A 230,686-nucleotide genomic window follows, 5' to 3' on the forward strand; every position below is an offset into this window, starting at 1 on the left:
AAATCGGCTCGCTCTCCGAGCGTCGTATCGCGCTGATGATGGACAGCCATATGTCGCAGCTGCCGCCGTTCCTCGTGAAAAATGGCGGCGTCAACTCCGGGTTTATGATCGCCCAGGTCACAGCGGCGGCTTTGGCCAGTGAAAACAAAGCGCTGTCACACCCGCATAGCGTTGACAGCCTGCCGACGTCCGCCAACCAGGAAGACCACGTCTCGATGGCGCCGGCTGCCGGTCGTCGCCTGTGGGCGATGGCGGAAAACACCCGCGGGGTGCTGGCCGTTGAGTGGCTGGCGGCGGCGCAGGGCCTGGATATGCGCGAAGGGCTGACCACCAGTCCGCTGCTGGAAGAGGCGCGTCATCTGCTGCGCGAACGCGTGCCGCATTATACGCAGGATCGCTTCTTCGCCCCTGATATTGAAAATGCCATTGCACTTTTGGCTGCACGTCACCTGACGCGTCTGCTGCCTGCCGTACTGCATTAATCACCGTTGTTCTCTGTACCCGCGTCGGGGGAAGTCATTCCCCCGGCCGACCTACATCGCATATTTGTCGTCATATAAAAAAATCAGGACACCTGTATATGCAACAACAACACAAACCGCATCTGCTGCGCGGGCTGAATGCCCGACACATTCGTTTTATTGCGCTCGGTTCCGCTATCGGCACCGGGCTATTCTATGGTTCGGCCTCCGCCATTAAGGCGGCGGGTCCGGCGGTGCTGCTGGCCTACCTGATTGGCGGCGCGGCGGTCTTTATGGTCATGCGCGCGCTGGGTGAAATGGCGGTGCGCAATCCGGTTTCCGGCTCCTTTGGCAGCTATGCTCGCCAGTATCTCGGGCCGCTGGCCGGATTTATTACCGGCTGGACCTACACCTTTGAAATGGTGATCGTGGCGCTGGCCGACGTCACCGCGTTCGGTATCTATATGGGACTGTGGTATCCCGATGTGCCGCGCTGGATCTGGATCCTCAGCATCATCTTCTTTATTGGCGCGATGAACCTGTGCAACGTGCGGGTGTTCGGTGAGATGGAGTTCTGGCTGTCGCTGATTAAAGTGGTGGCGATTATCGCCATGATGGCGGCGGGCGCGGGGATCATCTTCTTTGGCTTTGGCCATAGTTTCCCGGCTACCGGGCTGGAAAATTTGTGGAGCCACGGCGGCTTTGCGCCACATGGCTGGCAGGGGATCATCGCCTCGCTTGGCATCGTGATGTTCGCTTTCGGCGGCGTGGAAATTATCGGCGTCACCGCGGCGGAAGCGCAGAACCCGAAGAAGGTCATCCCGCAGGCCATCAACACCATTCCGCTGCGTATTATTCTGTTTTACGTCTGCACCCTGGCGGTGCTGATGGCGATCTTCCCGTGGAATAGTTTTGGCGAGCAGGGCAGTCCGTTTGTGCTGATCTTCGATGGCCTCGGGATCCCGGCGGCGGCGACCGTGCTGAATATCATCGTGATTAGCGCCAGTATCTCGGCGATTAACAGCGATATTTTTGGCGCCGGGCGCATGATGTACGGCATGTCGAAAGAGGGGCTTGCGCCGAAGTGCTTCCAGCGGATTGCCAGCAACGGCGTACCCTGGATGACGGTGGTGGTGATGGGCGTGGCGCTGCTGGTGGCGGTGGTGCTTAACTATCTGATGCCGGAACAGGTCTTTGTCCTGATTGCCTCGCTGGCGGCGTTCGCCACCGTCTGGGTGTGGCTGATGATCCTGCTCTCTCATTTCTCGATGCGCCGCGGTTTATCGGCCGAAGAGCGCAGTAAGATCGAATTCCCGATCCCCTTCTGGCCGGTTGGTCCGCTGTTGACGCTGCTGTTTATGGGGCTGGTGATCGCCGTGCTGGGAATGGTGGAAGAGACGCGCGTGGCGCTGTTAGCCGGGCTGGTCTGGCTGGGGCTGCTGACGGTGGTGTGGTACGCGCGCGTGCGTAAAACCGCGCTGCAGGTGGCCACGGAACAGTAAGGTCAATCTCCCCGGTGGCGCTGCGCTTACCGGGGCTACAAATGGCACTGACTGTAGCGAGTAGCCCGGATAAGGCGTAAGCCGCTATCCGGGGGGATAATTAACTGAACAGGGCGGTGATGGAAGCGCTGGCGAGCGAATGGAAATGGACGTTAAAGCCGACCATCGCGCCGCTGGCCTCGGCATCGACATCAATCTTATCGATATCCAGGGCGTGGACGGTAAAAATGTAGCGGTGGGTTTCGCCCTTCGGCGGTGCCGCGCCGCCGTAGCCTGCCTTACCAAAATCGGTGCGGGTCTGAACGGCCTCTTCCGGTAGCTCCGCCTGACCGGAGCCGGCACCCTGTGGTAGCACCCGAGTATCGGCAGGCAGGTTGACTACCACCCAGTGCCACCAGCCGGAGCCGGTCGGTGCATCCGGGTCGTAGCAGGTGACGACAAAGCTTTTGGTGCCCGCGGGCACATCATCCCACATCAGGTGCGGCGAAATATTGTCGCCATCATATCCCATGCCGTTGAAGACGTGACGATTAGGCAGCTTGCCGCCGTCCTGGAGATCGTGACTGATCAATTTCATGCTTCATCCTCATTGATAATGTGCAGATTAACAAAGAAGTGTAGCCTTCCCGGCGGCGCAAATCCGCTGTTTATTCGCTAAAAAATGTTTCGTCCTGCACGGCCAGGTTGACCGCACGGGTCAGGCGGGTCAGCTGTTTGGGCGTGATGATGTACGGGGGCATCAGATAAATCAGACGGCCAAACGGGCGGATCCACACCCCTTGTTCGACGAAAAAGCGCTGCAGGGCGGCCATATTTACCGGACGCCGGGTTTCAACCACGCCAATCGCGCCCAGCACGCGCACATCGGCGACCAGCGCAGATCCCCGCGCCGAAGCTAGCTCGGCCTGTAGTTGGGCTTCAATCGCCGCCACCTGCTGTTGCCACTCGCCGCTCTCCAGCAGGCGCAGGCTTTCGCTTGCCACCGCGCAGGCCAGCGGATTGCCCATAAAGGTGGGGCCGTGCATAAAGCAGCCGGCTTCGCCATTGCTGATGGTTTCCGCGATCTCGCGGGTGGTCAGTGCGGCGGAAAGAGTCATGGTGCCGCCGGTCAGCGCTTTACCCAGACACAGAATATCGGCGGCGATACCAGCGTGTTCGCAGGCGAACAGTTTGCCGGTGCGGCCAAAGCCGGTAGCAATCTCATCGGCGATCAGCAAAATCCCTTCCCGGTCGCACATTTTACGCACCCGCCTCAGCCACTCCGGATGGTACATCCGCATTCCGCCGGCGCCCTGGACGATCGGTTCGAGGATCACCGCGGCGATGTCGTGGCGATGCGCGGCCATCAGGCGGGCAAACGGCACCATATCCAGCTCATCCCACTCGCCGTCGAAGCGGCTTTGCGGCGCGGGAGCAAACAGGTTATCCGGCAGGTAGCCCTGCCACAGGCTGTGCATTGAATTCTGCGGATCGCAGACCGACATCGCGCCGAACGTGTCGCCATGATAGCCGTTGCGGAAGGTCAGGAAACGACGACGCGGCTGGCCTTTGGCCTGCCAGTACTGCAGCGCCATTTTCATCGCCACCTCTACCGCCACCGAACCGGAATCGGCGAGGAAAACGCACTCCAGCGATTCCGGGGTCATCGCCACCAGCTGGCGGCACAGCGCCACCGCCGACGGATGGGTGATCCCGCCAAACATCACGTGCGACATCTGATCGATCTGCGCTTTCATCGCCGCATTGAGGCGCGGGTGATTGTAGCCGTGGATCGCCGCCCACCAGGAGGACATGCCGTCAACCAGTTGTTCACCGCCGGCGAGGGACAGCTCGCACCCGTGGGCGGAAACCACCGGGTAGACCGGCAGGGGAGAAGTCATAGAGGTGTAGGGGTGCCAGATGTGGCGCCGATCGAAGGCGAGATCGTCCAGTGTCATAAGCGACTTGTAAACCATTTTGAAAACATTTAGGTTTACGAGTATAAACCGAACCGCAAATTAACAAAACCTTTTGGAGAGGCTAATGGCTCACCACGCACGCTGGACAATGTCGCAAGTTACTGAGTTATTTAATAAACCACTCATCGATCTGTTATTCGAAGCGCAGCAAATCCACCGCCAGCATTTTGACCCGCGTCAGGTGCAGGTCAGTACGTTGCTGTCGATTAAAACCGGCGCTTGTCCGGAAGACTGTAAATATTGCCCGCAAAGCGCACGCTACAAAACCGGTCTTGAATCCGAGCGCCTGATGGAGGTCGAGCAGGTGCTGGAGTCGGCACGTCAGGCGAAAAACGCCGGCTCCACCCGCTTCTGCATGGGCGCGGCGTGGAAGAACCCCAATGACCGCGATATGCCCTATCTGGAGCAGATGGTGAAAGGCGTCAAGGCGCTGGGGCTGGAGTCCTGTATGACGCTCGGTACCCTGACCGCCAGCCAGGCGCAGCGCCTGGCCGGCGCGGGGCTTGATTACTACAACCATAACCTCGACACCTCGCCGGAATTTTACGGCAACATCATCACCACCCGTACCTATCAGGAGCGTCTGGATACGCTGGATAAAGTGCGCGATGCCGGGATCAAAGTCTGCTCCGGCGGCATCGTCGGGCTGGGAGAGACCGTAAAAGATCGCGCCGGGCTGCTGCTGCAGCTGGCTAATCTGCCGACGCCGCCGGAGAGTGTGCCGATCAACATGCTGGTGAAAGTTAAAGGCACGCCGCTGGCGGATAACGACGATGTCGACGCTTTCGATTTCATCCGCACCATCGCCATCGCACGCATCATGATGCCCACCTCTTACGTGCGTCTCTCCGCCGGCCGCGAACAGATGAACGAGCAGACCCAGGCGATGTGCTTTATGGCCGGGGCGAACTCGATTTTTTACGGCTGCAAGCTGCTCACCACGCCGAACCCGGAAGAGGACAAAGACCTGCAGCTGTTCCGCAAGCTGGGGATCAACCCGCAGCAGACGGCGGTACTGGAAGGCGATAATGAGCAGCAGCAGCGCCTGGAGCAGGCCCTACTCACCCCCGACACTGAGGAATATTACAACGCGGCGGCGCTATGACCTGGCAGCAACGAATCGAGCGGGCGCTGGACGAGCGGCAGCAGACGGATGCGTTTCGCCGCCGCCTGCCGGTAAGCCACGGCGCCGGACGCTGGCTGGAGCGCGAAGGGGAGCGCTGGCTCAACTTCTCCAGCAATGATTACCTGGGCCTGAGCCAGCATGCCGGCATTATCGCCGCCTGGCAGCAGGGGGCGGAACGTTATGGCGTCGGCTCCGGCGGATCGGGCCACGTGAGCGGCTATAGTGAGGCCCACCGCGCGCTGGAAGAGGAACTTGCCGACTGGCTCGGTTACCCGCGCGCGCTACTGTTTATCTCCGGCTTTGCCGCCAATCAGGCACTGGTTGCCGCGCTGGCGGAAAAAGAGGATCGGATTGTCGCCGACCGCCTGAGCCACGCCTCCCTGCTGGAAGCGGCGAGCCTCAGCCCGGCCCAGCTGCGGCGCTTTGCCCACAACGATCCGCAGCAGCTCGCGCAGCTGCTGGCGAAACCGCTGGACGGTCTGCAGTTAGTGGTGACTGAAGGCATTTTCAGTATGGACGGCGACAGCGCGCCGCTGGCGGCCATTCACGCCGCAGCGCAGACCGCCGGGGCGGTATTGCTGGCGGATGACGCCCACGGCATCGGCGTGGTCGGTGAGGAAGGGCGTGGAAGCTGCGCCGCGCAGGGGGTGCGCCCGGAGCTGCTGGTGGTCACCTTCGGTAAGGCGTTTGGGGTGAGCGGCGCGGCGGTACTGTGTAGCGAATCGATGGCGGATTATCTGCTGCAGTTTGCCCGTCATCTGATCTACAGCACCGCCATGCCGCCCGCCCAGGCTGTGGCGCTGAGCGCGGCGCTGCGGGTCATTCGTAGCGATGAGGGCCAGCAGCGGCGGGAAACCCTGGCCGCCCGCATCCGTCAGTTCCGTGCAGGGATGGGCGATGTGTCGCTGGGGCTGACCGATTCCGTCAGCGCGATCCAGCCGCTGATCGTCGGCGATAACGCGCGAGCGCTGAGCCTGGCCTGCCGTCTGCGCGAGGCCGGCTGCTGGGCGACGGCGATCCGACCACCGACGGTGCCGGTCGGCAGCGCTCGCCTGCGTCTGACCCTGACCGCCGCTCATCAGGCTGAGGACATTAACCGTTTACTGGAGGCGCTGCATGGTCACGGTGAATAAGCAGGCGGTGGCCGCGGCGTTTGGCCGGGCGGCCAGCGGCTATACGCAACATGATGAACTGCAGCGGCGCAGCGCCGATCTGCTGCTGCGCCAGCTGGCGCGCCGCGATTTTGCTCAGGTGCTGGATGCTGGCTGCGGCCCCGGCAGCATGAGCCGCTACTGGCGTGAGGCGGGCAGCGTGGTGACCGCGCTGGATCTCTCCGCCGGCATGCTGGCCCAGGCGCAGCGCCACGACGCCGCGCAGCATTATCTGCAGGGCGATATCGAAGCGCTGCCGCTGCCGGATGGCTGCGTCGATCTGGCATGGAGCAACCTGGCGGTGCAGTGGTGCGACGATCTGCGCGCGGCGATCGGCGAGCTGTGCCGGGTGGTGCGACCCGGCGGGCGGGTGGCGTTTACCACGCTGCTGGCCGGATCGCTGCCGGAGCTTAATCAGGCGTGGCAGGCTATTGACGACCGTCCGCATGCCAACCGTTTTCTCAGCGAACCGGCGGTAAGGGCGGCGCTGAGCGGCCTGCGCGCCGAAGGCATCGTTCATCAGATTAGCCTGCCGTTCGCCGATGCGCTGAGCGCTATGCGCTCCCTGAAGGGCATCGGCGCTACCCATTTGCACCAGGGGAGGGCATCCGCCCCGCTTGGCCGCGGCAAACTGCGCGAACTGCAGCTGGCCTGGCCGCAACAGCAGGGTATCTGCCCGCTGACGTATTATCTTTTTACAGGAGTCATTGAACGTGACTAAACGTTTTTTCGTCACCGGAACCGATACTGAAGTCGGGAAAACGGTCGCCAGCAGCGCACTGCTGCAGGCGGCGAACCAGTTGGGTTTTAACACCGCCGGCTATAAACCGGTGGCTTCCGGTAGCGACCTGACCGCACAAGGGTTACGCAATGAAGATGCGCTGGCCCTGCAGCGTAATAGCCGGGTGGCGCTGAGCTATGAACAGGTCAACCCTTATACTTTTGCCGAACCGACCTCGCCGCATATTATTAGCGCCGATGAAGGGCGACCGATTGCCGCGACGACGCTTTCCAGCGGCTTACGCGAACTGGAGCGCCTGGCAGACTGGGTACTGGTGGAAGGGGCCGGCGGCTGGTTTACGCCGCTCTCGGACACCCTGACCTTCGCCGACTGGGCGCAGCAGGAGCAGCTGCCGGTGATTCTGGTGGTGGGGGTCAAGCTCGGCTGTATCAACCATGCGATGCTTACCGCCCAGGCGGTGCGCCAGGCGGGGCTGCCGCTGGCGGGCTGGATCGCCAATGACGTGCAGCCGCCGGGCAAGCGCCATGGCGAATATCTGGCGACGCTGAAAAACCGGTTGGCCGCGCCGTTTCTTGGTGAAATACCGTGGCTTGTCGATATCGCGCAGCGCGACGATCTCGGCCAGTATCTGGATCTCAGCGCGCTGGATCTGGCGTCATCCACTGCGCCAGCAGCGGTTCATCCAGCGCCATAATATCGCCCTCGGCGACATTACGCCCCCGGTGAAGGACACAGAACCGATCCGCCACCCGGCGGATAAAGGGCAGGTGCTGCTCGGCGAGCAGCACCGTCAGACCGATATCGCGATTTAACCGCAGCAGCAATTCCGCCAGCTTTTGCAGGCAGCGCGGCCCTGCGCCGCGTGAGGGTTCGTCAAGGATCAGCAGTCGTGGCTGGACGATCAGCGCCCTGGCCAGCGCCAGCTGGTACTGATCGTCGGCGCTTAGCGAAGCGCCTTTGCGCTGCCGTAGCGCATAGAGTTCGGGAAAATGGTCATAAATTTCGCCGCCGCTGGCGTTAGCCCCGGGTTTCCCGGCCGCCAGGGCAATATGCAGGTTCTCTTCCACGCTGAGCTGGGAAAAGATGCGTTTATCCTGCGGCACGTAGCCGATGCCGATGGCGCTGCGCGACTGAGCGGACAGGGGGGTGAGATCGCACGGCGGGGCGCCAATGTCATGCCAGGTCATCCGACCGCTGGCCACCGGCAGATGGCCGGCAATGCAGTTGACCAGGGTGGTTTTTCCCATTCCCTCGCGTCCCAGTACGCCAATGCACTCTCCGGGGCGTAGTTCAAGATCGACATTCCACAGCGAGTGCTGATTACCGTAAAAATGATTTACTGCCTGTAAATTCAACATGGACGTTTTCTCCTTATCCTGGCGTCAGGGCGACAGAAAGATGCTGCAAAACTCTTGCCAGGAAAAAGAACGCTCGGAAAAAACCGCGAAACGCCGACACCATCGGGCACAGTCAGCGCGGGCGCTGCACTTTTCCGGTGCCCGACGCTAAAGGGTGGTGCAAAAAGCAGCAAAAATCGAGCGGCTTTAAACGGATAGTTATCAAAAATAGTTCGATAAAAATTTTTCGCCGCACGGTTTACGGCGAAAGTCGATTTGCGCCGGGCGGCGGCGGTCTTGGGCTGCAGACAGTTATCCACTATTCCTGTGGATAACCTTGTGTATTAGAGTTAGAAAACCTGCGGTAAGCTAGAGCGTACGCGGCCTGCGGCTGAATTGGCGCGAAAGGCGTCTTTTCTTTAAATTCATTAAATATCAGTTTGTTAGATAAAATCAATGGGTGTAAGAAAAGCGTCATCTACTGCCATAAAACTTTCACCCGTCCGCTTGACAAATGTTAAAAGGTAAAAATTTCTGGGGATAACCCTGCCGGCCGGAGGATTATTCCACCCGGCGCGCGTTTTATGCGCACCATGGCGGCGAAATAAGCCGTTTGCTGACGCTATCATAGTGATGCACTGTTTAAATATCCAGTATAATTTGTTGGCAAAAAATGGCCCGGAGGGTAGAATTAAACACCGGCCGCTAAATCCATCTTCAGGTTTTGATCAATGAGTAAATCGTTTGTTCTGCATTCCGCCTTTCGCCCCTCCGGAGACCAACCGGAAGCCATCCGCCGCCTGGAAGAGGGGCTGGAGGATGGGCTCGCGCATCAAACGCTGCTGGGGGTCACCGGCTCCGGTAAAACCTTCACCATCGCCAACGTAATTGCCGACCTGCAGCGGCCGACGATGGTGCTGGCGCCAAACAAAACCCTGGCGGCCCAGCTCTACGGCGAGATGAAAGAGTTTTTCCCGGAGAATGCCGTCGAGTATTTCGTCTCCTACTACGATTACTATCAGCCGGAAGCCTACGTCCCCAGCTCAGATACCTTCATTGAGAAGGACGCCTCGGTAAACGAACATATCGAGCAGATGCGCTTGTCGGCGACCAAAGCGCTGCTCGAGCGGCGCGACGTGGTGGTGGTGGCGTCAGTCTCGGCTATCTACGGCCTCGGCGACCCGGACCTGTACCTGAAGATGATGCTGCACCTGACGGTCGGGATGCTGATTGACCAGCGCGCTATCCTGCGCCGTCTGGCCGAACTGCAGTATACCCGCAACGATCAGGCCTTCCAGCGCGGCACCTTTCGCGTGCGCGGCGAGGTGATCGACGTCTTCCCGGCGGAATCCGACGATATCGCGCTGCGCATTGAGCTGTTTGATGAAGAGGTCGAGCGCCTGTCGCTGTTCGACCCGCTCACCGGCCACGTGGAATCGACGGTGCCGCGCTACACCATTTATCCCAAGACCCACTACGTGACGCCGCGGGAACGCATCGTCCAGGCGATGGAAGAGATCAAGCTGGAGCTGGCGGAGCGGCGCAAGGTTCTGCTGGCCAACAACAAGCTTCTGGAAGAGCAGCGCTTAACCCAGCGTACCCAGTTCGACCTCGAAATGATGAACGAGCTGGGCTACTGCTCGGGCATTGAAAACTACTCGCGCTTCCTTTCCGGTCGCGGGCCCGGCGAGCCGCCGCCCACTCTGTTTGACTATCTGCCGGCAGACGGTCTGCTGGTGATAGACGAATCCCACGTTACGGTGCCGCAGATCGGCGGTATGTACCGGGGCGACCGGGCGCGCAAAGAGACGCTGGTGGAGTACGGTTTCCGCCTGCCGTCGGCGCTGGATAACCGGCCGATGAAGTTTGAAGAATTTGAAGCGCTGGCCCCGCAAACCATCTACGTCTCGGCAACCCCCGGCGCCTACGAGCTGGATAAATCCGGCGGCGAAGTGGTGGATCAGGTGGTGCGGCCGACCGGTCTGCTTGACCCGATCATCGAAGTGCGGCCGGTAGCCACTCAGGTCGATGACCTGCTGTCGGAGATCCGCCTGCGCACGGCCATCAACGAGCGCGTGCTGGTGACCACCCTCACCAAGCGGATGGCGGAGGATTTAACCGAGTATCTTGAGGAGCACGGCGAGCGGGTGCGCTATCTGCACTCGGATATCGACACCGTCGAACGCATGGAGATTATCCGCGACCTGCGCCTTGGCGAGTTTGACGTGCTGGTAGGGATCAACCTGCTGCGTGAGGGGCTGGATATGCCGGAGGTGTCGCTGGTGGCGATCCTGGATGCCGACAAAGAGGGCTTCCTGCGCTCCGAACGCTCGCTTATCCAGACCATCGGCCGCGCGGCGCGAAACATCAACGGCAAGGCCATCCTTTACGGCGATAAGATCACCCCTTCCATGGCCAAAGCCATTGGCGAGACCGAGCGTCGACGGGAGAAACAGCAGCGTTATAACGAAGAGCATGGCATCGTACCGCAGGGCCTCAACAAGAAAGTGGTGGATATCCTGCAGTTGGGCCAGGGCCTGGCGAAAACTAAAGCCAAAGGGCGCGGTAAAGCGAAGACCGTTGAGCCTGCCGGGCTTAGCGCCGTGGAGATGACGCCAAAAGCGCTGCAGCAGAAGATCCACGAGCTGGAAGGGCAGATGATGCAGCACGCCCAGAACCTCGAGTTCGAAGAGGCGGCGCAAATTCGCGACCAGTTGCATCAGCTGCGCGAGCTGTTTATCGCCGCCTCCTGAGTCCCGGCGCATACTGCCGGAGTGGGCGTGTGGGGCGTAGTGAAGGCGGGACGCTTCTCTCATTGTCCCGCTACCAGATAGCAAACCTTTGAGAAGAAAAAAGGCCGCATTGCGGCCTTCTTAATGTTTGCTTAATCTCGCCAGGCGACACTAACCTCCCCATGATGAGGATAGCGCCCATGCAAAAAATCAACTTCCGTGAATATCTGGCGGTCGCCACCGCCCTGGTTATTATTGTTGCCTTTTTCCATCAGTGGGTACTGACGTTCTGACCCGCGCGCCGCGGGAATAACACCCACGCGCGGACGCCGGGCCCCGGCTGGCGGTTATGCAAAAAGAACTGGGCGTCATGCAGCTGAGCAATGCGCGTGACGATGCTCAGTCCGAGGCCTATGCCGCCGTAGCGACTGTCCATGCGCACAAACGCTTTACTGAGTTCGCCGCTTTTCGCCTCATCAATCCCTGGGCCTTCATCTTCCACCGCCATCACCGGCATCAGGCCCGCTTTCACCGACACGCGGATAGTTGACCCTTCCGGGCTGTAGCGGTGAGCATTCTCCACCAGATTGCGCAGGATCACACGGATTAACGTCGCGTCGCCAGAGACGATGGCCTCGCTTTCGACATCCGTCAGCAGCAGCCGCTGCTGACGCTGCGCCAGCATGGTCTCCAGCTCATCCTGCAGCGGTTTGACCACGTCATCCAGCAGCAGCACCTGCTGATAGCTGCCGGCGGAAAAAGACTGTCCGACGCGCGCCAGCTGCAGCAGCTGCGAAATGCTGGTGGTCATCTGGTCGAGGCGCTGGATCAGCGGGTCGACGCCCACGCCGTGCACTTTCGCCAGTAGTTCGAGGTGCAACCGCAGGCCGGCCAGCGGGGTACGTAGCTCATGCGCCACGTCGGCGGTAAACAGCCGCTCACGGTCGAGGGTCAGATTGAGGCGGGAAACCAGCTGATTCAGGGCGGTGGTCACCGCCGTGACTTCGGGCACCGATTCGCTGAGCACGATGGGGGTGAGGTTGTCCGGCGTGCGGCTCTCCAGCTCGCTTTGCAGTCGGGAGAGCGGGCGGGTGATCTTGCGCACCGCCAGCATGCTGATATACAGCGCCAGGCCAACGATCAACAGGCTCGGCACCAGCAGGCTGGCGACCGCTTCCCGTACCTCATGCTCCACATGTTTCTGGTTATTGTGGCCTTCAATGGCGCTGGCCACCAGCAACTGGATCTGCTCTTTGCTCTCATGCCATAGCCAGAAGACGCTGATCAGCTGGCAGACCACCAGGATGGCGCCAATGGTCAGCAGCAGCCGGTGGCGCATGGTCCAGGTTTCGGTTGCAAACAGAGCCATGGTCTATTCCGTGTCGATGTGGTTAGCCAGCATATAGCCAAAACCCCTGACGGTGCGGATCCGCGATTTGCCAATCTTTTCGCGCAGGTTATGAATATGCACCTCAAGGGTATTGGTCGCCGGCTCGTTGTCCCAGCTGTAGATGTCGTTGTAGAGGATCTCACGATGCACCGGGCTACCGGCTTTCATCATCAGCCGCGACAGCAGGGCATACTCTTTTGGCGTCAATTCCAGCGCCGTCTCACCCAGCCACACCAGGCGGCGGGTGACGTTGAGGCGCAGATCGCCGACGCTGATTTCGTTATCGCCCTGGTTATTATGCCGGCGGAGCAGGGCGCGAATGCGCGCATTCAGCTCTTCCAGGGCAAAGGGTTTCACCAGATAGTCATCCGCGCCGGTATCGAGACCGCTAATGCGATCCTCAAGCGTATCGCGGGCGGTGAGGATCAGCACCGGCTGGGTCATCTTCTCCCGCCGCATACGGGTGAGAAAATGCAGACCGTCTTCATCCGGCAGGCCGAGGTCGAGTACGATCAGGCTGTAGTGATTGCTGGCCAACGATAGCGCCGCTTCGTGCGCTGTGGAGACGCCGTCGCATACGTATCCTTCACTTTGCATCGCCAGAATCAACCCCTGCAACAGCAGCGCATCGTCTTCAATGACTAAGATTTTCATCAACCAGCCTCTCTACATGGCGTTAAAATATCATCTGCTGCCTGGTACTCGTGGGTGCTGACGCCGAGCAGGCCGAGCAGGGTGGAGAACAGATTATCTTGTGAATAATCCTTCGTCTTAGCCTGTTGTTGCAAACACTGGCTGGAGACACCGTAACGTTGCTGGTAATCCGGCGACAGCCACAGCAGCATGGGCACGTGTTTTTGCGTATCCGGCGCAATTGAGTACGGCAGACCATGCAAATAGACGCCATCTTCACCCAGCGATTCGCCGTGATCGGACAAATAAACCAGGCTAGTGGTAAATTTATCCTGTTTGGATTGCAGTAATTTTATCGCTTTATCAACAACATAGTCGACATACAGAATGGTGTTGTCGTAGGTATTGGTCAACTGTTGTTGCGTACAACTTTGGATTTCATTGGTATCGCAGGTCGGGGTGAATTTTTTGAATTCAGCCGGATAGCGGTTGTAATAGGTTGGGCCGTGGCTGCCGATAGTATGCAGTACGATAATGCCATCCTGTTTCAGGTTGTCGATGTAACTGTCCAGATTATGGAACAGGACCTCATCGTAGCACTCGCCGTCGATGCACTGACCGCTGAGGTGTAGATCGGTGACGTTTTGGTGCGGTACGCGGTCACAGGCGCCCTTACAGCCACCGTCATTGTCGTTCCACAGCACCTGAACACCGGCGCGCTGCAGAATATCCAGGACGCCTTCCTGATGGTGCGCCAGTTCTTCATCGTAATGCGCGCGCGGCATATTGGAGAACATACAGGGGACGGAAACCGCAGTTGCCGTGCCGCAGGAGGTGGTTTTCGGGAAGTACACCACGTCGTCCCGTTGCAGGCGTGGGTTAGTCTCCCGATCGTAGCCGCCCAGCGAGAAGTTCCCGGCGCGCGAGGTTTCGCCCAGCACCACAATCGTCAGGTTTTTGCGGGGGCCGCTATGCATCACCGGTTTCTGCCTGGCATCTTCGCCAATCTTCACCAGCGGCAGATTGTCCATGCGGTTGTGCGCATACCACGAGTTCAGCGCCACAATGCTGTTGGAGGGACTCAGGGATTTCACCAGCTCTTTGTTGTTACGGAACACCGAGGCGTAATCTTTGTAGAACAGCGCGGCCACCAGAATAATCAGCAGCGCCGAAACGGCGATATTGAGCAGGCGCATCGCCGCGCCGCGCCACCGCGTGGCGGGCTTACGGATTTTCACCCACCAGGCGACGAATACCGCTAAAACCCCCGAGAGGCCGAGTACGGCGATCATTTCGCCGGAGAGCAGAGCAAAGCTCTCCGCCGGAGTGGTGTCGAGGATATTGGTGATCATGCTGCGGTCGATCACTACCCCGAAGTTCCAGATAAAGTACTGCGCCGACGCGCTGAGCAGAATAAACAGGCTGATGACCACCCGATCGAGCTTCAGGAACGAGGCGAGGGTGGTGATGATATTCATCACGCTAATGGCCACGATCGGCATACTGAGGAATACCAGCCAGTTATGCAGGCTGTTTACCGGCAGTAACGGGAAAACCTGGCGATAAAAAGCCAGGTTGAGAAAGATACCGATATAGCAAGCAAAGAGAATCAAATAAGTCGTGCGGCTGAAGAGCGGCCGACGCAGAGGCAATAACGACATAATACCTACCCACAGAAAGAGATAAGCATATAGTGCCAGCCCTATTTTAAGACAACCTTAAGATTTTAAGGTGCACCGAAGGTTGGCCCTCCGGCGCGCAGCGTCAGCCAGGAAGCTGAATCGCCTTTTCCAGCGCGCCGCGGAGCAGCGCCCGATCATGGCGATAGGGCACGTCACTGGCCTCCAGCGGCGTCTGGATCACCAGCCGGTCGTTGATGCCGCGGATATCGGCTTTTGGCCCGGCGATCACCGCATCCACCACCCGCTTACCCACGTAGTGCTCCATAATCGCAATGCGCTCCGCCAGCGACAGCCTCGCCGCCGGGCTGTGCTCTTTACCCAGATTATCGATAAACACCATCGGCGCCGGGGTGCGGCGCAGCGCCTGGGCCATCTCGTCGAGCAGCAGGATCGGCAGCAGGCTGGTGTAAAAGCTGCCCGGGCCGATGAGGATCAGATCGGCTTCGGCGATCGCTTCCACCGCCTCGCGAGTGGCGGGTACCGGTGGGGTAAGCATCAGCTCCTGCGGTAGGTTGTCGAGCTGATCGATATTCACTTCGCCGTAAACTTCATGGCCTTCATGATCGAGCGCCATCAAATCCACCGGTTGTTCCGACATCGGGATAAGAAACGCGTCTACTTTGAGCAGGTTTCTGATTAAATTTATAGCTTCTAAAGGCCGCACGCTCAGGTGGTCCAGCGCCTTTAACATCAGATTTCCGAGGTTATGCCCGGAAAGTTCGCCATTACCGCTAAAACGATACTCGAACATCGCCGACGCCACGCTGGGCTCGGCAATTAACTGATTGATGCAGTTGCGCATATCGCCCCAGGCAATGCCGCCTTCCGAGCGGCGGATCCGCCCGGTGGAGCCCCCGTTGTCGGTGGTGGTGACAATGCCGGTCAGCCGCGAGCCGAGCGAGGAGAGGGAGGACATCACCCGGCCCAGACCATGCCCGCCGCCGAGCGCGACCACCCGATCGAGGTCAGCGAATGTACGATTGCGCATAGAAATTCCTTATTTCACATAAACGGCCACACACTACCCGATCTACCCCTAAAAGACGATGGGAGGAGCCCGACAAACTGACCGACATCAAGGCAAAAAAATGATTTATGGCTATTCTGTAGCGAAAATGCACGAAGGTAGCGATATATACAATGTTATATAACGAAATCGCAAATGGCGAAACCGTCCGTAACGCGCTACTATCGGCATAACCTGTTAACACTCTAGCCTCTTCGCCTGTGTCAAAAGATATGGCGGTTTGGCCGCGACCCCTCCGGGTGTCGCCAGGGCGTGGGAAGAAATGACCGCGCCTCCCGTATTTGGAAAGGTGTATATGGCCTCACAGCTTACCGATGCATTCGCGCGTAAGTTTTTTTACCTGCGTCTGTCGATTACCGATGTGTGCAACTTCCGTTGCACCTACTGCCTGCCGGACGGCTACAAACCCGGCGCCGTCAATAACAACGGCTTTCTCAGCGTAGACGAAGTGCGCCGCGTCACGCGCGCTTTCTCCGCGCTGGGCACCGAAAAAGTTCGCCTCACCGGTGGGGAACCCTCTCTGCGTCGCGACTTCACCGAAATCATTGCCGCGGTGCGTGAAAACCCGGCGATCCGTCAGATTGCGGTTACCACCAACGGTTACCGCCTGGCGCGCGATGTCGAACGCTGGCGCGATGCCGGGCTGACGGCGATTAACGTCAGCGTTGATAGCCTCGACGCCCGTCAATTTCAGGCCATCACCGGCCAGGACAAGTTCCACCAGGTGATGGACGGCATTGATGCTGCTTTCGCCGCGGGCTTTGACAAGGTGAAGGTCAATACCGTGCTGATGCGTGATGTTAATCATCACCAGCTCGATACCTTTCTCGCGTGGATCCAACCCCGTCGTATTCAGCTGCGTTTTATTGAGCTGATGGAAACCGGAGAGGGCAGCGATCTGTTCCGCCGTCACCATCTTTCCGGCATGGTGCTGCGCGAGGAGCTGCTGCGCCGCGGCTGGATCCACCAGATCCGCCAGCGCAGCGATGGCCCGGCGCAGGTCTTTTGTCACCCGGATTACGCCGGTGAAATCGGCCTCATCATGCCGTATGAAAAAGATTTCTGCGCCACCTGCAACCGCCTGCGCGTCTCATCCGTTGGCAAACTGCACCTGTGTCTGTTTGGCGAAGGCGGCGTCGACCTGCGCGACCTGATGGCTGAGGACGAGCAACAGGCCGAGCTGGAAGCGCGGATAGCCGAAGCCTTGACCCATAAAAAGCAGACCCATTTCCTGCATCAGGGCAACACCGGTATTACGCAGAACCTGTCCTATATTGGCGGTTAATCGTTTTCGAAAGGAGCATTCAGATGAGCCAGGCTAGCGCTGAGTTTATTCCGACCCGTATTGCTATTCTTACTGTTTCCAGCCGCCGTGGCGAAGAGGATGATACCTCCGGCCACTGGCTGCGCGAGGCGGCGCAGGAGGCGGGACACCATGTCGTCGATAAGGCGATTGTGAAAGAAAACCGCTACGCCATCCGCGCCCAGGTGTCGGCGTGGATCGCCAGCGATGACGTGCAGGTGGTGCTGATCACCGGCGGGACCGGGTTCACCGAGGGTGACCAGGCGCCGGAAGCGCTGCTGCCGCTGTTTGACCGTGAGGTCGAAGGCTTTGGCGAAGTGTTCCGCATGCTGTCGTTCGAAGAGATCGGCACCTCGACGCTGCAGTCCCGGGCCGTGGCCGGCGTCGCCAACCGCACGCTGATTTTTGCCATGCCGGGCTCGACCAAAGCCTGCCGCACGGCGTGGGACAACATCATTGCCCCGCAGCTGGATGCTCGCACCCGTCCGTGTAACTTCATTCCTCACCTGAAGAAATAATCTATGTCACAACTGACCCATATTAACGCCGCGGGCGAAGCCCATATGGTGGATGTCTCTGGCAAAGCGGAAACGGTGCGCGAAGCGCGCGCCGAGGCTTATGTCGAAATGCAGGCGGCGACGCTGGCGATGATTATCGACGGCAGCCACCACAAAGGCGATGTGTTCGCCACCGCGCGTATCGCCGGGATCCAGGCGGCAAAACGTACCTGGGAGCTGATCCCGCTGTGTCATCCGCTGATGCTGAGCAAAGTGGAAGTCAATCTGCAGGCGCAGCCGGAGCATAACCGGGTGCGCATTGAGTCGCTTTGCCGTCTGACCGGTAAAACCGGCGTTGAGATGGAAGCATTGACCGCCGCCTCCGTTGCCGCGCTGACCATCTACGACATGTGCAAGGCGGTGCAAAAAGATATGGTCATTGGCCCGGTGCGCCTGCTGGCGAAAAGCGGCGGCAAGTCCGGCGATTTTAAGGTGGACGAACGCCATGATTAAGGTTCTGTTTTTCGCCCAGGTGCGCGAACTGGTCGGCACCGATGCCCTGACACTCGACGCCCGCGACCTGGCAACCGTCGAGGCCGTGCGCCAGCAGCTTGCCGCGCGCGGCGACCGCTGGGCGCTGGCCCTGGAAGAGGGCAAGCTGCTGGCGGCAGTCAACCAGACGCTGACCGCGTTTGACCATCCGGTCGCCAGCGGCGACGAAGTGGCGTTCTTCCCGCCGGTCACCGGGGGCTAAGATGACGCAAACTCGTATCGTGGTTAGCCCGGCGCGCTTTTGCGTCGGCGATGAGTATCCGTGGCTGGCCGAGCGCGATGAAGACGGTGCGGTGGTCACCTTCACCGGTAAAGTGCGCAATCACAATCTTGGCGACAGCGTAAAAGCGCTGACCCTCGAGCACTATCCGGGGATGACCGAGAAATCACTGGCGGAAATTGTCAACCTGGCGCGCGAGCGCTGGCCGCTGGGCCGGGTGACGGTTATCCACCGCATCGGCGAAATGTGGCCGGGGGAAGAGATTGTGTTTGTCGGCGTCACCAGCGCCCACCGCGGCAGCGCCTTCGCCGCCGGCGAGTTTATTATGGACTACCTGAAAACCCGCGCGCCGTTCTGGAAGCGTGAGGCGACGCCGGAAGGCGAACGCTGGGTCGACGCCCGCGACAGCGATCGTCAGGCGGCAGAGCGCTGGTAGTGTGATACGCTTACAGGGTGAAACTTTGTTAATCAGGAGAGAGTCATGGACAGATATCCGCGTTCCGATTCAATCGTGCAGGGCCGTACCGGCCTGCAGACTTACATGGCGCAGGTATACGGCTGGATGACGGTCGGCCTGCTGCTGACGGCGTTTATCGCGTGGTTTGCGGCGAATACCCCGGCGGTGATGATGTTCGTCTTTTCGAGCAAAATCACTTTCTTCGGGCTGATTATTGCCCAGCTGGCGCTGGTGTTTGTGCTGTCGGGGATGGTGCAGCGGCTGAGCGCCGGGATGGCCACCACGCTGTTTATGCTCTACTCGGCGCTGACCGGGCTGACGCTGTCGAGCATTTTTATCGCCTATACCTACTCATCGATCGCCAGCACCTTTGTGGTCACCGGCGGGATGTTCGGGGCGATGAGCTTGTATGGTTACACCACGAAGCGCGATCTGAGCGGCTTCGGCAGCATGCTGTTTATGGGGCTGATTGGCATCGTGCTGGCATCGCTGGTCAACTTGTGGCTGAAGAGCGAGGCGCTGATGTGGGCGGTGACCTACATTGGGGTGGTGCTGTTTGTCGGTTTGACGGCGTATGACACCCAGAAGCTGAAAAACATCGGCGAGCAGATTGACACCCGCGACAGCGCTACGCTGCGTAAATACTCGATCCTCGGGGCCTTAACGCTGTACCTGGACTTTATCAACCTGTTCCTGATGCTGCTGCGTATTATGGGCAACCGCCGCTAACCTCTTAATATCAGAGGGTTGCATCTCCTAACGCCCGGCAAGCGCAGCGCCGCCGGGCGATATATCAGGCACGGTACCCGTGATTTTGCCGGGTGGCGGCTGCGCCTTACCCGGCCTACAGGATCCTCTCACAGGCTCACACCCCGTAGGCCCATGCAAGCGCAGCGCCGCCGGGCGATGGCATCAGGCACGGTACCCGTGATTTTGCCGGGTGGCGGCTGCGCCTTACCCGGCCTACAGGATCCTCTCACAGGCTCACACCCCGTAGGCCCGTGCAAGCGCAGCGCCGCCGGGCGATGGCATCAGGTACGGTACCCGTGGTGCTGCCGGGTGGCGGCTGGCGCCTGACCCGGCCTACAGGAGCCTCTCACAGGCTCACACCCCGTAGGCCCGTGCAAGCCGCAGCGCCGCCGGGCGAGATTTCAGGCACGGTACCCGTGATGTTGCCGGGTGGCGGCTGGCGCCTTATCCGGCCTACGGTGCGTGCGACCTGTCGTTAATTTATTCACCTTTCTTGCTGAAACTGCCGGTGCTGACGGCCTCAAAATCGCTGAGACGTTCCCGGAAGGTCGGGGCAGCCCGCATGGATGCGGGCTGAGGGCCGTGTTTTGCAGGGACGCTGCCTCGGCCCGACCCGAAGCCTGCAGGGATAAGTCGAAGGCACCACGAAGTGGCGATTTTGCTGGCCGGAGCCCGGGGGGACAGGGGGCGGCGGCGACTGGCCGCCCCCTGTGCGCTCCCTGCGCCATGAATGACATAACGCAGAAGACTAACCGGGAGCGCAAACTACGCTGAAGCCACAGATAATATAAACAACCACACCGCAGTGCTTCCCCTCACCCTGTCCCTCTCCCGGAGGGAGAGGGAACCGTCCGGCTGGCGTTTAGACCTGCCAAGCGCAGCGCCGCCGGGCGAGATATCAGGCACGGTTCCCGTGATGTTGCCGGGTGGCGGCTGGCGCCTTACCCGGCCTACAAGATCCTCTCACAGGCTCACACCCCGCAGGCCCGGCAAGCGCAGCGCGACCTGGCCGTGTCATTCGCGGGCCAGCTTACGCTGGTTCTTTTGCCGCAGCTTTTTCGCCCGACTCTCCAGCAGCAGATAAGCCACCGTCGCCAGCAGCAGCGGCAGGAAATAATAGAGCGCGCGCCAGGCGAGCAGGGCGGCGATAATCGCGCCCTTCGAAATCTCCTCTCCGGAGAGCATGGCGATAAACACCGCCTCCAGCACGCCGATCCCGGCGGGAATATGAACGATCACCCCGGCGATACTGCTCACCAGCAGCACCCCTAATACCAGGAAATAGTTAATTTCGCTGCCCAACAGCAGCCAGATTATCGCCCCCATCGCCATCCAGTTCGCCGCCGAAATCCCCATCTGCAGCAACGCGAAGCGCCAGGAGGGCAGCACCAGCCGCTGGCCTTTAATCGTCAGGTGACGGCGTTTGGCAAACGCGCAACCGAACAGATAGCAAAGCGTAAGGATCAGCATCACCCCGCCGATAATGCGCAGAGTGGTCTGGCTGATGTACCAGTGCGGCGGCAGCTTCACCAGATCCGCCGTAAATATCACCCCACCGAGCAGGATATAGCCCAGCCAGTTGGTGGTAATGCTTAAGGAAAAAATACGGGTGATGGTGCCGCCGTTGAGCCCCAGCCGCGAGTACAGCCGGTAGCGCATGCCGATCCCGCCGACCCAGGTGCTGAGCGTCAGGTTAAAGGCATAGCAGATAAACGACACCAGCATCACCTGGCGTTTCGCCAGCTTATGCCCACAATAGGCCCGGCCAAGCAGATCGTAGCAGCCGTAGATCAGATAGCTGACGATGACCAGCGCAATGGCGCTAAACAAGGCCAGCCGATCGTAGCCGCGGATCACCTTCCACACGTCCTGCCAGTCGACTTTTTGCGCGTAAATCACCAGCAGGACGATCACCGCGATAAAAAAGAGCACGGTAAGTACTCTTTTCGCCATCCGCCAGCGGGGATGCGATTTGCTCATAGCGGATTATCCCTGGTTTGTGAGTCGACACGATCCTGGGTTTCAATCTCCGGCTGCACCGGCGGGCTGACCCTGGCCAGCCGCGGCGTATGGGCTGGTAGCCAGCCGACCCACGCCGGGAAGTGGCGCAGAAAGTGGAAGGCCATCACGCTGACGCCCAGCCGCCACCAGTTGCGTTTCGGCAGCATCGTTTTATCGATCCGCTGGCAATCCCTGGCGATAAGCCCGTTAAGGTTATCGCGCAGCGTCTGGTTAAACACCCGGTCGTGGATAATCAGATTGGCTTCCAGATTCAGCGACAGGCTCAATGGATCCAGGTTGCTCGACCCGACGGTGGCCCAGTGGTCATCCGCCAGGGCGACCTTGCCATGCAGCGGACGGCGGCGATATTCGTAGATCTGCACCCCGCCCTTAACGAGATAGTGATAGAGCAGGTGGGCGCCAAACTTCACAATCGGAATATCCGGCTCGCCCTGGACGATCAGCTTGACCCGCACGCCGCGTCGCGCAGCGTTGCGCATCGCATGCAGCAGGCGGTAGCCGGGAAAGAAATAGGCGTTGGCAATGATCACCTCCCGGCGGGCGCTGGTGAGCATCTTCAGGTAGTGGCGTTCGATATCGTCGCGGTGATCCTGGTTGTCGCGCCAGATGAACAGCGCCTGCGCCTCGCCGGGAGTCTGGTTGATCTCTGGCTGGTGGCGACGGCGGCGCCACCAGCGGCGGGCGGTTTCGCTGTTGGGCAGGTTCTCCAGCTCGAACTGGAGAATATCAAGCACCACCGGCCCCTCGACCTGCACCGCATAATCCTGTTTCGCCTCCGGGCCGTAGTCGCTCATATGCTCGGCGGAGTAGTTGATGCCGCCGACAAAGGCGGTGGTGTCGTCAATCACCACGATTTTACGGTGCATCCGACGGAACAGGTTGGTGCGCATCCCCATTAGCTTAGGGCGCGGATCGTAGTAGCGAAAAATCACCCCGGCGGCGGTCAGTTCGCCGACAAACTCATCGCTGAGATCCGGCGAGCCGTAGCCGTCAAGCAGCACCTCCACCTGAATACCGCGGCGGGCGGCTTTCAGCAGCACCGCGTGCAGCCGCCAGCCCACCTCATCTTCAAACCAGATAAAGGATTCGAGGATCACCCGCCGGCTGGCGCGACCAATAGCCGCAAACAGCGCCGGATAGTACTGGTCGCCGTTCTCCAGTAGCGTAATGCGGTTGCCTTCCTGCCAACGACATTTCACAAGTGTATCTCCACGCTAAGGGGCGCATGATCGGACAGATGCCGCCATTGTTTGAGGGCCAGCGCCTTCGGGTGGCTGGCGTGGGCGTTTTTGACATAAATACGATCGAGGCGCAGCAGCGGAAAACTGACCGGAAACGTACGCGCCGGCCGTCCGCGGGCGCGGGTAAAGATCTCTTCCAGCCCGGCTTGCGCTTTTAACGGCTGATTCGCCTGCTGACGCCAGTCGTTAAAATCCCCGGCCACCACCACCGGCTCACCGGCGGGGAGGGTATTGACCCATTCTGCCAGCATGGTCAACTGCGCCTGCCGTTGGTCGGCGCGTAAACCCAGGTGAACGCAGATCACATGGATCGTCACGCCGCTCTCTGGCGGCACGATGCGGCAGTAAAGCAGACCGCGTTTCTCGCCGTTGCCGACTGAAATATCCCGATTTTCATAGTATTCAATGGGAAAGCGCGACAGTACGGCATTGCCGTGGTGGCCTTCCGGATAGACTGCGTTGCGCCCGTAGGCGTAATCGCTCCACATGGTGTCGGCGAGAAATTCATAATGGGTGGTATCTGGCCAGTTCTCGATGCGCAGCGGGTGAACCTCGTGAGCGCCCATCACTTCCTGCAGGCAAACAATATCCGCGCTGACGCTGCGCACGGCGTCGCGCAACTCGGGCAAAATAAAACGCCGATTAAACGCCGTAAAGCCTTTATGGGTGTTAATTGTCAGCACGTTCAACGAAAATCCCGACGTTGGCTCAGCCATAATTCTCCAGTAAATGTCACTTTCCTGAATAAAATAGTGTAGTAGACGTCACAAAAAGATGCGGTGTTACGGAATTTTCCGTAAAGTGCGGTACTCTGAGTAGCAGAGAAAAATCCTTCAGGAGAGAAGCCATGAAGTGGCAACAACGTGTACGCGTCGCAACAGGTCTTAGTTGCTGGCAGATTATGTTGCATCTACTGGTCGTGGCAGTGCTGGTGATGGGATGGATGAGCGGCGCGCTGGTGCGCGTCGGATTGGGGCTGTGCGTCCTCTATAGCGTCACGCTGCTGGCGATGCTGTTTTTGCAGCGTCACCACGAGGCGCGCTGGCGCGATGTGGGAGACTTCCTTGAGGAGCTCACCACCACCTGGTACTTTGGCGCGGCCATGATAGCGCTGTGGCTGCTGTCGCGCGTGCTGCACAACAACCTGCTGCTGGCCCTCGCCGGGCTGGTGATACTGGCAGGCCCGGCGGTGGTCTCGCTGCTGGCGAAAGATAAAAAACTACGCAATCTTTCTTCGGAACATCGCATACGCCGCTGAGCCGGTGGTGGCCGCTATGACCAGTAGCGGCCACAAACTTCCCCACACAATCTTCAGACTCGCATCCTTCAGATAAATTTGCTTGGTGATATCGGTAAAATGGCGGATCGGGTTTATCCAGGTCAGATCCTGCAGCCACTGCGGCATATTTTCCACCGGTGAAACGTAGCCCGAAAGCAGGATCGCCGGCATCATAAAGACGAACACGCCGATAAACGCCTGCTGCTGGGTGGCGCACAGCGATGAAATCAATAAACCGAAGCCCACCAGCGATAAGCCATAAATCACCATCGTGAAATAGAACAGCAGCAGCGAGCCGGCAAACGGGATCTGATAGGCCCAGATACCAATCGCCAGCACGATAGTCGCCTGCAGGGTGGCGACGATCAGCGCCGGCACTGCTTTGCCAACGAAGATTTGCCAGGTGGCGAGGGGCGAGACCAGCAGCTGATCGAGGGTACCCTGTTCGCGCTCACGGGCCACCGACAACGACGTCACGATCATCACTCCGATGGTGGTGATCATGGCGATAAGCGACGGCACCACGAACCACTTATAGTCGAGATTCGGGTTGTACCAGTTGCGCACCACCAGTTCGCTGTTGTTCGGCTTCGCTTTCCCCTCCAGCAGCTCCTGCTGATAGTTTTTTACGATCTGCTGCAGGTAGTTGGCGGCGATTTGCGCGCTGTTGGAGTTGCGCCCGTCGAGCAGGAGCTGCAGCGGGGCGGTTTGATAGTTGTCGAGATTACGCGAGAAATCCGCCGGGAAGCGTACCACCAGCAGGGCTTTTTGTTCATCGATGGTCGGCTGGATCGCCTGCGGGCTTTTCAGCAACAGGACGTGGGTAAAGGCTTTGGCGCGGGCGAAGCGCTGAGTGAGTTCCACCGCGTGGCGGCCGCTGTCTTCGTTGTAGATGGCGATGGTGGCGTTGGTCACCTCCAGCGTCGCGGCAAAGGGAAACAACAATACCTGAATCAGCACCGGCATGATTAAAATTGCCCGCGTTTGCGGCTCGCGCAGCAGCGACTGCAGCTCTTTGCGGATCAATGTCCATAAACGGTGAAACATAATTGCTCCTTTGGCCCATTCAACCACGCCGGGCGGCACTGCGTTTGCCCGGCCTGGGGGATCGGCGAACCGTATAATCGATGTTGGTTAAACCGTAGGCCCGGTCAGCGCAGCGCCACCGGGCAAAACCTAATCCAGACGCCGCTTGGTTTTTAACCACGTCAGGCCGATAAACATCACCGCCGACGCAATCAAAAACAGCACATTCACCAGCAGCACCACCGGAATATTGCCCGCCAGAAACAGGCTTTGCAGGGTGTTGACGAAATAGCGCGCCGGGATCACGTAGGTCACCGCGCGGATCACCGCCGGCATACTGTCTATCTGGAAAATAAACCCGGACAGCATAATCGACGGTAAAAACGCGGCATTCAGCGCCACCTGCGCGGCGTTAAACTGGTTGCGGGTAATGGTTGAGATCAGCAGCCCCATCCCCAGGGTGCTGAGCAAAAACAGACTGGTGATGACAAACAGGATCGGCAGCGAGCCGCGATAGGGCACGCCGAGAATAAATACCGACACCAGCATACAGAGCAACATCGCCAGCATGCCGAGGAAATAGTAGGGAATGAGCTTGCATAGCAGCAGTTCGGCGCGGGTGATCTCCGTCGACAGCAGCGCCTCCATGGTGCCGCGCTCCCATTCGCGCGCCACCACCAGCGAGGTCAGGATCGCGCCGACCACGGTCATGATGATGGTAATTGCGCCGGGGATAATAAAGTGCTGGCTAATAGCCGCCGGGTTAAACCAGTAGCGCATCTGCACGTCGATCAGCGGTTCAAAGGTTTCGCCGCGGTCTTCCGCCCGCTGCTGCTGCCAGATCTGCCAGATACCTTCCACGTAGCCCTGAGCGAAGTTGGCGGTATTGGGCTCGCTGCCGTCGGTGATGAGCTGCAGCGGTGCGTCGGCGCCGGCGCGGGCCATCTGGCGGTCGAAGTCCACCGGAATGACCACCATGGCGCGGATGCGCCCGGCCTGCATCATTTGAATCAGTTGCTGGCGATTATCGCTGACCGTGGCGTCGATATAGGGCGAGCCGGTCATGGTATGGACGAAATCCAGCGCCTCTTCGCTCTGTTGCTCCAGCAATACGCCGACCCGCAGTTTGCTGGAGTCGAGGTTAATGCCATAGCCGAAGATAAACAGCAGGAGTAGCGGGATCACCACCGCGATCAGCCAGCTGCTGGGATCGCGGACGATCTGCCGGGTCTCTTTCACGCACAGGGCGCGGACCCGCCGCCAGGAGAGAATGCTATTGCTCATGGCTATTCTCCTTATCCCAGCGGTTAATCAGGGTAATGAACGCCTGCTCCATGGTCGGGTCCGTCTGGCTGTCATCCGCTGCCTGGGCCTTCAGCGCGTCCGGGGTGCCGCTGGCGATAAGTTTACCGTGGTAAACCAGCCCGATACGGTCGCAGTATTCCGCCTCATCCATAAAGTGGGTGGTCACCATCACCGTCACCCCTTTATCGACCATGCTGTTGATATGCAGCCAGAACTCGCGGCGGGTGATGGGGTCGACGCCGGAGGTCGGTTCATCGAGAAACAGAATATCGGGCTCATGCATCAGCGAGCAGGCCAGCGCCAGCCGCTGCTTGTAGCCGAGCGGCAGCTCGTCGGCGGCGTGACGGGCGATACTTTTCAGGCCAAAGGCATCGCTCATTCGGGCGATTTTTTCATTTTGCGCCCGGCCGCGCAGGCCATAGACGCCGGAGAAAAAGCGCAGGTTCTGCTCGACGCTGAGGTTGCCATACAGCGAAAATTTTTGCGCCATATAGCCCAGATGCTGGCGCGCCTTGCCAGAGCTGACCTTAAGATCCATCCCCAGCACCAGCGCTTTGCCGGAGGTGGGCACCAGCAGGCCGCACATCATTTTGAAGGTGGTGGATTTCCCGGCGCCGTTGGGGCCGAGCAGGCCGAAAATTTCACCGCGCTTAACCTGGAAATCGACGTGGTCGGTAGCGGCGAAATCACCAAACTTTTTCGTTAACGACTGGGCTTCAATGACCGTTTCGTCTTTGCTGCCGTCAACACGATGGATAATCGCTCCCAACGGCGATTCGGCGGTTCCCGCTCCGCCGAGCAGATCGATAAACGCATCTTCAAAGCGCGGCGCGGTGTCGGCCACCTGCAGCGGCGGCATGTCGCCATGCTGCTGGACTTCCTCAATGCGGGCGTCCTTTTTCAGGATCAGGCGCACCGATTTGCCCTGGATCACGCCATCGCTGACCTGCGGCAGCTTCAGCGCCCGCTGCAGCAGACGGCGGTTGTTTTCCTGTGGGCTGGAGACGAGGAAACTGCGCCCGGCCATGGTTTGCGTCAGCGCCGTCGGCTCACCCTGGTAGAGCAGTTTGCCTTCGTTCATCAGCAGCACGTCGCGGCATTGTTCCGCTTCATCGAGATAGGAGGTGCTCCACAGGATCAGCATGCCGTCGCCGGCCAGCTCGTGCACCATCTGCCACAGCTCGCGGCGCGAGATAGGGTCGACGCCGACGCCGGGCTCATCCAGCAGCAGTACTTTCGGGTCGCCCACCAGGGTACAGGCGAGCCCCAGCTTTTGCTTCATGCCGCCGGAAAGCTTGCCTGCCAGCCGTTCGGTGAACGGGCCAAGGGAGGTGAACTCCAGCAGACGGTCGAAAATTTTCTTCCGCGCCTCGCCGGTGACGCTGCGCAGGTCGGCGTACAGGGTCAGGTTTTCCATCACCGTCAGATCTTCATACAGGCCGAACTTCTGCGGCATATAGCCGAGCACCGCGTGCAGGGCGCTGTCGTCTTTTAGCGGGTCGAAGCCGATCACGCTGGCGCGGCCCTCATCAGGCTTGAGCAAACCGGCCAGCATTCGCATCAGGGTGGTTTTCCCCGCGCCGTCGGGCCCCACCAGCCCGGTGACGTAGCCGGCGTGGATCGTGCAGGTGAGCGGCGCCACCGCTGGCCTGTCCATTCCGGGAAAACGGCGGCTCAGACCGTTTAAGGCAATGATGGCCTCACTCATGTCCGTTCCCGTGGTTAAAGGAGACGGTCACCGGCATCCCCTGGCGCAGGGCGCCGTCGGCATCGTTCACCACAATACGCAGACGATAAACGAGGTCGGTACGCAGATCCGGCGTTTCAACGGTCTTCGGCGTGAATTCAGCGCTTGGCGAGACAAAGCCGATTTTGCCGTGATAGGGCTTATCCGGCCGGCTGTCGGTATACAGCAGCACTTCACGTCCCGGCTGCGCCTGACCAAGGTTTTTTTCGTCAACATAGGCGCGGACCCATACCGGATGGGTTAACGACAGCGTCAGTACGGTGCCGCCGGCGTTGAGCATGGTGCCGGGCTCGACGGCGCGGGTCATCAGCGTACCGTCGGAAGGGGCGGTGAGCACGGTATCGTGCAGGTCCAGTTTGGCCTGGGCCAGCGCCGCCTGCGCCTGTTCCAGACTGGCTTTGGCCTGGGCAATCTCCTGCGGGCGGTTACCGGCGCGATACTGACGCAGCTTATCCTGCGCTGATTTGAGCGTTGCCTGCGCCTGGTCGCGCGAGGAGCGGGCGTTCTCCAGATCGTTGGCGGAAATCGCGCTGCTGGCGCGCAGCCCGAGCTGGCGCTGATAAAAGTTTTGCGCATAGTCGTAAGCGGCCTGCGCCTGTTTCACCGCCGCCGCGGCCTGGGCAATCTCTTCCGCGCGGTAGCCGGCCATCATCAGGTCATACTGCGCCTGGGCGGTAGAGACGTTGGCCTGGGCCTGCAGCAGGGCATTTTCATACGGCGCGCGATCAAGCTCGCCGAGAGTTTGCCCGGCGCGGATGCTGTCGCCTTCGTCGACGGTCAGCGAAGCCAGTCTGCCGCCGACGCGGAAGCTCATGTTGACGGTGCGGATATCGACATTGCCATACAGGGTCAGCGGCTGCTGCCGGCTGCTCTGGTACCACCACCAGCCGCCGCCCAGCGCGGCGAGAAGAATCACGATCAACAGAATGACGACGACGGGTTTTTTCATCAGCCCAAACTCCTTTGCGATAACCCATGCAGAATGAAATCGATATGACAGGTAATGACCTCGAAAATCTGTTCGGTCTTTTGCGCGTCAAACTGCGTCCAGCCGGTGCGTAGCAGGATGGTTTCACGCCCAAGACGGAAAGCCAGCACCTCGCCCAGCAGGGCGTGGGTGTGGAGGATCATTTGCGTATCACCGGCATCGCGGCCTGTCCAGGCGGCAATCAGCCGGGTGAGATAGTGGTGCAGGGGGGCGATCACCTGCTGGTGGATCAGATGGTAGGCGGCGGTCGGCGCCAGCTGCTCACGGGAAATGAATTTGCTTAAGTTGACCGTATCATCCTGGGTCAGCAGCAGGATCATGTTATGGCAGGCGTTGAGAATGAGGGCGCGTATTGCCTGGCGATCCGGCGACTTCCCGGCGAGCAGGGCCTCCGCCGCTTCGGCCTGTGGGCGAAAATTGTCGCCGATAAAATCGGCGATCCATTGGGCACAGGCGAGATATAAGTCGTCTTTCGAGCCAAAATAATAGGTGATAGCGGCGATATTCTGCCCGGCCTGGGCGGCGATATCGCGGGTGGTGGCATGCTGACCATACTCGCCAAACTGGGCGATAGCGGCCGCGATAAGCTGATTTTTTGCCTGTTCGCCTTTACTGGTCATCGCGCTCGGTAAAAGTTAATCAATCGATTGATTAACTTTAGGCCTCGATCGGCGGTTTGTCCACCAGCCGGGATCAAATATGGAACCCTTCCTCCTTCAGCTCCCCGGCGACCCAGGCGAAGAAACGCTGGACCTTCTCCTTCTGTTCATTGGCATGGGGAAGAACGAAGTGGTGCGCGCCGACCGGCATACTCCGCTCGTCGTCAAATACCGGCGTCAGCTGCCCCTGACGCACGTGCCCGCCGGCCAGCAGATTGCTTTCGAGGATCACGCCCATCCCCATTCTGGCCGCCTCGATGCTCATGTACGACCGGTCGAAATTAAAAATGAAGTTTTTATGCCAGCCGCGGACCTTGTGCCACGACAGCCAACTGCTCCAGTTAATTAAGGTGCTGTCGGAGTGGATCAGATCGCAGGCCAGCAGATCTTCCACCGCATGCACAGGATGGCTGGCTAAATAAGACGCTGCGCTGTAGGGCAAGACGCACTCATTTTTAATGGTTCTGACCAACAGCGTTGGCCACTGTGATAGCCCGTGACGAATATCGATATCAATATTATCCCGGGAGAACTGGATGCTTTCATAGGAACAGGTCAGGCTGATTTTTAACTCCGGCCACGCCTGGCGAAATTTATCCAGGCGAGGCATCAACCACAGCAGGCCGAAGCTCGGCGCCGAGTGAATACGTAAATAATCCTGATGGATATCATTGATCACCTGGCTGGTGGCCTGGCCAATCATATTCAGCGCCCCGGAGACCTCTTTGAGATATTTTTCTCCCACCGCCGTTAACATGACGCCTTTACTGCTGCGGGAGAACAGTTTTTTCCCCAGAAAGTGCTCCAGGCTGGCTATCTGATGGCTGACCGCCGAGGCGGTAATATTGAGATTCTCTGCGGCCAGGTTGAGGCTGCCGGTAGCGGCGACTTCAATAAAGGCCTGGATATTGCGTAAAGAGGGCATCGGCAAATTTTTATTGGGCAGCGGTTGACTCATGGCAGCATCCTGGGCTGGGCGTTTCTAAAATAAAATAGCGAACAGCGTGGCGCAGTCGTGATAGCCAGCATAGGGAAAAGGAAAAAAATGATTTTAATTTGTGATGGGCTTAACAATTTATCTCGTTAAAAGCGCGCGTGTCAGTAAAAACTAAAAATTTGCGGGAAGTCACTAACTCAATTTTTCTCAATCATAATTGAGGTTTTTTGAATACCGTTTCATTTTGGGGTTGTTATATTCCTCTCACAGGCCTGATCACAAACGGCGATGCGTTGAGATCGCCATTATAAAACACCTAACCACCTGTTTAGCTAAGCGAAAAGATATTTATCTTTTGCTGCTGTATGGAAAGTGAAAACGCGGTGATCCGAAGCGGCAACGGGCAGCGAAGTGGATGAGGTATAAGATGAGGAAACCCTATGTCACGTATAGATACACTAGTCTGTACTGACGCCAGGAAAACGAAATATCGTTTCGTGGTTTTGACGATGATTTTCCTGGTGTATGCCATCAATTACGCCGACAGAACCAATATTGGCGCGGTTCTGCCGTTTATCATTGATGAGTTTCATATCAATAATTTTGAAGCCGGGGCCATCGCCAGTATGTTTTTCCTCGGCTATGCGGTAAGCCAGATCCCGGCCGGTTTTTTCATCGCCAAACGCGGTACCCGGGGGCTGGTTTCGCTGTCCATTTTCGGCTTCTCCGCCTTTACCTGGCTGATGGGCACGGTGAGCTCCGTGTTTGGCCTGAAGCTGGTGCGTCTGGGACTGGGGCTAAGCGAAGGGCCTTGCCCGGTGGGGCTGGCTTCCACCATAAATAACTGGTTTCCACCAAAAGAGAAAGCCACGGCAACCGGCGTTTACATCGCGGCGACCATGTTTGCGCCGATTATTGTCCCGCCGCTGGCGGTGTGGATTGCGGTGACCTGGGGCTGGCGGTGGGTCTTTTTCTCCTTCGCGATACCCGGGATTGTGGCAGCGATAGCCTGGTATCTATTGGTGAAGTCAAAGCCATCAGAAAGCGGATTTGTTTCACAAAGTGAACTGGCAGAGATTAATGCCGGGCGTGAAAGTCATAATAATAGCGTACGCGAAAATATATTAATTGCCGATCGATTCACCTGGCTGGATAAAATCATTCGGGTAAAGAAGATGGCGCCAATTGATACGGCGAAAGGCTTATTCACCTCAAAAAATATTCTCGGTGACTGCCTGGCGTATTTTATGATGGTTAGCGTGCTGTACGGATTATTAACCTGGATCCCCCTGTATTTAGTCAAAGAGCGTGGCTTTGATGTAATGAGTATGGGTTTCGTGGCCAGTATGCCGTGCATCGGCGGCTTTATTGGCGCGATTGGCGGCGGGTGGATTTCAGATAAAGTCCTGGGCCGCCGACGTAAACCCACCATGATGTTTACTGCCGTGTCAACGGTGGTCATGATGTTAATTATGCTGAATATCCCGGCAAGCACCCTGGCGGTCTGTATTGGATTATTTTTTGTCGGTTTTTGTTTGAATATCGGCTGGCCGGCTTTTACCGCCTACGGTATGGCCGTTTCGGACAGCAAAACCTATCCAATCGCCTCTTCCATAATTAATAGCGGCGGCAACCTCGGTGGATTTGTCGCGCCGATGGCAGCCGGTTTCTTACTTGATAAAACCGGGAGTTTTAATTCTGTATTTACCTATTTTGGTATCTGCGCCGCCATTGGTTTGGTGGTGATTCTTTTCCTCGATGAACCACAATAACGGAAATATATCCTGTTAATTAATATGACGTAATGTCATGGAGTGAAACTATGTTATTAAAAGATAAAGTCGCCATTATTACTGGCGCGGCCTCCGCTCGCGGTTTGGGTTTCGCCACCGCGAAATTATTCGCCGACAACGGCGCGAAAGTGGTCATTATCGACCTCAATGGTGAAGCCAGCAAAACCGCGGCGGCGGCATTAGGCGAAGGCCATCTCGGCCTGGCGGCGAACGTCGCTGATGAAGTGCAGGTACAGGCGGCCATCGAACAAATTCTGGCGAAATATGGCCGGGTTGATGTGCTGGTGAATAACGCCGGGATTACCCAGCCGCTGAAGCTGATGGAGATCAAGCGCGCCAACTATGACGCGGTACTTGATGTCAGCCTGCGCGGTACGCTTCTGATGTCGCAGGCGGTTATTCCCACCATGCGGGCGCAAAAATCCGGCAGCATCGTCTGCATCTCGTCCGTTTCCGCCCAGCGCGGCGGCGGTATCTTCGGCGGCCCGCACTACAGCGCGGCAAAAGCCGGGGTGCTGGGTCTGGCGCGGGCGATGGCGCGCGAGCTTGGCCCGGATAACGTCCGCGTTAACTGCATCACCCCGGGGCTGATTCAGACCGACATTACCGCCGGCAAGCTGACCGACGACATGACGGCCAACATTCTTGCCGGGATCCCAATGAACCGCCTCGGCGACGCGGTAGACATCGCGCGCGCCGCGCTGTTCCTCGGCAGCGACCTCTCTTCCTACTCCACCGGTATCACCCTGGACGTTAACGGCGGCATGTTAATTCACTAAGCGAGGCAAACAGATGAAGATGACCGAATCACAAAAAGTCGCCGCGGCGGCGTGGCGTATTCGCCGTTACGCCCTGCAAATGGGGGAAGTGCAGGGGCAGGGCTATATCGGCCAGGCGCTGGGCTATGCCGATGTGCTGGCCACCGCCTTCAGCCACGCCATGACCTATCGTCCGGAAGATCCCGAGTGGGAGGGGCGCGATCGCTTCCTGCTCTCTCATGGCCATTACGCTATCGCTTATTATGCCGCGCTGCTGGAGGCGGGCATTATCCCGGAAGCCGAGCTGGAAACTTACGGCTCCGACGACAGCCGCCTGCCGATGTCCGGCATGGCGACCTACACCCCGGGGATGGAGATGTCCGGCGGTTCGCTGGGACAGGGGCTGTCCATTGCCGTCGGCATGGCGCTAGGGCTGCGGCAGAAACAGAGCACGGCCTGGGTCTATAACTCCATGTCCGATGGGGAGCTGGACGAAGGGTCGACCTGGGAAGCGGCGATGTCGGCGGCTCACTATGGCCTGAGCAACCTGATTAACCTTGTCGACGTCAACAAACAGCAGGCGGACGGTGATTCGCGCAAAATCCTCGGCTTTGAGCCGCTGCAGGATAAATGGGCCGCCTTCGGCTGGTACGTACAGCGCGTGGACGGTAACGATCTGCCGGCGGTGATGGCCGCTTTTGACAACGCGAAAAGTTATTCCGGCAACCAGCCGCGGGTCATTTTATGCGACACGCTGATGGGCAAAGGGGTGCCGTTCCTCGAAACCCGCGATAAAAACCATTTTATTCGCGTCGATGCCGACGAATGGCAAAAAGCGATTGCGGTGCTGGACGCTAACAAACCAGAAGGAGTGCTGTAATGAGCCAGAGTCAACCCCGTTTAAAAACGTCGGCGATGATCGCCTCGATTGCCGATGAAGGCCAGGCGACCATCTCTGCGCCCTTCGGCGTCGCGCTGTCAAAACTGGCGGCGCAGCGTCCGGAAATCGTCGGAATGACCGCGGACCTGTCAAAATATACCGATCTGCATATTTTCGCCCAGGCCTTCCCGGATCGTTTCTTCCAGATGGGCATGGCCGAGCAGCTGCTGATGGCGGCGGCGGGGGGAATGGCGAAGGAGGGATTTATTCCTTTCGCCACCACCTATGCCGCCTTTGCAACCCGTCGCGCCTATGATTTTATTCATCAGGTCATCGCTGAAGAGCATCTGAACGTGAAGATCTGCGCGGCGCTGCCGGGCCTGACGACCGGTTATGGCCCCAGCCATCAGGCCACTGAAGATCTGGCGATTATGCGCGGTATCCCCGGCATGGTCATCGTCGATCCTTGCGATGCGCTGGAGATAGAGCAGGCGGTGCCGGCCATTGCCGATCACCAGGGGCCGGTGTATATGCGCCTGCTGCGCGGTAAGGTGCCGCTGGTGCTGGATAAATATGACTATCAGTTCGAACTGGGTAAAGCAAAGCTGCTGGAGGACGGCAACGATGTGCTGATCATCTCCTCCGGGCTGATGACCATGCGCGCGCTGGAGGCGGTTGATAAGCTGCGGGCCGATAACATCAGCGTGGCGGTCCTGCACGTGCCGACCATCAAACCGCTGGATGAAAAAGCGATTATTGAACAGGCGTCGAAGCCAGGTCGTCTGGTGGTGACTGCGGAAAACCACACCGCGGTCGGCGGCCTGGGGGAGGCGGTGGCCGCGCTGTTGATGCGTAAGGGTGTGCGCTGTGAGCTGGATACTGTGGGGCTGCCCGACGCGTTCCTGTTAGCCGGCGCGCTGCCGACCCTTCACGATCGTTATGGCATCTCCACCGCGAAGATCGTTGAAAAACTTAAGTATCGTCTGCGTTAATCGCTTTGCCATGACGCACCAGGCCGCTGAGCGCGCTCAGCGGCCTTCTCATGCCCGCCAGCCAGGCGCGGTATTCTTTTGCAGATTTTATGCGGCCTGTCACAAAATCTGCTAGACTGCGCCCCTTCATGGCATTGTGGTTTTTGCCATCTCTTATCGCAATAATCTCCCTGAAAACTACGCCCTTCACCGGGCCGGGGCGGTTCGGAGTTGTTATGTCTTTTGATTCCCTTGGCCTGAATCCCGATATCCTGCGCGCTGTCGCTGAGCAGGGCTACGTTGAGCCGACCCCTATCCAACAGCAGGCGATCCCGGCAGTAATGCAGGGGCGCGACCTGATGGCCAGCGCCCAGACCGGTACCGGTAAGACGGCGGGCTTTACCCTGCCGCTGCTGCAGCGCCTGATTGACAAAGAGCCGCACGCAAAGGGTCGCCGTCCGGTACGCGCGCTGATCCTGACCCCGACCCGTGAGCTGGCGGCGCAGGTGGGCGAGAACGTCCGCGATTACAGCAAGTACCTGAATATTCGCTCGCTGGTGGTATTCGGCGGCGTGAGCATCAACCCGCAGATGATGAAGCTGCGCGGTGGCGTCGACATCCTCGTTGCCACCCCGGGCCGTCTGCTGGACCTCGAACATCAGAACGCGGTCAGCCTTGATAGCGTGGAAATCCTTGTGCTGGACGAAGCGGACCGCATGCTGGATATGGGCTTTATCCATGACATCCGTCGCGTACTGGCTAAACTGCCGGCGCGTCGACAGAACCTGCTGTTCTCGGCGACCTTCTCCGACGAGATCAAGGGCCTGGCCGAGAAACTGCTGCACAACCCGCTGGAAGTGGAAGTGGCGCGTCGCAACACCGCGTCCGAGCAGATCACCCAGCACGTCCATTTCGTTGATAAGAACCGCAAGCGCGAACTGTTGTCGCAGCTGATCGGCGAAGGCAACTGGCAGCAGGTGCTGGTGTTTACCCGCACCAAGCATGGCGCCAACCACCTCGCGGAGCAGCTTAATAAAGACGGCATCCGCAGCGCGGCGATCCATGGCAACAAGAGCCAGGGAGCGCGTACCCGCGCGCTGGCCGACTTTAAATCCGGCGGCATTCGCGTGCTGGTTGCGACCGATATCGCCGCCCGTGGTCTGGATATCGAAGAGCTGCCGCACGTGGTGAACTACGAGCTGCCGAACGTACCGGAAGATTACGTCCACCGTATCGGCCGTACCGGTCGCGCGGCGGCCACCGGTGAAGCCTTGTCGCTGGTGTGTGTGGATGAGCATAAGCTGCTGCGCGATATCGAGCGCCTGCTGAAAAAAGAGATCCCGCGCATCGCGATTGCCGGCTATGAGCCGGATCCGTCCATTAAAGCCGAACCTATCCAGAACGGTCGCCAGCAGCGCGGCGGCGGTCGTGGGCAAGGTCAGGGACGCGGTGGCCAGGGTCAGGGACGCAGCGGACAGCCGCGCAGCCAGAACAGCGCCCCGCGCCGTCAGGACGGCGAGGCGCCGAAAGCGCGTACGCAGGACGGCAAACCGCCGCGCCGCCGTCGTCCGCGTAAACCGGCTGGCGAATAACACGCTGATGCCCCGGCCGCGATAACGCGGCCCGGCTCAGGCCCGTCTGTCCGCTACGCGGCGGCGGGCCTTTTTCTTTCCATTACACTATTTGTCGAGCACGCTTCCACACTCAGCAGAAAGCAATACCTCCAGGCGGGCAAAAATGGCACAATAGTGGCTGTTTATACAGTATTCAGGTTTTCTCATGGCTTTGACCGCTGCGCTGAAAGCGCAAATCGCCGCCTGGTATAAGGCGCTTCAGGAACAGATCCCGGACTTTATTCCCCGCCCCCCGCAGCGGCAGATGATCGCCGATGTGGCGAAAACCCTCGCCGGGGAAGAGGGCAGGCATCTGGCTATCGAAGCGCCGACCGGCGTCGGTAAAACGCTGTCATACCTGATCCCGGGCATCGCCATCGCCCGGGAGGAACAAAAAACGCTGGTGGTCAGCACCGCCAACGTCGCCCTGCAGGATCAAATCTACAGTAAAGACCTGCCGCTGCTGCGTAAAATTATTCCCGACCTGCGCTTTACCGCCGCCTTCGGTCGTGGGCGCTACGTCTGTCCGCGTAACCTGACGGCGCTGGCCAGCACCGAGCCGTCGCAGCAGGATCTGCTGGCCTTCCTCGATGACGATCTCACCCCGAACAACCAGGCCGAGCAGAAGCTGTGTGCGACCCTGAAGCAGGACCTCGACAGCTACCGCTGGGACGGCCTGCGCGATCATACCGATAAAGCCATCGATGACGCGCTGTGGAGCCGGCTGAGCACCGATAAGGCCAGCTGCCTGAACCGCAACTGCCACTACTATCGCGAGTGCCCGTTCTTCGTGGCACGGCGGGAAATTCAGGAGGCGGAAGTGGTGGTGGCCAACCATGCGCTGGTGATGGCGGCGATGGAGAGCGAGGCAGTGCTGCCGGAGCCGAAAAACCTGCTGTTGGTCCTCGATGAAGGCCATCATCTGCCGGACGTCGCCCGCGACGCGCTGGAGATGAGCGCTGAGATCACCGCCCCCTGGTTTCGCCTGCAGCTGGATCTGTTCTGCAAGCTGGTCGCCACCTGCATGGAGCAGTTTCGTCCGAAAACCACACCGCCGCTGGCCAATCCGGAGCGGCTCACCGGCCATTGCGAAGAGCTGTTCGAGCTGATTGCGTCGTTGAATAATATTCTCAATCTCTACATGCCCGCCGGTCAGGAAGCGGAGCATCGCTTCCCGATGGGCGAACTGCCGCAGGAGGTGATGGAGATCTGCCAGCGGCTGGCGAAGCTCACCGAGATGCTGCGCGGGCTGGCGGAGCTGTTTCTTAACGATCTCAGCGAAAAGACCGGCAGCCATGACGTGGTGCGCCTGCATCGGGTGCTGCTGCAGATGAACCGCGCGCTCGGCATGTTTGAAAGCCAAAGCAAGCTATGGCGCCTGGCGTCGCTGGCGCAATCCTCAGGCGCGCCGGTAACCAAATGGGCGACGCGAGTGGTGCGCGACGGCCAGATCCATGTCTGGTTCCACTGTGTCGGCATCCGCGTCAGCGATCAGCTGGAACGGCTGCTGTGGCGCAGCGTACCGCATATCGTCGTGACGTCAGCGACGCTGCGCTCGCTAAACAGCTTCTCGCGCCTGCAGGAGATGAGTGGTCTGAAGGAGAAAGCGGGTGACCGCTTCGTGGCGCTGGATTCGCCGTTCAACCACGTGGAGCAGGGGAAAATTATTATTCCTCAAATGCGCTATGAACCGCTGATGGATAACGAAGAGCAGCACATTGCCGAGATGGCGGCCTATTTTCGCCAGCAGGTAGAGAGCAAGAAACATCTCGGGATGCTGGTGCTGTTTGCCAGCGGGCGGGCGATGAACCGCTTCCTGGAGCATGTGACCGATCTGCGCCTGATGCTGCTGGTGCAGGGCGACCAGCCGCGCTATCGGCTGGTGGAGCTGCATCGCAAACGGGTGGAAAGCGGCGAGCGCAGCGTGCTGGTGGGTCTGCAGTCCTTTGCCGAAGGGCTGGATTTAAAGGGTGATCTGCTAAGCCAGGTACATATCCATAAAATCGCCTTTCCGCCCATCGACAGCCCGGTGGTGATCACCGAAGGCGAATGGCTGAAAAGCCTTAATCGTTACCCTTTCGAGGTACAGAGTTTGCCCAGCGCCTCCTTTAATCTTATTCAGCAGGTGGGGCGTCTGATCCGCAGCCATCACTGCTGGGGAGAGGTGGTGATTTACGATAAGCGTCTGTTGACCAAAAACTATGGCGCGCGTCTACTGAACGCGTTACCTGTTTTTCCCATAGAGCAGCCGGGCGTCCCGGAGGTTATAGTAAAACGGAAAGCAAAACAGACAGCAAAACAGTCAGGCCGCAAACGTCGCTGACGCCGGCGCGTGATGCACCAGGGGGAGCCATGGAGTACAGCAAAATTATAAAAGAGGTGGGTCGCGGTAAGAATCATGCCCGCGACCTCGATGAAGAGACCGCCCGTGCGCTCTATGCGCGGATGCTGGACGGCGAGGTGCCGGAGCTGGAGCTGGGGGGAATATTAATCGCCCTGCGCATCAAAGGCGAAGGCGAAGCGGAGATGAAAGGGTTTTACGCGGCGATGCAGCAGCATACGCTGCGCCTGACCCCGCCGGCCGGCAAGCCGATGCCGATTGTCATCCCCAGCTACAACGGCGCGCGCAAGCAGGCGAACCTGACGCCGCTGCTGGCGATGCTTCTGCACAAGCTGGGGTTTCCGGTGGTGGTTCACGGCGTCAGTCACGATCCCACCCGGGTGCTGACCGAGACCATTTTTACCCTGCTGGATATTCCGGCCACCCGGCACGCCGGACAGGCTCAGGCGCAGCTGGAGGGCCATGAACCGGTGTATATCCCGGTGGGGGCTTTCTGTCCGCCGCTGGAGAAACAGCTGGCGATGCGCTGGCGGATGGGCGTGCGCAACAGCGCCCATACCCTGGCCAAGCTGGCTACACCGTTTGGCGAAGCGGAGGCATTGCGTCTCTCCAGCGTGTCGCATCCGGAATATGTTCCGCGGGTGGCGAACTTCTTTCGTGAGACCGGTGGCCGCGCGCTGTTGATGCACGGTACCGAGGGCGAAGTGTATGCCAACCCGCAGCGCTGCCCGCAGATCAGCCTGATCGATGAGCAGGGCGTGCGGGTGCTGTACGAACGCCAGACTGAGACGGCAGCGGAGGCGGTGGTCCTGCCGGCCTCGAAAGATCCTGAGGTCACCGCGCGCTGGATCGAGCGCTGCGTCGCCGGCGTTGAACCGGTGCCCCACTCGTTGAAAATTCAGCTTGCCTGTTGTCTGCTGGCCAGCGGGGAAGTCACCACCCTGGAGCAGGGCCTCAGCCGCGTCAACGACTGCTGGTGATCGGATCTGCAGGATAAAAAAAAGCCCGTCCGGTGGCTCGGACGGGCAAGGCAAGGGTATTAAAGGTCTTTTCAGGGTTAATTCAGTGGCTTACAGAGGGAACAGCGATTATTTATAGATAACCGCAGTACCGCTCAGTTTGTTGTTGGTGTTAGCGGAAGTAATGCTGTAGCCGGTCGCGCCAGCGGCTTCGGCTTTAGCAGCCAGTTTTGCTTCCAGACCATCTAAAGTGGTTGCGCCTTGCGCAGACACCACACCGATTTTATTCATGCTTTCTGCCTGAGCGGGGGTGACCGGTTCGGCGGCAAAGGCGCCGAAGGAAAGGGCGGTCAGAGCGATGGCAGCGGCAGCATATTTGATGTTTTTCATAGTTAATCTCTCGCAGGTTGTTCTGTTCAGGGGACGATGTTCCGTCGATGTGATAAGTATCACGCTTTTTTGCGGGAGATAAAATCGAAGGAAATTCACAGTCTTCATCGAATTTTTTGAATGATTAATAATTTACTGATTATTAATAAATTATTTCTCATTCTTTTCGTCACGAAGCGTAGCGAGGAAGACCGACGCGTTTAAGGGCACATATTGCGACTTTTTCCGCCAAAAAATGTGCGCGAAAAGATAATGCGAAAGGCTGTCATGAACGGTAAAGGAAAGTCAGCGTAGCTGGCTATCCTTGGATCCGCGGCGATTATATCCTGAAAATGTATTGTTATGTAAATCTTTCTCCTGCTGGCACTTCACGCAATATCTGACCCCTGGGATGGCCTGTCGACGGGCCTCCGGAATCGGCTCCCCACATTCATCACAAAATTTGTTGCTTTCGCCGCGCGGAAGCTCGCGGCGCGCGCGAGCCACCGCATCGTCAATGGTGCTGTCGATCTGATCCTGAACGGCCCCATCGCCTGCCCAACCTGATGCCATCGTCTGCCTCCTGTGAAAGGTTATTGATAAATTATAGCTGAACCGTGCAGTCGGTTACCGCTGCTGGCGGCATTGACCCGCCAGGCTATCGCCCCCTGGCGGTGGGCCTTATCCGCGAGGGCGGCCACCAGATCATCAAGGGTGCTGGCACCGGAGGCGGAGACGGTGCCGACAGGGCGGAGCGGCCCGGCATAGGGCAGTACGGGTGTCGGTGGCAGGGGAGAGGCCGCGGTGGCATGAGCGGTGAGCGCAGCGGCGAATAGCAGCGAGGTGATTTTCATCAGCATATCCTCATAAACAGCATGGGACATAGCTTAAGTGTAGGTCTTTCCCGACCGTGCGATAGGGAATTTTTAATGCAAAACAAGGCGTTTAGTAGGCTACCGGCGCAGGGCAGCGGTACTCTGGCCGGTAGATTATTTAGCGGGCGTCAGGGCGGATCATGTCAAAACGCAGACTATCATCAATACTGTAATAGGCGCTCGGACCTCCGGCGCGCAGGATCGGCTGGGCGCGGGCGGTTTGATAGATGCCGTTGTCCAGCAGTGATTCATCAATATGCACGGCGACCACTTCGCCGAGCACCAGCCACGTATCAACAGGGTTACCGTCGGCGGTGGTGAGTTGAATACATTGCGACAGACGGCACTCAAAGTTCACCGGACTCTCCGCGACTCGGGGGGCGCTGACCAGGCGGCTGGCGGCGGCGGTGAGACCGGCGCGCACGAACTCGTCCTCATCGTGCGGGATCGAGGCAGACGTTTCATTCATCGCCACGGCCAGCGGTCGCGTCGCCAGGTTCCAGACGAACTCCTTTGTTTCGACGATATTTCGCACGCTGTCTTTCCAGCCGCTGCTGGCGAAACCAATGATCGGCGGGCGATAGTTAAAGCAGTTAAAAAAGCTGTATGGCGCCAGATTTCGCTGGCCCTCGGCGTCCTGCGAGGCGATCCAGCCTATCGGGCGAGGCCCGATTATCGCGTTCAGCGGGTCGTGCGGCAGGCCGTGGCCCTGCGAAGGTTGATAAAAGTACATGCTGCACCTGTCACGGATAAAGGAGATATCCAGACTCCCTTATTTACCGCGCCGCCGTCAACGGGTATCTTACGCGGCTGTTCAAAGGAGATTGTCATGAAAGCCCAGAAACCGGGGTTACACCCGCGTAACCGCCACCATCAACGCTACGACCTGCCTGCGCTCTGCCAGGCGCATCCTGACCTGCAGGGATACATTACGCTCAATCCGCTGGGTGAGCAGACCATTGATTTTGCCAATCCGCAGGCAGTAAAGGCGTTGAATAAAGCGCTGCTGGCGCATTTCTACGCGGTCAAACACTGGGACATTCCTGACGGTTTTCTCTGTCCGCCGGTGCCCGGGCGTGCCGATTATATTCATCATCTGGCGGATCTGCTGGCGCAGGATAGTGGCGAGGTGCCGAAGCAAGCCACGATCCTTGATATTGGTACCGGCGCCAACCTCATCTATCCCCTGATCGGCGTTCACGAGTACGGCTGGCGCTTTACCGGCAGCGAAATCAGCCCGGAAGCCTTCGCCAGCGCGCAGGCGATTGTCAATGGCAACCCCGGATTGACCCGGCAGATCCGTCTGCGTCGGCAAAAAGAGAGCCAGGCCATCTTCCACGGCGTCATCCACAAAAACGAGACCTATGACGCCACGCTGTGTAATCCGCCGTTCCATGACTCCGCAGAGAGCGCCCGGGCGGGCGGTGAGCGCAAGCGCCGCAATCTCGGACTCGGCGCCGACAGCGCGCTTAACTTTGGCGGTCAGCAGCAGGAGCTGTGGTGCGAAGGAGGCGAAGTGGCCTTTATCTCGCAGATGATACGCGAAAGTCAGGCCTTCGCCCGCCAGGTGAAATGGTTTACCTCGCTGGTGTCGCGCGGCGACAATCTGCCGCCGCTCTACCGCCTGCTGACCGAGGTTGGGGCCGTGAAAGTGGTGAAAAAAGAGATGGCCCAGGGTCAAAAGCAGAGCCGCTTTATCGCCTGGAGCTTTATGGACGACGCCAAACGCCGCCGTCCGTTCTAACTACTCAGCGGCCGGGCTGTCTGAGCCCGGCATCGGCAGCTGTTGCCAGGTCTGTACCGGGGCGCGAACCCCGGCGCGATCGAAGTGCTTTTTCACCTGAGTGTCGAGGGCAAAGCGCACCGTCCACTGCTTCAGCGGCAGGGTGGTGAAGCTGACGCGTAGCGTAAAGGCGGTATTGCTCAGCCCCACCAGCCCGGCGAACGACGGTTCGCCAATGATCAGGCCGCGGATCTCCTCCTGGGCCAGCAGATCGTCCACCGCCGCCTTCAGCGCCTGGCTGGCTTTATCCAGATCCTCATGACGGTCGACATCATAGTTGGCGACTACCGAGCCAATGCCGCGCACGAAGTTGGCAAAAGTGGTGATCGAGGACCAGGGAATAATGTGATAGGCGCCGGTATCCTGCCGTACCCCCACGGAGCGAATCGACATTCGTTCCACGGTGCCGGTCAAAGGGCCGATGGTGACCAGGTCGCCGGTATTCATCCCGTTCTCAAACTGGATAAATATGCCGGTGATAATATCTTTAACCAGCGTTTGCGCGCCAAACGAAATCGCCAGCCCTAACGCCCCGGCGCCCGCCAGCAGCGGCGCAATGTTAACCCCAATCTCCGAAAGCAGGATCATCACCGTGATGGTGCTGATCACCACCGCCAGCGCGTTGCGAAACAGGGTCAGCAGCGTCCGGGCCCGCGCGCTGGGCAGCGGGCGACCATGGATATCCGAGGCCAGCCGGTTTTCGATCAGGCTGGCCAGCACCGTCCAGCCGATGGCAGAGAAGAAGAGGATGAGGGCGATGCGGATCAGCACATCCACCGTTTTTTGCCCGGCATCGTTATGCAGCCATTCGCGGAAGTCAAACAGGCCCCAGGCGCTCAGCAGCAGCATGACGGCGACGCAGACGGTGAGAATGCGCGCGGCCTTCAGCGAGGCGGAGATCCAGCCATTCAGCCGCTTTTGCAGCTCAGGATAATTGCGCTGGGTGGCGGGTGACAGGGTGATGGTTTTGGCTATCCAGCGCGACAGGATGCCGGACACCAGCGCCGCGCCGCCGATAATGGCCAGGCTGCGCAGGGTGGCGCCCATCATGAATTTCAGGCTATTGCCCGGGTCGAACAGGGAGAAGAAAAAGAGCACCACAAAGTAGGCGCAGGCCAGCCAGTGCCAGACCAGCGCGAAGGCGCGGATAAACAGGCTAAAGAAGGAGAGCGAACGGTCGGCCAGATGGATTAGCCCCTGCGTAATCAAGGTCTTGTTATGAAAAATCAGGTACAGCGCCCACAGCGTAATGCACAGCATGATGACGACGTTAGCCAGCGCGCCAACCTGAACATTCACCTGATTGGAGATAATCGGCACCGCGACGATCAGGCCATAGCCAATCAGGCTGCTGAGCGCGCTCAGGCGCAGGCTCCAGTATGACGCGGCTTCGTCGCTGAGGTTAAAAGGCCGGAGCGCCGGGATGCGCGGGCAGAAAATGAGTCGCAGAATGGCTTTAAAAAACTCGATCAACGCGAAGGCGTTGAGGAAAAGACTCTGCTGGAAGGCGATGGTGGGGTTATTACCATTCAGGCGATCGCTTAACAACTGGCCGACAAACAGGGTCAGCGCCAGCAGCAGCAGGTCGATAACAAACGCCCCGGCGATGGTCAGGGGCAGCTGGAGCCAGTTTCCGCGATCGCGGTTTTTATGCCGCCCCCATTCACCCATTTTGCGATACAGCGGCAGCGCCGCAAGACGCACCAGCCACCAGAAGGCAAAGACCAGGCCGGCCAGCAGTAAAAAATGCCAGGCCGCGCTGGTGAAGGTTTGCGAATTAAAAGGTTTATGCGGTGAGCCGGTGATATTGCGCCACAGTTGAGAGAAGCGAGACGAGAGCTGCTCGCCGTATTCCCGGCTGATCTGCGTGACGTTCTCCAGCACCGTGGTCTCTTCTTTCACCGCCGGCGGCGTCAGCGTCGGGGTGCTGTCTGGCGGCGGCGTGGCGGCTGCTTTACGCAGCTGGTCAATGAGCTCCTGACGGGCGCTGTCGTTAGCCAGCACGTCAGCCAGCGCGGCGTAGGCCGCTCTTTTCTGTTCCGCATCGGGTTCGCTGGCGCTGGTTTTATCGGCGTTAGCTGTCGGCACGCCGGGCAGGGCGGCGGCGGAAAGCGGGGCAGTAAACAGTGCAGCGAGCAAAAGCAGGATCCACGGCATAGGCACCTCCGTTGCAACGTAAACGGGTAAGTATAGAAGCCGATGGCGGAAGGGGAGGGAAGAGGAATCTGGAAAAGCGGCTCTCTCCGCGGAGGAAGAGAGCCGTTGCGGGTCAGGCGACGTGCTGCAGGAATTCGCGCAGGCGCGGGCTTGGCGGATTCTTCACCAGCTCCTGCGGGTTGCCGTCTTCAGCAATGCGTCCTTTGTCGATAAAGATCAATCGCGAAGCCACTTTTTCGGCAAAGCCGATTTCGTGGGTTACGATCACCATCGTCATCCCCTCTTCAGCCAGATCCTGCATCACCTTGAGCACTTCATGGCGCAGTTCCGGGTCGAGCGCGGAGGTCGGTTCATCAAACAGCATCATCTTTGGCTTCACCGCCAGCGCGCGGGCAATGGCCACACGCTGCTGCTGGCCGCCGGAGAGTTCAGACGGATAGTGATGCGCGCGCTCGGCCAGGCCGACTTTCGCCAGCAGATCTTTCGCCTGCTTCTCTGCCGCCTGCTTGCTGGCGCCACGTACCCGCAGCGGGCCAAACATCACGTTTTCCAGCGCCGTCAGGTGCGGGAACAGGTAAAACTGCTGGAACACCATCCCGGCTTCCTGACGAATCAGACGTTCGTCCACCTTCGGATCGTTGACCTTTAAGCCATCGACAATCAGATCGCCGCTGGTGATCTCTTCCAGTTTATTGATGCAGCGCAGCATCGTCGATTTACCGGAGCCGGACGGGCCGATAATGACCACCACTTCACCCTGATTAATTTTCAGGGAGATATCGTGCAGCACCTGGGTCGGGCCAAAGTGCTTGGAGACGTTTTTAAATTCAATCACAGGATTTTCATCCTTCTTTCAAGACGACGCAGAATAAAGCTCAGGACCAGGGTGATAATCAGGTAGATAACAGCAACGGCGCTCCAGATTTCCAGGGCGCGGAAGTTGCCCGCGATGATCTCCTGTCCCTGACGGGTCAGTTCGGCGACGCCGATGACGATGAACAGCGAGGTATCCTTGATGCTGATAATCCACTGGTTGCCCAGCGGCGGCAGCATGCGGCGTAGCGCCAGCGGCAGGATCACGTGGCGAATGGTTTCGCGACGCGACAGGCCCAGCGCCAGGCCCGCTTCGCGGAAGCCTTTATGAATGGAGAGCACCGCGCCGCGGGTAATTTCCGCGATATAGGCGCCCGAGTTAATCATGATGGTCACTACCGCTGCGGAGAAGGGGTCGATGCGCAGGTCGCTAAAGGCCATCGGCAGCGCAAAGTAGATGAACATGACCTGCACCACAATCGGGGTGCCGCGAATGATTTCAATAAACACCAGTGCGATGTGGTTGGCGATCCAGCCGCCGAAGCAGCGGGCGAAACCGGCCACCAGACCGATTATCAGGCCGCCGGCCAGGCCGAGGACGGAAATCCACAGCGTCATTTTGGCGCCTTCCAGCAAAATCGGAATGGCAGGCCAGATGGCACTCCAGTCAAACTGCATAATACGTTCCTGTTACCGTGTCGAGAGCAGAGGAAATCCTCCGCCAAAATACGGTCTCCCGCCGAGTCTGTGCCGGAAGACCGTTGTGATGTCGCCGGAGCTGCGTCTGGCGAAGTGTGTTCTTATTATTTTGGTTCAGTGCCGAACCATTTTTTATAAATTTCGTTGTAGGTACCATTCTCGCGCAGCGTTTTCAGCGCACCGTTCACTTTCTCACGCAGCTCGTCGCTGCCTTTCGGGAAAGCGATACCGTAGTTTTGCGCTTCCAGTGATTCGCCTACCGCTTTGAACTTGCCGTTGCCTGCGGTTTTGATGAAGTACAGAATATTTGGCGTATCGTGCAGCACGGCATCAGCGCGGCCGGTACCCAGTTCCATATAGGCGTTATCGATGTTCGGGAACTGACGCAGATCTTTGGTTTTGATATTGGCTTTCGCGTAATCAACGGAGCCGGTACCGCTCTTCACCGCGACCACTTTACCGTTCAGATCTTTCACATCTTTGATGTCGTTATTATTGGCGTTGACCATCACCAGCAGGCCGCTTTTGTAGTAGCCGTCGGAGAAGTCGATCGCTTTTTTACGTTCGTCGGTGATGGTGATCCCGGCCAGCGCCAGATCGATATTTTTAGTTTGCAGCGCCGGGATAATGCCGCTGAAGTCCATTGGCTTCAGGGTGTAGTCGAGCTTCAGCTCTTTGGCGATAGCCGCCCACAGGTCAACGTCAAACCCGACATATTTATCGCCTTGCTTAAATTCGAACGGGACGAACGCCGTATCGGTGGCGACAACCAGGGTCTTATTGGCGGCATGGGAAGAAACCGCAAAAGCCAGGGTCAGTGCAGCCAGTGAAACTTTAAATACAGACTTCATAGCATTTCCTTTTATATCCACGGGACGATCCCCTGCGAGAACGACTAGCCTAATGAAAAAATCGTGCCACTTTTACAAGCTGTTGTTTTTCAACAAACGAAGCGCGAGCGGTTGCACAATTTCGATCATGACAGGCACTCACTGCACCAGGATGGGGCGTCACTTTGGTGCGTTATAGAGTTGCTGAATAACGAGCACATTTTTAGCGCAAACCCTGATGGGAAAACAATCTCAACGTAACGATTGTGTGAGGTGATTATTACAATTGTTTTACTTTTGTGCGCATTTTCATCAATTTGGCGCCCTAAAACAGTGCATGGCCAGCAGGGGGACGAAAAGCATAGAAGGGGAAACGGATAGAACGGAAAACAGAAAGGTGGGCGGGAAAAGTAAAGGCGCCGCCGACCGCGCTGCGGCCGGCGGCAAAGCCTTACTCGATATTCGCTTCAATGAACCACAGGAATTTATCCAGATCGCGGGAGGCCGCGGTGAAAATATCCGCAGTATCCTCGTCTTTGGCTTCATCGATCGCCTTGCGCACATCGTTAGCGACGACGGCATAGCGGTCAGCCAGCGCTTTCAGGTGATCCTGAACGTGATGGATATCGAGCGGGTAGCTCTGCAGCGGCGTTTTGCTGTTAATGACCTGAGTGGTGCCCAGTGCGACGCCGCCCAGCTGCACGGCGCGCTCCGCCATGGTGTCCAGGTGCTCGGTTAGCGCGGTACGGAAGCCATCCAGCATTTCGTGCACGGCGATAAAGTTCGCACCGCGCATATTCCAGTGTGCCTGCTTGGTGATAAGTGACAGGTCAATGAACTGGATCACCTGGCGATTCAACAGCTCAATGGTCGCTTTCTTTTCGCTGTCAGCGACATCGTTGCGGGTATAGACCAGATTAGATGCTTTTGATTTAACCAGTTTTGCGGTACTCATCGTTTCATATCCTCTTGATATTGATGCTCGTCACACTTCAAATCTGAATGATGTGGAGCGTTGTCCCAGGTAACTTCGGGACTAAGTATAGCAAGGGTTTCAAAGAGTGAGGCATCGGCAGGCCATATCACTTCGATAGCGCAAAGTGGTTGGTTATTTTGAAAATCGCTAAATATCATAGGGTTATATTTAGCTGAACGGCCCGGATTTCTCACGGGCCGGCGGCGTAACAGAATGTTAATTGATATCGACTTGCTCGATTTTACTTTGTCGCTGCATGGTCAGCGTGGCGCCCATCGAGGCGATAATGATCGCGCCCAGCGCCAGGGTCTGGGAGAGCTTCAACGTTTCGCCGAGGAAGACCATACCGGAAAGGGCGGCTAATGCTGGTTCAAGGCTCATCAGCGTGCCGAAGGTGCGCGTCGGCAGGCGCGTCAAGGCCATCATTTCGAGAGAGTAGGGCAGCGCGGTTGAGAGAATAGCAATCCCCAGCCCCATCGGCAGCAGCGACCATTGCCACAGCGTATCCGTAGCCTGCGCCATGCCTAACGGAACAAACACCAGCGAGGCGATGAGCGACCCCATCGCCACCGTGGCTGGCCCATGCTCTTCACCGGCGCGCTGCCCGGTCAGAATATAGACCGCCCAGCAGGCGCCGGCGCCCAGGGCAAAGAGCGCGCCGGTTAAATCGACCTGCGCCACGTTCTGCCCCAGCGGCAGGAGATACCACAGTCCGAGGATCGCCAGCGCCACCCAGACAAAATCCAGCGGTCGGCGCGAACCAAACAGCGCCACCGCCAGCGGGCCGGTAAACTCCAGGGCTACCGCCACGCCGAGCGGAATACGCTGCAGGGATAAATAAAAGAGATAGTTCATCGCGCCGAGCGCCAGGCCGTACAGTAGCAGCGGCACGCGCTGCGCCGGGGAGAAACGTAACCGCCATGGCTTGAACACGACCACCAAAATCAGCGTCCCGAGCGCCAGGCGCAGGGCGGTGACCCCCGGGGCGCCGACCAACGGGAACAGCGATTTGGCGAGCGATGCGCCGCTCTGAATCGAGGTCATGGCGATTAAAATCACCAGAATCGGCAACCATGCCGCCGCTTTTCGGGATGGACCGGGCATCCTTTCTCCTGTCAGGTTTTGTCAAAAGTCGTAAAAGTGCCAGTGTACTGGAATAACCTGCTGACGGTTGAGCTAATGTTGAAAAAAACAGAGGCAAAAACAGTAGAATGGCGCACGTTGCTGAGAAATTCGCCAGGTGATTAAGATTAATCTGGATGCTTGCGAATTTCTTAATGAGCGTTAAGATGTACGTTAACGCCAAAAATTGTTGTTTTCCATATTGTTATAGAAATATGGAAACTTTTGGTTACATGAAAAAGTATGTTAGACAATGTAAACTCCAAAGAGTTTCCCAAAAGTTTTTGATATATTTAAGGCTTAGGACTTATTAGAAACACATTTGAGGTGGTTATGAATAAAATTGCACGTCTTTCAGCACTGGCCGTTGTTCTGGCTGCATCCGTAGGTACCACTGCATTTGCTGCAACTTCTACCGTAACCGGCGGTTACGCGCAGAGCGACATGCAGGGTAAAGCGAACAAAGCTGGCGGTTTCAACCTGAAATACCGTTACGAGCAAGATAACAACCCGCTGGGCGTTATCGGTTCCTTCACCTACACCGAAAAGGATAACACCAGCAACGGTACTTACAACAAAGGTCAGTACTACGGCATCACCGCAGGTCCGGCTTACCGTCTGAACGACTGGGCAAGCATCTACGGTGTAGTGGGTGTTGGTTACGGTAAATTCCAGAACAACAACTTCCCGAACCAGAAATCCGATATGAGCGACTACGGTTTCTCCTACGGTGCTGGTCTGCAGTTCAACCCGATCGAAAACGTTGCTCTGGACTTCTCCTACGAGCAGTCTCGTATTCGTAACGTTGACGTCGGTACCTGGATTGCTGGCGTGGGTTACCGCTTCTAATCACTCCGGTGATATAAAAAATCCGCCTTTCGGGGCGGATTTTTTTTGCCTGTTGCCGGCCAGCCTGAGCGACTGGCCGGGCCTGCACGATTAATTGACGGTGAACTCATCGGTACCGAGGTGAGCGTAGTCCACCTTCTGCAGCTGGAAGTTGGTGATGTACACCGGACCGGCCTTTTGCTCAGAGATAAAACGATAGCGCGGGACGATTTCCGCCGCCTTGATCCCGGTCCACTGGGAGAAGAAACTGAGGAAATCATTCGCTGAGCGCTGCGCTTTAATCACTTTATGCGCTTTGTCATCGCTGGACAGCACCATAAACGGCACCTGGAAGTTCTGCTGGAACTTATCGTCATGCGCCAGATACTGCACCTCTTTTCCCCGCTCCTTGAACGCCAGACCATGATCGGAAAAGTAGGTCAGTGAAAAGGTATCGCCGGAGTTTTGCAACTGACTGTATAGCTTAGCCAGCAGCGAATCGGTCTGCGTCATGCTGTAGAGATAACAGGAGGTCTCTTTCGACTGGACGAAAACCGTGTACTTGCCTTTGGTCCGATCGCAGGCCTGCGGGTGAGAACCCATCAGATGCAGGACAATCAGCTGCGGCTGGGTGCGCTGCGTAGAGAGTACCTGCTCGGTCAGCTTTAATAACTGCTCGTCCTGAGTATTTTTATTGGCCTCGAAATCGCCGTTTTTCAGGAACTGGACTTCATCCGCACGTTTGGCGATGCTGGCGATAGCGGTGTCGTACTCGCCAATCTGCCCCTGGTTGGAGAACCACCAGGTCTGGAAACCCGCGCGGTTGGCGAGGGTGACAAAGTTATCCTGAAACTGCGGTTTGCCGTCGACCACCCGGTTAAGCGTCAGGCCGAGCGATTTCTGCGTCGAGCCGCTGGCGGCGACATAGTTGTTAAACAGATAACCGTTTACTGAGCTGGCAAACGGCGTGTTATCCCAGTGGCCGCCGAAGGCGCCGAGGGCGTCGCGACGGGCGCTCTCGCCAATCACCACCACATAGAGATGGTACTTTGGCTTCACCGCCAGCACGTGCCAGCTGTCTTTCATGCCGGCCAGCTGCGCCATTCGCGCCTGCTCGTCCAGCACCTCGTTATTATTCACCACCACGTCTTTCACAAAACGAAAGGCCGGATAACCGGTGTCAATCACCTTGAACACGCCGCCCCAGGCGAGGTTTTGCACCGGCTGCAGAAAGAAGATCCCGACGCTGAACAGCAGGCCCAGGGTCTCCATTTTTCCCCAGCGGGAGGGCTCAACGATCCTGCGGCGGACCGCAATGATCCCCAGTGCGAAAATGAAGACCGCCAGCAGATAGTTGTACCACGGGAAGATGGTCAGAATTTCCGTAGATTCTTCCACGTTGGTCGCGTGCAGCGCCAGCAAGGTGTTGAAATTGGGGGCGCCGTAAGCCTGGCCAAAGGGGTAATACAGGGCCGCCAGCAGCGAATAGGCGCCGACTACCCCTTTCTGGACGCGCGGAAAAGCGCGCCACAGAAGATGTAACACGCAGGTAAATGCCACGGTATAGAGCAGGCTAAATTCATAGCCCAGCGCCAGGTTAATCAACAGCGATTGTAAAAAGTAGAATCCTGTCCATGGGTTCAGTGCCAGTCGGCGGGCGACCAGCGTATCTTTCAGGGTGGTGACATTCATAGTAAACAATCAAAAAGAGGCCATGCGCATCCCCTGGCGACAAGGGGTAAAACCTGCTGGACAGTGCGTGAAGAGGGTCTCTGCGAGCCGCGAATGTGGCAGGGCTGTGCAAAGATAGGGCTTGTAAATGGTAAGGTCAACCAGACATAACAGATTGTTTTGCGAGGGCGCTTACAAAACTTGAAAAAAGGTCAGGGAAACGGGGGAAACCGGTCATTTTGCCGGCAGAAGATGACAGAAAAATGAAGCGGCGTACCGCGACGCCGCCTTAGGAATGGGGTTTGCCCTGCTGTGGTTTACCGTTGATCATCTCGCACAGCATACCGATCAGCATTAATCGTACTTTAAAGGGGGAATGGCTAAACACGTTTAAGCACCTCTTGAATTCGTTCATCTGCTCTCCTCCTGCCTGTTCACGCCGTCAATCCATGATGGCTGTTTGCATTACATACAGATATAGCACAGGCTATATTTTATAGCTATGGCTAAAACGTTAATTTTTTGTGCTCTTGGCGCAATCCATTACAATGTGGATCTTTTTATATGATGCTTGACGCGTCACACGAATGAGGAAGCACAATGAACCGTCGCGCAGGTAAGCCAATAACAAAAAAAGTGACGCAGTTAGTAAATGTTGAAGAGCACGTTGAGGGGTTCCGTCAGGTGCGGGAAGCGCATCGCCGCGAACTGATCGATGACTATGTGGAGCTGATCTCCGATCTGATCAACGAAGTGGGGGAGGCGCGCCAGGTGGATATGGCGGCGCGTCTTGGCGTTTCGCAGCCCACGGTCGCCAAAATGCTCAAACGCCTGGCCAGCGTGGGTCTGATCGAACAGATCCCCTGGCGCGGGATCTTCTTAACCCCGGAAGGGGAAAAGCTGGCCCAGGAAAGTCGCGAACGCCACCAGATTGTGGAAAACTTTCTGCTGGCCATTGGCGTCAGTCCGGAAATCGCCCGCCGCGATGCGGAGGGAATGGAGCATCACGTGAGTGAAGAGACGCTGGCGATGTTCCTGAAATTTACCCAGAAACAGGGATCCCAGGAAGCATGACTCTTCCCTTTGTTCAGTCGCTGCTGCGCGACCGTTTTTTACACCTGCTGCTGATTATCGCCTGCGTGCTCAGCGCCATCGTGCCGTTTGTCCCGGCAAGCTGGCCGGCGGCCATTGACTGGCATACCATCATCACGCTCAGCGGCCTGATGCTGTTGACCAAGGGCATTGAACTGAGCGGCTACTTTGACGTGCTGGGGCGGAAAATGGCCCGCCGCTTCGTGACTGAGCGCCAGCTGGCCATCTTTATGGTGCTGGCGGCAGCGCTTTTGTCCACCTTCCTGACCAACGATGTGGCCCTGTTTATTGTGGTGCCGCTGACGCTGACGCTGAAAAAGTGGTGTGCGATCCCGGTTAACCGTCTGATTATCTTCGAAGCGCTGGCGGTTAACGCCGGGTCGCTGCTGACGCCGATCGGCAACCCGCAGAACATTTTGCTGTGGGGACGGTCCGGCCTCTCTTTCGTCGGGTTTATCGGCGAGATGTTACCCCTGGCGGCGGCAATGATGTTGACCCTGCTGGTGCTGTGCTGGTTCTGTTTCCCGGCAAACCGGCTTAGCTACCAGAGTAGCGATAAGGCGCCATCGTGGCAGCCTAAGCTGGTCTGGAGCTGTCTGGGATTGTATCTGGTGTTCCTGACCGCGCTGGAGATGAATCAGGCGCTGTGGGGGCTGGCGCTGGTGCTGCTGGGCTTCCTGATTCTGGCCCGGGCGGTGATCGTCCATGTGGACTGGTCGCTGCTGCTGGTGTTTATGGTGATGTTTATCGACGTCCACCTGCTGACCCAGCTTCCGGCGCTGCATCATGTGCTGAGCGGCGTCGGGACGCTTTCCGGCGGCGGACTGTGGCTGACCGCCATCGGCCTGTCTCAGGTGATCAGTAATGTGCCCTCGACCATTCTGCTGCTCAACTATGTCCCGCCGTCGATACTGCTTGCCTGGGCGGTTAACGTGGGCGGCTTTGGTCTGCTGCCAGGATCGCTGGCCAATATCATCGCCCTGCGCATGGCCAGCGATCGGCGGATCTGGTGGCGCTTCCATCTTTACTCCATTCCTATGCTGCTATGGGCGGCCATCAGCGGCTATTGGCTCTTTAAACTCTGCGCCTGATTTCTGCAGAATTGGGCAAGAAACTGACAGAAACACCCCATTCGCACGCCTCGACACAGCGGTATAACTATACCGCTGACGTTAACCATCCTGTTGAGGAGAGTGCTATGCGATATCAAAAACTGGGCAATACCGGTCTGTTTGTCTCTGAGCTGTGCCTGGGCACCATGACCTTCGGCGGCGAAGAAGGGATGTGGGGCAAAATCGGCCAGCTGCGCCAGGCTGAAGCCGAACAGCTGGTCGGCAGCGCGCTGGACGCCGGGATCAACTTTATCGATACCGCCAACGTCTACTCGGAAGGGCGCTCTGAAGAGATTACCGGTCAGGCGCTGAAAAACCTGAAAATCCCGCGTGAAAACGTGGTGGTGGCGACCAAAGTGTTTGGCGAAACCGGCACCGCCGGCGTGAACTCGCGCGGCAGCTCACGGTACCACATCATGGGCAGCGTGAAGGAGAGCCTGCGCCGCCTGCAGCTCGATCATATCGATCTCTATCAATTGCACGGCTTCGATCCGGCGACGCCGATCGAAGAGACGCTATCGGCCCTGGATACCCTGGTACAGCAGGGGCATGTGCGCTACATCGGTGTTTCAAACTGGGCGGCCTGGCAAATCGCCAAAGCGCTGGGCATCGCGGAACGCCTTGGACTCTCGCGCTTTGCTTCTCTGCAGGCCTACTACACGATTGCCGGGCGTGACCTGGAACGTGAGCTGGTGCCGATGCTGCAAAGCGAAGGACTCGGCCTGATGGTCTGGAGTCCGCTGGCGGGCGGCCTGCTGAGCGGGAAATACCGCCGCGACGGCGAGGCGGAAGCGGGTGGTCGTCGCCTGGCGTTCGACTTTCCGCCCGTGGATAAAGCGCGCGCATTTGATTGCATCGACGTCATGCGGGTGATAGCTGAAGCAAAAGGGGTATCGGTGGCGCAGATTGCCCTGGCGTGGCTGCTGCATCAGCCGGCGGTGACCAGCGTCATAATTGGCGCCAAACGGGCCGAGCAGTTGCAGGATAACATCGCTGCGACCGCTATCCGCCTGAGCGATGATGAGTTGCGCCAGCTTGACGCGGTCAGCGCCCTGCCGCGCGAATATCCGGGCTGGATGCTGGAGCGCCAGGGGGAATATCGTCGTCATCAGCTTGACGCGCAGTAACGCCGTTTTTTTCCGTGCTTATAAAGATCGCCGCTTGCGGCGATCTTTTTTGTTTGCCTGGCTCACAGAAAACGATCCGACTTTTGCTTCGGTGGCGGATCTTTTGTATATGACTAGTCATTACAGTTAAATGACTAGTCATATACCGAGGCGCAGCATGAAGAACACACTACCGGCAGATTTTTTATGGGGTAATTCCGTCTCCAGCATGCAGACGGAGGGGGCGTGGAACGAGGGGGGCAAGGGGATGTCGGTGTACGATATTCGTCAACCGGCGGAATTCGCCTCGGACTGGAAGGTCGCGACCGACTCCTATCATCGCTTTCGCGAAGATTTCGATCTGATGCAGGATCTGGGCATGAACTGCTACCGCTTCCAGATCGCCTGGAGCCGGGTGTGCCCGGAAGGGGACGGCGAATTCAATGAAGAGGGGATCGCGTTCTACCATCAGTTTATCGATGAACTCATTGCCCGCGGTATTGAACCGATGATCTGCCTGTATCACTTTGATATGCCGCTGTCGCTGGCGGAGCGTTACAACGGTTTTACCGACCGCCGGGTCATGGACGCCTTTATCCGCTATGGCCAGAAGATGATCGACTGTTACGGCGATAAGGTGAAGTACTGGCTGACCTTCAATGAACAGAACCTCTACCATTCGCCGGAAGCCTTCCTGATCACCGGCTATTTGCGTGGCGATAAAACGCTGCGCGAACTCTACCAGATCCAGCACCACGTGATGATGGCGCATGTCCATCTGACCCACTATCTGCATCAGACGAAGCCGCAGTGCCTGATGGGCGGAATGCTGGCCCATGCGCTGGTCTATCCGGCTACCTGCAAACCACGCGATATTCTCTGCGCCCAGCAACTGGACGAGTTTTTAAACCAGAACCTGCTGCGCGCCTACGCCGGCGAGGGTTATAGCCCGGAAGTGATGCATTTTGTCGCTCGCCAAGGCTTTGACGATATTTATCGCCCTGAAGATATCGCGCTGATGGCGACGGTGAAGGTCGATTATCTGGCGTTCAGCTATTACGCCAGCCGTGCGCTCAATAGCGACGCGATCCCGCCGGGAACGGCGGTCAACAATTACATGCTATTCGGTAATCAGGATAACCCGTACCTGAAAGCGACGGAATGGAACTGGCAGATCGATCCGCTGGGATTTCGCATGATCATCACCCGCTATTACAATGACTGGCGGCTACCGGTGTTCCCGATTGAAAATGGCATCGGGGTGATCGAATCCTGGGATGGCGAACATCCCATTGCCGATGATTACCGCATCGCCTACCATCGCGACCATATTAACGCCATGAAAGCGGCGATATTTGAGGACGGCGCGCAGGTGATTGGCTATCTCGGCTGGGGATTAATCGATATCCTCAGCTCTCAGGGCGATATGCGTAAGCGCTACGGCGTGGTGTACGTCAATCGTGAGAACCATGACCTCAAGGATCTGCGGCGGGTGCCGAAGAAGAGCTATGCGTGGCTAAAGCAGGTGATCCACAGCAACGGCGAAGCGATGTAACAGTGTCCTGGCGGTCAGGTCAAGTATGCTGTCCGCCAGCCACACACAGAATGTAAAAGGACCGGGAATGACGGCGAAGTATCTGCAAATCGCGCGGGAAATAAAAAAACGCATCATCAGCCAGCAGTATCCTGCCAGCGCGCCGCTACCCGACCAGTTTGCACTGGCGGCGGAGTTCAACACCAGCCGGATGACGATCCAGCAGGCGATGCGTCAGTTAATCGTCGAAGGGCTTATCTATACCCGCAAAGGACTGGGTACCTTTGTGCGGAAAAATTTTCTCCAGCTGTCGCAGTGGGAGTTGCCCGGCAGCGACTATTTTGGCGCCACCAAAACCTGGGAGCATCTTGGCGAGGTACAAAGCGAAGTGGTGCGCTTTGAGGTGCGTTTTCCCAGCGACAAAGAGCAGAGTTCGCTGCTGATTGACGCCGATGCGCCGGTGTATGACTTCGTTCGCCTGCGGTTGCTCAACGGGGAACCGGTGTCGCTGGATCTGACGGTCATGCCGGTGGGGCTAGTGCCGGGGCTCAATAAAAGCCATCTGGAAAGCTCGGTGTTTCGCTATATCCAGGAGACGCTGGGGCTGAAGCTGATGGGATCTTACCGCGTGGTGCGTGCGATGAAGCCGGATGAACTGGATAAATTACATCTTCACTGCGACCTCACCGACCCGGTGCTGGAGGTTGAACAGGTGATCTACCTCGAAGACGGTACGCCGCTGGAGTATGCCCACTGTCACTATCGCTACGATCACGGCGGGATTATTCTGGTGAATAACGGCTAGACCGGGGACCCCTGTTTGCGCAGCGCTTAGCAGGCCCAGGGTGTTGTCAGGTTTGGTAACCCAGGCAAGGCGTCAGCCGCAGCCCGGGGAAATGCAGATAAAAAAACGGCGGGCATCAGGCCCGCCGTTTTTCTTGTCATGCAGAACTTAGTTCAGACGCACCGGCATACCGGAGCGGTTCTGGATAGCCTGCTCAACCACATTCTGATCGACATCAGACTGGCTGGTGATCGCCTGTACCGGCTGAGTCAGGGTGATCGGCACGATTTCGCCGCCCTGGAACTGCGCTTCGGTGGTCGACAGCGGGTTGTGAACCTCAATGTAACGGCTGCCGTCCGGCTCGGTGGTCGCTTTTACCGGCTCATCGATAAACTGCACGCGGGTGCCGACCGGCACATTCTCAAACAGGAATTTGATGTCATCGTTGCGCAGACGCACGCAGCCGTGGCTCACGCGCAGGCCAATACCAAAGTTAGCGTTGGTGCCGTGGATGGCGTACAGACGGCCAATATATAACGCGTACAGACCCATCGGGTTATCCGGACCGGCCGGTACGACGGCTGGCAGCGGGTTGCCGGCAGCGGCGTATTCAGCGTGCATCTTGGCGGTCGGCGTCCAGGTCGGGCCGGCCTTCTTGCGTTCGACTTTGGTGGTCCAGTTAATCGGCGTATCTTTACCTAACTGGCCGATACCGATCGGCAGAACGATCACGGTGTTGGTGCCTTTCGGATAGTAATACAGACGCATCTCGGCGCTGTTGATGACGATGCCTTCGTGGACGGTGTCCGGCAGGATCAGCTGCTGCGGGATGTTCAGGACGCTACCGCCTTTTGGCAGATAGGTGTCCACCCCCGGGTTGGCTTCCAGCATGTTGGACAGCCCCATCTGATATTTCGCCGCAAAGTATTCCAGCGGCTGCTTGTTATCATCCGGAATGGTGATGACCTGATTCTGACCAACCAAACGGCTGCCGTCGGTCGGCAAAGGATAGGTGACAGCAGACGCTGTATTGCAAAAGCCTACGAGGGCGAAGGCTGCCGCTAAGAGTGTAGATAATTTCATAGTCTTTAATGTCGTGTGCGAAATCAACGCCACACAGGCCTTTGTTAATGATTGAGACAGTAGATGGGAGCGCATTATATGTGCATTCCGCTAAACAGGTAAATCAGATGTGTACGAAATCACATTTTTTTCCCTGTAGCCTCGGCTGACGGGGCTGGCGGATGATGCAATCGCCGCCTCTCACGCGGGTGACAGGGAGGTTATCCTTCCAGTAACCGGTCCTGTAGCGAAGCGCGTGCCGGGGCGGTGAGCTGGTACTCTTCTGCCAGCCAGGCGTCGACCGTGCCATAGCGCTGGTGGATGGCTGACAGCGCGGCGGCGAGATAGGACTCTTTCACCGTCAGGATATCCGCCAGACTCTGGCGTCCCTGGGGCGTCAGGTCGTTGCCCAGCATCTCCAGCATCCAGGCTTCCACTTGTGTCAGCATGCCGTGGGTGAGCAGATACTCCTCCATGACCGTCTCGCTGTCGCATCCGACGGCAAACAGGGTTAACGCGCAGCCGACGCCGGTGCGATCTTTGCCGACGGCGCAGTGTTGCAGTAAAGCGCCTTCAAAAGGCGTGGTCAGCCAGGCGGCGAGCTGGCGATAGGCCGGGTTATTAAAGGGCAACTGGCGATACAGTTGCAGCATAAACTGCTCCCCGTTCAGCGCGTTAAGGGTGGCAGCATTCAGCTCGGTGACTTTCGCATTCACATCGCCGAGCGGCGGATTAGCGGGCGCGTTTAAATAGTGAGTGAGCGGGCTAAGCTTGTCAGGGGTGCGCTGCACTTCGCCGGGGTCGCGATAGTCGAGCACCCGACTGAGCGGCAGCGTCGCCAGATGGTTGAGATCGTCCGCCGTCAACCGATTTAGCGCGCCGGAGCGTAGCAGCTTGCCGCTGCGTACCGTGCGTCCGTCGGCGGCGCGCTGGCCGCCGAGGTCGCGAAAATTGATACCGCCCTGCAGGGATAAAAAAGCCGGGTGTCGCGGTAGGCTGGTGGTCATGGGGTTCCTCATAATGACGTACAGAATAACCGTTTGAGCCCTGGTCTGCGGCTCATCTGACAAAGACCTTAGCACAAGCGCCGCGGCGGAATTTACCGCAGGCCGTGAAAAGTGTGTCATTTGCTGGCATAATGTCTGTTGTGTCACACCCCTCATTCTCTTTTTTCAGGATATCCCCGTGCTAGTATCCAGCAACGTTACCATGCAGTTTGGCAGTAAGCCGCTGTTCGAAAATATCTCCGTTAAATTTGGCGGCGGCAACCGTTATGGTCTGATCGGCGCCAACGGCAGCGGTAAATCGACCTTTATGAAGATCCTCGGCGGCGATCTCGAGCCGACGCTGGGCAACGTTTCTCTCGACCCGAACGAGCGTATCGGTAAGCTGCGCCAGGATCAGTTCGCCTTCGAAGCATTCACCGTGCTGGATACGGTTATCATGGGCCACGGCGAGCTGTGGGAAGTGAAGCAAGAGCGCGATCGCATCTACGCGCTGCCCGAAATGAGCGAGGAAGACGGCTATAAAGTGGCCGACCTGGAAGTCAAATACGGCGAGATGGACGGTTACTCCGCCGAAGCGCGCGCCGGCGAACTGCTGCTCGGCGTCGGCATTCCGGTTGAACAGCATTACGGCCCGATGAGCGAAGTCGCGCCGGGCTGGAAACTGCGCGTCCTGCTGGCGCAGGCGCTGTTCTCCAATCCGGATATCCTGCTGCTCGACGAACCGACGAACAACCTGGACATCGACACCATCCGCTGGCTGGAGCAGACGCTGAACGATCGCGACAGCACCATGATCATCATCTCGCACGACCGTCACTTCCTGAACATGGTCTGCACCCACATGGCGGACCTCGACTACGGCGAGCTGCGCGTCTATCCGGGCAACTACGACGAATACATGACCGCGGCCACCCAGGCGCGTGAGCGTCTGCTGGCGGACAACGCCAAGAAAAAAGCGCAGATTGCGGACCTGCAGTCCTTCGTTAGCCGCTTTAGCGCCAACGCTTCTAAATCACGTCAGGCCACCTCGCGCGCGCGCCAGATTGACAAAATCAAGCTGGAAGAGGTTAAAGCCTCCAGCCGTCAGAACCCGTTTATCCGCTTCGAACAGGACAAGAAACTGTTCCGTAACGCGCTGGAAGTGGAAGCCCTTACCAAAGGCTTTGATGAAGGTCCGCTGTTCAAAAAGGTCAACCTGTTGCTGGAAGTGGGCGAGAAGATTGCCATTCTGGGCGCCAATGGCGTGGGTAAATCCACCATGCTGAAAACTCTGGTAGGCGAACTGCAGCCGGACAACGGCACCGTGAAATGGTCTGAAAACGCGCAAATTGGTTACTACGCGCAGGATCATGAGTACGAGTTCGAAAACGACCTGACGGTCTTCGAGTGGATGAGCCAGTGGAAGCAGGAAAGCGACGACGAGCAGGCGGTACGCAGTATCCTCGGCCGTCTGTTGTTTAGCCAGGACGATATCAAAAAGCCGGCGAAAGTCCTTTCTGGTGGTGAGAAAGGGCGCATGCTGTTCGGTAAGCTGATGATGCAGAAGCCAAACATCCTGATCATGGACGAACCGACCAACCACCTGGATATGGAATCGATCGAATCGCTGAACATGGCGCTGGAGATGTATCAGGGCACCCTGATCTTCGTTTCTCACGACCGCGAGTTCGTCAGCTCGCTGGCGACCCGCGTCCTGGAGATCACCCCAGAACGCGTGATCGATTTCAGCGGTAACTACGAAGACTACCTGCGCAGCAAAGGTATCGAGTAATCCCTGTCCGTTACCCGGGTAGCGGCTACGCCTTACCCGGGCTACGCCTGGCATGTGATCTGTAGGCCCGCGCAAGCGTAGCGCCGCCGGGCAATAACTGCGGGTAAAGAGCCACTTTCGCGCCGGATGGCGGCTGCGCCTTATCCGGCCTACGGTCCGTGCCATTGTGAGCTTAAGAGCGCTATCTTGTACCCATGGTTACTGAAACTGTCCGTTACCCGGGCTACCAAACCGCACAGTGCTGTAGCCCCGGTAAGCGGTAGCGCCACCGGGGATTTTGAGGCCACCCGTTTGTAGCCCGGATTAGCGTAGCGCAATCCGGGAACATCATAAAATCCAGGCCGGGCAAGGCGTAAGCCGCCGCCCGGCATATCGCTTAGCGCCTCCACTCGGTCCCTTCAACGCCATTCACCAGCAGCTTGCGCTTTTCTCCCGCCGGTAATGACAGCTTCAGCGCTTTCCACGCCGGACGGTAGCTGCCGCGAGCGTTGATATTCAGGTTTATGCTGTTGGCGCTGCAGATCATTTCCCACTCCAGCCATAGCGCATCCCCCTCTTTATAGCCCCAGCTTTCGCCGTCGTCTTCAAACAGCAGACCGCGGGTTGAGCCGGTACCTTTCAGCGGGAACAACTGCAGTTCGCGACGATCGTCTTTTTGCGCATCGACGTGGCTGATACGTTCACTAAGCGGCAGACCGGCGCCGGCGCGGACCAGCAGCGGTAGTTTTTCCAGCGGCGCGTCCAGCGTCACCCACTGGCCGCCGGCGAACCACTGGTGGCTGTAAAAATCGTACCAGCCGTCCTGATTATCGGGCAGCCACAGCTGGCGTTGACGGGCGCCGGGCTCGACCACGCTGGCCACCAGCAGATCGCGACCCAGCAGGAAGTCATCGCACTCGGCGAAGGTCTGGGTATCGTGCTGGTGATCGAGGAAGGTCGGGCGCAGCATCGGTTCGTCATCGGCATGCGCCTGCCATAACAGGGTGTACAAATAGGGCAGCAGACGGTAGCGCAGCTCGATGGCTGAGCGGATCGCCGGGGTGATTTCCGGGTACATCCAGGCTTCATTGACCGTCTGGTCGTCATTCCACGAATGAATGGTAAAGCGCGGATGCATCACGCCGTTTTGTACCCAGCGCACGAACAGCTCCGGCTCGGGTTTATCGCCGGAGAAACCGCCGACGTCGTGGCCGACGTTAAACAGCCCGGAAAGGCTCATGCCCAGCCCCATGCGGATGTTATAGCGCAGCGTATCCCAGTTGGTGCGGTTGTCGCCGCTCCAGGTCTGGACGTAGCGCTGCATCCCGGCGCAGCCGGAGCGGGAGATCAGATACGGGCGCTTTTGCGGCGCAAAGCGCTGCTGGGCTTCCATGGAGGCGCGCATCATCAGCAACGGCATCACCGGGCGAATATGTTTAATGGCGATTTCGCGGCCAAAGCCGTAGCAGCGCGCCTCGCCGTCCCACACCTCATACTCGTTATTATCGTTCCAGGTCGAATCGATACCCATCTCCAGTAGCTGGGTGGTCACGCCTTCCTGCCACCAGGCCACGGTGTGCGGGTTGGTGAAGTCGAGATGCGACCCTTCATCATCCCAGAAGCTGGAGCGCTCCGGCGCGTCGGTTTGCGAATCGCGAATAAAAAGACCGCGTTCCGCCACTTCGCCATAGCGCGGATGATCCTGCAGCAGGCACGGTTTGATATTGGCGGCCAGCTTCAGCCCGGCATCATGGAACGACTGGCTCATCACTTTTGGCTGCGGCACCTTGTCGTAGTTCCAGTTAAAGACGTAGCGCTTGCCGTTGATCGAGGTATAGCCGGAAGAGAGCTGGAACGAGTCGCAAGGGATCGCGTGCTGCTCGCACAGGCGGATGAAGTTCATCAGCTGATTTTGCGCATCCGGCGCGTCGGTGTAGTGCATGGTGGAGCCGCTGTAGCCGAGGCTCCATTTTGGCCCGAACAGGGTTTTACCGGTCAGGCGGACGAAGGCTTTGGTCACATCCAGCACCTGTTTACCGGTAAACAGGTAATAATCGATATCGCCGGCCTCCGCCTGCCAGCGGCGATAGGCGGTGTGGTAGTTGTCGATTTCATTGCCCAGATCCAGCCAGCAGCTGCTCAGGTTGTCATAGAACAGGCCGTAGCTGATATCGCTGCGCTGGGTGATGGTAAACGGAATATGTTTATACAGCGGGTCGGTGCTGACGGCGTTGTAGCCCATGGCATCGAGGTTACGCATTTCATAGCGTTTGCCGTTACGCTGCAGGTCGCCGGCTTTTTCACCCAGCCCGTAGAAACGCTCATCTTTGCGGCGGCTCAGATAATGGGCGACGCCGTCGCCGTGAGCGTTTGCCAGATAGGCGCTGGTGGGGCGGTCACTGGCGAGCGTCTGCCACTCGCCGGCGTCGTCGCGATAGCTCCACTCCAGCCATAGCGGCTGGTGGACGGTGACGCGCAGCTGGCGGGTGGCGATGGTCAGCGCGTCATCTTCTTTGGTCATCTGCCAGGCCGGGAGGCTAAAACCGCTGAGGTCATCCCGCGCGCGGCCTTCCCACGGCACATCCTGCTGCGGGGCGATACTCCAGGTGCGATCCAGCGCCAGTTGGCCCTGGCGCTTCAGCAGGACGCGGAATAAATTCTCTTCCAGCACGTACAGACACAAAGTGTGCTGACCATCAACGGTCAATTCAACGTGATGCTCCAGCTGTTGGTGCAAACTCCAGTGTTTCAACGTCTTCATATTTTACATCCACTCTCAGGCGCGCTTGGCGCGACGTTCAGCAATAAATGCCACCAGGAAAACGGCGCCAATCAGGTCAAAGAAACCCATGGCGATAAACAGCGGGTTGAAGCCAATTTTGTCGGCGGTCACCCCGATTAATAATGAGAACAGGAAGCTGGCGATCCACGCCGCGGAGCCGCGCATACCGTTGACCGTCGCCATTTGTCCCTTGTCGAAAGACTCCACCACCAGCGCGCTGAGCATGCAGGAGATGATCTGATGGCCGAAACCACCAATGGAGATCAGGATGATGGTGATATAGGGATCGCGAGTAATGGCGACCAGGGCCAGCGAGATCATCAGAAACGCGCCGGTTACCGAGCTGGCGATAACCGAGTTGACTCGCGTGCAGCCGAACCAGCGAACGTACAGGCGGGTGAGATAGCCGCTGACCACGCTGCCAAGATCGGCGGCGAGGAACGGCAGCCAGGCGAACATCGCGATCTGCTTCAGATCCATGCCGTGCTCTTTCGCCAGGTACAGCGGCACCCAGAAGCTCAGTACCGCCCAGGCAGGCTCGGCCATAAAGGCGGGGATGGCGATACCGTAGAAACGTTTATTCTTCGAGACGGTTTTGAGCGCGGTAAAGAAGGGCTGTTTCACCGGCGGGGCTTCGTTATCCTGCTTGATGTACTCCAGCTCGCTTTTGCTGAGGTTCGGGTGCTTTTCCGGGTTCTGATAGAAAGCCCACCACAGCACCACCCACAGCAGCGCCAGCGCGCCGGTAAACATAAACGCCCCCTGCCAGCCGAAGGAGGCGTGGGCGAAGTAGATAATCGGCGGGGCCAGCATTGCGCCGATAGAGAAGCCGACGCCAGCCCAGCCGGCGGCGATTGGCCGTTCAGATTTCGGGAACCACTCGCCGATGGTTTTGGCGTTCGCCGGCGTGGCGGCCGCCTCGGCGCCGCCCATAAAGAAGCGCAACATAGCCAGGTGCAGCCAGCTGCCAGCCCCGGCGTGGGCGATACAGGCCAGCGCCCACAGGGTAGCGCAGATCATAAACCCGAGCTTCAGGCCGATGACGTCGATAAGCCAGCCACAGAGCGGCTGGAAAATCGTGTAAGCCAGCTGAAACGCGCCGACGATCCAGGAATATTGTTCGGTGGTAATACCGAGCGTCGCTTTCAGTTCCGGGGCGATAATCCCCAGCGAGTTACGTGTGATGTAGTTGACGGTGACGCCGAGTAAAAACAGGACCAGCACCCACCAGCGCAGGTTTTTTACCACCCGGCGCGTTTTACTGACCGCGATATCATTGTTGAGGCCTTGACTCATAGCACACTCCACAAGACGTTGTAGGGGGAAAGTGACGGCCTCTTTCCCTGAGTGGTCACATAGTTTTTTTAACTATTTGAATAGTCTATTTTTTATCTCAACATCATTGGTATAACTAGTATGGGAGATGTTGGACCAATTCAGGCTAAGGGAGAAAAAACGTCGGGCAAAGTGCTATTTATGCAACTTTTTTCATGAAATGACCGAGATCTCAAATTTCGCTCTGTCATTTGCTTACAGGAAGCGCTTTGGCGATTATGAAAATTCTTTCATTTTCCAATCGGAGCTGGATCACAAAATGGATAAAAAGCTGCGCGTCGCCGAAATCGCCGCCCGCACCGGGCTGTCGGCCAGCACCGTTTCGCGCGTCCTGGCCGGAAAGGCGAATACCAGCGATAAGGCGCGCCGGGCGGTGCTGGAGTGCGCCCGCGAGCTGGGGGTCATGCAGGGACTGGCCGCCGGGCGTCTGCTGCTCAATAATCTGCTGGTGTTTGCTCCGCAGCGCGCCTTCGATGAGCGATCGGATATCTTCTACTACCGGGTGATCCAGAGCATCAATAACGCGCTGGCGGCGCATGAAGTGCGCCTGCGCTACTGCGCACTGGACGAGAACGACAGCGACGCCAATCTGTTTCTTGCCCGCATGAACGAAGCGGAGACCCAGGCCGCGGTGCTGCTGGGGATCGACGATCCGCATATTCATGGCCTGGCGGCGGATGTGGGCAAACCCTGCGTATTGATCAACTGTCGGGATGAAGGGATGCGGCTGCCGTCCATTGCCCCCGACCATCGTCTGATTGGCCAGTGCGCCGCCCGCTATCTGTTTGATATGGGCCATCGGGCGGTGATGAACGTGATGTGCCTGCGCCGCTATACCATGGAGCTGCGGCTGGGCGGGATCCAGGAAGCATGGCGCGCGCGCAATCTGCGCTTTACCGCCAGCCGGGATCTCATCAGCGTCGCCAACTTTAGCGCCAGAGAGACGGAAGAGCAGGTAGGGGCCTGGCTTGACGCTTTACAGGGGCGCCCGATGCCCACCGCCTTCCTGGTGGGCGGTGATTTTATGGCCGCCGGCACCGTCAGCGCCCTGCAAAAACGAGGCCTGCGGGTGCCGCAGGATGTTTCGGTAATGAGTATCGACGGGTTTAATCTGGCGGCGATTCAGGAGGTGCCGCTGACCGCGGTGCATGTGCCGCGAGATGAGCTGGGCAGCGAGGCGGTGCATCTCCTGCAGCAGCGCCTGCTGCGCCCGGAGGCGCCGCACGGCTCGCTACTGTTGCACGGCACGCTGGTGGTACGTGATTCGGTACGGCGGATCCGGCCGGGCAAAGGCCATACCGCCGTGGAGCCGCAGGGGCTGTATGACGATTAAACCGGGATACCCAGCGCCCGTTTCCCGTGAATATTCAGATCTTCCAGGGTGAAGCGCCCCTGCCAGCTGGCCTCATAGTCCTCGCGCGGGAAATCCCCCGGCGAGGCCCCTTTTTCCAGAGCAATTTTCACTTTCTGCGCGTAGGCGAGGTTCTTTTCGCACATCGGCGCGGCCGGGATGTACATCACGTTGCCCCAGCCCTGTTGATTTTCCACCGGCGCCACTGAGTGAATAACATCGCAGTGCCACCAGACGGAATCGCCAGCGTTCAGCGCCGGAATCGAGCTTAACGCTTTAATTAAGAGTGGGTGCCATTGCTCAGAGATCGGCAGCACTCTGCCCGGCGCGACGCCGCACAGCTCATCTTCCGGCACATCGTCGAGCAGGGGGCGCAGCAGCACATAAGCCATCGCCTCCGGGATCGGCACCACGTGTAGCAGCCCCTGACCCGGGATCATGTCCGACAGCGCGGTCCAGCCCTGGAAGGTGCGGAACACCGAGCATTTGGTGGTGTTGTCGACGGTGTACTCTTCCACTTCGGTACGGTGCGCGGCGTCCCACGGATCGTAGGCGTCGATATTGCCATTAAAGACGTTGGCGAAAACCTGCTGATAGGCGGGAAGCAGCCAGCGCTCCAGCGCGCCAGAATCGGTATGCGCCCCCAGCCCCTTTGACGTGGTTCCCGGCGGGCGGCGGCGGATACGGTCAGGGTAAATCACGCTGACATCCGGATCGAACCAGCGCTTGCCATTCTGTTCAAAGCGCCACAGGCGATTGAGGAAGGATTGCACCGCCGCCATTTCATCACTCTGTCGCGCCTGCATTTGCGAGGGGGACCAGTAGATCGGATAGATTTCCGGACGCGAAGCCTCCAGCGAACCGAAGAAGCTGTCGCCAGGTCCTTTGTAAACATCATCGAAATGGTTCAGATCGAGGTATTCCAGCATCGCGTTGTCCCAGGCCAGCGCCTGTTCGCGCGGGTAGTGTCCTTTGATCACTGCGCAGCCCCGGCGCTTAATCGCCGCGCGCTGCTCATCGCTCACTTTTCCTTCGGCGATATCGCTGAACGGGATCGTCGGCCAGACCTCCTGGCCTGTGGCTTTCAGGGCATTAATCTCGTCCAGGCGCTCGCTGATACGCGCCGAGAGTTTATCGAACACTGCCTGGACATCGCCAATTTGTGCCCGTAAGGCCTGTTTCATCTGGCGAATTGCCGCTTTGTGGTCGGCAGGTAATGTTTCGTGGGTCGGGAGAGCAGCCATAATAACCTCGCTGTATCTTTCATTCGAAAGTTTTAAATCTTACAAACGTTAATTTAAGTTAAAATGGAGTTAATGCAAGTTTAAAATCTTGCTACGGCGCACAAAATGGAAAAACCGGGGCGCGATGCCCCGGCGAAGGGTCACGCGTTGAAGGGGGCGGTGTTATCGAGGACGGCCTGAATGACGTTCAGCGCGCCGTCATGGTTATTATCGTCGGTAGCGTAGCCGGCGATAGCCTTGATGGTGTCGGCGGCGTTACCCATGGCGAAAGCGTATTTCACCAGCTTCAGCATTTCGGCGTCGTTGCCGCTGTCGCCGATGGCCACGCACTGCTGCGGCGAAAGGTTCCAGCGTTTGAGCAGGCGGCTGATGCCGTTGGCTTTATGCAGGCCGGGGATAATCAAATCGACAAAGCCAAAGCCGCTGGTGACCGGCTTCATGATCCCGTCGAGCGACACGTGCAGTTTATCGATCAGCTGTGGGATCTCGCTGTCCGGCAGGTTGAGGGAGAATTTGAACAGCGTGTCGTCGATGCGATGGTAATCGCTTACCCGCTGCAGACGGTGGTAGTGCTTTGACATCAGGTCGACGAAGGCGTCCGGAGCTTTATCGCTCACATACGCGCTCTGCAGGCCGCAGGCGACGAAGTTCAGCTGCGGATCGTTAAGTAATTCGCCGATCACCACCTGCGATTCGTGGCGGGTCAGTTCGCCGTGGAACAGCTGCTTACCATGCTCAAAGACCAGCGCGCCGTTTTCGGCGACGAACGAAATCTGCTCGCGGATCTCCGGGAAGAAGGATATCAACTGATAGTACTGGTTGCCGCTGGCGACAACAAATTCAATGCCGCGCTGCTGCAGCTGGGCGAATTGCGCCAGAAACCGTGAGCGATCGTAGGTTTTGGCGTCATTGAGAAAAGTTCCGTCCATATCGGTGACGATAACTTTAACGGTCATAAGGGGATGCTCCTGGCTTAACTTCGACCAGTAACATTCTAATTACAATGTGATGGGGAGCACAAATTTATTTCGAATGAAAGTTCACTCAGCGCAGAAAATGCCGGGTGGCAACGTTGCCTTACCCGGCCTGCAGAACAGGGTAGGCCCGCTAAGCATAGCGCCAGCGGGCACGAAGGGTTACAGCGTATGTTCGGTTCGGGCGATGATATCGTCCTGGGTATCCGGCGACAGGGCGGTGAAGAACGCCGAGTATCCGGCGACGCGGACCACTAAATCGCGGTACTGGTCAGGGTGTTTCTTCGCCTCCAGCAGCGTGTCGCGTGACACGATGTTGTACTGGATATGCCAGCCTTTGTGCACTTCAAAGAAGGTGCGCAGCAGCACCATCAGCTTCTGCTTGTCGGACTCATTCTCCAGCGTGGACGGATTCAGCTTCTGGTTAAGCAGCACGCCGCCGAGGATCGCGCCGGTGGGGAGTTTGCCCACCGAACTGATGACCGCTGTCGGCCCCAGATGGTCGGTACCGGAGGCCGGGCTGGCCCCTTCCGCCAGCGGGGTGTGCGCTTTACGGCCATCCGGTGTCGCCATCGTCTGGGCGCCGAACGGAACGTTGGCGGAGATAGACGACGTGCCGGCGTAATAGTTGCCGCCGATTGGGCCGCGGCCATAGCGCGGGTTGTGATACTGCTTCAGCTCGTCGATATAGGTCTGGTAGGCCCGCGCCAGCAACTCGTCGACGCTGTCATCATCGTTACCGTACTTCGGCGCGCCGTTGATCAACCGCTGGCGCAGTTGCTCGTGGGTCAGACCGTCGAAATCTTCCGCCAGCGCCTTCGCCAGTTCCTGCTGGCCGATGGCGCCCTGATCGAAGACCAGTTTTTTCACCGCCGCCAGGCTGTTGCCGAGGTTGGCGATACCCACCTGCAGGCCGGAAACCCAGTCATATTTCGCGCCGCCTTGCTTGATGCTTTTCGCCCGTTCGATACAGTCATCCACCAGCGCCGAACAGAGAATATCGTGGACGTTTTCCTCCAGCATGGTATCGACCACGTACTCAATCTCAATGGATTTACGGGTGTAGTAGCGGATCTGGTTATCCCAGTCTGCCAGCACCTGGTCGAAATTAGCGAAGTTGCCTTTCGACAGGGCATGCTCCTGGGGCAGGAATACCTGACCGCTGGTGGCATCGCGGCCACCTTCCAGCGTCGCCAGCATCACCCGCGCGAAGTTGATAAAGCTCATGCCGGTGCAGCGGTAGCCCCATTTGCCGCCAACCGCGGTTTCGATGCAGCCGATGGCGGCGTAATCGTAGGCGTCCTGCGGCTCGATGCCGAGTTTGATAAATTCCGGGATGACGATTTCGTCGTTATTAAACGCCGGCATGCCGAAGCCGCAGCGGATCACCTGGACGCAGGCGTCGAGGAAGTCGTTGCTCATCCCGGCATGGTAACGCACGCTGAGGTTCGGCTGGGTAGAGCGCAGACGACCACAGGATTCCAGGATGGCATACGACAGCGGGTTGACGGCGTCCTGCGGCTGGCCGTCGACCAGGTTCTGGCCGCCAATGGTGACGTTCTGGTACAGCGGGCTGCCGGCAGAGGCCTTGGAGTGCGAGCCGGAGCGAATTTTGTTGACCTCCAGCAGCTTCAGCCAGCAGCTGTGCAGCAGCTCAATGGCCTGTTCGCGATCCAGCGACTGCTGCAGTTCAACGTCGCGACGGTAGTACGGATAGAGGTACTGGTCCATACGGCCAAAGGAGACCGAGTGGCCATTGGATTCAATCTGCAGGATAAGCTGAATGAAGTAGCACAACTGCAGCGCCTGCCAGAAGGTTTTCGGCGGCTCATGGGCGATGATGTCGCAGTTTTCGGCTATCGTCAGCAGTTCGTGGCGGCGTGATTCACGGGATTCTGCTGTCGCCATCTCGCGCGCCAGCGCGGCGAAGCGTTTGCTGTGGTCGCTGACCGCTTCCAGAACGATATCAATCGCTTTCAGGAACTGCTCGCCGTGCAGGTCTTCCAGTACCGTCAGGTTAATGCGCGACCGGCGTTCGGCGACCTTGGCGCGCATACCGTCGAGGCCTTTCTCCAGCAGCAGCGGATAGTTGACCGCCAGGTGAGCGTCACCGGAGGTCATATTGCCTTCCGCCTTAATAATGCCGGTGGCGAGCAGCGCTTTTTGTTCATCGGTAAACATACCGTAGCAGCGGTCCTGTACGGTCTGACCGCGCCACCATGGGCACACTTCATGCAGCACGCGTTTGTTCTCTTCGCTGACCGAGAAGCCGGCGCCGGGGCGGTCGGCAAGATCGTCGATCTCTTTCTCAATCCAGCTGACGGTGTATTCCGGGAAAATCGGCGCAGCGCGCACTTCGCTGGCCTGGTTGCCGACGATCAGTTCGTCGTGCTTGATCCAGATGGTGCGCTCGGCAAGGTGATGCGCCAGCGCCAGGGCGCGACGCACCGGGATTGGCTTATCAAGATGCTGCTGATACATCTCGGTGTAGTGGCGGGCGCGTTCGGTACAGACCGGCGGTTTGACAATATGCACCAGTGCCATTTTATGGGCCTGGATGCGGGCGCTGAGGGTATTGAGTTTGAGAGTCGTCATAAGGTTATCCTCGTAAGATCGCCGTTAGCCCCTTGCTCCGCGCATAATCCTGCGCGAAGGCGAGCAGCTCAGGAGCATCCAGCGGTTTGTCCGGTGCGGTGTAGGGCTGACTGAGTAACTGGTATTTGTTCATTCCCAGCGTGTGGTACGGCAGGAAATGGATCTCGCTGACCTGCAGGCGGTCGGCGGCAAAATCGGTGATCGCGGCAATGTCGGCTTCACTGGCGTTGAATCCCTGGATCAGCGGCACGCGAATAATCATTTTTTTCCCTGCCTGCGCCAGTCGCTGCAGGTTATCCAGCACCCGGCGGGCGCTGCCGTCGGTCCACTGCTGGAAAACGGCCTCGTCGACGTGTTTCAGGTCGGCGAGAAACAGGTCGACAAAGGGTAAAGCCGGTTCAATGTATTTCCACGGCACGTGCAGGCAGGTTTCCACGGCGGTGTGAATACCTGCCTGATGGCTGGCTTCGAAAAGCGCCTGCGCCAGCGTCGGGTTCATAAAGGGTTCGCCGCCGGAAAGGGTGATGCCGCCGCCGCTGCGATCGTAGAACGGTTTATCACGCAGCACCGTCGCCATGATCGCTTCGACGTTTTTCTCCTCGCCGCAGACCGTTAGCGCGGTGGTGGGGCAGCAGTCACGCAGCGCAGTAATATGCTTGTCGTTAACGTTTTGCCGATCAATGATCAAACCATCGAGGGTACGGGTGATAACCTCCGGCGCCGCCTGCTGGCACAGATCGCAGCCGGCCAGGCACAGCCGCGAGTCATACAGCAGATCTTCGCTGCGGGCGCGGCTTTCCGGGTTCTGGCACCAGCGGCAGCCCAGCGAGCAGCCTTTCAGGAAGACGACGGTACGGATCCCTGGGCCGTCATGGGTGGAGTAGCGCTGGATGTTGAAGATCATGGCTTATTCTCTTGTTTGCGTATGAATATAAAAACACTTTCGAATGAAAGTTATATTGACGCAAATCAACAAGCGGGATGGGGCTAAGCTCCTGGGGATAAAAAAACGAGAGAGGTCACAAAACCACCGACGACCCTCGTCGCCGGTGTGGGGGTTAGTGCGAGCCGCATACCTCGCACTGCGGATGACGCATCAGCTTCATTTCACGAAACTGGCAGGTCATGGCGTCGTACATCACGATTTTTCCGCTGGCAGGGGTGCCGTAGCCGGTCAGCAGTTTAATGGCCTCCATCGCCTGCAGCGAACCGATGGTGCCCACCAGCGGGGCCATTACCCCGGCTTCGACGCAGGTGAGGGCATTTTCGCCGAACAGACGGCTCAGGCAGCGGTAGCAGGGTTCGCCATCCTGATACGTGAAGACGCTGATTTGCCCCTCCATGCGGATCGCCGCCCCGGAGACCAGCGGGGTGGTGTGCTGGAAACAGCCGGCGTTGAGCTGGTTACGAATGGCGACGTTGTCGGTGCAGTCCAGCACCAGATCGTGATCGGCAATCTGCCCCGCCAGCGCGGTCTCATCCAGCAAGGCATTGAGCGGGACCAGCCGGACGTGCGGGTTAATGCGCGCCAGCGCCTCGCGGGCAGAATCCACCTTCGGTTGGCCGATGGTCGCGTCGCTGTGCAGCGTCTGGCGCTGGAGGTTGGACAGCGAGACGGTGTCGAAATCGAGCAGGGTGAGCTGACCCACGCCGGCCGCCGCCAGATATTGAGCGGCGGCGCAGCCGAGCCCGCCGAGGCCGACCACCAGTACGCGAGCGGCTTTTAGCCGCTCCTGACCGTCGAAATCAAAACCGCGCAAGATGATCTGCCGGTTATAGCGCAGCATCTCCTCGTCGCTCAGCTCAACGGCCATTACAGCCCCCCAAACAGATGATTAAAGGGCTCGACTTCGACCCATTCGCCCGCTTCGACGTGGCCGCGTTCGCGCTCCAGTACGATAAAGCAGTTACCGAGGCTGAATGAGCTGAAAATGTGCGAGCCCTGATGGCCGGTGGTGGTCACCACCAGCTCGCCGTCGGGGTTGCGCTGCAGAATACCGCGCTGGAAGTCGAGACGGCCCGGCGACTTCTTCAGTCGCGTGGCGGCGCGTACCCGCAGGCGGGTTGCCTGAAGCGGGCCGTGCTTGCCCGAGAGTTTCGCCAGCAGCGGCTGCACCAACTGACAGAAGGTGACGGTGGCGGAAACCGGGTTACCCGGCAGGCCGCAGAACCAGCTGCTGCTGAGTTTGCCGAAGGCGAAGGGTTTCCCCGGCTTGATCGCCAGTTTCCAGAAGCCGATCTCCCCCAGCTCTTCAAGAATGGTTTTGGTGTAGTCGGCTTCGCCCACCGAGACGCCACCGGAGCTGATGACCACGTCGGCCTGCTGGTCGGCGGCGATAAACGCGTCACGCAGCTTCGCCGGGTCGTCAGGAATAATGCCGAGGTTAATGACCTCGTAGCCCAGCTGCTGCAGCATCAGGTGCACCGCCAGGCGGTTGGTATCGTAAATCTGGCCGTCGCCGAGCGGTTGACCCGGCAGCTGCAGCTCATCGCCGGTTGAGAAGACCGCGACGCGGACCTTGCGCACCACCTCGACCTCGGCAATGCCCAGCGAGGCCAGCACCGGCAGCTCGGCCACCGTCAAGGGCGTCCCCGCCGGGAAGACCACCGCGCCGTGGGCGATATCTTCTCCGCGACGGCGAATGTGCTGCCCGGCTTTCACCGGCGCGGTAAAGCGCACGCCGGCGTCGGTCTGTTCGGTCTCTTCCTGCATGACCACCGCGTCGCAGCCCGCAGGCACCGGCGCGCCGGTCATGATGCGAATACAGGTGCCGGTGGGCCAGGCGTCGTTGAAAGGCTGGCCGGCAAAGGCCTTACCGGCGACCGGCAGCGCCGCGCCGTCGCGAAGGTCGTTCAGCCGGACGGCATAGCCATCCATCGCGGCGTTATCAAAGCCGGGCACATCCAGCGGGGAGACGATGTCATGGGCAGTCACACGCGAGAAGGCCTGCAACAGCGGTACAGTTTCCGTCGCGTTCAGCGGCGTAATACGATCGAGCATCTGGGCGAGGGCTGTGTCGAGCGGCATCAGTCCGGCGGTAAAATCCATGGGTCACTCCTGCGGGCAAAACAGCGAAAACGCCTATTATGGCAGAAAAGCGGCGCGGGCTGTATGCCACCTGGGTACGAGGCTTTACATCGCCCGCCGCTCTTTCTATATTCAAAAATTGTATAAGACATTCAGCAATATAATGATATCAATACCCTTATTCCTGACGTGACCGGCGCCGCGCCGCGGTACGACGGGGCAGGGGCGATCCACTTCATCGTTAAGGACTGGCGAAATGGGCAAGGCGGTTATAGCAATTCACGGCGGCGCAGGGGCGATTTCTCGCGCGCAGATGACGCCGGAGCGGGAGCGAGAGTATGTGGCGGCGCTGTCGACTATCGTCGAAAGCGGGCAGAAGATGTTGGCTGCGGGCGCCAGTGCGCTGGATACCGTAACCGAGGCCGTTCGGCTGCTGGAAGAGTGCCCGCTGTTTAACGCCGGGATGGGCGCGGTATTTACCCACGATCAAACCCATGAGCTGGACGCCTGCGTAATGGATGGCTACAGCCTGCAGGCGGGCGCGGTGGCCGGGGTCAAACATTTGCGTAATCCGGTGCTGGCGGCGCGTCTGGTACTGGAGGAGAGCCCGCACGTGCTGCTGATTGGCGAGGGCGCGGAAAATTTCGCCTTCTCCCGGGGGATGGAACGCGTGGAAAACGATCTCTTCTCCACGCCCGAGCGCCTGCTGCAGCTGCAGGAGGCGAAAGCGGGCGGGGAGATTATCCTCGACCACCACGCCGCCCCGCTCGATGAACGCCAGAAAATGGGCACCGTCGGCGCGGTGGCGCTCGACCTGGCTGGCAATCTGGCGGCGGCAACCTCCACCGGCGGCATGACCAACAAACTGCCCGGACGCGTCGGCGACAGCCCGCTGCCGGGCGCGGGATGCTATGCCAACAATGCCAGCGTGGCGGTCTCCTGCACCGGCACCGGCGAAGTTTTTATGCGCACCCTGGCGGCCTACGATATCGCCGCCCTGATGGAGTATGGTCAGTTGAGTCTCTACACCGCCTGCGAGCGGGTGGTGATGGAGAAACTGCCGGCTCTCGGCGGTAGCGGCGGGCTGATTGCCGTCGATCGCGAAGGTAACGTCGTTTTACCGTTTAACAGTGAAGGCATGTACCGCGCCTGGTGCTATGCCGGCGATACGCCGACCATTGGCATTTATCGCGAATAGAAGAAGGGAGAGGGAGAGTGTCGCAAACTCACGAAACCGATACCTGCGAAGTGCTGGTAGTGCGCAACCTGAACGTGGCCTTTCGCCAACAGGATGCGCCAGAGGTGCAGGCCGTGCGTCAGCTATCCTTCAGCCTGCGTCGCGGCGAGACGCTGGCGATAGTGGGTGAGTCCGGTTCGGGAAAATCGGTGACCGCGCTGGCGCTGATGCGTTTGCTTGACGCCGCCAGCAGCGAAGTGAGCAGCGAGGGGCTGTGGCTGCGGCGGCGTAACCGGCAGGTGATCGCGCTCAATGAGCAAACGGACGCCGAGATGCGCCGGGTGCGCGGCGCGGATCTGGCCATGATTTTTCAGGAGCCGATGACCTCGCTGAATCCGGTTTTTACCATCGGCGAACAAATCGCCGAATCCCTGCGCCTGCACCAGGGGCTGGGGCGCGAAGAGGCGCTGCGCGCGGCGAAAAAGATGCTCGACCAGGTGCGTATTCCCCAGGCGGAAGAGATGCTCTCACGCTATCCGCACCAGCTCTCCGGCGGCATGCGCCAGCGGGTGATGATCGCCATGGCGCTCTCCTGTCGGCCGGCGGTGTTGATAGCCGATGAGCCGACCACGGCGCTGGATGTCACCATCCAGGCGCAAATTTTGCAACTCATTGCCGTCCTGCAAAAGGAGATGGCGATGGGGGTGATCTTTATTACCCACGATATGGGCGTCGTGGCCGATATCGCCGATCGGGTGCTGGTGATGTATCGCGGTGAGGCGGTAGAGACCGGCAGCGTTGAGGAGATCTTTCGTTCGCCGCAGCACCCTTATACTCAGTCGCTGCTGGCGGCGGTTCCGCGGCTGGGGGAGATGCGGGGTCAGGATCTGCCGCGCCGTTTTTCGCTTCCCGGTCAGCCGCAGGCGGAGACCGAAACGCCAGACACGGTGGCGACGGGGGAGCCTATCCTGCAGGTGCGCGACCTGGTGGCCCGTTTTCCGGTGCGCGGCGGGCTGCTCAATCGCGTGACGCGCGAAGTGCATGCGGTGGAGAAGGTCAGTTTTGATCTCTGGCCGGGAGAGACCCTGTCGCTGGTGGGAGAGTCCGGCTGCGGCAAGTCGACCACCGGCCGGGCGCTGCTGAGACTGGTCGAAACCCAGGGTGGCACCATTACCTTCGACGGCCAACGGATTGATACGCTCTCCGGCAGCAAGCTGCAATCCCTGCGCCGTAATATTCAGTTTATTTTTCAGGATCCTTACGCTTCGCTTGACCCGCGTCAGACGGTCGGCGATTCGATTATGGAGCCGCTGCGGGTGCATGGCCTGCTGCATGGTGAAGCCGCGCGTGAGCGGGTTTCCTGGCTACTGAAGCGCGTGGGGCTTCAGCCGGAGCATGCCTGGCGTTACCCCCATGCCTTTTCCGGCGGCCAGCGGCAGCGGATCTGCATTGCCCGCGCGCTGGCGCTGAATCCGAAGGTGGTGATAGCCGATGAGTCGGTGTCGGCCCTGGATGTCTCCATTCGGGCGCAGATTATCAATCTGATGCTCGACCTGCAGCGCGAGATGGGTATCGCGTTTCTGTTTATTTCCCATGATATGGCGGTGGTGGAGCGCATCAGCCACCGCGTGGCGGTGATGTATCGCGGTCGCATTGTCGAAATAGGCCCGCGCCGTGCGGTGTTTGAAAACCCGCAGCACCCCTATACCCGCAAGCTAATGGCCGCCGTACCGGTGGCCGACCCGGCCTACCGTCATCCGCAGCGAGTCCTGCTGTCTGATGACGTCCCGGGCAATATCTATAAGCGGGGCGAGGAGATGGCCAGCGTGCCATTGCAGCAGGTTGGGCCGGACCACTTTGTCGCCCGCGAATCCGCCGATGTGCTGGGCAGAGCATAACAACACATAACGCACCTTTTCAGGAGAATACGATGACACAACCTGTTTCACGCAAATGGTGGCTGGCGCTGAGTATCGCGGCGGCCCTGGCGAGCGCCCCTGCCTTTGCCGCCAAAGATGTGGTCGTGGCGGTCGGGTCTAACTTTACGACGCTCGATCCCTATGATGCCAACGATACCCTGTCGCAGGCGGTGGCGAAGTCCTTTTATCAAGGCCTGTTCGGCCTTGATAAAGAGATGAAGCTACAAAATGTTCTTGCCGAGAGCTATACCGTGTCACCGGACGGCCTGGTGTACACCATCAAGCTGCACAGCGGGGTGAAATTCCAGGATGGCACCGACTTTAACGCCGAGGCGGTCAAGGCTAACCTCGACCGCGCGAGTAACCCGGATAACCATCTCAAGCGCTATAACCTGTATAAAAATATCGCCAGCACCGAGGCGGTCGATCCGACCACGGTCAAAATTACCCTGAAGCAGCCCTTCTCGGCATTTATTAACATTCTCGCCCATCCGGCGACGGCGATGATTTCGCCGGCGGCGCTGAAAAAATATGGCAAGGATATTGGCTTCCATCCGGTGGGTACCGGGCCGTATAAGCTCGACACCTGGAACCAGACAGATTTCGTGAAGGTCAGCAAGTTCGATGGTTACTGGCAGCCAGGCCTGCCGAAGCTGGACTCCATCACCTGGCGTCCGGTGGTGGATAACAACACCCGGGCGGCGATGCTGCAGACCGGCGAAGCGCAGTTTGCTTTCCCGATCCCTTACGAACAGGCGCCGCTGCTGGCAAAAAACAGCAAACTGGAGCTGGTGGCCAGCCCGTCGATCATGCAGCGCTACATCAGCATGAACGTGACGCAGAAGCCGTTCGATAATCCGAAGGTGCGTGAAGCCATCAACTATGCGATTAACCGTCAGGCGCTGGTCAAGGTGGCGTTTGCCGGATACGCCACCCCGGCGACCGGGGTGGTGCCGCCGTCGATTGCCTACGCCCAGACTTACACCGCCTGGCCATACGATCCGGCGAAAGCTCGCCAGTTGCTGAAAGAGGCTGGCTACCCTAACGGTTTCAGCACCACGCTATGGTCATCACATAATCACAGCACCGCGCAGAAAGTACTGCAGTTCACCCAGCAGCAGCTGGCGCAGGTGGGGATTAAGGCGCAGGTGACGGCGATGGACGCTGGTCAGCGGGCGGCGGAAGTGGAAGGTAAAGGGCAGAAAGAGAGCGGGGTACGGATGTTCTATACCGGCTGGTCCGCCTCCACCGGTGAAGCCGACTGGGCACTGTCGCCGCTGTTCGCCTCGCAAAACTGGCCGCCGACGCTGTTTAATACCGCGTTTTACAGCAACCCGCAGGTGGATAACGCGCTGAGCGAGGCGCTGAAAACCACCGACCCACAAGAGAAAACCAAACTCTATAAAGAGGCGCAGGATATTATCTGGAAAGAGTCGCCGTGGGTACCGCTGGTGGTCGAGAAACTGGTCTCCGCCCACAGCAAGAACCTCACCGGTTTCTATATCCAGCCGGATACTGGCTTTAGTTTTGAACAGGCAGATTTAACACCGTGAAGGATGGGATGATGCTCTCCGGCGCCAGCGCGTGGGGGGCGGTTTTTCCGCGGGGCGGGTTGCGGAGGTATGATGCTCAACTATGTGATTAAGCGCCTGCTGGGGCTGATCCCCACCCTGCTTATCGTCGCAGTACTGGTGTTTCTGTTCGTCCATATGCTGCCCGGTGACCCGGCGCGGCTGATTGCCGGACCGGAGGCCGATGCCCAGGTGGTGGCGATGGTGCGCCAGCAGCTGGGGCTTGACCAGCCGCTGCATGTCCAGTTCTGGCACTACATCACCAACGTGCTGCGCGGCGATTTTGGCATTTCCATGGCCTCGCGGCGTCCCGTTTCCAGTGAAATAGCCAGCCGCTTTATGCCCACGCTGTGGCTGACGCTGGCCAGCATGAGCTGGGCGGTACTGTTCGGGATGGCGGCGGGGATCGCGGCCGCGGTGTGGCGCAATCGCTGGCCCGACCGTCTGGGAATGGCGCTGGCGGTGAGCGGCATTTCGTTTCCGGCTTTTGCTCTCGGCATGCTGCTGATGCAGGTGTTTTCGGTTGAGCTGGGCTGGCTGCCGACGGTGGGGGCCGACAGCTGGCGGCACTATATTTTGCCGTCGTTGACCCTTGGCGCGGCGGTAGCGGCGGTCATGGCGCGCTTTACCCGCGCGTCGTTCGTTGATGTGTTGCATGAAGACTATATGCGTACCGCGCGGGCGAAAGGGGTGAGCGAAACGTGGGTGGTGCTCAAGCATGGCCTGCGCAATGCGATGATCCCGGTGGTGACCATGATGGGGCTACAGTTCGGCTTTCTGCTCGGTGGGTCGATCGTCGTGGAAAAGGTGTTTAACTGGCCGGGACTTGGGCGCCTGTTGGTCGATTCGGTAGAGATGCGCGATTACCCGGTAATTCAGGCGGAAGTCCTGCTCTTTTCGCTGGAGTTTATTCTTATCAATTTAGTGGTGGATGTGCTGTACGCGGCCATTAACCCGGCTATCAGGTATAAGTAAGGTGCGATTGCTCAACTGGAGAAGGCAGGCGGCGCTGAACGCCATGCCGGGTATCAGACCCGGCGAGATCCATACCCCATGGCATGAGTTCTGGCGGCGCTTTCGTCGCCAGCCGGTGGCGATGGGCGCTGGTATTTTCGTGCTGTTGCTGATTGCGGTAGCCATCGTTGCGCCATGGATAGCGCCGTACGATGCGGAAAATTATTTCGATTATGACCGGCTTAACGAGGGGCCCTCGCTGGTGCACTGGTTCGGTGTCGACTCGCTGGGGCGCGATATTTTCAGCCGGGTGCTGGTCGGGGCGCAGATCTCGCTGGCTGCCGGGGTACTGGCGGTGCTGATTGGCGCGGCTATCGGCACGGTGCTTGGGCTGCTGGCCGGCTACTATGAGGGCTGGTGGGACCGGCTCATTATGCGACTTTGCGACGTGCTGTTCGCCTTTCCGGGGATCCTGCTGGCGATCGCGGTGGTCGCTGTCATGGGCAGCGGGATGGCCAACGTGATCATCGCCGTGGCGATCTTCTCGATCCCGGCGTTTGCTCGTCTGGTGCGCGGCAATACGCTGGTGTTAAAGCAGCAGACCTTTATTGAATCGGCGCGCAGCATCGGCGCCAGCGACGCCACCATTCTGTTCAACCACATCCTGCCGGGGACGGTGTCATCGATCGTGGTTTACTTCACGATGCGTATTGGGGTGTCGATTATTTCGGCGGCCAGTCTGTCGTTTCTCGGCCTCGGCGCGCAGCCGCCCACCCCGGAGTGGGGCGCGATGCTCAACGAGGCGCGGGCGGATATGGTGATGTCCCCGCACGTAGCGCTGTTTCCGGCGGTGGCGATTTTTGTGACCGTGCTGGCGTTTAATCTGCTGGGCGATGGCCTGCGCGATGCGCTGGATCCGAAGTTAAAGGGGTAGGGTGAGGGAAAGCACCGCCGTGCGGTGCTGCGGCTTCAGCGCACATTGCGCTCCCGGTTAATCTTCTGCGTTATGCCTGGCATGGCGCAGGGAGCGCACAGGGGGCGGCCAGTCGCCGCCGCCCCCTGTACCCCCGGGCTCCGGCCAGCAACATCGCCACTGCGTGGTGCCTTCGACTTATCCCTGCAGGCTTCGGGTCGGGCCGAGGCAGCGTCCCTGCAAAACACGGCCCTCAGCCCGCATCCATGCGGGCTGCCCCGGCCTTCCGGGAACGTCTCAGCGATGTTGAGGCCGCCAGCACCGGCAGTTTCAGCAAGACTGGTGAATAAATTAGCGACAGGTCGCACGAACTGTAGGCCGGGTAAGGCGTTAGCCGCCACCCGGCAATATAAAGGCTTGATGACTGATAAATTACCCGGCGGCGCTGCGCTTGCGCGGACCTGGGGGGTGAGCCTACGGGAGGACCCCGTAGGCTGGGGAATGCGATAAGCCGCTATCCGGGAAGCTGGACTAGACCCGGGTACCCCACAGGTCGTATTCGTCGGCATGCTCGACTTTCACCCGCACCACGTCGCCCGGCTTAACGCGGGTTTCGCCGTTCAGGTAGACCGCGCCGTCGATTTCCGGGGCGTCGGCCATGCTGCGGCCAATGGCGCCTTCTTCGTCAACTTCATCCACCAGCACCAGGATTTCGCGGCCCACTTTCTCCTGCAGACGCTCGGCAGAGATCTGCTGCTGCAGCTGCATAAAGCGGTTCCAGCGCTCCTCTTTCACCTCTTCCGGCACCTGATCCGCCAGTTCGTTGGCGGTGGCGCCTTCAACCGGGCTGTACTTGAAGCAGCCGACGCGGTCGAGACGCGCCTCTTTCAGGAAGTCGAGCAGCATCTGGAAATCTTCTTCCGTTTCGCCCGGGAAGCCCACGATAAAGGTAGAGCGCAGGGTCAGATCCGGGCAAATTTCACGCCACTGCTTAATGCGCGCCAGCTGGCGGTCTGCAGAGCCAGGACGCTTCATCAGCTTCAGAATACGCGGGCTGGCGTGCTGCAGCGGAATATCGAGGTACGGCAGAATTTTGCCTTCCGCCATCAGCGGGATCACATCGTCGACGTGCGGATACGGGTAAACATAATGCAGGCGCACCCAGATGCCGAGCTTCGCCAGCTCTTCGCACAGGCTGACCATGCTGGTCTTCACCGGCATGCCGTTGTGGAAACCGGTACGGTGCTTGACATCGACGCCGTAGGCGGAGGTGTCCTGAGAAATCACCAGCAGCTCTTTTACGCCGGCGTCAGCGAGGCGTTTGGCTTCCGCCAGCACTTCGCCAATCGGACGGCTCACCAGATCGCCACGCATGGACGGGATGATGCAGAAGGTGCAGCGATGGTTGCAGCCTTCAGAAATTTTTAAGTAGGCGTAGTGACGCGGCGTCAGCTTAACGCCCTGTTCCGGCACCAGGCTGAGGAACGGGTTGTGCTTCGGCTTCGGCGAGTAGTGGTGGACGTGCTCCAGCACCTGCTCATAGCTGTGCGGACCGGTGATCTCCAGCACCTTCGGGTGAACTTCGCGGATCTGATCCTCTTTCGCGCCGAGGCAGCCGGTGACGATCACCTTGCCGTTCTCTTTTAACGCTTCGCCAATCGCTTCCAGCGATTCCTGCACAGCGCTATCGATAAAGCCACAGGTGTTAACGATGACCATATCGGCGTTGTCGTAGGTAGGGACGACGTCATAACCTTCGGTGCGCAGTTCGGTCAGGATACGCTCTGAGTCCACGAGATTTTTCGGGCAGCCCAGGGAGACGAAGCCGATTTTCGGCTGGTGCGTGACATTGCTCATAGCTTAAAAAGTGTTCAATTATTGGAATGGTCAGGGCAGGAATTCTACAGATCTTTGCGAAAAAGAGTATAGCTCCGTCGCGGTTAATGGTGAAAAAGCGCTCGGGTGAGGAGCGCGTGGGCTTCAGCACCGGGTCAAAACCGCCATTCCTGATAAAAACGCCCGTCATTTACGTTGTAATCTACAAAATGATAACAATTTCTTTACTAAACACCTCGATGACCGCGAGGAGAAGAGGCAAGGAAATGACACCAACAGGCTCCCCGGTGGCGATAGCCACCCTGCCATTCAGTAATCTGGAGATCCCCCCGCAACCGCCGCAGATCCAACACGCCCTTGAGCAGGGAAATGTGCTCTATCTGCCGCAGCTGGCGTTTTTATTAACCGCCCCGGAGCAGGCATTGCTGACCCCTGAGCTGGTCGCGCCGCGGCGCAAGAATATCAGCTATCAACCCGACACCCGCACGCTCAGAGGCGTGGCGGATAAGCAGAAAACGGCTGCCATCGCCCGGTTGATGGCGCGTTACCACCAGATGACGCTGCAACTGATCGACGCGTTATTGCCAGGCTATGGCGAGGCGCTGCACCATCCGCAAACCAGTCTGCGTCTGCATCCCATTACCGCCTGGCGTGAAACGACCTCCTGGCGCAAAGACGATTCGCGCCTGCATGTGGACGCATTCCCGTCGCGCCCGGTCAAGGGTGATCGTATTCTGCGCATCTTTTGCAATATTCATCCCCGCGGCGAACCGCGAACCTGGCGGACAGGGGAGCATTTCGATACCCTCGCGGCACGCTTTCTGCCGCGGCTGAAACCCTGGTCGCCGTCAGGCGCCTGGCTGCTGGCAGCGCTGGGGATCACCAAAAGTCGGCGTAGCCATTACGATCATCTGATGCTGGCCCTGCACGATGCGATGAAAAGCACACCTGAGTACCAGCGACAGGGGGTGCAGCAGGAGATCGACTTTGCCGCCGGCAGTACCTGGATCTGCTTTTCCGATCAGACCCCGCACGCCGCGATGCGCGGCCAGTATCTGCTTGAGCAGACCTTTCTGTTGCCGGTGAAAGCGATGAGTCACCCGCAGCTCTCGCCGCTGCGGGTGCTGGAAACGCTCCTGCAAAAGCCGTTAGTCGCGCGCAACGTGTAGCGCCCGGCGTGGCTACCGGGCAGAGGATTATTGCGCCGGCGTAACGGCCCCGGAAGGCCTGGCGCTGGGCTTTTTCGGCTCGCGCTTATCCTTCAGGGTGAAAATGGAGATCAGCGTAAAGAGCCCGGCGATACCGCCGAGGATCAGATAGGTATCGGCGAAGCCAATGGTATCGTACAGATAGCCTGCCAGCGGAGAGTAGATGGCGGTGGCGATCGAGGCGACAAACAGCACCAGCAAATAGACCGTCGAAGAGAGCTTGTGGTCGAAGTTGGCAGCGATGAATTTAAAGACCGATACCAGAATTAACGGTTTCTCCAGGGCATGCATCATTTTCACCGCGCCAATCCACACCGGACCGAGGGGCACGGCTGACCCGACAATACGTACCGACATGATCAACCCGGCGATGATCAGCGCCCATTTGGCGCCGGTCCGGTTAACAAACCACGGCATCAGGCATAAGAACAGCGTTTCGCCGCACACCTGAATGGAGGCGAGGATCCCATACCAGCGGTTGCCTTCCTCCGGCGTCGGGAACTGCAGCGAGAAATACTGGGCAAACTGCTGATCGTAGGTGTCATAAATTTGCGTGACGAACAGGGTAAAGAGCAGCAGCATCCAGAACTGACCATTCTTCGCCAGCTCGAGGGCATGGGAGACCTTCAGCGATTCGCTTCGCGCCACATCAGCGTCGGTTAATTCAATTTTGGTCAGCATAAAGCAGATGGCGGCGATGACGATGGCGAGGCTGGCGAGCCAGAAGGCCAGATTAGGATTGCTGTCGATATATTTACCCACAATCCAGGCCGCCGCTGCCCAGCCTAACGAGCCCCACATCCGCACCCGACCGTATTCGAACTGGTAGCGACGGGAAATCTTATCGATGTAAGAGTCGATCACCCCGCAGCCGGAGTTAAAGATGATCCCCAGATAGATCCCCCCCAGCAGCGCGCCGAACCAGAAATTGTGCACCAGCAGCGGCGCGTAAACATAGATAAAGAAGGGGCCCACCGGCAGGAGCAGGGCGACCAGCAGCCAGATAAGCCGTTTTTTCAGGCCGAACTTGTCGGAGATAAAGCCGAAGAAAGGTTGCATCAGCAGGGCGATAAAAGCGTTGACCGAGTACAGCAGGCCAGTCTTCGTGGCGCTGATGCCAAGATGCTGGGTGGTCCAGATGACGAAGAAAGCCATGGTCGACGACCAGGCGAACAGGTAGAGGAAATCGAAAAGACTCAACAGGAGGTAGTTTCTTTTACCGGGCGTCATGTTTCAGTTCCTTGCAAACGGGCAGAGAGATTATCAGCGATCCGCGGGCGCGTTCGCTGTTTTTATGAAATGTTATACGTATTACATTAATGATTTGTTATGGCATTCTGGCTGGCGATCGCGCAATAGCATTTGTGGTATAGTGTGATCTTAGCAGCACTATTTTCGCCTTTTAATGGTAATGATTGCGAGTTGATTTCTTTTTGAAATTAATTGTGATCGTATACCATTATCTTTGGTATATATCCTACAAAGCGGTAAGGTTGTCACATTGTAAAGGGTGTTACAGGCTTGGGAATAATTGACCTGGCGCATCATTTTGCACAAAAAATAACCGTATCATGAGAAGGGTAAAGGACGACAGAGGAGGAACTGTGATGACCGTTGACAGACAATATCGCCACCTTTTGCAGAAGCTCATCAATGCCAATATCGATATTGATGCCTATCTGCAGCTGCGAAAGGCTAAAGGCTACATGTCAGTCAGCGAAAATGACCATCTGCGTGATAACTTGTTTGAGCTTTGCCGTGAAATGCGTGCGCAGGCCCCGCGCCTGCAGAATGTCGTTTCACCGGAGGAGAAGGAGGCCCTTCGCCTGGCGGGCGAGTCCCTCGCCGCCGCTGCAGTATGCCTGATGAGCGGGCATCATGATTGTCCGCTGTACATCGCTGTTAACGTAGAGAAGCTAGAACGCTGTCTGACAGGATTGACTTCAAATATTCATAAATTGAATAAATTGTCGCCAATCACTCATGCCTGATCGGCTGAAACTCAGGGGAAGTGGACGCTTCCCCTGTTAAAGGTTATGTAAAAATCCCCGCGCAAATTTCCCCGCTGGCTACCCTTTAGCGCAGAGCTGACTAAAGGAGAATGCCATGCGTCCAATCCCGCTGCTGTTGATATTGAGCGCCTTAGCGCTGCCAGCCCTGAGCCAGGCCGCGGTGCGGGTGGAGGTATTGCAAAACCGGCTGGCCCATCCGTGGGGTCTGGCGTTTCTCCCCGACGATCAGGGCATGTTGATTACCCTGCGCGGCGGCGAGCTCAAGCGCTGGCAGCCAGGTAAAGGCCTGTCGGCGCCGATATCCGGCGTGCCGCAGGTGTGGGCCAACGGTCAGGGCGGCTTACTGGATGTAGCGCTGGCGCCGGATTTTGCGCAGTCGCGACGGGTATGGCTGAGCTATGCGGAAAGCGACGCCAGCGGCAAAGCGGGCACCGCGGTAGGCTACGGGCGGTTAAGTGAGGATGCCACGCAGCTGTCGAACTTTACCGTGGTGTTTCGCCAGCAGCCGAAGCTCTCCGTGGGCAATCATTTCGGTGGCCGGCTGGTGTTCGACGGCAAAGGGTATCTGTTTATCGGTCTGGGAGAGAACAATCAGCGCGCCACCGCCCAGGAGCTCAGCAAGCTGCAGGGGAAAGTGGTCCGCCTGACGGAGAGCGGGGACGTTCCACCGGATAATCCCTTTGTCGGCCGGGCTGACGCCAGGCCAGAGATCTGGGCCTACGGTATTCGCAATCCGCAGGGCATGGCGATGAACCCATGGAGCGACGCGCTGTGGCTCAATGAGCACGGCCCGCGCGGCGGGGATGAAATTAACATCCCGCAGGCGGGGAAAAACTACGGCTGGCCGCTGGCGACGCATGGCATTAACTACAGCGGCCTGCCGATCCCGGAGGCCAAGGGCAAGACGGCCCCGGGTACCGAGCCTCCCCTGTATGTCTGGCCGGTCTCCCCCGGGGTGAGCGGGATGGCCTTTTACGCGGCGCAGACTTTTCCCCAGTGGCAGCATAAGCTGTTTATCGGCGCGCTGAAGGAGACGTCGCTTATCGTCTTATCGGTGGACGGTAATCAGGTCCGCGAGGAGGGGAGGTTACTGGAGGCGCGCGGGAAGCGTATCCGCGACGTCCGCGTGGGACCCGACGGCTATCTGTACGTATTAACCGACGAGTCTAACGGCGAACTGTTGCGCTTGAGTCCGGAGGGTTAACCTCAGGTGACCGGGATCTTCACGACCGCGTGCCAGGCGGGGCGCTGGCTAATCTGCTGATACCAGCGCTGCAGATGGGGTCGCGGTTGCCAGGTATCGAGGATCGTCAGCAGATTGTAGACGAAGGGGGCAACGGCAATATCGCCGAGGCCGAAGTGCTCGCCAGAGAGCCATGGCGTTTTCGCCAGTTCGTCATCAAGCATGGCAAACAGCGATTCACAGGCGCCGATCCCCGCGGCGATGACCGCCGGATCGCGCTGCTCCGGCGGCGTCCTGACCAGGCCCATTAACACCGGGCGATGGGCGGGAGAGAGCGTGCCGTTGGACCAGTCCATCCACTTTTCCCCTTGCGCGCGCTGCGCCGGTGCGGCCAGCCACAGGCGATCGACGCCGTACTGGGCGGCAAGGTAGCGAATAATGGTATTTGATTCCCACAACACCACCCCGGTAGCATCGTCTTTTAACAGCGGCACCAGCCCGTTCGGGTTCATCGCCAGATATTCCGGGTCATGATTGAGACCAAACTCCAGCCCGGCGAGGATCTGCTCATAAGGAAGATCCAACTCCTCCAGCACCCAGCGTACTTTCTTCACGTTGGTCGAGTTATTACGTCCCCACAGTGTAATCATTTTCGCTCCTGAGTTTGTTTCACTGCCGTTGCAGCGCGATCGGCGATCATGTTGGGATAAAGTTAATATTTAGGCAATCACGATCAAAAAAGTTGTTCTGATTAAAGCACAGCGGCACGTTATTGCGTAAACTTTAAAAACTTTACCAACTCGCTGTTTCTTTAAGGTCATTTGTACGCTTTACTCACCGGTTGCTGCGGCGCGGTCAGAGTGGTGCGGCATATTTTGTTTGGAAAGGATACTTGGGTGGCTCTTATGATGCATGACGCTTTTTCCCTTCGCGGCCTCGCTGCAGGTTGCGCGCTGTTATTTCTTGTCGCACCTGCGGTGCAGGCTGCAGAACAACTCCCCGACGCCCCTTCGATTGACGCTCGCGCCTGGATCCTGATGGACTACGCCAGCGGGAAGGTGCTCAGCGAAGGCAATGCCGATGAAAAACTCGACCCGGCCAGTCTGACGAAGATCATGACCAGCTACGTGGTGGGGCAGGCGATAAAAGCGGGAAAAATCAAGCTCACCGATATGGTGACCGTCGGACGTGATGCCTGGGCGACCGGCAACCCGGCGCTGCGCGGCTCATCGGTGATGTTCCTCAAGCCCGGCATGCAGGTCTCGGTGGAAGATCTGAACAAAGGGGTCATTATTCAGTCCGGTAACGACGCCAGCATTGCCATTGCCGACTACGTGGCGGGCAGCCAGGACGCATTCGTCAGCCTGATGAACGGCTATGCCAAAAAAATGGGGCTGACCAACACCACCTTTATGACCGTCCACGGCCTTGATGCGCCGGGTCAGTTCAGTACCGCCCGCGACATGGCGCTGCTGACCAAAGCGATGATCCACGATGTGCCGGAAGAGTACGCGGTACATAAAGAGAAAGAGTTCACCTTCAATAAAATTCGCCAGCCGAACCGCAACCGTCTGCTGTGGAGCACCAACCTCAACGCCGATGGTGTGAAAACCGGGACCACCGCCGGGGCCGGCTATAACCTGGTCTCCTCAGCCACCCAGGGTGATATGCGTCTGATCGCCGTGGTACTGGGGACCAAAACTGACCGCATTCGCTTTAACGAGTCAGAAAAACTGCTGACCTGGGGCTTCCGCTTCTATGAAACCGTGACGCCGATTAAACCGGATGCCACCTTCGTTACCCAGCGCGTATGGTTTGGCGACAGCAGCGAAGCGAAACTGGGAGCCGGCGAGGCGGGCTCTATCACCCTGCCGAAGGGCCAGCTGAAAAACCTGAAAGCCAGCTACACCTTAAATCAGCCGCAGCTTACCGCGCCGCTGGAGAAGGGGCAGGTGGTCGGGACTATCGACTTTAAGCTGAATGATAAAACCATCGAGCAGCGCCCGCTGATCGTCATGGAGCCGGTGAAAGAGGGCGGTTTCTTCAGCCGGATGATCGACTTCGTACTGATGAAACTCCACGGCTGGTTCGGCAGCTGGTTCTCCTGATGCCATGACCGCGCCCGGCGGGGCGCGGTCAGTGACGCCTCAATACAGCAGGGAGATCTGCTGCGCCTTCGCCAGCGCGACCAGCTCATCATCCGGGCAGATATCGCTGGCGATCACGTCAAATTTCGCTAACGCCCCCATGCGCGCCGGACGCACTTTGCCAAACTTGCTGTGGTCGACCACCAGCACGTGGTAGCGCGCGTGACGCATCGCCCAGTGCTTGACCGGCAGCTCCTCCAGGTTATAGCAGGTCGCCCCCTGCTCGCAGTCAATGCCTGCCGCCGAGTAAAAGGCGATGTCGGGGCTCAGATGGCTGAGGGTGTCCTCAAGGCTCAGCGGCATAAAAATCGCGTTGCTGGCGTGAAATTCCCCACCGCACAGGACCGCGCGACACTGCGGTTTCTCCTGCAGGGCCAGGAAGGTATTCAGGGAGTAACAGACGCCGGTGAAGGGCAGGGCATCATCGATGGCGTCAATGATCCACGGCGTGGTGGTCCCGCAGTCGAAGAAAGCCATCTGATGGGCCTCCAGCAGCGCGGCCGCATGGCGAGCGGCGCGGCGCTTTTCCTCGACCAGCCGGGTTTTTTGATCGCTGAGCAGGTAATGGGTGGCGCTGCGCGGCTCCAGCACAATGTATCCGCCGAGCAGCACAACCGGGCCGCTGTGGCCATTGAGGTCGCGACGAATGGTCATTTCCGACACCCCAAGCAGGGAGGCGGCTTCTTTCAGATGTAGCTTATCGCTGCGTTTGAGTGCCTGAATGAGCTGACTGATACGTTCGTCACGGCGAGTTTCCATATTCCCTCTGCGCTAAAATCGCCCTGCGGGGGCAGGGCGTTAGCGGGATTTTACCTGTCGCTTACGGGTTAGTCACGCGGTGGCCGCAGCGACGGCTGGCGTTTAGCCGCGTACCCAGCCTTTGCGGATCGGCAGGGAGAAGCAGAGACGATACAGTCGCTGCAGCTGGCGATACAGCGCCGGGCCGAACGTATGCCAGATCAGCGCCGCGCCAAGGCAGCCGCACATTCCGGCCAGCAGACCACCGACCATATCCAGCGGCCAGTGCACGCCGAGATAGACGCGGGACCAGGCGATGGCGGCGGCGATGGCCATCAGCAGCGCGCCGGACCACAGGCGGTGCCAGAACAGAAAAGCCAGGGCAAAGGTAAAGCTGACGGTGCCATGATCGCTGGGGAAGGAGTCGTCCGCCGCGTGATGCAGGAAGTTATAGCCTACGCCGGCGACAAACGGCCGATCGTGCGGATAGAGGTGGCCGATCGCCCACGACACGGTCAGGCTAATCATCAGCGCCAGCATCAGCTTAAACACCATCTGCCGCTGGGCAGGCCCCCACAGCCATAATGTCACTACCAGCAAGGGCACGATCAGAATCAGATCTTTGGCGATCAGGATCGCCACCTCAATGGCCCACTGCGGCGAGGCCGGCGTCGCGTTGATCAGGGCGAACAGCGCGTAGTTAATATTTTCCAGCATAGACTTCCAGGCTCGTTGGTCCGATAGCAAATAAGCCGCCTACCCTAAAAAAAAGCGGTGTGGAGATAAAGCAGCATTGTCTTAAAGATCAGGTTGTTAAGAAATCTTGCAAATGGATTTCAATGCTAACCGCCTGAAAAGCGCCAGTATATCGTTTGTCACATTGCTGAAACATAAACGGAATATATACGCAGGCTGAATAGCAGGGGGAGAGTGCGGACGGCGGCGCGCAATTCGCAATATTGTGCGGTGTCACCCACAATTCACTATCTCCGCGCCGGGAGTTTCATTACACTTTGCGCGATTTTTGATAGATAAGAGATTTCATGCAAAATTATTCGCTTTCAGGCCGCCGCCTCGGAAGGCAGGCGTTGCTGTTCCCGTTATGTCTGGTGCTGTACGAGTTTTCCACCTATATCGGCAACGATATGATCCAGCCGGGTATGCTGGCCGTGGTTCAGGAGTTTCAGGTGGGCAACGAATGGGTACCTACCTCGATGACCGCCTATCTGGCTGGCGGCATGTTTTTACAGTGGCTGCTGGGGCCGCTGTCGGACCGTATTGGCCGCCGCCCGGTGATGTTGACCGGGGTGGTGTGGTTTATCGTCACCTGTCTGGCGACGCTGCTGGCGCAGACCATTGAGCAGTTTACCCTGCTGCGCTTCCTGCAGGGGATCAGCCTGTGCTTTATCGGCGCGGTAGGCTATGCGGCGATTCAGGAGTCCTTTGAGGAGGCGGTGTGTATCAAAATCACCGCCCTGATGGCCAACGTGGCGCTGATTGCCCCGCTGCTGGGGCCGCTGGTGGGCGCCGCCTGGGTGCACGTGCTGCCGTGGGAGATGATGTTCGTCCTGTTCGCCGTGCTGGCGGCCATCTCGTTCGTCGGTCTGCAGCGGGCGATGCCGGAAACCGCGACGCGGTTGGGCGAAAAGCTGTCGGTCAAAGAGCTGGGCCGCGATTATCGCCTGGTGCTGAAAAACCTGCGCTTCGTCGCCGGTGCGCTGGCGACAGGCTTTGTCAGCCTGCCGTTGCTGGCGTGGATTGCCCAGTCGCCGGTGATTATTATCAGCGGCGAACAGGCCACCAGCTATGAGTACGGCATGCTGCAGGTGCCGATTTTCGGCGCGCTGATTGCCGGTAACCTGGTGCTGGCGCGCCTGACTTCGCGCCGTACCGTGCGCTCGCTGATTATCATGGGCGGCTGGCCGATCATGTTTGGTCTGATCCTCTCCGCGGCGGCGACCGTGGTCTCTTCCCACGCTTATCTGTGGATGACCGCCGGCCTGAGCTTTTACGCCTTCGGAATTGGCCTCGCGAATGCCGGGCTCGTGCGCTTAACGCTGTTCGCCAGCGAGATGAGCAAAGGCACGGTCTCGGCGGCGATGGGAATGCTGCAGATGCTGATCTTCACCGTCGGCATCGAGCTCAGCAAACATGCTTATGAGCTGGGGGGCAACGGCTTGTTCAGCCTGTTTAACCTGCTGGGCGGAGTACTGTGGCTGGGGCTGATGATCTACTTCCTGAAAGATAAAAGCGTCGGCAATTCGCAGCAGGCGTAACCGGTGGCAAACCCGGATGCACAAAAGCATCCGGGGGGCTAATCAGGCGAACGGCGCTTCGCGATTTAACACCTTATCAATAATCTGCAGCACGCCTTCTTCGTTGTTGTGCGGCGCGTGATGGCTGGCGACGGCTTTGACGTCTTCCCGGGCGTTGGCCATGGCAAAGCCAAATCCGGCGTGCTGCAGCATCTCGATATCATTGCCGCTATCGCCGAACGCCACCACCTCATGATCCTCAATGCCCCAGCGCTGCTGCAAAATGCGCAAGCCGTTGGCTTTGTGCACCCCAGGCATAATTAAGTCAATACTGCCGTAGCCGGTGGCCACCGCGGTGACCATATCCCCCAGCGCCGCGTGCAGCTTCGGCTGAATTTCCGGGATCAGGCTGTCCGGTACGTTGAGACCAAATTTGAGGATCGCGTCATCAAGGTGGTTAAAATCATCCACCAGTTCGAGGCGGTGATAATACTTCGCCGCCACATTCTTCAGCGCGTCGTTATAGCGGTTGAGAGTGTAGGCGCTGCGCTTCCCGCAGGCGATGATTTCGATATTCGGCAGGGTCTGCAGATGATCGACCACGGCGTTGAAATGGTGGAGCGGCAGCTGGCAGTTGAAGACGTCTTCATTGCCGCTCACCACCCAGCCGCCGTTTTCCGCCACAAAGGCGATCTGATGGGCGATCTCCGGGAAAAAGGAGATCAGCTGATAATACTGGTTGCCGCTGGCGACCACGAAGCGAATATTCTGTTCACGCATTCGCTGGTACTGGGCGAGGAAGCGCGGCCGGTTGTAAGTTTTGGCATCGCTTAAAAAGGTGCCGTCCATATCCACCGCAATCAGTTTGATGCTCATTAGCTGTTCTCCATAACGGGTTCAGATTGTGGCTTAGCCACCGCGCGGGCGACCAGTGCCGCCACCATCACCAGACCCAGCACCACCATCATGGCGCTGCGCAGGCCGAAGTGTTCGCCGAGGAAGCCCAGCAGCGGCGGCCCGACGAGGAAAGCAAGATAACCGGTGATCGCCACCACGCTGACGCGCTTGGGCGCGTCCGGCCCGGTATCGCTGGCGGCGGAGATGGTCAGCGGGAAGCCGAGCGAGGCGCCGATGCCCCACAGCAGTACCGAGATGCCCGCCACCCAGGGGTTATCGACGAAGATGATCAGGCCAATACCCAGGGCGCCCATCACCGCGCTGCCGCGGACCACCGTCACCCGGCTGTAGCGATCGATAAACCAGCCGCCGGTAAAGCGGCCCAGCGTCATGCCGAGGGTGAAGCCGGCATAGATCAGCGAGCCGGAGGTGGGGCTAAAGCCGTGGCCGTCCACCATCAGCAGCGGCAGCCAGTCGTTGGCCGAGCCTTCGGCAAAGGCCATCGCCAGGACGATGACCCCGATCAGCAGTAGCTGCGCGTCGCGCCATACCGGCAGACCTTTCGCCTCACCGTGGGCGGCTTCGGCGGCGTTTTTACCGGTGCCATCGGGAATGGCGCGGATGGCAATGGCGATGGGCAGAATAGCCACCAGCGCGGCCGCCAGGATATGCGGGGCGGCATGCAGGCCGAATCCGGTCACTGCCATGCCCACCCCGGCGCCGAACAGGGTGCCAAAGCTGTAGAAGCCATGCATCATCGGCAGCACCGTTTTATTCATCTCTCGCTCGATGGCCGCGCCTTCGACGTTAATAGCGACTTCGGCGGAGCCAAAGCTGGCGCCAAAGATGGCCAGGCCGAAGGCGAACAGCGGGGCGGAAGAGACCCACAGGGCCAGGCTGAGCACCAGCATGCCGAGTACGGCGAAGGACATGGTGGTGCGGATGACCTTGCGGGTACCAAAGCGCTTCACCAGCCACGCTGAGCAGAGAATACCGCTCATCGACCCCACCGACAGACCAAACAGCACCACGCCCATTTCTGCCGTAGAAAGCATCAACTGATCGCGGATCGCCGGCGTGCGGGTAGCCCAGGAGGCCATTAATAAGCCGGGGATGAAAAAGAACATAAACAGCGCCCACAGCCGAAGCTGGAGCGCTCTGCGCGAGGTTTGCGTCGTCATCCGTAAACGCCTTAAAGGAGAAGAGTGAAGACAACAGTAGCAAGCATGTGTACATTTGTACATAAACCGGAAGAGGAAAATCATGGCCCGTAGACCGAACGATCCGCAGCGCCGCGAGCGCATCCTGCAGGCGACGCTGGACACCATCGCGGCGCACGGCGTCCAGGCGGTGACGCACCGCAAAATCGCCCTCTGCGCGAATGTGCCGCTGGGGTCGTTGACCTATTATTTCAGCGGCATCGAGGCGCTGGTTGAGGAGGCGTTCAGCCTGTTTACCGCCGAGATGTCGGCGCAGTATCAGCAATGCTTTGCCGGGGTAACGAACCGGGAACAAGCCTGCGATGCCATCGCGGAGCTGATCTTCAGCGCCCAGGTGACCACGGCGCGCAATATGGAGCTGATGTATCAGCTGTACGCGTTCTGCAGCAGTCAGCCGGCGCTAAAGGGGGTGATGCAGAACTGGATGCGGCGCAGCCAGCAGACGCTGGAGCAATGGTTCGCCCCCGATACCGCCCGCGGCCTCGACGCCTTTATTGAAGGAATGACTTTGCACTTTGTCACCGACCGCGCGCCGCTGTCGAAGGCGGCAATCCGGCTGCTGGTTGGGCAGCTGGCGGGGGAGAGGGCGCAGGAAGAGGGGCGCTGAGGCGGTGCGAGACATGCGTGAGGGATAAATTCAGGCAACAAAAAACCCATCAACCTTGAACCGAAGTGGCGGGGTTGATGGGCTCCACAAAATGGGGACATCAAAGAAAAGCAGTGGCATTACTTATGACTGATGCCCTGAGAAAAAGTTCTGCCTGTGACGGCTTTTTTCTCAAAAATTTATTGTAGCCCTGGCCAGATGATCACGATGAGCGTCCCGGCAAGGGTAAGCAGCACGTTGGCGATGGCGTAGGTGCCTGCGTAGCCGAGCGCCGGAATGTTGCTGCGCGCGGTATCGCTGATGATCTCCATTGCCGGGGCGCAGGTGCGGGCGCCCATCATGGCGCCAAACAGCATCGCCCGGTTCATGCGCAGCACATAGGCGCCGAACAGGAAGCAGATCACCACCGGCAACAGGCTGACAATAAGCCCTGCCGCCAGCATCTGACCGCCGACGGCGCCCAGACCGTTATTGATCCCGGCCCCGGCGCTGAGTCCGACCCCGGCCATAAACACCATCAGGCCAAACTCTTTCACCATGTTCAGCGCTCCCTGCGGGATATAGCCGAAGGTTGGGTGGTTGGCGCGCAGGAAGCCAAGCATAATGCCGGCGAACAGCAGGCCGGCGGCGTTGCCGATGCCGAAGCTAAAAGAGCTGAACTGGAAGGTGATCATGCCGATCATCAGGCCGACGATAAAGAAGGCGCAGAAGGCCAGCAGGTCGGTCACCTGGCTGTGAATGGAGATGAAGCCGATGCGGTCGGCCACGGTTTTTACGCGGCGGGCGTCGCCGCTGACCTGCAGCACGTCGCCTTTGTTCAGCACCACGTTGTCGTCGATAGGCATTTCAATCTGGCTGCGGATCACCCGGTTTAAGAAGCAGCCGTGGTCGGTGAGCTTCAGCTGCGCCAGGCGGCGGCCGACGGCGTTGTGGTTTTTGACCACAATCTCTTCGGTGACGATGCGCATGTCGAGCAGATCGCGGTCGAATACCTCTTTGCCGTTACGGAAGCTCGGGTCGAGGCGAGCGTGCGCGTCCGGATAACCCACCAGCGCAATATCGTCGCCCATCTGCAGCACCGCGTCGCCGTCCGGGTTGGCCAGAATGCCGTTGCGGCGGATGCGTTCGATATAGCAGCCGGTCTGGCGATAAATCCCCAGTTCGCGCAGATTTTTGCCATCCGCCCAGGCCACCAGCTCCGGGCCAACGCGGTAGGCGCGGATCACCGGCAGGTACACTTTACGTTTTGAATCGGTATCGAGGCCGCGCTCGCGGGCGATTTGTTGGGCGCTGGTCTGCAGATCCTGATGCTGCAGCTTGGGCATATAGCGGGCGCCGACGATCAGACTCACCAGGCCGACCAGGTAGGTCAGGGCATAGCCGAGGCTCAGATGGTCAAGCGACTGCGCCAGCTGATCGCTGGGCAGGCCGAAATGGCGCAGGGTGTCGCCCGCGCCCACCAGCACCGGGGTGGAGGTCATGGCGCCCGCCAGCATACCGGCGGTAAGACCAATATCCCAGCCGAACACTTTGCCCAGCACGGTGGCGATCAGCATCGCGCTGCCGACCATCACCAGCGCCAGCATCAGGTAGTTTTTGCCGTCGCGGAAAAAAATGGAAAAAAAGTTGGGCCCGGCTTCCACGCCGACGCAAAAAATAAACAGCATAAAGCCGAGATTAAGGGCATCAGTGTTAATCGCGAAATGCTGTTGACCTAATAAGAGAGAAACGACTAAAACGCCAATGGAATTACCAAGTTGTACTGAGCCGAGACGCAGTTTTCCCAGGCATAGTCCTAATGCAAGTACAACGAATAATAACAGGATGTAATTCCCGTTTAACAAATCTGCGACGTTTATATTCACGAAAGCCAACTTCTCATTTACTAGTAAGTTGTTGAAGGAAATGGTTATTTGGTCTAAGGTTGCTCAGGCGTTCGCGTTGTGGCGAACCTATTCTGGCACCCTGTTATAACCAGCAAAAATATACCCGCTAGTTTAATCCTTCCTGGATGCGGCGGCTAGTGACAATCGTTTTTAGGCTGGTAGGGGAGTTATTGGCATGGATTGCCGAAATGCTTTATCTGACTGGGCGACGTGGACGTGAGTTAGAGGCAACATCAGGAGGATACGGTGAAGTCTGAGCGTAGTTGGGCCGGTATTATCTGCGGCTTCGTTCTGTTCATTGTGGTGTGCTTATCGCTGCTATTACATATGAAAGGGGCCTTTCGCGCCAGCGGCAACCCGGAGCTGGGCCTGCTCTTCTTTTTGCTGCCAGGGGCGGCGGCGAGCTGCCTCTCTCCCGGACAGCGGGTACTGCGTCCTTTGCTGGGTGCGATGCTGGCGGCGCCGGTCTGTATGGTGACGATGCGGCTGTTCTTCGTGACGCACAGAACGTTCTGGCAGGAGATGGCGTGGGTACTGAGCGCGGTGTTCTGGTGCGCGCTCGGGGCGTTGTGCTTTTTGTTTATCTGCGCCTGGCTTGAAACCTGGCGCAGTCACTCATCGAGCAAATAAATTGACTCAGGCAAACAGGCCAAGGTTCTCTTTCGCCCAGGCTTCGAAATCGGTGCAACCGCCGATGTGTTTCTGGTCGACGAAGATCTGCGGCACGGTTTCAACCGGTTTGCCGACGGTCTTTTCCAGGTCAGCTTTGCTGATGCCTTCGGCGTGAATATCCACGTAACGGTAGTTAAAGTCATCACGCTCGTTGGTCAGTTTTTCTGCCAGCTCTTTGGCGCGAACGCAGTAAGGGCAGCCTGGACGACCAAAAATAACGGTAAACATTGCTTCTCTCCTTAAACCTCAGCCGGATGGCGAATGGCGCTTATGATGCCTGCATTGACCGGTGAGGGAAAGAAGGTTCTGCCTTTTGCTTCGATGGTTTACGGCTATGTTTGATAAATGTCGTACTATCAAAACCCGTATACTGACCCGGCGGCGTAGTGAGATTGTCTGATGCGCCGCGCTTATCAACCGGAGAGGCGTGATGCGAAAATTTGCCCCGTTGCCGAAAAGCATTCTGCTGGTTGAGATCCTCGGGATGGGGCTGTTAACCCTCGCCTGGCTCTCGCTTAACCAGTATGTCCAGCTGCCTGCGCCCATTGCCAGCCCGACCGCGGCGCTGGTGATGCTCTTTGCCGGGATCGTGCTGATGATCCCCGCCGCCATCGTCGTTATGTGGCGGATGGCGCAGATCGTGGCCCCGCAGTTAACGCACTCTCCAAAGCCTGAATCCTTGTCTGACAGAGAAAAACGTAATGACGCCGACCATTGAGCTGCTGCGCAGCCATCGTTCCATCCGCCACTTCACCGATGCCCCCGTGAGCGACGAACAGCGCGCAGAGATTATCGCCAGCGCGCAAGCGGCATCTACCTCGAGTTTTTTACAGTGCACCTCCATCATCCGTATTACCGACCCCGCGCTGCGTGAGCAACTGGTCCCGCTGACCGGCGGCCAGCAGCACGTCGCCCAGGCGGCGGAGTTTTGGGTTTTCTGCGCCGACTTTAACCGCCACCTGCAGATTTGCCCACAGGCGCAGCTGGGGCTGGCTGAACAGCTGCTGATCGGCGTCGTCGATACGGCGCTGCTGGCGCAAAACGCGCTGATTGCCGCCGAGTCCCTCGGGCTGGGCGGCGTCTATATCGGCGGGTTGCGTAATAGCATCGAGGCGGTGACCGAGCTGCTGGCGCTGCCGCAGCACGTCCTGCCGCTGTTCGGTCTTTGCCTTGGCTGGCCGGCGGATAACCCGGACATCAAGCCGCGGATGCCGGCCGCCATGCTGGTGCATGAGAACCACTATCAGCCGCTGGATAACGCGCTGCTGGCGGACTATGACGACCAGCTGGCGCACTATTATCTGTCGCGCGGCAGCAACGCCCGCCGCGATACCTGGAGCGATCATATCCGTCGCACTATCGTGAAAGAGAGTCGTCCGTTTATTCTCGACTATCTGCATAAGCAGGGGTGGGCAACACGCTGATTACGTGTACACTGCTGCTCCGGCCAGGTGATCTCCGCCGCCGGCCGCAGGAAAGGTGAAAGTGTGTTCGATAGCTGAGGCCCGCCAGAGCGGGTCTTTTTGCAGAGGTGCAGGATGAAAATTGCCATATTATCCCGGGATGGAACGCTTTATTCATGTCGACGCCTGCGCGAAGCGGCGCAACAGCGCGGGCATCAGGTCGAGATCCTCGATCCGCTTTCCTGTTATATGAATGTCAGTCCGGTGGCATCGTCCATCCACTACAAAGGGCGTCAGCTACCGCATTTTGATGCGGTGATCCCCCGGATTGGCTCGGCGATCACCTACTATGGCACCGCGGCTTTGCGTCAGTTTGAACTATTGGGAAGCTATCCGCTGAATGAGTCGGTCGCCATCACCCGCGCTCGCGATAAGCTGCGCTCGCTGCAGCTGCTGGCGCGCCAGGGTATCGATTTGCCGCTGACCGGCATCGCTCACTCCCCCGATGACACCAGCGACCTGATCGCCATGGTGGGCGGGGCACCGCTGGTGGTGAAGCTGGTGGAAGGCACCCAGGGGATCGGCGTGGTGCTGGCGGAGACCCGTCAGGCGGCGGAGAGCGTGATCGACGCCTTTCGCGGGCTGAATGCGCATATTCTGGTGCAGGAATATATTGCCGAGGCGAAAGGCTGCGATATTCGCTGCCTGGTGGTCGGCAATGAGGTGGTGGCGGCGATCGAACGGCGGGCTAAAGAGGGCGACTTTCGTTCTAACCTGCACCGCGGCGGCATGGCCACGGTGGCGCAGATTAGCGACGAGGAGCGGGCGATTGCCATCAAGGCGACGCAAACCCTTGGGCTCGATGTCGCCGGTGTCGATATTTTACGCGCCACCCGCGGGCCGCTGGTGATGGAGGTGAATGCCTCGCCGGGGCTGGAAGGGGTGGAAACCACCACCGGCGTGGACATCGCCAGCCGGATGATCGCCTGGATCGAGCGCCAGGCGACGCCGGAATTCTGTTTGAAAATAGGCGGCTAGCCGCTGGATGCAAGTCTGTCATGGTATGCGGCGCTTTTTTTGCGTAAGCTATGGCGTCGTTTTTTCATTGTAAGGGGTCACAGGCACTATGGATTCACTGGTCGTTCCAGGTCTGGATACGCTACGCCGCTGGCTGGATGAGATCGGCATCAGCTTTTTTGAGTGCGATTCCTGCCAGGCATTGCATCTGCCGCATATGCAGAATTTCGACGGTATTTTTGATGCCAAAATTGACCTGGTAGACAACGTGGTGCTCTTTTCCGCCCTCGCGGAGGTGAAGCCGTCCGCTCTGCTGGCGCTGTCGGCGGATCTCTCGGCTATCAACGCCAGTTCGTTAACTGTGAAGGCGTTTATCGATATTCAGGACGATAACTTGCCCAAGCTGGTGGTCTGTCAGTCGTTGTCTATCGGCCCGGGGGTGACCATGGAGCAGTTCGCCTGGTTCTTCCGCCAAAGCGAAGAGCAGATCTCAATGGTGATCCTCGAAGCCGGCGCCAACCAGCTGCTGTACAAAGGCGAAGAAGAAGAGCCCGCGGCGGAAAACGTGCAATACCATTTTCTTCACTAAACCTGCCTAAAATTAGCGCAGCCACTACCGCAGCGGCTGCGTATTACCCGCTTTTATTCTGCGTTTATCCTTCTCTTAAAGCATTATTCACCGCCATTCAGGCCGTTTTGGCTTATCACGTAGACCGTTATTGCATAAAAATTTGATAAAAGGCGTTTTTTTACCTGGGCTATAGCCTCTTATTCTGGCTACAGTTATTCTGGCGATGCTTCCAGTTGCGAGCAACCACTCCGGGAGAGATCCGCTCTCCTTTTCTCAGGCAATGAAAAAATATGCATGATTCTTGCATGCGTTGAAATGCGTATATTTGAGCCCGTAAATTAACGGGCGTTGAGAAGGATAAGAGATATGACCGCCTTTGGTAAAAAATGGTTAACAGGTCTGGTTACGGGTGCGCTGATGGCCGTCTCTGCCGGTTCGCTCGCCGCCGAACAAAAAACCCTGCATGTTTATAACTGGTCTGATTATATTGCGCCGGACACGGTAGCGAATTTTGAAAAAGAGACCGGGATTAAAGTCGTGTATGACGTTTTTGATTCCAACGAAGTACTGGAAGGCAAATTAATGGCCGGCAGCACCGGTTTCGACCTGGTGGTACCGTCGGCAAGCTTCCTTGAGCGCCAGCTGGCGGCGGGCGTGTTCCAGCCGCTGGACAAGAGCAAGCTGCCCAACTGGAAGAACCTTGATCCCGAAGTGTTGAAGCTGGTCGCCAAGCATGACCCTGAGAATAAATACGCCATGCCTTACCTGTGGGCGACGACGGGCATTGGCTACAACGTGGATAAGGTGAAAGCCGTCCTCGGTAAAGATGCGCCGGTGGACAGCTGGGATCTGGTGCTGAAGCCGGAGAACCTTGAAAAACTGAAAAGCTGCGGCGTCTCCTTCCTCGACGCGCCGGAAGAGATTTTCGCCACCGTGCTGAACTACCTCGGCAAGGATCCGAACAGCAGCAAAGCGGATGATTACACCGGCCCGGCGACCGATCTGCTGCTGAAGCTGCGGCCGAACATTCGCTACTTCCACTCTTCGCAATATATTAATGACCTTGCCAACGGCGACATCTGCGTGGCGATCGGCTGGGCAGGGGATGTCTGGCAGGCGGCCAACCGCGCGAAAGAGGCGAAAAATGGCGTCAACGTCTCCTACTTTATTCCGAAGGAAGGCGCGCTGGCGTTCTTTGATGTCTTTGCCATGCCGGCCGACGCCAAGAATAAAGATGAAGCCTATCAGTTCCTTAACTATCTGATGCGCCCGGATGTGATCGCTAAAATCAGCGATCAGGTGTTCTACGCCAACGGCAACAAGGCCTCCACACCGCTGGTCAGCGAGACGATCCGTAACAACCCGGCGATTTATCCGCCAGCGGATGTGTTCGCCAAACTGTTCACGCTGAAGGTGCAGGATCCGAAGATTGACCGCGTGCGCACTCGCGCGTGGACCAAAGTGAAGAGCGGCAAATAATCTCTGACGGCCCGTCGAACACGGGCCGAATCAGATCTGCACTCGCCGGGAAATGGCAGCGCGCCCGGCGAGCAGAAGCACCAGGATGGTGCAATTGCACTGTTAAGCACGAAGTATGGCACCGGACCATATGGTGATCGTTTTTTTGCCGGAGAGCACCCGATTGAACGACGTAATGCCCCGCCCACAGGCGAAAGCCCCCAAAGCGCTGACCCCGCTACTGGAAATCCGTAACTTAACCAAGTCGTTCGATGGCCAGCACGCGGTCGACGACGTCAGTCTCACTATCTATAAAGGCGAAATTTTTGCTCTGCTGGGCGCATCAGGCTGCGGGAAATCGACCCTGCTGCGTATGCTGGCGGGCTTTGAACAACCGACCGCCGGGCAGATTATGCTCGACGGCGTGGATCTGGCGCGCGTGCCGCCCTATCAGCGGCCTATCAATATGATGTTCCAGTCCTACGCCCTGTTTCCCCATATGACCGTTGAGCAGAATATCGCCTTCGGTCTGAAGCAGGATCGTCTGCCTAAGGCGGAAATCACCGCCCGGGTGCAGGAGATGCTGGCTCTGGTGCATATGCAGGAATATGCCAAACGCAAGCCGCACCAGCTCTCTGGCGGCCAGCGCCAGCGCGTCGCGCTGGCGCGTAGCCTGGCGAAACGGCCGAAGCTGCTGCTACTCGATGAGCCGATGGGCGCGCTGGACAAAAAGCTGCGCGATCGCATGCAGCTGGAGGTAGTGGATATTCTCGAACGCGTTGGCGTGACCTGCGTGATGGTGACTCACGACCAGGAAGAGGCGATGACCATGGCGGGCCGTATCGCCATCATGAACCGCGGCAAGTTTGTGCAGATTGGCGAACCGGAAGAGATTTACGAGCACCCGACCACCCGCTATAGCGCCGAGTTCATCGGCTCGGTGAACGTCTTTGAAGGGCTGGTGAAGGAGCGTCTGGAGGATGGCCTGGTGTTGAGTTCGCCAGGACTGGTGCACCCGCTGAAGGTCGACCCCGACGCGTCGGTGGTGGACAACGTGCCGGTCTGGGTGGCGCTGCGCCCGGAGAAGATCATGCTGTGCGATGAACCACCGGCGGACGGCTACAATTTTGCCGTCGGCGAGGTGATTCATATCGCCTATCTCGGGGATCTCTCTATCTATCATGTGCGCCTGCAAAGCGGGCAGATGATCAGCGCCCAGTTGCAGAATGAACACCGCCATCGGAAAGGAACGCCCACCTGGGGTGACGAGGTGCGTTTATGCTGGGATGCGGATAGCTGCGTAGTGCTGACGGTGTAAGGAGAGGGCGATGAGTACCGTTGAATCCCCGTCAGGGGCGAAAAAACCGGGCGGCTTCGGGCTGTGGGCGGCGCGCCTGCAGATGGCGCATGGCCGCAAGCTGGTGATTGCGCTGCCCTATCTGTGGCTGATCCTGTTGTTCATGCTGCCGTTCCTGATCGTGTTCAAGATAAGTCTTGCCGAGATGGCGCGGGCGATCCCTCCCTACACCGAGCTGATGGAGTGGGCGGATGGCCAGCTGACGCTGACCCTCAACTTTGCCAACTTCCTGCAGTTGACTGACGATCCGCTCTATTTCGAAGCTTATCTCCAGTCGCTGCAGGTGGCGGGCATATCGACGATCTGCTGCCTGCTGCTGGGCTATCCGCTGGCCTGGGCGGTGGCGCACAGCAAGCCGTCGACGCGCAATATTCTTCTGCTGCTGGTGATCCTGCCGTCGTGGACGTCATTCTTAATCCGCGTTTATGCCTGGATGGGGCTGCTGAAAAGCAACGGCGTGTTGAATAACTTCCTGCTGTGGTTAGGGGTTATCGATCAGCCGCTGGAGATCCTGCACACCAACCTGGCGGTGTATATCGGTATTGTGTATGCCTATCTGCCGTTTATGGTGCTGCCGATCTACACCGCGCTGACCCGCATCGACTATTCGCTGGTGGAGGCCTCGCTGGATCTCGGCGCCCGGCCGCTGAAGACCTTCTTCCAGGTGATCGTCCCGCTCACCAAAGGCGGCATTATCGCCGGTTCGATGCTGGTGTTTATCCCGGCGGTGGGGGAGTTCGTGATCCCGGAACTGCTGGGCGGGCCGGACAGCATTATGATTGGCCGCGTGCTGTGGCAGGAGTTCTTTAACAACCGCGACTGGCCGGTCGCCTCGGCGGTGGCGATTGTCATGCTGCTGCTGCTGATCGTGCCGATCATGTGGTTCCACAAGCACCAGCAAAAACAGATGGGAGAGCAGGGATGAACGACTTGCCGGTAGTACGCTCGCCGTGGCGCATTCTGATCCTCGTGCTTGGGTTCACCTTCCTCTATGCCCCGATGCTGATGCTGGTGATCTACTCGTTCAACAGCTCGAAGCTGGTAACGGTCTGGGCCGGGTGGTCGACGCGCTGGTATAGCGAACTGTTCCACGATGATGCGATGATGAGCGCGGTAGGGTTGAGCCTGACCATCGCCGCCTGCGCGGCGACGGCGGCGGCGATCCTCGGTACCATCGCCGCGGTGGTGATGGTGCGTTTTGGACGCTTTCGCGGGTCTAATGGCTTCGCATTTATGATCACCGCGCCGCTGGTTATGCCGGACGTGATCACCGGTCTCTCGCTGCTGCTGCTGTTCGTGGCGCTGGGACATGCCATTGGCTGGCCGTCGGATCGCGGGATGTTGACCATCTGGCTGGCGCACGTCACCTTCTGTACCGCCTATGTGGCGGTGGTGATCTCCTCGCGGCTGCGTGAACTGGACCACTCGATCGAAGAGGCGGCGATGGATCTGGGCGCCGCGCCGCTGAAGGTCTTTTTCGTCATCACGCTGCCGATGATTATGCCAGCGGTGATCTCCGGCTGGCTGCTGGCGTTCACGCTGTCGCTGGATGACCTGGTGATCGCCAGCTTTGTCTCCGGTCCCGGGGCCACGACGTTACCGATGCTGGTCTTCTCCAGCGTGCGTATGGGGGTCAACCCGGAGATTAACGCCCTGGCGACGCTCATCCTTGGCGTGGTCGGTATTGTTGGTTTTATCGCCTGGTATTTGATGGCCCGCGCAGAAAAGCAGCGAGTGCGCGATATCCAGCGTGCAAGACAAGGCTGAACCACCTAAAATCGGTACAGCAGCCTCCGGTCGGCGCCACCCTGTGGCGCCGTTTTCATGGAAGACATTACGTTGGGATTGTTTACGAAAACTCGCTCATCGCATGCCCGCCTTAACGTCCCTGCGCTGGTGCAGGTGGCGGCCTTTGCTATTATTTTGATCCGCGCTCTGGACCTGCTGATGATCCTCAATCTGTTGGGTCTGCAGGGGCTGAACGAATTCATACACCGCAGCGTCCAGACCTGGAACCTGACGCTGGTCTTCCTCGGCAGCCTGGCGCTGGTATTTGTCGAAATCTGGTGCGCCTTCTCGCTGGTGAAAGGGCGCAACTGGGCGCGCTGGGTCTATCTGCTGACGCAGATTATCGCCGCCGGCTACCTGTGGGCGGCGTCGCTGGGCTACGGGTATCCGGAACTGTTCAGCATTCCCGGCGAATCCAAACGGGAGATCTTCCACTCGCTGGTGATGCAAAAACTGCCGGATCTGCTGGTTCTGACGCTGCTGTTTGTGCCGGCGAACTGCCGTCGGTTTTTCCGCCTGCAATAACGGTGATACAATCCCCGCCCCTGGATTTTTGAAGGTCAATTATGCATTGCGCACTCTACGACGCCGGCCGCTGCCGCTCCTGTCAATGGCTGGAGCGGCCGGTCCCGCAACAGCTCGCCGATAAAATGGCCGATCTGCGCACGCTGCTGGCGGCGATCCCGGTCGCTGCCTGGGGCGAGCCGGTCAGCGGGCCAGAGACGGCCTTTCGTAACAAGGCCAAGATGGTGGTCAGCGGCAGCGTTGAGCGTCCGCTGCTGGGGATGCTGCATCGCGATGGCACCCCGGTGGATCTCACCGACTGCCCGCTCTATCCTTCATCGTTTGCGCCGGTGTTTGCCGTCCTGAAGCCCTTTATCGCCCGCGCCGGGTTAACCCCCTATAACGTCGCGCGCAAGCGCGGGGAGCTGAAATATCTGCTGCTAACCGCCAGCCAGCAGGGGGAGATGATGCTGCGCTTCGTACTGCGCTCAGAGGCCAAGCTGGCTCAGCTGCGCGCCGCGCTGCCGTGGCTGCAGGCGCAGCTCCCGCAGCTCAAGGTGATCACGGCGAATATCCAGCCGGTGCATATGGCAATCATGGAAGGCGAGCAGGAGATCTTCTTCACCGAACAGCAGGCGCTGGGGGAGGTCTTTAACGAGGTGCCGCTGTGGATCCGCCCGCAAAGTTTCTTTCAGACCAACCCGGCGGTAGCCAGTCGGCTGTATGCCACCGCCCGCGACTGGGTGCGCGCGCTGCCGGTCCAGCATATGTGGGATCTGTTTTGCGGCGTCGGGGGATTTGGCCTGCACTGCGCGACGCCGGCGATGCGCCTGACCGGTATCGAGATTGCCCCGGAAGCGATCGCCTGCGCCAGACAGTCAGCCGCGCAGCTGGGGCTCAGCAATCTGCATTTTCAGGCGCTGGACTCGACGCAGTTCGCCACTCATGAAGCGGATATCCCGCAGCTGGTGTTGGTCAACCCGCCGCGCCGCGGCATTGGCGCCGAACTGTGCGACTATTTAAGCCGCATGGCACCGCCCTATATCATCTATTCCAGCTGTAACGCTCGCACCATGGCGACCGATATTGCCCGTCTTCGCGGCTATCGCGTCGAGCGGGTCCAGCTGTTTGATATGTTCCCTCACACCGCGCACTACGAAGTGCTGACCCTGCTGGTCCGCGAAGTTTAAACAAAATGTGAAGGCTTTGCGCCGCTGAAATCAGGTAAGCTTGGCGCTGCATGTTTTGTTATTGGTGGGGGGAATCTAATGGCCAAAACCATTCTGCTGGTGGAAGATGACGAGGATATTGCCACGCTGCTGCGGCTCAATCTTCAGGATGAGGGCTATCAGATTGTGCATGAAGCCGACGGCGACCAGGCCCTTGTCCAGCTGGAAAAGCAGGTCTGGGATGCGGTGATCCTTGATTTGATGCTGCCTGGCGTCGATGGCCTGGAGATCTGTCGGCGTATCCGTCAGATGACCCGCTACCTGCCAGTAATTATCATCAGCGCTCGCACCAGCGAAATGCACCGCGTGCTGGGCCTGGAGATGGGCGCCGATGATTATCTGGCGAAGCCCTTTTCACTGCTGGAGCTTATCGCCCGCGTCAAAGCGCTGTTTCGTCGCCAGGAGGCGATGGGGCAGAACCTGCTGATGGACGCCGGGCGCCTGTCCTGCCATGGCCTGAGCATCGATCCGCTGTCGCGCGAAGTGAAGCTGCGCGGCGAGGTGGTGGACCTGACGCCGCGCGAATTCGATCTGCTCTATTACTTCGCCCGCCATCCCGGTGAGGTGTTTTCGCGGCTGGCGCTGCTGGAGCAGGTCTGGGGATATCAGCACGAGGGCTATGAGCACACGGTTAATACCCATATCAACCGCCTGCGCAGCAAAATCGAACGTGACCCGGCGGAGCCGGACATTATTCTTACCGTCTGGGGTAAAGGCTATAAATTCGCCCCGATGTCGCAAGAGGTCGCCCCGTGATCCGCCGCCTGAGCCTCAGCCAGCGGTTGGCGCTGGTGGTGGTCTCCCTGCTGATGCTGTGCGCGGCGGCGGTATGCGCCGTTCAGTTACACAGCAGCGCGCAGTATGGCAACGCCATGGTGCAGCGCCTCTCCGCCGGGCTGGCTCAGCAGATTGTCGCCCGCGAGCCGCTGCTGGACGCCCACGGCGGGGTCAACCGGCAAACCCTGAAGTCGTTGTTCGACCGCCTGATGACCTTTAACCCCAGCGTGGAGCTCTATCTGCTGTCGCCGGATGGCGACCTGCTGGCCGATGCGGCGCCGCCGGGACATATCCAGCGCCAGCGTATCGATATGGCGCCAGTGCAGGCTTTTCTCACCGGCAGTGCGTCGCCGGTGTATGGCGACGATCCACGTAGTCTCGACGGACGAAAAGTCTTCAGCGCCGCTCCGCTGCGCGTCGACGGGCAGCTGCGCGGCTACCTGTATATCATTTTGCAGGGAGAGACCTTTAATCAGCTGGCGGCCGACGCCTGGCAAAAAACGCTGTGGAGCATTGTTCTGTGGACGCTGCTGCTGGTGGCCCTGTTTGGCCTTCTGACAGGGGGGCTGGCATGGTTCTGGGTCACCTGGCCGGTCCGCCAGCTCACCGCCCAGGTCGCGGCGAGCGGCCAGGACAGCATCAGCGCCATCAAAACTCTGGCGGCCCGCACGCCGGAGCCCCTGCCTGGTAACGAGGTGGCGGTGCTCGAGAATCGCTTTATTGACCTTGCGCAGCAGATAGCCGGCCAGTGGGATCGGCTGGCCGACAGCGACCGCCAGCGCCGCGAATTTGTGGCCAATATCTCCCATGATTTGCGTACGCCGCTCACCTCGCTGCTGGGGTATCTGGAAACGCTGACGCTGAAGGATGAACGGCTGACCGCCGAGGAGCGCAGGCAATATCTCACCATCGCCCTGCGTCAGGGCAACAAAGTGCGCCATCTCTCGCAGCAGCTGTTTGAGCTGGCGCGACTGGAGCACGGGAGCATTAAGCCGCAGCGCGAGCGTTTTGCGATGGGGGAGCTGATCTCCGATGTCGCGCAGAAGTTTGAATTAACTGCCCGCACGCGCGAGGTGAACCTGCGTATTGATGTGCCGGGACCGCTGCCGCTGATTAACGCCGATGTGTCGATGATTGAGAGGGTGGTGACCAACCTGCTCGATAACGCGATGCGGCATACGCCCGTCGGCGGGGAGATCCGTCTGGCGGTCTGGCAGGAGGATCAACAGCTCCAGGTGGAAGTGGCCGACAACGGAACGGGCGTCGATGCCGCGCTGCGCGACGATCTGTTCCAGCGGCCGTCGGCGTTGTCTACCCAGGCATCGCGGGAGGATCGCGGCGGGTTAGGGCTACTGATTGTGAAACGAATGCTGGAGTTGCACGGGGGCGGTATCAGACTGGTGGAGTCGGTAAGCGGGGCGCGGTTCAGGTTCTTCGTGCCACTTTAAGACATTGCCGGATGGCGGATACGCCTTACCCGGCTACGGGGAAAGAGTAGGCCGGGTAAGCGCAGTGCCACCCGGCAAAAAATTTACTCCGGGAACCACTGGTTGCTGATTTTCTGGTAGGTACCGTCGGCCTTAATCGCTTTCAGCGCGGCGTTCAGTTTCTCCAGCAGCGCCTTGTTATCCGGGCGCACGGCAATGCCGAGTCCAGTGCCGAAGTATTGCGGATCCGTCACTTTCGGCGTGGCTGCGCCCAACTGCGGGTTGGTTTTCAGCCACTCGTTGACCACTGCGGTATCGCCGAACACGCCGTCGATACGGCCATTTTTCAGATCGATAATCGCATTCTGGTAGCTGTCATAGGCGACGGTCTTCACCTCAGGATGTTTATCCTGCAGATATTTCTGGTGGGTGGTGCCGTTTTCCATGCCGATCCGTTTGCCTTTCAGGTCATCGAAGGAATGGAACGCGTCTTTTTTGGCGATCACCAGCGCCGAGTTGGCGTAGTACGGGTCGGTGAAGGCCACCTGCTTGCTGCGTTCCGGCGTAATATCCATTCCGGAAATCACCGCATCATATTTCTTGAACTTCAGTGCCGGGATCAGGCTGTCAAAAGCGTGGTTGGTAAAGGTACATTCTGCCTGCATTTGTTTGCACAGCGCTTTGGCCAGGTCGAGATCGAAACCAACAATCTGATTATTGGCATCCATCGATTCAAACGGCGGATAGGTTGCGGACACGCCGAAGCTGATTTTCTCTGCGGCGGCAGCGCCGAAGGTGAACGTGGTGAGCAGTGCAGCCAGAACTAACTTTTTCATCGTGGAACTCCCGTCTGTCAATCTTATGATTATTCGCCGTGTCTGCGGCATAGAGTGACAATGCCATTAAATGAATTTATATGCAATAAATATGATTAAATATTTTTAATGGCATAAAAAAAGACGGACAGGTGTTAGACTTGTCCGTCTTGTTGTCTGCTTTTTATGCAATAAGGCTCAGGCGCTAGTTACGTCGCTCGAAGGCCAGCGCTTTACGTTCCACCAGGCGCATCAGCAGCGTCAGCAGTCCGTTGACGATGAGATAGATAATCCCGGCGGCGCCGAACACCATCACGTCGTAGGTGCGTCCGTACAGCAGCTGGCTGTGGCCCATTACTTCCATCAGGGTGATGGTGTAGGCCAGAGAGGTACTCTTGAAAACCAGCACCACTTCGTTGGAATAGGACGACAGCGCACGCTTAAAGGCATACGGCAGCAGGATCGCCAGGGTATCCTTTTTACTCATCCCCAGCGCGCTGCACGACTGCCATTGCCCGTCGGGGATCGCCCGGATGGCGCCATAAAACAACTGAGTGGTGTAGGCGGCGCTGTTGAGCGACAGGGCGATCAGAGCGCACAGCCACGGTTCAGAGATAAGATGCCACAGCCACGGATAATCCTGCAGCGAAGGAAACTGTCCGGGGCCGTAGTAAATCAGGAAGATCTGCACCAGCAGCGGCGTACCGGTAAACAGGGTGATATAGCCGCGGACTATCCACACCAGCCCCGGCGTCTTCAGCGTCAGGATAATGGTGAAAATCAGCGACAGGATCAGCGCCACGATAATCGACGCCACGGTCAGCGTCAGGCTGGTATGAAGCCCTTTCAGCAGTTCGGGTAAGTAGTCGAGCATCAGCCTGGTCTCCGTTCGAAGCGCGTCGCACGCTGGTCAATCCGCTTAAGGATGTATTGACTCAACAGGGTGATGACGAGATAGATTGCCGCCGCAATGATATACCAGTTAAAGGGTTCCTGAGTGCGGGTGGCGATGCTTTTGGTCTGCAGCATCAGATCGTTGACGCTGATCAGGCTCACCAGCGCGGTGTCCTTCAGCAGCACCAGCCACTGGTTACCGAGGCCAGGCAGAGCATGGCGCCACATCTGCGGCATCACCAGACGGAAGAATATAGCCGCTTTCGACAGCCCTAGCGCCTGGCCGGACTCCCACTGACCCTGCGGAACGGCTTTCAGCGCGCCGCGCAGCGTTTGCGAGGCGTAGGCGGCATACAGCAGCGACAGGGCGATCGCCCCGCAGAGGAACGGACTGACGTCAAAGTTCTCAATCTGCATCTGCACCGGGATCTGCGTGAACCCGAGCGGGATGGTGAAACCGTCAGAGAGCGTCAGCAGCAGCTGGGAAGAGCCGAAATAGATAAACAGCACCACCAGAATTTCCGGTAGTCCGCGCAGGATGGTCACAATGCCGGTTGCAAGCCAGGCTACCGGGCGCCATTTCACTGACTCCAGTACCGCAAAGAGCATCGCCAGGACCAGGCCGATGACGAGCGCGCAAACGGCAAGGCCGACGGTCATCCCGGCGGCGCTTGCTAATGGAAAAATTTCGTTCATTCAGTCTTACTTCTGGAACCATTTGTTATAGATGGTCTGGTAAGTGCCGTCTTTCTTCACTTTTTCCAGCGCAGCGTTAAATTTCTGCTGCAGGTCGGTGTTGCCCTGACGTACGGCAATGCCCAGCCCGGTGCCGAAATAGGCTTTGTCGGTCACTTTATCGCCCACGGCCGCCAGCTTCGGATTGCTCTTCAGCCATTCGGTCACCACGGCGGTATCGCCAAAGACCGCGTCAATACGACCATTCTGCAGATCCAGCTTCGCATTCTGGTAGCTGTCGTAAGGAACGGTAGTGATTTCCGGATGTTTATCGGTGATGAATTTCTGGTGGGTGGTGCCGTTCTGCACGCCCACTTTTTTGCCCTTCAGCTGGTCAATGCTGGTGAACTTGCCCTGCTGACCGACGAACAGCGCCGAGTTGTCATAATACGGGGTAGAGAACAGCACCTGCTTTTCACGCTCCGGTGTGATGTCCATCCCGGCCATGACCGCGTCGAAACGGCGGAATTTCAGTCCCGGGATCAGGCTGTCAAAGGCCTGGTTGGTGAAGGTACAGGTGGCGTCAATCTCTTTACACAGCGCGTTCGCCAGATCGACATCGAAACCGACGATCTGGTTGTTGGCGTCCACCAGCTCAAACGGAGGGTAGGAGGCCTCGGTGGCGAAACGAATGGTCTGCGCGGCGGAAGCGGAGAGGCTCATGCCTGCGAGCAGGGCGGCAATCAGTACTTTTTTCATCGTCATTTCCCCGAAAAACATCAATGTGAAAGATAGTTTTTAAACGCGTCAGTTTGCGGATGCGTGAAGCAGGAGGCATCCCCTTGCTCGACGATATGGCCATTTTCCATATACACCACCCGGCTGGCCGTCTTGCGCGCCACTTCAACTTCGTGGGTGACGATAACCTGGGTGATGCCGGTTTCAGCCAGCTCGCGAATGATGCTGACGATCTGAGCCGTGATTTCCGGGTCAAGCGCCGCGGTAGGCTCATCGAACAGCAGGACCTGGGGCTCCATCATTAGCGCGCGGGCGATAGCCACACGCTGCTGCTGGCCGCCGGATAAATGCAGCGGGTAGCGATCGCTGTAAGGCTTCAGACGCAGACGCTCCAGCAGTTTCTCTGCGCGAGACAGCGCCTGATCCTTGCTTAACCCCAGTACGCGGCAGGGGGCTTCGATCAGGTTCTGCTGTACCGTCAGGTGCGGCCACAGGTTGTATTGCTGGAAGACCATGCCGACGTTCTGACGCAGCTCGCGAATCGCTTTATCGGACGGCGCTTTGGTGAAGTCGAATTGGTTGCCGGCGATGGATAACGAACCGGACCGCGGCATCTCCAGCAGGTTGAGTACGCGTAGCAGCGAGCTCTTCCCGGCACCGCTGGGGCCGAGCAGCACCAGCGTTTCCCCCTGCGGGCAATCCAGCGTGATGTCGAACAGCGCCTGGTGTGCGCCGTAGAAGCAATTAATGCCGTTTAGTTTAATACTCATCTGGGCAGTCTGATACGAATAGCTATTGAGGCCGCAAATACTACCTTTGGCAGAATAGTTATGCAATATTTATGCGTTAAAAGTTAAATCTAAACCACGTTTAGCTTTAAAGTTAGCACAAAATATGGCCTGGTGGGTGAGGGGGGCGCAAATGTCGGCATTCCTGGGGCGAATACCGACATTTTACCGGGGTTATCGTTTCAGCGGGGTGGCTTCAACTCCGGAATCAGCGTTTCTCCAGACTCTGTCGCAGCGTCCCGGCTGGCGCATGGCTGTTGTTGCCGAGATAGCGGACGTCATCGACAGCCCAGCACTGGCCTTCCTGGATCATCAGCACTTCATCTTTCCAGCTCTGGGTGCCCTGTTTCAGTTCGACGCGCAGCGGAATATTGCGCGCATCACGGTTCGGGATGGTGGAGGCGCTGGCGACCACGGCGCTGTCTGCTGGGGTGCTGCTGCTGGAGAACGGGTTAGCCTGCAGCAGTTTGCTGTTGGCCGGATCCTGGCGGGCGTCATTGAGTAACTGCGCCAGTCCGTCGCTCAGATAGGGGCGCAGCGCCGCCGGATCCTGAGTGCGGTTCTGGATCTGAGTGTCATAGAATTTTTGCGCTACGTCGTCAGGGCCGCCTTCGACACAGGGGCCGCTGCGGGTACCATTATCTTTATAGGCCGGGGTGACGGTCGTACAGGCGCTGAGCGCCAGCGCGCAAGGGAGAAGTACAGCAAGAAGTTTGTAGCGCATGATGATTTCCTTATAAGCGAACTACGTTTTCAGTTTCCGTTAAAGCATAGCGTATAGCGTGCGGATTGTACTTGACGCAAAGAGCTAAGACCTTGATGTGACAACGGCCTTAAGGCAGGAAGTCGACAATGCGCATCACCGAATGATATTCAGGCAGGAAAAACCAGGCGCCGTTTAAAAATAAACAGACTTTTTGGGCAAACAAGAAACATTACCCGGACAATAGGATAATGTTTCTTGAGATATAAGATTAATTACTTCTTCTTATAGATGTTAGCGGAGACGTGCAGTTTTTTATCGGTATTACCGGAAGAGAGCACGATAACGTCCGCGCCTTTTTCATCGGCCTTTTTAATCAGCTCTTCACGGGCATCGCTCGGCGCAGTCTGGCCGGTAGAGGAAATGGTGCCGATTTTGGTATATTGCGTATGGACCTTATTAAAGGCTTCTTTCGTTAAAATCTCAGCGGAGAAGGCGTTCGCCGTTAAAAACAATGCTGCACCTGCCACTAAAGCTGCATATTTCATATTTTTAGACTCCATTGTTTATTTTGCTATCATCATGCTCTTGTTTTAACTCACCAATGAGCGATTTCAGATTGTACTAACGCCGCTTTTTTTTCAAGCAAAATACTGCAATTTTATGACGATTAGTTAACGCTTTTTTAAAGAAAAGATGACGAGGTTCTCATTGATAATGCTTGCTTTTTTTTGCGGAATGAACATTGAGGCGACGCAAGACCTTTTTTTACTGTGGTTAGCTGAAAATTAGCTGAGGCGCACGCAGGAGAAGGGGCCGGGACGCTGACAGACATTCCCGGTAACATGGTTTATCATATAGAACAGCAGGGGCTGCACCCATGGTCATGCAGGTCACCAGGGAGATAAGATGTTAACAAATAAGCGAGAGCAGGCCCGGCAGCAGCGAGCCGCGTTGTGGGCCACCAAAGATAATGTTCAGCGCCATGCGCTGTCCATGAGTATGCCCTGGCTGGCCTTTGTCAATATCGCTTTTGCGTTAATGATTTTCTTCCGCAATTTTATCTTTACCTATTTTGATAAGAAGTTACTGACGCACCGGGCGGTTATTCCTTATATCGAAGTGGCGCTGATCGCGGTTATTATTATTTCGGCCGTTTTAGTGATTATTGCCGTCACGCCGCGGCTGGCGCAGGGGCGATATACGCTGAATATCATCACCGGGCTGCTGCTGGCGCTCAGCCTGTGCTGGTCCCTGAGTAATTACTGTTTTATCTTTTTCTGGACCTTGCCCTTCGCCTGGCCGCTGCTGGTGATTTTAATGACCACCGGCCTCACCGCGCTCTATCACCACTGGCCCGGCATTATCGCCTTTATGCTCCCAATGTGGGTGACCGCCTTGCTGGCAGGGGTGCAGATTCACTATGACGGTGAATTTCGTTTTTTGACCTTATGGGCTATTTTCACCGCGATTTTGCTTTATGGACGGCGTATTCTGCAGCGCTGGTATGATGAAGCCTGGGATACGCATCAGGAAAATATGCAGCTTATCCAGCGGCTGGAAAGTATCGCTAACCGGGATGCCTTAACCGGAACGGCCAATCGCCGGGCACTGAATGCTTTTCTGGCGCAGCTCTGGGAGCAAAAAGCGCCGTTAGCGCTGATGATGATCGATGTCGATTACTTTAAGCGTTATAACGACCATTACGGCCATCAGGCCGGCGATGACTGCTTATCGTCTGTCGCGCAGGTGCTTAAAATGGCGGTGCGGGCTGAGGACGATTTGGTGGCCCGCTACGGCGGCGAGGAGTTTGTCGTGGCGCTGCCGGGGGTTTCCTTAGCGCACGCCACCGTCATTGCCGAGCGCATTCAGCAGAAAATCCACGACGCGGCCTTGCCGCATGAAGCCTCTGCGGTGGCGGCGGTAGTGACCGTCAGCATGGGCGTTGTGGCTTCCGACGGCACGGTCCCGATGGAGACGCTGATCGCCCGGGCGGACAGTGCGTTGTATCAGGCTAAAAATAAAGGACGTAATCAATGGTCTTATTAACCCGGCTCCACTGCCGGGCGAGGGAAAGGGGATGAAACGGATTGCGCAGGTCGCCCTGCTGGCGCTGCTGTTAACCGGCTGTGCCGGGGAAAAGGGAATTATCGATCGCGATGGATACCAGCTGGACACTCGCCATCCGGCGCAGGCAGCCTATCCGCGAATAAAAGTGCTGGTGATCCACTATACGGCAGACAATTTTGATGTTTCTCTGGCGACGTTGACCGATAAAGAGGTCAGCTCCCACTATTTAATCCCCGAGCAGCCGCCGCGTTATCAGCATAAACCGCGGATCTGGCAGCTGGTGCCGGAAGAGGATTTAGCCTGGCACGCCGGGGTGAGCTACTGGCGCGGCAGTACGCGTATCAATGATACGTCCATCGGCATTGAGCTGGAGAACCGCGGCTGGCAGAAGACGGCGGGCGTCAAAAGCTTTACCCCCTTCCATCCGGAACAGATAGCGGCCCTGATCCCGCTGGCGCGCGATATTATCACCCGCTACCACATCGCGCCGCAGAACGTGGTGGCCCATGCCGATATCGCGCCGCAGCGTAAAGACGATCCGGGGCCGCTGTTTCCCTGGCAACAGCTGGCGCAGCAGGGGATTGGCGCCTGGCCTGACGAGCAGCGAGTGGCCTTTTATCTGAACGGACGGCCGGCCAGCGATCCCGTTGACCCAGAGGTGGTGCTGGATTTACTGGCGCGCTACGGCTATCAGGTGACGCCGGAGATGACCCCCGCGCAGAAGAAGCGGGTGATTATCGCCTTCCAGATGCACTTCCGTCCGCAGCGCTGGGATGGCGTAGCGGATGCGCAAACTGAAGCGATAGCCGAGGCGCTGTTAGAAAAATATGGCCAGGGTTAGCGGTGAAGTTTACCGTGGTCGCGTAGCCAGGCGGCGGTACGCACAATGCCGTCGTCAAGCGTCACCACCGGCTGATAGCCCAGTTCATCCTGCGCGCGGGTGATGTCGAGCGTAAAATCAAAGTTAAGTTTGGAAACGCCGTAGTGGGTAAAGGCGGGCTCTTTGGCTGTTTTATCGCCAAAACGTTCCATGCTGCGGGCAATAATATCCAGCATCGGGTAGGGAACTGAGCGGATCCGGCACTTGATGCCCAGCTCGTCGATCAGTTTCTGCACGATGCTTCGCAAGGTGCGCGGTTCGCCGTTGCTGATATTCCACGCGCGGGCGGAAGGAAGATGATCGCAGGCCGACTGGCTCGCCAGCCACATCGCATGCACGGCGTTTTCATAATAGGTCATGTCGACCAGCGCGCTGCCGCCCCGCGGCAACAGGACGCTGCCATAATGCTGCATCATTTGCGCCAGCCGGGGAATAAAGACTTTATCGTGCGGCCCGAACAAGCTCTGCGGACGCAGAATGGTAAAACGGGTGTGCGGGTTGGCCTGCGCCAGCAGGTTGATCACCTCCTCGCTGGCCGCCTTGCTGCGGGCAAACTCGTTGGCGAAGCGATGCGGGCGGAAATCTTCCTGGATATCGCGATGGTGGTGATAATCGAAATAGAGCGATGGCGAAGAGATATGGACGAAATTGCGCACCCCCCATGCCACAGACCATTCGCCCAGACGGCGGGTGGCGCGGACGTTAGCGAGATCGAAAGCCTGCTGGGTGCCCCAGGGCGAGGTAAAACTCGAACAGTGCCACAGGGTATCGATACCGGCGAGCATCACTTTAGCCTGCGAAGAGACCAGCTCGGTTAAATCGGCCGGGATGAATTCTGCCCCCATTTTGCTCAGAAGCTTACCCATCGCTTCGTTGCGCCCGGTGGCTCTCACGCTGATGCCCTTATTGCGCAGATATTCCACTGCGTTGCGGCCTAATCCGCTGGTCGCACCGGTAACCAGTACCTTCATATCACTCTACTGTCCCAGAAAAGAATTTCGTGCGCATTTTTCCGTGATTCTCCCGACTATGCAATGAGAATCATGAAAGAATAATGCTTATCCTTGGTCTCTGCCTGAGATTTGTTCGGCCAGCCGGGCGATGCGTTGCGCCATACCGCGGAAAATAAACAGGTGCGCCGGGATCATCAGCAGCCAGTAGATCAGTCCGGGCATACCGTGCGGGTGCCACCAGGCGCGCACGTCCAGTTCGCGATGGTCGCCTTTATCGTTTATCGTAAAGCTTAACCGGCCCAGCCCCGGCGCTTTCATACCGAACAGCAGGGTGAGCTGTTTTTCTTCCTCCACGATAATTACCTTCCAGCTGTCGACCGTATCGCCGGTTTGCAGATAGTCGCGCTGCGGCCGTCCTTTGGCTAACCGATGGCCGACCAGCAGGTCCATCGCACCACGGGTTTTCCACAGCAGATTGCCGAAAAAATACCCCTCTTTACCACCGATTTGGTTAACGACCTGCCACAAGGCCTGGCGGCTCGCCTGGGTGGTGACGGTGCAGCCAGCCTGTTTCGGAAAGTAGCCGTACTCCGGTCGCCAGCGGGCGAAAGCCTGGGCGTCGTAGCCCCAGTCGCTGGAGTTTACCAGCTGCTCTTCTTCTTTCAGCGTGCGGCGAACCGCCTGATCGAAGGGGATCAGCGTTTGCGGGATCAGCGCTCGCAGCGTCCGGTCGTCGGCGATCAGATCGTGCTTCAGCCCCTGAATCAGCGCCCTGGCGATGGTAGGCGGCACCGAGGTGATAACGTTAAGAAACCACACTGAGATCCAGCGCGTCGGCAGGGGAATGGGAATGAGCGGGCGATGTTTACCGCTGACGGCCATAAAGTGGATAAACTGCTGCTGATAGCTTAACACCTCCGGACCGGCGGCTTCGAAGACGCGATGCGCGTTGGACGGATGATTCAGCAGCTCAACCAGGTCAACAAGCAGATTTTCCAGGGCGACAGGGGTGGTACGCGAGCGTACCCAGCGCGGGGGAGTGAGCACTGGCAGGTTATAAACCATATCGCGCATCACCTCGAAGGCGGCAGAGCCGGCGCCGACGATAATCCCGGCCCGCAGTTCGGTCACCGGCACGCCCGACTCACGCAGGACCTCACCGGTCACCTGGCGGGCGCGCAGATGGTCAGATTGTTCCTGCGCCGGGGCCTGCAGCGAACTGAGAAATATCACCTGGCGCACTGACGACTGACGCAGGGCATCGCGCACATGCGTGGCCACCCGGCGTTCATGGGCGATAAAATCGCCGCCTTCGCCCATACCGTGTACCAGATAATAAAGGGTATCGATGCCGGCGAGCAGTGCAGGCAGAGCCTGCGGCTGATTAAGATCGACTGACCGACAGGTGACGCCGGGCAAATCGAGTTTTTGCAGTCGGTCGATGTGGCGTGCCGCCGCCAGCACTGGATAACCCCGCGCGCTTAACTCGCGCACCAAATGCTGGCCAATATAGCCGCTGGCGCCGAGCACCAGAACCGATTGCGACACGCCTGACTCCTTAGCGCTGTAAAAAAGCCTGCCAGTGAGCGACCACCTCGCTCAGCTGCTGACGGTTGACATCCAGGTGAGTGACCAGACGGACAACAGGCGAGGCGTTAATCAACACGCCGCGCGCCTGCATAAACTCGCCGAGCGCCGGGGCCTGCGCTTCGCCAACGCGCACAAACAGCATGTTGGTATCATGGCGGGTGACGTCGGCGCCGATGGCGCGAAGCTGCTCCGCCATCCACGCGGCGTTGTCATGATCCTCCTGCAGGCGCTGTACGTTATTTTTCAGCGCGTACAGCCCGGCAGCGGCCAGTATGCCCGCCTGGCGCATGCCGCCGCCAACCATTTTCCGCCAGCGGATAGCACGGCGAATGTATGCCTCGCTGCCCAGCAATAGCGAGCCTACCGGGGCGCCAAGCCCCTTTGACAGGCAGATGGTGAAGGAGTCGCAGTATTGGGCAATATCACGCAGTTCGCAGCCGTAGGCCACTACGGCGTTAAAGATACGCGCGCCGTCGACGTGCAGCGCCAGGTCGCGCTGGCGGGTAAACGCCCAGGCTTCCTGCAGATAGTCGCGCGGCAGCACCTTACCGTTGTGGGTGTTTTCCAGGCTCAGCAGGCGAGTCGGGGCAAAATGGATATCGTCGGGTTTGATTTTCGCCGCCACTTTATCCAGCGGCAGCGAACCATCGGCTGCGGCGTCAATCGGCTGTGGCTGAATACTGCCGAGGACTGCCGCGCCGCCGGCTTCGTACAGATAGTTGTGCGCCCCCTGGCCGACGATATACTCTTCGCCGCGCTGACAGTGGCTGAGCAGGCCAACGAGGTTGGCCTGGGTGCCAGTGGGCAGAAACAGCGCCGCCTCTTTGCCCGCGAGGTCGGCGGCATAGCGCTGCAGTTCATTGACGGTAGGGTCGTCGCCATACACATCGTCCCCGACCGGGGCGGCCATCATGGCCTCCAGCATGGCGCGCCCGGGACGGGTAACGGTATCACTGCGTAAATCGATCACGGCTTTTCCTTGGTCTGGTTCAACGTATTGCTTCTGTTTTACCTGAGCCAGTTGGTTTTCGCCAGTTCGATGACCTCATCGCCGCGCCCGCTGATGATCGCCCGCAGCATATACAGGCTAAAGCCTTTGGCCTGCTCCAGCTTGATCTGCGGCGGGATAGCCAGCTCCTCTTTGGCGACCACGACGTCGACCAGCACCGGACCGTCGGTGCGGAAGGCGGTCTGCAGCGCTTCATCCACCTCGGAGGCTTTTTCAACGCGTATACCTTTGATACCGCAGGCCTCGGCGATGCGGGCGAAGTTGGTATCGTGGAGCTCCGTACCGTCGGTGAGATAGCCCCCGGCCTTCATCTCCATCGCCACGAAGCCCAGCACGCTGTTGTTAAAGATGACAATTTTCACCGGCAGCTTCATCTGCGCCAGCGACAGAAAATCGCCCATCAGCATGCTGAAGCCGCCGTCGCCGCACATGGCCACTACCTGCCGTTCCGGAGCGGTGGCCTGGGCGCCGATGGCCTGCGGCATGGCGTTGGCCATTGAGCCGTGGTTGAACGAGCCCAGCAGGCGGCGTTTGCCGTTCATTTTGAGATAGCGTGCCGCCCAGACGGTGGGGGTGCCGACATCGCAGGTGAAAATGGCGTCTTCATCGGCAAAATGACTGATCTGCTGCGCCAGATACTGCGGGTGAATGGCTTTATCGCTGGGCTTCGCCAGGTCGTCGAGTCCTTTTCGCGCGTCGCGATAGTGCTCCAGCGCTTTATCCAGGAAGTGGCGATCGGTTTTCTCTTCCAGCAGCGGCAGCAGCGCTTTTAGCGTCGATTTAATATCGCCCACCAGCGCCATATCGACCTTACTGTGGGCGCCAATGCTGCCGGGGTTAATGTCGATCTGAATAATTTTGGCGTCGGTTGGATAGAAGGCGCGATAGGGGAACTGGGTGCCCAGCAGGATCAGGGTATCGGCGTTCATCATGGTGTGGAAGCCAGAAGAGAAGCCAATCAGCCCGGTCATGCCGACATCGTACGGATTGTCGTACTCCACGTGCTCTTTGCCGCGCAGGGCGTGGACGATGGGGGCTTTAATTTTGGCCGCGAACTCCACCAGCTCCTGATGAGCGCCGGCGCAGCCGCTGCCGCACATGAGCGCGATATTGCTGGAGTAGCGAATAAGCTGCGCCAGCTTGCGCAGTTCTTCTTCCGCCGGAGTGACCGTCGGCAACGGCGCATGATACCAGTGGCTGCTGGCGCTCTCCGGGGCGGCCTTCAGCGCCACGTCGCCGGGCAGCACCACCACCGAGACGCCGCGGTTAATCACCGCTTTACGCATGGCGATGGCCAGCACCTGCGGAATTTGTTCCGGGGTGGAGACCAGCTCGCAGTAGTGGCTGCATTCGCGGAACAGCTCCTGAGGATGGGTCTCCTGAAAATAGCCGCTGCCGATTTCGCTGGAGGGGATGTGGGCGGCAATGGCCAGCACCGGCACATGGTTACGATGACAGTCAAACAGACCGTTAATCAGATGCAGGTTGCCCGGCCCGCAGGAGCCGGCGCAGACCGCCAGTTCGCCGGTCAGCTGCGCCTCGGCGCCAGCGGCGAAAGCAGCCACCTCTTCGTGCCGGGTGGGCATCCAGTCGATGGTGCCCATGCGGTTCAGACTATCGCTCAATCCATTGAGGGAATCTCCGGTGACGCCCCAGATACGTTTCACGCCGGCCTGTTCCAGCGTTTTGGCAATGTATGCGGCCACGGTTTGTTTCATGATCTCCATCTCCTTTTTGTGATAACGCCTTCAAGCTTAGATGAAACTGCAGGTTACGTTGCTGATTGTCCCTTATTTTTTGCTGGTTTTATTGCTGAAAAATTGTGCATACTCAGGGACCTCACAGGTTGTAAAACAGGAAGCACATCAGATGGTTAAGGGAATGTTAAACGCAGTAAATAAAACGCTGTCGCATGACGACGCCGGTAAACTCTTGTTACGACTCGCCGTCGGCGGGTTAATGCTGTTTCACGGTCTGCACAAGCTGCTGGACGGCGTGGGCGGGATCAGCGGCATGCTGGTGGCGAAGGGGTTGCCGGGGTTCATCGCCTACGGTGTGCTGGTGGGGGAAGTGGTCGCTCCCTGCTTGTTAATTCTCGGCGTCCTGACCCGCCCGGCGGCGCTGGTGCTGGCGTTCACCATGGTGGTGGCGTGGCTGATGGTCGGTCTCGGCAAGACGTTTGCGCTTGATGCGGTGGGGGCGTGGGCGATCGAGAACCTGGTCTATTTCTTTGTTGGCGCGCTGGCGATTGCGCTACTCGGCGCAGGGCGTTATTCGCTGGCCGGCCAGTCGGCCTGGCGGTAAAAATGCCTCATTTGTCCTGGGGCGTAAAGTCGATACTGTTGCCGGTTTGCAACTTTTTCAGTCTGAGAAAATGTTTATCTCATGTCGCCTGAGCGTTTATTGTCGCCCGGGATTTTCCCGGAGTCGGCGCATTGCGCCTTCTCCGGGCTACCCAATCGCACAGCGCTGTAGCTCCGGTAAGCGGTAGCGCCACCGGGGATTTTGACCTCAGGCGAGAACCAGATCGCTCTGCGGATGGCAGGAGCAGGCCAGCACATAGCCGTCGGCGATTTCGGCGTCGGTTAACGTCATGGTGCTGGTGACGCTGTACTTCCCGGAAACCACTTTGGTTTTACAGCAGCCGCAGACGCCGGCGCGGCAGGCGACGGTCACCGGCACTTTATTGCTCTCTAGCGCATCAAGCAGTGTGGTGCCCACCGGCGCGTAAAACTCGCGCGCCGGCTGCAGTTTGGTAAATTTCAGTCCACTGGTCGCGGCTTCCGCCACCGGGGTGAAGAACTTCTCCTTAAAGAAGCGGGTGACGCCCAGGGCGGCAACATCCTGCTCGACCTTCTCCATATAAGGCGCCGGGCCGCAGGTCATCACGGTGCGGCTGGCTAAATCCGGCACGCTCTGCAGCAGCTCCCGGGTCAGACGGCCGGCGACAAAGCCATGAGTGGCATGGTGCTCTGCCACCAGGGTGACCGGATACTGGCGCCACTCCTCGGCAAAGATCACATCCTCCGGCGAACGCACGCAATAGATCACCTGCACGTCGGCCTGCGGTCGATACTTCGCCAGCCAGCGACGCATCGACATTATCGGCGTTACGCCGCAGCCGGCGGCCAGCAGCAGGAATTTATCTTCCGCTTTATCGTCGCAGGTAAACTCGCCCATCGCATCGGACAGCCAAAGGTAATCGCCGCGTTTGACCTCGCGGGTCAACCACTGCGAACCCGCGCCCTCGTCAATACGGCGAACGGTCAGCGTAATGTACTCGCTGACCCCCGGCGTGGAGGAAAGGGTATAGGCGCGCAGCGTTTCCGCCGAGTGACGCACGCTGACCAGGGCATACTGGCCGGCGCGGTACGGATAGTAATCGTGGCACAGCAGCGAAAGGGTCCACACGTCCGGGGTTTCCTGGTGAATGTGGTGAACCTGCATCCGCCACGGGCACTGGGAGGTTGGCATGGTCATCAGGGACTCCTTAAGCGCTCAGCAGCTGCTGCATATCTTGTTCCACGGTGGTCACGGACCGCAGACCAAACTTCTCATTGAGGACCGCCAGCAGATCCGGGGTGAAGAAGCCAGGCGCCGTCGGGCCGGTGACGATGTTTTTCACCCCCAGCGACAGCAGCGTCAGCAGAATGACGATCGCTTTCTGTTCGAACCAGGAGAGCACCAGCGACAGCGGTAGGTCGTTAACACCGCAGCCCAGTTTTTCCGCCAGCGTAACCGCGAGAATAATTGCCGAGTAGGCATCGTTGCACTGCCCGGCGTCGACCAGACGCGGCAGACCTTCGATATCGCCGAAGTCCAGCTTGTTGAAGCGGTATTTACCGCAGGCCAGGGTCAGGATCAGACAGTCATCCGGCACGCTGGTGGCGAAATCGGTGAAGTAGTTACGCTCCCCGCGGGCGCCGTCGCAGCCGCCGACGAGGAAGATATGGCGCAGTTTTTCACGGCTGACCAGATCGATCAGCGTATCCGCCGCGCCAAGCAGGGTCTGACGGCCAAAGCCGACGGTGATCAGATGCGGGATTTCGCTGTACGGGAAGCCCGCCATCTGCTGCGCCTGGGTGATAACCGGGGCGAAGTCTTCACCTTCCAGATGGTTCACGCCCGGCCAGCCGACGATGCTGCGGGTCCAGATGCGGTCGTCGTAGGCGCCGACGGTGGGGTCGATGATGCAGTTCGAGGTCATCACGATAGGGCCCGGGAAGCGGGCGAATTCCACTTGCTGGTTTTGCCAGCCGCTGCCGTAGTTGCCGATCAGATGTTTGAATTTACGCAGCTCCGGATAGCCGTGCGCCGGCAGCATTTCGCCGTGGGTATAGACGTTAACGCCGGTGCCTTCCGTCTGCTCAAGCAGGTTATACAGATCTTTCAGATCATGGCCGGAGATCAGGATGCACTTCCCTTCGGTGGCTTTAACGTTCACCTGAGTCGGCGTCGGGTGGCCATATTTAGTGGTTTCACCAGCGTCAAGGATGCTCATCACCTGGAAGTTCATCTGGCCGATTTCCATCGAACATTCCAGCAGCGCGTTCATATCCGCCGGCCAGGTTCCCAGCCATGCCATGATTTTATGGTACTGGGCATAAATCGCGTTGTCGTACTGGCCGAGTACGTGGGCGTGCTCCATATAGGCCGCCGCGCCTTTCAGGCCGTACAGGCACAGCAGACGCAGACCGAGAATATTCTCGCCGATGGCGGCTTTATCTTTATTTGGGGCATAGTCTGCCGCCTGACGCTGCAGGTCACCCAGATCGTCGCTGACCAGGTGTAAATCGGCTACCGGGTTATCAACCGCGGCGCTGGCGTCGAGGTTCTGGCACTGCGCTTTCAGCGCTTCACGCAGGGCAATCGCCTGGCGGGCGTAGCCGACGATGCGTGGAGAATCGAAGTTGACGTTGGTCAGGGTGGAGAAGAAGGCGCGGGGGGCGAAACTGTCGACCTCATGATCGATAATGCCATATTCGCGGGCCTTGAGCGCCCAGGCGGACAGGCCTTGCAGTGACGCAATCAGCAGATCCTGCAGATCGGAGGTTTCCGCTGTTTTACCGCACATCCCCTGCGCGTAAGAGCAGCCGTTGCCGGCTGGGGTACGAATGGTTTGTTCACATTGCACACAAAACATGGTCACACCTTTAAAGTTATATTTAATATACATGTTTAAGGTTATGCCGCATGGCACAAGGTGAAAAGGCATTTCTGATACAACTTAAAGGGAGATTGATTTAGCGCAAATTTGGCGGCAGTAAGTCTGCCGCCAGCGGGTATTCAGGCGGTAAAAAAGGCGATAAGGATCGGGACCAGCAGGCTAAGCAGAAAACCATGCACGATAGCGGCAGGAACAATCTCGACGCCGCCGGAACGCTGGAGTACCGGTAAGGTGAAGTCCATCGAAGTGGCGCCGCACAGCCCCAGCGCTGTGGAGCGGCTGCGGCGAACAAGGCCCGGAATTAACATGATAGCCAGCAGCTCGCGACACAGATCGTTAAAGAACGCCGCGCTGCCGATCACCGGGCCAAAGGATTCAGTGAGTAAAATACCGGAGAGCGAATACCAGCCGAAACCGCTCGCCATCGCCAGACCGGTCTTTAACGGCAGACCGAGAATAAAGGCGTTAAGTATCCCGCCAAGTAATGAACTGGCCATAACCACCATGGCGACGATCATTCCCCGACGGTTAAGGACTATTTGTCGCAGACTCATTCCATTATTGCGTAATTGAATACCGACGAGGAACAGGAGAAAGATCAGCGTATATTCGCTGGCTTCGGTCGCGTGCTGTAAAAAAGACAGGCCGGTCAGGCCGAGCAGAAAACCGAGCACGACCACGCCGCACAGCTGCAGCGATTCCAGGGCCATGGCCAGGCGCGAAGGTAATTTCTCCTGCCGATGCTGACTGCGCCATGGCATTTTACTTTCCAGCCACAACAGGGCGGCAATATTACACAGTAAAATGATGACCACGCTCACTGCAGCGTAATGCAATATGGCCAGCAGGTTGCTTGCCAGATTGTCGAGGAATGCCAGGCTGATCCCCATAAAGAAAAGGATGACATAGACAATCCAGCTGAGCATCCGGTTAATCAGTTTTAGCGCGGAGGGTTGACGAAGTGGCACCAGATAGCCGACAACCAGCGGCAACAGAATGATGAAGAGTCCCGATAACATGAACGATGCAGCCCTTGCATAATGAGAATAGCGCCCATGACACTACCCAAATCACCGGGCCGAGTAAAGCTGCCACCAGAAAGAAAAAGCCCGGAAACCCGGGCTTTACAAAGGATTAATCGCGTTTTTCCAGCAGGGTGCGATACAGCACGCCGCCGAGGATCCCGCCGACGATCGGCATGACCCAGAACAGCCACAGCTGCTGCAGCGCCCAGCCGCCCTGGAAAATCGCTACCGCGGTGCTGCGCGCCGGGTTGACCGAGGTGTTGGTAACCGGAATGCTGATCAAATGGATGAGGGTCAGCGCCAGGCCGATAGCGATCGGCGCAAAGCCCGCCGGTGCGTGTTTATCGGTCGCGCCATGGATAACCAGCAGGAAGCCACAGGTCAGGACAATTTCAATGACGATAGCCGACAGCATGGAGAAGCCGCCCGGGGAGTGTTCGCCATAGCCATTGGAGGCAAATCCGCTGGCGGCGGCATCAAAGCCGGCTTTACCGCTGGCCACCACGTAAAGCACCGCCGCGGCAATAATGCCGCCGACCACCTGAGCGATAATATAGCCAATGACTTCTTTCGCCGGGAAACGGCCGCCGGCCCACAGGCCCAGGGTCACCGCCGGGTTGAAATGCCCCCCGGAAATATGGCCGACCGCAAATGCCATAGTTAATACCGTTAAGCCAAATGCCAGCGCGACGCCGGCAAAACCAATACCGAGCTCAGGGAAGGCTGCGGCAAGCACAGCGCTACCGCAGCCACCAAATACAAGCCAGAAAGTGCCGAAGCATTCTGCTGCTAATTTTCTGAACATAACCACCTCAATTAAATTGTATACGCGCACGAGCGGACCGTGCCGGTCTTTATTTATCGTGATAAGGGATGACGATAAAAATAAAGCGGCGTTATTCTAGAGATAATCGCCATCCCAGAGCCAGTTAAATATATTGATATTATTTGATTTAGGGCAAGGTGAAGGGATTCCGTTTGCCAGTGTAGTCTTTCCTTTATCCGTGGAAGATTATCAATAGTGTAGATCATAACGCCTGAAATAAAACTATTTTGTTTGATGAATAATCAACAGCCGGTAATAGGCGATAAGTGAGTAATTTTATGAATATATTTAATCCGCTGAATATGAGCCACGGATGCGATTAAGCAGAGTGTCATCTTGCCGTCGCCCTCGCTATACTGTTGATTACTGAAGGAGAGTGGTGGTTTAGCGGAGGGGATATGCTTCTTGAGCGCGTAGAAATCGTCGGTTTTCGCGGTATCAATCGTTTGTCGTTGATGCTGGAGCAAAATAACGTCCTGATCGGGGAGAACGCGTGGGGGAAGTCCAGTCTGCTTGATGCGCTGACCCTGCTTTTGTCCCCTGAGTTCGATCTTTATCACTTTGTACGCGATGACTTCTGGTTTCCCCCGGGCGACATCCAGGGGCGCGAGCACCATTTGCATATTATCCTGACCTTCCGCGAAACCGAACCGGGCCGCCATCGGGTCCGGCGTTTTCGTCCGCTTCAGCGCTGCTGGGTACCTTGTGACGATGGTTATCATCGGGTGTTCTACCGTCTGGAAGGCGAGCTCGCCGATGACGACAGCGTGATGACCCTGCGGAGCTTTATCGATGGCGAAGGCGAAGCGCTGGCGGTTGAGGATATTGATGATCTGGCCAGACACCTGGTGCGTCTGATGCCGGTGCTGCGCCTGCGCGACGCGCGCTTTATGCGGCGCATCCATAACGGGACGGTACCGCATTCGCCGCAGATAGAGATCACCGCCCGCCAGCTCGATTTTCTCTCCCGGGAGCTGGTCAGCCATCCGCAAAATTTATCGGACGGTCAGATCCGCGAGGGGTTGTCGGCCATGGTGCAACTGCTGGAGCATTACTTTGCCGAGCAAAGCAGCGCCCAGACGCGGCATCGTCTGATGCGGCGGCGCTCCCATGATGAGCAGCGCAGCTGGCGCTATCTGGATATTATCAACCGGATGATCGATAAACCCGGCGGGCGCAGCCATCGGGTGATTCTGCTGGGGCTGTTTTCCACCCTCCTGCAGGCAAAAGGGACGGTGCGCCTCGATCGCGACGCGCGGCCGCTGTTGCTGATTGAAGATCCGGAGACGCGTTTGCATCCGATTATGCTCTCTGTCGCCTGGCACCTGCTGAATTTATTGCCGCTGCAGCGCGTGACCACCACCAACTCCGGGGAGCTGTTGTCCCTGACGCCGGTGGAGCAGGTCTGTCGACTGGTTCGTGAGTCGTCGAGGGTGTCGGCATGGCGGCTGGGACCCGGCGGAATGAATGCCGAAGACAGCCGGCGTATCGCCTTCCATATTCGCTTCAATCGCGCCTCATCGCTCTTCGCCCGCTGTTGGCTGCTGGTGGAAGGGGAGACGGAGACCTGGGTTATCAACGAACTGGCCCGCCAGTGTGGCCATCATTTTGATGCCGAGGGCGTGAAGGTGATCGAGTTCGCCCAGTCAGGCCTTAAACCACTGATCAAATTTGCCCGCCGGATGGGGATCCAGTGGCACGTGCTGGTGGATGGCGATGAGGCGGGGAAAAAATATGCCGCCACCGTGCTCGGCCTGCTGAATAACGATCGCGAGCTGGAGCGTGACCATTTGACGAGCCTGCCCGCGATGGATATGGAGCACTTTATGTATCGCCAGGGATTTGATGACGTTTATCACCGGGTGGCGCAGATCCCGGATAATGTCCCTATGAATATGCGGCGGGTGATCACCAAGGCCATCCATCGTTCATCCAAGCCCGACCTGGCGATTGAGGTGGCGATGGAGGCCGGCCGACGCGGGGTGGACGCGGTGCCGACGCTGTTAAAGAAAATGTTCTCGCGGGTACTGTGGCTGGCTCGTGGTCGTGCAGATTAACCTGCGCCGTAGGGCTGGCGCAAAGCTCTCCGGTAGCTAAACAAAACGTAAGCAACGTTAAAAATGGGTGTTCTGTTGTCGACGGGTTTGGATAGAATCACCGTCTGGAGCGGCAGGGAAACAGCAGGAATCGGATAATGAAAGTGAAGGGAAAACGCAGGACAATCTGGTGGTTGTTAGCGATCGTTGTGCTGGGTCTGGCCGTCTGGGGATGGCGGATCCTGAATGCGCCGCTGCCGAACTACCAGACGCTGGTGGTGCGCAAAGGTGACCTCCAGCAGAGCGTGCTGGCCACCGGTAAGCTGGATGCCCTGCGGAAAGTTGACGTCGGCGCCCAGGTCAGCGGACAGCTGAAAACGCTGCACGTCAATATCGGCGATAAGGTCAAAAAGGACCAGTTGCTGGGGGTTATCGATCCGGAGCAGGCGCAAAACCAAATTAAAGAGGTTGAAGCGACGCTGATGGAACTGCGTGCCCAGCTCAATCAGGCGCGCGCGGAGAGCAAACTGGCGCAGGTGACTCTGGCCCGTCAGCAGCAGCTGGCGCAGCGCCAGCTGGTCTCGCGACAGGACCTTGATACCGCGGCCACCGATCTGGCGGTGAAACAAGCGCAGATCGGCACTATTGAAGCGCAAATCAAGCGTAACCAGGCGACGCTCGACACCGCGAAGACCAACCTCGACTACACGCGGATCCTGGCGCCGATGGCTGGCGAAGTGACGCAAATTACCACCCTGCAGGGACAGACGGTGATCGCCGCCCAGCAGGCGCCGAACATTCTGACGCTGGCGGATCTCAGCACCATGCTGGTCAAAGCGCAGGTCTCTGAAGCGGATGTCATCCACCTCAGACCGGGGCAAAAGGCGTGGTTTACCGTGCTGGGGGATCCGCTGACTCGCTATGAAGGCACGCTGAAAGACATTTTGCCGACGCCGGAAAAAGTCAATGACGCCATCTTCTACTATGCCCGCTTCGAGGTGCCGAATCCGCAGGGCATCCTGCGTCTCGACATGACCGCGCAGGTGCATATCCAGCTGGCCGAGGTGAAAAACGTGATTACCATCCCGCTGAGCGCCCTGGGTGACGCGGTGGGTGATAACCGCTATCACGTCCGGTTGTTGCGCACCGGCGAGGTAAAAGAGCGTGAGGTTGCCATTGGCGCCCGCAACGATACCGACGTCGCGGTGGTGCAGGGGCTGGATGAGGGAGATGAAGTGATCGTCGGCGAGAGCGCGAGCGGGGCGGCAAAATGACGGCGCTGCTTGAGCTGCGTGATATTCGTCGCAGCTACCCTTCCGGCGACGGCAGCGTTGAGGTACTGAAGGGGATCACCCTCAGCATCAATGCGGGGGAGATGGTGGCGATCGTGGGTGCCTCCGGCTCGGGCAAATCGACGCTGATGAATATTCTCGGCTGTCTCGACAAACCGACCAGCGGCACCTACCGGGTGGCGGGAACCGATATCGCGCAACTGAATGGCGATGCGCTGGCTCGGCTGCGGCGGGAACACTTTGGTTTTATCTTTCAACGCTACCACTTGCTGTCACATCTTACCGCCGCGCAGAACGTTGAAGTGCCTGCGGTGTATGCCGGCAGCGAGCGACGGGCACGCCTGGCGCGCGCCCATGATCTGCTGGTGCGTCTGGGGCTTGGCGATCGGGCTGACTATCAGCCGTCGCAACTGTCCGGCGGCCAGCAGCAGCGGGTGAGTATCGCCCGTGCGCTGATGAACGGCGGGGAAGTGATTCTGGCGGATGAACCGACCGGCGCGCTGGACAGCCATTCCGGCGAAGAGGTGATGGCGATCCTGCATCAGCTCAAAGCTCAGGGCCATACGGTCATCATTGTCACCCACGATCCGCAGGTCGCGGCCCAGGCGGAACGGATCATTGAGATCCGCGATGGCGAGATCGTCCGCAATCCGCCCGGCAGCCGCCAGGGCGGTGGGCTGCGCGCCCGTCAGCAGCCGGAACCCTCGGCGTGGCGTCAGTTTACCAGTGGCTTTCGCGAAGCGCTGGTTATGGCGTGGCGGGCGATGGCGGCGAATAAAATGCGTACCCTGCTGACTATGCTCGGCATTATTATCGGCATTGCGTCGGTGGTATCGATCGTGGTGGTCGGTGATGCCGCCAAACAGATGGTGCTGGCGGATATTCGCGCCATCGGCACCAATACCATCGATGTCTATCCCGGAAAGGATTTTGGCGATGACGACCCGCGTTATCAGCAGGCGCTGAAGTATGACGATTTGCTGGCGATCCAGAAACAGCCATGGGTGCGTTCCGCCACGCCGGCGGTATCGAAAAGCCTGCGCCTGCGCGCCAACAATATTGACGTTGCCGCCAGCGCGGAGGGGGTCGGGCCGCAGTACTTTAATGTTTACGGCATGACCTTCAGCGAAGGCAATACCTTTAATGAACTGCAGCTCAACAGTCGGGCGCAGGTGGTAGTGCTCGACAGCAATACCCGTCGCCAGCTGTTTCCCAATAAAGCGAAAGTGGTGGGCGAGGTGATTCTGGTGGGCAATATGCCGGCCACGGTGATCGGCGTCGCGGATGAAAAACAGTCAATGTTTGGCAGCAGTAAAATTCTCCGCGTCTGGTTGCCTTACACCACCATGGCGGGAAGAGTGATGGGCCAGTCGTGGCTGAACTCCATTACGGTACGCGTTCATGAAGGTTATGACAGTGAAACCGCGGAGAAACAGCTGCTGCGTCTACTGGAGCTGCGGCATGGTAAAAAAGATGTATTCACCTGGAATATGGACAGCATCTTGAAAACCGCAGAAAGGACCACACATACCTTACAGCTGTTCCTGACATTGGTGGCGGTGATTGCCCTGGTGGTTGGCGGTATTGGTGTAATGAATATTATGCTGGTGTCGGTGACCGAACGGACGCGCGAAATCGGCATCCGCATGGCGGTTGGCGCGCGGGCCAGCGATGTACTGCAGCAGTTTCTCATCGAAGCGGTGCTGGTTTGCCTGGTCGGTGGCGCGCTGGGGGTCACGTTATCGCTGATGATCGCATTTATTCTGCAGCTGTTTCTGCCCGGCTGGGAGATCGGTTTTTCCCCGCTGGCTCTGCTAACGGCTTTTCTCTGTTCGACGTTGACCGGGGTGCTGTTTGGTTGGCTGCCAGCGCGCAACGCGGCACGGCTCGATCCGGTGGATGCGCTGGCACGCGAATAGAAATAAAAATGCCAGTCAGAAGGACTGGCATTTTATTAGCAGGATGTACACAATGAAGCAAAAGAGTTATGCAGCCGTTTCCGCTTCCACAGGGACGATCACGCTGGCGTGGTTGCCTTTTGGCCCCTGGTGAACATCAAACCGAACGGCTTGTCCGGCTTTTAGCGTTCTGTAACCATCCATCTGGATGGTGGAGTAATGGGCGAAAATGTCTTCGCCGCCGCCCTCAGGGCAGATAAAACCGAACCCTTTGGCATTGTTGAACCACTTAACAGTACCCATTTCCATACTTCGACATCCTTCGTAAATCTTTATAAGTAAGATGGAATGAACCGGTGGTGGAGTGACGAGTTGTTCAATTGCTCGCCAACTCTCGCCACTACAATTTAGAGAAATACGAAAACGCGTCAAGCGATTGAGGAGGGGGAACGGCGAAAAATGCGTCAAAATTTGAAGCAGTTAACGCTATTGCCGGGGAATGTGACAGCCGTCGCGGATAGAAGCGATAGATGATAGTTATCTATGATCTGTTGTAGATTTGTGATGAGCATAACCTCTGGTCATCGACAGGCCTCCGCCTGTTGGCAACAGCAACCGATGATGAACACTGACGATGAGTAAGAGAGATTGGCTGGACTTCGAGCACCTGGTTGACGACGAAGTTCGTGATGCGATTAAACCGCCATCTATGTATAAAGTGATATTAGTCAATGATGACTACACTCCAATGGAGTTTGTTATTGACGTGTTACAAAAATTCTTTTCTTATGATGTTGAACGTGCAACGCAACTGATGCTCACGGTTCACTATGAAGGTAAGGCGATTTGTGGCGTGTTTACCGCGGAAGTGGCGGAGACCAAAGTCGCTATGGTGAATCAGTACGCGAGGGAGAACGAGCATCCATTGCTGTGTACGCTGGAAAAAGCCTGAATACAGGCATGAAAATTGGGGGAGGTGCCTATGCTCAATCAAGAACTGGAACTCAGTTTAAATATGGCTTTCGCCAGAGCGCGCGAGCACCGTCATGAGTTTATGACCGTCGAGCACTTGCTGCTGGCTCTGCTAAGCAACCCCTCGGCCCGTGAGGCCCTGGAAGCGTGTTCAGTGGACCTGGTGGCATTGCGTCAGGAACTTGAAGCCTTCATCGAACAAACCACACCCGTCCTGCCAGCCACGGAAGAAGAGCGCGACACCCAGCCGACGCTGAGCTTCCAGCGTGTGCTGCAGCGCGCCGTCTTCCACGTGCAATCTTCTGGCCGCAGCGAAGTGACCGGCGCCAACGTACTGGTGGCCATTTTCAGCGAGCAGGAGTCGCAGGCCGCTTACCTGCTGCGTAAACATGAAGTCAGCCGACTCGATGTGGTGAACTTCATTTCTCATGGTACACGCAAAGACGAGCCGAGCCAGTCTTCCGATAACACCGGAAGCCAGCCTGGCAATGAAGAGCAAGCCGGCGGGGAGGAACGTATGGAAAACTTCACCACCAACCTCAATCAGCTTGCTCGCGTCGGCGGCATTGATCCCCTGATCGGCCGTGAAAAAGAGCTGGAGCGTGCGATTCAGGTCCTGTGCCGTCGCCGTAAAAATAACCCATTGCTGGTGGGTGAATCCGGCGTCGGTAAAACTGCGATCGCCGAAGGCCTTGCCTGGCGCATTGTGCAGGGCGATGTGCCGGAAGTGATGGCCGACTGCACCATCTACTCGCTCGACATTGGCTCTTTGCTGGCAGGGACCAAATATCGTGGCGATTTTGAAAAACGTTTCAAAGCGTTGCTCAAACAGCTGGAGCAGGATACCAACAGCATCCTGTTTATTGATGAAATCCACACCATTATCGGTGCGGGGGCGGCTTCTGGCGGCCAGGTCGATGCGGCTAACCTGATTAAACCGCTGCTTTCCAGCGGCAAGATCCGGGTGATCGGCTCTACCACCTACCAGGAGTTCAGCAACATCTTTGAGAAAGATCGTGCGCTGGCCCGTCGTTTCCAGAAGATCGATATCACCGAACCGTCGGTGGAAGAGACGGTGCAGATTATCAACGGCTTGAAGCCGAAGTACGAAGCGCACCATGACGTGCGTTATACCGCTAAGGCGGTGCGTGCGGCGGTTGAGCTGGCGGTAAAATACATTAACGATCGTCATCTGCCGGATAAGGCAATTGACGTCATTGACGAAGCGGGCGCGCGGGCGCGCTTAATGCCGGTCAGCAAGCGTAAGAAAACGGTCAATGTGGCGGATATCGAGTCAGTGGTGGCGCGCATTGCGCGGATCCCTGAGAAGAGTGTCTCCCAGAGCGATCGCGATACGCTGAAAAACCTTGGCGACCGTCTGAAAATGCTGGTCTTCGGTCAGGATAAAGCCATTGAGGCGCTGACCGAAGCCATCAAAATGGCGCGCGCCGGGCTGGGCCATGAGCACAAGCCGGTTGGGTCATTCCTGTTCGCCGGGCCTACCGGGGTCGGGAAAACCGAAGTGACCGTGCAACTGGCGAAGGCGCTGGGTATTGAGCTGCTGCGTTTTGACATGTCCGAATATATGGAACGTCATACCGTCAGCCGTTTAATCGGGGCGCCTCCGGGCTACGTTGGCTTCGATCAGGGCGGGCTGCTGACCGATGCGGTGATTAAACATCCGCACGCAGTGCTGCTGCTTGATGAGATCGAAAAAGCGCATCCGGATGTGTTTAACCTGCTGCTGCAGGTGATGGATAACGGTACGCTGACCGATAACAACGGGCGTAAAGCGGACTTCCGCAACGTGGTGCTGGTGATGACCACTAACGCCGGGGTGCGGGAAACTGAGCGTAAATCGATTGGCCTTATTCAGCAGGACAACAGTCCGGATGCAATGGATGAGATCAAGAAGATCTTTACGCCGGAGTTCCGTAACCGCCTCGACAACATTATCTGGTTCGATCATCTCTCTACCACGGTGATCCATCAGGTTGTCGACAAGTTTATCGTCGAGCTGCAGGTCCAGCTGGACCAGAAAGGCGTCTCCCTGGAAGTCAGTCAGGAAGCGCGCGACTGGCTGGCGGAGAAAGGTTACGACCGGGCGATGGGTGCACGTCCAATGGGACGCGTCATTCAGGACAACCTGAAAAAGCCGTTGGCGAACGAGCTGCTGTTCGGCTCGCTGGTCGATGGTGGCCAGGTGACAGTGTCTCTGGACAGCGCGAAGAATGCGCTGACCTACGATTTCCAGAGCGCGCAGAAGCACAAACCGGAAGCCGCCCACTAAAGCGATGTCTTCAACGTAAAAACCGGCCCTGGGCCGGTTTTTTTTTGCCGGCGGCAGATATGAAAAGACCGGGAATGATCCCGGCCTTCAGCATCTGACGCCTTAAGGGCGAAAACAATCAGCGACTACGGAAGACAATGCGGCCTTTGCTCAGGTCGTACGGGGTCAGCTCAACAGTCACTTTGTCGCCCGTCAGAATGCGGATGTAGTTTTTACGCATTTTACCGGAAATATGCGCAGTTACCACGTGACCGTTTTCCAGTTCTACGCGGAACATAGTGTTAGGCAACGTTTCAAGTACGGTGCCCTGCATTTCAATATTGTCTTCTTTGGCCATCTAGTCCTCTGGGGTATCACTACCGTAGTTTTGAACCGGCAAGATAATGCCGAAGTTCATCATGTAAGTAAAGTTTTACGTATCTACCCTGAATCATTCGCCTTGCCGCAAGGTGCGCAGTCAGCACACCGGCAACGGATATATGACGGGTATGAATCGCCGAAGTAGTTTTGGCGCATTGCCCGGAACACACACGGCTATGCCGCGTGACAGGCGCAAACGTAAAGGGGAGTGACAGAACGATGGGCGTTATCTGACTCTTATTATTCCCAAACGGCGGCGGGGCAACAGGCAGAAGCTACTCTACCGCGCAATTATACCATCCTGACGCAAAATGTGCTGAAAACATTTTTATTGCGCGCCCGGAAATAGCACCCGCGGCACCCAAAATAGCTCGGGCAGGCGGTAGCCGCGTAATACTGACAGGTAGTCAAGATAATCGCGGCGGGGAATATCCACCGCGCCTAATGAGGCGGTATGGTTGTTCAGTACCTGGCAGTCGATTAATTTACCACCACTCTGCGTAAAAGCCTGACAGAATACCAGCAGCGCGGTTTTGGAGGCATTTTCAGCCCGGCTGAACATCGATTCGCCGCAAAACAGCGCCCCCTGCGCCACGCCGTACATTCCACCTACCAGCGTATTCTCTTGCCAGACTTCAATGGAATGGGCATGGCCCAGCTCATGGAGTTGGTGATAGGCGCGAACGATACTGCTGGTTATCCAGGTGCCTTCGTCACGATCGCTGGCGCAGCCTTCAATGACCTCACCAAAGGCATGATTCAGCGTGACGCGATAAGGCGAACGCTGATGAAAACGCTTCATGCTGCGGCTGAGATGAAACTGTTCCGGCCAGAGCACCGCCCGGGGATCGGGCGACCACCAGAGGATCGGGTCGCCAGGAGAAAACCAGGGAAAAATACCGCGCTGATAGGCCATCAGCAGACGTGCCGGGCTCAGATCGCCGCCGAGCGCCAGCAGGCCGTTAGGTTCACGCAGGGCGCCTTCCGGGGAAGGGAAGGCGATAGAATGCCGGGAGAGCTGAACCAGACGCATTTTAACCTCAATACGCATCAGCAAAAATTAGATAATAGCCTACAGACGCTGTTTAAACTGGAAGTACCGGCCCTGTTTAGCGAGCAGATCCGCGTGACTACCTTGCTCAATTATCTGGCCGTTGTCCATGACTATTATCTGATTAAAACGCGCCAGGCCCCGCAGGCGGTGAGTCACCATCAGCACGGTTTTCTCGCGCATCACTTCCGCCAGAAGATGCAGGATCTGGCTTTCGGTGGCCGCATCCAGGCCTTCTGTCGGCTCATCGAGCAGCATCAGCGGCGCATCGTGGAGCAGTGCGCGGGCAATCGCCAGCCGGCGCAGTTCGCCGCCGGATAGCTGGCGCCCGCCTTCCCCCAGCCAGCTGTTCAGTCCGCCATCTTCCAGCAGTTTTTCCAGCCCCACTTTCTCGAGGGTCGCGCAGAGCGCGGTATCGTCAGCGTCTGGCGCCGCCAGCAGCAGGTTGTCGCGCAGCGTAGCGCTGAACAGGTGGACGCGCTGCGGCACCACGCTCATCGTCTGGCGCAGGGTGGCTTCGCTGAGCTGGGACAGCGGCTGGTCGTTGAGCAAAATCTCTCCCTGCGTTGGATCCCAGGCCCGGGTGAGGAGTTGCAACAGCGTCGACTTTCCGCAGCCGGTCCGGCCAAGAATGGCGATATGCTCTCCGGCGGCAATCTGCAGGGAGATATTCTCCAGGGCGGGGGAGGGCTGGTGCGGATAGCGGAAGGTAACCTGCCTGAAGGTTAAGGCCACCTGCGCAGGCACGCTGGCTTCACCCTCGACGAAAGTGACCTCCGGCTGCTGGTCGGTGATCTGCGAAATCCGTCGTGCGGAGGCGATCACCTGACCTAAATGCTGGAAAGCGCCAGTGACTGGCGCCAGGGCTTCGAAGGCCGCCAGGGCGCAGAAAACAAACAGCGCGATCAGCGCCCCTGGCTGGCTGTTATCCCCGATGCCGGCGGACGCCAGCCAGAGCATGGCCACCACGGCGATGCCGCCGATTAACAGCATTACTGCCTGCGAAAGCGCGGTCAGCTCGGCCTGACGGCGCTGTGCGTCCTGCCAGCTGAGCTCGGTCTTTTCCATTTGCGCGCGGTAGCGGTCGCTGGCGTTAAACACCATCAGCTCTGCCTGGCCCTGCAGCCAGGCAGTGAGCTGTTGGCGATACTGGCCGCGCAACTGCGTCATACTTTCGCCGGCTGGTTTACCTGCGCGATAGAACAGCGGCGGCATAACCAGCAGGGTGACCAGCATGATGCCGCCGAGCGTCAGCGCAAGGGTAACGTCGAGCAGGCTTAATCCGCAGGTGACCATTACAATCACCACCAGCGCGCCGACCAGCGGTGAAATCACCCGCAGGTAGAGATGATCCAGGGTATCGACATCGGCCACCACCCGGTTGAGCAGTTCACCCTGGCGAAAGCGCGCCAGCCCCGCGGGAGAGAGGGGGAGTAGTTTGCTGAAGGTGAAGACGCGCAGGTGCTGCAGCACGCGGAAGGTCGCGTCATGACTGACCAGACGCTCGAAGTAGCGCCCGGCGGTACGGATAATCGCCGCGCCGCGGACGCCCGCGGCAGGCAGCATATAGTTAAAACTGTAGATCCCGGCGACACCCACCACCGCTGAGGCGGAGAGGAACCAGCCGGAGAGCGTCAGCAGGCCGATGCTGGCCAGCAGAGTCACGATGGCCAGCACGACGCCGAGCAGCAGCATCCATTTATGGCGTTTATAGAGCGCCAGATAGGGTAAAAGTGCGCGCATTTAAATCTCCTCCTGACGATGGGCCAGCAGCGCCGAGAAGACCCCACCGGCACGGGCCAGCGTGGCGTAGTCGCCTTGTTCGATAATCTGTCCGTCCTGCATGACCCAGACGGCATCCCAGTCAGCCAGTCCCTCGAGCTGGTGGGTGACCAGCAGCGTGGTTTGCTCGGTGGAGGCATGGGTCAGGGCCTGCATCACCCGCTGTTCGCTATGGGCGTCGAGGCTGGCGGCGGGTTCATCCAGCAACAGCAGGCGGCAGGGCACCAACAGCGCGCGAGCAACCGCGATACGCTGCGCCTGACCTACCGACAGACGACCCGCCTGATCGCCCACGGCGGTATGGATCCCGTCCGGCAACAGGGCGATAAACTCACTGACCCAGGCCTTGTCCAGCGCCAGTCGAAGCTGGGCATCGCTGGCTTCGGGCCATGCCAGCAGCACATTTTCCCGCAGCGTGGCGGCAGGTAGTTGAGGATTCTGTCCCACCCAGCTTAACAGGCGGCGCCAGCGATCGGCGTCCAGTTCGCGCAGCTCTGCGCCGTTCACCTTCAGCGAGCCCTCGTAGGGCAAAAAGCCGAGCAGTGTGTTCAGCAGCGAACTTTTCCCGGAGCCGCTCTGACCCACCAGCACAACGCGTGCGCCAGCAGGCAGTGAAAAGTTAAGCGGCCCGGCCAGGACTTTACCTTCCGGAGATTTGATCACCAGATCGCGCGCTTCCACGCCAATCAGATCGTTATCATTTAAGGTTTTTTCGCCGCGCTCCAGCTGGGTCAATGGGGTTTCCATAAACGTTTTCAGGCTGTCTGCGGCGCCCACGGCCTGGGCTTTGGCATGGTAGAAAGTGCCCAGGTCACGTAACGGCTGGAAAAATTCCGGCGCGAGGATCAGCGTCAGGAAGCCTGCCATCAGCGTGACGCCCGCGCCATAGTGGCCGAAGTTCAGCTCGCCAAGGTAAGAGAAGCCAAAATAGACCGCCACCAGCGCAATGGAGAGGGAGGTGAAAAACTCCAGCACCCCGGAGGAGAGGAAGGCCAGACGCAGGACTTCCATGGTGCGTTGGCGAAAATCCTGCGAGGCGTCGCGAATATTATCGATTTCTGCCTGACCGCGGTGAAAAATACGCAGGGTTTCCATGCCGCGCAGGCGATCGAGGAAATGGCCGCTCAGGCGGGCCAGCGCCTGGAAGTTACGCCGGTTGGCATCGGCGGCACCCATCCCGACCAGCGCCATGAAAAGCGGGATCAGCGGGGCGGTGCCGAGGAGGATCAATGCGGCGGCCCAGTTAATCGGGAAAATAGTGATAACGATCAGCAGCGGCACGCAGGCCGCCAGCGTCATCTGGGGCAGGTAGCGCGCATAATAATCGTGCATATCATCGATCTGCTCAAGGATAAGCGTTGCCCAACTGCCGGCCGGTTTGCCCTGGATCCAGGCGGGGCCCGCCTGCTGGAGGCGGTCGAGAACCTGACGGCGAATTTCATAGCGGATATGCTGCCCGGCCTGAAAACCAACCCGCTCACGCAGCCAGACCACCCAGGCGCGCAGCACAAAGACCAGTACCAGCAGCGTCAGCGGCAGCAGCAGGGCGGTTGCCGGAATATTTTCCATCACCATCCGGTGCAGGATCCGCGCCAGGAACCAGGCCTGCGCGACGATCAGCAGACCGCTTGCCACGCCAAGCAGGCGGGAAATCATCAACCAGCGACGGGAGATAATACTTTGCTGTTTTAACCAGCGGGTTAACTCTTGTTGACGGGTTTTATTCATTGCACGCTTTGCAGGTATCGTTATGGGAATATTGGGCACGGCAATGTTACATCGCGGCAAAAATAAAGGCGACTTTTCGTCGCCTTCTTTACCTTTGTTACTGACTTGTAAAGATTATTTGCAAGCGTCGGCCAAACCGTCCAGGTAACGCTCGGCGTCCAGCGCCGCCATGCAGCCGGTGCCAGCGGAGGTGATCGCCTGACGATAGATATGGTCCATGACATCGCCAGCGGCAAATACGCCCGGGATACTGGTTTGCGTGGCGTTGCCGTGGATCCCGGACTGCACTTTGATATAGCCGTTTTCCAGTTCCAGCTGACCTTCAAAGATGGCGGTGTTCGGGCTGTGGCCAATGGCAACGAACAAGCCTGCCACTTCCAGAGACTCGACGTTGTCGCTGTTTTTGGTATCGCGCAGGCGCAGGCCGCTGACGCCCATCTGGTCGCCGGTCACCTCTTCGAGGGTGCGGTCGGTATGCAGCACGATGTTGCCGCTCGCCACTTTATCCATCAGACGTTTGATGAGGATTTTTTCCGCGCGGAAGGCGTCGCGGCGGTGGATCAGATGCACCTCAGAGGCAATATTGGACAGATACAGAGCCTCTTCAACCGCGGTGTTACCGCCGCCGATCACCGCCACTTTCTGATTGCGATAGAAGAATCCGTCACAGGTGGCGCAAGCTGAAACGCCACGGCCTTTAAACGCCTCTTCCGATGGCAGACCGAGGTAGCGCGCCGATGCGCCGGTGGCAATGATCAGCGCATCACAGGTGTACTCACCGCTATCGCCTGTCAGACGGAACGGACGGTTTTGCAGATCGACGCGGCTGATGTGGTCGAAAATAATTTCCGTTTCAAATTTCGCGGCATGTTCGTGCATGCGCTCCATCAGCAGCGGGCCGGTGAGATCGTTAGGATCGCCCGGCCAGTTTTCCACTTCCGTCGTGGTGGTCAGCTGACCGCCTTTTTCCATCCCGGTGATCAGCACCGGCTGCAGGTTGGCGCGTGCGGCATAGACCGCCGCGGTGTATCCCGCAGGTCCAGAACCAAGGATAAGCAGTTTACTGTGTTTGGCTGTGCCCATGAGATCCCCATAATAATTGGCATACATTGGGCAGAGATTGTAGGGAATTTGTTGACGTAAAAAAAGAGCGCAGCGATTTTGTTAACGATGTGTGCAATAGAAGCGACCGATGAATTGGCGATTTTACCGGCAAAGAATATAACTATTTCTACTGTCAGCGGGACAATTATAAGACGAAAAAATGAGAATCAACCAGGGGGGATGATGAATATCTGGCATCTTGTACTAAAAATCGATGTTTTGCTTTGACAATCCCCTGTGCTTTTGCGAAAACATTCATGGAAGAAGAAAAGCAGTATTTAGCGTGCGGCGAATTTTCATGCACGCAAATGCCATTTTTATCCGGGTTAACGAAATCTACGCATGGTGTGGACAGACGCCATGCGTGATGTCGGTGACTGCCGTCAGGCAACGGGCTTCTCACGTACCCCTGGGTTACCCATTGTCGTACGGGTAATAACAGGATGGGCTCTGGCAGTGAAGGCACAGAGCCGGAACAGGAGTAGGGAAGGAATACAGAGAGACAATAATAATGGTAGATAGCAAGAAGCGACCTGGCAAAGATCTCGACCGCATTGATCGTAACATCCTGAATGAATTGCAAAAAGATGGGCGAATTTCTAACGTCGAGCTTTCTAAACGGGTGGGACTTTCTCCGACGCCTTGCCTTGAGCGCGTGCGTCGTCTTGAAAGACAGGGTTTTATTCAGGGCTATACGGCGCTGCTCAACCCGCATTATCTGGATGCATCACTTCTGGTATTTGTTGAGATTACTCTGAATCGTGGCGCACCGGATGTGTTTGAGCAATTTAACGCCGCAGTGCAAAAACTTGAAGAAATTCAAGAGTGTCATCTGGTTTCCGGTGATTTCGACTACCTGTTGAAAACCCGCGTACCGGATATGTCAGCGTATCGTAAATTACTGGGCGAGACCTTGCTGCGCCTGCCGGGCGTAAACGACACCCGTACCTACGTGGTGATGGAAGAAGTCAAGCAAAGTAATCGTCTGGTTATTAAGACGCGCTAACACGGAACAGGTGCAAAATCGACGTAGTTTGATTACACTCCTGTTAATCCATACAGCAACAGTGCCGGGGAGACCCGGCGCTGTTGTCCGTTTTAGCAGCAGGCAGGAAACAGCCTGATACCTGGAGAGCCTTTCTTGAGCCAGGAATACACCGAAGACAAAGAAGTCAAACTAACCAAACTCAGCAGCGGGCGCCGACTCCTTGAGGCGATGCTCATCCTTTGCTCCCTCTTCGCCATCTGGCTGATGGCGGCACTACTGAGCTTTAACCCCTCGGATCCAAGCTGGTCACAGACGGCGTGGCATGAGCCTATTCATAATTTAGGCGGCGCCCCTGGAGCCTGGCTTGCCGATACCCTCTTTTTCATTTTTGGCGTCATGGCCTACACCATCCCGGTCATCATTATTGGCGGATGCTGGTTTGCCTGGCGGCATCAGGAAAACGACGAATACATTGATTATTTCGCCGTTTCCCTGCGCCTCATTGGCGCGTTAGCCCTGATCCTGACCTCCTGTGGTCTGGCAGCCATTAACGCCGATGATATCTGGTACTTTGCCTCGGGCGGAGTGATCGGCAGCCTGCTGAGCACCACGCTGCAACCGCTGCTGCACAGCAGCGGCGGCACCATCGCCCTGTTATGCATCTGGGCGGCCGGCCTGACGCTGTTCACCGGTTGGTCGTGGGTCAGCATTGCGGAAAAACTGGGCGGCGGGATCCTGTCGGTACTCACCTTTGCCAGCAACCGTACCCGTCGCGATGATACCTGGGTCGATGAAGGCGAATACGAAGATGACGATGAAGAGTACGACGACGAAGAGGCGGCAACCCCTCAGGAGTCGCGTCGTGCCCGTATTTTACGCAGCGCGCTGGCGCGACGTAAGCGTCTGGCCGAGAAGTTTACCAACCCCATGGGGCGTAAAACCGACGCGGCGCTTTTCTCCGGCAAACGGATGGATGACGGTGAAGAGGCGGTGCAATACAGCGCCAGCGGTGCGCCTGTCGCCGCCGACGATGTCCTGTTTTCCGGCGCCAGCGCGGCACGTCCCACAGAGGATGATGTGCTGTTCTCCGGCGCCAGCGCCGCGCGCCCTGGCGATTTCGACCCTTACGATCCGTTGCTGAATGGTCATAGTATCGCTGAGCCCGTGGGCGCAGCGGCGGCGGCCACTGCCGCGCCACAGCCGTGGGCTGAATCCGCGGCTGGCCATCAGGGCGCTGCGCCTGCTTATCAGCCGGAAGCGGGTTACCCGCCGCAGGCGTACCAGCCAGAGCCGGCACCGTATCAGCAGCCGGTTTACGATCCGCATGCTGGTCAGCCGGCGCCGCAGGCGTACCAGCCAGAGCCGGCGCCGTATCAGCAGCCGGCTTATGCTCCGCATGCCGGTCAGCCGGCGCCGCAGGCGTATCAGCCAGAGCCGGCGCCGTATCAGCAGCCGACTTACGATCCGTATGCCGGTCAGCCGGCGCCGCAGGCGTACCAGCCAGAGCCGGCGCCGTATCAGCAGCCGACTTACGATCCGTATGCCGCTCAGCCTGCGCCGCAAGGGTATCAGCCAGAGCCGGCGCCGTATCAGCAGCCGACTTACGATCCGTATGCCGCTCAGCCTGCGCCGCAAGGGTATCAGCCAGAGCCGGCGCCATATCAGCAGCCGACTTACGATCCGTATGCCGCTCAGCCTGCGCCGCAAGCGTATCAGCCAGAGCCGGCGCCGTATCAGCAGCCGACTTACGATCCGCATGCCGCTCAGCCTGCGCCGCAGGCGTATCAGCCGCAAAGCGCGCCAGTGCCGTCACCTGAGCCAGAACCAGAGGTTGCGCCGGAAGAGGTGAAACGTCCACCGCTCTATTACTTCGAAGAAGTCGAAGAGAAGCGGGCACGTGAACGCGAGCTGCTGGCCTCCTGGTATCAGCCAATTCCGGAGCCGGAAAGCCCGATTGCCACTAAACCGCTGACGCCGCCAGCCTCCTCGTCCAAACCGCCAGTGGAGACAACCGTGGTCTCTGCGGTCGCGGCAGGGGTGCATCAGGCAACGGCCGCCAGCGGCGGCGCGGCGGCGGCAACCTCGGCGACGGCCGCATCCGCTGCGGCTGCGCCATTGTTCAGCCCGGCATCCAGCGGACCGCGGGTCCAGGTGAAAGAAGGTATTGGTCCAAAACTACCGCGACCAAACCGCGTTCGTGTCCCGACGCGTCGGGAGCTGGCCTCTTACGGCATCAAGCTACCGTCGCAACGGGAGGCGGAACAGCGTGCGCGGCAGGCGGAGCGCGACCCCCATTATGACGATGAGCTGCTCTCGGATGAGGAAGCGGATGCTATGGAGCAGGATGAACTGGCTCGCCAGTTCGCCGCCACCCAGCAGCAGCGCTATGGCCATCGCTGGGAAGACGATAACGCGACTGATGACGATGACGCCGACACTGCGGCGGAAGCGGAGCTGGCGCGCCAGTTTGCCGCCACCCAGCAGCAGCGCTACGCCGCTGAGCAGCCGCCGGGCGCTAATCCGTTCTCGCCGGCGGATTATGAATTCTCGCCGATGAAAACGCTTGTCAATGAGGGGCCGAGCGAGCCGCTGTTTACGCCGACGCCGGAAGTCCAGCCGCAACAACCGGCCCCGCACTATCAACAACCGGCCGCCGCTCCGCAGCAGGGTTATCAACCTGCGCAGCACCAGCCGGTACACCCTCAGCCAGTGCCGCCGCAGCCTTACCAGACTGCACCGCAGCCCGTGCAGCAGCAACAGCCGGTTGCCCCGCAGGGGCATCAGCCTGCCGCGCCCGCGCCGCAGGAGAGCCTGATCCACCCGCTGCTGATGCGCAATGGCGATAGCCGTCCGCTGCAAAGACCGACCACGCCGTTGCCGTCGCTGGATCTGTTAACCCCACCACCCAGTGAAGTCGAGCCGGTGGATACCTTTGCTCTCGAGCAGATGGCGCGACTGGTGGAAGCACGTCTGGCCGATTTCCGCATTAAAGCGGATGTGGTGAACTACTCGCCGGGGCCGGTGATCACCCGCTTCGAACTGAATCTGGCGCCTGGCGTCAAAGCGGCTCGAATCTCTAACCTGTCACGCGATCTGGCGCGTTCGCTGTCGACGGTTGCCGTGCGCGTGGTGGAAGTGATCCCGGGTAAACCGTATGTCGGTCTTGAGCTGCCGAATAAAAAGCGTCAGACCGTCTATCTGCGTGAAGTGCTCGACAACGCCAAGTTCCGCGATAACCCATCGCCGCTGACCGTGGTGCTGGGTAAAGATATCGCTGGCGACCCGGTGGTAGCTGACCTGGCGAAAATGCCGCACCTGCTGGTTGCCGGTACTACCGGTTCCGGTAAGTCAGTCGGTGTGAACGCCATGATCCTCAGCATGCTCTACAAAGCGCAGCCGGAAGATGTGCGTTTCATCATGATCGACCCGAAAATGCTCGAGCTGTCGGTCTACGAAGGTATTCCGCATCTGCTGACGGAAGTGGTCACCGACATGAAAGACGCCGCCAATGCGCTGCGCTGGAGCGTCAACGAGATGGAGCGCCGCTACAAGCTGATGTCAGCGCTGGGCGTGCGTAACCTGGCGGGCTATAACGAGAAGATCGCCGAGGCCGCGCGCATGGGGCGTCCGATTCCGGATCCGTACTGGAAGCCGGGCGACAGCATGGATGCCGTACATCCGGTGCTGGAAAAACTGCCGTATATCGTGGTGCTGGTGGACGAGTTCGCCGACCTGATGATGACCGTCGGCAAGAAGGTGGAAGAGCTGATTGCCCGTCTGGCGCAAAAAGCGCGTGCGGCGGGGATCCACCTGGTGCTGGCGACGCAGCGTCCGTCGGTAGATGTTATTACCGGCCTGATTAAGGCCAACATTCCGACGCGCATCGCCTTTACCGTGTCGAGTAAAATTGACTCGCGTACCATTCTCGATCAGGGCGGCGCGGAATCGCTGCTGGGTATGGGGGATATGCTTTACTCCGGACCGAACTCTACCACGCCGGTGCGCGTCCACGGGGCATTTGTACGCGACCAGGAGGTCCACGCTGTGGTTCAGGACTGGAAAGCCCGCGGCCGTCCGCAGTACGTCGATGGTATTACCTCCGACAGCGAAAGCGAAGGCGGCGGCGGTGGTTTCGACGGTGGTGAAGAGCTGGACCCGCTGTTCGATCAAGCGGTCAGTTTTGTGACTGAGAAGCGCAAAGCGTCGATTTCCGGGGTCCAGCGTCAGTTCCGCATTGGCTATAACCGTGCAGCACGCATTATCGAACAGATGGAAGCGCAGGGGATCGTCAGCGAACAGGGCCATAACGGTAACCGCGAAGTGCTGGCGCCGCCGCCCTTTGAATGAGTGCAAAGTTGGGTAAATAAGCGCAAAATCAGCCAATTCTTCTGTTCCGCCGCCGTCGGCGGTCCTACATTAGGGACAGAAGAGGCTCCCGCGTCGGGAGTGACGCACATTAAGGAATAACAATGAAAAAACTCGCAATCACCTGTGCATTACTGTCTGGTATGGTCGTCAGCCAGGTCTGGGCAGATGCGGCCAGTGACTTAAAAAGCCGTCTTGATAAAGTGAGCAGTTTCCATGCCAGCTTCACGCAGAAAGTCACCGACGGCAGCGGTAACGCCGTCCAGGACGGACAGGGCGACCTGTGGGTAAAACGTCCGAACCTGTTTAACTGGCATATGACCCAGCCAGATGAAAGCGTTCTTGTCTCGGATGGCAAAACGCTGTGGTTCTACAACCCGTTCGTTGAGCAGGCTACGGCGACCTGGCTGAAAGATGCTACCAGCAACACGCCGTTTATGCTGATTGCCCGCAACCAGTCCAGTGACTGGCAGCAGTACAATATCAAACAAAACGGCGATGATTTTGTGCTGACGCCGAAAAGCGGCAGCGGTAACCTGAAGCAGTTCACGATCAACGTCGGTCGGGACGGCACCATCCATCAGTTCAGCGCCGTCGAGCAGGATGACCAGCGCAGCAGCTATCAGCTGAAGTCGCAGCAGAACGGCGCCGTCGACGCATCTAAGTTCACCTTTACGCCGCCGAAAGGGGTGACGGTGGACGATCAACGTAAGTAGAGGCGAAAGTGAGCAATCTGTCGCTCGATTTTTCCGACAACGCGTTTCAACCTCTGGCCGCTCGCATGCGGCCAGAAAATTTAGCGCAGTATATTGGCCAGCAGCATCTGCTGGCGCCGGGTAAACCCCTGCCGCGGGCGATTGAAGCCGGGCATCTGCATTCAATGATCCTCTGGGGGCCGCCGGGCACCGGCAAGACCACCCTCGCGGAAGTGATTGCCCGCTACGCCAGCGCCGATGTCGAACGGATCTCGGCGGTGACCTCAGGGGTGAAAGAGATTCGCGAGGCTATTGAGCGCGCGCGGCAAAATCGCAACGCCGGCCGGCGGACCATCCTGTTTGTTGACGAAGTGCATCGCTTTAATAAAAGCCAGCAGGATGCCTTTCTGCCCCATATTGAAGACGGCACCATCACTTTTATTGGCGCGACCACCGAAAACCCCTCCTTTGAGCTTAATTCAGCGCTGCTCTCCCGCGCCCGCGTCTACTTACTGAAATCGCTGACCACCGACGATATCGAGCGGGTGCTTGACCAGGCGATGAACGATAAGTCCCGCGGCTACGGCGGGCAGGATATTATTCTGCCGGAAGAGACCCGCAAGGCCATCGCCGAACTGGTGAACGGCGACGCGAGGCGGGCGCTGAATACCCTGGAAATGATGGCTGATATGGCCGAGAGCGATGACTCGGGCAAGCGGGTGCTGAAGGCGGAACTGCTGACCGAGATCGCTGGCGAGCGCAGCGCGCGCTTTGATAACAAAGGCGACCGGTTCTACGATTTGATTTCTGCTCTGCATAAGTCGGTGCGCGGTAGCGCGCCGGATGCGGCACTTTACTGGTATGCGCGGATCATCACCGCCGGCGGCGATCCGCTGTACGTTGCCCGCCGCTGTCTGGCGATAGCCTCGGAAGATGTCGGCAACGCCGACCCACGGGCGATGCAGGTCGCCATTTCGGCGTGGGATTGCTTTACCCGCGTCGGGCCGGCGGAAGGCGAACGGGCGATTGCCCAGGCCATTGTCTATCTGGCCTGCGCGCCGAAAAGTAACGCCGTCTACACCGCCTTTAAAGCGGCGCTGTCCGACGCGCGGGATCGTCCTGACTACGACGTTCCGGTGCATCTGCGCAATGCGCCGACGAAGCTGATGAAAGAGATGGGTTACGGACAGGAGTATCGTTACGCTCATGACGAACCCAACGCCTACGCCGCCGGCGAGCAGTACTTCCCGCAGGAAATGGCGCAAACGCGCTATTATCACCCGACAAACCGGGGGCTTGAGGGCAAAATTGGCGAAAAGCTCGCCTGGCTCGCTGAACAGGATCAAAATAGCCCGATAAAACGCTACCGCTAATTGAGGCGTTGCGGTAAGGTTATTACTCTATTTCCGTGGTCGTAGTCTGCGGCCACTTTTCTTTATTTAATTCGATAAGCACAGGATAAGCATGCTCGATCCCAATCTGCTGCGTACCGAGCCAGACGCAGTCGCAGAAAAACTGGCACGCCGGGGCTTTAAGCTGGATGTAGATAAACTTCGCGCGCTTGAAGAGCGTCGTAAAGTTCTGCAGGTGCAAACGGAAAACCTGCAGGCGGAGCGTAACTCCCGATCGAAATCCATTGGCCAGGCGAAAGCGCGCGGGGAAGACATCGAGCCATTACGCCTGGAAGTGAACAAACTCGGCGAACAGTTGGATGCTGCAAAGTCCGAGCTGGAAACGCTGCTGGCGGAAATTCGCGATATCGCGCTGGCGATCCCGAATATTCCTCATGATGATGTGCCGGTTGGCCGTGACGAAAACGACAACTTTGAAGTCAGCCGCTGGGGCACGCCGCGCCAGTTCGATTTTGAAGTGCGCGATCACGTGACGCTGGGGGAAATGCACGGGGGGCTGGATTTTGCCGCCGCCGTTAAGCTGACTGGTTCGCGTTTTGTGGTGATGAAAGGCCAGCTGGCCCGTCTGCACCGCGCCCTGGCGCAGTTCATGCTGGATCTGCACACCGAACAGCATGGCTATAGCGAAAACTATGTCCCGTACCTGGTGAACCAGGACACGCTGTATGGCACCGGCCAGTTGCCGAAATTCGCTGGCGACCTGTTCCATACTCGTCCGCTGGAAGAAGAAGCCGACAGCAGCAACTACGCGCTGATCCCGACGGCGGAAGTGCCGCTGACCAACCTGGTACGCGATGAAATCATCGACGAAGACGACCTGCCGATCAAAATGACCGCCCATACGCCGTGCTTCCGCTCTGAAGCCGGTTCCTATGGTCGCGACACCCGCGGTCTGATCCGCATGCACCAGTTCGACAAAGTTGAAATGGTGCAGATCGTGCGTCCGGAAGACTCCATGGCCGCGCTGGAAGAGATGACCGGTCACGCCGAGAAAGTGCTGCAGCTGCTGGGTCTGCCGTACCGTAAGGTCGCGCTGTGCACCGGCGATATGGGCTTCAGCGCCTGCAAAACCTACGACCTGGAAGTGTGGGTTCCGGCGCAGAACACCTACCGTGAAATCTCTTCCTGCTCTAACGTCTGGGATTTCCAGGCGCGTCGTATGCAGGCCCGCTGCCGCAGCAAGTCCGACAAGAAGACTCGCCTCGTTCATACTCTGAATGGTTCTGGTCTGGCGGTAGGTCGTACCCTGGTGGCGCTGATGGAAAACTATCAGCAGGCCGATGGCCGTATTGAGATCCCGGAAATTCTGCGCCCGTATATGCGTGGCCTCGAATATATCGGGTAATTTTTTCTTCCTCTCTTTTAAAAGCGCCTGCGGGCGCTTTTTTTACGCCCTTATTGATACCGGGCAATAATCCATTCTACGAATGCAGTGATACTCCCTTTGGATTAAATCAGCATAAAAAACCAATAATATTTCAAAGCAATATATATATGACTATATAGCGCTTGTCAGTTTATTGTGAGCAACCAAAGCGAGTATCCATGAAAATTAAAGCCCCCGATGCTTTACTGGCTGCTGAGGTAAGCCGCCGTGGTCTGATGAAAACCACGGCAATAGGCGGCCTGGCGCTGGCCAGCAACGCACTAACATTACCCTTTACCCGACTGGCGCATGCCGCCGATACGCCGGCACCCGCCAACGAGAAGGTGGTCTGGAGTGCCTGTACCGTCAACTGCGGCAGCCGCTGCCCGCTGCGCATGCACGTGGTGGATGGCGCGATTAAATACGTCGAAACCGATAATACCGGTGACGATAACTATGACGGTTTGCACCAGGTCCGCGCCTGCCTGCGCGGGCGTTCGATGCGCCGCCGCGTCTATAACCCGGATCGCCTGAAGTACCCGATGAAGCGCGTTGGCAAACGCGGGGAAGGGAAATTCGAGCAAATCAGCTGGGAAGAGGCGTTCGATACTATCGCCAGCAATATGCAGCGGCTGATTAAAGAATACGGCAACGAATCCATCTATCTGAACTACGGCACCGGTACGCTCGGCGGCACGCTGACTCGTTCCTGGCCGCCAGGAAAAACGCTGATTGCCCGTCTGATGAACTGCTGCGGCGGTTATCTGAACCACTATGGCGATTACTCTTCGGCGCAGATTGCCGAGGGCCTCAATTATACCTACGGCGGCTGGGCCGACGGCAATAGTCCATCGGATATTGAAAACAGCCAGCTGGTGGTGCTGTTCGGCAATAACCCCGGCGAAACGCGGATGAGCGGCGGCGGGGTGACATACTACCTTGAACAGGCGCGGCAGAAATCCAATGCCCGGATGATCATCATCGATCCGCGCTATACCGACACCGGCGCCGGGCGTGAAGATGAATGGATCCCGATTCGCCCCGGCACCGATGCGGCGCTGGTATCGGGTCTGGCGTGGGTGATGATCACCGAGAATCTGGTCGATCAGCCGTTCCTCGATAAATACTGCGTGGGATACGACGAGAAAACGCTGCCCGCCGGTGCGCCAGCCAATGGTCACTACAAAGCTTACATTCTTGGCCAGGGCACGGACGGTATCGCCAAAACGCCGGAGTGGGCCTCGACGATTACCGGTATTCCGCGCGAACGCATTGTTAAACTGGCGCGCGAAATTGCCACCGCCAAACCGGCCTATATCAGCCAGGGTTGGGGGCCGCAGCGTCACGCCAACGGCGAAATCGCCACCCGGGCTATCTCGATGCTCGCTATCCTGACGGGTAACGTCGGGATCAACGGCGGCAACAGCGGCGCGCGCGAGGGCTCTTACAGCCTGCCCTTTGAGCGCATGCCGACGCTGGAGAATCCGGTTCAGACCAGTATCTCGATGTTTATGTGGACCGACGCTATCGAGCGTGGTCCGGAAATGACCGCGCTGCGCGACGGCGTTCGTGGCAAAGATAAGCTCGACGTGCCGATCAAAATGATCTGGAACTATGCGGGCAATTGCCTGATTAACCAGCACTCAGAGATCAACCGTACCCACGAGATCCTGCAGGACGACAAGAAGTGCGAGATGATCGTAGTCATCGATTGCCATATGACCTCGTCCGCGAAATACGCCGATATTCTGCTGCCGGACTGCACCGCCTCCGAGCAGATGGATTTCGCGCTGGATGCCTCCTGCGGCAACATGTCCTACATCATCTTTGCCGATCAGGCCATCAAGCCGCGTTTCGAATGCAAAACTATCTATGAGATGACCACCGAGCTGGCAAAACGCCTCGGTGTGGAGCAGCAGTTTACCGAAGGCCGTACCCAGGAAGGCTGGATGCGCCATCTGTATGAACAGTCGCAGAAAGCGATCCCTGACCTACCAGATTTCGACACCTTCCGCCAGCAGGGCATTTATAAGCAGCGCGATCCGCAAGGACACCATGTGGCCTACAAAGCCTTCCGCGAGGATCCGCAGGCCAATCCGCTGACCACGCCGTCGGGCAAGATCGAAATCTACTCGCAGGCGCTGGCGAAAATCGCGGCCACCTGGGAGCTGCCGGAAGGGGATGTTATCGATCCACTGCCGATCTACACCCCGGGCTTCGAAAACTACAACGATCCATTGACGGCGAAATACCCGCTACAGCTGACCGGCTTCCACTATAAATCGCGCGTTCACTCAACTTACGGCAACGTCGATGTACTGAAGGCCGCCTGTCGGCAGGAGATGTGGATTAACCCGATCGACGCGAAGCAACGCGGCATTGCCAACGGCGATCGCATTCGCATCTTCAACGACCGCGGAGAAGTGCATATTGAAGCGAAGGTGACGCCGCGCATGATGCCGGGCGTTGTCGCGCTGGGGGAAGGGGCCTGGTATAACCCGGACGCTTCACGGGTGGATCAGGCGGGCAGCATTAACGTGCTGACCACCCAGCGTCCGTCGCCGCTGGCGAAGGGGAACCCGTCGCATACCAACCTCGTCCAGGTTGAGAAGCTGTAAGGAGTAACCGATGACAACTCAGTATGGATTTTTTATTGATTCCGCCCGTTGCACCGGTTGCAAGACCTGCGAACTGGCCTGTAAGGATTACAAGAACCTGACCCCGGAGGTCAGCTTCCGCCGCATCTATGAGTATGCCGGTGGCGACTGGCAGGAGGATAACGGTGTCTGGAATCAGAACGTTTTTGCTTATTACCTCTCCATCGCCTGTAACCACTGCGAAGATCCGGCCTGCACCAAGGTCTGTCCGAGCGGGGCAATGCACAAGCGTGAAGATGGTTTTGTCGTGGTCAACGAAGAGGTGTGCATTGGCTGCCGTTACTGCCATATGGCCTGCCCGTACGGCGCCCCGCAGTACAACGCCGACAAGGGCCACATGACCAAGTGCGACGGTTGCCATGAGCGCGTCGCCGAGGGGAAAAAGCCGATCTGCGTCGAGTCCTGCCCGCTGCGGGCGCTTGATTTCGGGCCGATTGCCGAGCTGCGCGCTAAGCATGGCCAGCTGGCCGCGGTAGCCCCGCTGCCGTCGGCGCACTTTACCAGGCCGAGTATCGTTATTAAACCTAACGCCAATGCCCGGCCGTGTGGCGATACCACCGGTTACCTGGCGAATCCGAAGGAGGTGTGAGATGGGAAACGGATGGCATGAATGGCCGCTGATGATCTTTACTGTCTTCGGCCAGTGCGTCGCGGGCGGGTTTATCGTCATGGCCCTGGCGCTGATGACGGGCAATCTTTCTCGCGAGCAGGAGCAGCGCGTGGTTGGGAGTATGTTTGGCCTGTGGGTATTGATGGGGATCGGGTTTATCGCCTCGACAATGCACCTCGGTTCGCCGCTACGGGCCTTTAACTCGCTGAATCGCGTGGGAGCCTCGTCGCTGAGTAATGAGATAGCCAGCGGGGCGATCTTCTTCGCCGTCGGCGGGATTGGCTGGCTACTGGCCGTGTGTAAAAAACTGCCTGCCGGCCTGCGTAGCCTGTGGCTGATAGTCACCATGGTGCTGGGCGTGATCTTCGTCTGGATGATGGTGCGGGTATACAACACCATCGACACGGTGCCGACCTGGTACACCGTCTGGACGCCGCTGAGCTTCTTCCTGACGCTGTTTATCGGCGGTCCGCTGCTGGGCTACCTGCTGCTGCGCGTGGCAGGCGTTGACGGCTGGGCGCTGCGCTTGCTGCCGGTGGTCACTTTGTTGGCGCTGCTGGCGAGTATTGTCGTGGTCCTGATGCAGGGGAGTGAACTCGCTACTATTCACAGTTCAATCCAGCAGGCCTCCGCTCTGGTGCCGGATTACGGGTTGCTTATGGCCTGGCGTATGGTGCTGCTGGCGCTGGCCCTGGCCTGCTGGTGCGTGCCGCAGATCCGCGGCCGCAAGCCGGCGGTCTCGCTGCTTAGCCTGGCGTTTGTTCTGGTGCTGGCGGGAGAGATGATTGGCCGCGGCGTATTCTATGGTCTGCATATGACCGTGGGGATGGCTATCGCCAGTTAATCGGCGTCATCATGCCGGCGGTCATACGCCGGCATGATGAAAACGTGCTGTCGATAGATGAAATTTTTCAACTGAAATCAACGTCGACATTTATTAATAAATTAAGAAAAACAACAGTGTATTATCTGTTGCCTCACCTTTACCCATTCTGTGGATAAAAAACTTCTATCGTAGCCTGCAAAACTGCATCACGCCTGATTTCAGGTGGATTGACAATGTTTTTAGCGGTGGCATGATGCGCTCGCGATCTGAACATTCCTCACGGTTTTTTACCCATGACCATCTACACCCGGCCAGTGCAAATGCTGCTCTGTGGCCTGCTTTTATTGACCCTGGCGATAGCGGTGCTGAATACGCTCGTCCCGCTCTGGCTCGCCCATGAAAATATGCCAACCTGGCAGGTCGGCATGGTGGGGTCATCCTATTTTACCGGCAACCTGGCCGGTACGTTGCTGGCTGGTTGGGTGATTAAGCGCCTTGGGTTTAACCGCAGCTATTATCTCGCGTCGTTAATTTTCGCCGTCGGCTGCGTAGGGCTGGGGATCACCGTTGGCTTCTGGACGTGGCTGAGCTGGCGGTTTATCGCCGGCGTAGGCTGCGCGATGATTTGGGTGGTGGTGGAAAGCGCGCTGGTCTGCAGCGGGACTTCCCGCAGCCGCGGCCGTCTGCTGGCGGCGTACATGATGGTCTATTATGTCGGTACCGTACTGGGCCAGCTGATGGTCAGTAAGTTACCTACCGATTTAATGAGCGTCCTGCCGTGGGTGACTGGTCTGGCGCTGGCGGCGATCCTGCCGCTGCTGTTCACCCGTATTATGGGACAGGCTGAAGAGCCGCACGAAACGGTACGTATCTGGCCAATGCTGAAGCTGCGCCAGGCGCGCCACGGGGTCAATGGCTGTATTATCTCGGGGATTGTCCTCGGTTCTCTGTATGGCCTGATGCCGCTGTGGCTGAACCATCAGGGTGTGAGCGACGCCGGCATTGGCTTCTGGATGGCGGTGATGGTGAGCGCGGGGATCCTCGGCCAGTGGCCGGTAGGGCGCCTGGCTGACCGCTATGGCCGTCTGCTGGTGCTGCGGGTGCAGGTCTTTGTGGTCATTCTGGGCTGTATGGCGATGCTGAGTCAGGCGGCAATGGCCCCGGCGCTGTTTGTGCTTGGGGCATCCGGTTTCACGCTGTATCCGGTGGCGATGGCCTGGGCCTGCGAAAAAGTCGAACATCACCAACTGGTGGCGATGAATCAGGCGCTGCTGATGAGTTATACCATCGGCAGTCTGCTGGGCCCGACCCTGACAGCAATGCTGATGCAGAATTTCTCAGACAATCTGCTGTTTATCATGATCGCCAGCGTGTCGTTTATCTATCTGCTGACCCTGCTGCGTAAAGCCGGGCATCATCCGACGCCGGTGGCGCACGCATAACCATTCTGACGTGCAGCGAAGGCTGCACGTCATCTGTTTCTATCGCATGTTTTCCACTGCAGAGAGACGGCATTGCGCTTTTCATGAGGATCAACGGCGGGGCTGGAATGATTTCCAGTGTCGCTTCGGGCCGGCGTAAGCGCACCACCGACCCTGATGAGGCTCTTAGTACATCACCTTGTGACCATACTGCTCAAGAATGCCTTTCACCCGCTCCATGGTCTCTTTTTTCGGCGGATGAACGCCGTCCAGCTTGTACTCTTCGCCCATCGCTACCCATTTGTGTTTGCCCAGCTCATGGTAGGGCAGCAGTTCAATTTTCTCGACGTTGCCCATATCGCGGGTAAATTCGCCCAGGCGGTGCGCGGAGTCATCATCGTCTGACCAGCCCGGAACCACGACGTAGCGGATCCAGACATTGATATTCTTTTTCGCCAGATACTGGGCAAACTCAAGGGTGCGGTGGTTGGAAACGCCGACCAGGTTCTGGTGGATCTCATCGTTCATCTGCTTAAGATCCAGCATGACCAGGTCAGTCACCTCCAGCAGTTCGTCGATAACCGGATCGTAGCGACGGACAAAGCCGTTGGTATCGAGACAGGTATGAATACCTTCCTTTTTACAGGCGCGGAACCAGTCGCGAACAAACTCCGCCTGCAGGATCGCTTCGCCGCCTGATGCCGTAACGCCGCCGCCGGAGGCATTCATAAAGTGACGATAGGTCACCACCTCTTTCATTAACTCTTCAACGGTGATTTCTTTGCCGCCGTGGGTATCCCAGGTGTCACGGTTATGGCAGTACAGGCAGCGCATCAGGCAGCCCTGGAAAAAGGTAATAAAGCGGATGCCCGGGCCATCAACGGTGCCACAGGATTCAAAGGAGTGAATGCGACCAATAACTGACATTGCGGTGTTTTCTCCAGATGTGGCCCATCCGGGGCCGTGTTGGTGCACAGCTCAGCGGCTGCGTCGAGTCTGTTTTGACAGGTACCCAAAGTATAGATAACTGGCAAAGCAGGCTGGGGCGGGGATCACTTGTTAAAAAGGCCCCACTGATGTGGGGCCTTTATTGTACGCTTTTTCAGTCAGACTGGGAATTACATGGTCTGAGTGAAGGTACGGGTAATAACGTCCTGCTGCTGTTCTTTGGTCAGGGAGTTAAAACGTACGGCGTAGCCAGATACGCGGATGGTCAGCTGCGGATATTTTTCCGGGTTTTCCATCGCGTCGAGCAGCATTTCGCGGTTCATGACGTTCACGTTCAGGTGCTGGCCACCTTCGATGGACGCTTCGTGGTGGAAGTAACCATCCATCAGACCGGCCAGGTTGGTCTTACGAACTTCGTCATCTTTACCCAGCGCGTTCGGCACGATAGAGAAGGTGTAAGAGATACCATCTTTCGCGTAAGCAAACGGCAGTTTAGCAACGGAAGTCAGTGAGGCAACAGCACCTTTCTGGTCACGACCGTGCATCGGGTTAGCACCTGGTCCGAACGGCGCGCCAGCGCGACGACCGTCTGGGGTGTTACCGGTTTTCTTACCATATACCACGTTAGAGGTGATGGTCAGAACAGACTGAGTCGGGATAGCGTTGCGGTAGGTGTGCAGTTTCTGAATTTTCTTCATGAAACGTTCAACCAGGTCAACGGCCATGTCATCGACGCGAGCATCGTTGTTACCAAACTGCGGGTATTCGCCTTCGATTTCGAAGTCGATAGCCAGACCGTCTTCGTCACGAATCGGTTTAACTTTCGCATATTTGATAGCAGACAGGGAGTCAGCAGCAACGGACAGACCAGCGATACCACACGCCATGGTGCGGATAACGTCACGGTCGTGCAGCGCCATCAGAGAGGCTTCGTAGCTGTACTTGTCGTGCATGTAGTGGATGATGTTCAGCGCGGTGACATACTGTTTCGCCAGCCAGTCCATGAAGTGATCCATGCGATCCATGACTTCGTCGAAGTTCAGGACGTCGCCTTTGATCGGTTCAGATTTCGGACCTACCTGCATTTTCAGTTTTTCATCCACGCCGCCGTTGATAGCGTACAGCATGGTTTTCGCGAGGTTAGCACGAGCACCGAAGAACTGCATTTGCTTACCAACAACCATCGGGCTTACGCAGCATGCGATAGCGTAGTCGTCGTTGTTGAAGTCCGGACGCATCAGGTCATCGTTCTCATACTGCAGAGAAGAGGTATCGATGGACACTTTAGCCGCGAATTTCTTGAAGCTCAGTGGCAGTTTTTCAGACCACAGGATAGTAATGTTCGGCTCCGGAGACGGCCCCATGGTGTACAGGGTGTTCAGGAAGCGGAAGCTGTTTTTGGTGACCAGAGTACGGCCGTCAACACCCATACCGCCGATGGATTCTGTTGCCCAAATCGGGTCGCCGGAGAACAGTTCATCATATTCCGGGGTACGCAGGAAGCGAACCATACGCAGTTTCATGACCAGGTGGTCAACCATTTCCTGCGCGTCTTGCTCGGTGATTTTACCGGCCTGCAGGTCACGTTCGATGTAGATATCCAGGAAGCTGGAGGTACGACCGAAGGACATTGCTGCGCCGTTCTGAGATTTCACGGCAGCCAGGTAACCGAAGTAGGTCCACTGGATAGCTTCCTGAGCAGTCGTTGCCGGACCGGAGATGTCGTAGCCATATTTAGCCGCCATCTCTTTGATCTGACCCAGTGCACGGTGTTGTTCAGAGATCTCTTCACGCAGACGGATGGTCGCTTCCAGATCTTCGCCGCTTTCCAGTTTTTCTTGCAGAGACTGGAACTGAGCGTATTTGTCTTTCATCAGGAAGTCGATACCGTACAGCGCAACGCGACGGTAGTCACCGATGATACGACCACGGCCGTAAGCATCCGGCAGACCGGTCAGCACGCCGGATTTACGGCAGTTCAGGATGTCTTTGGTGTAAACATCAAATACGCCCTGGTTGTGGGTTTTACGGTACTCGGTAAAGATTTTTTTCAGCATCGGATCCAGCTCGCGATTGTACGCTTTGCAGGAACCTTCAACCATTTTAATACCACCGAACGGGATGATCGCACGTTTCAGCGGCGCTTCGGTCTGCAGACCAACGATTTTTTCCAGACCTTTCTCGATATAGCCAGCGTCGTGAGAGGTGATGGTGGAAGCCAGGGCAGTGTCAAAATCAACAGGCGCGTGAGTGCGGTTTTCCTGTTTTACACCTTCCATTACGGTGTCCCACAGCTTGGTGGTCGCTTCAGTTGCGCCAGCCAGGAAGGATTCGTCGCCTTCATATGGGGTGTAGTTTTTCTGAATAAAGTCACGGACGTTGACTTCATTCTGCCAGTCACCTTTCGCAAAACCTTCCCAGGCTGTGGCTAACTTTTCATTAAGCTCGGACATGTAACACCTACCTTCTTAAGTGGATTTTTTATTTACTGCCTGAAACAACCCTAGTGATGGTCGTTGCCACGCAGGTAAATGACCCAGTATGTCAACCCGACCAGCAAACCTCCGCCGATAATGTTCCCGATAGTCACCGGAATCAGGTTATCAGTGATGAAGTTCATAACGGTCAAGTGTGAGAAACTTTCCGGAGTTGAACCGATAGCGGTCCAGAATTCCGGGCTCGCAAAATTGCGGATTACGATACCCATCGGGATCATAAACATGTTGGCGATGCTGTGCTCAAAGCCGCTGGCAACAAACATCGCTACCGGCAGGACCATGATCATCGCTTTATCCATCAGGCTACGACCGGAATAGCTCATCCATACGGCGAGACAAACCATCAGGTTAGCGAGGATACCCAGGCTCACGGCCTCCACAAAAGTATGGTGCAATTTGTGGTCAGCAGTCTGCAGGACGTTTAGCCCCCAACCGCCGTTGGCAGTCATATATTCGCCTGATAACCACATCAGCAGCACAAACAGCAGTGCGCCCACCAGGTTACCAAAATAGACGTTGAGCCAGTTTTTTGCCAGTTGCCCCCAGGTGATTCGACCGCTGGCTTTCGCCACCACGATCAGCACAGTAGAGGTAAAGAGGTCAGCGCCGCAGATAACGCACAGAATCAGACCCAGGGAAAAACAGACCCCACCGATAAGCTTGGCAATCCCAAAAGGCATCGCGGCAGTGCCGGTGGTCGCGGTGATATAGAATACGAAAGCGATGGAGATGAAAACGCCAGCGGTGATCGCCAGATAAAAGGTCTTCATCGGATGCTTCGTTGCTTTATAGACACCTGCTTCTTCGGCGACTTTCGCCATCGCGGCAGGGAGCAAAAGATCAAAAGGGTTGTCAGCTTTCACACTAACTCTCTCTTTATATAAGTTGGCGGTGAGATACTAACAAAGCATTATAGAAGGGAAATTGATATAGATCATATCTCACCGGAACTATATGCCTTTTTAGTGTGGGGTTTTTGCTTGTTTGATGCTTAACTATTTGATTTTTTTGTGGAAAATAAATTTTAAAATTTATAAGTTATGTTGAATTTTTTCGTTTTTGCCCCAGTATTTGAGTTAATTAAAATGGAGTATTTTATTTTAAATTAACAATTGGTAAATGATATAAGTGCGATATTTACTATTAATTAACTTTACAACTACAAACTATAGTGGCTCCCTCGCCAGGTTAAAATAACGGAGCCGCATCGGGCTCCGTTGTTTGCAAGCATGTTGGCGTAATGGGGGCTTATTTTGCCCAGAACGCCGCTTTCGCCCGCTGCAGCTTTTCATACGCTTTCAGCAGCGACTGATGAGCCGGGAAGGCTTGCAGATCGCTGTCGACAGCCTGAAGGCCATAGAACGGGGCTTCGCCGCTTAGCGCAGCGCTGGCGGCTTCGACCGCATCGGCGCCATACATACGGATGAAGGCGTTCAGATACTGCAGCGGCTGACGCTCCTCCTCCTGGCTCAGCAGCAGCAGGGTCTGCAGGCAGCGATAGTAGTTTGCGCGCTCAGGGCTGAAGACAGAGGCATTGAATTCCATGGTCCATTCGGTCCAGATCAGCGCCTGTTCCAGATCGCCGCCAGCCAGGGCCAGCATCGCTTTCAGCTCGCCGACGCGCAGGGTATACCAGCCGTTGTCTTTCCCGGTGGCAAGGCCCAGCAGTTCGCGAACGCGGGTGAAATCATCCAGGCCTTCGTCATCCATTTGTTCGATGAGCGCCAGATAATCTTCTTTTTCCCACTCGCTGCCCGGCAGAGACAGAATGGTGTCCCGCAGATGGGCGCCCATGCTGTTGTTTGCCAGCCACAGGTCTTCTGCCGGATAAATATCCGACATGCCCGGAACGATGATACGGCAGGCGTAAACGCCCAAATGCTCGTAGTCGGCAATGTACACTTCTTTATCTTCGGCCTTGAAGATGGCCATCAGGGTGGCGAACTCTTCTTCGGTGGTGCCGGAGAAACTCCAGTCAACGAACGGATAGTCGGCATCCTGCTTGAACATATCCCAGGAGATCAGGCCGCTGGAGTCGATGAAGTGGGTTTCGAGGTTCGCGTGCTCGGCGACTTCTTCGTCATCAAAGGTCGGCGGCGTAAAGACATCAAGGTCTTTCAGGCTGCGACCCTGCAGCAGTTCTGTGACCGTACGCTCCAGCGCCACGCCGAAGTCCGGGTGGGCGCCAAAGGAAGCGAAGCAGGTGCCGTTAGTCGGGTTAAACAGCACGACGCAGATAACCGGGTATTTGCCGCCCAGCGAACCATCGTAGGCGAAAATCGGGAAGCCTTCGGCTTCAAGTTTTGCGATCGACTCCACGACGCCAGGATAGCGCGCCATGACTTCCGCCGGGATCTCCGGCAGGCTGATGCTCTCTGCGATGATGCGGTTTTTTATGTGACGTTCAAAGACCTCTGACAGGCCCTGCACACGTGCTTCATTCGGGGTATTCCCTGCAGACATACCGTTGGATACGTACAAGTTGCCAACGATATTCATCGGAATATAGACGGTTTCGCCGTCGGACTGGCGGGTAAAGGGCAGGCCGCATACGCCGCGCTCATCGTTCCCCGACTGCAGATCCACCAGCATGCTGGCGGTCAGCTGATCGTCCGGATCGTAGAACGCGAGCAGACGGGCATCCAGCAGACCTTCCGGGACATCGTCGTTTTCGGTCAGCGGGAACCACTTTTCGTTCGGGTAGTGAACAAACGGGCCATTAGCGATAGTGTCGCCTAACCAGAAGTCGGCGAAGAAATAGTTGGTGGACAGGCGCTCGAAATATTCGCCCAGCGCGGAGGCCAGGGCTGCCTTTTTGGTGGCGCCTTTACCATTGGTAAAGCACAGCGCGCATTCTTTATCGCGAATGTGAACGGACCACACGTGCGGCACCGGGTTCAGCCACGAGGCCTCTTCGATATCAAATCCGAGGTCGAGCAATTTCTGCTGGAAGCGAGCGATGGAATCTTCCAGGGCGGCATCTTTGCCGGGAATAAACGTTTGGGTCATGGCGATCACTTTTGTCGTACGGAAAGCGCGCAATGATACGGCTTTTATCTGACAGGTGCTATCTCCATCATCTGGCTATGCTTAGAGGCAACTTATGACCCACAGGGAGATGATAGATGAAAGCCTTTGACTGGCAGCGGATGGCGCTCGATAAAGTGCCGGTGGAGTTTCTTGCCGAGGTGGCGTTGCGCAGCCTCTATACCTTCGTTCTGGTCTTTATTTTCCTCAAGATTACCGGACGGCGCGGCGTGCGGCAGATGTCGCTGTTCGAGGTGTTGATTATTCTGACCCTCGGTTCGGCGGCAGGGGACGTGGCGTTTTATGACGATGTACCGCTACTGCCGGTGCTGGTGGTCTTCATCACGCTGGCGCTGCTGTATCGCGGCATCATGTGGCTGATGGGGCACAGCGAAAAGCTGGAGGATCTCCTGGAAGGTAAACCTATCGTGGTGGTCGAGGAGGGGCAGTTGGCGTGGGAGAAGCTGCATGCGGAAAACATGACCGAATTCGAATTCTTTATGGAGCTGCGGGTCAACAGCGTCGAGCAGCTTGGCCAGGTCCGGCTGGCGATCCTTGAAACCAACGGGCAGATCAGCGTGTTTTATTATCCGGATGAAGAGGTCAGGGCGGGGTTGTCTATCCTGCCTACCCACTGTACCGCGCGTTACACCACGATTCCGCAGGAGGGGATCTATGCCTGCGTACGCTGCAGCATCGTGATGGCGATGCAGGCGGGAGAAAAGCGAATATGTCCGCGCTGCGCAAATGCAGAATGGTCGAAGGCCAGCCGGGCGAAACGACTCACCTGACAGCAAATATGTCGGTTTTATTACGTCAAGCCGATAGATTCTGTTGTGTGACGGTGGCCGCGTTTTACCGTCGGCGAGTTTTAGCCATTGCGGACCGTGTCACTGAATGATAAAACCGATAGCCACAGGAATAACTTATGCCCGCGGCGGTTCGCGGGCAAAACAACATAGCAACGTGGTGAGGGGAAATGGCTCAGGTCTATAACTTCAGTTCGGGCCCGGCAATGCTGCCGGCGGAAGTACTCAAACTGGCTCAGCAAGAACTGTGCGACTGGCACGGTCTGGGTACGTCGGTCATGGAGATCAGTCACCGTGGTAAGGAGTTTATCCAGGTGGCAGAAGAGGCAGAACAGGACTTCCGCTCTCTGCTGAATATCCCTTCCAACTATAAAGTTTTGTTCTGCCACGGCGGCGGCCGCGGCCAGTTCGCGGGGATCCCGCTGAACATCCTCGGCGATAAAAACGTCGCTGACTATGTGGACGCCGGCTACTGGGCCGCCAGCGCGGTCAAAGAGGCGAAGAAATACTGCACGCCGAACGTTATCGACGCGAAAATCACTGTCGATGGCAAGCGAGCTGTTACGCCGATGAGCGAGTGGCAGCTGACGCCGGGCGCGGCCTATCTGCATTACTGCCCGAACGAAACCATTGACGGTATCGCGATTGATGATACGCCGAATTTCGGCGACGACGTCATCGTCGCTGCTGATTTCTCCTCCACCATTCTGTCCCGCGAAATTGACGTCAACCGCTTCGGTGTAATCTACGCCGGCGCGCAGAAAAATATTGGCCCGGCAGGGCTGACGCTGGTCATCGTGCGTGAAGATCTGCTGGGCAAAGCCAGCGTGGCCTGTCCGTCGATCCTCGACTATACCGTGTTAAGCGAGAACGACTCGATGTTTAACACGCCGCCGACGTTCGCCTGGTATCTGGCTGGTCTGGTGTTTAAGTGGCTGAAACAGCAGGGCGGCGTCGCTGCGATGGATAAAATCAACCAGCAGAAAGCCGAACTGCTTTATGGCGTTATCGATAACAGCGGGTTCTACCGTAACGATGTGGCGCAAGCCAACCGCTCACGCATGAACGTGCCGTTCCAGCTGGCGGACAGCGCACTGGACAAACTGTTCCTCGAAGAGTCGTTTGCCGCCGGGCTGCACGCGCTGAAGGGCCACCGCGTGGTGGGCGGCATGCGCGCCTCCATCTACAATGCGATGCCGCTGGACGGCGTGAAGGCGTTAACCGACTTTATGCTGGACTTCGAACGCCGCCACGGTTAATCGCCTGTTTCTTTCTTCCTCCCCGCGGCCTGTCTGCGGGGTTTTTATTCTGTTTGTTTGAGAGTGAAGTTTGATGGAATCCCTGACGTTACAACCCATCGCACGCGTAGAGGGCACCGTGAACCTGCCAGGTTCGAAAAGCGTCTCCAACCGCGCGCTGCTGCTGGCCGCTCTGGCCCGCGGCACGACGGTGCTGACCAACCTGCTGGACAGCGACGATGTGCGCCATATGCTGAATGCCCTGAGTGCGCTGGGGGTTCAATATACCCTATCTGCCGACCGCACCCGCTGCGAAGTGACCGGCAACGGCGGCCCGCTGCGCGCTGCTGCGGCGCTGGAGCTGTTCCTCGGCAACGCCGGAACCGCGATGCGTCCGCTGGCGGCGGCCCTGTGCCTTGGCAGCAACGATATTGTGCTGACCGGCGAACCGCGGATGAAAGAGCGCCCGATCGGCCATCTGGTGGATGCCCTGCGTCAGGGCGGCGCTCAGATCGACTATCTTGAGCAGGAAAATTATCCACCGCTGCGCCTGCGCGGCGGTTTTCAGGGCGGGAACGTCGAGGTTGACGGCAGCGTCTCCAGTCAGTTCCTGACCGCGCTGCTGATGACCGCGCCGCTGGCGCCGCAGGATACCGTGATTGCCATTAAGGGCGATCTGGTGTCGAAACCCTATATCGACATTACGCTGCACCTGATGAAAACCTTCGGCGTTGAGGTGGACAATCAGTCTTATCAGCGTTTTGTGGTGCGCGGCAAGCAGCAGTATCAGTCGCCAGGGGATTACCTGGTGGAAGGCGATGCTTCCTCGGCCTCGTATTTCCTCGCCGCTGGCGCCATTAAGGGCGGCACGGTAAAAGTCACCGGTATCGGCCGCGGCAGTGTGCAGGGCGATATCCGTTTCGCCGACGTCCTGGAGAAAATGGGCGCTACCGTGACCTGGGGCGACGATTTTATCGCCTGCACCCGCGGCGAGCTCAAGGCTATCGATATGGATATGAACCATATCCCGGACGCGGCGATGACCATCGCCACCGCCGCGCTGTTCGCGCAAGGGACCACTACGCTGCGCAATATCTACAACTGGCGGGTCAAAGAGACGGACCGTCTGTTCGCCATGGCGACCGAGTTGCGTAAAGTGGGCGCCGAGGTGGAAGAGGGTGAAGATTATATTCGCATCACCCCGCCGGCAAAGTTGAAATATGCTGAAATCGGCACCTATAACGACCACCGGATGGCGATGTGCTTCTCGCTGGTGGCGCTGTCTGATACGCCGGTGACCATCCTTGATCCCAAATGTACGGCCAAAACGTTCCCGGACTATTTTGAGCAACTGGCGCGGATCAGTACCCTCGCCTGAGTAAAACTTTGTCATCCCGCGGGCTGATGTCCTGTCAGCCCGCTATAATTGCGCAAAACTTCTGCTTTTCATTTCCTGTAGTCCGTAATTTACAAGCAATGCTCACTTTCCGGCGTATTGATGCGTATAATGCGCGGCGTTTATATTCCATGCGCCTTGCTGAAGGAGAAAAAGATGACGGCGAATATTCCGGTAATCACCATTGATGGGCCTGGCGGTGCGGGTAAAGGTACGTTGTGCAAGGCAATGGCGGAAGCGCTGGGCTGGCATCTGTTAGATTCAGGCGCGATCTACCGCGTTCTGGCGCTGGCGGCGCTGCATCATCATGTTGACGTAGAGTCCGAAGAGGCGCTGGTGCCCCTGGCGGCCCATCTTGACGTGCGCTTTATTTCTACTGACGGCACCCTGGAAGTGGTGCTGGAAGGGGAAGATGTCAGCGGCGAAATTCGCACTCAGGAGGTCGCCAATGCCGCCTCGAAAGTGGCCGCTTTCCCCCGCGTTCGCGAAGCGCTGCTGCGCCGCCAGCGTGCTTTCCGTGAACTGCCGGGGCTCATCGCCGACGGGCGCGATATGGGCACGGTGGTTTTCCCGGACGCGCCGGTGAAAATTTTCCTTGATGCCTCGGCCGATGAGCGGGCGCATCGCCGCATGCGGCAGTTGCAGGAAAAGGGCTTTGATGTTAACTTTGAACGTCTTTTGTCCGAGATAAAAGAGCGTGACGATCGCGACCGAAATCGCGCCGTGGCGCCGCTTGTCCCGGCTGCCGATGCATTAGTTCTCGATTCAACAGAACTAAACATTGAGCAAGTGATTGAAAAAGCGCTACAATATGCGCGCGAAAAATTGGCCGTTGCGTGAGCCTTAACCGGTAGCGCGCCGAAGCCTCCGAATTATAGCAGTACCCCGCGGCAATGGATGGTCAGCGGGTATGTGAAACAACCCCATCCGGCACGGAGCCAGGTGGACGTTAATATTAACCTGAAGATTAAACATGACTGAATCTTTTGCTCAACTGTTTGAAGAATCCTTAAAAGAAATCGAAACCCGCCCGGGTTCCATCGTTCGTGGTGTTGTTGTTGCTATCGACAAAGACGTAGTACTGGTTGACGCCGGTCTGAAATCTGAGTCCGCCATCCCGGCTGAGCAGTTCAAAAACGCCCAGGGCGAGCTGGAAATCCAGGTTGGTGACGAAGTTGACGTTGCTCTGGATGCAGTAGAAGACGGCTTCGGTGAAACTCTGCTGTCCCGTGAGAAAGCTAAACGTCACGAAGCTTGGATCACGCTGGAAAAAGCTTACGAAGACGCTGAAACTGTTACCGGTGTTATCAACGGCAAAGTTAAAGGTGGCTTCACTGTTGAGCTGAACGGTATTCGTGCGTTCCTGCCGGGTTCCCTGGTAGACGTTCGTCCGGTGCGCGACACGCTGCACCTGGAAGGCAAAGAGCTTGAGTTCAAAGTCATCAAGCTGGACCAGAAGCGTAACAACGTTGTTGTTTCTCGTCGTGCCGTTATCGAATCCGAAAACAGCGCAGAGCGCGATCAGCTGCTGGAAAACCTGCAGGAAGGCATGGAAGTCAAAGGTATCGTTAAGAACCTCACTGACTACGGTGCATTCGTTGATCTGGGCGGCGTTGACGGCCTGCTGCACATCACCGATATGGCCTGGAAACGCGTTAAGCATCCGAGCGAAATCGTAAACGTTGGCGACGAAATCACTGTTAAAGTGCTGAAGTTCGACCGCGAGCGTACCCGTGTATCCCTGGGCCTGAAACAGCTGGGCGAAGATCCGTGGGTAGCTATCGCTAAACGTTATCCGGAAGGTACCAAACTGACCGGTCGCGTGACCAACCTGACCGACTACGGCTGCTTCGTTGAAATCGAAGAAGGCGTTGAAGGCCTGGTTCACGTTTCCGAAATGGATTGGACCAACAAAAACATCCACCCGTCCAAAGTTGTTAACGTTGGCGACGTTGTGGAAGTGATGGTTCTGGATATCGACGAAGAGCGTCGTCGTATCTCCCTGGGTCTGAAGCAGTGCAAATCTAACCCATGGCAGCAGTTCGCGGAAACCCACAACAAGGGCGACCGTGTTGAAGGTAAAATCAAGTCTATCACTGACTTCGGTATCTTCATCGGCCTGGACGGCGGCATCGACGGCCTGGTTCACCTGTCTGACATCTCCTGGAACGTTGCAGGCGAAGAAGCAGTTCGTGAATACAAAAAAGGCGACGAAATCGCAGCAGTTGTTCTGCAGGTTGACGCAGAGCGTGAGCGTATCTCCCTGGGCGTTAAACAGCTCGCGGAAGATCCGTTCAACAACTACGTTGCTCTGAACAAGAAAGGCGCTATCGTTGTTGGTAAAGTAACTGCAGTTGACGCTAAAGGCGCAACCGTAGAACTGGCTGACGGCGTAGAAGGTTACCTGCGTGCTTCTGAAGCATCCCGTGACCGCGTTGAAGACGCAACTCTGGTTCTGAGCGTTGGCGACGAAGTTGAAGCGAAATTCACCGGCGTGGATCGTAAGAACCGCGTAGTGAGCCTGTCTGTACGTGCGAAAGACGAAGCGGAAGAAAAAGACGCTATCGCTACCGTGAACAAGCAGGAAGACGCGAACTTCTCCAACAACGCTATGGCTGAAGCGTTCAAAGCAGCGAAAGGCGAGTAATCTTTGTCATTCAGGCAATAACAACCTGAATAGTGACGAGTTTACTTGACAGATTGCAGGATTCGTCCTGTAATCAAGCACAAAGGGCGGCTACGGCCGCCCTTGTTTAAGCTGTTAGCTAATTTTTGCCTTGAAGGAAACCGGAGGAATAATGACCAAGTCAGAATTGATTGAAAGACTTGCCAGCCAGCAATCTCACATTCCGGCGAAAGCGGTGGAAGATGCTGTTAAAGAAATGCTGGAACATATGGCCTCAACGCTTGCTCAAGGTGAGCGCATTGAAATCCGCGGTTTCGGCAGCTTCTCTCTGCACTATCGAGCACCTCGCACCGGACGTAACCCGAAAACTGGTGATAAAGTCGAACTGGAAGGTAAGTACGTTCCGCACTTTAAGCCCGGGAAAGAATTACGTGACCGCGCCAATATTTATGAAGAGTAAGTTGCACGACGTGCAACCTGCCTGATGATAAAAAAAGCACCTGCGGGTGCTTTTTTTGTGTCCGCGATTTACCTCCAGCTTCGCAAAAAAACCGTGCCTGACTGCAACAGATACGATTGTCTGGAAGGCGCTACGCACGCCTGAATTCGGCGGCGGGACGCCACCGTCGCTTTGCGTAACACTGCCTGCTCACAGGGAGGTGTTTATGCGTCTACCATGGCTTGCCGGATGCGCCAGCATCGCGATGCTGCCGCTACTCTGGCTACCCGTCTTGCCGGGCCCGCACGTTCTGGCGAGCGCGTGCCTTGCGGCGCTGTTGCTGACCCGCCTGCGCGGAACGGCCATGGCTTGTGTGGCGATGACGCTTCTGCTGATGATCTGGGGAGTATTGAGCGCGCATCAGGCGCTGTGGCCGACCCGGCACCTTACCGGCGCCATCCGGCAGGCGGAAGTGATCCTCAGCGAGACGGATGGCCAGGCCCTGCACCGTGGTCAGATTGTGCGCCTGGCGGGCCGCTACCTGTTTCCCCCGGTGGGCGTGACGCTGTACGGGGAACTTACACCTGCGCCCGCCTGTGCGGGTCAGCACTGGTTGATGACGCTGCGCCTGCGCCCGGTGCACGGGCAGCTCAACGACGGGGGCTTCGACAGCCAGCGTTATGCGCTGGCGCAGCACCGGCCGCTGAGCGGGGGGATTGTTGCAGCTTCCGCGCTGGATCCCCGCTGCAGCCTGCGCGCCCGCTACCTGGCGTCGTTGACCCGGCGTCTGGAGCCTTATCCCTGGCGTGCGGTGATGCTGGGATTAGGGATGGGGGAGCGACTGACCCTGCCGACGGCGATTAAGGTCCTGATGCAGAACACGGGCACCTCCCATCTGATGGCCATCTCTGGTCTCCATATCGCCCTCGCGGCTTCCCTTATCGTGCTCCTGCTGCGCGGCGTGCAGTATATTCTCCCGGGCCGCTGGATCGGCTGGCGGTTGCCGCTGCTGGCCGGGCTGGCCGGCGCCGTCGGCTATACCTGGCTGACCGGCATGCAGCCGCCGGCGCTGCGCACCTGCGTAGGGTTGGGCGTATGCTGCGCCTTACGCTTGTCGGGCCAACGCTGGACGGCGTGGCAGGTGTGGCTCTGCTGTCTGGGGGCGATACTCGTTACCGACCCGCTGGCGGTGCTGTCGCAAAGCCTGTGGCTATCCGCTTTCGCCGTGGCGGGGTTGATCTTCTGGTTTCAGTGGGTACCGCTGCCTGCCGGCCGCTGGCGCTGGCCATGGAAGACACTGTTCGCCCTCGTTCATTTGCAGGCTGGCGTGACGCTGTTGCTGATGCCGCTCCAGCTCCTGCTCTTCCATGGCGTCAGCCTGACGTCCATGGCCGCCAATTTGCTGGCGGTACCCTTAGTGACCCTGCTGGCGGTGCCGCTTATTCTCGGCGCGATGCTGCTGCATCTCACGGGACCGGGGATGGTGGAGTCGTTGCTCTGGCTGGCGGCCGATCGCGTGCTGGCGCTGCTGTTTTGGGGATTACGACGTTTACCGGACGGCTGGCTGCCGCTGGACGCCCGCTGGCTCTGGATCAGTAGCCTGCCGTGGCTGCTGGTGATGGGCTGGCGTTTTCAGAGCTGGCGGCATTTCCCGGCCCTGTGTCTGAGCGTGCTGTTCCTGCTGATGCGGCCCTTCTGGAGGCCGTTTCCCGCGGACGAATGGCGGGTGACGATGCTGGATGTCGGGCAGGGGCTGGCGATGGTTATCGAACGTCACGGCAAGGCGCTCCTCTATGATACCGGGCCAGCATGGCCGCAGGGCGACAGCGGTCAGCAGGTGATTATCCCGTGGCTGCGCTGGCATCATCTGCAGCTGCAGGGCATTGTGCTAAGCCACGAGCATCTGGATCATCGCGGCGGCCTTAATTCAGTGCTACAGGCATGGCCGCAGGCGTGGGTGCGCAGCCCTTTAGGCTGGGCGCGTCATCTGCCGTGTCATCGCGGCGAGCGCTGGCAATGGCAGGGACTCAACTTCCAGGCCCTGTGGCCGCTGCCGGGCAGCACGGCAAAGGGTAATAATCACTCCTGCGTGGTGCGCATCGATGATGGTCGCTCCAGCATCCTGCTCACCGGCGATATAGAACGTCAGGCGGAGCAGGCGATGATCAGCCGTTACTGGCAGCATCTGACGTCTACACTTATCCAGGTTCCCCACCACGGTAGCAACACCTCCTCCAGCGAATTGCTGGTCCGCCGGGTAGAGGGTGCGGCCGCGCTGGCATCCGCTTCGCGCTACAATGCGTGGCGGATGCCCTCGTACAAGGTGGTTCAGCGCTATCGCCAGCGGGGGTATCGCTGGTTCGCCACGCCGCAGCAGGGACAGATAACGGTGGTTTTTTCCGCAGAAGGGTGGCAAATCCATAGCTTACGGGATCAACTTTTACCACGTTGGTATCATCAGTGGTTTGGCGCGCCCGCCGATAACGGGTAGAATATGCGGCTATTTCAACACAAGCTGGTTTATTGAATGCAGAACGATAAAGATCTCTCCACGTGGCAGACCTTCCGCCGACTTTGGCCGATTATTGCACCGTTTAAAGCCGGGCTAATCGTCGCGGCGGTGGCGTTAGTGCTTAACGCGGGCAGTGACACCTTCATGTTATCGCTTCTTAAACCGTTATTGGATGATGGTTTTGGTAAAACGGATCGCTCAGTGCTGCTATGGATGCCGCTGGTGGTTATCGGGCTGATGGTGCTGCGTGGGATCACCAGCTACATCTCGAGCTATTGTATCTCCTGGGTTTCCGGCAAAGTCGTGATGACCATGCGTCGTCGCCTGTTCGGCCACATGATGGGCATGCCGGTGGCCTTCTTTGACAAGCAGTCTACCGGGACGCTGCTGTCACGCATTACCTATGATTCTGAGCAGGTCGCCTCATCTTCCTCCAGCGCGCTGATCACCGTGGTCCGCGAAGGGGCATCGATTATCGGCCTGTTCGTGATGATGTTCTATTACAGCTGGCAGCTGTCGCTGATCCTGATCGTACTGGCGCCGATCGTGTCGGTAGCAATCCGCGTGGTCTCCAAGCGTTTTCGTAATATCAGTAAGAATATGCAGAACACGATGGGGCAGGTCACCACCAGCGCTGAGCAGATGCTGAAAGGGCACAAAGAGGTGCTGATGTTTGGTGGCCAGGAGGTGGAAACCAAACGTTTTGATAAGGTCAGCAATAAAATGCGTCTGCAGGGGATGAAGATGGTTTCTGCCTCGTCTATCTCCGACCCGATCATTCAGCTTATCGCGTCGCTGGCGCTGGCCTTTGTCCTGTATGCCGCCAGCTTCCCGAGCGTAATGGACACCCTGACCGCCGGGACCATTACCGTGGTCTTCTCCTCAATGATTGCGCTGATGCGCCCGCTGAAGTCGCTGACCAACGTCAATGCCCAGTTCCAGCGTGGGATGGCGGCGTGCCAGACGCTGTTTGCGATCCTCGATTCCGAGCAGGAAAAAGACGAAGGTACGCGGGTCATTGAGCGGGCCAAAGGCAATCTCAAGTTTGAGAACGTCACGTTCACCTATCCGGGGCGCGAAGTGGCCGCGCTGCGCAATATCAATCTCGATATCCCGGAAGGGAAAACCGTCGCGCTGGTGGGGCGCTCAGGGTCGGGTAAATCGACCATTGCCAGCCTGATCACCCGCTTCTACGATGTTGACGACGGGCAGATCCTGCTGGATGGTCACGACCTGCGCGAGTACAAGCTGAGCTCGCTGCGCGACCAGGTGGCACTCGTTTCACAGAACGTGCATCTGTTCAACGATACTGTCGCCAACAACATCGCCTATGCCCGTACCGAAGAGTACAGCCGCGAGCAGATTGAAGAGGCCGCGCGAATGGCCTACGCCATGGATTTCATCAACAAGATGGACAATGGTCTGGATACGATCATTGGTGAAAATGGCGTAATGCTGTCCGGTGGCCAGCGCCAGCGTATTGCTATCGCCCGTGCGCTGCTGCGTAACAGCCCGATCCTGATCCTTGATGAAGCCACCTCGGCGCTGGATACTGAGTCCGAGCGAGCCATTCAGGCGGCGCTGGATGAGCTGCAGAAAAACCGCACCTCGCTGGTTATCGCCCACCGTCTGTCGACCATTGAGCAGGCTGATGAAATCGTGGTGGTTGAAGATGGGCGGATCGTGGAACGCGGAACGCACCACGATCTGCTGGAGCATAAGGGCGTGTACGCCCAGCTGCATAAGATGCAATTCGGCGAATGATCGCGCGCATCTGGTCCGGGGAATCGCCGCTGTGGCGCCTGCTGCTGCCGCTCTCCTGGCTGTATGGCCTGGTGAGCGCGGTGATTCGCCTCAGCTATCAGCTGGGGTGGCAAAAAGCCTGGCGCGCGCCGGTGCCGGTGGTGGTGGTCGGTAACCTGACCGCCGGCGGCAATGGTAAAACGCCGGTGGTGATCTGGCTGGTGGAGCAGTTGCAGCAGCGCGGTATTCGCGTGGGGGTGGTCTCTCGCGGCTACGGCGGTAAAGCTGACCGCTACCCACTGGTATTAACTGACCGGACCAGTACGGCGCAGGCGGGTGATGAGCCGGTGTTAATTCATCAGCGCACCGGCGCGCCGGTGGCGGTTTCTCCGCTGCGCAGCGACGCGGTGAAAGCGCTGCTCAGCGCGCACGATCTGCAGATTATCGTGACCGACGACGGGTTGCAGCACTATAAGCTGGCGCGGGACAGAGAAATTGTCGTTATCGACGGCGAGCGCCGCTTTGGCAACGGCTGGTGGCTGCCTGCCGGGCCGATGCGCGAGCGGGCGTCGCGCTTGCAAAGCGTTGATGCGGTTATCGTCAACGGCGGCGTGGCGCGTCCGGGGGAGATCCCGATGCAACTGCGTCCCGGGATGGCGGTTAACCTGCTTACCGGCGAACGTCGCGATGTCTCTACTTTCACGAACGTAGTGGCGATGGCCGGCATCGGCCATCCGCCGCGCTTTTTCGCCACCCTTGAAAACTGTGGCGTCCAGCCGGTCAAAACTGTGGCGCTGGCAGACCATCAGGCGCTGAGCCAGGCCGATGTCGCCGCCCTGGTAACCGCCGGGCAGACGCTGCTAATGACCGAGAAAGACGCGGTGAAATGTCGCGATTTCGCCGCCGCAAACTGGTGGTATTTACCGGTCGACGCCATAATGGCCGATGAACGCGCACAGCGGTTGCTTGCGGACTTAGCGACGTTGGCGCAACGTTAACTGACGCGCCGGATTTGCTCGCCGCTGTGCTGGAATTCCTGACGGAGAACCTGCATGTCGGTATTGCAATTATCGCTTAACGAGGCGCGTCACCTCCATCTCGCGGCGCAGGGGTTGTTAAAGAAGCCCCGACGTCGCGCTCGCCCGAAAGACATTCTTTCCACCATCCAGCAGATGTCGCTGCTGCAAATCGATACCATCAACGTGGTGGCCCGCAGCCCCTATCTGGTGCTGTTCAGCCGCCTCGGCAGCTATCCGCAGCACTGGCTGGATGAGTCGTTGCGCAGCGGCGAGCTAATGGAATACTGGGCGCATGAAGCCTGCTTTCTACCGCGCAGCGATTTCGCCCTGGTGCGCCATCGCATGTTGAATCCCGACAATATGGGCTGGAAATACCATCGCGCGTGGATGGAGGAGCATGCCGGGAGTATTGCAGAGCTGCTGGCGCATATCGGGCAAAACGGCCCGGTTCGCTCGGCGGATTTTATCCACCCGCGCAAAGGCGCCAGCGGCTGGTGGGAGTGGAAACCGCATAAGCGCCATCTGGAAGGGCTGTTTACCGCCGGCGAAGTGATGGTGGTGGAACGACGCAATTTTCACCGCGTGTATGATTTAACCCAGCGGGTGATGCCGGACTGGGATGACGAACGCGACGCGCTGTCCCGCGAAGACGCAGAGGCCATCATGCTGCGCAACAGCGCCCGCAGCCTCGGTATCTTTCGTCCCCAGTGGCTGGCCGATTACTATCGCTTGCGCCAGCCGTCGCTACCGGGTCTGCTGGCTGCCTGGCAGGAAGAGGGCCTGGTGGTGCCGGTTAACGTGGAAGCACTCGGCGAGATGTGGTTGCATCGCGACGCGCTGGCGCAGCTTGAGTCAGCGCCTGGCGGTAAGCTGATCGCCAGCCATAGCGCCGTGCTCTCTCCTTTTGACCCGGTGGTCTGGGATCGGAAACGCGCGGAGCAACTCTTCAACTTCAGCTATCGCCTGGAGTGCTATACCCCAGCGCCGAAGCGGCAGTATGGCTACTTCGTACTGCCCCTGCTGCACCAGGGAAAACTGGTTGGGCGGATGGACAGTAAAATACATCGCAAAAGCCAGGAGCTGGAGATCTTCTCCCTGTGGCTGGAGGAGGGTGTGAAGATCACCCGTGGCCTTGAGCAGGGGCTGCGCCGGGCGATTAACGACTTCGCGCGCTGGCAATCGGCGGAGCGGATCCTGTGCCGACGCTTGCCGGAAGGGCTGTTTGTCGGCCAGGAGCAGGGGTGGGAAATCAACGCCGATTGATCCCGGCGCCGACCTTCCTGTGATATGCTGCTGTGAAATCTATCCGGTCCATCAGGAGGAAACATGGATCACCGTTTACTTGAAATCATCGCCTGCCCGGTCTGTAACGGTAAGCTGTATTACAGTCAGGATAAGCAAGAACTTATTTGCAAACTTGATAGTCTGGCGTTTCCGCTGCGCGATGGTATTCCTGTGCTGCTGGAGACAGAGGCCCGAGCGCTGACGGTTGAAGAGAGTCACTCATGAGTTTCGTGGTTATTATTCCTGCGCGTTTCGCCTCTACGCGCCTGCCGGGAAAACCACTGCAGGACATTAACGGCAAACCGATGATTGTCCACGTGCTGGAGCGCGCGCGCGAATCCGGCGCGGATCGCATTATTGTCGCCACCGATCATCCGGACGTAGCCAGCGCCGTTGAAGCGGCGGGTGGTGAAGTGTGCATGACCCGCGCCGATCACCAGTCCGGCACCGAACGGCTGGCGGAAGTGGTGGAGAAGTGCGCGTTCAGCGATGACACTATTATCGTCAATATTCAGGGCGATGAGCCGATGATCCCCCCGGCGATCGTCCGCCAGGTGGCGGAGAATCTGGCGTCCAGCAGCAGTGGAATGGCGACGCTGGCGGTACCGATCCACGATGCGGAAGAGGCGTTTAATCCAAATGCGGTGAAAGTGGTGATGGATGCGCAAGGTTATGCGCTTTATTTCTCCCGTGCCACCATACCCTGGGATCGCGATCGCTTTGCTCACTCCCGCGAGACCATCGGTGATTCCCTGCTGCGTCACATCGGCATTTATGGCTACCGCGCTGGCTTTATTCGCCGCTATGTTAGCTGGGCGCCGAGCCCGCTGGAGCAGATTGAAATGCTCGAGCAGCTGCGGGTGCTGTGGTATGGCGAGAAAATCCATGTTGCCGTGGCGGCAGAAGTGCCCGGCACCGGTGTGGATACCCCGGAAGATCTGGAGCGCGTCCGCGCTGAACTGCGTTAATCCCCTGTCCCCTCCTTGCAGGGGGGGATATCCCCGCCGGTTTTTCGCTTTTTTTGTCCCTTTTTGATCTTATTCGATGACAACCCAGGTGCGGGCGCTCATTATGAAACCAGTAGTGTTCATAGGGGTAATCGACAATGGAACAGTTGCGAACCGAACTCAGTCACCTGCTTGGCGAAAAGCTGAGCCGGGTGGAGTGTGTCAGTGAAAAACCCGCTACGGCGCTGTGGTCCCTGTACGATGCGCAGGGAAACCCGATGCCGCTGCTGGCGCGCAGTTTCACCACGCCCGGTGTGGCGCGGCAACTGGCATGGAAGATCTCCACCCTCGCGCGCAGTGGTACAGTGCGCATGCCGGTGGTTTACGGCGTGATGACGCATGAAGAGCATCCCGGGCCGGATGTGCTGCTGCTTGAGCGCTTGCGCGGCGTTCCGGTGGAGGCCCCCACGCGCACACCAGCGCGCTGGGAGCAACTGCAGGAGCAAATCGTCGAGGCGCTGCTCGCCTGGCATCGTCAGGACAGCGGCGGCTGCGTAGGAATGGTCGACAATACCCAGGACAATCTGTGGTCGAACTGGTACCGCCAGCGGGTAGAGATGCTGTGGAGCACCCTGAACCTGTATCAGGATACCGGCCTGACGATGCAGGATAAGCGTATTTTGTTCCGCTCCCGCGAGTGCCTTCCGGAGCTGTTTCGCGATTTCAATGACAATGCCGTGCTGGTACACGGTAATTTCACCTTGCGCAGTATGCTGAAAGACCCACGCAGCGATCAGCTGCTGGCGATGGTGGGCCCGGGGATGATGCTGTGGGCGCCACGCGAGTATGAACTGTTCCGCCTTGCAGAAGGCGGCCAGGCGGAACAGTTGCTGTGGCGCTACCTGCAGCAGGCGCCAGTTTCCGAGGCCTTTGTCTGGCGGCGCTGGCTCTATCTGCTGTGGGATGAGGTGGATAATCTGGTCAATACCGGGCGCTTTGACCGCGCCCGTTTCGACCTCGCGACAAAATCACTCCTGCCCTGGCTCGCCTGAGCCACCTTTCAGCCATTGCCAGACACGACCGAGGGTTTCATAGCCGACCCGGTCGCTGTGCATCAGCCATACCGGGGAGGGGATGGCTCGTTCCCACGGATTAAGCGGCGAGGTCACCGCTAACTGATTTGCCGGCGCGGGCAGGGGATCCAGACCGGCATGACGAAAGAAAATCATCGCCCGTGGCAGGTGGGACGCCGAAGTGACCAGCAGGAAGGGCGCATCGCCGATGGCGCGCTTCACCGCCTGCGCTTCCTCTTCTGTATCTTTCGGCCGATCGAGCACGATGATATCGCTGCGTGGTACGCCGAGGCTCTCCGCGACTCTCGCCCCGGCCTCCGCCGTGCTGACGGGGTTGGTTTTTGCCGCCGCGCCGGTAAAGATCATTTTCGATCCGGGATTCGCCTGCCACAGGCGAATGCCCTCCGTCAGGCGCGGCAGGCTGTTATTGATAAGATTAGAGCTTGGCGCCCACTCCGGATTCCAGGTATAGCCGCCGCCCAACACCACCACGTAGCTCACCGGCTGCTCGCCGCGCCAGGTGGGGTAGCTATCTTCAATCGGTTTCAACAGGCTGTCGGCCACCGGTTGCAGGCTCAGCAGCGCCAGCAGCAGCCAGCCGAGGCTCACGCATAGCTTGCCGGTACGTTGAAAGCGGCTGAACCATAACAGCGCGATCCCGATCCCGATCAGCAACAGCAGGGCGGGAAGCGGCAACAGCAGACCGCCGACGATCTTTTTTAGCGTGAAAAGCATGCCAGATGGTTCCTTTTTTAACCATATAACCAAAGTTATGTTCGGATCTTATAACAGATCGCTTCATTCTCGGCGTGGGTATGACAAAATAGCGGTTTTGTGTTGGCTTGTGGAGTCGCCCGTGCAGGATCGCAATTTCGATGACATTGCTGAAAAGTTTTCGCGCAATATTTACGGCACCACAAAAGGTCAGCTGCGCCAGGCGATCCTCTGGCAGGATCTGGAACCGCTGCTGGCGCAGCTGGGGCCGGGACCGCTGAGGGTGCTGGATGCCGGCGGCGGCGAAGGGCAAACAGCCATTAAAGTGGCGCAACTGGGCCATCACGTGACGCTGTGCGATCTCTCCGCTGAAATGGTGGCGCGCGCCCGCCAGGCGGCCGTCGATAAAGGTGTGATCGACAACATGCATTTTGTACAATGCGCGGCTCAGGATATTGCGCAGCATTTGGAAAGCCCGGTTGATCTGGTACTGTTTCATGCGGTGCTGGAGTGGGTGGCGGAGCCCCAGGAGGTGCTGCGTACGCTGTGGTCGACACTGCGTCCTGGCGGTGGGCTGTCGTTGATGTTCTACAATGCTAACGGCCTGCTGATGCACAATATGGTGGCCGGTAATTTCGATTACGTACAATTGGGCATGCCAAAAAAGAAAAAACGCACGCTGTCGCCGGATTATCCGCGTGAGCCGCAGCAGGTTTATCACTGGCTGGAAGAGATTGGCTGGCAGATTGTCAGCAAAACCGGCGTGCGGGTGTTTCATGATTATCTGCGTGAAAAACGCCAACAGCATGACAGCTATGCGGCGCTGCTGGAGCTGGAAACGCGCTACTGTCGTCAGGAGCCGTATCTCAGCCTGGGCCGTTATATTCATGTCACCGCGCTTAAGAGCCAGGCTCATAGCCGCAGATGCAAGGATAAAGTATGAGTGAATTTTCCCAGACAGTCCCCGAACTGGTTGCCTGGGCCAGGAAAAATGATTTTTCTATCTCGCTGCCGGTCGACAGACTCTCTTTTCTGCTGGCGGTCGCCACGCTGAACGGCGAACGGCTGGAAGGGGAAATGAGCGAGGGAGAACTGGTGGATGCGTTCCGCCACGTCAGTGATGCGTTTGAGCAGACCAGCGAAACCATCAGCCAGCGCGCCAATAATGCGATCAACGATTTGGTGCGCCAGCGTCTGCTGAACCGCTTTACCAGCGAAATTACCGAAGGCAATGCGATCTATCGCCTGACGCCGTTGGGGATCGGGATCACCGATTACTATATCCGTCAGCGTGAATTCTCGACGCTGCGTCTCTCGATGCAGCTGTCGATCGTCGCTGGCGAGCTGAAGCGTGCGGCGGATGCGGCAGAAGAGGGCGGGGATGAGTTCCACTGGCATCGCAATGTTTTCGCTCCGCTGAAATATTCCGTGGCGGAAATTTTCGACAGCATCGACCTGACGCAGCGCATTATGGATGAGCAGCAGCAGCTGGTGAAAGACGATATCGCACAGTTGTTAAATAAAGACTGGCGCGCGGCGATTTCCAGCTGTGAACTGTTGCTGTCGGAAACTTCCGGCACCCTGCGCGAACTGCAGGATACGCTGGATGCGGCGGGGGATAAACTGCAGGCGAATCTGCTGCGCATTCAGGATTCGACCATGGCGCGCGACGATTTGCATTTTGTCGACCGGTTGGTATTCGACCTGCAAAGCAAACTCGACCGCATCGTCAGCTGGGGTCAGCAGGCGATTGACCTGTGGATCGGCTACGACCGCCATGTGCACAAGTTTATCCGTACCGCTATCGATATGGATAAGAACCGCGTCTTCGCCCAGCGTCTGCGCCAGTCGGTACAGACCTATTTTGATGAACCGTGGGCGCTGACTTACGCCAACGCCGACCGTCTGCTGGATATGCGCGATGAAGAGATGGCGCTGCGCGATGAAGAGGTCACCGGCGAACTGCCGGCGGATCTCGAATTTGAAGAGTTTAACGAAATTCGCGAGCAGCTGGCGGCGCTGATCGAAGCGCAGCTGGCGGTCTATAAAGAGAAGGGAATACCGCTGGACCTCGGCCTGGTGGCGCGGGAGTTCCTGGCGCAGTATCCGCGCGGACGTCACTTCGACGTGGCGCGGATCGTCGTGGATCAGGCGGTACAGCTGGGCGTCGCCCAGGCAGATTTCACCGGACTGCCGGCAAAATGGCAGCCGATTAATGATTACGGAGCCAAGGTACAGGCGCATGTCATTGACAAATATTGAACAAGTGATGCCGGTTAAGCTGGCGCAGGCGTTGGCCAATCCGTTATTTCCGGCGCTGGACAGCGCCCTGCGCGCGGGCCGTCATATCGGTCTCGACGAGCTGGATAATCACGCATTTTTGATGGATTTCCAGGATTACCTGGAAGAATTTTACGCTCGCTATAACGTCGAGTTGATCCGCGCACCGGAAGGGTTCTTCTATCTGCGCCCGCGCTCCACCACGCTGATTTCGCGCTCGGTGCTGTCGGAGCTGGATATGATGGTGGGCAAAATTCTTTGCTATCTCTATCTCAGCCCGGAGCGCCTGGCAAACGAAGGGATTTTCACCCAGCAGGAGCTCTATGACGAACTGCTGACCCTGGCGGATGAATCCAGGCTGCTGAAGCTGGTGAACAATCGTTCCACCGGTTCGGATCTGGACCGCCAGAAGCTGCAGGAAAAAATGCGCGCGTCGCTAAACCGCCTGCGCCGTCTGGGGATGGTGTGGTTTATGGGCCATGACAGCAGCAAGTTTCGCATTACCGAATCGGTATTCCGCTTTGGCGCCGATGTGCGCGCCGGCGACGACCCGCGCGAGGCGCAGCGCCGCCTGATCCGCGACGGGGAAGCAATGGCTCTGGAAAATCACCTGCAGCTCAATGATGAGAATGAAGAAAACCAGCCGGATAGCGGGGAGGAAGAGTAATGATTGAACGCGGTAAGTTTCGCTCGCTAACGCTGGTTAACTGGAACGGTTTCTTTGCCCGGACCTTTGATCTTGATGAACTGGTGACCACCCTCTCCGGGGGGAACGGCGCGGGTAAGTCCACGACCATGGCGGCCTTCGTCACGGCGCTGATCCCGGATTTAACCCTGCTGCACTTCCGTAACACCACTGAAGCGGGGGCCACCAGCGGCTCACGCGATAAAGGCCTGCATGGTAAGCTGCGCGCCGGGGTGTGTTACTCGGTGCTTGATGTGATCAACTCCCGCCACCAGCGCGTGGTGGTCGGCGTGCGCCTACAACAGGTCGCCGGACGCGATCGTAAAGTCGATATTAAGCCGTTCGCCATTCAGGGACTGCCGACCTCTATCCTGCCGACCCAGCTGTTGACCGAAACGCTGAACGATCGTCAGGCGCGCGTGGTCAGTCTCAATGAGCTGAAAGACAAACTCGAGGCGATGGAAGGCGTCCAGTTTAAACAGTTCAACTCGATCACCGAATATCACTCGCTAATGTTCGATCTGGGCGTGGTGGCGCGTCGTCTGCGTTCCGCCTCCGATCGTAGCAAATACTACCGCCTGATTGAGGCCTCGCTGTACGGCGGGATCTCCAGCACCATTACCCGCTCGCTGCGCGACTACCTGCTGCCGGAAAACAGCGGCGTGCGTAAAGCGTTCCAGGATATGGAAGCGGCGCTGCGGGAAAACCGCATGACGCTGGAAGCCATTCGCGTAACCCAGTCTGACCGCGATCTGTTTAAACACCTGATCAGCGAAGCCACCAACTACGTGGCGGCGGACTATATGCGTCACGCCAACGAGCGGCGCATTCACCTGGATAAGGCGCTGGAGTATCGTCGCGATCTCTTTACCTCGCGTTCGCAACTGGCGGCCGAGCAGTATAAGCACGTCGAGATGGCGCGCGAGCTGCAGGAGCACAATGGCGCGGAGGGCGATCTGGAAGCCGATTACCAGGCCGCCAGCGATCACCTGAACCTGGTGCAGACCGCCCTGCGTCAGCAGGAAAAAATTGAGCGCTACGAAGCGGATCTCGACGAGCTGCAGATCCGTCTGGAAGAGCAGAATGAAGTGGTGGCGGAAGCCGCCGACCAGCAGGAAGAGAACGAAGCCCGCGCCGAAGCCGCCGAACTGGAAGTGGATGAGCTGAAAAACCAGCTCGCCGACTATCAGCAGGCGCTCGACGTCCAGCAGACCCGCGCCATTCAGTATAACCAGGCGCTGCAGGCGCTGGAGCGCGCGAAGGCGCTGTGCCATCTGCCGGATCTGACGCCTGAGAGCGCCGACGAGTGGCTGGAAACCTTCCAGGCGAAAGAGCAGGAAGCGACGGAGAAAATGCTGTCGCTGGAACAGAAAATGAGCGTGGCGCAAACCGCGCACAGCCAGTTCGAACAGGCGTACCAGCTGGTGGCGGCGATTAACGGCCCGCTGGCGCGTAATGAAGCCTGGGACGTGGCGCGCGAATTGCTGCGCGACGGCGTTAACCAACGCCATCAGGCCGAGCAGGCGCAGGGGCTGCGCAGCCGTCTCAACGAGCTGGAACAGCGTCTGCGCGAGCAGCAGGACGCCGAGCGTCAGCTGGCTGAGTTCTGCAAACGCCAGGGCAAACGCTACGATATCGACGATCTGGAAACGCTGCATCAGGAGCTGGAAGCGCGCATCGCGTCGCTGGCCGACAGCGTCTCTAACGCTCAGGAACAGCGCATGACCCTGCGTCAGGAGCTGGAGCAATTGCAGTCGCGCACCCAGACGCTGATGCGTCGGGCGCCGATCTGGCTGGCGGCGCAAAACAGCCTCAACCAGCTGTGCGAGCAGAGCGGCGAACAGTTTGAGTCCGGCCAGGAGATCACCGAATACCTGCAGCAGCTGCTGGAGCGCGAGCGCGAGGCTATCGTTGAACGTGACGAGGTCGGCGCCCGCAAGCGTGCCATCGACGAAGAGATCGAGCGACTCAGTCAGCCGGGCGGCTCTGAAGACCCGCGTCTGAACGCGCTGGCGGAGCGCTTTGGCGGCGTCCTGTTGTCGGAAATTTATGACGACGTTAGCCTCGAAGATGCGCCGTACTTCTCCGCGCTGTATGGCCCATCGCGCCATGCGATCGTGGTGCCGGATCTGTCGCAGGTGGCGGAGCAGCTCGAAGGGCTGGAAGATTGTCCGGAAGACCTGTATCTGATCGAAGGCGATCCGCAGTCCTTCGACGACAGCGTGTTCAGCGTTGACGAGCTGGAAAAAGCGGTGGTGGTGAAGATTGCCGACCGCCAGTGGCGTTATTCACGTTTCCCAACGCTGCCGCTGTTTGGTCGCGCGGCGCGCGAAAATCGCATCGAAACACTGCATGCTGAGCGTGAGAGTCTCTCCGAGCGTTTCGCGACCCTGTCGTTCGACGTGCAGAAAACCCAGCGTCTTCACCAGGCTTTCAGCCGCTTCATTGGCAGCCATCTGGCGGTGGCTTTCGAGGACGATCCGGAAGAAGAGATCCGCAAGCTTAACAGCCGCCGCGGCGAGCTGGAGCGTGCGCTGAACGCCCATGAGAGCGATAACCAACAGAACCGCGTGCAGTATGAGCAGGCGAAAGAGGGCGTGTCGGCGCTCAACCGCCTGCTGCCGCGCCTGAACCTGCTGGCGGATGATACGCTGGCTGACCGCGTGGACGAGATCCAGGAACGTCTGGACGAAGCGCAGGAGGCAGTGCGCTTTATTCAGCAGCATGGCAATCAACTGGCGAAGCTGGAGCCGATCGTCTCGGTATTGCAGAGCGATCCGGAGCAGTTTGAGCAGTTGAAAGAAGATTACGCCTATGCGCAGCAAACCCAGCGCGATGCGCGTCAGCAGGCTTTCGCGCTGGCGGAAGTCGTGCAGCGCCGGGCCCACTTCAGCTACTCCGATTCGGCGGAGATGCTCAGTGGCAACAGCGATCTCAACGAGAAGCTGCGCCAGCGTCTGCAACAAGCGGAATCTGAGCGTAGCCGCGCGCGCGAAGCGATGCGTAGCCACGTTGCGCAGTTGAACCAGTACAACCAGGTGCTGGCCTCGCTGAAGAGCTCGTATGACACCAAAAAAGAGCTGCTCAACGATCTGTATAAAGAGCTGCAGGATATCGGCGTGCGCGCCGATGCCGGGGCGGAAGAGCGCGCGCGTCAGCGTCGTGACGAGCTGCACACGCAGCTGAGCAACAACCGCTCCCGTCGCAATCAGCTGGAAAAAGCGTTGACCTTCTGCGAAGCGGAAATGGACAACCTGACCCGTAAACTGCGCAAGCTGGAACGCGATTACTGCGAAATGCGTGAGCAGGTTGTCAGCGCCAAGGCGGGCTGGTGCGCGGTGATGCGTCTGGTGAAAGACAACGGCGTCGAACGTCGTCTGCATCGCCGCGAGCTGGCCTATCTCTCTGCCGACGAACTGCGTTCGATGTCGGATAAGGCGCTCGGTGCGCTGCGTCTGGCGGTCGCCGATAACGAACATCTGCGCGACGTGCTGCGTATATCGGAAGATCCGAAACGTCCGGAGCGCAAAATCCAGTTCTTCGTCGCCGTCTATCAGCATCTGCGTGAGCGTATCCGTCAGGATATTATTCGTACCGATGACCCGGTGGAAGCGATCGAGCAGATGGAGATCGAGCTCAGTCGTCTGACCGAAGAGCTGACCAACCGCGAACAGAAGCTGGCGATCAGTTCCCGCAGCGTGGCGAATATCATTCGCAAAACTATTCAGCGTGAGCAGAACCGTATCCGGATGCTCAACCAGGGGCTGCAGAGCGTCTCGTTCGGCCAGGTTAACAGCGTGCGTCTGAACGTCAACGTGCGCGAGACCCACTCGACGCTGCTGGATGTCCTGTCTGAACAGCATGAGCAGCATCAGGATCTGTTTAACAGCAATCGCCTGACCTTCTCGGAAGCGCTGGCCAAGCTGTATCAGCGCCTGAACCCGCAGATCGACATGGGGCAGCGCACGCCGCAAACCATCGGCGAAGAGCTACTCGACTACCGCAACTATCTGGAGATGGAAGTGGAAGTTAACCGCGGCTCTGACGGCTGGCTGCGCGCGGAGTCCGGCGCGCTGTCGACCGGGGAAGCGATCGGTACCGGGATGTCGATTCTGGTAATGGTGGTGCAGAGCTGGGAAGATGAGTCTCGTCGCCTGCGCGGCAAGGATATCTCGCCTTGCCGTCTGCTGTTCCTCGATGAAGCGGCGCGTCTCGACGCCCGCTCCATCGCCACGTTGTTCGAGCTGTGCGAACGTCTGGAGATGCAGCTGATTATCGCGGCGCCGGAAAATATCAGCCCGGAAAAAGGCACGACCTATAAACTGGTGCGTAAAGTGTTTAATAATCACGAACACGTACACGTTGTCGGCCTGCGCGGTTTTGCCGCGCCGGTACCGGAAGCACTGCCGGGTACGGCCGACGCCTCCTGAGGCTGCGGCTAAATTCTGGCGGCTAAGCGCTGAAAAGGGCAACGTTAAGTTGCCCTTTTTGCTATCCAGCCTGGTATGCCTGGGTGGTATAATCTTTAAGCTTCTTTACATTAGGTAAGGCAAAAGCCTTTCCGTCTTTATATACTGTGATAAAGCCCACTAATTTGTGGGCGGCAATGTGTGACAACAGGGGGCAAGGGATGTTGCTAAAGAAACGGTATGGTCGTCCATTGTCAGCGCTCAGCCTGAGCCTGGCACTGGCATTTGCTCCGCTGTTCAATGTCCAGGCCGCAGAGCCTGAAGTCGTACCTGGTGATAGCTCCGCTACGCCTGGAGAGCTTTCCGTCGCGCTGACGCAAAGCGATGGGCAATCGCCGGCGGTCGCGAAGCTGGCCGGTGAGCAGCCGCTGTCGATGGAGGCGGCGGCAAACAGTCGCGCCCAGATCGAGGCGCTGTTGCCGGCAGGGTACAAACCTGTCTTTATCAATCCGCTGGTGTCGCTGTACGCCGCCAGGGATATGAAACCGATGTGGGAGAACCGCGAGGCGGTGCAGGCGTTCCAGCAGCAGCTGGCGGAGATCGCCATCGCCGGTTTTCAGCCGCAGTTTACCACCTGGGTCAGCCTGCTGACCGATCCCGCCGTCAGCGGCATGGCGCGCGATGTGGTGTTGTCGGATGCCATGATGGGCTATCTGCACTTTATCAGCGGCATCCCCACCCAGGGGACCCGCTGGCTATATAGCTCGACGCCGTACAAGATGGCGACCCCGCCGCTATCGGTGATTAACCAGTGGCAGCTGGCGCTGGACAATGGCTCCCTGCCGGCGTTTATCGCTGGCCTGGCGCCGCATCATCCGCAGTATGAGGCCATGCACCAGTCGTTGTTGGCGCTGGTGGCTGATTCTCGCCCGTGGCCGCAGATGACCGGTAGCGGCTCGCTGCGCCCCGGCGAATGGAGCAATGATATCGGTGCCCTGCGCGAGATCCTCCAGCGTACCGGGATGCTGGACAATACCGCCAATATCGTTCTGCCCGGCGATGTGGTGAGCCCGTCGGCGAAGAAAAAGAGCAAACCCGCGGCGCGCGGCGTGTACGATCGCCAGCTGGTGGAGGGGGTTAAGCGCTTTCAGGCCATGCAGGGGCTGGGTGCGGATGGCGTCATTGGCCAGTCCACCCGCGACTGGCTCAACGTCTCTTCCGCGCAGCGTGCGGGGGTGCTGGCCTTGAATATTCAGCGTTTACGCCTGCTGCCGGGCAAACTGTCGACCGGCATTATGGTGAATATTCCCGCTTTCTCGCTGGTCTATTACCAGGATGGCAGCCAGGTGCTGGCCTCGCGGGTGATCGTCGGGCGTCCGGACCGCAAAACGCCAATGATGAGCAGCGCGCTGAACAACGTGGTGGTCAATCCACCGTGGAACGTGCCGCCGACGCTGGCGCGCAAAGATATCCTGCCGAAGGTGCGTAACAATCCAGGCTATCTGGAGCAGCATGGCTACACCGTGATGCGCGGCTGGAACAGTAAAGAGACCATCGATCCTTATCGGGTCGACTGGTCGACCATCACCGAGAATAATTTACCGTTCCGTTTTCAGCAGGCGCCTGGAGCGCGTAACTCACTGGGCCGCTACAAGTTTAATATGCCGAGTTCAGATGCTATTTATCTGCACGATACGCCGAACCATAATCTGTTCCAGAAAGATGTTCGCGCGCTCAGCTCCGGCTGCGTACGCGTCAATAAGGCCTCGGAGCTGGCCAATATGTTGCTGCAGGACGCGGGCTGGAACGACACGCGTATTTCCGATGCCCTGAAGCAAGGGGACACGCGCTATGTCAATATTCGGCAAAATATACCGGTGAATTTATATTACTTAACGGCTTTTGTGGACGCTGATGGACGTACACAATATCGAACAGATATTTACAATTACGATCTCACCGCGCGATCCAGTGCACAAATTCTGACGAAAGCGGAACAATTAATCAGGTAAATGAAGTAGTTCAATGGATTTTGTTGTCCTAGCACTGGGTAAAAAAGGGCGCTGCTCCTCTGCAGCGCCCGATTTTCCTGGGGTGAGGCTGCCTTGACGTTGGCAATAATGCCCGGTAAGGTGCCTTTCGTGCGCCAGAAGTGCATATACATATCATTCCGCTCAATGCGTAGCGCGGTCAGCGCGAACGCTCTCCTTTGCCGGACAGCATCACGGCTGTGGCGAGCGATGGCGAGCTGGCGGTTAGCCTCGCGCGATGCGGAAAAAGTATATAACGATTCATTGACTGTAGACCTGATTATCATGGACAAATTTGACGCTAATCGCCGCAGATTGCTGGCGTTGGGTGGTGCTGCGCTGGGTGCTGCCGCCATTCTCCCTGCGCCGGCATTTGCCACCCTCTCGACCCCCCGCCCGCGTATTTTGACGCTGAATAACCTGCATACCGGTGAATCGCTCAAGGCGGAGTTTTTCGATGGCAGAGGCTATATTCAGGATGAATTAGCAAGACTTAATCATTTTTTCCGTGATTACCGCGCGAATAAAATTAAGTCCATCGATCCAAATCTGTTCGATCATCTTTATCGGTTGCAGGGATTGCTTGGCACCAACAAACCTGTCCAGCTTATTTCTGGTTATCGTTCCCTCGATACCAATGATGAGCTTCGCGCACGAAGCCGTGGTGTGGCAAAACACAGCTATCACACCAAGGGGCAGGCAATGGATTTCCATATTGAAGGTATTTCGTTAAGCAATATTCGCAAAGCGGCGTTATCTATGCGCGCAGGTGGTGTAGGATATTACCCACGTAGTAACTTTGTGCATATTGATACCGGTCCCGTAAGGCACTGGTAACGAAAGGAGCGTCATGAACTATCGTATTATTCCGGTTACCGCGTTCGCGCAGAACTGTTCTCTCATCTGGTGCGAACAAACCCGCCTGGCGGCGCTGGTCGATCCTGGCGGCGATGCTGAACGTATCAAAGCGGTGGTGGCGGAGGCGGGCGTCACGCTGATGCAGATCCTGCTGACGCATGGCCATCTCGATCACGTCGGCGCCGCTGCGGAACTGGCGCAGCATTATGGCGTACCGGTTATTGGTCCGGAAAAAGAAGATGAGTTCTGGCTGGAAGGATTGCCGGCGCAAAGCCGGATGTTCGGCCTGGAGGATTGCCAGCCGCTGCGTCCGGATCGCTGGCTCAATGAAGGCGATGTGGTCAATGTAGGGAATGTGGCGCTGCAGGTACTGCACTGTCCGGGCCATACGCCGGGTCACGTGGTCTTCTTTGATGACGCTTCCCGATTGCTCATTTCCGGAGACGTGATTTTTAAAGGCGGGGTGGGGCGCAGCGATTTTCCACGCGGCGACCATGGACAGCTGATTGCGGCCATTAAGGATAAGCTGTTGCCGCTGGGCGATGACGTGACCTTTATTCCCGGCCATGGTCCGCTGTCGACGCTGGGTGAGGAACGCCGTAACAACCCGTTCCTGCAGGATGAGATGCCGGTCTGGTAACAGACATGACGCGAACACATAAAAAAGGCCGCATTTGCGGCCTTTTTCTTTTATCTCGCTTAGAGCACGCTGTCGCTTACAGTACTGCGACGATGGCTTCGCACAGCGGCGCCATATTGTCAGGCGTCATCCCGGCCACGTTGATACGTCCGGAAGCAACCGCATAGATGGCGAACTCTTCACGAAGGCGCAGCACCTGTTCTTTAGTCAGGCCGCTGAATGAGAACATGCCGTTCTGCTGGCTGATAAAGCTGAAGTCGCGGCTCGCGCCTTTCTCCTGCAGGGTGTTGACGAACAGCAGGCGCATACGCTGGATGCGCTGGCGCATATCGGTCAGCTCCTGCTCCCAGATCGCACGCAGCGCATCGTTGCTCAGAATGGTGGCGACCACGGAGGCGCCATGCGCAGGCGGGTTGGAGTAGTTGGCGCGGATCACCGATTTCATCTGACTGAATGCGCGGTCAACGGTCTCCTGATCGGCGGCGACCAGCGTGCAGGCGCCGACGCGCTCGTTGTACAGGCCAAAGTTTTTCGAGTAGGAGCTGGCGACCAGCAGCTCTTTGTGCAGCGCAGCAAAGGCGCGCAGACCTTCAGCATCTTCTTCCAGACCGCGGGCAAAGCCCTGGTAGGCGAAATCAAACAGCGGGAGCCAGCCTTTTTCCACTGACAGCTGAGCCAGCTGCTGCCACTGGTCGAGCGTCGGATCGATACCGGTCGGGTTGTGGCAGCAGCCGTGGAACAGCACCACGTCGCCGGCCTGGGCTTCGATCAGGCTGGCCAGCAGACCCTCAAAGTCCAGCGCATGGTTAGCGGCGTCGTAGTAGGTATATTCGCGCACTTCCAGCCCGGCAGAGGTAAACACGCTCTTGTGGTTCGGCCAGCTTGGGTTGCTCACCCACACGCGTTTCACGTCGGTGTTTTTGGCGAGGAAGTCAGCCGCGACACGCAGAGCGCCAGTACCGCCAGGGGTCTGCGCAGTGCGGGCGCGTTTATCAGCGATAATCGCATTGCCTTTACCGAACAGCAGCTCCTGGGTGCAGCGACCAAATTCAGGAATACCATCGATGCCCAGATAGTTTTTAGTCGTTTCATTTTCCAGCAGGTACTGCTCTGCTTTCTTGACGCTGGTCAGAACGGGTGTTTTACCGGTTTCATCCTTGTAAACACCAATTCCGAGGTTAATTTTTTCAGGGCGGTCATCGGCACGAAACAGATCGGCCAGACCTAAAATCGGGTCGGCTGGGGCGGCGGTAATGTTCTCAAACATGACGAGGTTCCATTGTGATTACTGAAGGGAAATCCGCTATCAGGTTAACGGGAGAATAACGAATTGCCAACCGTTTGCGACAAAAAGCGAGAAGGTTTTCGAAAGATACGATCTTTGCCTCACGAATACAGAAAAGCAGGACCGAAGTCCTGCTTTGAAGGCATATCACGAAGGGGTGTACTGCAGATTAGAACTGGTAAACGATACCCACGGCCGCCTGGTCGTCGGTGGCTACGCCAGCCGCTTTGGTGTAATCGTTGTCGTCCAGCTGGTTGAATTTATACGCAGCGTAGACGTTCATGTTCTTGTTGAAGTAGTACCAGGTACCCACTTCGATGTATTTAACCAGATCCGCATCGCCGCCGGAGAAGCCAGCACGTGACTGCAGGTCTTTACCTTTGGTCTGCACGTAACCGATGGACGGACGCAGGCCGAAGTCGAACTGATACTGTACGACAGCTTCAAAGTTCTGGGTTTTGCCCGCGAAGTGGTTATCTTCTTCCGGAGTCATGTTGTAGGTCTGAGAGTACATGACCGCTGCATAGACGTTGTTGGCGTCATATTTTGCAGAGGTTGCCCAGGCTTCGGCTTTGTCGCCATTGCCGTCAGCTTTCTGATCGACGCTACGGTTGGAGCCGGAGTAGCCTGCAGACAGTGCGATACCGTTGTCGAACGCGTAGGTGGCTGCGGTGCTGAAGCCGTCGCCATTCTGCTTGCGAACCGCACGGTCGTGGTCGTTTTTACCCTGGTACTGCAGCGCGAAGCTCAGACCGTCAACCAGACCAAAGAAGTCAGAGTTACGGTAGGTTGCCACGCCGTTGGTACGGCCGGTCATGTAGTTGTCGGTGTAGTTCCAGCCGTCGCCGCCCCATTCAACCAGCATATCGGTTGCTGCTTCGACGTCGTAGATCGCGCCGTAGTTACGGCCGTAGTCGAATGAACCGTATTCGCCCGCTTTCAGACCCGCGAACGCCAGACGGGTTTTCGTCGGCTGGGAACCTTCAACATTGGACGCATCCATGTTGTATTCCCACTGGCCGTAACCGGTCAGCTGATCGTTGATCTGAGTTTCGCCTTTCAGGCCGATACGGGCATAGGTGGTATCGTCGCTGCTGGTGTCGCCATTGGTGGTCCAGACGTGCTCGCCGACCATTTTCCCATAGAAGTCCAGTTTGTTGCCGTTTTTGTTATAGATTTCTGCAGCGTTGGCTGCACCGGCTACCAGCAGGGCAGGGATCACCACTGCCAGAATATTGCGCTTCATCATTATTTATTACCCTCATTAATATTTTTTATATGAACACGTGCCACTGCCGTCAATAAGTTCTGTCAATAAAAACTTACAGAACCATTGATGAGAGTTTGGTGTCTGAAGGCATCTTTCCATCCGCGACAACGTTTCGCTAGCCGGAAAATGCTACGAATATCTCATATGAGTAACAAAACGAAAAATCATGTAACTAAATATGTATTTTGGGGAACTTTGTGAACTTAATCAAAATTCCGTTCCACCTGATGAGGTAAAACGTCATTGCTTATCTATCTATATGAATTATTTATGATTAATTTGGATAAGCGGCAATTCGTTCATTTTATGTGTTGAATTCGTCTTCTTTTTATTCAGCCTCTGTCTTGGCAAGACGTGCGGCGCATGGTTAAAAAATGAGCAAATTTATCAGGGGTTTTGCTCTGATATGAACATAAAGTGCGATCTGCATCACCAGTGTGCACCGAAACAGTGCGTAACATAAATGTGATTTCCAGGCCTTGATGTTTAAGTTTGTTGAATTTTGCTAACAGTAATTGACATAAAAAAAGGCCAGCTTGCGCTGGCCTTTCAGGTTGATGTCAGAAAAACTTAGAATGTCGCGTTGCGCGGGGTACGCGGGAACGGAATGACATCGCGGACGTTCTGCACGCCGGTGACGTAAGCGATCAGACGTTCGAAGCCCAGACCGAAGCCGGAGTGCGGTACGGTGCCGTAGCGGCGCAGGTCGCGATACCACCAGTAGTCTTCTTTGTTGAGCCCCATCTCTGCCATACGCGCGTCCAGCACGTCGAGACGCTCCTCACGCTGGGAACCACCGATGATCTCGCCGATGCCCGGCGCCAGCACGTCCATTGCCGCGACGGTTTTACCGTCTTCGTTAAGGCGCATGTAGAAGGCCTTAATGTCTTTCGGATAGTTTTTCACCACGACCGGCGCTTTGAAGTGCTCTTCGGCCAGATAACGTTCGTGCTCGGAGGAGAGATCCACGCCCCAGTAAACCGGGTTCTCAAACTGCTTGCCGCAGTTTTCCAGAATAGTGACGGCATCGGTGTAATCCACCTGGGCAAAGTCAGCGGAGACGAAACGCTGCAGTCGGTCGATAGCGTCTTTGTCTACGCGTTCGGCGAAGAACTGCATGTCATCCGCACGCTCTTCCAGTACCGCCTTGAAGACGTACTTGAGCATCGCTTCCGCCAGACCAGCAACATCGTTGAGGCTCGCGAAGGCGACTTCCGGCTCCAGCATCCAGAACTCCGCCAGGTGGCGGCTGGTGTTGGAGTTTTCGGCGCGGAAGGTTGGGCCGAAGGTGTAGATTTTCGACAGTGCGCAGGCATAGGTCTCGCCGTTCAGCTGGCCGGATACGGTCAGGAACGACTCTTTACCAAAGAAGTCTTTATCGAAGTCGACTTTGCCCTGATCGTTACGCGGCAGGTTTTCCAGATCCAGCGTCGACACGCGGAACATTTCGCCGGCGCCTTCGGTATCGGAAGCGGTGATCAGCGGGGTGGAAACCCAGAAGAAGCCCTGTTCGTCGAAGAAACGGTGCAGCGCCTGCGCCAGGGTATGACGCACGCGAGCTACCGCGCCAATCAGGTTGGTGCGCGGACGCAGGTGCGCTACTTCACGCAGATACTCGATGCTGTGGCGCTTGGCCGCCATCGGGTAGGTGTCCGGGTCTTCCACCCAGCCGGTGACTTCCACGTTGGTCGCCTGGATCTCAAAGCTTTGACCCTGACCCTGGGAAGCCACGACTTTACCGGTGACAATCACCGAGCAACCGGTGGTCAGACGCAGCACTTCCTGATTGTAATTGGGCAGAGAATTATTAATAACGGCCTGTACAGGATCAAAGCAGGAACCGTCATAGACGGCGAGGAATGAAAAGCCAGCTTTAGAATCTCGGCGGGTACGCACCCATCCGCGGACCGTGACTTCGCTGTCAACGGCAACGCGGCCCTGGAGTACGTCGGCTACAGGCACAACGCTCATAATAATCTCTCTATGTAGTCCAATAAAAAAGTCTCTTCCCCCTACAGCGGGGGGGATATCTATGTTACCTGTCATCTTCCATCAGACAAGTAGATTTCGCATCATAAGCGGATAATTCGGCAATAAATAATAAAGAAAAAGGAGCCTGAAAGGCTCCTTAGGGGAATTAGCTCGCCTTTTTAATCGGCGGCAGGTCGAACGCCTCGCGCAGGGCGCGGACGAAGGCCTTATCGTGGCAGATGGTTTTCCCCGGGCTGTCGGAGAGTTTCGCCACCGGTTTGCCGTTACATTCCACCAGCTTAATCACGATATTGAGCGGTTTAACCTGCGGCAGATCGCAGGTTAAACGGGTGCCGATACCAAAGCTCAATTTCACCCGCGAGGCGAAGTGGCGATACAAATCGACCGCTTTGGCGAGATCGAGATTATCGGAGAAGACCAGCACTTTGCTCAGCGGATCGATGCCCAGCTTCTGATAATGGGCGATGGCTTTTTCACCCCATTCCACCGGGTCGCCGGAGTCATGGCGCAAACCCTGATAGCGGGTAGCGAATTCCGGACCAAAATCGCGCAGGAACGCATCCATGGTGATGCAGTCGGTCAGCGCGATGCCCAGCTGGTCGGGATACTCTTCCAGCCAGGCGGCAAGGGCCGCCCGCTGGCTGCTGGCGAGGTTCGGGCTGATCTGCTGGTGGGCCTGGAACCATTCGTGCGCCTGGGTGCCCATCGGGGTTAAATGTAAACGACGAGCCAGATCGTAATTGCTGGTGCCGACAAACCACGGCTCCTGCTGCAGACGTTGCACAATGGCCTCTTGCACTTCGCGTGAAAAACGACGGCGGGTGCCGAAGTCCATCAGGCGGAAGGCGCGCATATCGAGGCCAGCGGTCATGCTGGCGAAGTCGCCTAGCTTATGTTCCAGCGTGTTCAGCGCCTGATCGACGCCCATTTCAGGTGAACGATAGCGATGGACCAGCTCGCTTATCACCGCCAGCAGCGGGACTTCCCACATGATGGCTTCACGCCACGGGCCGGTAAGGCGAATGTTCAGCTTGCCGTTGTCATTGCTGACTGTGACCTGGCGCGGGTCATAGCGAAAATCGCGCAGCCAGTCGAGATAATCCTGGCGGAAAAAGGGAAGAGTGGACAACCAGTGATATTCATCATCCCGCAGTCTCAGGTCGCGCATGGACTCCACCTGCTCGCGGATCGCGTCGGCATAAATGCCGAGCAGGTCGTCTCCGCGGCAGCGAAACTCCGCCGCCACATGCACATCGCCGTAGCGGTGGAAGACAGCCTGCTGCATGTGCAGCTTGTAGGCATCCGTATCAAGCAGCGAGTGCAGTACAGGAGAAGTGAATTGTGTCATGGTGCGCAGTAGCATCCTCTCACTGGAGCGTTCCATCCAAACCAACGCGAAAAAAGGAGGCGGAGTATACCTTTATTACCCGGCTCTGTCCCGCGATGGCGAGCGATGGCGACGCTGACGGTCATTTGCGAGGCCTAGTTTAATATATTGAACATGGATCACACCACAAGCTTTGCGTCGGGTCGAGGGCATTTCGTGCCGCGCGTGTTAACAAAATGTAGCGGTTTTCGTGTTTCACATTGAAAAGATGAAGATTCTGCATAGCGCGATTGACACAACGGGAATAGACTGGGACGACACTTTACCCAAGATGCGAAAGGTTTTTTATGACACAACAGCCCCAAGCCAAATACCGCCACGACTATCGTGCGCCGGAGTATCTGATTAGCGATATCGATTTGACCTTTGACCTGGATGCCGCAAAAACCGTCGTTACGGCCGAGAGCAAGGTCTCCCGCCACGCGGCTGCGTCTGATGTGCCATTGCGCCTCGACGGCGAAGATCTGACCCTGATCGCGCTGCAAGTGAACGGCCAGCCGTGGAGTGACTATAAAGAAGAAAACAATCAGCTGGTGATCGGCGGTCTGCCGGAGCATTTCACCCTGACCATCGTCAATGAGATCAGCCCGGCGGCGAACACCGCGCTGGAAGGCCTGTATCAGTCAGGCGAAGCGCTGTGTACTCAGTGCGAAGCGGAAGGTTTCCGCCATATTACCTGGTACCTGGACCGCCCGGACGTGCTGGCGCGGTTTACCACCAAAATCATCGCCGACAAAGCGAAATACCCGTTCCTGCTCTCCAACGGCAACCGCATGGCGCAGGGAGAGCTGGAGAATGGCCGTCACTGGGTACAGTGGCAGGATCCGTTCCCGAAACCGTGCTACCTGTTTGCGCTGGTGGCCGGTGATTTTGACGTCCTGCGTGACACCTTTACCACTCGCTCCGGTCGTGAAGTGGCGCTGGAGCTGTACGTCGATCGCGGCAATCTCGACCGCGCGCCGTGGGCAATGACCTCGCTGAAAAATTCCATGAAATGGGATGAGGAGCGCTTTGGCCTCGAGTACGACCTCGACATCTATATGATTGTCGCCGTCGACTTCTTTAATATGGGCGCGATGGAGAACAAAGGACTCAACGTCTTTAACTCCAAATATGTCCTGGCCCGTACCGATACCGCCACCGATAAAGACTATCTTGATATCGAGCGGGTGATTGGTCATGAGTATTTCCATAACTGGACCGGCAACCGCGTCACCTGCCGCGACTGGTTCCAGCTCAGCCTGAAAGAAGGGCTGACCGTGTTCCGCGATCAGGAGTTCAGCTCCGACCTCGGCTCACGGGCGGTTAACCGCATCAACAATGTGCGCACCATGCGCGGGCTGCAGTTTGCCGAAGACGCCAGCCCGATGGCGCACCCGATCCGCCCGGATATGGTTATCGAAATGAACAACTTCTACACCCTGACGGTTTATGAAAAGGGTGCCGAAGTGATCCGCATGCTGCACACCCTGCTGGGTGAAGAAAACTTCCAGAAAGGGATGCAGCTGTACTTTGAACGCCATGACGGCAGCGCCGCGACCTGCGATGATTTCGTCCAGGCGATGGAGGATGCCTCTAACGTCGATCTGTCACACTTCCGCCGCTGGTACAGCCAGTCCGGTACGCCAATCGTCACCGTGCATGACGACTACAATCCGGAAACCGAGCAGTACACGCTGACCATCAGCCAGCGTACGCCGCCGACCGCCGAGCAGGCCGAGAAGCAGCCGTTGCATATCCCGTTTGCCATTGAGCTGTACGATAACGAAGGCAAGGTGATCCCCCTGCAGAAGGGCGGCCATCCGCTGCACCCGGTGCTCAATGTAACTCAGGCCGAGCAGACTTTCGTCTTCGATAACGTCTATTTCCAGCCGGTGCCGGCGCTGCTGTGCGAATTTTCAGCACCAGTGAAACTGGAATATAAGTGGAGCGATCAGCAGCTCACCTTCCTGATGCGCCATGCGCGGAATGATTTCTCGCGCTGGGATGCGGCGCAGAGCCTGCTGGCGACCTACATCAAGCTGAACGTCAACCGTCATCAGCAGGGACAGCCGCTGTCGCTGCCGGTACACGTGGCGGACGCCTTCCGCGCCATCCTGCTGGACGAGAAGATTGACCCGGCGCTGGCCGCCGAGATCTTAACCCTGCCGTCGGCCAACGAAATCGCCGAGATGTTCGCCATTATCGATCCGATCGCCATCGCCACCGTGCGCGAAGCGCTCACCCGCACTCTGGCGAACGAACTGGCGGACGAATTCCTCGCGGTTTATCACGCCAATAAACTCGACAGCTACCGTGTGGAGCACGCCGATATTGGTAAGCGTGCCCTGCGCAATACCTGCCTGCGCTATCTGGCGTTTGCGGAGCCAACGCTGGGCGATAAGCTGGTGTCGGCGCAGTATCACCAGGCGGATAACATGACCGACGCGCTGGCCGCCCTGTCGGCAGCGGTTGCCGCCGAGCTGCCGAGCCGCGATGCGCTGATGCAGGAGTATGACGATAAATGGCATCAGGACGGTCTGGTGATGGATAAGTGGTTTATCCTGCAGTCCACCAGCCCGGCGGCCAATGTGGTGGAAACAGTGCGTGGTCTGCTGAATCACCGTTCATTCAGCATGAGCAACCCGAACCGTGTGCGGTCGTTAATCGGTGCTTTCGCCAGCAGCAACCCGGCGGCGTTCCATGCTGAAGACGGCAGCGGCTACCAGTTCCTGGTGGAGATGCTGACCGAACTTAACCAGCGCAACCCGCAGGTGGCGTCGCGACTGATTGAGCCGTTGATTCGTCTGAAGCGTTATGATGAGAAGCGACAGGCGCTGATGCGCGCTGCGCTGGAGCAGTTGAAGGGGCTGGAGAATCTCTCCGGCGATCTGTTCGAGAAAATCAGTAAGGCGCTGGCGTAACGGTGGCAAAATCCCCGGTTGCGCTCTCGCTTACCGGGGCTACAGCGCTGTGCGATTTGGTAGCCCGGCCGAGCGAAGCGCGGGCCGGGGACGTTAGTTAGCCATGACTAAACAAACGCGGCGCACGCTCGCTGTCGCCGCGTTTCATCACCCGATCCAGCACCTCTGCCTCCAGCTCGGCCAGCTTCGCCGACCCGGTGCGCCGCGGTCGCGCAATATCCACGTTCAAATCGAGCCCGATCTTCTTCTCTTCAATTAACAGCACCCGGTCGGCCATGGCCACCGCTTCACTGACGTCGTGCGTCACCAGCAGGACCGTAAAACCATGCTCCTGCCACAGAGAGACGATCAGCTCCTGCATCTCCAGACGGGTGAGGGCGTCCAGCGCTCCCAGCGGCTCGTCCAGCAGCAGCAGGCGCGGGCGATGGATCAGCGCGCGGGCCAGCGCAACGCGCTGCTTTTGCCCACCTGACAGCGCCGCCGGCCACTCCTGCGCACGGCTCTCGAGTCCGACGCTGGCCAATGCCTGTAGGGCGGCGTCGCGCCAGGCGCCTTTTAACCCCAGCCCGACGTTATCAATCACCGTTTTCCACGGCAGCAGGCGCGCATCCTGAAACATCATCCGGGTGTCGTCCTGGATCGCCGCCAGGGGTGTCGCGCCCGCCAGCAGCTCGCCAGCGTTCGGTTTTTCCAGACCCGCCAGCAGGCGCAGCAGGGTACTCTTGCCGCCGCCGCTGCGGCCCACCACCGCCACAAACTGGCCGCTGGGAATATGCAGATCCAGCTCGTTAAGAATAGTGTTATCGCCATAGCGTTTCGTCACCCCGTTCAGCAGCAGCGGGATACCTGGGGTCAGACGGGCAGTGTTCATGCGTTAGCCTCCTGAAGATGATACGCCGGGTTCCAGCGCAGCCAGAGCCGTTCCAGCAGCTGGGCGCAGACATCGGCCAGTTTGCCAAGGATGGCGTAAAGAATGATGGCGACCACCACCACGTCGGTTTGTAGAAATTCACGCGCATTCATCGCCAGATAACCGATACCGGCATTCGCCGAGATGGTTTCAGCGACAATAAGCGTCAGCCACATCAGGCCAAGAGCGAAACGCACGCCGACCATAATTGAGGGCAGGGCGCCGGGTAAAATCACGTGACGGAACAGCGCGAAGCCGGATAAACCATAGCTGCGCGCCATCTCTACCAGCCCACGGTCGATATTACGGATCCCATGCCAGGTGTTGATATAGATCGGGAACAGGGTGCCCAGCGACACAAGGAAGATCTTGGCGGTCTCGTCGATGCCGAACCACAGAATTACCAGCGGGATCAGCGCCAGATGCGGGACATTGCGCAGCATCTGGATCGAGGTGTCCAGCAGACGCTCGCCCCAGCGTGACAGGCCGCTGATCAGGCCGAGCACCAGCCCGATGGAGCCGCCGATGGCGAAGCCGACCAGCGCCCGCCACGAGCTGATGGCCAGATGCTGCCACAGCTCACCGCTGGCCGAGAGCGTCCAGAACGCTTTCAATACCCCCTCCGGCGAGGGCAGTACCCGCGTCGAGAGCCAGCCGACGGACGAGGCCAGCTGCCAGACAATGACCGTCCCCACCGGCAGCAGCCAGGGGGCGAGGCGTAACAACAGGGGATGGGTTGATTTTGCCATCAGTGTCTCCTCAGCTTTGCGCCACTTTACGCGGGATAAACTCGTTGGCGACCGCTTCCCCCTGCAGGCGCAGGTTTTGCGGCTGCGGGATAGACGGCACGGCGACGTCGAGCAGGGGGAACAACAGCTCGCCGACCCGATACGCCTCTTCCAGATGCGGATAGCCGGAGAAGATAAAGCTATCAATACCCAGCGCAGCGTATTCATTGATTCGTTCGGCAACGGTGGCGGCATCGCCCACCAGCGCAGTACCGGCGCCGCCGCGCGCTAAGCCGACGCCGGCCCACAGGTTGGGGCTGATCTCGAGCTGATCGCGTCGACCGTTGTGCAGCGCCGCCATTCGCTGTTGACCGACGGAGTCGGTTCTGGCGAAGGCCGCCTGGGCGCGGGCGATCGTTTCATCATCAAGGTGGGAGATAAGGCTGTCCGCCGCCTGCCAGGCTTCCTCGTTGGTTTCCCGCACGATCACGTGCAGACGGATGCCAAAACGCACCCGGCGCCCATGCCGGGCCGCTTTCTCCCGGACCTGAGCAATCTTCTCTGCCACCTGCTTCGGCGGTTCACCCCAGGTGAGATAGAGATCGACCTGCTCGGCGGCCAGATCCTGCGCGACGTCAGACGATCCGCCGAAATAGAGCGGTGGACGGGGCTCCTGGAGCGGCGGGAACAGCAGCTTAGCGTCGCGAACGCGCTGATGCTTGCCGTTAAAGGTGACGGTTTCTCCCTCCATCAGCTTGCGCCAGATGTGGGTAAATTCAGCTGAGGCCTCATAGCGCTCGGTGTGGTCGAGGAAGACGCCGTCGCCGGCCAGCTCGGCGGGATCGCTGCCGGTGACCAGATTGAACAGCGCCCGGCCGTTTGACAGTCGGTCCAGTGTCGCCGCCTGGCGGGCGGCTACCGTCGGCGACACCACGCTAGGCCTGAGGGCGACAAGAAATTTCAGCCGCTGCGTCACCGGGATCATCGAGGCCGCAACCAGCCAGGCATCTTCACATGAGCGTCCGGTCGGGATCAGCACGCCGGTGAACCCCAGCCGATCCGCCGTCTGCGCGATTTGCTGCAGATAGCCGTAATCGACCGGACGGGCGCCCTCTTCGGTGCCCAGATAACGACCATCACCATGGGTCGGTAAAAACCAGAACATATTCAGACTCATGATTTCGCTCCTTGTGCGGCAACGGGCTGCCAGATACGGGCCCGGATATCAACTTTTTTCGGCACCAGCTTGTTCTCATAGAACAGGTCGGCCGTCTGCTGCTGGCGAGCGGCGGTTTCGGCGCTCACCGGGGTTACTGAGGTGGGGGGACGATGGTCCAGATAGCTGGCGATCACCGCTTCCGGTAATCCCATCGTTTTCGCCAGCAGCGTAATGCTTTGCGCGCGCTGGCTATGGGTCAGGGCATCGGCCTGAGTAAAGGTATCGAGTACGCCTTCAATGAAAGCGCCATTGCGTTCAGCGTAGGGGCGGGAAGCAAGATAGAACGATCCCGTCTGTTTCAGATCGGTTCCGTCAGTGAGTACCCGGGCGCCGCCCTGCAGCAGCGCGGCGGAGTAGTACGGATCCCAGATGGCCCAGGCGTCGACATTACCCTGCTGGAAGGCGGCGCGCGCATCGGCGGGGGCAAGGTAAACCGGCTGAATATCGCTAAATTTCAGGCCCGCCAGCTGCAGGGCGCGCAGCAGCAGATTGTGGGAGCTGGAACCTTTCTGGAAAGCGACCTTTTTCCCTTTTAATTCGGCAACGTTGTGAATAGGACTGCCTTGCGCCACCAGGATGACTTCCGCTTTCGGCTTGGGCGGCTCCGAACCGATATAGACCAGATCGGCGCCCGCCGCCTGAGCAAAGATAGGCGGAATGTCGCCAGTACTGCCGATGTCAATGCTGCCGACGTTCAGCGCCTCCAGCATCTGCGGACCGGCCGGGAATTCAATCCACGAGATATGGGTGCCCGGATAGCGCTGCTCCAGCAGCTGATGGCTCTTCGCCAGCACCATGCTGACGCTGCCTTTCTGATAACCAATGCGCAGGGCATCGGGCGCCGCCGGGGCGGCGTGGCCCAGCGCGGAGAACAACAGCAGTCCGCCGAGGGTCAGCGCGCGGAGAGGATTAAACATGTTCCACCCCACGCAGAGACGTTAACGACGGGGCGCGGCTGCTGGGACGATGCAGCGCCTGCCAGAAGGTCTCCAGGGACTCATCCAGGCGCCGCTGCAGGTTAGGGGTGAACTGCGGCTTATGCTGGTAATCCGTGACCTGGCTGTCATCGGCGAAGACGCCATGGAGGATCTCCTGGGCCTTCAGGGCATTCAGGACGGGTTTCAGAGCGTAGTCCACCGCCAGCATGTGGGCGATGGTGCCGCCAGTGGCCAGCGGTAGCACGATTTTGCCCTCCAGCGCGCGCTCAGGAAGCAGATCGAGCAGGGTTTTCAGGGCGCCGGAAAACGAGGCTTTATACACCGGCGTGGCGATAATCAGACCGTCGGCCCCGGACAGTTGCTCATTGAGCGTTTGTAGCGCCGGGTTGTCAAAGCGAGCGTACAGGAGGTCTTCCGGGGCAAAGTTCTGCAGATGCCAGTGGCAGACTTCGATATCGGCGGCGGTGAGCGTCTCTCTGGCATATTCCAGCAGGGCGCTGGAACGGGAAGGGTAACGCGGGCTGCCCGCAAGCGTAATGACGCGCATCTCTCTCTCCTTATAACTAAATGTTTGCATTTATCTATAATTGATAACATTTGCAGTGAGTGTGACAGAGCACCATTATTTCCCTAAATGATTTATCCACCGTTAGATAGCCGAAAAGCGCATAACGGCGCGGGGAGAGGTAATCGTTTGCGCTGATGGGTGATTTTTTGTCGCAGGTCAATTCCCTTTCAGCTGCGGATCGCACATAATACGCCCCCGGTTTGCACACCGGGAATCCAGGAGAGTTCATGTACTACCCCTTCGTTCGTAAAGCCCTTTTTCAGCTCGATCCTGAGCGCGCTCATGAAGTTACCTTTCAACAATTACGCCGTGTCACCGGGACGCCGCTGGAAATGCTGGTTCGCCAGAAGGTACCGGCCAGGCCCGTTACCTGCATGGGGCTGACCTTTAAAAATCCGCTGGGTCTGGCGGCCGGGCTGGATAAAAATGGGGAATGCATTGACGCGCTGGGCGCGATGGGTTTTGGTTCGATTGAGATCGGCACCGTCACCCCGCGTCCGCAGCCGGGCAACGATAAACCGAGGATCTTCCGTCTGGTGGATGCCGAGGGGTTGATCAACCGCATGGGCTTTAATAACCATGGCGTTGATAACCTGGTTGAGAACGTGAAAAAGGCGCATTTTGACGGCGTGCTGGGCATCAATATCGGCAAAAATAAAGATACGCCGGTGGAGCACGGTAAAGATGATTACCTGATTTGTATGGAAAAAGTCTATCCTTACGCCGGGTATATCGCCATTAATATCTCCTCACCGAATACCCCGGGGCTGCGTACGCTGCAATACGGTGAAGCGCTCGATGATTTACTCTCCGGTATTAAAAATAAGCAGCTTGAGCTGCAGCAAAAGCATCAGAAATATGTTCCGGTCGCCGTGAAGATCGCGCCGGATCTTTTACCAGAGGAATTGATCCAGGTTGCCGATAGCCTCGTGCGTCATAATATTGATGGGGTAATTGCAACCAATACCACCCTCGATCGTTCTCTGGTTCAGGGAATGAAACATTGCGATGAGACCGGTGGGCTTAGCGGTCGTCCATTACAATTAAAGAGCACTGAAATTATCCGTATGCTCTCCGCTGAGCTGAATGGTCGTTTGCCTATCATCGGCGTGGGCGGTATTGATTCGGTGATTGCTGCGCGAGAAAAGATAGCCGCCGGAGCATCGCTGGTGCAGATCTATTCCGGATTTATTTTTAAAGGTCCGCCGCTGATTAAAGAAATTGTTACCCACATCTAATCTTTTCCTCCGCTGAAACCCACCCAGGGCTTTATTTCCGGCCCTGGTTGTTTTATATTCCCTCACTGTTGCTTATTTAAACATTTTAGACTTTTCTTAATTTTAGAAAATATTCTGCGGCAAGTCGCAACAACTTTGCAGAGGCGTATGAAAGGGGACAGGGGGAAAAATGCGCATTAAACCTGACGATAACTGGCGTTGGTATTACGATGAAGAGCACGACCGCATGATGCTCGATTTGGCCAATGGCATGTTATTTCGCTCGCGCTTCGCCCGGCGAATGCTGACCCCGGATGCCTTTGCGCCGTCGGGATTCTGCGTCGATGACGCCGCGCTCTATTTCTCCTTTGAAGAAAAATGTCGCGATCTCGAACTGTCGAAAGAACAGCGAGCGGAATTAGTCCTCAATGCGTTAACCGCGATCCGTTTTCTCAAACCGCAGATGCCGAAAAGCTGGCACTTTATCGCTCATCCCCACCAGTGGCAGCCGAGCGGCGGCGACGCCGCCTGCGTCTGGCTGAGCGATACCGGGGAGCAGGTGAATTTGCTGGTGGTGGAGCCGGGAGATAACGCCGCGCTTTGTCTGCTTGCCCAGCCGGGTCTCACCCTTGCCGGGCGCGTGATGCAGTTAGGCGACGTTATTAAAATCATGAACGACAGGCTGCAGCCGGCGCAGAGCGCGGTCAGCTACAGCCTGGGACAGGCGGTTTAAGGCGCCAGGCGCAGCGCCGTTTTCGGTACGCAGCTGCAGGCGAGAATGGTGCCGTCCCCGGCGACCGCATTTTTCTTTAACGCGCTGACTTCGCCCTCTTCCAGCCGAATGCGGCAGCTGCCGCAGATCCCCGCCCGACACGAATAGGGTACGCGAATGCCCTGTTGCTCCAGTTGCTCCAGCAGCACCTGCTGGTTATTCCCGCTAAACTGTTGACCCTGCCATTCGATGGCAACCGTAGCTTGCTGCTGCGCTTCCGGGGCCGGAGTATCGTCGCTCTCGCCGGCGCCGTAGGCTTTCGCCGGGCCGCGGGCGAGGATTTCGACTTCATCACCCACCCGGATCACCCCGCTGTTGCGGGCAATCAGGTTCTGGCCAAAATCGACATCGCCATTGTCCAGCGCAGTACGAAAACGCTTTAAGGTTTCCAGCGGCTCCCCGGTGGGATGCTTCTGCCCGCGCTCTGGACTGACGGTGGTAAAAATGCAGCGGCTGCATGGCTTAGCGACGTCAAACACCACTTCGCCGACGCGGATCACTTTCCAGCTATCTTCATCCCAGGCGGCCGCGCCGGTGACCACGAGGTTAGGACGAAACTGTTCTATGCTTACGCTGGCCGGGCAGCGTTGCTGCAGATCGCGCAGCGAGGCCTCGTTAGCCAGCAGGTACGGGTAGCCGTCGGCGAAGGAGAGCGGTACCGCATCGTGACGCTTCACCCGGCGGGTTAACTGCGGCCCCAGCCAGCGCAGCTGGACATCGCGCTTGAAAAAGCCGCTGAGCCACTGGTTAACGGCGGCGGGCGCGATGAGGGCGGTGAAATGGTTGCCCCAGACTTCGGTGGGCTCGGCCTGCAGGGCGAAATCGCTAAAACGCACCACGGCGCTGCTGCCGTCCGGCGCGGTCAGGTGAAGGCCATCATGCAGCGGCGCCGGAATAAATTTTACCATTTGCGGAAACTGGCGGGCGGTAATAAAGGTCCCGTCGTTTTCGGTGACCATAAACAGGCGATCGAAGGCCAGGCCGCTGATATCAGCAAAGGCGTGGGTCAGGCCCATGCCGCGCATGGATTTAACGGGATGAATAAAAAGTCGCGAGAGCGTTACCATACGCTGCCTCCGGGTTCCAAAAATAAGCCTATAACTTTATGACATAGGGCACATATTGGCTATAATGCGCACCAATTTTCTTTAAGTAAAAGTGACGATATGAATTCTCTGTTTGCCAGTACGGCTCGTGGGCTGGAAGAGCTGTTAAAAACTGAACTGGAAGGACTTGGCGCGACGGACTGCCAGGTCGTCCAGGGCGGGGTCCATTTTCAGGGGGATACGCGCCTGCTGTATCAAAGCCTGATGTGGAGCCGGCTGGCTTCGCGCATCATGCTGCCGCTGGGCGAGTGTCGCGTATACAGCGATCTGGATCTGTACCTCGGCGTACAGGCCATTCCGTGGACGGAGATGTTTAACCCTGGCGCCACCTTCGCGGTACATTTTAGCGGCCTCAATGACGAGATCCGCAACAGCCAGTATGGTGCATTAAAAGTCAAAGACGCCATCGTCGACAGCTTCACGCGTAAAAACCTGCCGCGCCCGAATGTCGATCGTGAGTCGCCCGATCTGCGGATCAACGTCTGGCTGAACAAAGAGACGGCGCATATCTCCCTGGATCTGAGCGGGGAAGGGTTGCATCTGCGCGGCTACCGCGATGGTACCGGTATGGCGCCGATCAAAGAAAACCTCGCGGCGGCGATCGTCATGCGCTCTGGTTGGGTACCGGGTACGCCGCTGCTCGATCCGATGTGCGGCTCCGGTACCCTGCTGATTGAAGCGGCGATGCTGGCGACCGATCGTGCGCCGGGTCTGCACCGCGGCCACTGGGGCTTTGGCGGTTGGGCGCAGCACGATGACGCTATCTGGAAAGAGGTGAAGGCGGAAGCGCAAACCCGCGCGCGTCAGGGGCTGGCGGCCTATGGGTCGCGCTTCTATGGCTCTGACGTCGACGAGCGCGTCATTGAGCGCGCGCGCCGCAACGCCCGTCGCGCCGGCATCGGCGAGCTGATCGATTTTGCAGTCAAAGACGTCGCCCAGCTGAATAACCCGCTGCCGAAAGGCCCGTACGGCACCGTGATCAGCAACCCGCCGTACGGCGAGCGCCTGGAAAGCGAGCCGGCGCTGATTGCCCTGCACAGCCTGCTGGGCCGGATCATGAAAAGTCAGTTTGGCGGCTGGAACCTGTCGGTGTTCAGCGCCTCGCCGGAACTGCTGAGCTGCCTGCAGCTGCGTGCCGATAAACAGTTCAAAGCGAAGAACGGCCCGCTGGACTGCGTACAGAAAAACTATCACCTGGCGGAGAGCGAAGGCGGCAAGCCGGCGATGCTGGCGGAGGATTTTGCTAACCGCCTGCGTAAAAACCTGAAGAAGTTTGAAAAATGGGCCCGCCAGGAAGGAATCGAATGCTATCGCCTGTACGATGCTGATCTACCGGAATACAACGTGGCCATTGACCGCTATGCCGACTGGGTGGTGGTCCAGGAGTATGCCCCGCCGAAAACCGTCGACGCGCATAAGGCGCGCCAGCGTCTGTTCGACATCATCGCTGCGACTATCGCCGTACTGGACATGGCGCCTAACAAGCTGGTGCTGAAGACCCGCGAGCGACAAAAGGGTAAAAACCAGTATCAGAAGATGGCGGAGAAGGGCGACTTTATCGAGGTGCAGGAGTACAACGCGCGCCTGTGGGTTAACCTCACCGACTACCTCGATACCGGTCTGTTCCTCGACCACCGTATCGCCCGTCGCATGCTGGGCCAGATGAGCAAAGGTAAGGATTTCCTCAACCTGTTCTCCTATACCGGCAGCGCCAGCGTCCACGCCGGTCTGGGCGGCGCGCGCTCTACGACCACGGTGGATATGTCGCGTACCTATCTGGAGTGGGCGGAGCGCAACCTGCGTCTCAATGGCCTGACCGGTCGTGCGCATCGCCTGATGCAGGCTGACGTGCTGGGCTGGCTGCGGGAAAGCACCGAGCAGTTCGATCTGATCTTTATCGATCCGCCGACTTTCTCTAACTCCAAACGAATGGAAGATGCCTTTGACGTGCAGCGCGATCATATTCGCCTGATGACCGATCTGAAACGTCTGCTGCGTAAAGGCGGCACCATTATGTTCTCGAACAACAAACGCGGTTTCCGTATGGATCATGACGGGCTGGCGGCGCTTGGCCTGAAGGCGCAAGAGATTTCGCAAAAAACGCTGTCGCAGGATTTTGCCCGCAACCGTCAGATCCACAACTGCTGGCTGATTACTGCAGCCTGAAAGGAATAAAGAATGTCACTGATTAGTATGCACGGCGCCTGGCTTTCATTCAGCGATGCGCCGCTGCTGGATAATGCTGAACTGCATATCGAAGATAACGAACGCGTCTGTCTGGTTGGGCGCAACGGCGCCGGTAAATCGACCCTGATGAAGATCCTTAACCGTGAACAGGGGCTGGATGACGGGCGTATTATTTATGAACAGGATCTGATCGTCGCGCGTCTGCAGCAGGATCCGCCGCGCAACGTTGCCGGTACGGTGTACGATTTCGTCGCCGAAGGGATCGCCGAACAGGCCGCTTACCTGAAGGCCTACCATGATGTTTCGCATCAGGTGATGACCGACCCGAGCGACAAAAATTTAAATGAACTGGCCCGTCTGCAGGAACAGTTGGATAACCTGGGCCTGTGGCAGCTGGATAGCCGCATCAATGAAGTGATCGAGCAGCTTGGTCTTAACGCCGACGCGCAGCTGGCTTCGCTTTCCGGCGGCTGGTTGCGTAAAGCGGCGCTGGGCCGTGCCCTGGTCAGCGGGCCGCGCGTGCTGTTGCTGGATGAACCGACGAACCACCTCGATATCGAAACTATCGACTGGCTGGAAGGGTTCCTGAAAAGCTTTAAAGGCACCATTATCTTTATTTCGCACGACCGCTCCTTCATCCGCAACATGGCGACGCGCATCGTCGATCTCGATCGCGGCAAGCTCGTGACCTATCCGGGCAATTACGATCAGTATCTGCTGGATAAAGAAGAAGCGCTGCGGGTTGAAGAGCTGCAGAATGCTGAATTCGACCGCAAGCTGGCCCAGGAAGAGGTGTGGATCCGCCAGGGGATTAAAGCGCGTCGTACCCGCAACGAAGGCCGCGTTCGCGCCCTGAAAGCGATGCGTCGCGAGCGCGGCGAGCGCCGGGAAGTGATGGGCAGTGCGAAGATGCAGGTGGAAGAGGCTTCGCGCTCCGGCAAAATCGTTTTCGAAATGGAGAACGTCAACTATCAGGTTGACGGCAAAGTGCTGGTGAAAGATTTCTCCGCGCAAATCCAGCGCGGCGATAAGATTGCCCTGATCGGCCCCAATGGCTGCGGGAAAACCACGCTGCTGAGGCTGATGCTTGGCCAGTTGCAGGCCGACAGCGGGCGGATCCACGTTGGCACCAAGCTGGAAGTCGCCTACTTCGACCAGCACCGTGCAGAGCTGGATCCGGACCGGACGGTGATGGATAACCTCGCCGAAGGTAAGCAAGAGGTGATGGTTAACGGTAAGCCGCGGCACGTGCTGGGCTATCTGCAGGACTTCCTGTTCCATCCGAAACGGGCGATGACGCCAGTCCGCGCGCTGTCCGGCGGGGAGCGTAACCGTCTGCTGCTGGCGCGACTGTTCCTGAAACCCAGTAACTTATTGATTCTCGATGAACCGACAAACGACCTTGATGTCGAAACGCTGGAGCTGCTGGAAGAGCTGATCGATGGCTATCAGGGCACCGTGATGCTGGTCAGCCACGATCGTCAGTTTGTCGACAATACCGTGACCGAGTGCTGGATCTTCGAAGGCGGCGGCCATATTGGTCAGTACGTCGGCGGTTATCACGACGCCCGCGGTCAGCAGGCCCAGTCTTTGGCGCAAAAGCAGACGATCGTTAAAAAAACGACGGAAGTCGCTCAGCCAAAAGCAGAAACTGTCAAACGCGGCGGGAACAAACTAAGCTATAACCTGCAGCGCGAGCTGGAGCAACTGCCGCAGAAGCTGGAAACGCTTGAGGCCGAACTGCAAACGCTGCAGGAGCAGGTAGCCGATCCTGACTTCTTTGGCCAATCGCACGATCGTACGCAGCAAGTGCTGGCGCAGCTGGCCGAAGCGGAGCAGGCGCTGGAAGCCGCCTTTGAACGCTGGGAATATCTCGAAGGATTAAAGAACGGCGCCTGAGCCGAGGAGTTGTCATGTGCGATCACCATCATGCTGCGCGACATATTTTATGTCCCCAATGTGATTTGCTGGTGGCTTTGCCGCAGCTTGAGCATCGCCAGAAAGCCGCCTGCCCGCGCTGCGGTACAACGTTAACCACCACGTGGGACGCGCCTCGCCAGCGTCCCACGGCTTACGCGCTGGTCGCGCTGTTTATGCTGCTGCTGGCCAACCTGTTTCCTTTTATCTATATGAAAGTGGGTGGCATCAGCAGCGAAATAGCGCTGCTGGAAATTCCCAACGTGCTGTTTACCGAGGATTACGCCAGCCTCGGCACCTTCTTTTTACTCTTTGTGCAACTGGTACCGGCCTTTTGTCTGGTCACCATTTTGCTGCTGGTCAATCGGGTCAGGATGCCCGCTGGGCTTAAGGCGTTTCTGGCGCGCATTTTGTTTCACCTCAAGACCTGGGGCATGGCGGAGATCTTTCTTGCCGGCGTGCTGGTGAGCTTCGTCAAACTGATGGCCTACGGCGATATCGGCATCGGCCTGAGCTTTATTCCCTGGTGCATGTTTTGCCTGCTGCAGTTACGCACCTTCCAGTGCGTCGACCGCCGCTGGCTATGGGATGATATTGCCCCTATGCCGGCGATTACCCAGCCGCTGAAGGTCGGGGTAGCCGGGATCCGCCAGGGGCTGCGCTCCTGCGGCTGCTGCACGGCGGTGTTACCGGCCGACCAGACCGTCTGCCCGCGCTGTCACAGCAAAGGGACGGCGCGGCGTAAAAATAGCCTGCAGTGGACGCTGGCGCTGCTGGTGACCTCATTTATTCTCTATCTTCCCGCCAATATTATGCCGATCATGATCACCGATCTGCTGGGCGATAAAATGCCGTCGACCATTATGGCCGGGGTGGTGTTACTGTGGAGCGAGGGCTCCTATCCGGTGGCGCTGGTGATCTTTATCGCCAGTATTATGGTGCCGACGCTGAAGATGATCGCTATCGCCTGGCTGTGCTGGAATGCTAACGGCAACGGCGCGCGCGATTCGGAACGCATGCATCTGATTTATGAAGTGGTGGAATTTGTTGGCCGCTGGTCAATGATTGACGTTTTTGTCATCGCCGTGCTCTCTGCGTTGGTGCGCATGGGAGGGTTGATGAATATCTATCCCGCCATCGGCGCGGTCATGTTTGCGCTGGTGGTGGTGATGACCATGTTTTCAGCGATGACGTTTGATCCCCGTTTACTGTGGGATCGTGAGCCAGATTCAAGCCATGAGGAAATACAACAACATGGAAAATAAGAGCGGAGAAGCGAAAGTGCAGAAGGTGAAGAACTGGTCACCGGTGTGGATCTTCCCTATCGTCACTGCGCTGATCGGAGCGTGGATCCTGTTTTATCATTACAGCCATCAGGGACCAGAGGTCACGCTGATCACCACTAACGCGGAAGGCATTGAAGGGGGAAAAACCCGGATCAAGAGCCGCAGCGTGGATGTTGGGGTGGTAGAGAGCGCGACGCTGACCGACGATTTAACCCACGTGGAAATCAAAGCTCGCCTCAATTCCGGCATGCAGAAATTACTGCATAACGATTCCGTCTTCTGGGTGGTGAAACCGCAGGTAGGGCGCGAGGGGATCAGTGGTCTCGGGACATTATTGTCCGGGGCCTATATTGAACTGCAGCCGGGGTCGAAAGGTTCGGTGCCGGCGCAGTATCCGCTGCTGGATTCTCCGCCGCTGGCCTCGCCGGATGCCAAGGGGATCCGGATTTTGCTGGAAAGCAGCAAGGCAGGCCAGCTGTCGCCAGGCGACCCGGTGCTGTTCCGCGGCTATCGCGTGGGGTCGGTGGAAACCAGCACCTTTGATGCGCAGAAACGTCATATCACTTATCAGCTGTTCATCAACGCGCCTAATGACCGCCTGGTGACCACTAACGTTCGCTTCTGGAAGGACAGCGGGATCGCCGTTGATTTGACCGCGGCGGGGATGCGCGTCGAGATGGGCTCGTTGTCGACGCTGTTTGGCGGCGGGGTGAGCTTTGATATTCCGGAAGGACTGGACCTCGGCGAGCCGGTGGCGAACAAAACGGAATATCACCTGTTTGACGATCAGAAGAGCATCCAGGATTCGGTCTTTACCGAGCATATCGATTACGTGATGTTCTTCAAAGACTCGGTTCGTGGCCTGCAGCCCGGCGCGCCGGTGGAGTTCCGCGGCATCCGTCTGGGAACCGTCGGCAAAGTGCCGTTCTTTATTCCTGGGCTGAAGCAGCGTTTGAACGATGACTATCGCATTCCGGTGGAAGTGCGGGTTGAACCGCAGCGTCTGGTCAATCAGCTCGGCGGCGATCCGAATATTCGCGCTCACATTGACGATCTGATCAACCGCGGACTGCGCGGCTCGCTGAAAACCGGTAACCTGGTGACCGGCGCGCTGTATATCGATCTCGACTTCTATCCGAAAGCGCCGCCGCGTGGGAAAATTCAGGAGTTTAACGGCTATCCGATTATCCCGACCATTAGCGGTGGACTGGCGCAGATCCAGCAGCGTCTGATGGATGCGCTGGATAAAATCAATAACCTGCCGCTCAATCCGCTACTGGAACAGGCAACCAGTACGCTGGCGCAAAGCGAGAAGACCATGCAGCATGTACAGACCACGCTGGATAGTCTGAATAAGATCACCTCCAGTCAGTCGATGCAGCAGCTACCTGCCGATATGCAGACGACGCTGCGCGAGCTGAACCGCAGCATGCAGGGCTTCCAGCCGGGCTCCGCGGCCTACAATAAGATGGTGGCCGATATGCAGCGTCTGGATCAGGTGCTGCGTGAGCTGCAGCCGGTCCTGAAAACGCTCAATGATAAGAGCAATGCGCTGGTATTTGAGGCGAAGGATAAAAAAGACCCACAGCCGAAGGGAGCGAAATAATGAAAAAATGGTTACTGGTGGCAGCCGTTTGCGTGATGACGGCGTGCAGTAGCGGCGGTGAGAGCAAAACATATTACCAGTTGCCGGTGGTGCAGGGCGGCGCGCAGAGCGCCGCCAGCCAGGGGGCACGTCTGCTGTGGGTTGAGCAGGTCAGCATCCCGGATTATCTGGCGGGCAATGGAGTGGTCTATCAAACCACCGATGTGCAGTATGTAATCGCCAATAATAATCTGTGGGCCAGCCCGCTGGACCAGCAGCTGCGTACTACGCTGGTGGCAAACCTCAGCCAGCAGTTGCCGGGCTGGGTAGTGTCGTCCCAACCCTTGGGCAGCGAGCAGGATACGCTCAATGTGGCGGTAAATGGCTTTCACGGGCGCTACGACGGGCGGGTTATCGTCAGCGGCGAGTGGCTATTGAAGCATCAGGGACAGTTGATTAAGCGCCCGTTTAACATCGTGCTCAAGCAGCAGCAGGATGGCTATGACGCGATGGTGAAGACCCTGGCCCAGGCGTGGAGCCAGGAGGCGGTGGCCATTGCCGGCGAGCTTAACCGTCTGCCATAAGTAAATTTCATAAAAGTGATATGCCGCGCGGTTCATCTGAGCCGCGCGGCATTTTTTTTGCCAGGTCAGTTCGTTACCGAGCGTTGCGCCGAATGAACAAAAAATGAACTCTTATATAGGTCACAAATATGACACTGGCGTGAATTTTGCGCATTGACGTTGTCTTCATTTCGCGGTATTCGTAACCCGTGGCTGCACAATTTGCGACCACTGTTTTCTTTTCCACCAGATCAAAGAATGAGGGAAACGAGGCATGAAGAGACAAAAACGAGATCGCCTGGAACGGGCACATCAACGTGGATATCAAGCGGGTATCGCGGGGAGATCGAAAGAAATGTGTCCATACCAGAGCTTGAATCAACGCTCATGGTGGCTGGGAGGCTGGCGAGAAGCCATGGAGGACAGGGTACTAACGGCCTGACACTGTCTCTTTAAAAAAGAAGCCTCCGCATAGCGGGGGCTTCGCCTTTTAATCGCTGCCGATAATTATCAGAAAGCGGAAGTATCCTGGAACAGGCCGACTTTCAGATCGTTCGCGGTATAGATCAGACGATCGTCAACCAGCACTTCGCCATCCGCCAGGCCCATAATCAGACGACGGTTAACAATGCGCTTGAAGTGGATGCGGTAGGTGACTTTTTTCGCGGTCGGCAGAACCTGACCGGTGAATTTCACTTCGCCAACGCCCAGCGCACGGCCTTTGCCTTCGCCGCCGAGCCAGCCAAGATAGAACCCGACCAGCTGCCACATCGCATCCAGGCCCAGGCAGCCCGGCATCACCGGATCGCCGATGAAGTGGCAACCGAAGAACCACAGGTCCGGGTTGATGTCGAGTTCCGCCTCAACATAACCTTTGTCATAGTTACCACCGGTTTCGCTCATTTTGATGACGCGGTCCATCATCAGCATGTTTGGTGCTGGCAACTGCGGGCCTTTCGCGCCGAACAGTTCACCACGACCAGAGGCAAGAAGATCTTCTTTTGTATAGGATTCGCGTTTATCTACCATGTTTTCAGTAAGCCTTATTTTAAGTTCGGGACGCAGGATAGCTAACACGTGTAAGCTGAACAAGTCCGATCAGTTAGAACTTGTCCCACCTAACCAGCGTAGCGGCCACGGAAAACGATGGCGAGTCTCTTGCTGGGTCGCCTGCGCTATCCGCTCCTGAATGGTTTGTCGCAGCGTCTGCCCTTCACCGTCCCACATCAGTTGGGTCAGCATCGGCAGCGCTTCGGTAATATCGTCAATGGCCCAGATGGCAAACTGGTTTTCGGCAACGGCCTGACGGAGCTCCTGGCTAAGACTGAGATGACGCACGTTGGCCGCAGGAATAATGACGCCCTGTTTACCGGTTAGCCCGCGCTGTTGACAGATAGTGAAGAAACCTTCAATTTTTTCGTTCAGACCGCCGACCGGCTGCACGCGACCAAACTGGTCAACAGAACCGGTAATCGCAATGCTCTGATTAATCGGCACATTGGCCAGCGCGCTGATTAAGGCGCAGAGTTCAGCCATGGAGGCGCTGTCGCCGTCCACTTCACTGTACGACTGTTCGAAGGTCAGCGAAGCGGAGAAGGGAAGCTGCTGCTCCAGCTCCAGCTCGGACATCAGAAAAGCCTGCATGATCATCATGCCTTTCGCATGAATATTGCCGCCGAGCTCGGCTTTGCGTTCGACATCAATAAACTCGCCATCACCAATGTGCACGACGCAGCTGATGCGCGAAGGTTCACCGAATGCGCGCGGATGGCCGGGGAATTCAATCACCGACAGGGCGTTGATCTGCCCGACGCATTCGCCTTCGGTTTCAATCAGGATCTGTTCCTGCAGGATTTCATCCTGCATTCGTTCTGCGAGGTAGCCTTCACGCCACTCCCGGCGTGCCAGCATCGTCTGCATTTCTTCGCCAGTAATCTCCTCGCCTTCGCAGAAGGCGGCGGCCTCCCGCAGCTGGCGGGCTATCCATAGCGGACTGAGTGGCAGGGTCTCCTGATCGCCGGTGTAGCGCGTCCCCTCATCGATCAGCAGTGGCCAGGCGTCGGCCGCCGGACCTGGCAGCGTCAGCTGCTGGGCATTTTGCCATACCCACTGGCACCAGGCTTTCAGCGTCTCGGCGTCAGCAAACTGCAAAGTGTCTTCATACTCACTGTAGATCGCCTGAGCGCAAAGCTCTGGTTCCATTTCCTGGAAATCCGCCAGCGATTCGCGTTCGCCGACCAGCATGACTTTCAGGCTCAGCGGCATGGAGGGAATGCTGACCGGCAGCGGGCGCGACTCATCGATGGATAGCCAGTCAAACCGCTGACGGGTCACCATATTTTTCAGGCGCACCCACAGAAGCGGCTGCGCCAGCAGTGTGCGAAGCGAGATTACCAGCACGCCACCATTGGCCTGATGAACCAGGCCTGGCTGGAGGGTGATGTCGCCGTTAAACTGGCGTACGCAGCCAAACAGCTGTTCCGCCTCTACCCAATCGGCCGCGACGACCGGGGCGGTGCTGGCAAAATTATCCTCAGCCCGTTGCGCCGGGGAGAGCGTCACGCGAGCGCCGTCAACGTCATAGCGGACCCCGTAGAGCGGGGCGGTAGGTTCATGCAGCGTACGGGTTTCTGCCGTCAGCCATTGCAGATACTCCGGTTCTTCGGGGGCTTTCACCAGCATGAAGGAGGAGACTGCCGGCGTGCACAGCAATTGCTCAAGCGCGTAGAACAGACGCGGCTGCAGATCGCCCGAGAGGGAGGGGGCCGGTTGAGAGAGATCAGCTTGGGCAAACAGCGCCTGAAAAGGTTCCATATCGGGCGCAAGGTCGGTTCGGGTCAGTTTCGTAATGGTCAAAGTCGCTGTTTTTTAGTTAGATGTAAAGCGCGCAATTATACCTGATGCCGCGACTGAGCACACGGAGGATTATGATTACCCCGATGATTCCCCGGCCATACACCTCACGAATAATGATTTATATTCAGCACATCAGGAAAAAACTGATATCCTGAAATGAGTTACACGGTCACATTGAGATCGCAATGAAATATCAACAACTGGAAAATCTTGAAAGCGGCTGGAAATGGAAATATCTGGTAAAGAAGCACCGGGAAGGTGAGCTGATTACCCGCTACATTGAGGCCAGCGCTGCGCAAGCTGCGGTAGATGACTTGCTGACGCTCGAGAATGAACCTGTGCTGGTGCATGCCTGGATTGAGCAGCATATGAATCCGGCGCTGATGAACCGCATGAAGCAGACCATCCGCGCGCGACGAAAACGGCATTTTAACGCGGAGCATCAGCACACGCGTAAGAAGTCTATCGATCTGGAGTTTGTCGTCTGGCAGCGTCTTGCCGGCCTGGCGCAGCGGCGGGGTAAAACCTTGTCCGAAACCATCGTGCAGCTGATTGAGGATGCTGAGCATAAAGAGAAGTACGCCAGCAAAATGTCGAGCCTGAAACACGATCTGCAGGAACTGTTAGGCAAAGAGTAGTCTTTACGGCGGCCTGTCAGAGGCTACTCTGATATGGGGCCCACCACCGCAAAAGCGGGAGAGAAGGCATAAAAAAACCCGCCGAGGCGGGTTTTTTCATCAGTTATAACTTAAGCCGCTGGCTGAGTTACAACTTCTTTGTAGCCTTTAACTTCGATCTCTACACGACGATCCGGGGCCAGGCAGTCGATCAGTGCAGCGCGAGCTTTCACGTTGTCACAGGTGTTGCCAGTAACCGGGTTGGATTTACCCATACCGCGTGCGGAGATTTTGCCAGCCGGGATGCCTTTAGCAACCAGGTAGTCAACAACGGACTGAGCACGTTTCTCAGACAGCTGCTGGTTGTAAGCTTCGGAACCGATACGGTCGGTGAAGCCCATAACAACTGCAGAACCGTCTTTCGGATCCATGTTGCTCAGCTGGGTGTACAGCTGATCCAGAGCCTGCTGACCTTCCGGTTTCAGGGTTGCTTTGTTGAAGTTGAACAGAACGTCAGACTTCAGGGTGAAGTGCTTGGTAGTCACTTCCGGAGCCGGAGCCGGAGCCGGAGCTACAACCGGTGCAGCATCTTCCTGACCGAAACGGTAGGAAACACCCACGCTCAGCATGCCGTTGTCCGGACGAACGCCAACGGTGCCCGCGTCGCCGATGTTGTTAACCCACTGGTATTCCAGACGGGTAGCGATGTCACGAGTCACAGCCCACTCTACGCCGCCAGCAAATACCGGAGATACGCCAGTGTCGTGGTTGTCGCCAGCGATGCTGTTGCTGGAGTCTGCGCGCCATACCATGCCGCCCAGACGGGTGTAGATGTCCAGATCGTCAGTGATCGGGTAACCCAGTTTAGCGGTCAGCTGAACGCCCTGAGCTTTGAATGCGCCATTAACCTGGTCGCCTTTATACGGCATACGGCCCAGCCAGTCGTAACCCATTTCGAAACCGAGGTACGGGTTAACCTGGTAACCACCGAACGCACCAGCGCCCAGCTGGCTTTCGTGGGTCGGACCATTGTTGTTCAGAGAGCTGTTGTACCAGCCAGTGTCATGGAACTGGGACCAACCCAGTTTACCACCTGCATACCAGGTGTTATCTTTCGGAGCGGCCTGCGCTACGGTAGCGAAGCCAGCCAGTGCCACTGCAATCGCGATAGCTGTCTTTTTCATTTTTTGCGCCTCATTATCATCCAAAATTCGCCATGAAGTTACAAAAGACCTCACGGTTAAATCCTTCACCCGGGGCGTGACTTGTTGTTAACTATGCTGATACATGCAGCGTAAGCCGATCACCCCTGGCGATGTAAAGTCTACAACTTAGTTCGAAACTTACAAGTGTGAACTCTGTCAGGCATATGAAAAAAAAGGGTTGTGTACACAATATTTAACAAATATGGTTGATTTTCGTACGCAGAAAAAAGGCAGAAATCCCCGTGTGACAGGCATTGCGCGAAAAAGTCCCTGAAAAACGCTGTGTCTTTACCATCGGTAAAAAAAATTCCAGGAATAATCCTAATTTCATTCAATGATACAAATTTGAGTGAATTTTTAGCCCGCTGAGTTGTCTGCCGAGCGTGCCTTGATTTCTCACCGGGCGCATGATGAATCCCATTGCGCAACCTTCCTGGGCGGCATTGACCAGACGCTCATGCTCTTCCGCGGTTAGCTCCTCCGTTAGCCAGCAGATAACCACACTATAATTACCGGTGCGCAGCGCGCGGATCATTGAGTCTACGGTATGGCAGGGTGACAGCTGGCTAATTTGCATGACTTTAGACAGCGGTAGACCGGCAGACTGGACCCACTCGCGGCTAAGCTTTTGTTGCGGCGTGAGCCACAGCTGCCAGCGAGACTGTTGACCCAGCTGCTGTAATAAAGGTAGCAGCAGTAACTGTGTCATCATGGGTTGATCTTCACGATAGACAATTTCACTGATCAGCCCATTGGCGGTCTGTTCGCCAGAACGATGAGCGTAGTGGCCTGCAGAAGCAGAAGCCTGTGCTGAACGATTTGCGTGAGCTGAAGTAAACATAGTCTATCCCGCCTGTAGTTACTGTATGCATATACAGTATATCTACCTGGGGAAAAGATCAACCGCAATTTGCCATTTTGCTGGCTGAAATTTAATCATTTCCCGCCGCGTCTGATTTATAGCGATGCGCACCTCTCCTCAACGATATCCTTAATGCCGGCTAATGATTTCTTTCCACCCTGTTGATTGCAGCAACGTCAGTGATTTTCTGAAAGCGTCTCGCAAAACCGCATTCTGGTAGAAAAGTCGGCGAAAATCATCTTGCTGCTGTTCGGGAAGTCCCTTATGTTTTCTCTTAGCGGATCCGTTAACAACTTAAGTTTAATTACATGATTAACAAAGGAATGATCATGAGAAAACTAGTATGTCCGCGGTTCCCGCAATTTCAGGCCTGCGTCTCGCCGCTGGGTCAGTTACATTCTCGTCCGCTTTTTGGCGGCTATAGCCTGGCCATTGATGATACGGTGTTTGCGATGGTGGCAGAGGGCGATATTTACCTGAGGGCCTGCGAGCAGAGCGCCGCGTATCGGGTTGAACATCGCAATCCTTTATTAACGCTGCGCCGACATGGGCGCATCGTGCCGATGAAGTATTATCAAATTGACGACGCATTGTGGCGCGATGAGACTCAGCTTTTTCGGCTGTCGCTGTTGTCGTGGCAGAGTGCGCAGCGTGAAAAGAACCACCGACGGGCGTCGGGCCGTCTGAAGGATTTACCCAATATCAGCTTTCATATGGAATTGCAGCTGATCCACGCGGGCATACCGGATGTCAGGACGCTTCGGGAGGTAGGCGCTCAGCAGGCCTGGCAACGGCTACGAGAAAACAACGCCTCTCTATCGCTCAATGTCTTGCTGGCGCTGGAGGGGGCGATTGTCGGCGTTCACGCCGCCGCGCTCCCGACGCTGCGGCGTCAGGAGCTGCTCGAATGGGCAGGAGCCCGTTAGCGGACAGCCGCCGTTATTCTGTCTGAGCTTGAACGCGTTGTTGCAGGCGGCAAATTTCAGGCAGCAGCGCGAGCAACAAGCCAATCTGCTGTAATACCAGCGGCTCTTTACTGTCCGCGCGCGGTTCCAGATGCTGGATCCGGCTTTGCAGGCTGGTCAAAGACTTCTGCACCCGATGTTCATCGGCGGGGGTATGGTGCAGGGCGTCATCAACATAACAAACAGCATCATCCAGCAGGGCAAGAATATCGGGGGTGGACAGTTTTTCCCGATGCGCACCGAGAGCGGAGATGTAGCTGGTGAAGGTATGGTTGAGACACAGCAAGCGAAAAGCGGTCTCGCGCTGGGCGCCATCCGCGCGCGGTTCAGTCGACAAATTCGAGACCACGGAGGCCAGTTCGGCATCACGGTTGTAGGCATCACGGCGGGCGACACGATAGGCCAGACGGTTGTCGCGGCCCTGGTGATACTGCTCCAGAATGGCATCCAGATAACGGCAGTTCGCGTTCATCGCCCGGTCCAGGACGCGCGGCAGATTGCGAAATTTCCAGTCCGGCCAGATGAAGCTGACCGCCGCCCAGGCGATGGCGCAGCCGATCAGGGTATCAATAATGCGCGGTAGCGCGACCTCAAAACCTTCGCCAAGCAGGTTAAAGCACAGCAGCACCAGCAGCGTAATAAACATGGTGGCATGGGCGTACTGCACGTTACGAAAGGCAAAGAACAGCACGCCGGTGAGCACGATCAACACCAGTTGCCCTTCAATCGAAGGCACCAGCAGCAGGACGGGCAGGCCGATCGCCACCCCCACCAGCGTGCCGATGATCCTCAGCGCCAGTCGGTGGCGGGTGGCGTTATAGTTCGGCTGACAGACAAACAGGCTGGTCAGCAGGATCCAGTAGCCATGCTGGAGCCCGGTAAACTGGATAAAGGCATAGCCGGCGCAGAGCACCAGCGACATACGTACCGCGTGGCGAAAGAGAGCGGACTCCGGTGACATGTTGCGCCGCAGACGCAGCCAGATGTCGTTCAGCCCGCCGAGTCTGTCGTCGGCCAACAGCGTCTCGGTGTTGCTCCCGGCAGGCGCGGTCGTTTGCACCGATTCAATCGTGGCCAGCTGCGCATCGATAGCGCGCAGGTTATTGAGTAAAAACCCAAGGGCATTGATCTGCTCGTCGGACGCGCCGCTGGCGCGCACGCGGTCAAGCGCCGCGTCGAGATGCATAAACGCGCGTTCAAAATGGGCGTCATGTTGGTAGGGTTCGCGCAGTAAAATCGCCCGCGAGAGCTTCTGGCAGGCCTGGGCCTGCATCGAGAGCATGCGCTGGAAACGGAACATCACGTCGCTGTAGCGGAATTGATCGCGCAGAGTCTGATACTGAATATGCGATGAGCTGGCGCGTTCATGAATATCCTGGGCCACAAAGTAGTACTGCAGGGTGCGGCGGGTGCCGCGCTGGCCCCGATCGCCTCGCAGTCGGGTTAGCAGCGAGACCTTGGTTTGGTTAAGCGTAGCAACCAGCTGGCCGTTGGCGAGGGCCAGATCGTACAGCGGCGCCTGGCTCTCATCCTCCAGGTCAGGATCAAACAGCCGGGATTTGAGCTCCAGATAGCGAGCCAGTTGCTCATAGCTACGCGCCAGGTTGTCCTGCAATGGACGAATCGGAAAAATCAGGTGCCCGGACAGCGTCAGCAGGTTGTACCACACGGCCCCCGCCAGCAGGAACAACGGCTGTAGATACCAGTGATCGTACAGTGTGACGCCGAGCATGGTGTAGATGGCGATGAGCAGGGCGCCGAAGGCGATGGTGGCATAGCGCTGGCCGAGGCCGCCGAGCAAAATAAAGCCGATGGTAGACACGGTCAGGCCGAGGGCAAACAGCGGCGGCCACGGAAACAGCAGCTCCACGGAGGCGGAGGCGATAAAAAAACAGACCAGGGTAATGGCGAGGTTGCGCAGACGACCGGTCAGCCGGTCGTCGAGGTCGGTCAGGGCCGCGGCAACAACGCCAAGGGTGAGAGGGATGGTCAGTTTGACTTCGCCGATCCACCAGGGAAACAGCGTTGTGCCGCAGAGCGCGATAAAGATCCGTACGTTATAAAGCCAGGCACTGTTCCAGGTATAGCGGCGTAGCAGGGGGCTAATCATGTCCGTGTTCCGTTCGGTTACTGAAAGCGACGACGCGCATTGGCTTCACGTGCGGCACGCGCGGTTTCCACAGAGACGACCCGGCGCCCTACCGGCCAAAGGGCAATGGCAGCAATTTTAAAGTTCGCGATCCCCACCGGGATGCCAATAATGGTCAGACATTGAGCTATGCCGCTGAAAATATGCATCAGGCACAACCACCAGCCGAAAAAAATGAACCACAGAATATTCAGCACGGTGCCGCCGGCGTTGAGGAGGCCATTTTTACGGCCCGGCTCCAGCTCATCCACATGAATCGCCTCGTTACCGTAAGGAAATAAGGAGAGTCGGGTTATTTCCCAGCAGGAGCGGGTCAGCGGCAGCGTGACGACCAGAATGATGCTAACCAGCGTGGCGAGCAGCCAGCCTAGAGTGGTGGCGAAACCGCCAAGGATAAAGTTCAAAATATTCAGAATGGTACGCATAAAGCCTCGGTTTTGCCCTGTGGATAATAAGACCTGACAATTGTAACGTTTTTTTGCGCTGGAGCACCTGGTCCCGGGCGGTTAAACTGAAAAACAATCCACCCTGATTGAAAATCGACATTATATGGAACTTAAAGCGACAACATTGGGCAAACGCATGGCTCAGCACCCTTATGATCGGGTGCAGTTACTGAACGCCGGCGTAAAGGTTTCCGGCGACCGTCATGAGTATCTTATCCCTTTCAATCAGTTATTGTCAGTGCATTGTAAGCGCGGTCTGGTCTGGGGCGAACTGGAGTTTGTGTTGCCTGACAGCAAAGTCGTGCGTTTGCACGGTACCGAGTGGAGCGAAACGCAGCGCTTCTATCACCATTTACAAACGCTCTGGGAGCAGTGGAGCGCGGAAATGAGCGACATCGCCGCTGGCGTACTGAAGCGGCAGCTGGCGACGATCGAGCGCACCCGTGCGGAAGGCAAATGGTTGACGCGTCAGCAGGTGGCGGATGTGCAGGATAACATTCGCCAGGCGTTGACTGGTTTGCCGATGCCCACCAGCCGGCTTGAGGCCTTTGACAACTGTCGGGAGCTGTGGCGGGAGTGTCAGCGCTGGTTAGGGGATATTGAAGCGACACGCCTGGCCCATAACCAGGCCTTCACCGAGGCGATGCTTGAGCAGTATCGCGGCTTTTTTGACGGCGTTGAGTCGTCTCCTCTTAATGCCTCACAGGCACGGGCGGTGGTGAACGGCGAGCGTTCCCTGCTGGTGCTGGCGGGCGCGGGCAGCGGCAAAACCTCGGTGCTGGTGGCGCGGGCAGGCTGGCTGCTGGCGCGGGGAGAAGCGGCGGCAGAGCAAATTTTGTTACTGGCATTCGGCCGCCAGGCGGCGCAGGAGATGGATGCGCGGATCCGCGAGCGTCTTGCATCCGACGATATCACCGCGCGTACCTTCCACTCGCTGGCGCTACATATTATTCAGCAGGGCAGCAAAAAAGTCCCCACCATCAGCAAACTGGAAAGCGATAGCGCAGCTCGTCAGGCGCTGCTTGTGAGAAGCTGGCAGCAGCAATGTCAGGAGAAAAAAGCGCAGGCGAAAGGCTGGCGCCTGTGGCTGGAAGAGGAGATGGGCTGGCAACTGCCGGAGGGCGATTTCTGGCAGGACAAGAAGGTGCAGCGGCGTATGGCCAGCCGGCTCGACCGCTGGGTCAGCCTGATGCGTATGCACGGCGGCTCCCAGGCAGAGATGATTGCCGGGGCGCCGGAGGCGGTACGCGATCAGTTCAGTAAACGGGTGAAACTGATGTCGCCTCTGATGAAAGACTGGAAGGCGGCGCTGAAGGCCGAGAATGCGGTCGATTTTTCCGGCCTGATCCATCAGGCGGTCAATATTCTCGATAAAGGCCGCTTCGTCAGCCCCTGGAAACACATTCTGGTGGATGAATTTCAGGATATCTCGCCGCAGCGGGCCTCGCTGTTGGCTGCATTACGCCGGCAGAACAGCCAAACCACGCTCTTTGCCGTCGGGGATGACTGGCAGGCGATTTACCGGTTCAGCGGGGCCCAGCTTTCCCTGACCACCGCGTTTAATCATTACTTTGGCGAAGGGGATAGCTGCGCGCTGGATACCACCTATCGCTTTAACGGCCGCATTGGCGAAATCGCCAATGGCTTTATCCAGCAGAATCCGCATCAGTTAAGTAAGCCGCTGAACAGCCTGACGGCGGGCGATAAAAAGGCCGTCACGCTGTTAGCCGACGATAAGCTGGATGATTTACTGGATAAACTGAGCGGCTACGTTAAGCCCGAGCAGCGGATCCTGCTGCTTGCCCGTTACCATCATCTGAAGCCCGACGCGCTCAACAAGGCGGCGACGCGCTGGCCGCATCTGCAGCTTGATTTTATGACTATTCATGCCAGCAAGGGCCAGCAGGCGGACTATGTGATTGTGCTGGGACTGCAGGAGGGAGAGGATGCGTTTCCCGCGCCGGCGCGCGAGTCGATCATGGAGCAGGCGCTCCTGCCGCAGCCGGAAGATTTTCCTGATGCGGAGGAGCGTCGACTACTGTACGTGGCGATAACCCGCGCACGTCATCGGGTGTGGTTGTTGTTTAACAAAGCGCAACCTTCGCCGTTTGTCGACATCCTGCAGGCCCTGGATGTGCCGGTGGCCAGGAAACCCTAATCACGTGTGGGTTATTTCAGGCGCTCGGCAAGATAACGCGGATAATCCGGGATCAGAATATCGAGCGGCTGATTAAAGTGCGGTGACTGGATGATAAAGTCAGCGGTGGAGACGTTAGTGGCGACCGGAATGTTCCAGACGGTGGCCAGGCGCAGCAACGCTTTGACGTCCGGGTCGTGAGGCACGGCGTTCAGCGGATCCCAGAAGAAGATCAGCACGTCGATTTTGCCTTCTGAAATAAGCGCGCCAACCTGCTGGTCACCGCCCATCGGGCCGCTCAGCATGGCATTGACCTCCAGTCCGGTAGCCCGCGAGACCAGGTTACCGGTGGTGCCGGTGGCATACAAAACGTGTTGCGCCAGCAACGCCTGATGGCGAGCGACCCATTTCATCAGCATATCTTTACAGTGATCGTGAGCCACCAGCGCGATATGTTTTTGCGCGGACAGGGTACGAGTTGTCAGTTCCATATTTTCATTCCACATTTTGACCTGCAGACAGATTACTGAATGTGGCTGCCGCTGCAAGCATCGGGGTGAAAATTTTGTCGAATCTGTGGGTTAGCCTGGATGGCCGCCTGCTGCGGATTAGCATACACTTAGGTGAAATAGCAGGAGGAACCCATGAAAGAGAACGATATTGCCGGCATCCTGACGTCGACACGGACGATTGCGCTGGTTGGCGCCAGCGATAAACCTGACCGCCCGAGCTACCGGGTCATGAAGTATCTGTTGGATCAGGGGTATCACGTTATCCCGGTTTCGCCGAAGGTGGCGGGCAAGACGCTGCTGGGACAGCAAGGGTATGCGACGCTCGCCGACGTTCCGGAAAAGGTCGACATGGTTGATGTCTTCCGTAATTCAGAAGCGGCGTGGGGCGTGGCGCAGGAGGCGATAGCCATCGGCGCGAAAACGCTGTGGCTGCAGCTGGGGGTGATCAATGAGCAGGCCGCGGTGCTGGCCAGAGAAGCCGGATTGAACGTGGTGATGGATCGTTGCCCGGCCATTGAGCTACCGCGACTGGGATTAGCAAAATAACAAAAAACCCCGCCTGGCGGGGTTTTGTTTTAGTTGCGAAGGCGCGGAGCCTGCAGCTGCTGACGAATCGTTTTGGCCAGTTCGTCGAGGGACGGCTGTTCCGGGTGTTCGTCGCGGGTTTCGCTGCTCAGCTGCGCTTCTGCCAGATAGGTGTGGATCGGCTGACCATCATCATCTTCCATCACCACATGGTACCAGGGCGCCGCACGCAGTTCGTCATTGGCGGCAATCTCATCCTCTTCCGGTTCCGCGAGTGAATACTCGGGATCGACATCGACGATGACACCCAGGTAGCCCAAGAGCGTATGGCGGACCTGTTGGCCGATACCGAATTTGCTGGCTATCATAGGCACCTCCTGGGAAACATGAATACTCCCTATATGAGGCTCATGTTTCGTTTTTCAAGTTACATGACGCGACAGGCAAACCCCTTCAGATACAGCCCTTCCGGGTAGGTTGCGATCACCGGGTGGTCGGCAGCCTGACGGAACTGTTCTATAAATTGTACATCACGCCCGGCATCAATTGCGGCATCGGCGATGATTTTCTGAAATAAATCGGTGGTCATCAGGCCGGAGCAGGAGAAAGTCAGCAGCACGCCGCCGGGGTTCAGCAGCTGGATCGCCAGCATATTGATATCTTTATAACCGCGGCAGGCGCCCATCAGCTGGCTTTTGTTTTCCACGAATTTCGGCGGATCCATCACGATCACGTCGAATTTCTCTCCCTGATCGCGGTATTTACGCAGCAGTTTGAACACGTCGTCGCGCACAAATTCCGCTTTGGACAGATCCAGTCCGTTGAGCTCGACGTTCTGTCGGGCGACGTCCAGCGCTTCCTGAGAGGTATCCACGCTGGTGACCTGGCGGCAGCCGCCCATCAGCGCTGACACCGCAAAGCCGCCAGTATAAGAGAAGCAGTTCAGCACCCGCTTATCCGCGACATAGCGGCGAGTAGCCAGGCGACTGTCGCGCTGGTCGAGGTAGTAGCCGGTTTTGTGCCCGCCCTGGATATCAACCAATAGTTTCATGCCGTGCTCGGTGATCGGCAGCAGCGCCGGGGGCAGCTCGCCCACCACCGGCCCCTGGGCCAGCTCCAGTCCCTCTTTTTTACGCACGGCGACATCGCTGCGATCGTAAATGGCGCAGTCCGGGAACAGGTTCTGCAGGGCGCTGATGATGGCGGCCCGCTGGTATTCGGCGCCTGCGCTGAGCAACTGCAGCACGAAAAAGTTGCCAAAGCGGTCGATAGTGACGCCCGGCAGCCCATCGGACTCGCCGGCGATCAGACGGTAGCTGTCGAGACCATCGCGCTCGGCCAGCCATGCCCGCCAGGTTTGCGCTTGCTGCAGGCGGCGTTCAAAGAAGGCGCTATCGATGGCTTCATTGCGGTCGAAGGTCCACACGCGGGCGCGGATCTGCGACGACGGCGAGTAAGCGCCGCGGGCCAGCCATTTTCCCTGATGGTCAACAATATCGATGGTTTCACCGCTGCGGGCTTTACCCTCCATGCGGGCGACGCCGCCTGAGAAAATCCACGGATGGCGACGCAGCAGGGATTTCTCGCGTCCTTTGGCTAACACTAAGCGGGGGAATAGGGAATCTGTCATGGAGCTACCTTTAAGCAACGGGAATGTCGGCACCGAAAAATGGCGCGTAGAGTAGCACACCTGGCGCACGCAAGCATCTTTCGCCCGGCAGGCACAGGTGAGCGTTTCGGCACAAAATGCAGGCGCTTCGGCACATTCAGTTTGTGCGGACTCTCATACCCTGTTTTCTCACCCCAACGAGGAGCAGACGATGAAAACAGGTATCCGCATGGCCGTGGCGATGGTCGCGGCAGTGAGTAGTGGCGCGATGGCTGCGCCGTTTAGCGTGAGCAGCGAGGATATGCATGACGGGCAGGCGCTGGCCCGGAAGCACTGGTTTGCCGGTTTCGGCTGTACCGGAGGCAATGTCTCTCCGCAGCTGGCATGGAAAAATGCCCCGGCGGGGACGCGAAGCTTCGCGGTCACTGTCAGAGATCCCGATGCGCCTACCGGCAGCGGCTGGTGGCACTGGACGGTGGTCAATATCGCCAGCAGCGTCTTTTCGCTGCCCGCTGGCGCGGGAGATAAAAACAGCGCTACACTGCCGGGCGGAGCGGTACAGGGCCGCAACGATTTTGGCTATGCCGGTTTCGGCGGCGCCTGTCCGCCGGCGGGAGATAAACCGCATCGCTACCGCTTTACGGTATGGGCGCTGGATGTCCCTACGCTGCCGGTGGATGCCGGGGCCAGCGGGGCGCTGGTCGGCTATCTGTTACACAGCCATGCTCTCGCCAGCGTACAGTTGACGGCGATGGCCGGGCGCTAAAATAAAGGGTCGATCCGATGGAGAGTATCCACTTTCAGCATAACGCCTTAACCGCGGCAGAGGTCACCACCCGACGGCTGTGCAGACTGCATCGGGTGCGGCTGTTCTCCCCGGCGCTCTGTCGGGTGAAACGCGGCAGCAAAGTGATTGTGCAAGGGGAGAGCCGGGTGCTGGCGACGCCGCAACAGCTGATTGTGTTGCCGGCTGACGTTGAGCTGGAGGTGATTAACCAGCCGGAGAACGGCCTGTTTTGCTCCGATCTGCTGTCGCTGACCCCCGAGCTGCTGACGACGTTTAAGACCCGTTATCTCAGCGAACCACCCCCAGGGCGTCTGACCTCGCTCTGCGCCCCGGTGACGACAGAGCTGGCGTTTATGTGGCAAAGCGTTCTGCAGGCGGTGCGGGAGGGATTATCCACCTCTCTACAGCTCCACCAGACTATGGGCCTGCTGCTGGCCCTGTACGAGGCGGGCTATGCGGGCCCGCTGCTCGTCGAGCGGCAGCAGGATCTGTCGGCGCAGGTTCGACAACTGGTCATGCTGTCGCCGGCGCAGGCATGGAGCGTGTCGCGGGTGGCGAAAATGCTCTTTCTCGGCGAGTCCACGCTGCGCCGTCGGCTGCAGCAGGAATCGCAGAGTTTTCGCCAGATCGTCGAGGAGGTGCGGATGGCTCACGCCCTGGGGCAGCTGCAGACCACCTCGCGGCCAATAGGCGAAATCGCGCAGAACAGCGGATATCAGTCGGGATCGCGCTTTACCGCGCGCTTCCGTCAGCATTATGGTTTACTGCCGAAGCACGTACGCTGAGCGAATTTGCTATCCTCAGCGTAAAGTGTGAGCGAAAAGGAGATGATAATGGCCAGTATCTGCACGATGGCATGGGTTTACGGTTCGGTTCAGGGCGTGGGATTTCGCTATTCAACACAGCGGGAAGCGCTGCAACTGGGGTTGACCGGCTATGCCCGTAATCTGGACGACGGCGGGGTGGAAGTGCTTGCCTGCGGCGAGGCAGAGCAGGTGGAGAAACTCATCGCCTGGCTGAAAGCCGGGGGGCCGCGCAGCGCGCGGGTTGACCGGGTGTTAACCGAACCCCATCAACCCACCCGCAGCTGGGAAAAATTCGCGATTCTCTATTAGATGCACTTCACCGGCTTCGGCAGCCCGGCGATTTTGGTCGCCTGTTTGGCGGGGCCTTTCGGGAACAGGCGATAGAGATAGCGGCTGTTGCCTTTCTCTTCGCCAAACTTGTTGGCCATCGCCTTCACCAGCATGCGGATCGCCGGAGAGGTGTTGAATTCAAGATAAAACTCGCGCACAAAGCGCACCACTTCCCAGTGTTCAACGGCGAGCGTTATCCCTTCCTGCGCGGCAATGACTTCCGCCATCGCCTCGCTCCACTGGGTGGTATCTTTCAGATAGCCTTCGCTATCCGTTTCAATTTCGTTGCCTTCAAAAATAAACATGATTTTTCACATACCGCCTGAAACTGGCCGCAGTGTAGCAAAAAAAAAGGCCCCGCATAAGCGAGGCCTCGGTGAAGCAGGGGAGCGGTTAGTCCCGGCTGGCGAAGCCCAGGATGCTCAGCAGGCTGACAAAGATGTTGTACAGCGAGACATATAGGCTGACCGTGGCGCGGATGTAGTTGGTTTCACCGCCGCGGATGATGTTGCTGGTCTCGAACAGGATGGCACCCGAAGAGATCAGGATGAACACCGCGCTAATCGCCAGATGAAGCGCCGGCAGCTGCAGGAACAGGTTAGCGACCATACCAATCAGGACGACCACCACGCCCGCCATCAGCATTCCGCCGAGGAAGGACATATCTTTGCGCGTCGTCAGCACGTAGGCCGAGCAGCAGAAGAAGACCAGTGCGGTGCCGCCCAGCGCCAGGCCGATCAAATCGCCCATGCCGGCAGAAAGGTACGCGTTCAGCATCGGCCCAAGGATATAGCCGAGGAACCCAGTGAAAGCGAAGGCGGAAATAATCCCGGTGGGTTTATTCGCCGTTTTGTAGGTCAGGAACATCAGACCGTACATCCCCACGAGGGTTAAAATCAGCCCCGGGGAAGGGAGCATCAGCACCGTGCTGGCGGTGGCGGTGATAGCGGAAAACGCCAGCGTCAGGCTGAGCAGGAAGTAGGTGTTACGCAGAACCTTGTGCGTGCTGAGCAGCGAGGAACGGTCACGCGATGATGTAATTATGCGATCCATGAGTCACTCTCTTATGACAGATGTAATTAGGGATAAAGAATAAGAAAAACAAGCGTGAAGCCCTAATGCTTTTACCCATCTTTACTTAGCTTTTGCCGCTTTTGTCCAGCATAAAATTCTACATGGATTGGGAAAAGCGATATGTTTTCGCGTTTCGCTTCGGTGAGCCGATCGAAATCTTATAGGTTG

General features: G+C 58.0%; 200 protein-coding genes, 2 pseudogenes and 1 riboswitch (1 of these 203 only partly in view). Of the genes and pseudogenes, 107 read left to right on the plus strand and 95 right to left on the minus strand.

The features are described 5' to 3' along the window. Both hutH and SPE70_RS07565 read left to right on the plus strand, forming a co-directional pair. On the plus strand, nt 1-482 hold the end of the coding sequence (gene hutH, locus SPE70_RS07560) for a histidine ammonia-lyase (RefSeq protein ID WP_008805730.1). It extends 1,045 nt beyond the left edge of the window; the window shows 482 of its 1,527 coding nt (coding positions 1,046-1,527); its start codon lies beyond the left edge, outside the window; its stop codon occupies nt 480-482. A 98-nt stretch (nt 483-580) separates the two neighbouring features. Then, nucleotides 581-1,963: an amino acid permease gene (locus SPE70_RS07565; RefSeq protein WP_022065242.1), complete on the plus strand. Its 1,383-nt coding sequence runs from the start codon at nt 581-583 to the stop codon at nt 1,961-1,963. A gap of 100 nt (nt 1,964-2,063) precedes the next feature. On the opposite strand, the gene SPE70_RS07570 is transcribed toward SPE70_RS07565, so the two are convergent. Continuing rightward, entirely contained in the window at nt 2,064-2,540 is a 477-nt protein-coding gene (locus tag SPE70_RS07570; protein WP_012542402.1) for a kinase inhibitor, read from the minus strand. Between the two features lie 70 nt (nt 2,541-2,610). Beyond that, nucleotides 2,611-3,900: an adenosylmethionine--8-amino-7-oxononanoate transaminase gene (gene bioA, locus SPE70_RS07575; RefSeq protein ID WP_012542401.1), complete on the minus strand. Its 1,290-nt coding sequence runs from the start codon at nt 3,898-3,900 to the stop codon at nt 2,611-2,613. Nucleotides 3,901-3,985: 85 nt separating this feature from the next. Here bioA and bioB point away from each other — a divergent pair, with 85 nt between their 5' ends. The 4 genes from bioB to bioD are packed head-to-tail and all read left to right on the plus strand — an operon-like array spanning nt 3,986 to nt 7,634. After that, nucleotides 3,986-5,026, plus strand: coding sequence for a biotin synthase BioB (gene bioB / locus SPE70_RS07580; protein ID WP_023297246.1), 1,041 nt, complete (start codon nt 3,986-3,988; stop codon nt 5,024-5,026). Then, nucleotides 5,023-6,180 carry an 8-amino-7-oxononanoate synthase gene (bioF, locus tag SPE70_RS07585; RefSeq protein ID WP_039102985.1) on the plus strand — a complete coding sequence of 386 codons (1,158 nt, stop codon included), beginning with the start codon at nt 5,023-5,025 and terminating at the stop codon, nt 6,178-6,180. Before bioB ends, bioF begins: the two co-directional genes overlap by 4 nt. After that, the gene (gene bioC, locus SPE70_RS07590) at nt 6,164-6,919 is read left to right on the plus strand and encodes a malonyl-ACP O-methyltransferase BioC (RefSeq protein WP_023322249.1); all 756 of its coding nucleotides are present in this window, start codon (nt 6,164-6,166) and stop codon (nt 6,917-6,919) included. The genes bioF and bioC overlap by 17 nt, the downstream gene beginning before the upstream one ends. Then, nucleotides 6,912-7,634 (plus strand): dethiobiotin synthase, encoded by a 723-nt coding sequence (bioD, locus tag SPE70_RS07595; RefSeq protein ID WP_008805737.1) that lies wholly within the window; start codon nt 6,912-6,914, stop codon nt 7,632-7,634. Before bioC ends, bioD begins: the two co-directional genes overlap by 8 nt. Here bioD and SPE70_RS07600 read toward each other — a convergent pair. Both SPE70_RS07600 and SPE70_RS07605 read right to left on the minus strand, forming a co-directional pair. Continuing rightward, nucleotides 7,576-8,298 carry an ABC transporter ATP-binding protein gene (locus SPE70_RS07600; protein ID WP_008805739.1) on the minus strand — a complete coding sequence of 241 codons (723 nt, stop codon included), beginning with the start codon at nt 8,296-8,298 and terminating at the stop codon, nt 7,576-7,578. The two genes, bioD and SPE70_RS07600, sit on opposite strands and share 59 nt — an antisense overlap. A gap of 89 nt (nt 8,299-8,387) precedes the next feature. Next, nucleotides 8,388-8,597, minus strand: a pseudogene (locus SPE70_RS07605) (hypothetical protein); the annotation flags it as partial. 411 nt (nt 8,598-9,008) lie between these two features. Here SPE70_RS07605 and uvrB point away from each other — a divergent pair. Then, nucleotides 9,009-11,030: an excinuclease ABC subunit UvrB gene (uvrB, locus tag SPE70_RS07610; RefSeq protein WP_023297248.1), complete on the plus strand. Its 2,022-nt coding sequence runs from the start codon at nt 9,009-9,011 to the stop codon at nt 11,028-11,030. A gap of 250 nt (nt 11,031-11,280) precedes the next feature. On the opposite strand, the gene pmrB is transcribed toward uvrB, so the two are convergent. From pmrB to yvcK, 4 genes are all read right to left on the minus strand, one after another. Then, entirely contained in the window at nt 11,281-12,378 is a 1,098-nt protein-coding gene (gene pmrB / locus SPE70_RS07615) for a two-component system sensor histidine kinase PmrB (protein ID WP_012968668.1), read from the minus strand. Between the two features lie 3 nt (nt 12,379-12,381). Further along, a complete protein-coding gene (gene pmrA / locus SPE70_RS07620; protein ID WP_008805743.1) occupies nt 12,382-13,053 on the minus strand; it encodes a two-component system response regulator PmrA in 672 nt (223 codons plus the stop codon). Continuing rightward, on the minus strand, nt 13,053-14,693 hold the full coding sequence (gene eptA / locus SPE70_RS07625) for a phosphoethanolamine transferase EptA (RefSeq protein ID WP_016160525.1): 1,641 nt from the start codon (nt 14,691-14,693) through the stop codon (nt 13,053-13,055). The genes pmrA and eptA overlap by 1 nt, the downstream gene beginning before the upstream one ends. 103 nt (nt 14,694-14,796) lie before the next feature. After that, nucleotides 14,797-15,702, minus strand: coding sequence for a uridine diphosphate-N-acetylglucosamine-binding protein YvcK (yvcK, locus tag SPE70_RS07630; protein WP_023297252.1), 906 nt, complete (start codon nt 15,700-15,702; stop codon nt 14,797-14,799). Nucleotides 15,703-15,910: 208 nt separating this feature from the next. Next, a riboswitch (molybdenum cofactor riboswitch) is annotated at nt 15,911-16,049 on the plus strand. Between yvcK and moaA the strand changes: the two genes are divergently transcribed. The 6 genes from moaA to SPE70_RS07660 all read left to right on the plus strand — a co-directional run bounded on the left by moaA (nt 16,037) and on the right by SPE70_RS07660 (nt 19,499). Beyond that, nucleotides 16,037-17,026, plus strand: coding sequence for a GTP 3',8-cyclase MoaA (gene moaA, locus SPE70_RS07635; RefSeq protein ID WP_324726541.1), 990 nt, complete (start codon nt 16,037-16,039; stop codon nt 17,024-17,026). Its footprint overlaps the riboswitch before it by 13 nt. Before the next feature lie 23 nt (nt 17,027-17,049). Further along, entirely contained in the window at nt 17,050-17,562 is a 513-nt protein-coding gene (gene moaB / locus SPE70_RS07640) for a molybdenum cofactor biosynthesis protein B (RefSeq protein WP_008805747.1), read from the plus strand. Between the two features lie 3 nt (nt 17,563-17,565). Further along, nucleotides 17,566-18,054: a cyclic pyranopterin monophosphate synthase MoaC gene (moaC, locus tag SPE70_RS07645; protein WP_012968666.1), complete on the plus strand. Its 489-nt coding sequence runs from the start codon at nt 17,566-17,568 to the stop codon at nt 18,052-18,054. Continuing rightward, nucleotides 18,047-18,295 carry a molybdopterin synthase sulfur carrier subunit gene (moaD, locus tag SPE70_RS07650; RefSeq protein WP_012968665.1) on the plus strand — a complete coding sequence of 83 codons (249 nt, stop codon included), beginning with the start codon at nt 18,047-18,049 and terminating at the stop codon, nt 18,293-18,295. The genes moaC and moaD overlap by 8 nt, the downstream gene beginning before the upstream one ends. A 1-nt stretch (nt 18,296) precedes the next feature. Further along, the gene (moaE, locus tag SPE70_RS07655) at nt 18,297-18,749 is read left to right on the plus strand and encodes a molybdopterin synthase catalytic subunit MoaE (protein ID WP_064170525.1); all 453 of its coding nucleotides are present in this window, start codon (nt 18,297-18,299) and stop codon (nt 18,747-18,749) included. A gap of 45 nt (nt 18,750-18,794) precedes the next feature. Further along, nucleotides 18,795-19,499, plus strand: a complete 705-nt coding sequence (locus SPE70_RS07660; protein WP_004142079.1) for a Bax inhibitor-1/YccA family protein — start codon at nt 18,795-18,797, stop codon at nt 19,497-19,499. Nucleotides 19,500-20,534: 1,035 nt separating this feature from the next. On the opposite strand, the gene SPE70_RS07665 is transcribed toward SPE70_RS07660, so the two are convergent. Genes SPE70_RS07665 through SPE70_RS07675 form a run of 3 tightly spaced genes read right to left on the minus strand, consistent with a single transcriptional unit; the run spans nt 20,535 to nt 23,499 of the window. Then, nucleotides 20,535-21,500, minus strand: a complete 966-nt coding sequence (locus tag SPE70_RS07665) for a lysylphosphatidylglycerol synthase domain-containing protein (RefSeq protein WP_023322254.1) — start codon at nt 21,498-21,500, stop codon at nt 20,535-20,537. Continuing rightward, nucleotides 21,497-22,741, minus strand: a complete 1,245-nt coding sequence (gene clsB, locus SPE70_RS07670; protein WP_008805753.1) for a cardiolipin synthase ClsB — start codon at nt 22,739-22,741, stop codon at nt 21,497-21,499. The genes SPE70_RS07665 and clsB overlap by 4 nt, the downstream gene beginning before the upstream one ends. Further along, a complete protein-coding gene (locus SPE70_RS07675; protein WP_136047444.1) occupies nt 22,738-23,499 on the minus strand; it encodes an endonuclease/exonuclease/phosphatase family protein in 762 nt (253 codons plus the stop codon). The genes clsB and SPE70_RS07675 overlap by 4 nt, the downstream gene beginning before the upstream one ends. A 131-nt stretch (nt 23,500-23,630) precedes the next feature. On the opposite strand from SPE70_RS07675, the gene SPE70_RS07680 reads away from it, so the two are divergent. Further along, entirely contained in the window at nt 23,631-24,041 is a 411-nt protein-coding gene (locus SPE70_RS07680; RefSeq protein ID WP_012542390.1) for a YbhQ family protein, read from the plus strand. On the opposite strand, the gene SPE70_RS07685 is transcribed toward SPE70_RS07680, so the two are convergent. The 6 genes from SPE70_RS07685 to SPE70_RS07710 all read right to left on the minus strand — a co-directional run bounded on the left by SPE70_RS07685 (nt 24,003) and on the right by SPE70_RS07710 (nt 30,745). After that, nucleotides 24,003-25,109, minus strand: a complete 1,107-nt coding sequence (locus SPE70_RS07685) for an ABC transporter permease (RefSeq protein ID WP_012542389.1) — start codon at nt 25,107-25,109, stop codon at nt 24,003-24,005. The genes SPE70_RS07680 and SPE70_RS07685 overlap by 39 nt on opposite strands. Nucleotides 25,110-25,238: 129 nt before the next feature. Next, nucleotides 25,239-26,372, minus strand: coding sequence for an ABC transporter permease (locus SPE70_RS07690; protein WP_008805757.1), 1,134 nt, complete (start codon nt 26,370-26,372; stop codon nt 25,239-25,241). Beyond that, nucleotides 26,362-28,101: an ATP-binding cassette domain-containing protein gene (locus SPE70_RS07695; RefSeq protein ID WP_064170522.1), complete on the minus strand. Its 1,740-nt coding sequence runs from the start codon at nt 28,099-28,101 to the stop codon at nt 26,362-26,364. The genes SPE70_RS07690 and SPE70_RS07695 overlap by 11 nt, the downstream gene beginning before the upstream one ends. Further along, nucleotides 28,094-29,089 carry a secretion protein HlyD gene (gene hlyD, locus SPE70_RS07700; RefSeq protein ID WP_008805759.1) on the minus strand — a complete coding sequence of 332 codons (996 nt, stop codon included), beginning with the start codon at nt 29,087-29,089 and terminating at the stop codon, nt 28,094-28,096. The genes SPE70_RS07695 and hlyD overlap by 8 nt, the downstream gene beginning before the upstream one ends. Next, entirely contained in the window at nt 29,089-29,748 is a 660-nt protein-coding gene (gene cecR / locus SPE70_RS07705; RefSeq protein WP_008805760.1) for a transcriptional regulator CecR, read from the minus strand. The genes hlyD and cecR overlap by 1 nt, the downstream gene beginning before the upstream one ends. A 73-nt stretch (nt 29,749-29,821) precedes the next feature. Next, entirely contained in the window at nt 29,822-30,745 is a 924-nt protein-coding gene (locus SPE70_RS07710) for a LysR substrate-binding domain-containing protein (RefSeq protein WP_012542386.1), read from the minus strand. Nucleotides 30,746-31,164: 419 nt separating this feature from the next. Between SPE70_RS07710 and SPE70_RS07715 the strand changes: the two genes are divergently transcribed. From SPE70_RS07715 to ybiB, 7 genes are all read left to right on the plus strand, one after another. Then, nucleotides 31,165-32,496, plus strand: coding sequence for an MFS transporter (locus SPE70_RS07715; protein WP_012542385.1), 1,332 nt, complete (start codon nt 31,165-31,167; stop codon nt 32,494-32,496). Between the two features lie 50 nt (nt 32,497-32,546). Next, nucleotides 32,547-33,296, plus strand: coding sequence for an SDR family NAD(P)-dependent oxidoreductase (locus tag SPE70_RS07720; RefSeq protein WP_008805763.1), 750 nt, complete (start codon nt 32,547-32,549; stop codon nt 33,294-33,296). Between the two features lie 13 nt (nt 33,297-33,309). Next, complete coding sequence (locus tag SPE70_RS07725; RefSeq protein WP_023297255.1) at nt 33,310-34,155, plus strand: transketolase; 846 nt, start codon at nt 33,310-33,312, stop codon at nt 34,153-34,155. After that, entirely contained in the window at nt 34,155-35,147 is a 993-nt protein-coding gene (locus tag SPE70_RS07730) for a transketolase family protein (protein WP_023297256.1), read from the plus strand. Before SPE70_RS07725 ends, SPE70_RS07730 begins: the two co-directional genes overlap by 1 nt. Before the next feature lie 215 nt (nt 35,148-35,362). Beyond that, complete coding sequence (gene rhlE / locus SPE70_RS07735; RefSeq protein ID WP_008805766.1) at nt 35,363-36,718, plus strand: ATP-dependent RNA helicase RhlE; 1,356 nt, start codon at nt 35,363-35,365, stop codon at nt 36,716-36,718. A 187-nt stretch (nt 36,719-36,905) separates the two neighbouring features. Continuing rightward, complete coding sequence (gene dinG, locus SPE70_RS07740; protein ID WP_008805767.1) at nt 36,906-39,062, plus strand: ATP-dependent DNA helicase DinG; 2,157 nt, start codon at nt 36,906-36,908, stop codon at nt 39,060-39,062. Between the two features lie 29 nt (nt 39,063-39,091). Further along, nucleotides 39,092-40,060, plus strand: coding sequence for a DNA-binding protein YbiB (gene ybiB, locus SPE70_RS07745; protein WP_008805768.1), 969 nt, complete (start codon nt 39,092-39,094; stop codon nt 40,058-40,060). A gap of 108 nt (nt 40,061-40,168) precedes the next feature. Here ybiB and ybiJ read toward each other — a convergent pair whose 3' ends face one another. From ybiJ to SPE70_RS07765, 4 genes are all read right to left on the minus strand, one after another. Further along, the gene (gene ybiJ, locus SPE70_RS07750) at nt 40,169-40,429 is read right to left on the minus strand and encodes a DUF1471 family protein YbiJ (protein WP_004176772.1); all 261 of its coding nucleotides are present in this window, start codon (nt 40,427-40,429) and stop codon (nt 40,169-40,171) included. A gap of 285 nt (nt 40,430-40,714) precedes the next feature. Then, the gene (locus SPE70_RS07755) at nt 40,715-40,981 is read right to left on the minus strand and encodes a DksA/TraR family C4-type zinc finger protein (RefSeq protein WP_002895824.1); all 267 of its coding nucleotides are present in this window, start codon (nt 40,979-40,981) and stop codon (nt 40,715-40,717) included. A 20-nt stretch (nt 40,982-41,001) separates the two neighbouring features. Further along, on the minus strand, nt 41,002-41,262 hold the full coding sequence (locus SPE70_RS07760; RefSeq protein ID WP_016160534.1) for a YdgH/BhsA/McbA family protein: 261 nt from the start codon (nt 41,260-41,262) through the stop codon (nt 41,002-41,004). A 139-nt stretch (nt 41,263-41,401) separates the two neighbouring features. After that, on the minus strand, nt 41,402-42,016 hold the full coding sequence (locus tag SPE70_RS07765) for a flavin reductase family protein (protein WP_008805772.1): 615 nt from the start codon (nt 42,014-42,016) through the stop codon (nt 41,402-41,404). Between the two features lie 96 nt (nt 42,017-42,112). Between SPE70_RS07765 and rlmF the strand changes: the two genes are divergently transcribed. Next, complete coding sequence (gene rlmF / locus SPE70_RS07770; RefSeq protein WP_008805773.1) at nt 42,113-43,027, plus strand: 23S rRNA (adenine(1618)-N(6))-methyltransferase RlmF; 915 nt, start codon at nt 42,113-42,115, stop codon at nt 43,025-43,027. Here the strand turns inward: rlmF and ybiO are convergent, their stop codons facing one another. The 6 genes from ybiO to rhtA form a co-directional block, all read right to left on the minus strand. Further along, nucleotides 43,028-45,223 carry a mechanosensitive channel protein gene (gene ybiO, locus SPE70_RS07775; protein ID WP_012542377.1) on the minus strand — a complete coding sequence of 732 codons (2,196 nt, stop codon included), beginning with the start codon at nt 45,221-45,223 and terminating at the stop codon, nt 43,028-43,030. It lies immediately after the preceding gene. Between the two features lie 112 nt (nt 45,224-45,335). Continuing rightward, complete coding sequence (gene glnQ, locus SPE70_RS07780) at nt 45,336-46,058, minus strand: glutamine ABC transporter ATP-binding protein GlnQ (RefSeq protein ID WP_008805775.1); 723 nt, start codon at nt 46,056-46,058, stop codon at nt 45,336-45,338. Beyond that, nucleotides 46,055-46,714 (minus strand): glutamine ABC transporter permease GlnP, encoded by a 660-nt coding sequence (gene glnP, locus SPE70_RS07785; protein ID WP_002895837.1) that lies wholly within the window; start codon nt 46,712-46,714, stop codon nt 46,055-46,057. Before glnP ends, glnQ begins: the two co-directional genes overlap by 4 nt. Before the next feature lie 125 nt (nt 46,715-46,839). Further along, nucleotides 46,840-47,586, minus strand: coding sequence for a glutamine ABC transporter substrate-binding protein GlnH (gene glnH / locus SPE70_RS07790; protein ID WP_004886198.1), 747 nt, complete (start codon nt 47,584-47,586; stop codon nt 46,840-46,842). Nucleotides 47,587-48,016: 430 nt separating this feature from the next. Continuing rightward, nucleotides 48,017-48,520: a DNA starvation/stationary phase protection protein Dps gene (gene dps / locus SPE70_RS07795; RefSeq protein ID WP_002895841.1), complete on the minus strand. Its 504-nt coding sequence runs from the start codon at nt 48,518-48,520 to the stop codon at nt 48,017-48,019. Between the two features lie 237 nt (nt 48,521-48,757). After that, the gene (gene rhtA, locus SPE70_RS07800) at nt 48,758-49,645 is read right to left on the minus strand and encodes a threonine/homoserine exporter RhtA (RefSeq protein ID WP_008805776.1); all 888 of its coding nucleotides are present in this window, start codon (nt 49,643-49,645) and stop codon (nt 48,758-48,760) included. Between the two features lie 351 nt (nt 49,646-49,996). Here rhtA and ompX point away from each other — a divergent pair, with 351 nt between their 5' ends. Continuing rightward, entirely contained in the window at nt 49,997-50,512 is a 516-nt protein-coding gene (gene ompX / locus SPE70_RS07805) for an outer membrane protein OmpX (protein ID WP_008805777.1), read from the plus strand. Nucleotides 50,513-50,602: 90 nt separating this feature from the next. Here the strand turns inward: ompX and SPE70_RS07810 are convergent, their stop codons facing one another. Together SPE70_RS07810 and mntS are read right to left on the minus strand one after the other, a co-directional pair. Then, a complete protein-coding gene (locus SPE70_RS07810) occupies nt 50,603-52,183 on the minus strand; it encodes a phosphoethanolamine transferase (protein WP_012968654.1) in 1,581 nt (526 codons plus the stop codon). 268 nt (nt 52,184-52,451) lie between these two features. Beyond that, nucleotides 52,452-52,577 carry a manganase accumulation protein MntS gene (mntS, locus tag SPE70_RS07815; protein WP_012542374.1) on the minus strand — a complete coding sequence of 42 codons (126 nt, stop codon included), beginning with the start codon at nt 52,575-52,577 and terminating at the stop codon, nt 52,452-52,454. A gap of 185 nt (nt 52,578-52,762) precedes the next feature. Between mntS and mntR the strand changes: the two genes are divergently transcribed. The 5 genes from mntR to SPE70_RS07840 all read left to right on the plus strand — a co-directional run bounded on the left by mntR (nt 52,763) and on the right by SPE70_RS07840 (nt 57,811). After that, a complete protein-coding gene (mntR, locus tag SPE70_RS07820; RefSeq protein ID WP_008805779.1) occupies nt 52,763-53,236 on the plus strand; it encodes a manganese-binding transcriptional regulator MntR in 474 nt (157 codons plus the stop codon). Further along, nucleotides 53,233-54,345 (plus strand): anion transporter, encoded by a 1,113-nt coding sequence (locus SPE70_RS07825; RefSeq protein ID WP_012542373.1) that lies wholly within the window; start codon nt 53,233-53,235, stop codon nt 54,343-54,345. Before mntR ends, SPE70_RS07825 begins: the two co-directional genes overlap by 4 nt. Nucleotides 54,346-54,452: 107 nt before the next feature. Continuing rightward, on the plus strand, nt 54,453-55,493 hold the full coding sequence (locus SPE70_RS07830) for an aldo/keto reductase (RefSeq protein ID WP_008805781.1): 1,041 nt from the start codon (nt 54,453-54,455) through the stop codon (nt 55,491-55,493). 157 nt (nt 55,494-55,650) lie between these two features. Beyond that, entirely contained in the window at nt 55,651-57,027 is a 1,377-nt protein-coding gene (locus SPE70_RS07835; protein WP_012542372.1) for a glycoside hydrolase family 1 protein, read from the plus strand. A 67-nt stretch (nt 57,028-57,094) separates the two neighbouring features. Continuing rightward, nucleotides 57,095-57,811, plus strand: a complete 717-nt coding sequence (locus tag SPE70_RS07840; protein ID WP_016160535.1) for a GntR family transcriptional regulator — start codon at nt 57,095-57,097, stop codon at nt 57,809-57,811. 147 nt (nt 57,812-57,958) lie between these two features. Here the strand turns inward: SPE70_RS07840 and ldtB are convergent, their stop codons facing one another. Together ldtB and SPE70_RS07850 are read right to left on the minus strand one after the other, a co-directional pair. Continuing rightward, a complete protein-coding gene (gene ldtB / locus SPE70_RS07845; protein ID WP_008805784.1) occupies nt 57,959-58,873 on the minus strand; it encodes a L,D-transpeptidase in 915 nt (304 codons plus the stop codon). A gap of 200 nt (nt 58,874-59,073) precedes the next feature. Further along, nucleotides 59,074-59,989, minus strand: a pseudogene (locus SPE70_RS07850) (tyrosine-protein phosphatase). 48 nt (nt 59,990-60,037) lie between these two features. Here SPE70_RS07850 and SPE70_RS07855 point away from each other — a divergent pair. Further along, a complete protein-coding gene (locus SPE70_RS07855) occupies nt 60,038-61,630 on the plus strand; it encodes an ABC-F family ATPase (protein WP_008805786.1) in 1,593 nt (530 codons plus the stop codon). Nucleotides 61,631-62,006: 376 nt separating this feature from the next. On the opposite strand, the gene SPE70_RS07860 is transcribed toward SPE70_RS07855, so the two are convergent. Both SPE70_RS07860 and SPE70_RS07865 read right to left on the minus strand, forming a co-directional pair. Next, nucleotides 62,007-64,370 (minus strand): glycoside hydrolase family 31 protein, encoded by a 2,364-nt coding sequence (locus tag SPE70_RS07860; protein ID WP_012968651.1) that lies wholly within the window; start codon nt 64,368-64,370, stop codon nt 62,007-62,009. Nucleotides 64,371-64,385: 15 nt separating this feature from the next. Beyond that, nucleotides 64,386-65,687 carry an MFS transporter gene (locus SPE70_RS07865; protein WP_012968650.1) on the minus strand — a complete coding sequence of 434 codons (1,302 nt, stop codon included), beginning with the start codon at nt 65,685-65,687 and terminating at the stop codon, nt 64,386-64,388. 298 nt (nt 65,688-65,985) lie between these two features. Here SPE70_RS07865 and SPE70_RS07870 point away from each other — a divergent pair, with 298 nt between their 5' ends. Beyond that, a complete protein-coding gene (locus SPE70_RS07870; RefSeq protein ID WP_008805789.1) occupies nt 65,986-67,059 on the plus strand; it encodes a LacI family DNA-binding transcriptional regulator in 1,074 nt (357 codons plus the stop codon). Here SPE70_RS07870 and SPE70_RS07875 read toward each other — a convergent pair. From SPE70_RS07875 to moeA, 6 genes are all read right to left on the minus strand, one after another. Further along, on the minus strand, nt 67,056-68,321 hold the full coding sequence (locus SPE70_RS07875; protein ID WP_008805790.1) for a DUF1479 domain-containing protein: 1,266 nt from the start codon (nt 68,319-68,321) through the stop codon (nt 67,056-67,058). The two genes, SPE70_RS07870 and SPE70_RS07875, sit on opposite strands and share 4 nt — an antisense overlap. 140 nt (nt 68,322-68,461) lie before the next feature. Further along, nucleotides 68,462-69,277, minus strand: coding sequence for a Cof-type HAD-IIB family hydrolase (locus SPE70_RS07880; RefSeq protein ID WP_040973996.1), 816 nt, complete (start codon nt 69,275-69,277; stop codon nt 68,462-68,464). A 180-nt stretch (nt 69,278-69,457) separates the two neighbouring features. Further along, the gene (locus SPE70_RS07885; RefSeq protein WP_012542364.1) at nt 69,458-71,890 is read right to left on the minus strand and encodes a formate C-acetyltransferase/glycerol dehydratase family glycyl radical enzyme; all 2,433 of its coding nucleotides are present in this window, start codon (nt 71,888-71,890) and stop codon (nt 69,458-69,460) included. Between the two features lie 4 nt (nt 71,891-71,894). Next, complete coding sequence (locus tag SPE70_RS07890) at nt 71,895-72,794, minus strand: glycyl-radical enzyme activating protein (RefSeq protein ID WP_008805793.1); 900 nt, start codon at nt 72,792-72,794, stop codon at nt 71,895-71,897. Between the two features lie 154 nt (nt 72,795-72,948). Next, on the minus strand, nt 72,949-73,704 hold the full coding sequence (gene moeB / locus SPE70_RS07895) for a molybdopterin-synthase adenylyltransferase MoeB (protein WP_012968648.1): 756 nt from the start codon (nt 73,702-73,704) through the stop codon (nt 72,949-72,951). After that, complete coding sequence (gene moeA / locus SPE70_RS07900; RefSeq protein ID WP_023339827.1) at nt 73,704-74,939, minus strand: molybdopterin molybdotransferase MoeA; 1,236 nt, start codon at nt 74,937-74,939, stop codon at nt 73,704-73,706. The genes moeB and moeA overlap by 1 nt, the downstream gene beginning before the upstream one ends. Nucleotides 74,940-75,174: 235 nt before the next feature. On the opposite strand from moeA, the gene iaaA reads away from it, so the two are divergent. The 5 genes from iaaA to gsiD all read left to right on the plus strand — a co-directional run bounded on the left by iaaA (nt 75,175) and on the right by gsiD (nt 81,473). Next, nucleotides 75,175-76,116 carry a beta-aspartyl-peptidase gene (gene iaaA / locus SPE70_RS07905; protein ID WP_008805796.1) on the plus strand — a complete coding sequence of 314 codons (942 nt, stop codon included), beginning with the start codon at nt 75,175-75,177 and terminating at the stop codon, nt 76,114-76,116. Between the two features lie 17 nt (nt 76,117-76,133). After that, complete coding sequence (gsiA, locus tag SPE70_RS07910) at nt 76,134-77,993, plus strand: glutathione ABC transporter ATP-binding protein GsiA (RefSeq protein WP_060876125.1); 1,860 nt, start codon at nt 76,134-76,136, stop codon at nt 77,991-77,993. A gap of 32 nt (nt 77,994-78,025) precedes the next feature. After that, on the plus strand, nt 78,026-79,567 hold the full coding sequence (gene gsiB / locus SPE70_RS07915; protein ID WP_004176731.1) for a glutathione ABC transporter substrate-binding protein GsiB: 1,542 nt from the start codon (nt 78,026-78,028) through the stop codon (nt 79,565-79,567). Between the two features lie 72 nt (nt 79,568-79,639). After that, nucleotides 79,640-80,560 carry a glutathione ABC transporter permease GsiC gene (gene gsiC / locus SPE70_RS07920; protein ID WP_008805798.1) on the plus strand — a complete coding sequence of 307 codons (921 nt, stop codon included), beginning with the start codon at nt 79,640-79,642 and terminating at the stop codon, nt 80,558-80,560. Between the two features lies 1 nt (nt 80,561). Beyond that, on the plus strand, nt 80,562-81,473 hold the full coding sequence (gsiD, locus tag SPE70_RS07925; RefSeq protein ID WP_004147729.1) for a glutathione ABC transporter permease GsiD: 912 nt from the start codon (nt 80,562-80,564) through the stop codon (nt 81,471-81,473). A gap of 510 nt (nt 81,474-81,983) precedes the next feature. Here the strand turns inward: gsiD and rimO are convergent. Next, nucleotides 81,984-83,309 carry a 30S ribosomal protein S12 methylthiotransferase RimO gene (gene rimO, locus SPE70_RS07930; protein WP_008805799.1) on the minus strand — a complete coding sequence of 442 codons (1,326 nt, stop codon included), beginning with the start codon at nt 83,307-83,309 and terminating at the stop codon, nt 81,984-81,986. Between the two features lie 245 nt (nt 83,310-83,554). Between rimO and SPE70_RS07935 the strand changes: the two genes are divergently transcribed. After that, nucleotides 83,555-84,457 (plus strand): Kdo hydroxylase family protein, encoded by a 903-nt coding sequence (locus tag SPE70_RS07935; protein ID WP_110218457.1) that lies wholly within the window; start codon nt 83,555-83,557, stop codon nt 84,455-84,457. Between the two features lie 27 nt (nt 84,458-84,484). Here the strand turns inward: SPE70_RS07935 and SPE70_RS07940 are convergent, their stop codons facing one another. After that, nucleotides 84,485-85,726, minus strand: coding sequence for an oligosaccharide MFS transporter (locus SPE70_RS07940; protein ID WP_012968644.1), 1,242 nt, complete (start codon nt 85,724-85,726; stop codon nt 84,485-84,487). A gap of 377 nt (nt 85,727-86,103) precedes the next feature. On the opposite strand from SPE70_RS07940, the gene bssR reads away from it, so the two are divergent. After that, nucleotides 86,104-86,487 carry a biofilm formation regulator BssR gene (gene bssR / locus SPE70_RS07945; RefSeq protein ID WP_012968643.1) on the plus strand — a complete coding sequence of 128 codons (384 nt, stop codon included), beginning with the start codon at nt 86,104-86,106 and terminating at the stop codon, nt 86,485-86,487. Between the two features lie 115 nt (nt 86,488-86,602). Beyond that, nucleotides 86,603-87,712: a PQQ-dependent sugar dehydrogenase gene (locus tag SPE70_RS07950; protein WP_012542355.1), complete on the plus strand. Its 1,110-nt coding sequence runs from the start codon at nt 86,603-86,605 to the stop codon at nt 87,710-87,712. Nucleotides 87,713-87,714: 2 nt separating this feature from the next. Here the strand turns inward: SPE70_RS07950 and SPE70_RS07955 are convergent, their stop codons facing one another. Continuing rightward, nucleotides 87,715-88,341, minus strand: a complete 627-nt coding sequence (locus tag SPE70_RS07955) for a glutathione S-transferase family protein (RefSeq protein WP_008805804.1) — start codon at nt 88,339-88,341, stop codon at nt 87,715-87,717. A gap of 255 nt (nt 88,342-88,596) precedes the next feature. Between SPE70_RS07955 and dacC the strand changes: the two genes are divergently transcribed. Then, nucleotides 88,597-89,799 (plus strand): serine-type D-Ala-D-Ala carboxypeptidase, encoded by a 1,203-nt coding sequence (gene dacC, locus SPE70_RS07960; protein WP_004201290.1) that lies wholly within the window; start codon nt 88,597-88,599, stop codon nt 89,797-89,799. Nucleotides 89,800-89,838: 39 nt separating this feature from the next. Here dacC and deoR read toward each other — a convergent pair whose 3' ends face one another. Then, nucleotides 89,839-90,597: a DNA-binding transcriptional repressor DeoR gene (gene deoR, locus SPE70_RS07965; RefSeq protein WP_004151717.1), complete on the minus strand. Its 759-nt coding sequence runs from the start codon at nt 90,595-90,597 to the stop codon at nt 89,839-89,841. Between the two features lie 102 nt (nt 90,598-90,699). After that, nucleotides 90,700-91,293, minus strand: coding sequence for an undecaprenyl-diphosphate phosphatase (gene ybjG / locus SPE70_RS07970; protein WP_012542354.1), 594 nt, complete (start codon nt 91,291-91,293; stop codon nt 90,700-90,702). 326 nt (nt 91,294-91,619) lie between these two features. Here ybjG and kdeA point away from each other — a divergent pair, with 326 nt between their 5' ends. Beyond that, nucleotides 91,620-92,852, plus strand: a complete 1,233-nt coding sequence (kdeA, locus tag SPE70_RS07975; RefSeq protein WP_008805806.1) for a multidrug efflux MFS transporter KdeA — start codon at nt 91,620-91,622, stop codon at nt 92,850-92,852. A 42-nt stretch (nt 92,853-92,894) separates the two neighbouring features. Here kdeA and SPE70_RS07980 read toward each other — a convergent pair whose 3' ends face one another. Both SPE70_RS07980 and SPE70_RS07985 read right to left on the minus strand, forming a co-directional pair. Then, nucleotides 92,895-93,707 (minus strand): Cof-type HAD-IIB family hydrolase, encoded by an 813-nt coding sequence (locus tag SPE70_RS07980; protein WP_012968637.1) that lies wholly within the window; start codon nt 93,705-93,707, stop codon nt 92,895-92,897. Next, nucleotides 93,707-94,909, minus strand: a complete 1,203-nt coding sequence (locus SPE70_RS07985; RefSeq protein WP_094954875.1) for an MFS transporter — start codon at nt 94,907-94,909, stop codon at nt 93,707-93,709. Before SPE70_RS07985 ends, SPE70_RS07980 begins: the two co-directional genes overlap by 1 nt. A gap of 82 nt (nt 94,910-94,991) precedes the next feature. Here SPE70_RS07985 and SPE70_RS07990 point away from each other — a divergent pair, with 82 nt between their 5' ends. Beyond that, nucleotides 94,992-95,555 carry a TetR/AcrR family transcriptional regulator gene (locus SPE70_RS07990; protein WP_012542353.1) on the plus strand — a complete coding sequence of 188 codons (564 nt, stop codon included), beginning with the start codon at nt 94,992-94,994 and terminating at the stop codon, nt 95,553-95,555. Between the two features lie 179 nt (nt 95,556-95,734). Here the strand turns inward: SPE70_RS07990 and SPE70_RS07995 are convergent, their stop codons facing one another. Next, nucleotides 95,735-97,420, minus strand: a complete 1,686-nt coding sequence (locus SPE70_RS07995) for an aspartate:alanine antiporter (RefSeq protein ID WP_008805810.1) — start codon at nt 97,418-97,420, stop codon at nt 95,735-95,737. Nucleotides 97,421-97,687: 267 nt separating this feature from the next. Here SPE70_RS07995 and ybjM point away from each other — a divergent pair, with 267 nt between their 5' ends. Continuing rightward, nucleotides 97,688-98,071 (plus strand): inner membrane protein YbjM, encoded by a 384-nt coding sequence (gene ybjM, locus SPE70_RS08000; RefSeq protein ID WP_136047442.1) that lies wholly within the window; start codon nt 97,688-97,690, stop codon nt 98,069-98,071. A gap of 6 nt (nt 98,072-98,077) precedes the next feature. On the opposite strand, the gene SPE70_RS08005 is transcribed toward ybjM, so the two are convergent. Further along, nucleotides 98,078-98,341: a GrxA family glutaredoxin gene (locus SPE70_RS08005; RefSeq protein WP_002896352.1), complete on the minus strand. Its 264-nt coding sequence runs from the start codon at nt 98,339-98,341 to the stop codon at nt 98,078-98,080. Nucleotides 98,342-98,543: 202 nt separating this feature from the next. Between SPE70_RS08005 and SPE70_RS08010 the strand changes: the two genes are divergently transcribed. The 12 genes from SPE70_RS08010 (at nt 98,544) to SPE70_RS08065 (ending at nt 109,665) form a co-directional block, all read left to right on the plus strand. Next, on the plus strand, nt 98,544-98,831 hold the full coding sequence (locus SPE70_RS08010; protein WP_008805812.1) for a YbjC family protein: 288 nt from the start codon (nt 98,544-98,546) through the stop codon (nt 98,829-98,831). After that, complete coding sequence (nfsA, locus tag SPE70_RS08015; protein ID WP_012542350.1) at nt 98,815-99,537, plus strand: nitroreductase NfsA; 723 nt, start codon at nt 98,815-98,817, stop codon at nt 99,535-99,537. Before SPE70_RS08010 ends, nfsA begins: the two co-directional genes overlap by 17 nt. Nucleotides 99,538-99,651: 114 nt before the next feature. Beyond that, nucleotides 99,652-100,554 (plus strand): 30S ribosomal protein S6--L-glutamate ligase, encoded by a 903-nt coding sequence (gene rimK, locus SPE70_RS08020; RefSeq protein ID WP_012542349.1) that lies wholly within the window; start codon nt 99,652-99,654, stop codon nt 100,552-100,554. 88 nt (nt 100,555-100,642) lie between these two features. Further along, nucleotides 100,643-101,122, plus strand: a complete 480-nt coding sequence (locus SPE70_RS08025; protein WP_002896365.1) for a type III secretion system chaperone family protein — start codon at nt 100,643-100,645, stop codon at nt 101,120-101,122. Between the two features lie 348 nt (nt 101,123-101,470). Continuing rightward, nucleotides 101,471-102,583, plus strand: coding sequence for a spermidine/putrescine ABC transporter substrate-binding protein PotF (gene potF / locus SPE70_RS08030; protein ID WP_002896368.1), 1,113 nt, complete (start codon nt 101,471-101,473; stop codon nt 102,581-102,583). Between the two features lie 163 nt (nt 102,584-102,746). Further along, nucleotides 102,747-103,880: a putrescine ABC transporter ATP-binding subunit PotG gene (potG, locus tag SPE70_RS08035; protein WP_012542348.1), complete on the plus strand. Its 1,134-nt coding sequence runs from the start codon at nt 102,747-102,749 to the stop codon at nt 103,878-103,880. Between the two features lie 10 nt (nt 103,881-103,890). Beyond that, nucleotides 103,891-104,844: a putrescine ABC transporter permease PotH gene (gene potH, locus SPE70_RS08040; RefSeq protein ID WP_008805816.1), complete on the plus strand. Its 954-nt coding sequence runs from the start codon at nt 103,891-103,893 to the stop codon at nt 104,842-104,844. Beyond that, nucleotides 104,841-105,686, plus strand: a complete 846-nt coding sequence (gene potI, locus SPE70_RS08045) for a putrescine ABC transporter permease PotI (RefSeq protein WP_002896372.1) — start codon at nt 104,841-104,843, stop codon at nt 105,684-105,686. The genes potH and potI overlap by 4 nt, the downstream gene beginning before the upstream one ends. Nucleotides 105,687-105,743: 57 nt before the next feature. Continuing rightward, complete coding sequence (locus tag SPE70_RS08050) at nt 105,744-106,232, plus strand: YbjO family protein (RefSeq protein WP_008805817.1); 489 nt, start codon at nt 105,744-105,746, stop codon at nt 106,230-106,232. A 41-nt stretch (nt 106,233-106,273) separates the two neighbouring features. After that, entirely contained in the window at nt 106,274-107,401 is a 1,128-nt protein-coding gene (gene rlmC / locus SPE70_RS08055; protein ID WP_016160549.1) for a 23S rRNA (uracil(747)-C(5))-methyltransferase RlmC, read from the plus strand. A gap of 78 nt (nt 107,402-107,479) precedes the next feature. Continuing rightward, the gene (locus tag SPE70_RS08060) at nt 107,480-108,196 is read left to right on the plus strand and encodes a response regulator transcription factor (RefSeq protein ID WP_012542345.1); all 717 of its coding nucleotides are present in this window, start codon (nt 107,480-107,482) and stop codon (nt 108,194-108,196) included. Then, complete coding sequence (locus SPE70_RS08065; protein ID WP_119867050.1) at nt 108,193-109,665, plus strand: sensor histidine kinase; 1,473 nt, start codon at nt 108,193-108,195, stop codon at nt 109,663-109,665. Before SPE70_RS08060 ends, SPE70_RS08065 begins: the two co-directional genes overlap by 4 nt. Nucleotides 109,666-109,748: 83 nt before the next feature. Here SPE70_RS08065 and artJ read toward each other — a convergent pair whose 3' ends face one another. The 7 genes from artJ to yahO form a co-directional block, all read right to left on the minus strand. Further along, nucleotides 109,749-110,480: an arginine ABC transporter substrate-binding protein ArtJ gene (gene artJ / locus SPE70_RS08070; protein ID WP_008805821.1), complete on the minus strand. Its 732-nt coding sequence runs from the start codon at nt 110,478-110,480 to the stop codon at nt 109,749-109,751. Nucleotides 110,481-110,664: 184 nt separating this feature from the next. Continuing rightward, the gene (gene artM, locus SPE70_RS08075; RefSeq protein WP_324726546.1) at nt 110,665-111,333 is read right to left on the minus strand and encodes an arginine ABC transporter permease ArtM; all 669 of its coding nucleotides are present in this window, start codon (nt 111,331-111,333) and stop codon (nt 110,665-110,667) included. Next, complete coding sequence (gene artQ, locus SPE70_RS08080) at nt 111,333-112,049, minus strand: arginine ABC transporter permease ArtQ (RefSeq protein ID WP_002896386.1); 717 nt, start codon at nt 112,047-112,049, stop codon at nt 111,333-111,335. The genes artM and artQ overlap by 1 nt, the downstream gene beginning before the upstream one ends. Nucleotides 112,050-112,055: 6 nt before the next feature. Continuing rightward, the gene (gene artI, locus SPE70_RS08085) at nt 112,056-112,787 is read right to left on the minus strand and encodes an arginine ABC transporter substrate-binding protein ArtI (RefSeq protein WP_002896390.1); all 732 of its coding nucleotides are present in this window, start codon (nt 112,785-112,787) and stop codon (nt 112,056-112,058) included. A gap of 20 nt (nt 112,788-112,807) precedes the next feature. Then, nucleotides 112,808-113,536, minus strand: a complete 729-nt coding sequence (gene artP / locus SPE70_RS08090) for an arginine ABC transporter ATP-binding protein ArtP (RefSeq protein WP_012542343.1) — start codon at nt 113,534-113,536, stop codon at nt 112,808-112,810. Between the two features lie 226 nt (nt 113,537-113,762). Then, on the minus strand, nt 113,763-114,278 hold the full coding sequence (locus SPE70_RS08095) for a lipoprotein (protein ID WP_012968629.1): 516 nt from the start codon (nt 114,276-114,278) through the stop codon (nt 113,763-113,765). Nucleotides 114,279-114,532: 254 nt separating this feature from the next. Next, nucleotides 114,533-114,805: a DUF1471 family periplasmic protein YahO gene (gene yahO, locus SPE70_RS08100; protein WP_008805825.1), complete on the minus strand. Its 273-nt coding sequence runs from the start codon at nt 114,803-114,805 to the stop codon at nt 114,533-114,535. Nucleotides 114,806-115,166: 361 nt separating this feature from the next. Here yahO and SPE70_RS08105 point away from each other — a divergent pair, with 361 nt between their 5' ends. Further along, the gene (locus SPE70_RS08105; RefSeq protein ID WP_119867048.1) at nt 115,167-116,306 is read left to right on the plus strand and encodes a GGDEF domain-containing protein; all 1,140 of its coding nucleotides are present in this window, start codon (nt 115,167-115,169) and stop codon (nt 116,304-116,306) included. A 31-nt stretch (nt 116,307-116,337) separates the two neighbouring features. Beyond that, entirely contained in the window at nt 116,338-117,168 is an 831-nt protein-coding gene (locus tag SPE70_RS08110; RefSeq protein WP_008805827.1) for an N-acetylmuramoyl-L-alanine amidase, read from the plus strand. On the opposite strand, the gene SPE70_RS08115 is transcribed toward SPE70_RS08110, so the two are convergent. From SPE70_RS08115 to poxB, 4 genes are all read right to left on the minus strand, one after another. Then, nucleotides 117,165-118,178 (minus strand): NAD-dependent epimerase/dehydratase family protein, encoded by a 1,014-nt coding sequence (locus SPE70_RS08115; protein ID WP_008805828.1) that lies wholly within the window; start codon nt 118,176-118,178, stop codon nt 117,165-117,167. The genes SPE70_RS08110 and SPE70_RS08115 overlap by 4 nt on opposite strands. 87 nt (nt 118,179-118,265) lie before the next feature. Beyond that, nucleotides 118,266-119,708 (minus strand): SDR family oxidoreductase, encoded by a 1,443-nt coding sequence (locus SPE70_RS08120; RefSeq protein WP_047666196.1) that lies wholly within the window; start codon nt 119,706-119,708, stop codon nt 118,266-118,268. A 10-nt stretch (nt 119,709-119,718) separates the two neighbouring features. Continuing rightward, a complete protein-coding gene (gene ltaE, locus SPE70_RS08125; RefSeq protein ID WP_012542339.1) occupies nt 119,719-120,720 on the minus strand; it encodes a low-specificity L-threonine aldolase in 1,002 nt (333 codons plus the stop codon). Between the two features lie 38 nt (nt 120,721-120,758). Further along, complete coding sequence (gene poxB, locus SPE70_RS08130; protein WP_008805831.1) at nt 120,759-122,477, minus strand: ubiquinone-dependent pyruvate dehydrogenase; 1,719 nt, start codon at nt 122,475-122,477, stop codon at nt 120,759-120,761. Between the two features lie 151 nt (nt 122,478-122,628). On the opposite strand from poxB, the gene SPE70_RS08135 reads away from it, so the two are divergent. Beyond that, a complete protein-coding gene (locus SPE70_RS08135; protein ID WP_016160554.1) occupies nt 122,629-123,063 on the plus strand; it encodes a DoxX family protein in 435 nt (144 codons plus the stop codon). Between the two features lie 207 nt (nt 123,064-123,270). Here the strand turns inward: SPE70_RS08135 and hcr are convergent, their stop codons facing one another. The 4 genes from hcr to aqpZ form a co-directional block, all read right to left on the minus strand. Then, entirely contained in the window at nt 123,271-124,239 is a 969-nt protein-coding gene (gene hcr / locus SPE70_RS08140; protein WP_049162167.1) for an NADH oxidoreductase, read from the minus strand. Nucleotides 124,240-124,249: 10 nt separating this feature from the next. Then, nucleotides 124,250-125,902, minus strand: coding sequence for a hydroxylamine reductase (hcp, locus tag SPE70_RS08145; RefSeq protein ID WP_012542336.1), 1,653 nt, complete (start codon nt 125,900-125,902; stop codon nt 124,250-124,252). Between the two features lie 143 nt (nt 125,903-126,045). Then, nucleotides 126,046-126,945 carry a LysO family transporter gene (locus SPE70_RS08150; RefSeq protein WP_008805835.1) on the minus strand — a complete coding sequence of 300 codons (900 nt, stop codon included), beginning with the start codon at nt 126,943-126,945 and terminating at the stop codon, nt 126,046-126,048. Nucleotides 126,946-127,060: 115 nt separating this feature from the next. Then, nucleotides 127,061-127,756, minus strand: a complete 696-nt coding sequence (gene aqpZ, locus SPE70_RS08155; RefSeq protein WP_002896434.1) for an aquaporin Z — start codon at nt 127,754-127,756, stop codon at nt 127,061-127,063. A 419-nt stretch (nt 127,757-128,175) separates the two neighbouring features. On the opposite strand from aqpZ, the gene SPE70_RS08160 reads away from it, so the two are divergent. The 3 genes from SPE70_RS08160 to macB all read left to right on the plus strand — a co-directional run bounded on the left by SPE70_RS08160 (nt 128,176) and on the right by macB (nt 133,024). Further along, entirely contained in the window at nt 128,176-129,834 is a 1,659-nt protein-coding gene (locus SPE70_RS08160; RefSeq protein WP_008805837.1) for an ATP-dependent endonuclease, read from the plus strand. Between the two features lie 137 nt (nt 129,835-129,971). Further along, nucleotides 129,972-131,087: a macrolide transporter subunit MacA gene (gene macA / locus SPE70_RS08165; protein WP_008805838.1), complete on the plus strand. Its 1,116-nt coding sequence runs from the start codon at nt 129,972-129,974 to the stop codon at nt 131,085-131,087. Continuing rightward, a complete protein-coding gene (macB, locus tag SPE70_RS08170) occupies nt 131,084-133,024 on the plus strand; it encodes a macrolide ABC transporter ATP-binding protein/permease MacB (protein ID WP_008805839.1) in 1,941 nt (646 codons plus the stop codon). The genes macA and macB overlap by 4 nt, the downstream gene beginning before the upstream one ends. A gap of 66 nt (nt 133,025-133,090) precedes the next feature. Here macB and cspD read toward each other — a convergent pair whose 3' ends face one another. Beyond that, nucleotides 133,091-133,312 carry a cold shock-like protein CspD gene (gene cspD / locus SPE70_RS08175; protein ID WP_002896516.1) on the minus strand — a complete coding sequence of 74 codons (222 nt, stop codon included), beginning with the start codon at nt 133,310-133,312 and terminating at the stop codon, nt 133,091-133,093. A gap of 325 nt (nt 133,313-133,637) precedes the next feature. On the opposite strand from cspD, the gene clpS reads away from it, so the two are divergent. Together clpS and clpA are read left to right on the plus strand one after the other, a co-directional pair. Next, nucleotides 133,638-133,955, plus strand: a complete 318-nt coding sequence (clpS, locus tag SPE70_RS08180; RefSeq protein ID WP_002896520.1) for an ATP-dependent Clp protease adapter ClpS — start codon at nt 133,638-133,640, stop codon at nt 133,953-133,955. Between the two features lie 30 nt (nt 133,956-133,985). Then, nucleotides 133,986-136,265, plus strand: a complete 2,280-nt coding sequence (gene clpA / locus SPE70_RS08185; protein ID WP_064170514.1) for an ATP-dependent Clp protease ATP-binding subunit ClpA — start codon at nt 133,986-133,988, stop codon at nt 136,263-136,265. Nucleotides 136,266-136,383: 118 nt separating this feature from the next. On the opposite strand, the gene infA is transcribed toward clpA, so the two are convergent. From infA to trxB, 5 genes are all read right to left on the minus strand, one after another. Beyond that, the gene (gene infA, locus SPE70_RS08190) at nt 136,384-136,602 is read right to left on the minus strand and encodes a translation initiation factor IF-1 (protein WP_001040187.1); all 219 of its coding nucleotides are present in this window, start codon (nt 136,600-136,602) and stop codon (nt 136,384-136,386) included. Between the two features lie 351 nt (nt 136,603-136,953). Next, on the minus strand, nt 136,954-137,658 hold the full coding sequence (gene aat, locus SPE70_RS08195) for a leucyl/phenylalanyl-tRNA--protein transferase (RefSeq protein ID WP_008805841.1): 705 nt from the start codon (nt 137,656-137,658) through the stop codon (nt 136,954-136,956). A gap of 39 nt (nt 137,659-137,697) precedes the next feature. Next, nucleotides 137,698-139,419, minus strand: coding sequence for a heme ABC transporter ATP-binding protein/permease CydC (gene cydC / locus SPE70_RS08200; protein ID WP_042947163.1), 1,722 nt, complete (start codon nt 139,417-139,419; stop codon nt 137,698-137,700). Then, nucleotides 139,420-141,186 carry a heme ABC transporter permease/ATP-binding protein CydD gene (cydD, locus tag SPE70_RS08205; protein WP_022065907.1) on the minus strand — a complete coding sequence of 589 codons (1,767 nt, stop codon included), beginning with the start codon at nt 141,184-141,186 and terminating at the stop codon, nt 139,420-139,422. A gap of 114 nt (nt 141,187-141,300) precedes the next feature. Then, nucleotides 141,301-142,269 carry a thioredoxin-disulfide reductase gene (gene trxB, locus SPE70_RS08210; RefSeq protein WP_012542328.1) on the minus strand — a complete coding sequence of 323 codons (969 nt, stop codon included), beginning with the start codon at nt 142,267-142,269 and terminating at the stop codon, nt 141,301-141,303. A 532-nt stretch (nt 142,270-142,801) separates the two neighbouring features. On the opposite strand from trxB, the gene lrp reads away from it, so the two are divergent. The 9 genes from lrp to SPE70_RS08255 all read left to right on the plus strand — a co-directional run bounded on the left by lrp (nt 142,802) and on the right by SPE70_RS08255 (nt 156,651). Next, nucleotides 142,802-143,296 carry a leucine-responsive transcriptional regulator Lrp gene (lrp, locus tag SPE70_RS08215; RefSeq protein WP_000228469.1) on the plus strand — a complete coding sequence of 165 codons (495 nt, stop codon included), beginning with the start codon at nt 142,802-142,804 and terminating at the stop codon, nt 143,294-143,296. Between the two features lie 135 nt (nt 143,297-143,431). Then, entirely contained in the window at nt 143,432-147,625 is a 4,194-nt protein-coding gene (gene ftsK / locus SPE70_RS08220) for a DNA translocase FtsK (RefSeq protein WP_136047441.1), read from the plus strand. A gap of 122 nt (nt 147,626-147,747) precedes the next feature. Next, a complete protein-coding gene (gene lolA / locus SPE70_RS08225) occupies nt 147,748-148,359 on the plus strand; it encodes an outer membrane lipoprotein periplasmic chaperone LolA (RefSeq protein WP_004201368.1) in 612 nt (203 codons plus the stop codon). Nucleotides 148,360-148,367: 8 nt separating this feature from the next. After that, nucleotides 148,368-149,711: a replication-associated recombination protein RarA gene (rarA, locus tag SPE70_RS08230; protein WP_012542326.1), complete on the plus strand. Its 1,344-nt coding sequence runs from the start codon at nt 148,368-148,370 to the stop codon at nt 149,709-149,711. A 91-nt stretch (nt 149,712-149,802) separates the two neighbouring features. Next, nucleotides 149,803-151,095 (plus strand): serine--tRNA ligase, encoded by a 1,293-nt coding sequence (gene serS, locus SPE70_RS08235; RefSeq protein WP_064170512.1) that lies wholly within the window; start codon nt 149,803-149,805, stop codon nt 151,093-151,095. A gap of 200 nt (nt 151,096-151,295) precedes the next feature. Then, nucleotides 151,296-153,734, plus strand: a complete 2,439-nt coding sequence (gene dmsA / locus SPE70_RS08240) for a dimethylsulfoxide reductase subunit A (RefSeq protein WP_008805849.1) — start codon at nt 151,296-151,298, stop codon at nt 153,732-153,734. A gap of 10 nt (nt 153,735-153,744) precedes the next feature. Then, nucleotides 153,745-154,362: a DMSO/selenate family reductase complex B subunit gene (locus SPE70_RS08245; protein ID WP_004201375.1), complete on the plus strand. Its 618-nt coding sequence runs from the start codon at nt 153,745-153,747 to the stop codon at nt 154,360-154,362. Between the two features lies 1 nt (nt 154,363). Beyond that, nucleotides 154,364-155,227 carry a dimethyl sulfoxide reductase anchor subunit family protein gene (locus SPE70_RS08250; RefSeq protein WP_012968620.1) on the plus strand — a complete coding sequence of 288 codons (864 nt, stop codon included), beginning with the start codon at nt 154,364-154,366 and terminating at the stop codon, nt 155,225-155,227. 275 nt (nt 155,228-155,502) lie between these two features. Next, on the plus strand, nt 155,503-156,651 hold the full coding sequence (locus tag SPE70_RS08255) for an MFS transporter (RefSeq protein WP_008805851.1): 1,149 nt from the start codon (nt 155,503-155,505) through the stop codon (nt 156,649-156,651). 165 nt (nt 156,652-156,816) lie between these two features. On the opposite strand, the gene pflA is transcribed toward SPE70_RS08255, so the two are convergent. The 4 genes from pflA to ycaO form a co-directional block, all read right to left on the minus strand. Continuing rightward, nucleotides 156,817-157,557 (minus strand): pyruvate formate lyase 1-activating protein, encoded by a 741-nt coding sequence (gene pflA, locus SPE70_RS08260; protein WP_002898145.1) that lies wholly within the window; start codon nt 157,555-157,557, stop codon nt 156,817-156,819. A 191-nt stretch (nt 157,558-157,748) separates the two neighbouring features. After that, nucleotides 157,749-160,031 (minus strand): formate C-acetyltransferase, encoded by a 2,283-nt coding sequence (gene pflB, locus SPE70_RS08265; protein WP_008805852.1) that lies wholly within the window; start codon nt 160,029-160,031, stop codon nt 157,749-157,751. Between the two features lie 50 nt (nt 160,032-160,081). After that, nucleotides 160,082-160,939 (minus strand): formate transporter FocA, encoded by an 858-nt coding sequence (gene focA, locus SPE70_RS08270; protein WP_008805853.1) that lies wholly within the window; start codon nt 160,937-160,939, stop codon nt 160,082-160,084. A 385-nt stretch (nt 160,940-161,324) separates the two neighbouring features. Further along, nucleotides 161,325-163,085, minus strand: a complete 1,761-nt coding sequence (gene ycaO, locus SPE70_RS08275) for a 30S ribosomal protein S12 methylthiotransferase accessory factor YcaO (RefSeq protein WP_012968619.1) — start codon at nt 163,083-163,085, stop codon at nt 161,325-161,327. 116 nt (nt 163,086-163,201) lie between these two features. Between ycaO and SPE70_RS08280 the strand changes: the two genes are divergently transcribed. The 13 genes from SPE70_RS08280 (at nt 163,202) to SPE70_RS08340 (ending at nt 178,168) form a co-directional block, all read left to right on the plus strand. Then, complete coding sequence (locus SPE70_RS08280; protein WP_016831265.1) at nt 163,202-163,894, plus strand: DUF421 domain-containing protein; 693 nt, start codon at nt 163,202-163,204, stop codon at nt 163,892-163,894. Between the two features lie 188 nt (nt 163,895-164,082). Then, entirely contained in the window at nt 164,083-165,171 is a 1,089-nt protein-coding gene (serC, locus tag SPE70_RS08285; RefSeq protein ID WP_008805856.1) for a 3-phosphoserine/phosphohydroxythreonine transaminase, read from the plus strand. A gap of 73 nt (nt 165,172-165,244) precedes the next feature. After that, nucleotides 165,245-166,528 (plus strand): 3-phosphoshikimate 1-carboxyvinyltransferase, encoded by a 1,284-nt coding sequence (gene aroA, locus SPE70_RS08290; protein ID WP_008805857.1) that lies wholly within the window; start codon nt 165,245-165,247, stop codon nt 166,526-166,528. 174 nt (nt 166,529-166,702) lie between these two features. Beyond that, nucleotides 166,703-167,386, plus strand: a complete 684-nt coding sequence (gene cmk, locus SPE70_RS08295; RefSeq protein ID WP_012542319.1) for a (d)CMP kinase — start codon at nt 166,703-166,705, stop codon at nt 167,384-167,386. A 133-nt stretch (nt 167,387-167,519) separates the two neighbouring features. Beyond that, entirely contained in the window at nt 167,520-169,193 is a 1,674-nt protein-coding gene (gene rpsA, locus SPE70_RS08300) for a 30S ribosomal protein S1 (RefSeq protein ID WP_002898162.1), read from the plus strand. Nucleotides 169,194-169,344: 151 nt separating this feature from the next. Beyond that, on the plus strand, nt 169,345-169,632 hold the full coding sequence (ihfB, locus tag SPE70_RS08305) for an integration host factor subunit beta (RefSeq protein ID WP_004100704.1): 288 nt from the start codon (nt 169,345-169,347) through the stop codon (nt 169,630-169,632). 205 nt (nt 169,633-169,837) lie between these two features. Beyond that, a complete protein-coding gene (locus SPE70_RS08310; protein ID WP_055323167.1) occupies nt 169,838-172,102 on the plus strand; it encodes a ComEC family protein in 2,265 nt (754 codons plus the stop codon). A 36-nt stretch (nt 172,103-172,138) separates the two neighbouring features. Then, complete coding sequence (msbA, locus tag SPE70_RS08315) at nt 172,139-173,887, plus strand: lipid A ABC transporter ATP-binding protein/permease MsbA (RefSeq protein WP_004201387.1); 1,749 nt, start codon at nt 172,139-172,141, stop codon at nt 173,885-173,887. Then, the gene (gene lpxK, locus SPE70_RS08320; protein ID WP_042947154.1) at nt 173,884-174,864 is read left to right on the plus strand and encodes a tetraacyldisaccharide 4'-kinase; all 981 of its coding nucleotides are present in this window, start codon (nt 173,884-173,886) and stop codon (nt 174,862-174,864) included. Before msbA ends, lpxK begins: the two co-directional genes overlap by 4 nt. Nucleotides 174,865-174,918: 54 nt before the next feature. Continuing rightward, a complete protein-coding gene (locus SPE70_RS08325; RefSeq protein ID WP_012542317.1) occupies nt 174,919-176,148 on the plus strand; it encodes a winged helix-turn-helix domain-containing protein in 1,230 nt (409 codons plus the stop codon). A 63-nt stretch (nt 176,149-176,211) separates the two neighbouring features. Then, nucleotides 176,212-176,394, plus strand: coding sequence for a protein YcaR (gene ycaR / locus SPE70_RS08330; protein ID WP_012542316.1), 183 nt, complete (start codon nt 176,212-176,214; stop codon nt 176,392-176,394). After that, nucleotides 176,391-177,137, plus strand: coding sequence for a 3-deoxy-manno-octulosonate cytidylyltransferase (gene kdsB / locus SPE70_RS08335; RefSeq protein WP_012542315.1), 747 nt, complete (start codon nt 176,391-176,393; stop codon nt 177,135-177,137). The genes ycaR and kdsB overlap by 4 nt, the downstream gene beginning before the upstream one ends. A 137-nt stretch (nt 177,138-177,274) precedes the next feature. Further along, nucleotides 177,275-178,168, plus strand: a complete 894-nt coding sequence (locus tag SPE70_RS08340) for a YcbJ family phosphotransferase (protein WP_008805863.1) — start codon at nt 177,275-177,277, stop codon at nt 178,166-178,168. Here the strand turns inward: SPE70_RS08340 and elyC are convergent. Then, nucleotides 178,145-178,924, minus strand: a complete 780-nt coding sequence (gene elyC, locus SPE70_RS08345) for an envelope biogenesis factor ElyC (protein ID WP_008805864.1) — start codon at nt 178,922-178,924, stop codon at nt 178,145-178,147. The two genes, SPE70_RS08340 and elyC, sit on opposite strands and share 24 nt — an antisense overlap. A 121-nt stretch (nt 178,925-179,045) precedes the next feature. Here elyC and cmoM point away from each other — a divergent pair, with 121 nt between their 5' ends. The 7 genes from cmoM (at nt 179,046) to SPE70_RS08380 (ending at nt 189,805) form a co-directional block, all read left to right on the plus strand. Then, nucleotides 179,046-179,846 carry a tRNA uridine 5-oxyacetic acid(34) methyltransferase CmoM gene (gene cmoM / locus SPE70_RS08350; RefSeq protein WP_016160569.1) on the plus strand — a complete coding sequence of 267 codons (801 nt, stop codon included), beginning with the start codon at nt 179,046-179,048 and terminating at the stop codon, nt 179,844-179,846. Next, nucleotides 179,843-181,165, plus strand: coding sequence for a chromosome partition protein MukF (gene mukF, locus SPE70_RS08355; protein WP_008805866.1), 1,323 nt, complete (start codon nt 179,843-179,845; stop codon nt 181,163-181,165). The genes cmoM and mukF overlap by 4 nt, the downstream gene beginning before the upstream one ends. After that, nucleotides 181,146-181,850 carry a chromosome partition protein MukE gene (mukE, locus tag SPE70_RS08360; RefSeq protein WP_004150840.1) on the plus strand — a complete coding sequence of 235 codons (705 nt, stop codon included), beginning with the start codon at nt 181,146-181,148 and terminating at the stop codon, nt 181,848-181,850. The genes mukF and mukE overlap by 20 nt, the downstream gene beginning before the upstream one ends. After that, nucleotides 181,850-186,298: a chromosome partition protein MukB gene (gene mukB / locus SPE70_RS08365; RefSeq protein WP_055323166.1), complete on the plus strand. Its 4,449-nt coding sequence runs from the start codon at nt 181,850-181,852 to the stop codon at nt 186,296-186,298. Before mukE ends, mukB begins: the two co-directional genes overlap by 1 nt. A 200-nt stretch (nt 186,299-186,498) precedes the next feature. After that, complete coding sequence (gene ldtD, locus SPE70_RS08370) at nt 186,499-188,289, plus strand: L,D-transpeptidase (protein ID WP_012542312.1); 1,791 nt, start codon at nt 186,499-186,501, stop codon at nt 188,287-188,289. A 303-nt stretch (nt 188,290-188,592) separates the two neighbouring features. Continuing rightward, nucleotides 188,593-189,144: a YcbK family protein gene (locus SPE70_RS08375; RefSeq protein ID WP_004201403.1), complete on the plus strand. Its 552-nt coding sequence runs from the start codon at nt 188,593-188,595 to the stop codon at nt 189,142-189,144. Between the two features lie 13 nt (nt 189,145-189,157). Beyond that, complete coding sequence (locus tag SPE70_RS08380) at nt 189,158-189,805, plus strand: MBL fold metallo-hydrolase (protein WP_008805870.1); 648 nt, start codon at nt 189,158-189,160, stop codon at nt 189,803-189,805. Nucleotides 189,806-189,881: 76 nt separating this feature from the next. Here the strand turns inward: SPE70_RS08380 and SPE70_RS08385 are convergent, their stop codons facing one another. From SPE70_RS08385 to pncB, 4 genes are all read right to left on the minus strand, one after another. Beyond that, nucleotides 189,882-191,072, minus strand: a complete 1,191-nt coding sequence (locus SPE70_RS08385; protein WP_055323165.1) for an amino acid aminotransferase — start codon at nt 191,070-191,072, stop codon at nt 189,882-189,884. Nucleotides 191,073-191,259: 187 nt separating this feature from the next. Further along, on the minus strand, nt 191,260-192,339 hold the full coding sequence (gene ompK35 / locus SPE70_RS08390; protein WP_008805872.1) for a porin OmpK35: 1,080 nt from the start codon (nt 192,337-192,339) through the stop codon (nt 191,260-191,262). 591 nt (nt 192,340-192,930) lie between these two features. Then, nucleotides 192,931-194,331 (minus strand): asparagine--tRNA ligase, encoded by a 1,401-nt coding sequence (gene asnS, locus SPE70_RS08395; protein ID WP_046882323.1) that lies wholly within the window; start codon nt 194,329-194,331, stop codon nt 192,931-192,933. 166 nt (nt 194,332-194,497) lie between these two features. Next, entirely contained in the window at nt 194,498-195,700 is a 1,203-nt protein-coding gene (pncB, locus tag SPE70_RS08400; RefSeq protein WP_032691145.1) for a nicotinate phosphoribosyltransferase, read from the minus strand. 326 nt (nt 195,701-196,026) lie between these two features. On the opposite strand from pncB, the gene pepN reads away from it, so the two are divergent. Next, the gene (gene pepN, locus SPE70_RS08405; RefSeq protein ID WP_008805875.1) at nt 196,027-198,642 is read left to right on the plus strand and encodes an aminopeptidase N; all 2,616 of its coding nucleotides are present in this window, start codon (nt 196,027-196,029) and stop codon (nt 198,640-198,642) included. A gap of 97 nt (nt 198,643-198,739) precedes the next feature. On the opposite strand, the gene ssuB is transcribed toward pepN, so the two are convergent. From ssuB to ssuE, 5 genes are read right to left on the minus strand one after another with little or no spacing between them, the layout of a single operon-like run. Continuing rightward, a complete protein-coding gene (gene ssuB, locus SPE70_RS08410) occupies nt 198,740-199,513 on the minus strand; it encodes an aliphatic sulfonates ABC transporter ATP-binding protein (protein ID WP_008805876.1) in 774 nt (257 codons plus the stop codon). Beyond that, nucleotides 199,510-200,301: an aliphatic sulfonate ABC transporter permease SsuC gene (ssuC, locus tag SPE70_RS08415; protein ID WP_008805877.1), complete on the minus strand. Its 792-nt coding sequence runs from the start codon at nt 200,299-200,301 to the stop codon at nt 199,510-199,512. The genes ssuB and ssuC overlap by 4 nt, the downstream gene beginning before the upstream one ends. Nucleotides 200,302-200,311: 10 nt before the next feature. After that, nucleotides 200,312-201,457, minus strand: a complete 1,146-nt coding sequence (ssuD, locus tag SPE70_RS08420; protein ID WP_055323164.1) for an FMNH2-dependent alkanesulfonate monooxygenase — start codon at nt 201,455-201,457, stop codon at nt 200,312-200,314. Next, nucleotides 201,454-202,416, minus strand: a complete 963-nt coding sequence (locus SPE70_RS08425; RefSeq protein ID WP_023297328.1) for a sulfonate ABC transporter substrate-binding protein — start codon at nt 202,414-202,416, stop codon at nt 201,454-201,456. The genes ssuD and SPE70_RS08425 overlap by 4 nt, the downstream gene beginning before the upstream one ends. Continuing rightward, nucleotides 202,409-202,984, minus strand: a complete 576-nt coding sequence (gene ssuE / locus SPE70_RS08430) for an NADPH-dependent FMN reductase (RefSeq protein WP_022066081.1) — start codon at nt 202,982-202,984, stop codon at nt 202,409-202,411. Before ssuE ends, SPE70_RS08425 begins: the two co-directional genes overlap by 8 nt. A gap of 248 nt (nt 202,985-203,232) precedes the next feature. On the opposite strand from ssuE, the gene pyrD reads away from it, so the two are divergent. Continuing rightward, complete coding sequence (pyrD, locus tag SPE70_RS08435; protein ID WP_002898303.1) at nt 203,233-204,243, plus strand: quinone-dependent dihydroorotate dehydrogenase; 1,011 nt, start codon at nt 203,233-203,235, stop codon at nt 204,241-204,243. 169 nt (nt 204,244-204,412) lie between these two features. After that, nucleotides 204,413-204,955: a cell division protein ZapC gene (gene zapC, locus SPE70_RS08440; RefSeq protein ID WP_012542305.1), complete on the plus strand. Its 543-nt coding sequence runs from the start codon at nt 204,413-204,415 to the stop codon at nt 204,953-204,955. On the opposite strand, the gene SPE70_RS08445 is transcribed toward zapC, so the two are convergent. Continuing rightward, nucleotides 204,952-206,061, minus strand: coding sequence for a YcbX family protein (locus tag SPE70_RS08445; protein ID WP_022066080.1), 1,110 nt, complete (start codon nt 206,059-206,061; stop codon nt 204,952-204,954). The two genes, zapC and SPE70_RS08445, sit on opposite strands and share 4 nt — an antisense overlap. Before the next feature lie 99 nt (nt 206,062-206,160). Between SPE70_RS08445 and rlmKL the strand changes: the two genes are divergently transcribed. From rlmKL to rmf, 6 genes are all read left to right on the plus strand, one after another. After that, on the plus strand, nt 206,161-208,266 hold the full coding sequence (rlmKL, locus tag SPE70_RS08450) for a bifunctional 23S rRNA (guanine(2069)-N(7))-methyltransferase RlmK/23S rRNA (guanine(2445)-N(2))-methyltransferase RlmL (RefSeq protein ID WP_060876106.1): 2,106 nt from the start codon (nt 206,161-206,163) through the stop codon (nt 208,264-208,266). 12 nt (nt 208,267-208,278) lie between these two features. Further along, on the plus strand, nt 208,279-210,186 hold the full coding sequence (locus SPE70_RS08455) for an ABC transporter ATP-binding protein (protein ID WP_008805885.1): 1,908 nt from the start codon (nt 208,279-208,281) through the stop codon (nt 210,184-210,186). Nucleotides 210,187-210,200: 14 nt separating this feature from the next. Further along, a complete protein-coding gene (pqiA, locus tag SPE70_RS08460; protein ID WP_012542302.1) occupies nt 210,201-211,469 on the plus strand; it encodes a membrane integrity-associated transporter subunit PqiA in 1,269 nt (422 codons plus the stop codon). Further along, nucleotides 211,459-213,096 (plus strand): intermembrane transport protein PqiB, encoded by a 1,638-nt coding sequence (pqiB, locus tag SPE70_RS08465; RefSeq protein ID WP_008805887.1) that lies wholly within the window; start codon nt 211,459-211,461, stop codon nt 213,094-213,096. Before pqiA ends, pqiB begins: the two co-directional genes overlap by 11 nt. Further along, on the plus strand, nt 213,096-213,659 hold the full coding sequence (gene pqiC / locus SPE70_RS08470; protein ID WP_008805888.1) for a membrane integrity-associated transporter subunit PqiC: 564 nt from the start codon (nt 213,096-213,098) through the stop codon (nt 213,657-213,659). The genes pqiB and pqiC overlap by 1 nt, the downstream gene beginning before the upstream one ends. Nucleotides 213,660-213,912: 253 nt before the next feature. After that, complete coding sequence (rmf, locus tag SPE70_RS08475; protein WP_002898396.1) at nt 213,913-214,080, plus strand: ribosome modulation factor; 168 nt, start codon at nt 213,913-213,915, stop codon at nt 214,078-214,080. Nucleotides 214,081-214,148: 68 nt separating this feature from the next. On the opposite strand, the gene fabA is transcribed toward rmf, so the two are convergent. Beyond that, complete coding sequence (gene fabA, locus SPE70_RS08480; protein WP_012542300.1) at nt 214,149-214,667, minus strand: bifunctional 3-hydroxydecanoyl-ACP dehydratase/trans-2-decenoyl-ACP isomerase; 519 nt, start codon at nt 214,665-214,667, stop codon at nt 214,149-214,151. Between the two features lie 69 nt (nt 214,668-214,736). Continuing rightward, entirely contained in the window at nt 214,737-216,494 is a 1,758-nt protein-coding gene (locus SPE70_RS08485; protein ID WP_055323163.1) for an AAA family ATPase, read from the minus strand. A gap of 185 nt (nt 216,495-216,679) precedes the next feature. Here SPE70_RS08485 and matP point away from each other — a divergent pair, with 185 nt between their 5' ends. After that, nucleotides 216,680-217,132 carry a macrodomain Ter protein MatP gene (gene matP, locus SPE70_RS08490; RefSeq protein WP_008805891.1) on the plus strand — a complete coding sequence of 151 codons (453 nt, stop codon included), beginning with the start codon at nt 216,680-216,682 and terminating at the stop codon, nt 217,130-217,132. Between the two features lie 110 nt (nt 217,133-217,242). Here matP and ompA read toward each other — a convergent pair whose 3' ends face one another. Both ompA and sulA read right to left on the minus strand, forming a co-directional pair. Further along, nucleotides 217,243-218,295 (minus strand): porin OmpA, encoded by a 1,053-nt coding sequence (gene ompA, locus SPE70_RS08495; protein ID WP_008805892.1) that lies wholly within the window; start codon nt 218,293-218,295, stop codon nt 217,243-217,245. A gap of 352 nt (nt 218,296-218,647) precedes the next feature. Continuing rightward, on the minus strand, nt 218,648-219,157 hold the full coding sequence (sulA, locus tag SPE70_RS08500; RefSeq protein ID WP_008805893.1) for an SOS-induced cell division inhibitor SulA: 510 nt from the start codon (nt 219,155-219,157) through the stop codon (nt 218,648-218,650). A 350-nt stretch (nt 219,158-219,507) separates the two neighbouring features. Here sulA and SPE70_RS08505 point away from each other — a divergent pair, with 350 nt between their 5' ends. After that, nucleotides 219,508-220,104 carry a TfoX/Sxy family DNA transformation protein gene (locus tag SPE70_RS08505; protein ID WP_012542296.1) on the plus strand — a complete coding sequence of 199 codons (597 nt, stop codon included), beginning with the start codon at nt 219,508-219,510 and terminating at the stop codon, nt 220,102-220,104. A gap of 13 nt (nt 220,105-220,117) precedes the next feature. Here the strand turns inward: SPE70_RS08505 and yccS are convergent, their stop codons facing one another. After that, nucleotides 220,118-222,253, minus strand: coding sequence for a YccS family putative transporter (yccS, locus tag SPE70_RS08510; RefSeq protein WP_055322983.1), 2,136 nt, complete (start codon nt 222,251-222,253; stop codon nt 220,118-220,120). Nucleotides 222,254-222,270: 17 nt separating this feature from the next. Continuing rightward, nucleotides 222,271-222,717 carry a YccF domain-containing protein gene (locus tag SPE70_RS08515; protein ID WP_012542294.1) on the minus strand — a complete coding sequence of 149 codons (447 nt, stop codon included), beginning with the start codon at nt 222,715-222,717 and terminating at the stop codon, nt 222,271-222,273. A 124-nt stretch (nt 222,718-222,841) separates the two neighbouring features. Here SPE70_RS08515 and helD point away from each other — a divergent pair, with 124 nt between their 5' ends. Then, a complete protein-coding gene (gene helD, locus SPE70_RS08520) occupies nt 222,842-224,896 on the plus strand; it encodes a DNA helicase IV (RefSeq protein WP_055322984.1) in 2,055 nt (684 codons plus the stop codon). 11 nt (nt 224,897-224,907) lie between these two features. Here helD and mgsA read toward each other — a convergent pair whose 3' ends face one another. Then, nucleotides 224,908-225,366 (minus strand): methylglyoxal synthase, encoded by a 459-nt coding sequence (gene mgsA, locus SPE70_RS08525; RefSeq protein ID WP_008805898.1) that lies wholly within the window; start codon nt 225,364-225,366, stop codon nt 224,908-224,910. A gap of 153 nt (nt 225,367-225,519) precedes the next feature. Here mgsA and SPE70_RS08530 point away from each other — a divergent pair, with 153 nt between their 5' ends. After that, nucleotides 225,520-225,933: a CoA-binding protein gene (locus SPE70_RS08530; protein WP_002898434.1), complete on the plus strand. Its 414-nt coding sequence runs from the start codon at nt 225,520-225,522 to the stop codon at nt 225,931-225,933. 29 nt (nt 225,934-225,962) lie between these two features. Here the strand turns inward: SPE70_RS08530 and hspQ are convergent, their stop codons facing one another. Both hspQ and rlmI read right to left on the minus strand, forming a co-directional pair. Then, nucleotides 225,963-226,280: a heat shock protein HspQ gene (gene hspQ, locus SPE70_RS08535; protein ID WP_002898441.1), complete on the minus strand. Its 318-nt coding sequence runs from the start codon at nt 226,278-226,280 to the stop codon at nt 225,963-225,965. A 59-nt stretch (nt 226,281-226,339) separates the two neighbouring features. Further along, complete coding sequence (rlmI, locus tag SPE70_RS08540) at nt 226,340-227,542, minus strand: 23S rRNA (cytosine(1962)-C(5))-methyltransferase RlmI (RefSeq protein ID WP_022066076.1); 1,203 nt, start codon at nt 227,540-227,542, stop codon at nt 226,340-226,342. A 190-nt stretch (nt 227,543-227,732) separates the two neighbouring features. On the opposite strand from rlmI, the gene SPE70_RS08545 reads away from it, so the two are divergent. Genes SPE70_RS08545 through yccX form a run of 3 tightly spaced genes read left to right on the plus strand, consistent with a single transcriptional unit; the run spans nt 227,733 to nt 229,423 of the window. Next, nucleotides 227,733-228,287: a YbhB/YbcL family Raf kinase inhibitor-like protein gene (locus SPE70_RS08545; protein ID WP_042947849.1), complete on the plus strand. Its 555-nt coding sequence runs from the start codon at nt 227,733-227,735 to the stop codon at nt 228,285-228,287. Nucleotides 228,288-228,304: 17 nt separating this feature from the next. Further along, entirely contained in the window at nt 228,305-229,093 is a 789-nt protein-coding gene (locus SPE70_RS08550) for an AraC family transcriptional regulator (protein ID WP_055322985.1), read from the plus strand. A gap of 48 nt (nt 229,094-229,141) precedes the next feature. After that, entirely contained in the window at nt 229,142-229,423 is a 282-nt protein-coding gene (yccX, locus tag SPE70_RS08555; RefSeq protein ID WP_012542291.1) for an acylphosphatase, read from the plus strand. Here yccX and tusE read toward each other — a convergent pair. Beyond that, nucleotides 229,420-229,749 carry a sulfurtransferase TusE gene (tusE, locus tag SPE70_RS08560; protein ID WP_002898457.1) on the minus strand — a complete coding sequence of 110 codons (330 nt, stop codon included), beginning with the start codon at nt 229,747-229,749 and terminating at the stop codon, nt 229,420-229,422. The genes yccX and tusE overlap by 4 nt on opposite strands. Nucleotides 229,750-229,837: 88 nt before the next feature. Further along, complete coding sequence (gene yccA / locus SPE70_RS08565) at nt 229,838-230,497, minus strand: FtsH protease modulator YccA (protein ID WP_002898458.1); 660 nt, start codon at nt 230,495-230,497, stop codon at nt 229,838-229,840. Nucleotides 230,498-230,686: the final 189 nt, after the last annotated feature.

It is taken from the genome of Klebsiella sp. ZJOU C1, assembly GCF_035620215.1.
Taxonomy (GTDB): domain Bacteria; phylum Pseudomonadota; class Gammaproteobacteria; order Enterobacterales; family Enterobacteriaceae; genus Klebsiella; species Klebsiella variicola.

What these genes read in the sequence shown, in the direction of transcription:
- SPE70_RS07565 (WP_022065242.1), top strand. Translation starts at nt 581, where the DNA reads ATGCAACAACAACACAAACCGCATCTGCTGCGCGGGCTGAATGCCCGA.
- SPE70_RS07570 (WP_012542402.1), bottom strand. Translation starts at nt 2,540, where the DNA reads ATGAAATTGATCAGTCACGATCTCCAGGACGGCGGCAAGCTGCCTAAT.
- bioA (WP_012542401.1), bottom strand. Translation starts at nt 3,900, where the DNA reads ATGACACTGGACGATCTCGCCTTCGATCGGCGCCACATCTGGCACCCC.
- bioB (WP_023297246.1), top strand. Translation starts at nt 3,986, where the DNA reads ATGGCTCACCACGCACGCTGGACAATGTCGCAAGTTACTGAGTTATTT.
- bioF (WP_039102985.1), top strand. Translation starts at nt 5,023, where the DNA reads ATGACCTGGCAGCAACGAATCGAGCGGGCGCTGGACGAGCGGCAGCAG.
- bioC (WP_023322249.1), top strand. Translation starts at nt 6,164, where the DNA reads ATGGTCACGGTGAATAAGCAGGCGGTGGCCGCGGCGTTTGGCCGGGCG.
- SPE70_RS07600 (WP_008805739.1), bottom strand. Translation starts at nt 8,298, where the DNA reads ATGTTGAATTTACAGGCAGTAAATCATTTTTACGGTAATCAGCACTCG.
- uvrB (WP_023297248.1), top strand. Translation starts at nt 9,009, where the DNA reads ATGAGTAAATCGTTTGTTCTGCATTCCGCCTTTCGCCCCTCCGGAGAC.
- pmrB (WP_012968668.1), bottom strand. Translation starts at nt 12,378, where the DNA reads ATGGCTCTGTTTGCAACCGAAACCTGGACCATGCGCCACCGGCTGCTG.
- pmrA (WP_008805743.1), bottom strand. Translation starts at nt 13,053, where the DNA reads ATGAAAATCTTAGTCATTGAAGACGATGCGCTGCTGTTGCAGGGGTTG.
- eptA (WP_016160525.1), bottom strand. Translation starts at nt 14,693, where the DNA reads ATGTCGTTATTGCCTCTGCGTCGGCCGCTCTTCAGCCGCACGACTTAT.
- yvcK (WP_023297252.1), bottom strand. Translation starts at nt 15,702, where the DNA reads ATGCGCAATCGTACATTCGCTGACCTCGATCGGGTGGTCGCGCTCGGC.
- moaA (WP_324726541.1), top strand. Translation starts at nt 16,037, where the DNA reads ATGGCCTCACAGCTTACCGATGCATTCGCGCGTAAGTTTTTTTACCTG.
- moaB (WP_008805747.1), top strand. Translation starts at nt 17,050, where the DNA reads ATGAGCCAGGCTAGCGCTGAGTTTATTCCGACCCGTATTGCTATTCTT.
- moaC (WP_012968666.1), top strand. Translation starts at nt 17,566, where the DNA reads ATGTCACAACTGACCCATATTAACGCCGCGGGCGAAGCCCATATGGTG.
- moaD (WP_012968665.1), top strand. Translation starts at nt 18,047, where the DNA reads ATGATTAAGGTTCTGTTTTTCGCCCAGGTGCGCGAACTGGTCGGCACC.
- moaE (WP_064170525.1), top strand. Translation starts at nt 18,297, where the DNA reads ATGACGCAAACTCGTATCGTGGTTAGCCCGGCGCGCTTTTGCGTCGGC.
- SPE70_RS07660 (WP_004142079.1), top strand. Translation starts at nt 18,795, where the DNA reads ATGGACAGATATCCGCGTTCCGATTCAATCGTGCAGGGCCGTACCGGC.
- SPE70_RS07665 (WP_023322254.1), bottom strand. Translation starts at nt 21,500, where the DNA reads ATGAGCAAATCGCATCCCCGCTGGCGGATGGCGAAAAGAGTACTTACC.
- SPE70_RS07675 (WP_136047444.1), bottom strand. Translation starts at nt 23,499, where the DNA reads ATGGCTGAGCCAACGTCGGGATTTTCGTTGAACGTGCTGACAATTAAC.
- SPE70_RS07680 (WP_012542390.1), top strand. Translation starts at nt 23,631, where the DNA reads ATGAAGTGGCAACAACGTGTACGCGTCGCAACAGGTCTTAGTTGCTGG.
- SPE70_RS07685 (WP_012542389.1), bottom strand. Translation starts at nt 25,109, where the DNA reads ATGTTTCACCGTTTATGGACATTGATCCGCAAAGAGCTGCAGTCGCTG.
- SPE70_RS07690 (WP_008805757.1), bottom strand. Translation starts at nt 26,372, where the DNA reads ATGAGCAATAGCATTCTCTCCTGGCGGCGGGTCCGCGCCCTGTGCGTG.
- SPE70_RS07695 (WP_064170522.1), bottom strand. Translation starts at nt 28,101, where the DNA reads ATGAGTGAGGCCATCATTGCCTTAAACGGTCTGAGCCGCCGTTTTCCC.
- hlyD (WP_008805759.1), bottom strand. Translation starts at nt 29,089, where the DNA reads ATGAAAAAACCCGTCGTCGTCATTCTGTTGATCGTGATTCTTCTCGCC.
- cecR (WP_008805760.1), bottom strand. Translation starts at nt 29,748, where the DNA reads ATGACCAGTAAAGGCGAACAGGCAAAAAATCAGCTTATCGCGGCCGCT.
- SPE70_RS07710 (WP_012542386.1), bottom strand. Translation starts at nt 30,745, where the DNA reads ATGAGTCAACCGCTGCCCAATAAAAATTTGCCGATGCCCTCTTTACGC.
- SPE70_RS07715 (WP_012542385.1), top strand. Translation starts at nt 31,165, where the DNA reads ATGTCACGTATAGATACACTAGTCTGTACTGACGCCAGGAAAACGAAA.
- SPE70_RS07720 (WP_008805763.1), top strand. Translation starts at nt 32,547, where the DNA reads ATGTTATTAAAAGATAAAGTCGCCATTATTACTGGCGCGGCCTCCGCT.
- SPE70_RS07725 (WP_023297255.1), top strand. Translation starts at nt 33,310, where the DNA reads ATGAAGATGACCGAATCACAAAAAGTCGCCGCGGCGGCGTGGCGTATT.
- SPE70_RS07730 (WP_023297256.1), top strand. Translation starts at nt 34,155, where the DNA reads ATGAGCCAGAGTCAACCCCGTTTAAAAACGTCGGCGATGATCGCCTCG.
- rhlE (WP_008805766.1), top strand. Translation starts at nt 35,363, where the DNA reads ATGTCTTTTGATTCCCTTGGCCTGAATCCCGATATCCTGCGCGCTGTC.
- dinG (WP_008805767.1), top strand. Translation starts at nt 36,906, where the DNA reads ATGGCTTTGACCGCTGCGCTGAAAGCGCAAATCGCCGCCTGGTATAAG.
- ybiB (WP_008805768.1), top strand. Translation starts at nt 39,092, where the DNA reads ATGGAGTACAGCAAAATTATAAAAGAGGTGGGTCGCGGTAAGAATCAT.
- ybiJ (WP_004176772.1), bottom strand. Translation starts at nt 40,429, where the DNA reads ATGAAAAACATCAAATATGCTGCCGCTGCCATCGCTCTGACCGCCCTT.
- SPE70_RS07755 (WP_002895824.1), bottom strand. Translation starts at nt 40,981, where the DNA reads ATGGCATCAGGTTGGGCAGGCGATGGGGCCGTTCAGGATCAGATCGAC.
- SPE70_RS07760 (WP_016160534.1), bottom strand. Translation starts at nt 41,262, where the DNA reads ATGAAAATCACCTCGCTGCTATTCGCCGCTGCGCTCACCGCTCATGCC.
- SPE70_RS07765 (WP_008805772.1), bottom strand. Translation starts at nt 42,016, where the DNA reads ATGTACTTTTATCAACCTTCGCAGGGCCACGGCCTGCCGCACGACCCG.
- rlmF (WP_008805773.1), top strand. Translation starts at nt 42,113, where the DNA reads ATGAAAGCCCAGAAACCGGGGTTACACCCGCGTAACCGCCACCATCAA.
- ybiO (WP_012542377.1), bottom strand. Translation starts at nt 45,223, where the DNA reads ATGCCGTGGATCCTGCTTTTGCTCGCTGCACTGTTTACTGCCCCGCTT.
- glnP (WP_002895837.1), bottom strand. Translation starts at nt 46,714, where the DNA reads ATGCAGTTTGACTGGAGTGCCATCTGGCCTGCCATTCCGATTTTGCTG.
- glnH (WP_004886198.1), bottom strand. Translation starts at nt 47,586, where the DNA reads ATGAAGTCTGTATTTAAAGTTTCACTGGCTGCACTGACCCTGGCTTTT.
- dps (WP_002895841.1), bottom strand. Translation starts at nt 48,520, where the DNA reads ATGAGTACCGCAAAACTGGTTAAATCAAAAGCATCTAATCTGGTCTAT.
- rhtA (WP_008805776.1), bottom strand. Translation starts at nt 49,645, where the DNA reads ATGCCCGGTCCATCCCGAAAAGCGGCGGCATGGTTGCCGATTCTGGTG.
- ompX (WP_008805777.1), top strand. Translation starts at nt 49,997, where the DNA reads ATGAATAAAATTGCACGTCTTTCAGCACTGGCCGTTGTTCTGGCTGCA.
- SPE70_RS07810 (WP_012968654.1), bottom strand. Translation starts at nt 52,183, where the DNA reads ATGAATGTCACCACCCTGAAAGATACGCTGGTCGCCCGCCGACTGGCA.
- mntS (WP_012542374.1), bottom strand. Translation starts at nt 52,577, where the DNA reads ATGAACGAATTCAAGAGGTGCTTAAACGTGTTTAGCCATTCCCCCTTT.
- mntR (WP_008805779.1), top strand. Translation starts at nt 52,763, where the DNA reads ATGAACCGTCGCGCAGGTAAGCCAATAACAAAAAAAGTGACGCAGTTA.
- SPE70_RS07825 (WP_012542373.1), top strand. Translation starts at nt 53,233, where the DNA reads ATGACTCTTCCCTTTGTTCAGTCGCTGCTGCGCGACCGTTTTTTACAC.
- SPE70_RS07830 (WP_008805781.1), top strand. Translation starts at nt 54,453, where the DNA reads ATGCGATATCAAAAACTGGGCAATACCGGTCTGTTTGTCTCTGAGCTG.
- SPE70_RS07835 (WP_012542372.1), top strand. Translation starts at nt 55,651, where the DNA reads ATGAAGAACACACTACCGGCAGATTTTTTATGGGGTAATTCCGTCTCC.
- SPE70_RS07840 (WP_016160535.1), top strand. Translation starts at nt 57,095, where the DNA reads ATGACGGCGAAGTATCTGCAAATCGCGCGGGAAATAAAAAAACGCATC.
- ldtB (WP_008805784.1), bottom strand. Translation starts at nt 58,873, where the DNA reads ATGAAATTATCTACACTCTTAGCGGCAGCCTTCGCCCTCGTAGGCTTT.
- SPE70_RS07860 (WP_012968651.1), bottom strand. Translation starts at nt 64,370, where the DNA reads ATGAAGACGTTGAAACACTGGAGTTTGCACCAACAGCTGGAGCATCAC.
- SPE70_RS07865 (WP_012968650.1), bottom strand. Translation starts at nt 65,687, where the DNA reads ATGAGTCAAGGCCTCAACAATGATATCGCGGTCAGTAAAACGCGCCGG.
- SPE70_RS07870 (WP_008805789.1), top strand. Translation starts at nt 65,986, where the DNA reads ATGGATAAAAAGCTGCGCGTCGCCGAAATCGCCGCCCGCACCGGGCTG.
- SPE70_RS07875 (WP_008805790.1), bottom strand. Translation starts at nt 68,321, where the DNA reads ATGGCTGCTCTCCCGACCCACGAAACATTACCTGCCGACCACAAAGCG.
- SPE70_RS07880 (WP_040973996.1), bottom strand. Translation starts at nt 69,277, where the DNA reads ATGACCGTTAAAGTTATCGTCACCGATATGGACGGAACTTTTCTCAAT.
- SPE70_RS07885 (WP_012542364.1), bottom strand. Translation starts at nt 71,890, where the DNA reads ATGACGACTCTCAAACTCAATACCCTCAGCGCCCGCATCCAGGCCCAT.
- SPE70_RS07890 (WP_008805793.1), bottom strand. Translation starts at nt 72,794, where the DNA reads ATGATCTTCAACATCCAGCGCTACTCCACCCATGACGGCCCAGGGATC.
- moeB (WP_012968648.1), bottom strand. Translation starts at nt 73,704, where the DNA reads ATGGCCGTTGAGCTGAGCGACGAGGAGATGCTGCGCTATAACCGGCAG.
- moeA (WP_023339827.1), bottom strand. Translation starts at nt 74,939, where the DNA reads ATGGATTTTACCGCCGGACTGATGCCGCTCGACACAGCCCTCGCCCAG.
- iaaA (WP_008805796.1), top strand. Translation starts at nt 75,175, where the DNA reads ATGGGCAAGGCGGTTATAGCAATTCACGGCGGCGCAGGGGCGATTTCT.
- gsiB (WP_004176731.1), top strand. Translation starts at nt 78,026, where the DNA reads ATGACACAACCTGTTTCACGCAAATGGTGGCTGGCGCTGAGTATCGCG.
- gsiC (WP_008805798.1), top strand. Translation starts at nt 79,640, where the DNA reads ATGCTCAACTATGTGATTAAGCGCCTGCTGGGGCTGATCCCCACCCTG.
- rimO (WP_008805799.1), bottom strand. Translation starts at nt 83,309, where the DNA reads ATGAGCAATGTCACGCACCAGCCGAAAATCGGCTTCGTCTCCCTGGGC.
- SPE70_RS07935 (WP_110218457.1), top strand. Translation starts at nt 83,555, where the DNA reads ATGACACCAACAGGCTCCCCGGTGGCGATAGCCACCCTGCCATTCAGT.
- SPE70_RS07940 (WP_012968644.1), bottom strand. Translation starts at nt 85,726, where the DNA reads ATGACGCCCGGTAAAAGAAACTACCTCCTGTTGAGTCTTTTCGATTTC.
- bssR (WP_012968643.1), top strand. Translation starts at nt 86,104, where the DNA reads ATGACCGTTGACAGACAATATCGCCACCTTTTGCAGAAGCTCATCAAT.
- SPE70_RS07950 (WP_012542355.1), top strand. Translation starts at nt 86,603, where the DNA reads ATGCGTCCAATCCCGCTGCTGTTGATATTGAGCGCCTTAGCGCTGCCA.
- SPE70_RS07955 (WP_008805804.1), bottom strand. Translation starts at nt 88,341, where the DNA reads ATGATTACACTGTGGGGACGTAATAACTCGACCAACGTGAAGAAAGTA.
- dacC (WP_004201290.1), top strand. Translation starts at nt 88,597, where the DNA reads ATGATGCATGACGCTTTTTCCCTTCGCGGCCTCGCTGCAGGTTGCGCG.
- deoR (WP_004151717.1), bottom strand. Translation starts at nt 90,597, where the DNA reads ATGGAAACTCGCCGTGACGAACGTATCAGTCAGCTCATTCAGGCACTC.
- ybjG (WP_012542354.1), bottom strand. Translation starts at nt 91,293, where the DNA reads ATGCTGGAAAATATTAACTACGCGCTGTTCGCCCTGATCAACGCGACG.
- kdeA (WP_008805806.1), top strand. Translation starts at nt 91,620, where the DNA reads ATGCAAAATTATTCGCTTTCAGGCCGCCGCCTCGGAAGGCAGGCGTTG.
- SPE70_RS07980 (WP_012968637.1), bottom strand. Translation starts at nt 93,707, where the DNA reads ATGAGCATCAAACTGATTGCGGTGGATATGGACGGCACCTTTTTAAGC.
- SPE70_RS07985 (WP_094954875.1), bottom strand. Translation starts at nt 94,909, where the DNA reads ATGACGACGCAAACCTCGCGCAGAGCGCTCCAGCTTCGGCTGTGGGCG.
- SPE70_RS07990 (WP_012542353.1), top strand. Translation starts at nt 94,992, where the DNA reads ATGGCCCGTAGACCGAACGATCCGCAGCGCCGCGAGCGCATCCTGCAG.
- SPE70_RS08005 (WP_002896352.1), bottom strand. Translation starts at nt 98,341, where the DNA reads ATGTTTACCGTTATTTTTGGTCGTCCAGGCTGCCCTTACTGCGTTCGC.
- SPE70_RS08010 (WP_008805812.1), top strand. Translation starts at nt 98,544, where the DNA reads ATGCGAAAATTTGCCCCGTTGCCGAAAAGCATTCTGCTGGTTGAGATC.
- nfsA (WP_012542350.1), top strand. Translation starts at nt 98,815, where the DNA reads ATGACGCCGACCATTGAGCTGCTGCGCAGCCATCGTTCCATCCGCCAC.
- rimK (WP_012542349.1), top strand. Translation starts at nt 99,652, where the DNA reads ATGAAAATTGCCATATTATCCCGGGATGGAACGCTTTATTCATGTCGA.
- SPE70_RS08025 (WP_002896365.1), top strand. Translation starts at nt 100,643, where the DNA reads ATGGATTCACTGGTCGTTCCAGGTCTGGATACGCTACGCCGCTGGCTG.
- potF (WP_002896368.1), top strand. Translation starts at nt 101,471, where the DNA reads ATGACCGCCTTTGGTAAAAAATGGTTAACAGGTCTGGTTACGGGTGCG.
- potH (WP_008805816.1), top strand. Translation starts at nt 103,891, where the DNA reads ATGAGTACCGTTGAATCCCCGTCAGGGGCGAAAAAACCGGGCGGCTTC.
- potI (WP_002896372.1), top strand. Translation starts at nt 104,841, where the DNA reads ATGAACGACTTGCCGGTAGTACGCTCGCCGTGGCGCATTCTGATCCTC.
- SPE70_RS08050 (WP_008805817.1), top strand. Translation starts at nt 105,744, where the DNA reads ATGGAAGACATTACGTTGGGATTGTTTACGAAAACTCGCTCATCGCAT.
- rlmC (WP_016160549.1), top strand. Translation starts at nt 106,274, where the DNA reads ATGCATTGCGCACTCTACGACGCCGGCCGCTGCCGCTCCTGTCAATGG.
- SPE70_RS08060 (WP_012542345.1), top strand. Translation starts at nt 107,480, where the DNA reads ATGGCCAAAACCATTCTGCTGGTGGAAGATGACGAGGATATTGCCACG.
- artJ (WP_008805821.1), bottom strand. Translation starts at nt 110,480, where the DNA reads ATGAAAAAGTTAGTTCTGGCTGCACTGCTCACCACGTTCACCTTCGGC.
- artM (WP_324726546.1), bottom strand. Translation starts at nt 111,333, where the DNA reads ATGCTCGACTACTTACCCGAACTGCTGAAAGGGCTTCATACCAGCCTG.
- artQ (WP_002896386.1), bottom strand. Translation starts at nt 112,049, where the DNA reads ATGAACGAAATTTTTCCATTAGCAAGCGCCGCCGGGATGACCGTCGGC.
- artI (WP_002896390.1), bottom strand. Translation starts at nt 112,787, where the DNA reads ATGAAAAAAGTACTGATTGCCGCCCTGCTCGCAGGCATGAGCCTCTCC.
- artP (WP_012542343.1), bottom strand. Translation starts at nt 113,536, where the DNA reads ATGAGTATTAAACTAAACGGCATTAATTGCTTCTACGGCGCACACCAG.
- SPE70_RS08095 (WP_012968629.1), bottom strand. Translation starts at nt 114,278, where the DNA reads ATGCGCTACAAACTTCTTGCTGTACTTCTCCCTTGCGCGCTGGCGCTC.
- yahO (WP_008805825.1), bottom strand. Translation starts at nt 114,805, where the DNA reads ATGAAATATGCAGCTTTAGTGGCAGGTGCAGCATTGTTTTTAACGGCG.
- SPE70_RS08105 (WP_119867048.1), top strand. Translation starts at nt 115,167, where the DNA reads ATGTTAACAAATAAGCGAGAGCAGGCCCGGCAGCAGCGAGCCGCGTTG.
- SPE70_RS08110 (WP_008805827.1), top strand. Translation starts at nt 116,338, where the DNA reads ATGAAACGGATTGCGCAGGTCGCCCTGCTGGCGCTGCTGTTAACCGGC.
- SPE70_RS08115 (WP_008805828.1), bottom strand. Translation starts at nt 118,178, where the DNA reads ATGAAGGTACTGGTTACCGGTGCGACCAGCGGATTAGGCCGCAACGCA.
- poxB (WP_008805831.1), bottom strand. Translation starts at nt 122,477, where the DNA reads ATGAAACAAACCGTGGCCGCATACATTGCCAAAACGCTGGAACAGGCC.
- SPE70_RS08135 (WP_016160554.1), top strand. Translation starts at nt 122,629, where the DNA reads ATGGTTAAGGGAATGTTAAACGCAGTAAATAAAACGCTGTCGCATGAC.
- hcr (WP_049162167.1), bottom strand. Translation starts at nt 124,239, where the DNA reads ATGACCATGCCAACCTCCCAGTGCCCGTGGCGGATGCAGGTTCACCAC.
- hcp (WP_012542336.1), bottom strand. Translation starts at nt 125,902, where the DNA reads ATGTTTTGTGTGCAATGTGAACAAACCATTCGTACCCCAGCCGGCAAC.
- SPE70_RS08150 (WP_008805835.1), bottom strand. Translation starts at nt 126,945, where the DNA reads ATGTTATCGGGACTCTTCATCATTCTGTTGCCGCTGGTTGTCGGCTAT.
- aqpZ (WP_002896434.1), bottom strand. Translation starts at nt 127,756, where the DNA reads ATGTTCAGAAAATTAGCAGCAGAATGCTTCGGCACTTTCTGGCTTGTA.
- SPE70_RS08160 (WP_008805837.1), top strand. Translation starts at nt 128,176, where the DNA reads ATGCTTCTTGAGCGCGTAGAAATCGTCGGTTTTCGCGGTATCAATCGT.
- macA (WP_008805838.1), top strand. Translation starts at nt 129,972, where the DNA reads ATGAAAGTGAAGGGAAAACGCAGGACAATCTGGTGGTTGTTAGCGATC.
- macB (WP_008805839.1), top strand. Translation starts at nt 131,084, where the DNA reads ATGACGGCGCTGCTTGAGCTGCGTGATATTCGTCGCAGCTACCCTTCC.
- cspD (WP_002896516.1), bottom strand. Translation starts at nt 133,312, where the DNA reads ATGGAAATGGGTACTGTTAAGTGGTTCAACAATGCCAAAGGGTTCGGT.
- clpS (WP_002896520.1), top strand. Translation starts at nt 133,638, where the DNA reads ATGAGTAAGAGAGATTGGCTGGACTTCGAGCACCTGGTTGACGACGAA.
- clpA (WP_064170514.1), top strand. Translation starts at nt 133,986, where the DNA reads ATGCTCAATCAAGAACTGGAACTCAGTTTAAATATGGCTTTCGCCAGA.
- infA (WP_001040187.1), bottom strand. Translation starts at nt 136,602, where the DNA reads ATGGCCAAAGAAGACAATATTGAAATGCAGGGCACCGTACTTGAAACG.
- aat (WP_008805841.1), bottom strand. Translation starts at nt 137,658, where the DNA reads ATGCGTCTGGTTCAGCTCTCCCGGCATTCTATCGCCTTCCCTTCCCCG.
- cydC (WP_042947163.1), bottom strand. Translation starts at nt 139,419, where the DNA reads ATGCGCGCACTTTTACCCTATCTGGCGCTCTATAAACGCCATAAATGG.
- cydD (WP_022065907.1), bottom strand. Translation starts at nt 141,186, where the DNA reads ATGAATAAAACCCGTCAACAAGAGTTAACCCGCTGGTTAAAACAGCAA.
- trxB (WP_012542328.1), bottom strand. Translation starts at nt 142,269, where the DNA reads ATGGGCACAGCCAAACACAGTAAACTGCTTATCCTTGGTTCTGGACCT.
- lrp (WP_000228469.1), top strand. Translation starts at nt 142,802, where the DNA reads ATGGTAGATAGCAAGAAGCGACCTGGCAAAGATCTCGACCGCATTGAT.
- lolA (WP_004201368.1), top strand. Translation starts at nt 147,748, where the DNA reads ATGAAAAAACTCGCAATCACCTGTGCATTACTGTCTGGTATGGTCGTC.
- serS (WP_064170512.1), top strand. Translation starts at nt 149,803, where the DNA reads ATGCTCGATCCCAATCTGCTGCGTACCGAGCCAGACGCAGTCGCAGAA.
- dmsA (WP_008805849.1), top strand. Translation starts at nt 151,296, where the DNA reads ATGAAAATTAAAGCCCCCGATGCTTTACTGGCTGCTGAGGTAAGCCGC.
- SPE70_RS08245 (WP_004201375.1), top strand. Translation starts at nt 153,745, where the DNA reads ATGACAACTCAGTATGGATTTTTTATTGATTCCGCCCGTTGCACCGGT.
- SPE70_RS08250 (WP_012968620.1), top strand. Translation starts at nt 154,364, where the DNA reads ATGGGAAACGGATGGCATGAATGGCCGCTGATGATCTTTACTGTCTTC.
- SPE70_RS08255 (WP_008805851.1), top strand. Translation starts at nt 155,503, where the DNA reads ATGACCATCTACACCCGGCCAGTGCAAATGCTGCTCTGTGGCCTGCTT.
- pflA (WP_002898145.1), bottom strand. Translation starts at nt 157,557, where the DNA reads ATGTCAGTTATTGGTCGCATTCACTCCTTTGAATCCTGTGGCACCGTT.
- pflB (WP_008805852.1), bottom strand. Translation starts at nt 160,031, where the DNA reads ATGTCCGAGCTTAATGAAAAGTTAGCCACAGCCTGGGAAGGTTTTGCG.
- ycaO (WP_012968619.1), bottom strand. Translation starts at nt 163,085, where the DNA reads ATGACCCAAACGTTTATTCCCGGCAAAGATGCCGCCCTGGAAGATTCC.
- SPE70_RS08280 (WP_016831265.1), top strand. Translation starts at nt 163,202, where the DNA reads ATGAAAGCCTTTGACTGGCAGCGGATGGCGCTCGATAAAGTGCCGGTG.
- serC (WP_008805856.1), top strand. Translation starts at nt 164,083, where the DNA reads ATGGCTCAGGTCTATAACTTCAGTTCGGGCCCGGCAATGCTGCCGGCG.
- aroA (WP_008805857.1), top strand. Translation starts at nt 165,245, where the DNA reads ATGGAATCCCTGACGTTACAACCCATCGCACGCGTAGAGGGCACCGTG.
- cmk (WP_012542319.1), top strand. Translation starts at nt 166,703, where the DNA reads ATGACGGCGAATATTCCGGTAATCACCATTGATGGGCCTGGCGGTGCG.
- rpsA (WP_002898162.1), top strand. Translation starts at nt 167,520, where the DNA reads ATGACTGAATCTTTTGCTCAACTGTTTGAAGAATCCTTAAAAGAAATC.
- ihfB (WP_004100704.1), top strand. Translation starts at nt 169,345, where the DNA reads ATGACCAAGTCAGAATTGATTGAAAGACTTGCCAGCCAGCAATCTCAC.
- SPE70_RS08310 (WP_055323167.1), top strand. Translation starts at nt 169,838, where the DNA reads ATGCGTCTACCATGGCTTGCCGGATGCGCCAGCATCGCGATGCTGCCG.
- msbA (WP_004201387.1), top strand. Translation starts at nt 172,139, where the DNA reads ATGCAGAACGATAAAGATCTCTCCACGTGGCAGACCTTCCGCCGACTT.
- lpxK (WP_042947154.1), top strand. Translation starts at nt 173,884, where the DNA reads ATGATCGCGCGCATCTGGTCCGGGGAATCGCCGCTGTGGCGCCTGCTG.
- SPE70_RS08325 (WP_012542317.1), top strand. Translation starts at nt 174,919, where the DNA reads ATGTCGGTATTGCAATTATCGCTTAACGAGGCGCGTCACCTCCATCTC.
- ycaR (WP_012542316.1), top strand. Translation starts at nt 176,212, where the DNA reads ATGGATCACCGTTTACTTGAAATCATCGCCTGCCCGGTCTGTAACGGT.
- kdsB (WP_012542315.1), top strand. Translation starts at nt 176,391, where the DNA reads ATGAGTTTCGTGGTTATTATTCCTGCGCGTTTCGCCTCTACGCGCCTG.
- SPE70_RS08340 (WP_008805863.1), top strand. Translation starts at nt 177,275, where the DNA reads ATGGAACAGTTGCGAACCGAACTCAGTCACCTGCTTGGCGAAAAGCTG.
- elyC (WP_008805864.1), bottom strand. Translation starts at nt 178,924, where the DNA reads ATGCTTTTCACGCTAAAAAAGATCGTCGGCGGTCTGCTGTTGCCGCTT.
- mukF (WP_008805866.1), top strand. Translation starts at nt 179,843, where the DNA reads ATGAGTGAATTTTCCCAGACAGTCCCCGAACTGGTTGCCTGGGCCAGG.
- mukE (WP_004150840.1), top strand. Translation starts at nt 181,146, where the DNA reads ATGTCATTGACAAATATTGAACAAGTGATGCCGGTTAAGCTGGCGCAG.
- mukB (WP_055323166.1), top strand. Translation starts at nt 181,850, where the DNA reads ATGATTGAACGCGGTAAGTTTCGCTCGCTAACGCTGGTTAACTGGAAC.
- ldtD (WP_012542312.1), top strand. Translation starts at nt 186,499, where the DNA reads ATGTTGCTAAAGAAACGGTATGGTCGTCCATTGTCAGCGCTCAGCCTG.
- SPE70_RS08375 (WP_004201403.1), top strand. Translation starts at nt 188,593, where the DNA reads ATGGACAAATTTGACGCTAATCGCCGCAGATTGCTGGCGTTGGGTGGT.
- SPE70_RS08380 (WP_008805870.1), top strand. Translation starts at nt 189,158, where the DNA reads ATGAACTATCGTATTATTCCGGTTACCGCGTTCGCGCAGAACTGTTCT.
- SPE70_RS08385 (WP_055323165.1), bottom strand. Translation starts at nt 191,072, where the DNA reads ATGTTTGAGAACATTACCGCCGCCCCAGCCGACCCGATTTTAGGTCTG.
- ompK35 (WP_008805872.1), bottom strand. Translation starts at nt 192,339, where the DNA reads ATGATGAAGCGCAATATTCTGGCAGTGGTGATCCCTGCCCTGCTGGTA.
- asnS (WP_046882323.1), bottom strand. Translation starts at nt 194,331, where the DNA reads ATGAGCGTTGTGCCTGTAGCCGACGTACTCCAGGGCCGCGTTGCCGTT.
- pncB (WP_032691145.1), bottom strand. Translation starts at nt 195,700, where the DNA reads ATGACACAATTCACTTCTCCTGTACTGCACTCGCTGCTTGATACGGAT.
- pepN (WP_008805875.1), top strand. Translation starts at nt 196,027, where the DNA reads ATGACACAACAGCCCCAAGCCAAATACCGCCACGACTATCGTGCGCCG.
- ssuB (WP_008805876.1), bottom strand. Translation starts at nt 199,513, where the DNA reads ATGAACACTGCCCGTCTGACCCCAGGTATCCCGCTGCTGCTGAACGGG.
- ssuC (WP_008805877.1), bottom strand. Translation starts at nt 200,301, where the DNA reads ATGGCAAAATCAACCCATCCCCTGTTGTTACGCCTCGCCCCCTGGCTG.
- ssuD (WP_055323164.1), bottom strand. Translation starts at nt 201,457, where the DNA reads ATGAGTCTGAATATGTTCTGGTTTTTACCGACCCATGGTGATGGTCGT.
- SPE70_RS08425 (WP_023297328.1), bottom strand. Translation starts at nt 202,416, where the DNA reads ATGTTTAATCCTCTCCGCGCGCTGACCCTCGGCGGACTGCTGTTGTTC.
- ssuE (WP_022066081.1), bottom strand. Translation starts at nt 202,984, where the DNA reads ATGCGCGTCATTACGCTTGCGGGCAGCCCGCGTTACCCTTCCCGTTCC.
- pyrD (WP_002898303.1), top strand. Translation starts at nt 203,233, where the DNA reads ATGTACTACCCCTTCGTTCGTAAAGCCCTTTTTCAGCTCGATCCTGAG.
- zapC (WP_012542305.1), top strand. Translation starts at nt 204,413, where the DNA reads ATGCGCATTAAACCTGACGATAACTGGCGTTGGTATTACGATGAAGAG.
- SPE70_RS08445 (WP_022066080.1), bottom strand. Translation starts at nt 206,061, where the DNA reads ATGGTAACGCTCTCGCGACTTTTTATTCATCCCGTTAAATCCATGCGC.
- rlmKL (WP_060876106.1), top strand. Translation starts at nt 206,161, where the DNA reads ATGAATTCTCTGTTTGCCAGTACGGCTCGTGGGCTGGAAGAGCTGTTA.
- SPE70_RS08455 (WP_008805885.1), top strand. Translation starts at nt 208,279, where the DNA reads ATGTCACTGATTAGTATGCACGGCGCCTGGCTTTCATTCAGCGATGCG.
- pqiA (WP_012542302.1), top strand. Translation starts at nt 210,201, where the DNA reads ATGTGCGATCACCATCATGCTGCGCGACATATTTTATGTCCCCAATGT.
- pqiB (WP_008805887.1), top strand. Translation starts at nt 211,459, where the DNA reads ATGGAAAATAAGAGCGGAGAAGCGAAAGTGCAGAAGGTGAAGAACTGG.
- pqiC (WP_008805888.1), top strand. Translation starts at nt 213,096, where the DNA reads ATGAAAAAATGGTTACTGGTGGCAGCCGTTTGCGTGATGACGGCGTGC.
- rmf (WP_002898396.1), top strand. Translation starts at nt 213,913, where the DNA reads ATGAAGAGACAAAAACGAGATCGCCTGGAACGGGCACATCAACGTGGA.
- fabA (WP_012542300.1), bottom strand. Translation starts at nt 214,667, where the DNA reads ATGGTAGATAAACGCGAATCCTATACAAAAGAAGATCTTCTTGCCTCT.
- matP (WP_008805891.1), top strand. Translation starts at nt 216,680, where the DNA reads ATGAAATATCAACAACTGGAAAATCTTGAAAGCGGCTGGAAATGGAAA.
- ompA (WP_008805892.1), bottom strand. Translation starts at nt 218,295, where the DNA reads ATGAAAAAGACAGCTATCGCGATTGCAGTGGCACTGGCTGGCTTCGCT.
- sulA (WP_008805893.1), bottom strand. Translation starts at nt 219,157, where the DNA reads ATGTTTACTTCAGCTCACGCAAATCGTTCAGCACAGGCTTCTGCTTCT.
- SPE70_RS08505 (WP_012542296.1), top strand. Translation starts at nt 219,508, where the DNA reads ATGAGAAAACTAGTATGTCCGCGGTTCCCGCAATTTCAGGCCTGCGTC.
- yccS (WP_055322983.1), bottom strand. Translation starts at nt 222,253, where the DNA reads ATGATTAGCCCCCTGCTACGCCGCTATACCTGGAACAGTGCCTGGCTT.
- SPE70_RS08515 (WP_012542294.1), bottom strand. Translation starts at nt 222,717, where the DNA reads ATGCGTACCATTCTGAATATTTTGAACTTTATCCTTGGCGGTTTCGCC.
- helD (WP_055322984.1), top strand. Translation starts at nt 222,842, where the DNA reads ATGGAACTTAAAGCGACAACATTGGGCAAACGCATGGCTCAGCACCCT.
- mgsA (WP_008805898.1), bottom strand. Translation starts at nt 225,366, where the DNA reads ATGGAACTGACAACTCGTACCCTGTCCGCGCAAAAACATATCGCGCTG.
- SPE70_RS08530 (WP_002898434.1), top strand. Translation starts at nt 225,520, where the DNA reads ATGAAAGAGAACGATATTGCCGGCATCCTGACGTCGACACGGACGATT.
- hspQ (WP_002898441.1), bottom strand. Translation starts at nt 226,280, where the DNA reads ATGATAGCCAGCAAATTCGGTATCGGCCAACAGGTCCGCCATACGCTC.
- rlmI (WP_022066076.1), bottom strand. Translation starts at nt 227,542, where the DNA reads ATGACAGATTCCCTATTCCCCCGCTTAGTGTTAGCCAAAGGACGCGAG.
- SPE70_RS08545 (WP_042947849.1), top strand. Translation starts at nt 227,733, where the DNA reads ATGAAAACAGGTATCCGCATGGCCGTGGCGATGGTCGCGGCAGTGAGT.
- SPE70_RS08550 (WP_055322985.1), top strand. Translation starts at nt 228,305, where the DNA reads ATGGAGAGTATCCACTTTCAGCATAACGCCTTAACCGCGGCAGAGGTC.
- yccX (WP_012542291.1), top strand. Translation starts at nt 229,142, where the DNA reads ATGGCCAGTATCTGCACGATGGCATGGGTTTACGGTTCGGTTCAGGGC.
- tusE (WP_002898457.1), bottom strand. Translation starts at nt 229,749, where the DNA reads ATGTTTATTTTTGAAGGCAACGAAATTGAAACGGATAGCGAAGGCTAT.
- yccA (WP_002898458.1), bottom strand. Translation starts at nt 230,497, where the DNA reads ATGGATCGCATAATTACATCATCGCGTGACCGTTCCTCGCTGCTCAGC.